The sequence below is a fragment of the Saccharopolyspora montiporae genome, assembly GCF_015209505.1.
GTDB classification, from domain to species: Bacteria; Actinomycetota; Actinomycetes; order Mycobacteriales; family Pseudonocardiaceae; genus Saccharopolyspora; species Saccharopolyspora montiporae.
The window spans coordinates 1-191786 of the sequence record NZ_JADEYC010000002.1 but is presented as its reverse complement, the minus strand read 5'-3'; the positions used below and the strand labels follow the sequence as shown (position 1 = coordinate 191786).

At 71.6% G+C, this 191786-nt stretch carries 183 protein-coding genes, 3 pseudogenes and 1 riboswitch; of the genes and pseudogenes, 88 read left to right on the top strand and 98 right to left on the bottom strand.

Going from position 1 to position 191786, the window contains the following annotated elements:
• Positions 1–93: 93 nt before the first annotated feature.
• From IQ251_RS01640 to IQ251_RS01630, 3 genes are read left to right on the top strand one after another with little or no spacing between them, the layout of a single operon-like run.
• Positions 94–1302: an ArsA family ATPase gene (locus IQ251_RS01640; RefSeq protein WP_193926580.1), complete on the top strand. Its 1209-nt coding sequence runs from the start codon at positions 94–96 to the stop codon at positions 1300–1302.
• A gap of 5 nt (positions 1303–1307) precedes the next feature.
• On the top strand, positions 1308–1706 hold the full coding sequence (locus tag IQ251_RS01635) for a hypothetical protein (protein ID WP_193926579.1): 399 nt from the start codon (positions 1308–1310) through the stop codon (positions 1704–1706).
• Positions 1700–2632, top strand: a complete 933-nt coding sequence (locus tag IQ251_RS01630) for an ROK family protein (RefSeq protein WP_193926578.1) — start codon at positions 1700–1702, stop codon at positions 2630–2632. Before IQ251_RS01635 ends, IQ251_RS01630 begins: the two co-directional genes overlap by 7 nt.
• Before the next feature lie 82 nt (positions 2633–2714).
• Here IQ251_RS01630 and IQ251_RS01625 read toward each other — a convergent pair whose 3' ends face one another.
• Positions 2715–3221: a DUF308 domain-containing protein gene (locus tag IQ251_RS01625; protein ID WP_193926577.1), complete on the bottom strand. Its 507-nt coding sequence runs from the start codon at positions 3219–3221 to the stop codon at positions 2715–2717.
• Positions 3218–3985 (bottom strand): alpha/beta hydrolase, encoded by a 768-nt coding sequence (locus IQ251_RS01620; protein ID WP_193926603.1) that lies wholly within the window; start codon positions 3983–3985, stop codon positions 3218–3220. Before IQ251_RS01620 ends, IQ251_RS01625 begins: the two co-directional genes overlap by 4 nt.
• Positions 3986–4286: 301 nt before the next feature.
• On the opposite strand from IQ251_RS01620, the gene IQ251_RS01615 reads away from it, so the two are divergent.
• The 4 genes from IQ251_RS01615 (at position 4287) to IQ251_RS01600 (ending at position 8297) form a co-directional block, all read left to right on the top strand.
• Entirely contained in the window at positions 4287–4985 is a 699-nt protein-coding gene (locus tag IQ251_RS01615) for a lysophospholipid acyltransferase family protein (protein ID WP_193926576.1), read from the top strand.
• A 45-nt stretch (positions 4986–5030) separates the two neighbouring features.
• Positions 5031–5537: a polyadenylate-specific 3'-exoribonuclease AS gene (locus IQ251_RS01610; protein ID WP_193926575.1), complete on the top strand. Its 507-nt coding sequence runs from the start codon at positions 5031–5033 to the stop codon at positions 5535–5537.
• A gap of 99 nt (positions 5538–5636) precedes the next feature.
• A complete protein-coding gene (locus IQ251_RS01605) occupies positions 5637–6662 on the top strand; it encodes a 6-phosphofructokinase (protein WP_193926574.1) in 1026 nt (341 codons plus the stop codon).
• Between the two features lie 171 nt (positions 6663–6833).
• On the top strand, positions 6834–8297 hold the full coding sequence (locus tag IQ251_RS01600; protein ID WP_193926573.1) for an MFS transporter: 1464 nt from the start codon (positions 6834–6836) through the stop codon (positions 8295–8297).
• A gap of 149 nt (positions 8298–8446) precedes the next feature.
• Here IQ251_RS01600 and IQ251_RS01595 read toward each other — a convergent pair whose 3' ends face one another.
• A complete protein-coding gene (locus IQ251_RS01595; protein WP_193926572.1) occupies positions 8447–8677 on the bottom strand; it encodes a hypothetical protein in 231 nt (76 codons plus the stop codon).
• Between the two features lie 213 nt (positions 8678–8890).
• Here IQ251_RS01595 and IQ251_RS01590 point away from each other — a divergent pair, with 213 nt between their 5' ends.
• The 3 genes from IQ251_RS01590 (at position 8891) to IQ251_RS01580 (ending at position 11462) form a co-directional block, all read left to right on the top strand.
• Positions 8891–9727, top strand: a complete 837-nt coding sequence (locus IQ251_RS01590; RefSeq protein WP_193926571.1) for a helix-turn-helix domain-containing protein — start codon at positions 8891–8893, stop codon at positions 9725–9727.
• Positions 9728–9742: 15 nt separating this feature from the next.
• Positions 9743–9937, top strand: coding sequence for a DUF397 domain-containing protein (locus tag IQ251_RS01585; RefSeq protein ID WP_193926570.1), 195 nt, complete (start codon positions 9743–9745; stop codon positions 9935–9937).
• A 136-nt stretch (positions 9938–10073) separates the two neighbouring features.
• Positions 10074–11462 carry a class II 3-deoxy-7-phosphoheptulonate synthase gene (locus IQ251_RS01580; protein ID WP_193926569.1) on the top strand — a complete coding sequence of 463 codons (1389 nt, stop codon included), beginning with the start codon at positions 10074–10076 and terminating at the stop codon, positions 11460–11462.
• 54 nt (positions 11463–11516) lie between these two features.
• On the opposite strand, the gene mptB is transcribed toward IQ251_RS01580, so the two are convergent.
• Both mptB and pknB read right to left on the bottom strand, forming a co-directional pair.
• Entirely contained in the window at positions 11517–12977 is a 1461-nt protein-coding gene (gene mptB / locus IQ251_RS01575) for a polyprenol phosphomannose-dependent alpha 1,6 mannosyltransferase MptB (RefSeq protein WP_370591138.1), read from the bottom strand.
• Between the two features lie 290 nt (positions 12978–13267).
• On the bottom strand, positions 13268–15238 hold the full coding sequence (pknB, locus tag IQ251_RS01570; protein WP_228045910.1) for a Stk1 family PASTA domain-containing Ser/Thr kinase: 1971 nt from the start codon (positions 15236–15238) through the stop codon (positions 13268–13270).
• A gap of 350 nt (positions 15239–15588) precedes the next feature.
• Between pknB and IQ251_RS01565 the strand changes: the two genes are divergently transcribed.
• Positions 15589–15954: an Rv2175c family DNA-binding protein gene (locus IQ251_RS01565; RefSeq protein WP_370591137.1), complete on the top strand. Its 366-nt coding sequence runs from the start codon at positions 15589–15591 to the stop codon at positions 15952–15954.
• Positions 15955–15983: 29 nt separating this feature from the next.
• Here the strand turns inward: IQ251_RS01565 and crtI are convergent, their stop codons facing one another.
• The 6 genes from crtI to IQ251_RS01535 all read right to left on the bottom strand — a co-directional run bounded on the left by crtI (position 15984) and on the right by IQ251_RS01535 (position 22484).
• Positions 15984–17450 (bottom strand): phytoene desaturase family protein, encoded by a 1467-nt coding sequence (gene crtI / locus IQ251_RS01560; protein WP_193926567.1) that lies wholly within the window; start codon positions 17448–17450, stop codon positions 15984–15986.
• The gene (locus tag IQ251_RS01555) at positions 17450–18577 is read right to left on the bottom strand and encodes a polyprenyl synthetase family protein (RefSeq protein WP_370591136.1); all 1128 of its coding nucleotides are present in this window, start codon (positions 18575–18577) and stop codon (positions 17450–17452) included. Before IQ251_RS01555 ends, crtI begins: the two co-directional genes overlap by 1 nt.
• Positions 18578–18679: 102 nt before the next feature.
• Positions 18680–19453, bottom strand: a complete 774-nt coding sequence (locus IQ251_RS01550; RefSeq protein WP_193926566.1) for an ABC transporter ATP-binding protein — start codon at positions 19451–19453, stop codon at positions 18680–18682.
• The gene (locus IQ251_RS01545) at positions 19450–20481 is read right to left on the bottom strand and encodes a FecCD family ABC transporter permease (protein ID WP_193926565.1); all 1032 of its coding nucleotides are present in this window, start codon (positions 20479–20481) and stop codon (positions 19450–19452) included. Before IQ251_RS01545 ends, IQ251_RS01550 begins: the two co-directional genes overlap by 4 nt.
• Positions 20478–21518 (bottom strand): ABC transporter substrate-binding protein, encoded by a 1041-nt coding sequence (locus tag IQ251_RS01540; RefSeq protein ID WP_228045909.1) that lies wholly within the window; start codon positions 21516–21518, stop codon positions 20478–20480. The genes IQ251_RS01545 and IQ251_RS01540 overlap by 4 nt, the downstream gene beginning before the upstream one ends.
• A 60-nt stretch (positions 21519–21578) precedes the next feature.
• Positions 21579–21760, bottom strand: a riboswitch (cobalamin riboswitch).
• Between the two features lie 61 nt (positions 21761–21821).
• Positions 21822–22484 (bottom strand): DUF3153 domain-containing protein, encoded by a 663-nt coding sequence (locus tag IQ251_RS01535; protein WP_193926564.1) that lies wholly within the window; start codon positions 22482–22484, stop codon positions 21822–21824.
• Positions 22485–22590: 106 nt separating this feature from the next.
• Between IQ251_RS01535 and IQ251_RS01530 the strand changes: the two genes are divergently transcribed.
• Positions 22591–24288: a DUF885 domain-containing protein gene (locus IQ251_RS01530; RefSeq protein ID WP_193926563.1), complete on the top strand. Its 1698-nt coding sequence runs from the start codon at positions 22591–22593 to the stop codon at positions 24286–24288.
• A 77-nt stretch (positions 24289–24365) separates the two neighbouring features.
• On the opposite strand, the gene IQ251_RS01525 is transcribed toward IQ251_RS01530, so the two are convergent.
• Complete coding sequence (locus IQ251_RS01525; RefSeq protein WP_193926562.1) at positions 24366–24932, bottom strand: GNAT family N-acetyltransferase; 567 nt, start codon at positions 24930–24932, stop codon at positions 24366–24368.
• A gap of 298 nt (positions 24933–25230) precedes the next feature.
• Here IQ251_RS01525 and IQ251_RS01520 point away from each other — a divergent pair, with 298 nt between their 5' ends.
• Positions 25231–25677 (top strand): SAV_6107 family HEPN domain-containing protein, encoded by a 447-nt coding sequence (locus IQ251_RS01520; protein WP_193926561.1) that lies wholly within the window; start codon positions 25231–25233, stop codon positions 25675–25677.
• Positions 25674–26441 carry a maleylpyruvate isomerase N-terminal domain-containing protein gene (locus IQ251_RS01515; protein WP_370591135.1) on the top strand — a complete coding sequence of 256 codons (768 nt, stop codon included), beginning with the start codon at positions 25674–25676 and terminating at the stop codon, positions 26439–26441. The genes IQ251_RS01520 and IQ251_RS01515 overlap by 4 nt, the downstream gene beginning before the upstream one ends.
• 8 nt (positions 26442–26449) lie before the next feature.
• Here the strand turns inward: IQ251_RS01515 and IQ251_RS01510 are convergent, their stop codons facing one another.
• Entirely contained in the window at positions 26450–31027 is a 4578-nt protein-coding gene (locus tag IQ251_RS01510) for an ATP-dependent helicase (RefSeq protein WP_193926560.1), read from the bottom strand.
• A 51-nt stretch (positions 31028–31078) separates the two neighbouring features.
• The gene (locus tag IQ251_RS19935) at positions 31079–31210 is read right to left on the bottom strand and encodes a hypothetical protein (RefSeq protein WP_255526536.1); all 132 of its coding nucleotides are present in this window, start codon (positions 31208–31210) and stop codon (positions 31079–31081) included.
• An 89-nt stretch (positions 31211–31299) separates the two neighbouring features.
• Between IQ251_RS19935 and IQ251_RS01505 the strand changes: the two genes are divergently transcribed.
• Entirely contained in the window at positions 31300–31494 is a 195-nt protein-coding gene (locus tag IQ251_RS01505) for a DUF3046 domain-containing protein (protein ID WP_193926559.1), read from the top strand.
• Between the two features lie 47 nt (positions 31495–31541).
• Here the strand turns inward: IQ251_RS01505 and IQ251_RS01500 are convergent, their stop codons facing one another.
• Entirely contained in the window at positions 31542–32279 is a 738-nt protein-coding gene (locus IQ251_RS01500) for a DUF4383 domain-containing protein (RefSeq protein ID WP_193926558.1), read from the bottom strand.
• Between the two features lie 257 nt (positions 32280–32536).
• Here IQ251_RS01500 and recA point away from each other — a divergent pair, with 257 nt between their 5' ends.
• The 3 genes from recA to IQ251_RS01485 all read left to right on the top strand — a co-directional run bounded on the left by recA (position 32537) and on the right by IQ251_RS01485 (position 35107).
• Complete coding sequence (gene recA, locus IQ251_RS01495) at positions 32537–33580, top strand: recombinase RecA (RefSeq protein WP_193926557.1); 1044 nt, start codon at positions 32537–32539, stop codon at positions 33578–33580.
• Between the two features lie 138 nt (positions 33581–33718).
• Complete coding sequence (locus tag IQ251_RS01490) at positions 33719–34366, top strand: regulatory protein RecX (protein WP_193926556.1); 648 nt, start codon at positions 33719–33721, stop codon at positions 34364–34366.
• 66 nt (positions 34367–34432) lie between these two features.
• The gene (locus IQ251_RS01485) at positions 34433–35107 is read left to right on the top strand and encodes an HAD family hydrolase (RefSeq protein ID WP_370591134.1); all 675 of its coding nucleotides are present in this window, start codon (positions 34433–34435) and stop codon (positions 35105–35107) included.
• A gap of 171 nt (positions 35108–35278) precedes the next feature.
• Here IQ251_RS01485 and eda read toward each other — a convergent pair whose 3' ends face one another.
• Together eda and edd are read right to left on the bottom strand one after the other, a co-directional pair.
• Positions 35279–35935: a bifunctional 4-hydroxy-2-oxoglutarate aldolase/2-dehydro-3-deoxy-phosphogluconate aldolase gene (gene eda / locus IQ251_RS01480; protein WP_193926555.1), complete on the bottom strand. Its 657-nt coding sequence runs from the start codon at positions 35933–35935 to the stop codon at positions 35279–35281.
• Positions 35932–37782, bottom strand: a complete 1851-nt coding sequence (edd, locus tag IQ251_RS01475) for a phosphogluconate dehydratase (RefSeq protein ID WP_193926554.1) — start codon at positions 37780–37782, stop codon at positions 35932–35934. Before edd ends, eda begins: the two co-directional genes overlap by 4 nt.
• Positions 37783–37966: 184 nt before the next feature.
• On the opposite strand from edd, the gene IQ251_RS20170 reads away from it, so the two are divergent.
• Entirely contained in the window at positions 37967–38587 is a 621-nt protein-coding gene (locus IQ251_RS20170) for a transporter substrate-binding domain-containing protein (protein WP_193926553.1), read from the top strand.
• Between the two features lie 153 nt (positions 38588–38740).
• Positions 38741–40222 carry a PQQ-like beta-propeller repeat protein gene (locus IQ251_RS01465; protein ID WP_193926552.1) on the top strand — a complete coding sequence of 494 codons (1482 nt, stop codon included), beginning with the start codon at positions 38741–38743 and terminating at the stop codon, positions 40220–40222.
• Positions 40223–40249: 27 nt separating this feature from the next.
• Here the strand turns inward: IQ251_RS01465 and IQ251_RS01460 are convergent, their stop codons facing one another.
• From IQ251_RS01460 to IQ251_RS01445, 4 genes are all read right to left on the bottom strand, one after another.
• A complete protein-coding gene (locus IQ251_RS01460) occupies positions 40250–41107 on the bottom strand; it encodes an amino acid ABC transporter permease (RefSeq protein WP_193926551.1) in 858 nt (285 codons plus the stop codon).
• On the bottom strand, positions 41104–41751 hold the full coding sequence (locus IQ251_RS01455) for an amino acid ABC transporter permease (RefSeq protein ID WP_193926596.1): 648 nt from the start codon (positions 41749–41751) through the stop codon (positions 41104–41106). The genes IQ251_RS01460 and IQ251_RS01455 overlap by 4 nt, the downstream gene beginning before the upstream one ends.
• 57 nt (positions 41752–41808) lie before the next feature.
• On the bottom strand, positions 41809–42708 hold the full coding sequence (locus tag IQ251_RS01450) for a glutamate ABC transporter substrate-binding protein (RefSeq protein WP_193926550.1): 900 nt from the start codon (positions 42706–42708) through the stop codon (positions 41809–41811).
• A 73-nt stretch (positions 42709–42781) separates the two neighbouring features.
• Positions 42782–43510, bottom strand: a complete 729-nt coding sequence (locus IQ251_RS01445; RefSeq protein ID WP_193926595.1) for an amino acid ABC transporter ATP-binding protein — start codon at positions 43508–43510, stop codon at positions 42782–42784.
• Between the two features lie 268 nt (positions 43511–43778).
• On the opposite strand from IQ251_RS01445, the gene miaB reads away from it, so the two are divergent.
• A complete protein-coding gene (gene miaB / locus IQ251_RS01440) occupies positions 43779–45266 on the top strand; it encodes a tRNA (N6-isopentenyl adenosine(37)-C2)-methylthiotransferase MiaB (RefSeq protein WP_193926549.1) in 1488 nt (495 codons plus the stop codon).
• Positions 45267–45307: 41 nt separating this feature from the next.
• On the top strand, positions 45308–45766 hold the full coding sequence (locus IQ251_RS01435) for an Rv2732c family membrane protein (RefSeq protein ID WP_193926548.1): 459 nt from the start codon (positions 45308–45310) through the stop codon (positions 45764–45766).
• Between the two features lie 74 nt (positions 45767–45840).
• Here the strand turns inward: IQ251_RS01435 and IQ251_RS01430 are convergent, their stop codons facing one another.
• Positions 45841–47163: a DUF349 domain-containing protein gene (locus IQ251_RS01430; protein ID WP_193926547.1), complete on the bottom strand. Its 1323-nt coding sequence runs from the start codon at positions 47161–47163 to the stop codon at positions 45841–45843.
• A gap of 339 nt (positions 47164–47502) precedes the next feature.
• Between IQ251_RS01430 and IQ251_RS01425 the strand changes: the two genes are divergently transcribed.
• The 4 genes from IQ251_RS01425 (at position 47503) to hflX (ending at position 51598) form a co-directional block, all read left to right on the top strand.
• A complete protein-coding gene (locus tag IQ251_RS01425) occupies positions 47503–48225 on the top strand; it encodes a class III extradiol ring-cleavage dioxygenase family protein (RefSeq protein WP_193926546.1) in 723 nt (240 codons plus the stop codon).
• A 48-nt stretch (positions 48226–48273) separates the two neighbouring features.
• Positions 48274–49203 (top strand): tRNA (adenosine(37)-N6)-dimethylallyltransferase MiaA, encoded by a 930-nt coding sequence (gene miaA / locus IQ251_RS01420; RefSeq protein WP_193926545.1) that lies wholly within the window; start codon positions 48274–48276, stop codon positions 49201–49203.
• 9 nt (positions 49204–49212) lie between these two features.
• Complete coding sequence (gene dapF / locus IQ251_RS01415) at positions 49213–50055, top strand: diaminopimelate epimerase (protein WP_193926544.1); 843 nt, start codon at positions 49213–49215, stop codon at positions 50053–50055.
• A gap of 82 nt (positions 50056–50137) precedes the next feature.
• Entirely contained in the window at positions 50138–51598 is a 1461-nt protein-coding gene (hflX, locus tag IQ251_RS01410; protein WP_193926543.1) for a GTPase HflX, read from the top strand.
• 221 nt (positions 51599–51819) lie between these two features.
• Here hflX and lexA read toward each other — a convergent pair whose 3' ends face one another.
• A complete protein-coding gene (lexA, locus tag IQ251_RS01405) occupies positions 51820–52542 on the bottom strand; it encodes a transcriptional repressor LexA (RefSeq protein ID WP_193926542.1) in 723 nt (240 codons plus the stop codon).
• Between the two features lie 235 nt (positions 52543–52777).
• Here lexA and IQ251_RS01400 point away from each other — a divergent pair, with 235 nt between their 5' ends.
• The 3 genes from IQ251_RS01400 (at position 52778) to IQ251_RS01390 (ending at position 56915) form a co-directional block, all read left to right on the top strand.
• Positions 52778–53131, top strand: a complete 354-nt coding sequence (locus IQ251_RS01400) for a hypothetical protein (RefSeq protein WP_193926541.1) — start codon at positions 52778–52780, stop codon at positions 53129–53131.
• A 328-nt stretch (positions 53132–53459) separates the two neighbouring features.
• Positions 53460–53933: a transcriptional regulator NrdR gene (nrdR, locus tag IQ251_RS01395; protein WP_193926540.1), complete on the top strand. Its 474-nt coding sequence runs from the start codon at positions 53460–53462 to the stop codon at positions 53931–53933.
• A gap of 159 nt (positions 53934–54092) precedes the next feature.
• Positions 54093–56915 carry a vitamin B12-dependent ribonucleotide reductase gene (locus IQ251_RS01390; RefSeq protein WP_193926539.1) on the top strand — a complete coding sequence of 941 codons (2823 nt, stop codon included), beginning with the start codon at positions 54093–54095 and terminating at the stop codon, positions 56913–56915.
• Positions 56916–57344: 429 nt separating this feature from the next.
• Here IQ251_RS01390 and IQ251_RS01385 read toward each other — a convergent pair whose 3' ends face one another.
• On the bottom strand, positions 57345–58673 hold the full coding sequence (locus IQ251_RS01385; protein ID WP_370591133.1) for a flavin monoamine oxidase family protein: 1329 nt from the start codon (positions 58671–58673) through the stop codon (positions 57345–57347).
• A 493-nt stretch (positions 58674–59166) separates the two neighbouring features.
• Complete coding sequence (locus IQ251_RS01380; protein WP_193926537.1) at positions 59167–60525, bottom strand: flavin monoamine oxidase family protein; 1359 nt, start codon at positions 60523–60525, stop codon at positions 59167–59169.
• A gap of 114 nt (positions 60526–60639) precedes the next feature.
• Between IQ251_RS01380 and IQ251_RS01375 the strand changes: the two genes are divergently transcribed.
• Together IQ251_RS01375 and IQ251_RS01370 are read left to right on the top strand one after the other, a co-directional pair.
• Positions 60640–61272, top strand: a complete 633-nt coding sequence (locus IQ251_RS01375) for a TetR/AcrR family transcriptional regulator (RefSeq protein WP_193926536.1) — start codon at positions 60640–60642, stop codon at positions 61270–61272.
• A gap of 164 nt (positions 61273–61436) precedes the next feature.
• Complete coding sequence (locus tag IQ251_RS01370; RefSeq protein WP_228045906.1) at positions 61437–61685, top strand: acyl-CoA dehydrogenase family protein; 249 nt, start codon at positions 61437–61439, stop codon at positions 61683–61685.
• A 343-nt stretch (positions 61686–62028) separates the two neighbouring features.
• Here the strand turns inward: IQ251_RS01370 and IQ251_RS01365 are convergent, their stop codons facing one another.
• The 3 genes from IQ251_RS01365 to IQ251_RS01355 form a co-directional block, all read right to left on the bottom strand.
• On the bottom strand, positions 62029–62331 hold the full coding sequence (locus IQ251_RS01365) for a hypothetical protein (RefSeq protein ID WP_193926534.1): 303 nt from the start codon (positions 62329–62331) through the stop codon (positions 62029–62031).
• Positions 62328–62738: a phage holin family protein gene (locus IQ251_RS01360; protein WP_193926533.1), complete on the bottom strand. Its 411-nt coding sequence runs from the start codon at positions 62736–62738 to the stop codon at positions 62328–62330. Before IQ251_RS01360 ends, IQ251_RS01365 begins: the two co-directional genes overlap by 4 nt.
• A 206-nt stretch (positions 62739–62944) precedes the next feature.
• Entirely contained in the window at positions 62945–63238 is a 294-nt protein-coding gene (locus IQ251_RS01355; RefSeq protein WP_193926532.1) for a hypothetical protein, read from the bottom strand.
• A gap of 271 nt (positions 63239–63509) precedes the next feature.
• Here IQ251_RS01355 and IQ251_RS01350 point away from each other — a divergent pair, with 271 nt between their 5' ends.
• Positions 63510–64607 carry a DUF4192 domain-containing protein gene (locus IQ251_RS01350; protein ID WP_193926531.1) on the top strand — a complete coding sequence of 366 codons (1098 nt, stop codon included), beginning with the start codon at positions 63510–63512 and terminating at the stop codon, positions 64605–64607.
• Between the two features lie 20 nt (positions 64608–64627).
• Here IQ251_RS01350 and galE read toward each other — a convergent pair whose 3' ends face one another.
• From galE to IQ251_RS01335, 3 genes are all read right to left on the bottom strand, one after another.
• The gene (galE, locus tag IQ251_RS01345) at positions 64628–65590 is read right to left on the bottom strand and encodes a UDP-glucose 4-epimerase GalE (protein ID WP_193926530.1); all 963 of its coding nucleotides are present in this window, start codon (positions 65588–65590) and stop codon (positions 64628–64630) included.
• Positions 65591–65662: 72 nt separating this feature from the next.
• A complete protein-coding gene (gene galK / locus IQ251_RS01340; protein WP_193926529.1) occupies positions 65663–66841 on the bottom strand; it encodes a galactokinase in 1179 nt (392 codons plus the stop codon).
• Positions 66838–67530, bottom strand: a complete 693-nt coding sequence (locus IQ251_RS01335; protein ID WP_193926528.1) for an iron-dependent transcriptional repressor DtxR — start codon at positions 67528–67530, stop codon at positions 66838–66840. Before IQ251_RS01335 ends, galK begins: the two co-directional genes overlap by 4 nt.
• 120 nt (positions 67531–67650) lie before the next feature.
• Here IQ251_RS01335 and IQ251_RS01330 point away from each other — a divergent pair, with 120 nt between their 5' ends.
• The 3 genes from IQ251_RS01330 to IQ251_RS01320 are packed head-to-tail and all read left to right on the top strand — an operon-like array spanning position 67651 to position 72433.
• Positions 67651–68502 (top strand): sulfurtransferase, encoded by an 852-nt coding sequence (locus tag IQ251_RS01330; protein ID WP_193926527.1) that lies wholly within the window; start codon positions 67651–67653, stop codon positions 68500–68502.
• Between the two features lie 54 nt (positions 68503–68556).
• Positions 68557–69732 (top strand): acetoin utilization protein AcuC, encoded by a 1176-nt coding sequence (locus IQ251_RS01325; RefSeq protein ID WP_193926526.1) that lies wholly within the window; start codon positions 68557–68559, stop codon positions 69730–69732.
• Positions 69674–72433 (top strand): bifunctional acetate--CoA ligase family protein/GNAT family N-acetyltransferase, encoded by a 2760-nt coding sequence (locus IQ251_RS01320; RefSeq protein ID WP_193926525.1) that lies wholly within the window; start codon positions 69674–69676, stop codon positions 72431–72433. The genes IQ251_RS01325 and IQ251_RS01320 overlap by 59 nt, the downstream gene beginning before the upstream one ends.
• 49 nt (positions 72434–72482) lie before the next feature.
• Here the strand turns inward: IQ251_RS01320 and IQ251_RS01315 are convergent, their stop codons facing one another.
• The gene (locus IQ251_RS01315; protein WP_228045904.1) at positions 72483–73730 is read right to left on the bottom strand and encodes a YeeE/YedE family protein; all 1248 of its coding nucleotides are present in this window, start codon (positions 73728–73730) and stop codon (positions 72483–72485) included.
• A 152-nt stretch (positions 73731–73882) separates the two neighbouring features.
• Between IQ251_RS01315 and IQ251_RS01310 the strand changes: the two genes are divergently transcribed.
• Entirely contained in the window at positions 73883–74338 is a 456-nt protein-coding gene (locus tag IQ251_RS01310) for a hypothetical protein (protein ID WP_228045903.1), read from the top strand.
• A 100-nt stretch (positions 74339–74438) separates the two neighbouring features.
• On the opposite strand, the gene IQ251_RS01305 is transcribed toward IQ251_RS01310, so the two are convergent.
• The gene (locus IQ251_RS01305) at positions 74439–76094 is read right to left on the bottom strand and encodes a fumarate hydratase (RefSeq protein WP_193926522.1); all 1656 of its coding nucleotides are present in this window, start codon (positions 76092–76094) and stop codon (positions 74439–74441) included.
• 226 nt (positions 76095–76320) lie between these two features.
• Here IQ251_RS01305 and IQ251_RS01300 point away from each other — a divergent pair, with 226 nt between their 5' ends.
• Positions 76321–77052, top strand: a complete 732-nt coding sequence (locus tag IQ251_RS01300; RefSeq protein ID WP_370591132.1) for a tyrosine-protein phosphatase — start codon at positions 76321–76323, stop codon at positions 77050–77052.
• A gap of 69 nt (positions 77053–77121) precedes the next feature.
• On the opposite strand, the gene IQ251_RS01295 is transcribed toward IQ251_RS01300, so the two are convergent.
• The 3 genes from IQ251_RS01295 to IQ251_RS01285 form a co-directional block, all read right to left on the bottom strand.
• Complete coding sequence (locus IQ251_RS01295) at positions 77122–78096, bottom strand: sigma-70 family RNA polymerase sigma factor (protein ID WP_193926520.1); 975 nt, start codon at positions 78094–78096, stop codon at positions 77122–77124.
• A gap of 307 nt (positions 78097–78403) precedes the next feature.
• Complete coding sequence (dtd, locus tag IQ251_RS01290; protein ID WP_193926519.1) at positions 78404–78829, bottom strand: D-aminoacyl-tRNA deacylase; 426 nt, start codon at positions 78827–78829, stop codon at positions 78404–78406.
• On the bottom strand, positions 78826–80340 hold the full coding sequence (locus IQ251_RS01285) for a DUF7782 domain-containing protein (protein ID WP_193926518.1): 1515 nt from the start codon (positions 80338–80340) through the stop codon (positions 78826–78828). Before IQ251_RS01285 ends, dtd begins: the two co-directional genes overlap by 4 nt.
• Before the next feature lie 134 nt (positions 80341–80474).
• On the opposite strand from IQ251_RS01285, the gene IQ251_RS01280 reads away from it, so the two are divergent.
• Positions 80475–81050, top strand: coding sequence for an HhH-GPD-type base excision DNA repair protein (locus IQ251_RS01280; RefSeq protein WP_193926517.1), 576 nt, complete (start codon positions 80475–80477; stop codon positions 81048–81050).
• Between the two features lie 6 nt (positions 81051–81056).
• On the opposite strand, the gene IQ251_RS01275 is transcribed toward IQ251_RS01280, so the two are convergent.
• The gene (locus tag IQ251_RS01275; RefSeq protein ID WP_193926516.1) at positions 81057–81728 is read right to left on the bottom strand and encodes a lysophospholipid acyltransferase family protein; all 672 of its coding nucleotides are present in this window, start codon (positions 81726–81728) and stop codon (positions 81057–81059) included.
• 132 nt (positions 81729–81860) lie between these two features.
• Here IQ251_RS01275 and IQ251_RS01270 point away from each other — a divergent pair, with 132 nt between their 5' ends.
• On the top strand, positions 81861–82208 hold the full coding sequence (locus tag IQ251_RS01270; protein WP_193926515.1) for a DUF3099 domain-containing protein: 348 nt from the start codon (positions 81861–81863) through the stop codon (positions 82206–82208).
• A gap of 47 nt (positions 82209–82255) precedes the next feature.
• The gene (locus IQ251_RS01265) at positions 82256–82507 is read left to right on the top strand and encodes a DUF3039 domain-containing protein (RefSeq protein WP_193926514.1); all 252 of its coding nucleotides are present in this window, start codon (positions 82256–82258) and stop codon (positions 82505–82507) included.
• A 30-nt stretch (positions 82508–82537) separates the two neighbouring features.
• On the opposite strand, the gene IQ251_RS01260 is transcribed toward IQ251_RS01265, so the two are convergent.
• Positions 82538–83737, bottom strand: coding sequence for a YihY/virulence factor BrkB family protein (locus IQ251_RS01260; RefSeq protein ID WP_193926513.1), 1200 nt, complete (start codon positions 83735–83737; stop codon positions 82538–82540).
• 216 nt (positions 83738–83953) lie between these two features.
• Here IQ251_RS01260 and IQ251_RS01255 point away from each other — a divergent pair, with 216 nt between their 5' ends.
• A complete protein-coding gene (locus tag IQ251_RS01255; RefSeq protein ID WP_193926512.1) occupies positions 83954–85735 on the top strand; it encodes a DEAD/DEAH box helicase in 1782 nt (593 codons plus the stop codon).
• A 114-nt stretch (positions 85736–85849) separates the two neighbouring features.
• Here the strand turns inward: IQ251_RS01255 and IQ251_RS01250 are convergent, their stop codons facing one another.
• The 4 genes from IQ251_RS01250 to ppgK all read right to left on the bottom strand — a co-directional run bounded on the left by IQ251_RS01250 (position 85850) and on the right by ppgK (position 89692).
• A complete protein-coding gene (locus tag IQ251_RS01250) occupies positions 85850–86044 on the bottom strand; it encodes a DUF7455 domain-containing protein (RefSeq protein WP_193926511.1) in 195 nt (64 codons plus the stop codon).
• A gap of 227 nt (positions 86045–86271) precedes the next feature.
• Positions 86272–87207, bottom strand: a complete 936-nt coding sequence (locus tag IQ251_RS01245) for a pentapeptide repeat-containing protein (RefSeq protein ID WP_193926510.1) — start codon at positions 87205–87207, stop codon at positions 86272–86274.
• Between the two features lie 121 nt (positions 87208–87328).
• The gene (locus IQ251_RS01240; RefSeq protein ID WP_370591131.1) at positions 87329–88693 is read right to left on the bottom strand and encodes an RNA polymerase sigma factor; all 1365 of its coding nucleotides are present in this window, start codon (positions 88691–88693) and stop codon (positions 87329–87331) included.
• Positions 88694–88930: 237 nt separating this feature from the next.
• Positions 88931–89692, bottom strand: a complete 762-nt coding sequence (ppgK, locus tag IQ251_RS01235) for a polyphosphate--glucose phosphotransferase (protein ID WP_193926509.1) — start codon at positions 89690–89692, stop codon at positions 88931–88933.
• Positions 89693–89774: 82 nt separating this feature from the next.
• On the opposite strand from ppgK, the gene IQ251_RS01230 reads away from it, so the two are divergent.
• On the top strand, positions 89775–90581 hold the full coding sequence (locus IQ251_RS01230; RefSeq protein ID WP_370591130.1) for an inositol monophosphatase family protein: 807 nt from the start codon (positions 89775–89777) through the stop codon (positions 90579–90581).
• A 17-nt stretch (positions 90582–90598) separates the two neighbouring features.
• On the opposite strand, the gene cei is transcribed toward IQ251_RS01230, so the two are convergent.
• Positions 90599–91588, bottom strand: coding sequence for an envelope integrity protein Cei (cei, locus tag IQ251_RS01225; protein ID WP_193926507.1), 990 nt, complete (start codon positions 91586–91588; stop codon positions 90599–90601).
• 180 nt (positions 91589–91768) lie between these two features.
• Here cei and IQ251_RS01220 point away from each other — a divergent pair, with 180 nt between their 5' ends.
• The gene (locus IQ251_RS01220; RefSeq protein ID WP_193926506.1) at positions 91769–92068 is read left to right on the top strand and encodes a DUF4193 domain-containing protein; all 300 of its coding nucleotides are present in this window, start codon (positions 91769–91771) and stop codon (positions 92066–92068) included.
• Positions 92069–92212: 144 nt separating this feature from the next.
• On the opposite strand, the gene IQ251_RS01215 is transcribed toward IQ251_RS01220, so the two are convergent.
• Positions 92213–92719: a DUF3093 domain-containing protein gene (locus IQ251_RS01215; protein WP_193926505.1), complete on the bottom strand. Its 507-nt coding sequence runs from the start codon at positions 92717–92719 to the stop codon at positions 92213–92215.
• Between the two features lie 24 nt (positions 92720–92743).
• Between IQ251_RS01215 and dut the strand changes: the two genes are divergently transcribed.
• The 6 genes from dut to IQ251_RS01185 all read left to right on the top strand — a co-directional run bounded on the left by dut (position 92744) and on the right by IQ251_RS01185 (position 98184).
• The gene (gene dut, locus IQ251_RS01210) at positions 92744–93238 is read left to right on the top strand and encodes a dUTP diphosphatase (protein WP_193926504.1); all 495 of its coding nucleotides are present in this window, start codon (positions 92744–92746) and stop codon (positions 93236–93238) included.
• Positions 93239–93242: 4 nt separating this feature from the next.
• Complete coding sequence (locus tag IQ251_RS01205) at positions 93243–93887, top strand: DUF3710 domain-containing protein (protein ID WP_193926503.1); 645 nt, start codon at positions 93243–93245, stop codon at positions 93885–93887.
• Positions 93888–94164: 277 nt separating this feature from the next.
• Positions 94165–94887, top strand: coding sequence for a DUF3159 domain-containing protein (locus IQ251_RS01200; protein ID WP_193926502.1), 723 nt, complete (start codon positions 94165–94167; stop codon positions 94885–94887).
• Positions 94888–95052: 165 nt separating this feature from the next.
• Positions 95053–96288: a class I SAM-dependent RNA methyltransferase gene (locus tag IQ251_RS01195; protein WP_193926501.1), complete on the top strand. Its 1236-nt coding sequence runs from the start codon at positions 95053–95055 to the stop codon at positions 96286–96288.
• 233 nt (positions 96289–96521) lie between these two features.
• Positions 96522–97268, top strand: coding sequence for a hypothetical protein (locus IQ251_RS01190; RefSeq protein ID WP_193926500.1), 747 nt, complete (start codon positions 96522–96524; stop codon positions 97266–97268).
• 46 nt (positions 97269–97314) lie between these two features.
• A complete protein-coding gene (locus IQ251_RS01185; protein WP_193926499.1) occupies positions 97315–98184 on the top strand; it encodes a hypothetical protein in 870 nt (289 codons plus the stop codon).
• Positions 98185–98264: 80 nt separating this feature from the next.
• Here IQ251_RS01185 and IQ251_RS01180 read toward each other — a convergent pair whose 3' ends face one another.
• Genes IQ251_RS01180 through IQ251_RS01170 form a run of 3 tightly spaced genes read right to left on the bottom strand, consistent with a single transcriptional unit; the run spans position 98265 to position 100137 of the window.
• The gene (locus tag IQ251_RS01180) at positions 98265–99311 is read right to left on the bottom strand and encodes a WXG100 family type VII secretion target (protein ID WP_193926498.1); all 1047 of its coding nucleotides are present in this window, start codon (positions 99309–99311) and stop codon (positions 98265–98267) included.
• Complete coding sequence (locus IQ251_RS01175) at positions 99311–99634, bottom strand: WXG100 family type VII secretion target (protein ID WP_193926497.1); 324 nt, start codon at positions 99632–99634, stop codon at positions 99311–99313. The genes IQ251_RS01180 and IQ251_RS01175 overlap by 1 nt, the downstream gene beginning before the upstream one ends.
• The gene (locus tag IQ251_RS01170; RefSeq protein WP_193926496.1) at positions 99631–100137 is read right to left on the bottom strand and encodes a YbaB/EbfC family nucleoid-associated protein; all 507 of its coding nucleotides are present in this window, start codon (positions 100135–100137) and stop codon (positions 99631–99633) included. The genes IQ251_RS01175 and IQ251_RS01170 overlap by 4 nt, the downstream gene beginning before the upstream one ends.
• 235 nt (positions 100138–100372) lie before the next feature.
• Here IQ251_RS01170 and dxs point away from each other — a divergent pair, with 235 nt between their 5' ends.
• Positions 100373–102298: a 1-deoxy-D-xylulose-5-phosphate synthase gene (gene dxs / locus IQ251_RS01165; RefSeq protein ID WP_193926495.1), complete on the top strand. Its 1926-nt coding sequence runs from the start codon at positions 100373–100375 to the stop codon at positions 102296–102298.
• Positions 102299–102340: 42 nt separating this feature from the next.
• Here dxs and IQ251_RS01160 read toward each other — a convergent pair whose 3' ends face one another.
• Entirely contained in the window at positions 102341–102562 is a 222-nt protein-coding gene (locus IQ251_RS01160) for a type II toxin-antitoxin system antitoxin (protein WP_193926494.1), read from the bottom strand.
• Positions 102563–102571: 9 nt separating this feature from the next.
• Positions 102572–103492, bottom strand: coding sequence for an SPFH domain-containing protein (locus IQ251_RS01155; protein ID WP_193926493.1), 921 nt, complete (start codon positions 103490–103492; stop codon positions 102572–102574).
• A gap of 142 nt (positions 103493–103634) precedes the next feature.
• Here IQ251_RS01155 and IQ251_RS01150 point away from each other — a divergent pair, with 142 nt between their 5' ends.
• The 5 genes from IQ251_RS01150 (at position 103635) to IQ251_RS01130 (ending at position 107227) form a co-directional block, all read left to right on the top strand.
• Positions 103635–104321, top strand: coding sequence for a response regulator transcription factor (locus tag IQ251_RS01150; RefSeq protein ID WP_193926593.1), 687 nt, complete (start codon positions 103635–103637; stop codon positions 104319–104321).
• A 51-nt stretch (positions 104322–104372) separates the two neighbouring features.
• A complete protein-coding gene (locus tag IQ251_RS01145) occupies positions 104373–105464 on the top strand; it encodes a sensor histidine kinase (protein ID WP_193926492.1) in 1092 nt (363 codons plus the stop codon).
• A gap of 72 nt (positions 105465–105536) precedes the next feature.
• Positions 105537–106199 carry a GOLPH3/VPS74 family protein gene (locus tag IQ251_RS01140; protein ID WP_193926491.1) on the top strand — a complete coding sequence of 221 codons (663 nt, stop codon included), beginning with the start codon at positions 105537–105539 and terminating at the stop codon, positions 106197–106199.
• Between the two features lie 23 nt (positions 106200–106222).
• Positions 106223–106660, top strand: a complete 438-nt coding sequence (locus tag IQ251_RS01135) for a pyridoxamine 5'-phosphate oxidase family protein (protein WP_193926490.1) — start codon at positions 106223–106225, stop codon at positions 106658–106660.
• 39 nt (positions 106661–106699) lie between these two features.
• Positions 106700–107227 (top strand): AAA family ATPase, encoded by a 528-nt coding sequence (locus IQ251_RS01130; RefSeq protein WP_193926489.1) that lies wholly within the window; start codon positions 106700–106702, stop codon positions 107225–107227.
• A 30-nt stretch (positions 107228–107257) separates the two neighbouring features.
• Here IQ251_RS01130 and IQ251_RS01125 read toward each other — a convergent pair whose 3' ends face one another.
• The 5 genes from IQ251_RS01125 to IQ251_RS01105 form a co-directional block, all read right to left on the bottom strand.
• Positions 107258–109357: a 3-hydroxyacyl-CoA dehydrogenase NAD-binding domain-containing protein gene (locus tag IQ251_RS01125; protein ID WP_193926488.1), complete on the bottom strand. Its 2100-nt coding sequence runs from the start codon at positions 109355–109357 to the stop codon at positions 107258–107260.
• Entirely contained in the window at positions 109354–110598 is a 1245-nt protein-coding gene (locus IQ251_RS01120) for a thiolase family protein (protein ID WP_193926487.1), read from the bottom strand. Before IQ251_RS01120 ends, IQ251_RS01125 begins: the two co-directional genes overlap by 4 nt.
• Positions 110599–110795: 197 nt before the next feature.
• Positions 110796–112043 (bottom strand): ribonuclease D, encoded by a 1248-nt coding sequence (locus tag IQ251_RS01115; protein ID WP_193926486.1) that lies wholly within the window; start codon positions 112041–112043, stop codon positions 110796–110798.
• 95 nt (positions 112044–112138) lie between these two features.
• On the bottom strand, positions 112139–112855 hold the full coding sequence (locus tag IQ251_RS01110) for a response regulator (protein WP_093264979.1): 717 nt from the start codon (positions 112853–112855) through the stop codon (positions 112139–112141).
• Positions 112856–113291: 436 nt separating this feature from the next.
• Entirely contained in the window at positions 113292–113861 is a 570-nt protein-coding gene (locus IQ251_RS01105) for a DUF3000 domain-containing protein (RefSeq protein ID WP_193926485.1), read from the bottom strand.
• Between the two features lie 203 nt (positions 113862–114064).
• Here IQ251_RS01105 and hemE point away from each other — a divergent pair, with 203 nt between their 5' ends.
• The 3 genes from hemE to hemQ are packed head-to-tail and all read left to right on the top strand — an operon-like array spanning position 114065 to position 117287.
• On the top strand, positions 114065–115150 hold the full coding sequence (hemE, locus tag IQ251_RS01100) for a uroporphyrinogen decarboxylase (RefSeq protein WP_193926484.1): 1086 nt from the start codon (positions 114065–114067) through the stop codon (positions 115148–115150).
• Positions 115150–116565: a protoporphyrinogen oxidase gene (gene hemG / locus IQ251_RS01095; protein ID WP_193926483.1), complete on the top strand. Its 1416-nt coding sequence runs from the start codon at positions 115150–115152 to the stop codon at positions 116563–116565. The genes hemE and hemG overlap by 1 nt, the downstream gene beginning before the upstream one ends.
• Before the next feature lie 26 nt (positions 116566–116591).
• Positions 116592–117287 (top strand): hydrogen peroxide-dependent heme synthase, encoded by a 696-nt coding sequence (gene hemQ, locus IQ251_RS01090; protein WP_193926482.1) that lies wholly within the window; start codon positions 116592–116594, stop codon positions 117285–117287.
• A gap of 46 nt (positions 117288–117333) precedes the next feature.
• Here the strand turns inward: hemQ and msrB are convergent, their stop codons facing one another.
• Positions 117334–117747, bottom strand: coding sequence for a peptide-methionine (R)-S-oxide reductase MsrB (msrB, locus tag IQ251_RS01085; protein WP_193926481.1), 414 nt, complete (start codon positions 117745–117747; stop codon positions 117334–117336).
• 51 nt (positions 117748–117798) lie between these two features.
• Complete coding sequence (locus IQ251_RS01080; protein ID WP_193926480.1) at positions 117799–118089, bottom strand: hypothetical protein; 291 nt, start codon at positions 118087–118089, stop codon at positions 117799–117801.
• A gap of 173 nt (positions 118090–118262) precedes the next feature.
• On the opposite strand from IQ251_RS01080, the gene ligD reads away from it, so the two are divergent.
• Both ligD and IQ251_RS01070 read left to right on the top strand, forming a co-directional pair.
• Positions 118263–119270: a non-homologous end-joining DNA ligase gene (gene ligD, locus IQ251_RS01075; RefSeq protein WP_193926479.1), complete on the top strand. Its 1008-nt coding sequence runs from the start codon at positions 118263–118265 to the stop codon at positions 119268–119270.
• Positions 119271–119582: 312 nt separating this feature from the next.
• On the top strand, positions 119583–120431 hold the full coding sequence (locus IQ251_RS01070) for a DUF4389 domain-containing protein (RefSeq protein ID WP_228045901.1): 849 nt from the start codon (positions 119583–119585) through the stop codon (positions 120429–120431).
• Positions 120432–120688: 257 nt separating this feature from the next.
• On the opposite strand, the gene IQ251_RS01065 is transcribed toward IQ251_RS01070, so the two are convergent.
• On the bottom strand, positions 120689–122245 hold the full coding sequence (locus tag IQ251_RS01065; RefSeq protein WP_193926478.1) for an alpha/beta hydrolase: 1557 nt from the start codon (positions 122243–122245) through the stop codon (positions 120689–120691).
• A gap of 254 nt (positions 122246–122499) precedes the next feature.
• Here IQ251_RS01065 and IQ251_RS01060 point away from each other — a divergent pair, with 254 nt between their 5' ends.
• A complete protein-coding gene (locus IQ251_RS01060; protein WP_228045925.1) occupies positions 122500–123339 on the top strand; it encodes an EamA family transporter in 840 nt (279 codons plus the stop codon).
• Between the two features lie 25 nt (positions 123340–123364).
• On the opposite strand, the gene IQ251_RS01055 is transcribed toward IQ251_RS01060, so the two are convergent.
• The 10 genes from IQ251_RS01055 to IQ251_RS01010 all read right to left on the bottom strand — a co-directional run bounded on the left by IQ251_RS01055 (position 123365) and on the right by IQ251_RS01010 (position 129070).
• On the bottom strand, positions 123365–124264 hold the full coding sequence (locus IQ251_RS01055; RefSeq protein WP_193926477.1) for a 2-dehydropantoate 2-reductase: 900 nt from the start codon (positions 124262–124264) through the stop codon (positions 123365–123367).
• 14 nt (positions 124265–124278) lie between these two features.
• Positions 124279–125403, bottom strand: a complete 1125-nt coding sequence (locus tag IQ251_RS01050; RefSeq protein WP_370591129.1) for an ATP-dependent DNA ligase — start codon at positions 125401–125403, stop codon at positions 124279–124281.
• On the bottom strand, positions 125393–125989 hold the full coding sequence (locus IQ251_RS01045; RefSeq protein ID WP_193926476.1) for an Asp23/Gls24 family envelope stress response protein: 597 nt from the start codon (positions 125987–125989) through the stop codon (positions 125393–125395). The genes IQ251_RS01050 and IQ251_RS01045 overlap by 11 nt, the downstream gene beginning before the upstream one ends.
• Positions 125986–126522: a DUF6286 domain-containing protein gene (locus IQ251_RS01040; protein ID WP_193926475.1), complete on the bottom strand. Its 537-nt coding sequence runs from the start codon at positions 126520–126522 to the stop codon at positions 125986–125988. Before IQ251_RS01040 ends, IQ251_RS01045 begins: the two co-directional genes overlap by 4 nt.
• Positions 126523–126526: 4 nt before the next feature.
• Positions 126527–126904, bottom strand: coding sequence for an Asp23/Gls24 family envelope stress response protein (locus IQ251_RS01035; protein WP_193926474.1), 378 nt, complete (start codon positions 126902–126904; stop codon positions 126527–126529).
• Positions 126901–127080 (bottom strand): hypothetical protein, encoded by a 180-nt coding sequence (locus IQ251_RS01030; RefSeq protein ID WP_193926473.1) that lies wholly within the window; start codon positions 127078–127080, stop codon positions 126901–126903. Before IQ251_RS01030 ends, IQ251_RS01035 begins: the two co-directional genes overlap by 4 nt.
• A complete protein-coding gene (locus IQ251_RS01025) occupies positions 127077–127328 on the bottom strand; it encodes a hypothetical protein (RefSeq protein WP_193926472.1) in 252 nt (83 codons plus the stop codon). Before IQ251_RS01025 ends, IQ251_RS01030 begins: the two co-directional genes overlap by 4 nt.
• Positions 127325–127645 carry a hypothetical protein gene (locus IQ251_RS01020; RefSeq protein WP_193926471.1) on the bottom strand — a complete coding sequence of 107 codons (321 nt, stop codon included), beginning with the start codon at positions 127643–127645 and terminating at the stop codon, positions 127325–127327. Before IQ251_RS01020 ends, IQ251_RS01025 begins: the two co-directional genes overlap by 4 nt.
• 8 nt (positions 127646–127653) lie before the next feature.
• Positions 127654–128181, bottom strand: a complete 528-nt coding sequence (locus IQ251_RS01015) for an Asp23/Gls24 family envelope stress response protein (RefSeq protein ID WP_193926470.1) — start codon at positions 128179–128181, stop codon at positions 127654–127656.
• A gap of 142 nt (positions 128182–128323) precedes the next feature.
• Positions 128324–129070 (bottom strand): dihydrofolate reductase family protein, encoded by a 747-nt coding sequence (locus IQ251_RS01010; RefSeq protein ID WP_193926469.1) that lies wholly within the window; start codon positions 129068–129070, stop codon positions 128324–128326.
• A 90-nt stretch (positions 129071–129160) separates the two neighbouring features.
• Between IQ251_RS01010 and zapE the strand changes: the two genes are divergently transcribed.
• Positions 129161–130180: a cell division protein ZapE gene (gene zapE / locus IQ251_RS01005; RefSeq protein WP_193926468.1), complete on the top strand. Its 1020-nt coding sequence runs from the start codon at positions 129161–129163 to the stop codon at positions 130178–130180.
• Between the two features lie 3 nt (positions 130181–130183).
• On the opposite strand, the gene rocD is transcribed toward zapE, so the two are convergent.
• On the bottom strand, positions 130184–131374 hold the full coding sequence (gene rocD / locus IQ251_RS01000; RefSeq protein ID WP_193926467.1) for an ornithine--oxo-acid transaminase: 1191 nt from the start codon (positions 131372–131374) through the stop codon (positions 130184–130186).
• Between the two features lie 105 nt (positions 131375–131479).
• Here rocD and IQ251_RS00995 point away from each other — a divergent pair, with 105 nt between their 5' ends.
• Entirely contained in the window at positions 131480–132538 is a 1059-nt protein-coding gene (locus tag IQ251_RS00995) for a lactonase family protein (protein WP_193926466.1), read from the top strand.
• A 158-nt stretch (positions 132539–132696) separates the two neighbouring features.
• On the opposite strand, the pseudogene IQ251_RS20165 reads toward IQ251_RS00995, so the two are convergent.
• Positions 132697–132885, bottom strand: a pseudogene (locus tag IQ251_RS20165) (DUF397 domain-containing protein); the annotation flags it as partial.
• A gap of 169 nt (positions 132886–133054) precedes the next feature.
• Between IQ251_RS20165 and IQ251_RS00985 the strand changes: the two are divergent.
• Positions 133055–133204, top strand: a complete 150-nt coding sequence (locus IQ251_RS00985) for a hypothetical protein (RefSeq protein WP_193926465.1) — start codon at positions 133055–133057, stop codon at positions 133202–133204.
• A gap of 1229 nt (positions 133205–134433) precedes the next feature.
• A complete protein-coding gene (locus IQ251_RS00980) occupies positions 134434–134949 on the top strand; it encodes a hypothetical protein (protein ID WP_193926464.1) in 516 nt (171 codons plus the stop codon).
• A 24-nt stretch (positions 134950–134973) separates the two neighbouring features.
• Here IQ251_RS00980 and IQ251_RS20405 read toward each other — a convergent pair.
• Positions 134974–135234, bottom strand: a pseudogene (locus IQ251_RS20405) (ABC-2 membrane transporter-related protein); the annotation flags it as partial.
• Between the two features lie 299 nt (positions 135235–135533).
• Positions 135534–137129 carry a serine/threonine-protein kinase gene (locus IQ251_RS00975; RefSeq protein ID WP_193926463.1) on the bottom strand — a complete coding sequence of 532 codons (1596 nt, stop codon included), beginning with the start codon at positions 137127–137129 and terminating at the stop codon, positions 135534–135536.
• Between the two features lie 229 nt (positions 137130–137358).
• Here IQ251_RS00975 and IQ251_RS00970 point away from each other — a divergent pair, with 229 nt between their 5' ends.
• From IQ251_RS00970 to IQ251_RS00955, 4 genes are all read left to right on the top strand, one after another.
• Positions 137359–138873 (top strand): sugar ABC transporter ATP-binding protein, encoded by a 1515-nt coding sequence (locus IQ251_RS00970; RefSeq protein ID WP_370591128.1) that lies wholly within the window; start codon positions 137359–137361, stop codon positions 138871–138873.
• Positions 138866–139855 carry an ABC transporter permease gene (locus tag IQ251_RS00965; RefSeq protein WP_193926462.1) on the top strand — a complete coding sequence of 330 codons (990 nt, stop codon included), beginning with the start codon at positions 138866–138868 and terminating at the stop codon, positions 139853–139855. The genes IQ251_RS00970 and IQ251_RS00965 overlap by 8 nt, the downstream gene beginning before the upstream one ends.
• 91 nt (positions 139856–139946) lie before the next feature.
• Positions 139947–140951: a sugar ABC transporter substrate-binding protein gene (locus IQ251_RS00960; RefSeq protein WP_193926461.1), complete on the top strand. Its 1005-nt coding sequence runs from the start codon at positions 139947–139949 to the stop codon at positions 140949–140951.
• Positions 140952–141203: 252 nt separating this feature from the next.
• Positions 141204–141854 carry a serine hydrolase gene (locus IQ251_RS00955; protein ID WP_193926460.1) on the top strand — a complete coding sequence of 217 codons (651 nt, stop codon included), beginning with the start codon at positions 141204–141206 and terminating at the stop codon, positions 141852–141854.
• A gap of 3 nt (positions 141855–141857) precedes the next feature.
• Here the strand turns inward: IQ251_RS00955 and IQ251_RS00950 are convergent, their stop codons facing one another.
• On the bottom strand, positions 141858–143051 hold the full coding sequence (locus tag IQ251_RS00950) for a low temperature requirement protein A (protein WP_228045899.1): 1194 nt from the start codon (positions 143049–143051) through the stop codon (positions 141858–141860).
• A gap of 324 nt (positions 143052–143375) precedes the next feature.
• On the opposite strand from IQ251_RS00950, the gene IQ251_RS00945 reads away from it, so the two are divergent.
• The 4 genes from IQ251_RS00945 (at position 143376) to IQ251_RS00930 (ending at position 146872) form a co-directional block, all read left to right on the top strand.
• Complete coding sequence (locus IQ251_RS00945) at positions 143376–144236, top strand: 3-hydroxybutyryl-CoA dehydrogenase (RefSeq protein ID WP_370591127.1); 861 nt, start codon at positions 143376–143378, stop codon at positions 144234–144236.
• Positions 144237–144313: 77 nt separating this feature from the next.
• Positions 144314–145588: a Tm-1-like ATP-binding domain-containing protein gene (locus tag IQ251_RS00940; protein WP_193926458.1), complete on the top strand. Its 1275-nt coding sequence runs from the start codon at positions 144314–144316 to the stop codon at positions 145586–145588.
• A gap of 9 nt (positions 145589–145597) precedes the next feature.
• Positions 145598–146419 carry a phosphoenolpyruvate hydrolase family protein gene (locus tag IQ251_RS00935; RefSeq protein ID WP_193926457.1) on the top strand — a complete coding sequence of 274 codons (822 nt, stop codon included), beginning with the start codon at positions 145598–145600 and terminating at the stop codon, positions 146417–146419.
• Positions 146420–146437: 18 nt separating this feature from the next.
• On the top strand, positions 146438–146872 hold the full coding sequence (locus tag IQ251_RS00930; protein ID WP_193926456.1) for an SRPBCC family protein: 435 nt from the start codon (positions 146438–146440) through the stop codon (positions 146870–146872).
• 143 nt (positions 146873–147015) lie between these two features.
• On the opposite strand, the gene IQ251_RS00925 is transcribed toward IQ251_RS00930, so the two are convergent.
• The gene (locus tag IQ251_RS00925; RefSeq protein ID WP_193926455.1) at positions 147016–147666 is read right to left on the bottom strand and encodes a GntR family transcriptional regulator; all 651 of its coding nucleotides are present in this window, start codon (positions 147664–147666) and stop codon (positions 147016–147018) included.
• A gap of 157 nt (positions 147667–147823) precedes the next feature.
• Here IQ251_RS00925 and IQ251_RS00920 point away from each other — a divergent pair, with 157 nt between their 5' ends.
• Positions 147824–149008 (top strand): CaiB/BaiF CoA transferase family protein, encoded by a 1185-nt coding sequence (locus IQ251_RS00920; RefSeq protein ID WP_193926454.1) that lies wholly within the window; start codon positions 147824–147826, stop codon positions 149006–149008.
• The gene (locus IQ251_RS00915; protein WP_193926453.1) at positions 149005–150195 is read left to right on the top strand and encodes an acyl-CoA dehydrogenase family protein; all 1191 of its coding nucleotides are present in this window, start codon (positions 149005–149007) and stop codon (positions 150193–150195) included. The genes IQ251_RS00920 and IQ251_RS00915 overlap by 4 nt, the downstream gene beginning before the upstream one ends.
• A gap of 21 nt (positions 150196–150216) precedes the next feature.
• On the opposite strand, the gene IQ251_RS00910 is transcribed toward IQ251_RS00915, so the two are convergent.
• Positions 150217–151698 (bottom strand): amidase, encoded by a 1482-nt coding sequence (locus IQ251_RS00910; protein WP_228045898.1) that lies wholly within the window; start codon positions 151696–151698, stop codon positions 150217–150219.
• Between the two features lie 185 nt (positions 151699–151883).
• Between IQ251_RS00910 and IQ251_RS00905 the strand changes: the two genes are divergently transcribed.
• Complete coding sequence (locus IQ251_RS00905) at positions 151884–153038, top strand: MFS transporter (protein ID WP_193926451.1); 1155 nt, start codon at positions 151884–151886, stop codon at positions 153036–153038.
• Positions 153039–153042: 4 nt separating this feature from the next.
• Here the strand turns inward: IQ251_RS00905 and IQ251_RS00900 are convergent, their stop codons facing one another.
• On the bottom strand, positions 153043–153879 hold the full coding sequence (locus IQ251_RS00900; protein ID WP_370591126.1) for an SAM-dependent methyltransferase: 837 nt from the start codon (positions 153877–153879) through the stop codon (positions 153043–153045).
• Between the two features lie 157 nt (positions 153880–154036).
• Here IQ251_RS00900 and IQ251_RS00895 point away from each other — a divergent pair, with 157 nt between their 5' ends.
• The 5 genes from IQ251_RS00895 (at position 154037) to IQ251_RS00875 (ending at position 160452) form a co-directional block, all read left to right on the top strand.
• Positions 154037–155119: an S-(hydroxymethyl)mycothiol dehydrogenase gene (locus IQ251_RS00895; protein WP_193926450.1), complete on the top strand. Its 1083-nt coding sequence runs from the start codon at positions 154037–154039 to the stop codon at positions 155117–155119.
• Positions 155119–155748, top strand: a complete 630-nt coding sequence (locus IQ251_RS00890) for an MBL fold metallo-hydrolase (RefSeq protein WP_193926449.1) — start codon at positions 155119–155121, stop codon at positions 155746–155748. Before IQ251_RS00895 ends, IQ251_RS00890 begins: the two co-directional genes overlap by 1 nt.
• Positions 155749–155814: 66 nt before the next feature.
• Complete coding sequence (locus IQ251_RS00885; protein ID WP_193926448.1) at positions 155815–156879, top strand: Gfo/Idh/MocA family oxidoreductase; 1065 nt, start codon at positions 155815–155817, stop codon at positions 156877–156879.
• Positions 156880–156952: 73 nt separating this feature from the next.
• Positions 156953–159373 (top strand): phosphoketolase family protein, encoded by a 2421-nt coding sequence (locus IQ251_RS00880; RefSeq protein WP_193926447.1) that lies wholly within the window; start codon positions 156953–156955, stop codon positions 159371–159373.
• Entirely contained in the window at positions 159370–160452 is a 1083-nt protein-coding gene (locus IQ251_RS00875) for an acetate/propionate family kinase (protein WP_193926446.1), read from the top strand. Before IQ251_RS00880 ends, IQ251_RS00875 begins: the two co-directional genes overlap by 4 nt.
• A gap of 29 nt (positions 160453–160481) precedes the next feature.
• On the opposite strand, the gene IQ251_RS00870 is transcribed toward IQ251_RS00875, so the two are convergent.
• From IQ251_RS00870 to IQ251_RS00855, 4 genes are all read right to left on the bottom strand, one after another.
• A complete protein-coding gene (locus IQ251_RS00870) occupies positions 160482–161186 on the bottom strand; it encodes a hypothetical protein (protein ID WP_193926445.1) in 705 nt (234 codons plus the stop codon).
• 148 nt (positions 161187–161334) lie between these two features.
• Positions 161335–162321, bottom strand: coding sequence for an MsnO8 family LLM class oxidoreductase (locus IQ251_RS00865; RefSeq protein WP_193926444.1), 987 nt, complete (start codon positions 162319–162321; stop codon positions 161335–161337).
• Between the two features lie 75 nt (positions 162322–162396).
• Positions 162397–163176: an IclR family transcriptional regulator gene (locus tag IQ251_RS00860; RefSeq protein ID WP_193926443.1), complete on the bottom strand. Its 780-nt coding sequence runs from the start codon at positions 163174–163176 to the stop codon at positions 162397–162399.
• A 165-nt stretch (positions 163177–163341) separates the two neighbouring features.
• The gene (locus IQ251_RS00855; protein WP_193926442.1) at positions 163342–163539 is read right to left on the bottom strand and encodes a hypothetical protein; all 198 of its coding nucleotides are present in this window, start codon (positions 163537–163539) and stop codon (positions 163342–163344) included.
• A gap of 431 nt (positions 163540–163970) precedes the next feature.
• Here IQ251_RS00855 and IQ251_RS00850 point away from each other — a divergent pair, with 431 nt between their 5' ends.
• Together IQ251_RS00850 and IQ251_RS00845 are read left to right on the top strand one after the other, a co-directional pair.
• Positions 163971–164822: a helix-turn-helix domain-containing protein gene (locus IQ251_RS00850; RefSeq protein WP_193926441.1), complete on the top strand. Its 852-nt coding sequence runs from the start codon at positions 163971–163973 to the stop codon at positions 164820–164822.
• A 10-nt stretch (positions 164823–164832) separates the two neighbouring features.
• The gene (locus tag IQ251_RS00845) at positions 164833–165039 is read left to right on the top strand and encodes a DUF397 domain-containing protein (protein WP_193926440.1); all 207 of its coding nucleotides are present in this window, start codon (positions 164833–164835) and stop codon (positions 165037–165039) included.
• Positions 165040–165613: 574 nt separating this feature from the next.
• Here IQ251_RS00845 and IQ251_RS00840 read toward each other — a convergent pair.
• From IQ251_RS00840 to IQ251_RS00820, 5 genes are all read right to left on the bottom strand, one after another.
• Positions 165614–167047, bottom strand: coding sequence for a serine/threonine-protein kinase (locus IQ251_RS00840; RefSeq protein ID WP_193926586.1), 1434 nt, complete (start codon positions 167045–167047; stop codon positions 165614–165616).
• A gap of 100 nt (positions 167048–167147) precedes the next feature.
• Entirely contained in the window at positions 167148–168452 is a 1305-nt protein-coding gene (locus tag IQ251_RS00835; RefSeq protein ID WP_193926439.1) for a TRAP transporter large permease, read from the bottom strand.
• A 205-nt stretch (positions 168453–168657) separates the two neighbouring features.
• Positions 168658–169167 (bottom strand): TRAP transporter small permease, encoded by a 510-nt coding sequence (locus tag IQ251_RS00830; protein WP_193926438.1) that lies wholly within the window; start codon positions 169165–169167, stop codon positions 168658–168660.
• Positions 169168–169177: 10 nt separating this feature from the next.
• On the bottom strand, positions 169178–170212 hold the full coding sequence (locus IQ251_RS00825) for a TRAP transporter substrate-binding protein (RefSeq protein ID WP_193926437.1): 1035 nt from the start codon (positions 170210–170212) through the stop codon (positions 169178–169180).
• Positions 170209–171057, bottom strand: a complete 849-nt coding sequence (locus IQ251_RS00820; RefSeq protein WP_370591125.1) for an HpcH/HpaI aldolase/citrate lyase family protein — start codon at positions 171055–171057, stop codon at positions 170209–170211. The genes IQ251_RS00825 and IQ251_RS00820 overlap by 4 nt, the downstream gene beginning before the upstream one ends.
• A gap of 207 nt (positions 171058–171264) precedes the next feature.
• On the opposite strand from IQ251_RS00820, the gene IQ251_RS00815 reads away from it, so the two are divergent.
• On the top strand, positions 171265–171936 hold the full coding sequence (locus IQ251_RS00815) for a hypothetical protein (protein ID WP_193926436.1): 672 nt from the start codon (positions 171265–171267) through the stop codon (positions 171934–171936).
• On the opposite strand, the gene IQ251_RS00810 is transcribed toward IQ251_RS00815, so the two are convergent.
• The 4 genes and pseudogenes from IQ251_RS00810 to IQ251_RS20160 form a co-directional block, all read right to left on the bottom strand.
• Complete coding sequence (locus tag IQ251_RS00810) at positions 171933–172358, bottom strand: hypothetical protein (RefSeq protein ID WP_193926435.1); 426 nt, start codon at positions 172356–172358, stop codon at positions 171933–171935. The genes IQ251_RS00815 and IQ251_RS00810 overlap by 4 nt on opposite strands.
• A 162-nt stretch (positions 172359–172520) precedes the next feature.
• Positions 172521–173057, bottom strand: coding sequence for a flavoprotein (locus IQ251_RS00805; protein WP_193926434.1), 537 nt, complete (start codon positions 173055–173057; stop codon positions 172521–172523).
• On the bottom strand, positions 173054–173845 hold the full coding sequence (locus IQ251_RS00800; RefSeq protein WP_370591139.1) for a hypothetical protein: 792 nt from the start codon (positions 173843–173845) through the stop codon (positions 173054–173056). Before IQ251_RS00800 ends, IQ251_RS00805 begins: the two co-directional genes overlap by 4 nt.
• Positions 173846–174106: 261 nt before the next feature.
• Positions 174107–174229: pseudogene (locus IQ251_RS20160) on the bottom strand (helix-turn-helix domain-containing protein); the annotation flags it as partial.
• A 261-nt stretch (positions 174230–174490) separates the two neighbouring features.
• On the opposite strand from IQ251_RS20160, the gene IQ251_RS00795 reads away from it, so the two are divergent.
• Positions 174491–175192, top strand: coding sequence for an HAD family hydrolase (locus IQ251_RS00795; RefSeq protein WP_193926432.1), 702 nt, complete (start codon positions 174491–174493; stop codon positions 175190–175192).
• A gap of 240 nt (positions 175193–175432) precedes the next feature.
• Here IQ251_RS00795 and IQ251_RS00790 read toward each other — a convergent pair whose 3' ends face one another.
• Positions 175433–176029: a TetR/AcrR family transcriptional regulator gene (locus IQ251_RS00790; RefSeq protein ID WP_193926431.1), complete on the bottom strand. Its 597-nt coding sequence runs from the start codon at positions 176027–176029 to the stop codon at positions 175433–175435.
• 58 nt (positions 176030–176087) lie between these two features.
• On the opposite strand from IQ251_RS00790, the gene IQ251_RS00785 reads away from it, so the two are divergent.
• Positions 176088–177140, top strand: a complete 1053-nt coding sequence (locus IQ251_RS00785) for an FAD-dependent monooxygenase (protein WP_193926430.1) — start codon at positions 176088–176090, stop codon at positions 177138–177140.
• 9 nt (positions 177141–177149) lie between these two features.
• Here the strand turns inward: IQ251_RS00785 and IQ251_RS00780 are convergent, their stop codons facing one another.
• A complete protein-coding gene (locus IQ251_RS00780; RefSeq protein WP_193926429.1) occupies positions 177150–178433 on the bottom strand; it encodes an MFS transporter in 1284 nt (427 codons plus the stop codon).
• A 39-nt stretch (positions 178434–178472) separates the two neighbouring features.
• Positions 178473–179684, bottom strand: a complete 1212-nt coding sequence (locus IQ251_RS00775) for a M20 metallopeptidase family protein (protein ID WP_228045897.1) — start codon at positions 179682–179684, stop codon at positions 178473–178475.
• Between the two features lie 122 nt (positions 179685–179806).
• Here IQ251_RS00775 and IQ251_RS00770 point away from each other — a divergent pair, with 122 nt between their 5' ends.
• Positions 179807–180853: an Lrp/AsnC family transcriptional regulator gene (locus IQ251_RS00770; RefSeq protein ID WP_193926428.1), complete on the top strand. Its 1047-nt coding sequence runs from the start codon at positions 179807–179809 to the stop codon at positions 180851–180853.
• Between the two features lie 242 nt (positions 180854–181095).
• On the opposite strand, the gene IQ251_RS00765 is transcribed toward IQ251_RS00770, so the two are convergent.
• Positions 181096–182514 (bottom strand): MFS transporter, encoded by a 1419-nt coding sequence (locus tag IQ251_RS00765; RefSeq protein ID WP_228045896.1) that lies wholly within the window; start codon positions 182512–182514, stop codon positions 181096–181098.
• A 380-nt stretch (positions 182515–182894) separates the two neighbouring features.
• Here IQ251_RS00765 and IQ251_RS00760 point away from each other — a divergent pair, with 380 nt between their 5' ends.
• Positions 182895–183782, top strand: coding sequence for an oxidoreductase (locus IQ251_RS00760; RefSeq protein WP_193926427.1), 888 nt, complete (start codon positions 182895–182897; stop codon positions 183780–183782).
• A 9-nt stretch (positions 183783–183791) separates the two neighbouring features.
• Here the strand turns inward: IQ251_RS00760 and lhgD are convergent, their stop codons facing one another.
• From lhgD to IQ251_RS00730, 6 genes are all read right to left on the bottom strand, one after another.
• Positions 183792–185036 (bottom strand): L-2-hydroxyglutarate dehydrogenase, encoded by a 1245-nt coding sequence (gene lhgD, locus IQ251_RS00755; RefSeq protein ID WP_193926426.1) that lies wholly within the window; start codon positions 185034–185036, stop codon positions 183792–183794.
• 75 nt (positions 185037–185111) lie between these two features.
• Positions 185112–186842: a TIGR03767 family metallophosphoesterase gene (locus IQ251_RS00750; protein ID WP_193926425.1), complete on the bottom strand. Its 1731-nt coding sequence runs from the start codon at positions 186840–186842 to the stop codon at positions 185112–185114.
• Between the two features lie 125 nt (positions 186843–186967).
• On the bottom strand, positions 186968–187627 hold the full coding sequence (locus tag IQ251_RS00745; RefSeq protein WP_228045895.1) for a TetR/AcrR family transcriptional regulator: 660 nt from the start codon (positions 187625–187627) through the stop codon (positions 186968–186970).
• A gap of 16 nt (positions 187628–187643) precedes the next feature.
• Positions 187644–188717: a PDR/VanB family oxidoreductase gene (locus IQ251_RS00740; protein ID WP_193926424.1), complete on the bottom strand. Its 1074-nt coding sequence runs from the start codon at positions 188715–188717 to the stop codon at positions 187644–187646.
• Positions 188714–189613, bottom strand: a complete 900-nt coding sequence (locus IQ251_RS00735) for a metal-dependent hydrolase (RefSeq protein ID WP_193926423.1) — start codon at positions 189611–189613, stop codon at positions 188714–188716. The genes IQ251_RS00740 and IQ251_RS00735 overlap by 4 nt, the downstream gene beginning before the upstream one ends.
• A 16-nt stretch (positions 189614–189629) precedes the next feature.
• On the bottom strand, positions 189630–191375 hold the full coding sequence (locus IQ251_RS00730) for an SDR family oxidoreductase (RefSeq protein WP_228045894.1): 1746 nt from the start codon (positions 191373–191375) through the stop codon (positions 189630–189632).
• Between the last annotated feature and the right edge of the window lie 411 nt (positions 191376–191786).

The window sequence follows — 191786 nt, the reverse complement described above, 5'->3', positions numbered from 1 at the left end:
GTTCAAGCGCAAGGCGGAGAAGATGATCATGGACACGGCGCTCAAGGAGCTCAAGCGCCAGGTCGAAGGCAACCGCTAGCCGAACGGAGCCCGTTGCGCATTCTGCTGTTCACCGGAAAGGGAGGGGTCGGCAAGACCACTCTCGCCGCCGCCACCGCGGCGCGCGTCGCGGCACGGGGCGGCAAAGTGCTCGTGGTCTCCACCGATCCCGCCCATTCGCTGGCCGACGCGCTGGGCGTGGAACTCGGGCCCGAGCCGCGCGAAGTCGCCCTGGCGCCTGCCCCGCTGCACGCGGCCGAGGTGCACACCCGCGATCTCGTGGACGGGGCGTGGAGCGAACTGCGCGGGCACCTGCGGACGCTGCTGCACGGAGCCGGGGTGGACGAGCTCGCCGCCGACGAGCTCACCGTGCTGCCCGGCGTGGAGGACCTGCTCGCGCTCAGCGAGGTGCACCGGCTGGCCGCCGGCGGGATGTGGGACGCGGTGATCGTCGACTGCGGTCCCACCGCCGAGACGCTGCGGCTGCTCTCGCTGCCCGAATCGCTGGCCGGTTACCTGGAGCGGCTGTTCCCCACCCACCGGCGCGCAGTGCGCGGAATGCTGGCCGGGATCGCCGGCAGCGAGCAGGTCGACCGCTGGGACTCGGTCGCCGATGCGCTGAGCAGGCTGGCCGAACGGCTCGCCGCGCTGCGCGAGATGCTCGTCGACGAGGGCACCAGCGTGCGGCTGGTGCTCACCCCGGAGGCCGTGGTCGCCGCCGAGACCCGCCGGACGTTGACCGCGCTGGCGCTGCAGCAGATCCGCGTCGACGGGCTCATCGCCAATCGCGTCGTGCCCGCTCCCGGTTCGGCCCGCGGTGCCGCCGCCGGCTGGTTGCGCACCCGCCGGCACGAGCAGGGGGACGTGCTCGACGCACTGCGCGCGGCTACCGACCTGCCGGTCCGCACCGTGCAGCACCGGGCCGCCGAACCGGTCGGCGAGGTGCTGCCGGAGCTCGGCGAGGAGCTGCACCCGGACGACGATCCGCTGGACACCGGTGCGGCGGCCCCGCAGATGCGGGTCACCGGCGGCGGGAAATCGCTGGACTCGGAGTACTCGCTGCTCATCGCGCTACCGCTGCATCCCGACGCCGAGCTCGGGCTGGCCCGGGTCGGTGACGAGCTCGCGATCACGGTGGACGGCAGGCGCCGGTTGATCGCGCTGCCGTCGGTGCTGCGGCGGTGCATCGTGACCTCGGCGGTGGCCGGGGACGACGGAGTGACCGTGGGGTTCCGGCCGGACCCCGAGCTGTGGATGCGGTGAGGCGGGTGGACCAGGTGCAGCACGAGCAGCTGCTGGACGAGCTCCGCGAACTGCTCGACACGATCAGCGGCAGGGCCGAGGACTACCTGCGCGCGTGCGCGTCCGCCGAGGGTGATGAGCCGCCCGGCGGGTGCGGTTGGTGCCCGGTCTGCGCGGCGGTGGCGCTGCTGGGCGGTCAGCGCTCCGAAGCCGCCGAGCGGCTGGTGCAGCAGCTGGTGGCGGCGGTGCGGGCATTGCGCGGGCTGCTGGCCGAGCAGGCGGCGGGCTCGGCGCCGACCGGTGAGCCCACCGCGGGACCGGCCGGTGCGCCCACCGAACCGCGCGCCGAGCGCGTGCAGCCCATCGACGTGCGGCGCGTGGACGGCAGGGTGCTGGACGGCGCGGAGGCGAACCGCCGTTGCTGACCATCGGGGTCGACGTCGGCGGGACCAGCGCCCGGGCGGCGGTGGTCGACCCGGGTGGTCGGATCCTGGACACGCGCCGGGTGCCCACACCGGGCGCGGTCGAGGCGCTCAACGCCGCGGTCACCGGAACGGTCCGCGCGCTGGCCGAGCGCTACCCGGTGGGCGCGGTGGGTCTGGCGGTGGCCGGTTTCGTCAGCGAGGACCGCAGGGTCGTCCGGTTCGCGCCGCACCTGGCGTGGCGGCAGGTCGCCGTCGCCGACGAGCTCGCCGCGCGGCTCGGGCTGCCCGTGGTGCTCGAACACGATGCGAACGCGGCCGCCGTCGCCGAACACCGGTTCGGCACCGCCCGCGGGGAGCGGGTGGCCGCCCTGGTGGCGATCGGCACCGGCATCGGCGGGGCCCTGGTGCTGGACGGCGAGGTGTTCCGCGGGGCGCACGGCGTAGCGCCCGAGCTCGGCCACCTGCGGGTGGTGCCCGGCGGCAGGCCGTGCCCGTGCGGCGGGAGCGGCTGCTGGGAGCGCTACTGCAGCGGCACCGCGCTGGCGCGCACCGACACCGAGCTGCGCGCCGCGGCCGGGCAGCAGGCCGGGGAGCGCACCGGGGTCGAGGTGGCGGCGGCCGCCGCCGACGGTGACGAGGTCGCGCTGCGCGCCGTCGATGACCTGGCGTACTGGTTGGGCGAGGGGCTGGCGCTGATCGCCGACGTCTACGACCCGGGCGTCGTGGTGCTGGCCGGCGGGGTCTCCGAATCGGCCGAGCTGTTCCTGCCGCGAGCGCGCGAGCACTTCGCGGCGTCGATCACCGGGACCGGGCACCGCCCGCTGGCCGAGGTGCGGCCGGCGCACTTCGGGGACACCGCTGCGCTGGTGGGTGCGGCCGCGCTCGCCCGCGAGCACGCCGCGGCGAACACCTCGCGCCCCGCCTGACACCCGTCGCGCGCCGGCCACCCGGTCGGAGGCGGTGCCCCGGGTCGGAGGCGGTGACCCGTGTCAGAGACGGTGCCCCGAGTCAGAGACGGGCACCGTCGTCGCCGGCGTCGTCCTCGGGATCGGAGGGGCCCTGCCGCAGCCGCAGCAGCAGCCAGCCGATACCCGCGCTGATCAGCACCAGGCCCAGCGGCAGGGTGACCGTGCTGGCCAACCCGGCCAGGCCGGGCACCAGCAGCACGAGCAGCCCGACGGCGATCACCGCGACTCCGGCCAGGGTGACCGGTTTCGGCGTGGGCAGTGGAGGAGGTTCCGGCGGCACGTAGTGCTCGTCGTCGGGGACCTCGGACGGCGTCCAGTCGCGCGGACCCGACTCGGCCTCCGGTTCGGGTGCCGGTGCGGTCGCCGCGGCACCGGTCGCACCGACCGGGTCCGGACCGGGATCGTCGGCGGTGCCGTCCGCACCGGGTGACCCGGTCTCCTGCGGCCACTGCGAGAAGGTCGCGTCCTTTTCCAGATCGGCGACGATCTCCGCGAAAGCCGCGTCGATGTCCTCGGGCCCGTCGGCGCTGTCGCGGCGCGTGCTCATACCGTTTCCTCCGCGCGCTTGCGGTGGATGCGTTGGAGAAAGTCCACGCTACCCGCGAACAGGGCGGGCGCGTCGTGGTCCAGGGTGGCGACGTGGAAGCTGTCCGGCAGCACGATCTCGGTGCGCTCGGAGCTGCTCACCCCGTCGAGCACCAGCTGCGCGTTGACCGGCTCCACGATGTGGTCGGTCGCCGATCGGTACAGCAGCACCGGCTGGTGCACCGCGGCGAGGTCGGCGCGGGTGACCCGCCAGAACCGCTGCAGGCTCGCCATGGCCCGGAGCGGCATCCGGTCGTAGGCCAGCTCGTGCGCGCCGGGGCGGGCGATGTCGCCGGCCAGCCCGGAAAGCGCGGGGATCACGCGGGACAGCACCGGCAGCAGGGCCGCCGATCGGCGCAGCGTGGTCACCGAGGGATTGACCAGCACGAGCCCGGCGAGATCGGGATGCCGTTCGGCCAGGCGCAGCGCGATCGTGCCGCCCATCGACTGGCCGAACACGAACACGGTCCGGCACTCCTGGCGCAGCCGGTCGAGCTCGGTCTCGGCCGCGGCGTACCAGTCGGTCCAGCGGGTGCGGTTCAGGTCCTGCCACCGGGTCCCGTGTCCGGGCAGCAGCGGTGCGCGCACCGTCGCCCCGGCCGCCGCGAGGTGTTCGCCCCACTCCCGCACGCTCTGCGGCGTGCTGGTGAACCCGTGGCACAGCAGCACTCCCGCGCCGGAAGATCCGGTGCGGTGCAACGGTTCGGCACCGGTCAGCACCGGCATCGCACCTCTGGCGGGCATCGCAGTCTCCCAACCGCGTTCTCGACCGCGGGTCCGGCACGGCTCGGACGCGGGTCGCAAGGGCAACAGGGCTCGCAGGGGCAACGGGATTCGCAGGGGCAACGGGAATCGCAGGGACAACGCGGGCACCCGAACAGGACACGTGGTGCGCTTTCCCATGTTCGCACGCGAACCCGGCGTTCTCCGAGCACGAGGCCCGATGCGTCAGGGGCCGCATTGTGCGCCGATCGGGCGCTCCGTAGGGTTAGCCTGTTATTCGGCGTGTCTAGGAGGCGGCGGCGCAGTGCTGTACTGGGTGATGAAGCACCTACTGCTCGGGCCCTTGATGAAACTGTTCTGCCGACCCCGTGTCGACGGCGTCGAGCACATCCCGGAGTCCGGTGGCGCGATCCTGGTGAGCAACCACCTCGCCGTCGCCGACTCGTTCTTCATGCCGCTGATGATGCCGCGGCGGGTGACCTTCTTGGCCAAGCGCGAGTACTTCACCGGAACCGGGATCAAGGGCCGGTTCAAGCGGTACTTCTTCTCCGGTGTGGGCCAGGTGCCCATCGACCGTTCCAGCGGAGCCGCCGCGCAGGCCGCTTTGGACACCGGGGTGCGGCTGCTGTCCGAGGGCAAGCTGCTGGGCGTGTACCCGGAGGGCACCCGCTCGCCGGACGGGCGCCTGTACAAGGGCAAGACCGGGGTCGCGCGGATGGCGCTGGAGTCGGGTGCACCGGTGATCCCGATCGCGATGATCGGCACCGACCGCGTCAATCCGATCGGCTCGAAGATGTGGTGGCCGCACAAGGTCGTCGTGCGCGTCGGCCCGCCGCTGGACTTCTCCCGCTACGAGGGCATGGCCGGCGACCGCTTCGTGGAGCGCTCGATCACCGACGAGATCGTCTACGCGCTCATGGAGATGTCCGGGCAGGAGTACGTGGACGTCTACGCCTCGAAGGTCAAGGACGAGCAGAGCGCGGACGGGGCCAAGGCCGGCTGACGGCCCGCGCACGGAGCTGCGCCGCGGGCGACCTACGCTTGCCCGGTGCGGTATTTCTACGACTGCGAGTTCATCGAGGACGGCACCACGATCGACCTGGTCTCGATCGGGGTGGTGGACGAGGCGGGACGCGAGTTCTACGCCGTGTCCACCGAGTTCGACGCCGCGCGGGCCGGGTCCTGGGTGCGCCGCAATGTCCTGCCGCAGTTGCCGCCGCCCGCCGACCGCCGCTGGCGTTCGCGCAGCGCGATCCGCGATGAGCTCTACGACTTCCTGAGCCCGCGGTCCGGCGGAGCGCAGATCGAGCTGTGGGCCTGGTTCGCCGCCTACGATCACGTGGCGCTGGCCCAGCTCTGGGGTTCGATGCCCGCGCTGCCGCAGCGGATCCCGAAGTTCACCCGCGATCTGCGGCAGCGCTGGGAGGACGTGGGCAAGCCGAAGTTGCCGCCCGCGCCGAACAACGCGCACGACGCGTTGGCCGACGCCCGGCACAACCTGCAGCGCTGGGAAGCCATCGAGCAGGCCCGCCGCAAGCAGGGCTTCGCGCTGTAGCCGACCGCGGGCCTTGCTGCACCGATCCAGTCCGTGCCACGCTGCTCCGCGGGGGAGACGTGGATCACGGACAGGAGGCGGCGCGAGATGCCGGCTGGAATGCGTGTCGGAGTACTCACCGGTGGCGGCGACTGCCCCGGGCTCAACGCGGTGCTGCGCGCGGTGGCTCGCAAGGGGATCGGGGTGCACGGTCATGAGGTGATCGGGTTCCGCAACGGCTGGTTGGGGCCGGTCGAGGGCCAGGTGCTGCCGCTGACCCTGGATTCGGTGGAGGACATCCTGTCTCGCGGTGGAACGATCCTCGGGTCCTCGCGCACCGACCCCTACCAGGTCGACGACGGGCCCGCCCGGATCCGGGCGGTGCTGGACGAGCAGCGGATCGATGCGCTGATCGCGATCGGCGGCGAGGACACGCTGGGGGTTGCCGAGCAGCTCACCCAGGACGGCGTGCCGGTGGTGGGCGTGCCGAAGACGATCGACAACGACCTGTCCGCGACCGACTACACCTTCGGTTTCGACACCGCGGTGCACATCGCCACCGAAGCCGTGGACCGGCTGCGCACCACCGCCGAATCGCACCACCGGGCGCTGGTGGTCGAGGTGATGGGCAGGCACGCGGGCTGGATCGCGCTGCATTCCGGTTTGGCCGGGGGCGCCAACGTGATCCTCGTGCCGGAGCAGCCGTTCGACGTCGAGCAGGTCACCGAGTGGGTGCAGCAGCGTTTCGAGCGCCAGTACGCGCCGATCATCGTCGTCGCCGAGGGCGCGGTCCCGCGCGGCGGGCAGGAGCAGCTGCAGACCGGGGAGAAGGATGCGTTCGGCCACGTGCGGCTCGGCGGGGTCGGCACGTGGTTGGCCGATGAGCTGGCCGCCCGCACCGGCAAGGAATCCCGCGCGGTGGTGCTCGGGCACACCCAGCGCGGCGGGACACCGACCGCCTACGACCGGGTGCTGGCCACCCGGTTCGGGCTGCACGCCGTGGACGCGGTGACCGAAGGTGATGTCGGCCGCATGGTGGCGCTGCGCGGGACGGACATCGTGCGGGTACCGCTGAGCGAGGCCACCGCCGAGCTAAAGACCGTCCCGCCGCAGCGCTTGGCCGAGGCGGAGGTGCTGTTCGGCTGATCCGGCCAGCGCAGCGCTCTGCGCGAAACGGACTTTTCGTTGCGCTGTCCGCGATTTCGCGGTCTCCCAGCATGCGGACGCCCGGTTTCCGCCGGGTAGCGTTCCCGCTCGTGCTTTCGGCCGCCCGGTGCTGCACCGGGCGGCCTCGTCGCGAGATCGAGGAGGAACGCCGTGTCCGCCCAACCGGTGGCCGAGCGGGAACCGGTGCTGATCCGCTCCGCCCGCGATGTCACGGATCTGGTCAACTCCGGTGCCGCGCGAGGCAGTCATGCGCGGATGATCGTGCTGCTGGCGCTCGGCGGCATCTTCCTGGACGCCTACGACCTGACCTCGCTGGCCTACGGGATCACCGACATCCGCGAGGAGTTCGGTCTGTCCCCGGCGTGGGCGGGCGCGGTCACCGCGTCGATCAGCGTGGGCGCGATCATCGGAGCCTGGTTCGGCGGCTACCTGGTCGACCGGCTCGGCCGGTACCGGGTGTTCATGGCGGACATGCTGTTCTTCGTGGTCTCCGCGCTGGGCTGCGCGCTGGCGCCGAACGCCGAGGTGCTGATCCTGTTCCGGTTCTTGATGGGGATCGGCGTGGGCATGGACATCCCGGTCGCCATGGCGTTCCTGGCCGAGTTCTCCCAGTTGCGCGGCAAGGCGAGCAAGGGTTCGCGCACCGCTGCCTGGTCGCCGGCCTGGTACGTGGCCACCTCGGGCTGCTACGTGGTGATCCTGGCGCTGTACTTCCTGCTGCCCGACCAGCACCACGACCTGCTGTGGCGGTTCACCGTCGGTTTCGGCGCGATCCCCGCGCTGGTGATCCTGCTGGTGCGCAACAAGTACATGAACGAGTCGCCGAGCTGGGCGGCCAACCAGGGCGATCTGCACCGGGCGGCCCGGATCCTGCGCGATTCCTACTCGGTCAACGCGGTGGTCGCCGAGGACGCCGAGGTGCCGCGCGAGCGGACCGAGCCGCGACGCGGTCTGGCGGATTTCGCCCGGTTGTTCAACGCCCGCTACCGCGCCCGCACGCTGCAGGCCCTGGTGATCAGCCTCGCGCAGACCTTCGGGTACAACGCGGTGGCCTACGGCCTGCCGATCATCATCGCCGGCCTGCTCGCTCAGGGGGAGCTGAACACGATCTCGGCGTCGCTGGTGCTGAACCTGGTGTTCGCGGTCTCCGGTGGGCTGCTCGGCATCCGGCTCGCGCACCGCGCGGGCGCTTGGTGGACGACGGCGCTCGGTTTCGCGGTGCAGCTGGCGTCGCTGGTGGCGCTGGCGATCATCGGTGAGCCGGGCGCCCTGCCGTGGGTGCTGGCCGCGCTGGCTGCGCTGGGTGCGTTCATGTTCGCCCAGGCCGCGGGACCCGGTGCGCAGTTCATGAGCTTCGCGTCGCTGAGCTACCCGACTTCGCTGCGCGGCACCGGTATCGGGTTCAACCAGGGCACGCTGCGCGTCGGCTCGACGCTGGCGCTGTTCTTCTTCCCGGTGCTGAGCGCGTCGCTGGGCAGCGGGGTGTTCTGGGTGCTCGCGCTCGCCCCGGTGTTCGGGCTGCTCGCGCTGCTGGCCAAGCGCTGGGAACCGGTCGGCTACGACGCGGACGCCGTGGAACGGGACACCGCTGATCGCGAGACCTCGGCGGCCTGATCCGCCCGCCGCCCGCCGGGAGAGGCGGCGGGCGGCGGGTCGGGTCGGTCCGCGCGACCGGGGGAGGTACCGCGCGGACCGGGAACGGCCCGGTTGTCGGGGATCCGGGCCGGCGCGCGTTGCTGCGCCGGGAGCGCGAGGCGCGGGTGTCAGGCCGGGGGCTCCTCCCGGACGGCAAGCCGGCCGGGGTGGGGTTCGGTGCGTTCGGTTTCGTTCGCGTACCGCCGCATGGTCATCGCGAGGTCGGCGAGAGCTTCGGCGAGACCGCGGCAGTCGTCCGGGCGGATCTCGCCGCGCGGCAGGTGGAAGGCCACCGCGTCCAGCTCCCACTGCGCCGCCCGCGCGCTGACCGCCAATGCCGCGGGATCGACGCCGATCACAGCCGCACCCGAACGCGCCTGCGCCGCAACGCCCGTCGCGCTCGTCGTTGGTGCCACCTGGTCAACATGTCCACCTCCGGTACTCGGCGATCCGCATTGAAGATCGTCATGAAATTGACGAGGTGGATATTACGAAACTGGAATTACAAATGACGAGATCTCGTCCGGGTGACAACACGGAACGGAGTGGCCGGTGCGGCATGATGAGCGCCCATGAACACATGGCCAGCGGTCCGTCGCGTCCAAGTCGGGCTGACGCTGCGCAGCTTGCGCGAGCAGGCGGGAGTCCGACCGAAGGATGTCGCTGAGCGCCTCGACTGGTACCCCAACAAGGTCACTCGTGTGGAGAAGGGCGAGCTGATCGTCAGCGCGGCGGAAGTCGAAGAACTCCTGCGCATGTTCGACGTGTCTGCCGGCGAAGATGCCGACCGGCTGCGGGTGCTCGCGCGTGAAGCCCGCAAACGGGATCGGCCGGCGCGTGTTCCGGACTGGGCGGCGACCTTCGTGGCCCTGGAGGGGGCGGCGGCCGAAATCAAGTACTACGACCCCGAGGTGGTTCCACCGATCTTCCAGACCGAGGACTACACCCGCGCCGTCCTGTCACACCCCCTCGACGACACCGTCGACGTGGAACCCGCGATCGCCGAACGCATGCAGCGGGCCGACCGTGCTCTGCTGGCGAAGCAGGCGCCGGAGGTCATGTGCGTGCTCGGAGAAGCGACGCTGTACCGGGCCATCGGTGGCAAGCACGTGTTGCGCGGGCAACTTCAGCACCTGCGCTGGGTGGCGGCTCGTCCGAACGTGACTTTGCAGATCCTGCCGTTCGATTCCGGAGAGCACGTAGCTCTGGGGACGTCGTGGACTGTGCTGCACCTGGCGGAGCCGGTCGCGACCTTTGTGTACACGGAATCCCTGGTGGGCAGCGACTACTTCGATAAGCCGTCCCAGACGGGCAGGCACCTCAAGGCATTCGACATCCTGTGCGGTGCAGCCTCCTCCGACCGGACTTCGGTGGATATGCTTGATCGCCGGATCGACGAGTTGACCTGACGGAGGTTCGACATCATGACCGTGTCCGGATGGCGCAAGCCGAGTCGTTCCGCTCAGGGCGCGCAGAACTGCGTCGAGGTGGGGTGCACCTCGGGTGGGGGTGCTGCGGTTCGGGACAGCAAGGATCGCGGTGCCGGGTACTTCACCGCAAGCCCGGACCAGTGGGCGCAGTTCGTGGCGGCGATCAAGCGGGGCCGCTACTCCCGCTGACCCCCGCTGCCCGCGAGGCCCGCGATGTGTGCTGGGTCATGCTGGGCCGTTCTGAATCGTCGTCGCCAGCGGCTCCCGGGTGTGGGACCGCTCTCCCGGATGAAAATCGGTGGAAAGTGCGCCCTATCCTGGGGGTGTGAACTGGACCGTCGACGTACCCGTGGAAGAGCTCCCGGAGCTCCCGCCGCTTCCGCCGGACATGCGCTCCCGGCTCGATGACGCGCTGGCTCGACCCGCCGAGCAGCAGCCGCGATGGCCGGATGCCGAGCAGGCCGCCAACGTGCGCAAGGTGCTGGAGAGCGTCCCGCCGGTGACCGTGCCGTCCGAGGTCGACCGGCTGCGCGGTTATCTCGCCGACGTGGCCAGGGGAGAGGCGTTCCTGCTGCAGGGCGGGGACTGCGCCGAGACCTTCGCCGACAACACCGAGCCGCACATCCGCGGCAGCATCCGCACGCTGCTGCAGATGGCCGTGGTGCTCACCTACGGCGCCAGCATGCCGGTGGTCAAGGTCGGCCGGATCGCGGGCCAGTACGCCAAGCCGCGGTCCAAGGACACCGACGCGTCCGGTCTGCTCGCCTACCGCGGCGACATGGTCAACTCGCTGGCCGCCACGGAGGAGGGGCGCAGGCACGACCCGTCCCGGCTGATCCGCGCCTACGCCAACGCCAGTGCCACGATGAACCTGTCCCGCGCGCTGACCAGCGCCGGGATGGCCGCCCTCGCGCAGGTGCACGACTGGAACAAGGACTTCGTGCTCAACTCCCCGGCCGGGGAGCGCTACGAGTCGGTCGCCGCCGAGATCGACCGTGGCCTGCGGTTCATGGCCGCCTGCGGGGTGGACGACTCCAGCCTGCACGGCGTCGACTTCTTCGCCAGCCACGAGGCGCTCGTGCTCGATTACGAGCGGGCCATGCTGCGGCTGGACACCAGCCAGGAGCAGCCGCGGCTGTTCGACCTGTCCGGGCACTTCCTGTGGATCGGTGACCGCACTCGCCAGCTCGACGGGGCACACATCGCGTTCGCCGAACTACTGTCCAACCCGATCGGCCTCAAGATCGGCCCGAACACCACGCCCGAGCAGGCGGTGGAGTACGTCGAGCGGCTCGACCCGCGCAACGAGCCGGGCCGGCTCACGCTGATCAGCAGGATGGGCAACAGCAAGGTCCGCGACGTGCTGCCGGCGATCGTGGAGAAGGTCACCGCCTCCGGGCACCAGGTCATCTGGCAGTGCGACCCGATGCACGGCAACACGCACGAGTCCAGCACCGGCTACAAGACGCGGCACTTCGACCGCGTCGTCGACGAGGTGCAGGGCTTCTTCGAGGTGCACCACCGGCTCGGCACGCACCCCGGCGGTATCCACGTGGAGCTGACCGGCGAGAACGTGACCGAGTGCATCGGCGGTGCGCAGGAGATCTCGGACAGCGATCTGGCCGGGCGCTACGAGACCGCCGTCGACCCGCGGCTGAACACGCAGCAGTCGCTGGAGCTGGCGTTCCTGGTGGCCGAGATGCTGCGCAGCTGAGTCGCGCGACGCTTCGGGCCCGGTACCGCACGAGCGGTGCCGGGCCCGTTCGCTTCAGCGGGCGCCGGCGCGTTCCGCCGGCAGGAAGCGCTGCTCGGCGGCAGGCTCCCCCCGCAGCCCCAGCGGGTCGAAGCGCACCAGGGATTCCGCCGCCAGCAGGGCCGCGGCCAACCCGAGCGCCATCAGCGGGAAGTTGTCCATCGCCTCCTCGCCGTCCGGGTAGTAGGCGACCACGAGCACCACTGTCGCCCCGACCACCCAGGACAGCCCCCGCCGGGTCCACGGCAGCGCGCAGGCCAGGGCAACGGACCAGGTCAGGTACCAGGGCAGCACGGTCGGGGACAGCAGCGCCGCCGCGCACAGCACGATCGCCGCCCGGCGCACCGCGTCCGGACCGCCGTCCCGGGCCCGCCACCACTGCCAGGCGATGAGCCCGGCCAGCGCCACCGACCCCACCGAGCGCCCGAACTCGACGAACGGGACCGGGTGCGCGTCCACGACCAGGTCGACCAGGATGTGCAGGGCTTGGCCCAACCCGGTCGGCAGCGACAGGTAGTTGACGATCAACCCGGGCGCGGACAACGCGGGCAGCCAGCCGAACCCGACCTTGGCCGCCAGCACGCACGCGCCGAACACGGCCGCGAACAGCGCGAGGGCCGGCAGCACCGCCCGCGCGAACCGGCGCCACAGCGGACCTTCCAGCCGCGCGGCCCAGATCCAGACCAGGAACGGCAGTGCCACCCCGGCCGTCGCCTTGATCGCCATCGCCAGCGAGACCAGCACCACCCCGGCCGCCGGTCGTCCCTCCAGCGCCAGCAGCGCGCCCGCGGCCAGCAGCCCGATCATCAGCATGTCGTTGTGCGGGCCGCCGACCAGGTGGATCACCGTCATCGGGCTGGCCACCGACAGCCACAGCGCGACCGGCAGGCTGCCGCCGAGATGGCGCACCAGGCCCGGCAGCACGCACACGAGCAGCAGCAGCCCGGCCAGCAGCATCAGCCGCATCAGCACGATGCCGGTGATCAGCTCGTGGCCGGCCAGCAGCAGCACGCCCTTGGCGATTCCGATGAACAGCGGACCGTACGGCGCCGGGGTGTTCTGCCAGGTCGGGTGCACGTTCTCCGGGATCGGCCCGGTGAGTTCGCCCGGCCCGACGCCGTACGGATCCATCCCGTGCAGCGCCAGCAGACCCTGCCCGAGGTAGCTGTACACGTCCCGGCTGAACAGCGGTGGGGCCACCAGCAGCGGAGCGATCCACGCCGCCGCGGCCAGCAGCACGCCGCGCGCGTCGACGAGATGCGCCAGCACGCCGCGCCCCAGCCGCACCCAGGCCCACACCAGCAGGCCGAACCCGGTGTAGACCAGCGCGGTCGCCGCGGTCAGCCCGTGCCCGTAGCGCAACACCGACAGCGGGCCGGAGCCCAGCACCGGGTCGTGCGTCAACGTGCCCCCGGCGCCCAGCGAACCGGTCAGCAGGAGCAGCGCACCGAGCAGACCGAGGCCCACGGTGCGCACGGGCAGGGATGTCGGGGCGCGCTCTCCGGGGGGACGGTCGCCGTCGGCGGACAGATCGGGCGCGCGTTCGAGGGGAGCAGTCGGGGGCATGGTCCGCCCAATATTTCCATATCGGGCAACCAGCGGTGCTCTGACCAGCCCAGATCGATCGGGCGATCTCGGAACCGGGCTGCAGGGCGATGTGGTCGGCGCTGGTCAGTGCCGAGATCGGCGGGCGGCTGAGATCAGCATCACAGCGGTTCCGCGACCGTCGGGACCCGGGTGCGCCGCGACGCACCCGGGCGACGTGGCTAGAACGCGGTGACCCGCACCGCCGAACCGGGCTCGACGTTGCTGCCCGGCAACGGCAGCTGGCCGAAGATCCGCATGTTCGGCCGTTCGAACAGCGACTGCACCTCCAGCTGCAGACCGCGTTCGGCCATCGCTCGCTGGGCGTCCTCCACCGAGGCGCCGTTGAGGTTGGGCACGGCCACCGCGTCCGACAGCACCACGCTGATCTGCGGCGTGCCCTGCAAGCGGACCTCGGTGCCGCCCGACGGGTCGGTGCCGATCACGTGATCGCCCGGCACATCGGAGTCGAACCGCCGCTCGGCTTCCACCGGCTCGAACCCGGCCGCGCTGAGCTGGGCGAACGCCTCGTCCCGGTTCATCCCGCGCACGTCGGGCACCGGGACCGGCGGGGGCCCCTTGCTCACGGCCAGCGTGACCTCGGAGCTGGAGTTCAACGGGGTTCCCGGCGCCGGGCTGACCCCGATCACCCGCCCCTCGGGCACCGAGGTGTGGAACTTGTCCGCCGAGGCGTCGCGCGTGGGGACCAGCTGGGCGTTGCGCAGCGCGCTCTCCGCCTCGGCCACGGTGCTGCCCTCGCCGATGTCCGGGACCCGGGGCTTGCCCAGCGAGACGACCAGATCCACCGAGCTGGAGGTGGACACCTGCCCACCCGGTTCGGGGGCCGAGCTGATCACCACGCCCTCGGGCACGTTGTCGTCGTGCTCGCGGGCGACGTCGGCCGACAGCCCCACCTGGGAGAGCATCTCCTGCGCCGCTTGCTCCTGTTCACCCACGACCGGCGGGACGTCCGCGTAGCGGCCGCTGCCCAGCCAGAACGCCGCGCCGCCGACCAGGGCCGCCAGCACGATCACCGCGATCGTCCACAGCGCCATGCGCCGCTTGCCGCCGCGCGCGGTCGGCTGCCGCGGATCCGGGCCACCCACCGCGGCCAGTTCCTGCGTGCTGTCGTCATCGGTGGCGGGCCGCTGCATCGCGCGGGTGCCCTGCGGTCCGGACGATCCGCCGCCGACCGCGGGCAGCTGCGCCGTCGGCGGGTCCTCGGCCGGGATGTGCTGGGTGGCTTCCGGGACGGCCGCGGCGGGGGCCTGCACCGGGGTCAGCGCGATACCGAGATCGGTGCGCACCTGCTCCAGTTCGGTGCGGAAGGCGTGCGCGTCGGCCGGGCGCTGCTGCTCGTCCCGGCGGGTCGCGCGCACCACGAGGTCGTCGATCTCGGCGGGCAGCTCGCCGACCGACTCGCTCGGCGGCGGGACGTCGTCGTTGACGTGCCGGTAGGCCACCGACATGGCGGTGTCACCGACGTAGGGCGGCCGGCCGGTGAGCATCTCGAAGAGCACGATCCCGGCGGCGTAGACGTCGGTGCGCGCATCGGCCGCACCGGTGGTGACCTGCTCCGGGGACAGGTAGGCGACCGTGCCGAGGATCACGCTTCCGCTGGTCGTCCCGGCCGAGGCCGCGGCGCGCACCAGGCCGAAGTCGGCGACCTTGACCGAGCCGTCCGTGCCGATCAGCACGTTCTCCGGCTTCACGTCGCGGTGCACCATGCCGGCGTCGTGCGCGGCGGCCAACGCGGACAGCACCGGCTCCATGACGCTGATCGCCTCGGGCAGCGGGAGCCTGCCGCGGTCGACGATCAGATCGCGCAGCGTGCAGCCCTCGACCAGCTGCATGACCAGGAAGACGTGGTCGCCCTCCGCGGAATGGTCCACGCCCTGGTCGTAGACGGCGACGATCGACGGGTGGTGCAGGCTCGCGGCGGCCCGGGCCTCCCGCTCGAACCGCTCCACGAACGAGCGGTCGCCGGAGTACTGGGCATCCATGACCTTGATCGCGACCCGCCGGTCCAGCCGGGTGTCCAGCCCGCGGTAGACGGTGGACATGCCGCCGCGGGCGATCTGCGCGTCGATCCGGTACCGGCGTTCGAGCATGGCTCCGACCAGGTTCGAGCCGGAGCGTGTCTCAGAAGTCATCGTCCGCCAACCGCCGGTGTTCCGTTCCACGTCGATTCTCGCAGGCCAACCGCGCTGTCCCGGGGACGGCTCGGCCGCACGTGCGCAGCCGGCGGCGCCTGGGTCTCATCGGGCACCCCGCCATCCTAGGTGCCGCGGCCCCACCGCGGGCGGACCCCGCACCGTCGGTGTTCGTGCGCACACGCGGTTCCGGTGCTGGTGAGCGCGATCACCGTCCCTGCTGGACCGCTCGGCGCAGCCCCGGCGCGCAACCGCAGCCGCACTCCTCCGGCACGGCGAATCGATCAGGGCCGCCGTGTAACCCGTACGGTGCAAAGCGGTCGGGGGGCTCGTATGGCAAGGTGTGCGGCGTGAGTGCGATCCCAGCCGCCCCGGATGTGCTCGCTCCCGACGTGGAGGTCGTTCCGCTGCCCGACGTCGCCGAGCGCTTCGGCCAGCCCGTCACCCGGGTGCACCAGATGATTCGCGATGGCCACCTGATCGCCCTGCGCCGCGAGGGGGTGCTGGGTGTGCCCACCGCGTTCCTCACCGACACGGCGGTCGTGAAGGGCCTGCCCGGCACGATCACCCTGCTGCGCGACGCCGGGTACCAGGAGGACGAGATCCTGCGCTGGCTGTTCACGGCCGACGACACGCTGCCCGGCACGCCGATCGACAACCTGCGCGGCGACCGCGGCCGCGAGGTCAAGCGCCGCGCGCAGGCGATGGGTTTCTGAGCAGGCCGGCTCGCTGACCGGTCCGGTGATCAGCGCGGTCCGGTGATCCGCTGCGCGGCGAGCTTGCCGGACAGCAGCACCGGTGGCACCCCCACGCCGGGGGTCGTTCCGGCACCGGCCAGCACCGCGTTCTCCAGCCCGCGCACCAGGTTGCGCGGTCGGAACGGCCCGGTCTGCGCGAAGGTGTGCGCGGCGGAGAACGGAGTGCCCGCCGCGTGGCCTGCCTGCGCCCAGTCCTGCGGGGTCACCAGGTGCTCGGCCTCGATCGCGTCCGGGCCGCCGAGCCCGCGGCTCTCCAGGACGCGCAGCAGCTCCGCGCGGTAGGCGGGACCGATCCGCGCCCAGTCCACCGGTCCGGTGCGCAGGTTCGGGCAGGGCGCGAGCACGTACTGCAGCTCGCGACCGGGCGGGGCCAGGTGCGGATCGCTGGCCGTGGGCCGGGTGATCAGCAGCGACGGATCGGTCATCAGCCTGCCGTCCCGCACGATCTCGGTGAACGTGTCGTCCCAGGCGGCGCCGAACGAGATGGTGTGGTGCGCGTCGGTCCAGCGCTGCGTCGTCCCGGCGTGCAGCACCACCGCCGAGGGGGAGAAGCGCAGGCCGCGGCGTGCGGGCAGCCGGAGCAGCCGTTGTGCCGCGGGCAGGTCCGGGGTGAGCACGACGGCGTCCGCCGGGAAGCGCTCATCCTGGCCGGTGCGGACCTCGGTGATCCGGTTCCCGCTGTGCACGAGTTCGGTGACCTCGGTCCCGAAGCGCAGGTCGACCCCGGCGTCGGTGGCAGCGGCCGCCAGCGCGCGGGGCAGCGCGTGCATCCCGCCGCGCGGGAACCACACGCCGCGGACGGTGTCCATGTACGAGATCACCGCGTACAGGGCCAGCGCGCGGCGCGGGTCCAGGCCCGCGTACAGCGCCTGGAAGGAGAACACCCGGCGCACCCGCTCGTCGCCGAGGAACCGCCGTACCGCGGGACCGAGCCGGCCGAATCCGCCCAGGGCGGCGAGCTCGGCCAGCTGCGGGGTCGCCAGCTGCAGCGGCGAGTCGAAGTTGGCGTCGATGAACCGGTCCCTCTCCACCCGGTACAGCTCGGTGAGCCAGCGTCGCAGCCTGCGGTAGCCCGCGGCCTCCCGCGGCCCGGCGAACCGGCGCACCTCCTGCTCCATCGCCTCGCCGTCGGTGTGCACGTCGAGCTCTGAGCCGTCGGCGAACTGCGCCCGGTAGGCGGGGTGCAGCGGGATCAGCTCCAGCCGGGCGGCCAACGAGTCGCCGACCGCGTGCAGCGCCTCATCGGCGAGTTCCGGCATGGTCAGCACGGTCGGCCCGGTGTCCACCCGGTAGCCGTCCAGCTCCAGCGTTCCGGCCAGCCCGCCCGCGGTGCGCCCGCGTTCCAGCACCGTCACCTGCCGGCCCGCTCCGGCCAGGTGCAACGCGGCGGCGAGTCCGGCCAGGCCGGCGCCCACGACGACCACGCGGTCGGCGCGGCAGGCGACGGTGCGCATCAGCGGGTGCGGTCGGTGACCGCCACGGCCAGCTCGGACAACCGGGTGGCCGCGGGCTCGGCCAGCTGCGCGGACTCCAGCGCCGACATCGCCGATCCGGTCAGCTCACCGATCCGCTTCTCCACCGCGTCGACCGCGCCCAGATCGGTGAGCAGCTGCATGGCGCGCCCGATGCGGGTCTCGTCGAGCTCGGGGTCGGCGAGCACTCCGCGCAGCAGGTCCAGCGCTTGCCGGTCGTCGCGTTCGCGGGCCGTGGCGACCGCCTCGGCGACCAGCAGCGTGCGCTTGCCCTCCCGCAGGTCGTCCCCGGCGGGCTTGCCGGTCAACTCCGGGTCGCCGAACACGCCGAGCAGGTCGTCGCGCAGCTGGAACGCGACTCCGATGTCCGAGCCGAAGCGGCGCAGCGCGCGCAACGTCGACTCGTCGGCGCCCGCTGCTTCGGCGCCCAGTTCCAGCGGCCGCTGCACCGTGTAGGACGCCGACTTCAGCCGGCAGATCTGCAGCGCGGCCTGCGGCGTCTCGTCTTCGCGGAACTGGCCGAGCACGTCGAGGTACTGGCCGGCCAGCACCTCGGTGCGCATGGCCTGCCACGGGCGCAGGGTGCGGACCAGGGATTCGGCGGGCAGACCGGCGCTGTGCAGCCGGTCGTCGGCCCAGGACAGCGCGAGGTCGCCGAGCAGCACCGCGGCGGCCATCCCGAACCGGCCGCCGTCACCGCGGTAGCCACCGGCGTGGTGCTGCTGCTCGAACGTGCGGTGCATCGTGGGCTTGCCGCGGCGGGTGTCCGAATCGTCGATCAGGTCGTCGTGCACCAGCGCGCACGCTTGCAGCAGTTCCAGCGCGGTCGCCGCGCGGAGCATGGCCGTGGCCTGCTCGCCGGTTGCGGTACCGCCCGAGGCCCGCCATCCCCACCAGGCGAACGTGGGCCGGATCCGCTTTCCGCCGCCGAGCACGAATTCCGCGAGCTCGCCGGTCGCGCTCTCGAAGGCCGGGTCGAGCTCGGCGGCCTCGGCGCCGCGGACCCGGAGGTATTCCGCCAGCGAGCGCTGGACCTGTCCGGGCAGATCGGATTCGACCACGGTGGGGTCGATGTCGGTTTCCTCGGTGACCAGATGCGATGCGGGCACACCACCATCCTCCGCGATGCCGCAGACGGGTGACGCGCGGCCCCCGGGTCGCGATCCGTGCCCGTTCGGGTGCCGTGCGGCGTCACGTCCCCGCGAATCTGTTCACCGGATGCGCTCGGGCAGGAAGCGGATGTGCGCGCGGCCCTCCGGCGGCACCTTCGTCACCTCGCAGGAGACCCCGTAGACGTCCCCGACGAGTTCCGGCGTCAGCACCTCGGCCGGCTCGCCCGCCTCGACCACGCGCCCCGCGGACAGCACCAGCACCCGGTCGCAGAACGCGGCGGCCAGGTTCAGATCGTGCAGGGCGACGATGCTGGTCACCGGCAGGCGCCGGATCAGCGCGAGGAGTTCGAGCTGGTGCGCGATGTCCAGGTGGTTGGTCGGCTCGTCCAGCAGCAGTTCGGACGGCTGCTGCGCCAGCGCACGGGCGATCTGCGTGCGTTGGCGCTCCCCGCCGGAGAGGCTGTGCCAGCCGCGTTCGGCGAGGTCGGTGAGCCGGGCGTGGTCGAGGGCTTCGGCCACCGCGGCTTCGTCGTGCGCGCGCGGCCGGCCCCAGCCGTTCCGGTGCGGGGTGCGGCCGAGCAGCACCACATCGCGCACCGTCACGTCCAGTTCGGTGGACGACTCCTGCTCGACGACGGCGATCTGCTTGGCCAGGTCGGAGCTGTGCCAGGAACCGATGTCGGTGTCCTCGACCAGGACGCTGCCGCTCTCCGGGCGCCGCAGCCCGGCCAGTAGGCGCAGCAGGGACGACTTGCCGGAACCGTTCGGCCCCAGCAGGCCCAGCGTGCTGCCGGGCGAGACGTGCAGGTCGACCCGGTCGACGACGAGTTTTCCGCCGGCGCGCCAGGAGACCTCGCGTGCTTCGATGCTCACCGGTTCACCCGCTTCCGGATCAGGATCAGCGCGAATACCGGCACGCCGACCAGTGCGGTCAGCACGCCCACCGGGACTTCTTGCGGGGCGGCGAGCGTGCTCGCCAGCGAGTCCACCCACACCAGCAGGACCGCTGCCCACAGCGCGGTGACCGGCAGCAGCACCCGGTGGCCCGGCCCCACGAGCAGGCGCACGGCCTGCGGTAGCACCAGTCCCACGAATCCGATGGCGCCGGCTGCGGCGACCAGGGATGCGGTGAGCAGGGCGGTGATCACCAGCAGTGCGGTGCGCAGCACTCGGACGTCGACACCGAGGCTGGTGGCGGCGTCGCTGCCGAAGGCGAACGCGTCGAGCTTGCCCGCCTGGGACAGGCACAGCGCCAGCGCCACCAGGCAGATCACCGCGGTGACCGCCACATCGGTCCACCGCGCCCCGGACAGCGAACCCAGCAGCCAGAACAGCACCGCCTGGGTCTGCTCGGCATCGGCCGAGGTCATGACGATGTAGGAGGTCAGCGAGGAGAACAGCTGCGTGCCGGCGACTCCGGCGAGGATCACCCGGCTCGTCCCGCCGCCGGCCAGGTGGGCCAGCAGCATCACGAGCCCGAACGCGAGCAGCGCCCCGACGAAAGCCCCGGCCGTCAGGCCGACCGCGCCGAACCCGAGGCCGAGAACCGTCACGGTGACGGCGCCGGTGGACGCGCCGGAGGAGACACCGAGCAGGAACGGGTCGGCCAGCGGGTTGCGCAGCAGCGACTGCAGGACCGCACCGCACACCGCGAGCCCGGCGCCGCAGATCGCGGCCAGCAGCGCACGCGGCAACCGCAGTTCCCAGACGATGCCCTGCGATATGCGGGACAGGTCGGTTTCGCCGAGCCCGAGCCGGGCCCCGACGACCTCGAACACCTCGGGCACCGTGAGATCGGCGGGACCCTGGGTGATCACGGCCGCCAGGGACAGCAGCAGCGCCGGGAACCCGAGCACCAGCAGCAGCACCGCGCGGTGCTCGCGGTCGAGCAGTCGGCTCACCGCTGCCGATCCAGTTCGACCAGCGCGTCGGCCAGCTGCTCGATCCCGTCGACGGTCTGCAGGCTGACGTTGAGCGCGGTACCGGTCATCGGTAACCACCGCTGCTCGCGCGCCGCATCCAGCTGGGAGGCGGCCGGATCCTCGCGCAGGAACCGCTCCTTGGCCGCCAGGCCGTCGCCCTCGCTGTCCCGGGTGAGATCGCCCAGCACCAGCAGATCAGGGTTGCGGCGCAGGATGTCCTCCCAGCCGATCTGTGGCCACATGCCGGGTTCATCCGTGTAGGTGCTCTGCACGCCCAGGGTGCGCGCCATCAGCGCGGGCGAACCGGTGCCGCCGGCCACGTAGGGGGACTGGGTGCGCGCGAACCAGAACAGCACCGAGGTGTCCGCGGGCAGATCCAGCCCCTCGACCTTCTGCTGCGCGGCCGCCACCCGTTGTTCCAGCTGTGCGACCAGCCGCTCACCGCGCTCCGGCACGCCGAAGAGGGCGGCGATGTCGCGCACCTCGCCGTAGATGTCGGCCAGCTCGACGGGTTCGGACAGCGGCGCCTCTTCGGGCAGGCAGTTGCTGGGGGACAGGTAGGTCGGCACCCCGAGCTCGTCGAACCGCTCCCGCTCGGCGACCGAGCCGTCGGTGAACACGGCCTGGTAAGCGCCGAGCACGATGTCCGGTTCGGTTTCCAGCACGCCTTCGAACGAGGGGGTGTTCTCGGTGAGCACCGGGACCTGTTCGTTGGCCGCGGCCAGATCGGGATGCACGGGGTCGGTCCAGGTCGCCGAGCCGACCATCCGGTCCTGCAGGCCCAGCGAGAGCATGATCTCGGTCGTGCTCTGGTTGAGGCTCACCGCGCGCTGCGGGGGTTCTTCGACGGTGACGTGGTGGTCGCAGTTGGACAGTTCGGCGAAGGCCTTGCCCGAGCCGCGGTCCGCGTCCGGTGCCGCGCAGCCGCCCACCAGCAGCAGTGCGGTGGTCAGCAGGGTCGTTCGTCGCGCCGGGATCCGGTGCTCTCGGATCCGGGCGCGGGCAGCGGACAGCATGCGGCAAAACCTCCACCGGGCCGTCTCGCGCGGCCCGTCCGGGCGTACCGGCCGCGCAGAACGGCGACCGATGAGCCAGCAGGTCTTCGGGCTCGGGTCCGTTCGGCGGAGAGCCTTCCCGGGCAGGACCGCCCAGTGGCGCCGTTCTCCGCCGTCACCCCTACCGCTGCGCGTCAGCCCCGGCTTCCGACCGGATTCCCTGACCCGTCCGCACGGGTACGACTGGCTCGGCGGGTCACTCTAACGAGGGGGCGAGGGCGATGGGGCCGGGTGTGGTGCTCGTCGCGGGAGGAACTCCGCCGGTCAGACCTGGTGGCCCGCGCGGTTCCGGATGTGCGTGCGCAGCGCGAGCATTCCGACACCGACCGAGACGGCGATCCCGCCGAGGCCCACCAGTGCCGCCCAGCCGACCCAGTCACCACCGGCGGGGCTGGCGTACTGGTAGGTGGCGGCCAGGTGCGTGACCTCGCCCGGCTGCAGATTCCACTCCACCGTTCCGGCGCTCTGCTCGCCGTTGGTGTTGCTGACCTCGCCGGGTGCGCTCATCCGGAACTGGAACGTGGAGTTGGTGTCCGCGAGCGGGGTCAGGTCCACCGAGCCGTCGAAGATCGTCAGCGAACCGCTTCGCGACAGGTTCAGGTCGTAGCGCGTGTCCGAGCCGCCGAGCGCGCTGACCAGCTGCTCGAACTCCGCGAAGCTCAGGTCGTGGAAGGACAGATGCGAGCCGACCCGTCCCTCGGAGCTGTACGGGTCGATGCGCACCCGGTCGGCCAGGTGCGCCGGTGCGCCCTGCCCGATGGGCGGGCGGTTGTCGGCGGTGGCTGCCGACACCAGCACATCGCCGGAGACCCGGTCGTCGCCATCGATGGTCATCGATGCGTTGAGCTGCAGGCATCCGCTGACCAGCGCGGTGGCCAGCACGGCGCACACCAGCAGTACGACCCGGCGCCCGCGATGCGGAATCATGCCCTTCACCCGGCAGATCTTCCCACCCGGTGCGGGTTTCTGCTGTGCGCGAAGGTCTGGTCGCGGGTGCGCGAACCCGCTGCCGCCGCGCGATAACGTGCCCGGTATGCGAGCTGATCACGAGGGTGTGCACGAGATCTGCGACCGGTATGTGGACGAGCTGGTCGCACTCGATCCGGTGGCCGGGACCTACCTCGGCCTGCCGGGTGGGGAGTCGTCGAGCGGGGAGGAGCAGCTGACGGACTACTCGCCGGACGGGTACCGCGCCAGGGCTGAGCTGACCCGGCGCAGCAGGGAGGCCGCGGCCGCGGCAGAGCCCGGCGACGAGTCCGAGCGGGTGGCGCAGGCGGTATTCCTGGAACGCACCGGTGTCGATCTCGCGTTGCACGAGGCCGGGGAGGACATGGCGGCGCTCAACGTCATCGCCAGTCCCGTGCAAGACCTGCGGCAGGTCTTCGACCTGATGCCGGGCGACACCCCGGAGCAGTGGCGCACGATCGCGCGGCGGCTGGCGGCGATGCCCGAGGCGGTGCGCGGCGTGCGCGCCGGGCTGCTGGCCGCGGCCGAAGGGGGGAACGTCGCGGCCGCGCGGCAGGTCCAGCGGGTCGCCGGGCAGTGCGACACCTGGTCCGGGCGCGGGGGCGGCGAGTCGTTCTTCGCCGCGATGGTCGGGCGCGCCGGCGAGGTCGGCGACGCGCTGCGCGGGGAGCTCGACGCGGCGGCGCAGACCGCGGCCGGTGCCTACGGGGAGCTCGCCGACTTCCTGCGTGGCGAACTGCTGCCCCGGGCCCCGCTGCGCGACGCGGTCGGGGAGGACCGGTACCGGCTCTGGTCGCAGTTCTTCACCGGGGCCGAGCTGGACCTGCGCGAGGCCTACGAGTGGGGGTGGCAGGAGTTCTCGTCGATCGAGGCCGAGATGCGCCAGGTCGCCGAGCGGATCCGGCCGGGTTCTTCGCTCGCCGAGGCCGCCGCCGTGCTCGATGCGGACCCGCGCTACCTCGTTCGCGGGCAGGAGGAGTTCCGCGCGTGGATGCAGCGGTTGTCCGACCAGGCGCTGCGCGACCTGCGCGGAACGCACTTCGACATCCCGGACGCGCTGATGCACCTGGAGTGCCGGATCGCTCCGCCGGGCGGCGGCGTGGGTGCGTACTACACCGGGCCCAGCGACGATTTCAGCCGCCCCGGGCGGATGTGGTGGTCGGTGCTGCCGGACAAGGCGGAGTTCCCGACCTGGCGGGAAGTGTCCACTGTGTACCACGAGGGCGTGCCGGGTCATCACCTGCAGCTTGGCACGGCCGTGCACGAATCCGCGCGGCTCAACAAGTTCCAGCGGTTGGCCTGCTTCGTGTCCGGGCACGGTGAGGGGTGGGCGCTCTACGCCGAGCGGCTCATGCGCGAGCTCGGCTACCTCGCCGATGACGGCGACCTGCTGGGCATGCTCAACGACCAGCTGTTCCGCGCCGCGCGCGTCGTGGTGGACATCGGCATGCACCTGGAGCTGGAGATCCCGGCGGGCACCGGTTTCCACGAAGGGCGGCGCTGGACACCCGACCTCGGGCTGGAATTCCTGCTCAACCGCACCATCACCGATGCCGATCACGTGCGGGACGAGATCGACCGCTACCTCGGCTGGCCCGGGCAGGCGCCGTCCTACAAGCTCGGCGAGCGGCTCTGGCGCTCCGCGCGCGCCCAGGCCCGCGAGCGCGGGGGAGCCGACTTCGACGACCGCAGCTTCCACACAGCCGCGCTGCGCATGGGGCCGATGGGGTTGGACACCCTGCGCGAGCAACTCGCGCTGCTGTGATCCGCCCGGGCCTGGTGAACGTGCCGAACAGCGCGAGCCCGCTCACCGCACGCGACGGCCGCCGCCGGGGCCGGCGGTCACGCCTCCAGCGGCAGCGGGCGGCCCAGCACCGCGAACGGCCGGGGGTCCCCGGTGAAGCGGTAGTCGCGCAGGACGTCGGTGAACCCCAGCCGCCGGTACAGCCGCCAGGCCCGGGTCGGACCCTCCGGTGTGGACAGTAGGACGTTGGCGCCCCGGGCGGATTCCAGCAGTTTGCGCAGGATGCGCTCGCCGAGCCCGCCGCCCTGGTACTCCGGGTGCACGTGCAGTTCGGTGAGCTCGAAGTAGTCGTCCAGCCATCCGTGCGCAGCACCGCCGGACAAGGCCAGGCCGCGCCGGACTTGCTCGTGCCACCACTGGCCGGGGGTGCCGATGTAGCCGTACCCGAGGCCGATCAGCTCGTCGCGGTCGTCGAAGGCGCCGATGCAGCGCCAGCCCTCCCGCTGCACGTGCGCCGTCCACATCGGGGCGCGCTGCTGCGCGGTGCTGGCCGGATAACCCATCGCCGTCACGTACACGTTCAGGGCTTCGGTGAGCCTCGACCGGAACTGCTCGGCGGTCAGCTCGATGATCGGTTCGCGGTGGGGAGACGGCACAGCGCTCACGCTGGGAACACTAACCCGGCGCGGCTCGGCGGTCCCGCCCGCGGTCCGCAGTGGCGCTACCGGTTCGTCGATCACTCGGCCCCGTGAACGGAGGAATTCGAACAGGTGATCTATCCAGCACGGCTTGAACGGCCCGCCCGGAGGCTCTAGAGTGGAGATGTTCGAACGCTAGTTCGACACCGCTCCGGTGGTGGGGTGGGGGAAGCGCCCCACCACCGGAGTCCGCCGGCTTCCCCACGGCACGCGCACGCATCCGGGTGTCCGCGGTCAACCGCGGCGACGTGCAAGGAGAGAGCCGATGACTTCGTCCCGCGACCTGTCCATCCCCCGCCCCCGCCACGCCGCCGACGAGCCGGGAACGTCACCACCGCCCGAGGCGCCCGCCGGTGCCTTCTCCGCGCTGCTCGACGCTCGGTCGCGGTGGCACGCGGCGGAGTCGGCCGCGGACCCGCGGGCCCGCTTCGTCGATGCGCACGCAGCCGCCCTGCGTGCCGCGACGGCCCTGGTGGTGGCCCGCGCCGAGTGCCTGGAACGGCCGCGGCCCGCGGGTGTCTGGGCGCTGCTGGCCGAGGCCGCACCCGAACTCGCGGACTGGGCGGAATTCCTGGCCGGGCATTCGAACCGGCGCGCGCTGGCCGAGTCGGGAGTTCCCGTGGTGACCGGACCGCAAGCCGATCGCCTGCTCGTGCAGTCCCGCGAGTTCCTGGACATCGTCGGCCGGCGCCTGCTCGGGGTCGCCGGGTGAGCAGCGCGGCGCTGATCGACCACGGGCGGATGCTGCAGGAACTGGGCGTGCAGGCCCAGCTGGTCACCACGGCTGCGCGCGCCTGCCAGTCGGGCGTCCGGGTCGCCGGGGCGTCCGGGCGCACTGTCGAGCAGACGTTGAGCCACCTGTCCGAGCTCTGCGAACAAGCCGCCTTCGCCACCGAACCCTCCCGCACCGCACCGGTTCCCGGTTCCGTCGAGCCGGCGGCGCCGGAGGAGGGGGCGGGCCGGTTCGCGGTGCGGGCGGCCGAGTTGCTCGCCGCGTTCGCCGGGCGAGACCCCGCCGAGCCCTGCCCGACCTGGTGGCCGGAGCAGCACACCGTCGGCTTCTGGATGCGCCGCCTGCTGCACGCCACGACCGTGCACCGGGTCGACCTGCAGCTCGCCGCCGGAATCCCGGTGTCGCCGATACCGGGTGACACCGCCGTCGACGGCATCGACGAGGTGCTGCGCGTGTGGTTCGAATACCGACTGCACGCACTGGGCATCACCGCGACGCGGTCGTGCTCGGTGGGGGTGCACGCCGCGGGCCGCAGCTGGCTGGTCACCGCCGACCAGGACGGGGCCGCCGTGGTCGGTTCGGCCGATGTTCCCGCAGCGACCCCGGATTCGGTCGTCGACGGTGACCCCGCCGCCGTCTACCTGTGGCTGTGGGGCAGGTTGCCGGAGCGGGCGGTGCGCACCAGCGGGGATCCGGATGCGACCGCGCAGCTGTGGGGCCTGCTCCGGCTGGCCACCCGATGACCGCGGAGTCACCCGCGCAGCCGCAGCCCCTTCGGCGTCGCGCGGAACCCGGCCGCGGTGAGCACCTCGGCCAGGTGCGAGCCCCACGCACCCTCCCCGTCGGTGCGCTGCACCACCAGCTGCTCCAGCCAGCCGTCCCGCACCGCGCGGGCCAGGCCCTCGGCCCCGGTGCGCAGCGCGTCCTCATCCCCGGTGAACGACAGCAGCGATTTGCCGCCGCGCTCCAGGTAGAACACCGCCTCCCCGGACACCAGCACCACCAGCGCACCCGCCTTGCGGCCGGGCCGGTGCCGCGTGTCGCCCATCACCGCGGGCCAGTCCAGCGCGGCACCGTAGGGCTGCGCAGGATCGGCGGCGGCCAGCACCACGGCCTCCGCGGACACCTGCTCGTCCGGGCGGGCGGTGCGGGACACCGCGCGCACCCGGTCGATCGCCCCGGACACGGCGAACTGCGCGGCGCCCAGGCCCTCCACCACGTATCCGCGGCGGCAGCGCCCGGACTCCTCCATCGCGCGCAGCACCTTGTAGATCGCGGAGAACCCCCCGGCGACCCGCTCCACGTCCAGCGCGCCGCGGGTGAGCACCCCGTGCCGCTCCAGGAACGCCTCGGCCCGGGCGTGCGCGCGCTTGGTGCCGCTGGCGGACTGCTCCGGCAGCAGCGACCAGCGCCCGGACGCGGTCGGCGGTCCGCTGCGGCCGGGCAGCTGCGGTCTGCCCGAGCGCAGCCGCGCGTACCGACCTCGGGGAGCGCTGCGCCGAGGTTTGTGTGCCGCACCGCGCCCGGCGACCAGCGCCCGCAGCGGGGCCAGCGTGTCGTTGGTGACCGCCCCGGCCCACACCAGATCCCACAGCGCCGTGGTCACCGCGTCGTCGGCGGGCGCGCTCTCCCCGGCGGTCAGCAGCGATTCCCCGGCCCGGTCGGCGAGCTGCCGGAAGAACAGCGCGCCACCGGTCAGCGCTTCCAGCAGCGCGCGGTGCAGCGGTGTCTCGGTACCGGTCTCCTCGGGCGGATCCGGCAGCAGCAGGTCGGCCACGTCGGCCGGCGCCAGCGCGATCCAGCCGTCCCCGCCGGACAGCGAGCCCGAACCGGCCCAGACGATCTCGCCGCCCGCGGTCAGCTCATCGAGCAGCGCGGGGGAGTAGCCGGGCAGCCGGGCGGGCAGGATCAGCGACTCCAGCGCGCTGGCCGGAACCGGTACGCCGGCCAGCTGCTCGACCACCGCGTAGACGTCGTCGACGTTCGGCGACCCGCGCCGAGCGGCGCCGACTCCGTGCCAGGCGGGCAGGAACCGCGCCAGCGCCGACTGCTCCACCGGTTCGACCTCGGCGCGCAGCCGCGCCAGCGAGGCACGGCGCAACCGGCGCAGCACCTCGGCGTCGCAGTACTCCAGCGCCCCGCCGCCACCGGCGTCGATCGGGCGCAGTTCGCCGTGCACCAGGCGTCCGCTGCCGGTCATCCGGTCCAGCACGGCATGCACCACCGCCACGCCGAGACCGAACCTGTGCGCCGCAGACTCGGCGGTGAACGGCCCGCGGCAGCGCGCGTAGCGCACCAGCAGCTCGCCCAGCGGATCCGGGACGGGCTCGGTGAAGGCTTCCGGCACACCCACCGGCAGCGCGACGCCGAGCGCATCGCGCACCTTGCCCGCGTCCTCGATCGGGAGCCACCGCTCGTCCCCGGCGATGCGCACCCGCAGCACCCGGCGTTGCGCTTCCAGCTCGGCCAGCCACTCGGTCCGCGCCCCGCGTTCGTCCGCCTCCGATGTGGACAGATCGCCGAGGAAGGACAGCAGGTCCGCTGTGGACTCCACGTCGTGCGCCCGCCGGTCGTCGGTCAGCCGCTGCAGCTGCTGCTCGACCTCGGTCACCACGTCCGGGTCCAGCAGCTCGCGCAGCGCCTCGGAGCCCAGGAGCTCGGCCAGCAGCGTGGAATCCAGGCTCAGCGCGGCGGAACGCCGCTCGGCCAGCGGAGCGTCCGTCTCGTACAGGAACATCCCGATGTAGCCGAACAGCAGGCTGCGCGCGAACGGCGACGGCGTCTGCGTCTCGACCTCCACCACCCGGACCTGCCGCGAAGCCACCTGCGACATGAGTTCGGTGAGCCCCGGCAGGTCGTAGACGTCCTGCAGGCATTCGCGCATCGCCTCCAGCACGATCGGGAACTGTTCGTACTGCGCGGCCACCGCCAGCAGCTGGGCGGCGCGCTGCCGCTGCTGCCACAGCGGGGTGCGCTTGCCGGGATCGCGGCGGGGCAGCAGCAGCGCCCGACCCGCGCACTCGCGGAACCGGGCCGCGAACAGCGCCGAACCGCCGACCTCGTCGGTGACCAGCTGCTGCACCTCGTCCGGGGGCAGCAGCACGTCCTCGGCGGTGGGTAGCACCTCGGTGCCGGACTCGTCCAGCGCATCGGCCAGCCGCAGCACGATGCCGTCGTCGGAGGATGCGACCTGCGGCTCCACCCCGCGGCGTTCGCGGATCCGGGCCGCCACGGCCAGCGACCACGGCCCGTTGACCTTCCCGCCGAACGGCGAGTGCACCACCATCCGCCAATCGCCCAGCTCGTCGCGGAAGCGCTCCACGACGACGGTGCGGTCGTCGGGCACGTGCCGGGTGGACTGCTGCTGCTCGTCCAGGTAGGCGAGCAGGTTGTCCTGCGCCCACTGGTCCAGCCCGGCCGCGCCGATGCGGTCCCGCGCCGCGGAACCGTCGGCGCTGGTGATCTCGCGGACGAACGCGCCCAGCGCCCGCCCCAGCTCCAGGGGCCTGCCGGGCGAATCGCCCTTCCAGAACGGCATCCGCGCGGGCTGGCCGGGAGCGGGCACCACCACGACCCGGTCGTGCGTGATCTCCTCCACTCGCCATGCCGAGGTGCCCAGCAGAAACGTGTCGCCCACCCGGGACTCGTACACCATCTCCTCGTCGAGCTCGCCGACGCGCACCCCGCCCTTGCCCGCGACCTCCTCGCCGGGCGTGGTCACCGCGAACAGGCCGCGGTCCGGGATGGTTCCGCCGGAGGTGACCGCCAGCCGCTGCGCACCGGGCCGCGCGCGCAGCTCGTCGTTGACCCGGTCCCAGACGATCCGCGCCCGCAGCTCGCCGAACTCCTCGCTCGGGTAGCGCCCGGCCAGCATGTCCAGCACCGCGTGCAGCGCCGAGTCCGGCAGACCCGCGAACGGCGCCGCGCGGCGCAGCAGCGCGGCCAGACCGGGCACGTCCCAGGTGTCCATCGCCACCATCGACACGATCTGCTGGGCGAGCACGTCCAGCGGGTTGCGCGGGAAGGCGATCGATTCGATGAGCCCGGCGGCCATCCGCTCGGCCACCACCGCGCAGCCGACCAGGTCACCGCGGTATTTCGGGAACACCACACCGTGCGAGGCGGCGCCGACCTGGTGCCCGCCGCGGCCGATCCGCTGCAGCCCGGACGCCACGCTCGGCGGGGTTTCCACCTGGACCACCAGGTCCACCGCCCCCATGTCGATGCCCAGCTCCAGCGAGGACGTGGCGACCACGCAGGGCAGCACCCCGGACTTGAGCTCCTCCTCGACTCCCGCGCGTTGCTCCTTGGACATCGAGCCGTGGTGCGCCCGCGCGACGACGGGCGGTGCGCCGGTGGTGATGCCGGAGCCGCCGGGCGCTGCGGCCGGGAAGGTGATCATCGGTTCGGGGTCTTCGGCGGCCAGCTCGTTGATCCCGGCGGTGATCCGCTCGGCGAGCCGACGCGAGTTGCTGAACACGATGGTCGAGCGGTGCTCGCGGACCAGCTGCAGGATGCGTTCCTGCACCGCGGGCCAGATCGAGGGCTGCGGGGCGGAATCCTCGTCCCCGGTCGGCTCGGACCCGCCGAGCTCGGTGAGGTCGGGAACCGGGACCTCCACCCGGACCTGGACCTCCTTGGGGTGCTCGGGCTGGACCAGGCGCACCGGTCGGCCGCCGGCCAGGAACGTCTGCACCTCCTGCACCGGGCGGACGGTGGCGGACAGGCCGATGCGTTGGGCGGGGCGGGCGAGCATGGCGTCCAGCCGCTCCAGCGATACCGCGAGGTGCGCTCCGCGTTTGGTGCCCGCCATCGCGTGCACCTCGTCCACGATCACCGTTTCCACCCCGCGCAGCGACTCCCGGGCGGCCGAGGTCAGCAGCAGGAACAACGATTCCGGGGTGGTCACCAGCACGTCCGGCGGGGTGCGGGCGAACGAACGGCGCTGGTCGGCCGGGGTGTCCCCGGTCCGGCTGCCGACCCGGATGTCCGGCGGTTCCAGCCCGCCGCGCTGCGCGGCCTGCCGGATCCCCGCCAGGGGTGCGCGCAGGTTGCGCTCCACGTCCACGGCCAGCGCCTTCATCGGCGAGACGTAGAGCACCCGGCAGCGCCGCTGCTTGTCCGCGGGAGGCCCTTCGCCGGCCAGCGAGTCGAGGGCGGCCAGGAACGCGGCCAGCGTCTTGCCCGATCCGGTCGGCGCCACCACCAGGGCATGCTCACCTGCGGTGATCGCCTCCCAGGCGCCTCGCTGGGCGTTGGTGGGGCCGGCGAACGCCCCGCGGAACCACTCCGCGGTCGGCGCCGAGAAGACATCCAGCACATCGTCCACGTCCCCATGCTGGACCAGGGCCCCGACAGCGCACAGGAACCGCGGTGGTGCTCAGCGCTTGTTGCGGTGGTCCCAGAGGAAGCGGATCGCGAGCGCGATCACCACGAGCAGGCCGGCGGCCATGACGAGCCTGCCGAACGGGGTGGTCAGTCCGGTCGGATCGGATTGCAGCAGCACGAGCACACCGCGAGCCTACGGGCGCCCGGCCGGGATTGTCGTCCCGCGCACCGGCCCGAGGCCCGTCGCGGTCGGCGGTCTCTATCCTGGTGACGATGCGCTACACCGCCTTCCGCACCCGGATGGCCGAGGAGTTCGGCCGGGTCCGAGCCGACATGCTCGCCCAGGACCACGTCTTCTCCGCGCTGGACGGGCGCACCGTGGACGAGGCCCTGGAGGCCGGGGTCGCGCCGCGGGACGTGTGGAAGGCGGTGTGCGAGACCTTCGAGGTCCCGGCCGCGCGCCGTTAGCGCAGCGGCGGCCGCGTGCCGTTGGCGCGAAGACGGCCGCGCGGTAGCTAGTGCGATTGTCCGGACTGGCGGTGCACCTCGTAGTCCGCCCACGGGTTCTGCGCGCTGACCCGCTGCTCCGGGGTCGTCCCGGCGCTGCGGTAGTGCTCGTAGGCCCGCTTGCGCTCCTCCTGGCGGGTGCGCCAGGCCGCGGTGCGCACTTCGCGCTCCTGCTCGGGGGTCGGATGCCCCTCGGCCACGGCGATCTCCGCCTCGCACAGCGGCCCCAGCTCGGCCATGCGCCGGCGCTCGGCGCGGAAGTGCTCGGGGTCCTCCTCGGCAGGCGGTTCGTGGTGGCGGTACCGCACGTACGGGTTGTCCTCGGGAAGGCCGCCGCTGAGCCGCCCGTACAGGCCGACGAACAGCAGCACCAGGCCGGCGATGAGGCTGAACAACACGTTCTGCATCCGGAAGGCCAGCAGGTTCCAGGGCGTGTTCAGCAGCACCAGGTTGACCAGGCCGGACAGCACGAACAGCCCGCCGATCACCGCGGTGGTGGAGGAGGCCACCGGCCCGCCCCACGCGGCCGCGGCGACCAGGACCGCGCCGACCACGACCGAGATCACCGCGAGCAGCCCGTTGCTGGACAGTCCCAGGATGTCGATGCCCCGGGTAGTGAACAGCGGGACTTCGTTCGTCAGCCCCAGCACGCCGAAGACCACCAGGCACGCCCCGAACAGGGCGGCCCCGATCCGGTAGAACCTGCTCAGCGGGTGATCCGGGGGCAGGTATCGGTCCATGCGCATGATCGGCACCTCCCGGGTGCGCGATGCCGACTCCGACCGGGTCGAGTGTCCTCCCCGGTTCGGCTGATCGCACCGCAGTCCGGACGGGTGATGGGGCTGGCGTGTCGGCCAGGGGGTCGAACATCCGTTCGTCTACGATGGGTGCTGCAACCGGGATCGAGCGTCCACGTATGACCACCCCGCGCATGGACTGTCGGTCCCCGCCCGTAGCGTCGGAAGCTCCGACGAAGCTCGATTCGTGACCGAGGTGGACCCCGATGGCAGCAGCGACACCGGACAAGGGCAAGGCGCTGGAGCTGGCGCTGGCCCAGATCGACAAGCAGTACGGCAAGGGATCGGTGATGCGGCTCGGCGAGGAGACCCGCGCCCCGATCGAGGTCGTGCCGACCGGCTCGATCTCGCTGGACGTGGCGCTGGGGATCGGCGGTCTGCCGCGGGGTCGGATCGTGGAGGTCTACGGTCCGGAGAGCAGCGGGAAGACCTCGGTGGCCCTGCACGCGGTGGCCAATGCGCAGAAGCTCGGCGGCACCGCGGCGTTCATCGACGCCGAGCACGCGCTGGACCCCGATTACGCCAAGACCATCGGTGTGGACACCGATTCGCTGCTGGTGTCCCAGCCGGACACCGGGGAGCAGGCGCTGGAGATCGCGGACATGTTGATCCGCTCCGGTGCGCTCGATGCGATCGTCATCGACTCGGTCGCCGCCCTGGTGCCGCGCGCCGAGATCGAGGGCGAGATGGGTGACAGCCACGTCGGGCTGCAGGCGCGGCTGATGAGCCAGGCACTGCGCAAGCTGACCTCGGCCCTGTACAACGCGAAGACCACGGCGATCTTCATCAACCAGCTCCGCGAGAAGGTCGGGGTGATGTTCGGGTCCCCGGAGACCACCACCGGCGGTAAGGCGCTGAAGTTCTACTCCTCGGTGCGGCTGGACGTGCGGCGCATCGAGACCCTCAAGGACGGCTCGGACGCGGTCGGCAACCGCACGCGGGTCAAGGTCGTCAAGAACAAGGTGGCGCCGCCGTTCAAGCAGGCCGAGTTCGACATCCTCTACGGCGTCGGCATCAGCCGCGAGGGCTCGCTGATCGACATGGGCGTTGAGCAGGGCATCATCCGCAAGTCGGGTGCTTGGTACACCTACGAGGGCGATCAGCTCGGGCAGGGCAAGGAGAACGCGCGCAAGTTCCTGCTGGATAACCCGGACATCGCCAACGAGATCGAGAAGAAGATCAAGGAGAAGTTGGGGATCGGCGCGACCGCGGACTCGGACAGCGCCGAACCGGCCTCGGTCGACTTCTGATCGGTCGCCGGTGCGGTCGCCGAGCCGCACCGGTTGGAGGATCGCCGGCCGCGGCGCGGAACGTGTTCCGGTCGGTGCGTGCTGGACGGCCGTGTACGTGCCGGTGCGTCGTACGGGTTCCGGGCGGCGGTCGCAGGGATGAGTTCGTGGGAAAGGGCGGCATTGGTCACCGGAGCGCAGCACGAGGAGCCCGGAGAGGGCATCGACGTGCAGACACCGCGTGCCGGCGCTGACCCGGACGGTGGTGACCTCGACGGTGCTTCCGGGGGTGGGCGCTCCGTCGCCGGTGGGGCGAACCGCGCTACCCAGGAGGTCACACCGGAACAGCTCGCCCGGGACACGGTGTACCGGTTGCTGGCCAGCCGGGCGCGCAGCAATGCGGAGTTGCGGGAAGCGTTGCTGCGCAAGGAGGTTCCGGAGGACGTCGCCGACGACATGTTGCGCAGGTTCCGGGATGCGGGCCTGATCGACGATGCCGCGTTCGCCGTCGAATGGGTCCGCTCGCGGCAGCGCAGCCGCGGGCTCGGCCGCAAGGCGCTCGGGTACGAATTGCGCCGCAAAGGCGTTGCGGAGCAGCACATCGCGGCAGCTCTGTCCGATGTGGACGATGATCTGGAAGTCGAGCGAGCCCGCGAGCTGGTGCAGCGCAAGCTGCGGAGCATGAGCGCGGCCGATCCGACGGCCGTGACCCGGCGGCTGGTGGGCATGCTGGCCCGCAAGGGGTATTCCGAAGCGATGGCCTTCCGCGTGGTCCGCGAGGAGCTGGAGAGCGACGAAACCGAGTGACCGGCCGGGTTTCCGCACCGGGGTAGGCTGTTGCGCGGAGTCGGACCGATCACGAGGGGTGGAGTCGTGCTGCCGGGAACGCAGGTCGGAACACGGACCAGGCACGTCGTCTGGGACTGGAACGGAACCCTGCTCGACGACAACCACGCGGTCGTGGCCGCGGTCAACGCCGTGTGCGCCGAGTTCGACCGCGAGCAGGTCGACCTGCAGGAGTGGCGCTCGGTGTTCAGCAGGCCGCTGCACCAGTGCTACGAACGCCTGCTGCGGCGCAGCCTCAGCGACCAGGACTGGGCTCGCATCGACCTGCTCTACCACCGGGCCTACCGCGACCTGCTGCACACCTGTGGTCTGGCCGACGGTGTGCCGACCGCCCTGCGGGGATGGGCCGACGCCGGCGGCAGCCAGTCCCTGCTGTCCATGTGGTTCCACGATGAACTCGTCCCGCTGGTCGCCGAGATGGGTCTGCACGAGCTTTTCGACCGCGTCGACGGCCTGCGGCAGGAGATCGGTGGGGGATCCAAGGCCGAGCACCTCCGACACCACCTTGCCCAGCAAGAACTCGATCCGCGCGAGGTGGTGCTGATCGGCGACGTGCTGGACGACGCGGTGGCCGCGCAGCGGGCCGGCGCGGAATGCGTGCTGGTGTCCACCGGCGTGATGGCCGCCGAATCACTGCGGGACAGCGGGTTTCCAGTGGTCGGTTCGGTGGCCGAAGCCCTCGACGTCGCCAGGACCGGCTAGGAACTGCCCTGCACGGCCGGGGCGGTTGCGTGCCGCAGCGGAGGCGGCCGACCCGGCACCGCTCGTGAAGCACCCGGCCCGTGCGGCGCACGCGACCGGTGCTGAACCACGCCGGTCAGCGCGCCGCACGCGAGCAACCGCTCGGAAGCGGGGCCGGGGCGCCGCGATGCGTCAGCCGAGGGCGGCGGCCTCGGCGGCCAGTTCCGCGATCCGGGTCCACTCGCCCGCGGCCAGCAAGTCCGGCGGGCTCAACCAGGAGCCGCCCACGCAGCGGACCCCGGGCAGCGCCAGGTAGTCGGGCGCGTTGTCCGGGCTGATCCCGCCGGTCGGGCAGAAGCGCAACTCCGGCAGCGGCCCGGCGATCGCCTTCAGGTAGGCGGTACCGCCGCTGGGCTCGGCCGGGAAGAACTTCATCGCCGTCGCCCCGCGTTCGGCCAGCCGCATGGCTTCGGACACCGTGCTGGCCCCGGCCAGGTACGGCAGCCCGCTCGCTTCGACATCGTCCAGCAACCGGTCGGTGGTGCCCGGGGTGACCAGGTAGTGCGCCCCTGCTCGTGCGGCGAGCTCGGCCTGCCCGGGTTCGGTGATGGTTCCGGCGCCGGGCACGATGCCGGGCACTTCGGCCGCCACGCGTTCGATCGCGGGCAGCCCGGCGGGAGTGCGCAGCGTGATCTCGATGGTGCGGATCCCGCCGTCCCGCAGCGCACGGGCCAGCGGAACCGCCTGCTCGGCGTCGTCGAGCGCGACGACCGGGATCACGGGGGACAGGTCGAGCACCTCGGCAGCGGTCTGCACAGCGCGGTTCTCCTTCGGTTCGTGCTCGGTCATGCGGTCACATCGGTGGATCGCGCCTGCGGAGGTGCGAACACGCTCGCCCCGCGATCGGCCCGGCCGGAAGCCTGCCGGAACGCGGTGAACAGCTCGCGACCGGTGCCGAACTGCGCGGCCGGTGCGGCAGCGGCCGGGTGCCGGGCGTGCAGCTCCTCCTCCGGGACCAGCACCTCCAGCGCCCCGCGTTCGGCGTCGAGCCGGAGCACGTCCCCGTCGCGCACCCGGGACAGCGGCCCGCCGGCGCTGGCTTCCGGGGTGAGCTGGATGGCCGCCGGGATCTTGCCCGAGGCGCCGGACATCCGGCCGTCGGTGACCAGGGCGACCTGGTTCCCGCGGTCCTGGAGCACGCCCAATGCCGGGGTCAGCGCGTGCAGTTCGGGCATGCCGTTGGCCTGCGGCCCCTGGTTGCGCACCACCACGACCACGTCGTGGTCCAGCTCGCCTGCGCGGAACGCCGCCGTGAACTCGTCCTGGTCGTCGAAGACCCGGGCCGGGGCGGTCACCGTCCGGTGCTCCGGGCGCACCGCGGACACCTTGAGCACCGCGCGGCCGAGGTTGCCGTCCAGCACCCGCAAACCACCGTCCGGGGCGAACGGCTCGTCGAGATCGCGCAGCACATCGCGGTCCAGGCTGCGTTCGGGGGCGTCGCGCCACACCAGCCGGCCGTCCTCCAGGAACGGCTGCTGCCGGTAGCGGTCCAGGCCCGGTCCGGCGACGGTCTGCACGTCGGGATGCAGCAGTCCGGCATCGAGCAGCTGGCCGACGAGCGTGGGAACGCCACCCGCCGCAGCGAAGTGGTTGATGTCCGCCGAGCCGTTCGGGTAAACGCGGGCCAGCGACGGCACCACCGCGGACAGGTCCGCGAAATCGTCCCAGGTGAGCTCGATTCCGGCGGCGGCCGCGATCGCCACCAGGTGCAGCGTGTGGTTGGTGGAGCCACCGGTGGCCAACAGGGCGACCACCGCGTTGACGATCGCGCGCTCGTCGATGATCTCGCCGAGCGGAGCGCAGGCCTCCCCGTCGGCGGTGCGCACGACGCGCCGGGACGCCTCCTCGGTCAGCGCTTTGCGCAGCGGGGTCCCCGGTTGCACGAAGCTCGATCCGGGCAGGTGCAGACCCATCACCTCGACCACCAGCTGATTGGAGTTGGCGGTGCCGTAGAACGTGCAGGTGCCGGGCGAGTGGTAGGACGCGGCCTCGGCGTCCAGCAGGTCGTCGCGGGTCGCCTTGCCCTCGGCGAAGAGCTGGCGGATGCGGCTCTTCTCGGCGTTGGGCAACCCGGAGGGCATCGGCCCGGCCGGCACGAGCGCGGTCGGCAGGTGCCCGAACGCGAGACCGCCGATCAGCAGCCCGGGGACGATCTTGTCGCAGACGCCGAGTAGCAGCGCTCCGTCGAACATCTCGTGCGACAGCGCCACACCGGTGGCCATCGCGATCACGTCGCGGGAAAACAGGGACAGTTCCATCCCCGGCCGGCCCTGGGTGATGCCGTCGCACATGGCGGGCACGCCGCCGGCGAACTGGGCCACCCCACCGGCCTCGCGCACCGAGTCCTTGATCCACGCCGGGAATTCGTCGAGGGGCTGGTGGGCGGAGAGCATGTCGTTGTAGGCGGACACGATCGCGACGCCGGGCTTGCTCGCCCCGCGCACCGCGGTGCGGTCCGTGCCGCTGCAGGCCGCGAAGCCGTGCGCGAGGTTGCTGCACGGGAGTTCGGTGCGCGCGGGCCGGTCCGCTGCGGATGCCGTTCTGATGCGGTCCAGGTACGCGGCGCGGGTGGCGGCGCTGCGGGCCGCGATCCGCTCGGTGACCTGCACGACGGCGTCGGTGGTGGGCGGCGCCATGAACTGCCTCCGGGAAGCTCGGATGATGCGGCGGCAACGCTGGCGCCCGGTGATGGCAGCCACACTAATGGGTTAAGCCCGCGTTTCAAAACCGATCAAGGGATCAGTGCCTCCGCTGCCGGGCCTGTCGGCCGGTGCGCGATCATGTCCGGGTCGTGGCGAGCGTCGGGAGAAGGAGGGGACCGTGCGGTTTCGCGGACTGGTCGCAGGACTGATCGCGGTCGCGGTGTCGGCGGGTTGTGCTGCGCAGGAAGACCCGGATCCCGGTGGGGCCGCGCCGAATCCGCCCGCGCCGGGGCGTTCGGCTCCCTCGCCGAATCCCGATGCCGGTGTCGTGCCGGATGATTCGGTGGAGTTCGATTCCTCACCGGCCATCCAGCAGGTCCAGGAGCGCGGCAGGCTGCTGGTGGGCGTGCGCAACGATGCCGAGGAATTCGCGCAGCGTGGTCCCGGCGGTGACTACAGCGGGTTCGACGTGGAGATCGCCCGCGATCTCGCGGAGCGGATGGGACTCGGCCCGCAGCAGGTCCAGTTCCGCAGACTCCCGCCCTCGCTGCTGACCAATGCCGTGACGAGCGGGAACGTGGACCTGCTGTTGGGCGGGTCGGCGGACTCGTCCGCGCTGGCCGAGGCCGGGCCCTACGCGGTGGCGGGCGAACCCCGTTTCGCCGTGGTCACCGCCGACGATGCCGCGCTAGTCGCCGAGCTGGAGCGCATGTTCGACGAGTCGGTCGCCGATGGCACCTGGCAGCGCATCTACGACGGGACGCTCGCCGGGCGCGGGATCGAGGTCCGACCGCGCTGACAGCGGCAGTTGGCGGTAACCGGAAGTCCGCTTGGCGCAACGCTTTCCCACGGTCCGGGAGGGCCGGTTGACCCCCGGTGCGCGGGTCGGTGATGTGGCCCGTGCCGATCCGGGGTGGTCCCGGTTCGGGTCCACCGGTCGGGGAGGCCGCCGATGCTGAAATCCGCACGCCCGCTCGTCGCCACCGCCGCGGCGTTGTCCCTCCTGCTCGCAGCACCCGCGGCCCTGGCAGTCCCGATCCCGCCCGGTCCGGGTGATCCGCTGGTGCCGGACTACACCGGCCGGCCCGCGCAGCCGGACCCGGTGCAGGGGTTCGACGTGCCGCGCCATCCGTTCATGGCGCCCAACGGCAGCAGCAACATGCACAACGACGCCTACTCCACCGACGCCTACGAGACGCGGGGACCGCTCGGACGCGATCCGCAGGTGACCACCGCGACCTACGGCGTGCAGGAGTGCGCCACGCAGACTTTCGACCGCGCAGGCCGGATCGTCGCGCTCTGCGGTGGGCTCGCCGACCGCCAGCTCAAACTGATCGACCCGGACACGCTGGACGTGCTGGCGGTGCACGATCTGCCGCGCCCCGAGGTGCGTCCCGGCCAATCCCCGCTGACCGACCTGTGCGGCGGCGCCTACTTCTACCTGGACGAGGCCGACCGGGCCGTCGTGGCCACCACCGACCGCCGGATCGAGGTGCTCGGGCAGCAGCCGGGCGGCGGGTTCTCCGAGCAGCGCAGCTACGACCTCAACGGGCAGATCGGTGGGCAGGACTGCCTCGTGGCGCTCATGCCGGACTGGTCGGGCACCGTGTGGTTCGTCACCGGCGAGGGCGTGGTGGGCACCCTGGACCGCGAGTCCGGGGCGATCCGCACCGCGAACCTGCCCGGGGAACGCATCGCCAACTCGTTCGCGGTCGACGAGACCGGCGGCGTCTTCGTCGTCTCCGACCACGCCAACTACCGGTTCGACAGCGGTCCGGACGGCGCGCCGGTGATCACCTGGCGGCAGGCCTACGACCGTGGCACGCGCACCAAACCCGGGCAGTTGTCCCAAGGTTCGGGCACCACCCCCACCCTGTTGGGCGATGACCTCGTAGCGATCACCGACAACGCCGAGCCGCGGATGCGGGTCCTGGTCTACCGGCGCAGCAGCGGGGAGTTCGTCTGCGGGCGGGAAGTGCTGCAGCCCGGCGCCAGCGCCACGGAGAACACCCTGGTCGCGGCGGGGAATTCGGTCATCGTGGAGAACAACTACGGCTACACCGGTCCGCAGGCCACCATGCTCGGTGCCTCCACCGAGCCGGGCATCGAGAAGGTCGACATCGCGGGCGGGGAGTGCTCCACGGCCTGGCGCAACGACGAGGTGGCGCCGAGCTCGGTGCCGAAGGCCTCGTTGGAATCGGGCCTGCTCTACGTGTACAGCAAGCCGCCGGACCGGCGTGGCGTGCCCGCCTGGTACTTCACGGCCATCGACCTGCACACCGGGGAAACGGTCAACCGCACGCTGACCGGGACCGGCCTGCAGTGGAACAACCACTACGCGCCCATCTACCTGGGCCCGGACGGAACCGCCTACCTCGCGGGCATCGCGGGCATGATGCGCATCGCCGACGCCGAACGGCCCCCCGGCCGCTGACCGAGCGACCGGGGCCGCGCCCGGGGATCAGTCCCCGGGCGCCGGTTCGGCGGGCCGGGCGGGCGCCAGCCGGCTGGTCTTGCGCGCGCGGCGGTTGCGCCGCTCCAGGTAGCGCGCCAGCCAGGCCAGCAGCAAGCACATCACGATGTAGATGGCGGCCACCACCATGGCCACCGGGATGATCGGCCGGTCCAGCGAGGCGAAACTACCCAGGTAGCGCGCGTAGTACAGCAGCTCCTGGTACGTGATCAGGAAGCCCAGCGCGCTGTCCTTGAGCAGCACCACGAGTTGGCTGACGATCGCGGGCAGCATCATCCGCACCGACTGCGGCAGCACCACGTGCCCCATGACCTGGCTCTTGCGCATCCCGACCGAGTAGGCCGCTTCGGCCTGGCCCTTCGGCAGCGCCGAGACTCCGGAGCGGAACACCTCCGCCAGCACCGAGCCGTTGTACAGCGTCAGCCCGAGCACCACCGACCAGTACTGGCCGAAGTCGAGCCCCAGCGTCGGAGCCGCGTAGTAGAGGAAGAAGATCATGATGACCAGCGGGATCGCCCGGAACAGCTCCACGATCAGCCCGCACGGGACCCGCACCCAGGCGTGGTCGGACAGCCTGCCCAGCGCGAAGACCGCGCCGAAGACCAGCGCCAGCACCGCCCCGGACAGGAACGCGCGCACCGTGTTCCACAGCGCGCCGAGCAGCTGCAGCTGGATTTCCTTGTACAGGATCCATTCCCAGATGCCGGCGTCGAACTGCCCGGCCTGGTAGAAGCGCAGCACCACGAACCCGAGCGCGAGCACGACCGCGGCCGCGCTGATCACGCCGATCAGCCGGTTGCGGGCGCGGGCGCGGGGTCCGGGGGTGTCGAACAGGACAGTGCTCATCGGGCCACGCTCCAGCGCTTCTCGAAACTGCGTTGGACCAGGGTCAGCGGGATCACCAGCACGAGGAAGCCGACCGCGATCCACACGAACGCGTTCAGCGTCGGCTCGCCCTGCTCGTTGAGCAGCGGGATCACCGAGCCCACTTCGCTGACGCTGAACCCGGCGGCGACCGTGGTGTTCTTCAGCAGCGCGATGAGCGTGCTGACCAGCGGCGGCACCACCGAGCGGAAGGACTGCGGCAGGATCACGTGCACCAGCGCCTGCCCGAAGCCGAGCCCCACGGATCGGGCGGCCTCGGCCTGGCCGATCGGCACCGTGTTGATCCCGGCCCGCAGCACTTCGCAGACGAACGCCGCGGTGTAGACGGTCAGCGCCACGACCGCGGCGGTGAAGAACGGGAACCGGATCAGGTCCAGCTTCGGGTAGGCGAACACGAAGAAGAAGAAGACCAGCGTCAGCGGGGTGTTGCGCAGCAGCGTCACGTATCCGGTGCCGACGGCGCGCAGCGCCGGGATCGGGCTGACGCGCATCGTGGCCAGGATCGTGCCGAGGATCAGCGCGCCCACCGCCGAGAGCAGGAACAGCTGGATGGTCGTCCAGAAGCCCGCGGCGAGGACGTCTCCGTACTCAACCAGGGTGTCGATCAACGAGGTCTCCCAGGAACCGGTGGTCCGGAGTCGTGTCCGGACCGCTTCGTCGGATCAGTAGCGTTCGACCGCGGGTGGTCGGGCCGGCGTGCCGGACTTGCCGAGCGTGGCGTCGTACATGCGCTGCCACTCGCCGTCGGCTTCGGCGTGCTCGATGATGTCGTTGATCGCGCTCCGCAGCGCGGCGTCGTCCTTGGCCAGGCCGACCCCGTAGGGCTCCTCGGAAAACGTGCTGCCCACGACTCGCAGCTTGTCGGGTTCTTCGGCCGCGTAGCCCTTCAAGATCGCGTCGTCGGTGGTGACCGCATCGACCTGGTGGTCCAGCAGTTGCTGCACGCACTCCGAGTACCGCTGGAACTCCACGATGTTCCCGGGGTCGGTGAGCTGCTCTTCCTTGACGTTCTGGATCGGCGTCGATCCGGTCGCCGAGCACACGGTCCGGCCCTGCAACGAGTCCTTGCCGGTGATGCCGTGCTCGTCCGGGCGCACCAGCAGGTCCTGGCCCGCCATGAAGTACGGGCCGGCGAAGCTGACCTGCTCCTTGCGCTTGTCGCTGATCGTGTAGGACCCGACGTAGTAGTCGACTTCCCCGGTGGAGATGGCCTGCTCCCGCGCGGTGCTGGGGACCGGGCGGTACTCGATGCGGGTGTCCGGGTCCATGCCCAGCTGCGCGGCGATCAGCCGGGCGACTTCCACGTCGAACCCGGAGTACTCATCGGTGACCGGATCGCGCAGCCCGAGCCCGGGCTGGTCCTCCTTGACGCCGACGACGACCCGGCCGCGTTCCTGGATCCGCTGGAACGTCGGCGATCCGGGGACGCTGACGTCGCGCGCCACCTCGTGCGCGAGCCGCGGCGGCGCCTCGGTGGGGCTGCCCTCGCGGCCGCAGCCGGTCAGGACCAGCGCCAGGGATACCGCCAGGAGGGCACCTGCCCGCAGTCTGCTGCCTCGCATCCGCCCGCCCTCTCCGCACGGCGTCCGAGGTTCCGTTGCCCGCACCGCCATGCACGTCCCTCCAGAACAGTCGTCAGTGGGTGAGGATCTTGGCGAGGAAATCCTTGGCCCGATCGCTGGACGGTTCGCTGAAGAAGGCGTCCGGACTGGTGTCCTCGGCCACCTCGCCGTCGGACATGAACAGCACCCGGTGCGCTGCTCGGCGGGCGAAGCCCATCTCGTGGGTCACCACGAGCATCGTCATGCCTTCTTCCGCCAGGCCCGCCATGGTGTCCAGGACTTCGCTGACCATCTCCGGGTCCAGGGCCGAGGTCGGCTCGTCGAACAGCATCACCTTGGGCTTCATCGCCAGCGCACGGGCGATCGCGGCGCGCTGCTGCTGACCGCCGGACAACTGCGCCGGGTACTTGTCGGCCTGGTCGCGGATGCCCACCCGGTCCAGCAGTTGCAAGGCCTGCTCCCGGGCTTCGGCGCTCGCCAGCTTGCGCACCTTGACCGGCCCGAGCGTGACGTTGTCCAGCACGGTCTTGTGCGCGAACAGGTTGAACTGCTGGAACACCATGCCGACATCGGCCCGCAGCTGGGCCAGCCCGCGCCCTTCTTCGGGCAGCGGCACCCCGTCGACCTCGATGCTGCCGGTGTCGATCGGTTCGAGGCGGTTGATGGCCCGGCAGAGGGTGGATTTGCCGGAGCCGGACGGTCCGAGCACGACGACGACCTGGCCGGCGGGCACTTCGAGATCGATGTCCCGCAGGACGTGCACCGGCCCGAAGTGCTTGTCCACCCCGCGCATCCGAATCATCGGTGCGTCCGTGGAACCTGCGGCCATGGGTCCTCCTGAGCGCGGACACGGTTGTTGGCCGAAACCTAAGCGGCCTGCCGGGGTTAGTCCAGACGATCCGGGCAGGAGCGCGTTGCAACTCGGTTACACTCCGGAACCGGACCGCTCGGTCACCGGGCGCACTCACCCGACAGGGAGGCGCGGGTGGTCACGGTGGGCGGCCGTTCCCGCCGGCGGCCGCGGTGCGGGGCGCTGCCTTGTTCGTGACCAGCACGATTAAGCTGTAGGCATGCCCGAGGCGAGTTCCCCGCGATCCTTCCAAGTCCGCACCTACGGCTGCCAGATGAACGTGCACGATTCCGAGCGGCTGGCCGGAATGCTGGAAGAGGCCGGGTACGTCCGCGCGGACGGCGACGAGGCCGACGTGGTCGTGTTCAACACCTGCGCGGTGCGCGAGAACGCCGACAACCGGCTGTACGGCACGCTCGGCCACATGCGCCCGTCCAAGACGCGCAATCCGGACATGCAGATCGCGGTGGGCGGCTGCCTGGCGCAGAAGGACCGGGACACGATCGTGCAGAAGGCGCCGTGGGTGGACGTCGTCTTCGGCACGCACAACCTCGGCTCGCTGCCGACGCTGCTCGAACGCGCGCGGCACAACCAGGAAGCCGAGGTGGAGATCGCCGAGTCGTTGGAGGTCTTCCCGTCCACGCTGCCCGCCCGGCGCGAATCCGCCTACTCGGGCTGGGTATCGGTCTCGGTGGGCTGCAACAACACCTGCACCTTCTGCATCGTGCCCTCGCTGCGCGGCAAGGAGAAGGACCGCCGTCCGGGCGAGGTCCTGTCCGAGGTCGAGGCGCTGGTGACCGAGGGCGTGCTGGAGGTGACGCTGCTCGGGCAGAACGTGAACGCCTACGGCGTCGAATTCGGCGATCGCTACGCCTTCGGCAAACTGCTGCGTTCCTGCGGCGAGGTGGCCGGACTGGAGCGGGTGCGCTTCACCTCCCCGCACCCGCGCGACTTCACCGCCGACGTCATCGAGGCGATGGCCGACACACCGAACGTGTGCCCGCAGCTGCACATGCCGCTGCAATCCGGGTCCGACCGGGTGCTCAAGGCCATGCGCCGCTCCTACCGCTCGGAGCGGTTCCTGGGCATCGTCGACGACGTGCGCCGGGCCATGCCGCACGCCGCGATCACCACCGACATCATCGTCGGCTTCCCGGGTGAGACCGAAGAGGACTTCGAGCAGACGCTGGAGGTCGTCCGGCAGGCGCGGTTCGCCAGCGCCTTCACCTTCCAGTACTCCAAGCGCACCGGGACCCCGGCCGCCGAGCTGCCGGACCAGCTGCCCAAGGAGGTCGTGCAGCAGCGCTACGAGCGGCTGGTCGAGCTGCAGAACCAGATCTCCGCCGAGGAGAACCGGGCGCTGGTGGGCACCGAGGTCGAGCTGCTGGTCGCCGAGGGCGAAGGTCGCAAGGACACCGAGACGCACCGGCTCAGCGGCCGCGCCCGGGACGGCAGGCTGGTGCACTTCACCCCGTCCGGTGCGGTGGACGGCGAAATCCGCCCGGGCGACATCGTGCGCACGACCGTGACCCGCGGGGCCCCGCACCACCTCGTCGCCGACGCCGAGGTGCACGCGCACCGGCGTACCGCGGCGGGCGACCGCTGGGAGATCGGTGCCCGGCCGAAGACGTCCGGGGTCAGCCTCGGGCTGCCCTCGGTCGGCGCCCCCGCGCCGCAGCCCGCCGCCGAGCAGGGATGTGCGTGTTGACGCCCCGCAGCGATGGCCACCACCCCGAACAGGAGACGTCGATGTCCGAGGCCGTACCGGCGCGCAGGCCGTTGACCAGCAGTGAGCGCGAAGGACTGCGCCGGGTCGACCCGGGCAAGCGGGCCCTGGTCATCGCCGCGGCGATGTTGGTGCTGGTCGTGTCCGCGCTGCTGCCGTGGGTCGGCGACGCTGCGGGCTGGCAGGTGCTGACCGGCCAGGCCGATCCGGCGCTGGAGGTGGGGCTGCTGCCGCACCTGTTCGCGATCAACGCCACCATCGTGGGCATCGGGGTTTCCACGCTCGCGCTGGTCACCCGGCGCTGGGTGCTGGCGTTCCTGGCCGCGCTGCCCGGTGGCGTGGTCACCTTCGAGGGCCTCATCGCGATCTGGTCCCGGCAGACCCACGAAGCGGCCGGTCCGGGGGTCGGCCTGCTGCTCGCGGTGGCCTGCATGCTGGTGCTCACCGTGCAGTGGATCCGCACCGCCTGGTCGCAGTCCTGACCGCCTGGCCGCAGGAAGTCCTGATCGGTCGCGGGGGCCGTGCCCGCGGCTCGTGGTGCGGGCACGGCTGACGCTCACCGGTCGGCGATGGCCTGTTCGGCCGCGGTGAGCCACTCCCGCCACTGCTGCGCCTGCTGCTCGGCCTGCTCCGCCCGGCGCCGGTCACCGGCCGCCCGGGCCTTCTCGGCCTGGGACTCGAACTGCTGCACCCGCTCGCGGAACTGGTCGACCCGCGCCTGGGCTTCCGGGTCCGTGCGTCGCCACTGGGTGTCGGCGGCCTGGCGCACCCGGTCGGCCACCGCGCGCAGCCGCCCCTCCAGCTCCCGCATCCGCTCGCGCGGGACCTTGCCGATCTCGTCCCAGCGCTGCTGGATGCGGTGCAGGTGCGACTGGGCGGCCTGCAGATCGCCTGCCGGCTCGATCTGCTCGGCCTCGGTCAGCAGCTCCTCCTTGAGCTTGGCGTTGGCGGCGAACTCCGCATCGCGCTCGGAGAACGCCTCCGACCTGCGGCTGAAGAACCGGTCCTGCGCGGCTCGGAACTGCTGCCAGAGGGCTTCGTCGCTGTCCTTGGGCGCGCGGCCCGCGGCTTTCCACTCGGCCATGAGTTCCTTGTAGCGCGCCGCGGTCTCCCCCCAGTCGGTCGATTCGGTCAGCGCCTCGGCCTGCTCCACGAGTTCCTGCTTGCGGGTCTTGGCCGCGGCGCGCTCGCGGTCCAACTCGGCGAAGTGCGAACCGCGGCGCCGGCTGAACGCGTCGCGGGCCTTGGAGAACCGCCGCCACAGCTGCTCGTCGGTCTTGCGGTCGACCCCGCGGATCTTCTTCCACTCGGCGAGCATCTCGCGCAGCCGGTCGCCCGCGTTCTTCCAGTGCGTGGCCTCGGCGGCGATCTCCTCGGCTTCCGCGGCCAGTGCTTCTTTGCGCGCGACGGCCTGGTTGCGGGCCTGCTCCTTCTCCTGCTTGGCGTCGTCGACGGCCTGCTCGGCATGCGCGACGACGTGCTCCAGCCGGGTGCGCAGCGCGGCGAGGTCGCCCACGACCGCCGCCTCGGTGAGGGATTCCTGCAGGTGCCGGGCATTGGACAGCGCGTGCTTGGGGTCGCCGGAGCGGTTCGTCAGCCGGGTTTCCAGCAGCTCCACCTCGGTGAGCAGGTCGTCGAACTTGCGCGCGAACAGCGCCAAGCCCTCGGCGGGGTCCCCGGCCTGCCAGGAGCCCACCGCGCGTTCGCCCTCGGGCGTGCTGACGTACACCGTGCCGTCCGCGTCGACCCGGCCCCACTTGGCGGGGTTCTGCGATGCGTGCGGCACGTTCGGCGCGGCCCCGGTGCGCCCGGCGCCACCGGTCGGTCCCCCCGCTGCTCCGTCCGCAGCGGACCCGGGGGTCGTGTCCTGGTCAGTCATGGCCGGCTTCCTCCTCGCGTGCCCGCTCCAGTGCCCGTGCCCGCACGGGCGCCCCGCCCTCGCGGGGCCCGGCAAGCGTCCGCCCGGACCCTTCCATGATCCGGCTTCCGCTGGCGCATTCAAACAGGCCACGGCGCGATCCGGTACTCCGGCGGGTTCCTGCACCCGCCGGGGCGCCGGTCGTGCACCCGCGGTCGGTGACCTGCGCAGCCCATTGTCGTAGGTCACCCGTTCGGATGCAGCCACCGTGGGCACGCGGTGTGCGAGACCGTCCGCTCGCCGGCACCCCGTCCTCCCCGTTGCGCCGCTCCGGACCGCACACCTCTACCGTGCACAGGTGTGATCACCCGAGTCGCGGTCGTGCCGCACCCGCCGCTGCTGGTGCCCGAGCTGACCGTGCGGCCGGACCCGGACACCGCCCGGTTGCGCGACGCCTGCACCGCCGCCGCCTCCAGTCTGACCGACGTCGCCCACTCGTGGGTGGCGATCGGGGCAGACGCCTCTGGGCCCCGCGAGCTCGGTCCGGACACCCGCGGCACGTTCGGCGGCTACGGGGTCGACGTGCCGGTGTCGTTGCGCGACGGGTCCACGGCGGACGTCGAACCGGACCTGCCGCTGCCTGCTCTGGTGGCGGGATGGCTGCGCGGCCGGGGAGGGGCGCAGGCGGTGCGCACCGAACTCCTCGCCGCGGACACCCCGGTGGCCTGGTGCCGGGATGAAGGTGCGCGGCTGGTCCGCGAGACCGGTGCCGATCCGTCGGCGTTGCTGGTGCTGGCCGACGGTACGAACTGCGCCGACGAGCGCTCCCCGCACGCGCCGGACCCGCGCGCGCCCGGTTTCGACGAGCGCCTCCGCGACGCGCTGGCCACCGCCGATGCGCGAACCCTGCTGGACCTGGAACCGTCCGTGGCCGCGGACCTGGGACTGACCGGCCGCGCCGCGCTGCAGGTGGCCGCCGGCGTGCTGCAGGCATCGGGCATCGGATGGGACGCCGAGCTGCTGCTGTCGGCCCGTCCGTTCGGCGTCACGTACCACGTCGCTGTCTGGACCGCCCGCAGCTGAGGCGCTCCCGCGCGGTCCCGGCTCCGGAGCTGCTCCTAAGGTCGGGGTGTGCGCAGCCTCGGACGTCTGATCGCGGTGGTCGGGCCCACCGCGACCGGGAAATCGGACCTCGCCCTGGACCTGGCGGCGCGCTTCGACGGCGAGGTGGTCAACGCCGACGCCATGCAGCTGTACCGCGGGATGGACATCGGTACCGCCAAGCTCCCGCCCGAGCAGCGGCACGGTGTCCCGCACCACCTGCTCGACGTGCTGGAGGTGACCGAGACCGCGTCCGTGGCCGCTTACCAGCGCGATGCCCGGCGCGCCGTCGAGGACGTGCTGGCCCGCGGGCGCACACCGCTGCTCGTGGGCGGTTCCGGGCTCTACGTGCAGGCGGTGCTCGACGAGCTGCGCTTCCCGGGCACCGACCCCGCGCTGCGCGCGGACTTCGAGCGGCGGCTGGCCGAGGTCGGCCCCGCGGAACTGCACCGGCAGCTGGCAGATCGGGATCCCGCCGCAGCAGCGAAGATCCTGCCCAGCAACGGACGGCGGATCGTGCGGGCCCTGGAGGTCATCGAGATGACCGGGGAACCGTTCTCGGCGAACCTGCCCGAGCCCGGCCCGGCTCGCTACGACGCGGTGCAGATCGGTGTGGACCGCCCGGTCACCCAGCTCGACCACCGCGTGGACCAGCGCGTGACCCGGATGTTCGACGAGGGCCTGGTCGACGAGGTGCGCAGGCTGGAGCGCGCCGGCCTGCGGGAAGGCCGGACCGCCGCCCGCGCGCTCGGTTACCAGCAGGTGCTCGCCGCCCGGGACGGGTCCGGGGACATGGCTGCCGCGGCCGCCGAGACGGCCAAAGCGACCAGGCGGTTCGTGCGCAGGCAGCGCTCGTGGTTCCGCCGCGACGAGCGCATCGTGTGGTTCGACGCCGACCGACCTGACCTCGCCGAGGAGGTCGCCGGGACACTGCAGGTCGGCCGGGTCGCCGGATCGTAGACTGGTGGCGTGCGATCCACCGACGGGCCCGAGTTCGCGAAGGGCCACGGCACCGAGAACGACTTCGTCGTGCTGCCCGATCCGGACGGTCGGCTGAAGCTCACCGAGCACCGGGTGCGGGCGCTGTGCGATCGGCAGCGCGGGCTCGGGGCCGACGGGGTGCTGCGCGTCGTGCGCGCCGGTGCCGTCCCGGACGCACCGGCCGGGATCCCCGCGGACACCTGGTTCATGGACTACTTCAACGCCGACGGCTCGGTCGCCGAGATGTGCGGCAACGGGGTCCGCGTCTTCGCGCGTTACCTGCTCGATGCCGGGTGGGCCGAGCCGGGAGAACTGCAGGTCGGTACCCGGGCCGGCATCCGCCCGGTGATCGCGCACCGCGACGGCGGGGTGACCGTGGATATGGGTCCGGCCTCGGTGTTCGGCCGCAGCAGCACCAGCTGCTCCGGGCGGGCCTTCGAAGGTCTGGCCGTTGACGTGGGCAATCCGCACCTCGCCTGCGTGATCAACGCCGACCTCGCCGGGCTCGACCTGACCTCGGCCCCGTCGTACGACACCGCGCTGTTCCCCGACGGGGTGAACGTGGAGTTCGTGCGCCCGGTCGGCGCGGATCGCGCCGACATGCGCGTGTTCGAACGGGGCGTCGGGGAGACGCGCTCCTGCGGCACCGGGACCGTCGCGGCTGCGGTGGCCGCGTTGCGCAGCGCCGGGCAGGACACGGGTGAGCAGGTCGTGCGGGTGCCCGGCGGCACGGTGCGGGTGCAGGTCCGCGCGGACACCACCACGCTGACCGGTCCGGCTGAGCTGGTCGCGCGCGGGCGCCTGGATGCCGACTGGTGGGAGCAGCGCTGAGCGGTTCCGCCCCGGTGATCCACGCGGCCGGAAGGATCTTCAGGTGAAAACCGGTGGCGGACCGTGGAACAATGGAACCGATATGGCGAAATCTCTGACCTTCTCCGCCGACTACGATCCGGAACTGGACGCAGTCGACGAGGACATCGTTTCCGCAGGTCCCTCCACCGGTGAGATGGAGCGTGCCGAGCGCGCTTCACTGCGCAGGGTGGCGGGGCTGTCCACCGAGCTGGCCGACATCACCGAGGTCGAGTACCGGCAGCTCCGCATGGAGCTCGTCGTGCTCGTCGGGGTGTGGACCGATGGGGATGCCGAGCAGGCCGAGGCGTCGTTGGCCGAGCTCGGTCGGCTCGCCGAGACCGCCGGTTCGCAGGTCCTGGAAGGTGTCATCCAGCGCCGGGAGCGCCCCGACCCGGCCACCTATGTCGGTTCGGGCAAGGTGCGCGAGCTGCGCGACGTGGTGTCGGCGACGGGTGCCGACACGGTGATCTGCGACGGGGAACTGTCTCCCGGCCAGCTCCGCCAGCTGGAGGAGCGGCTCAAGGTCAAGGTCGTCGACCGCACCGCGCTCATCCTGGACATCTTCGCCCAGCACGCCCGGTCCCGGGAGGGCAAAGCCCAGGTGGAGCTGGCCCAGCTGCAGTACTTCCTGCCGCGCTTGCGCGGTTGGGGTGAGGCGATGTCCCGGCAGGCGGGTGGTCGTGCCGGCGCCAACGGCGGGGTCGGAACCCGCGGTCCCGGTGAGACGAAGCTGGAGATCGACCGGCGCAGCGTGCACAAGCGGATCAGCAAGCTGCGCAAGGAACTGGCGGCCATGCGCACCGTGCGCAGCACCAAGCGCGATCGCCGGGCCGCGAACCGGGTGCCGAGCGTGGCGATCGCCGGCTACACCAACGCGGGCAAGTCGAGCCTGCTCAACGCGCTGACCGAGGCCGGAGTACTGGTGGAGGACGCCTTGTTCGCCACCCTGGATCCGACGACGCGCAAGGCGGTCACGCCCGACGGCCGCGGGTACACGTTGACCGACACCGTCGGTTTCGTGCGGCACCTGCCGCACCAGCTGGTGGAGGCGTTCCGCTCCACGCTCGAAGAGGTGGGCGGTGCCGATCTGCTGGTGCACGTGGTGGACGGGTCGGATGCTGCTCCGCAAGAGCAGGTGACGGCCGTTCGTGAGGTGATCGGCGAGATCGGTGAGCAGCACGGGGACTCGATGCCACCCGAGCTGCTGGTCGTGAACAAGATCGACGACATCGATGCCACGAGGCTTGCCGAGCTGCGTCATCTGCTGCCCGAGGCGCAGTTCGTTTCCGCGCGCAGTGGGGCGGGCATCGCCGAACTCCGCGAAGCGGTGGCCCAGTACTTGCCGCAGCCTGATGTGCTCGTCGACGCGCTGGTGCCGTACACCCGAGGCGAGCTCATGTCCCGGGTGCACGCAGAAGGTGAACTGCTCGAACAGGAGCACACGCCGGAGGGAACGCGGGTGCGTGCCAAGGTCCGGTCGGATCTCGCCGGTGTGCTCAGCGAGTTCGCCACGGCGGGCTGACCTCGGGACGCGGCGGCCTTCCCGGAACAGGCCCCGGTCCGGCCCGGCCTTTCCGGCGGTTTTCAGGACCGGCGGTCTTCGGGTAGGGCGGCTTGTGGCCGGGCCCGGGGGCCTTGGATCGCCCTGGGCTTCTACGTGGCGCGCTGGACCGAGCCAGGTGCACTGCGCGGGTGCACCTGGTGTCGTCCCCGTCGATAGGTCCGGATCAGACGGGGTCCGGGTCAGAGGCGCCGCAGCACGGCGACGACCTTGCCGAGGACCTCGGCGTTGTCCCCCAGGATGGGTTCGTAAGCGCTGTTGTGCGGCATGAGCCAAAGGTGCTCGTCGGTGCGCTTGAACGTCTTGACGGTGGCTTCACCGTCGATCATGGCGGCCACCACGTCACCGTTCTCGGCGTCAGGCTGTTGGCGGACGGCTACCCAGTCACCATCGGTGATGGCGAGATCGGTCATCGAATCTCCGACCACGCGCAGTAGGAAGAGCGTCCCGTCGCCGACGATCTCCTTGGGCAGCGGGAAGACGTCCTCGATCGCCTCCTCCGCCAGGATCGGGCCGCCCGCGGCGATCCGGCCGACCAGCGGTACGTAGGCCGGGCGCTGCTGCCCGGGGACATCGGGCCCGTCCTGATCGGCCCCGTCGACGAGCACGCCGACCGTGCGCGGCCGGTGCGGGTCCCGGCGCAGGTATCCCTTCCGCTCCAGCACCCGGAGCTGGTACGCGACGGAGGACGTGGAGGTGAGCCCCACCGCGTCTCCGATCTCCCGAACGCTCGGCGGATACCCGTGCTCGCGCATCCACTCCCGGATCGCACCGAGCACCCGGAGTTGCCGTTCGCTGAGCTGCTCGGTCCCGCCGGTCTGCTCGGGCAGCGAATGCACATCGGCTGCAGAACTGCTGACGTCGTGAAGCTGGCCCTCGATCGAGCCGGTCGCATGAGTCGCCACCGCTGCCTCCTGTCCGTTCGAGCCGTGGTTCGCGGGCGCTTGTCGGCCCGCTTTCCACAGTAGACGGGACAAAGACCGAGATCAAACACCTGTTCGAGTTAATTTTTGCCCCGGGGTATCGCCAAGGGGTGCACTCTTGGTACACAATCGCACGCAGGTTCGATCGAACATCTTTTCGATCGTCGGTTCGCGTCGACCGGCCGCGGCCGGTCGGATGTCTGCTGCGGGAGTGCTCATGGCCATGCTGATCGAAGTCGAGCGCGAGGAGCGAATCGCGGAGGGTGGCCACCGGACCCGCCCGCGGGCGCGCTCGGCTGCTGCGGGCGACGTGCGCGCCCGGCTCCTCGCGGAAGGCTGTACTGCTCCGCGCCGGGAAGACGGGCCCGCTGCCGCCGGGCGCGGGTCGGCGCGGCGGGATGACGAGTGGCTGTGGCTGCTGGCCGCGGGGCTGACGGCGTTCGTCGTCGTCCTGCTGCTCGGCCTGTTCGGGGCGCAGGCTCCGTCCGCGGGAGGGGGCGGCGGGGGTGAGGTGCTTTCCGGGGAGACTCGACAGGACCTGTCCGCGCCTGTGGATCCGCTACCCCGGTGAGTCCCGGTTCGGGTGCTCGCCGTTGCCGACCGCCCGGGTCGCGCCTGGGTGCCGCTCCGCGTCGGAGGGGGCGCGGTCCGGACTGCGGGCACATCGCACCGCCCGTTTCGCTCGCCCTGGACGCCACTCGTCCGGGGTTTCGGCAGGTCGAGCGTCGGGGTGTCGAGTTTGCGTCGGCCTAGGTCGAAGATTAGAGTCGACCACAACATCTAGTAGTTACGTTCATGTATTTACTCCACACGTTGGGCCTGTTCCGGCACGACGTGGTTCCGGAGCGTGCATGGGCGCAGCTGGTGGGGCTCGGGGTTCGGAGAGGGGGTGAGTGTCGGTGCGTTGCCCGTTCTGCCGCGGAGAGGACTCGCGGGTGGTCGATTCCCGCGAAGTCGAGGAGGGCCAAGCCATCCGGCGCAGGCGCTCGTGTTCGGGATGCGGTCGGCGGTTCACGACCATCGAGGAGTTGGTGCTGTCGGTGGTCAAGCGCTCCGGCGTCACCGAGCCGTTCAGCCGGGAGAAGGTGGTGCGCGGGGTCCGGCGCGCCTGCCAGGGGCGTCCGGTCGAGGACGACGACCTGCAGCAGCTGGCGCACCAGGTCGAGGAGGCCGTGCGCTCCACGGGGACCGCCGAACTACCCAGCCACGAGGTCGGTTTGGCGATCCTGGGCCCGCTGCGCGAGCTCGACGAGGTCGCCTATCTACGATTCGCGAGTGTCTACCAGGCGTTCTCTTCGGTCGAGGACTTCGAGAAGGGCATCGCGGACCTGCGGGCCGCGCGCAGCGGCGACGCGGCCGGTGCGGGGGAGTAGCAGCAGGAAACGGGGTAGCCGCGAGGCGGGATCCCGCAGCGTGAGTGCGACGGGGCGGGAGCAGGTGCCGCGCCCGCGGCGGTGAGTAGGACCGAACCGGACGGGGAGCCCGGACGGGGTAGTGCACTACGAGTGGACGACAAGGAAGAGGGTCAGGTCATGACAGAGACCGTCGGCAGCCCGGCCGGCGCAGCGGGGGAGCCGGAGGCCGGTGCTCGCGCCGAGGGCATCCGGGTGCAGCGAGTCTTCACCACCCAGGGGGTGCACCCCTATGACGAGGTGAACTGGGAGCACCGCGATGTGGTGATGACCAACTGGCGGGACGGCACGGTCAACTTCGAGCAACGTGGAGTCGAGTTCCCCGACTTCTGGTCGCTGAACGCGGTCAACATCGTCACCAGCAAGTACTTTCGCGGTGCGGTCGGCAGCCAGGAGCGGGAGAGCAGCCTGCGCGAGCTCATCGACCGGGTCGTGAAGACCTACGCGCTGTCCGGGCTCGAACACGGGTACTTCGCCACCGAGAACGACGCGGAGATCTTCGAACACGAGTTGACCTGGATGCTGCTGCACCAGGTGTTCAGCTTCAACTCGCCGGTGTGGTTCAACGTCGGAACTAGTTCCAAGCAGCAGGTTTCGGCCTGCTTCATCTTGTCGGTCGACGACACGATGGAGTCCATCCTGGACTGGTACAAGGAAGAGGGCCTGATCTTCAAGGGCGGGTCGGGTGCCGGCTTGAACCTGTCGCGGATCCGGTCGTCCCGGGAGTTGCTGTCCTCCGGTGGCACCGCTTCCGGCCCGGTGTCGTTCATGCGCGGCGCCGACGCTTCGGCGGGCACCATCAAGTCGGGCGGGGCGACGCGGCGTGCGGCCAAGATGGTCGTGCTCGACGTGGACCACCCCGACATCGAGGAGTTCGTCGAGACGAAGTCCCGCGAGGAGCACAAGATCCGCGCGCTGCGCGACGCCGGGTTCGACATGGACCTCGGCGGACTCGACTCCTCCTCGGTGCAGTACCAGAACGCGAACAACTCGGTCCGGGTTTCCGACGAGTTCATGCGCGCGGTGGAGGGCAAGGGGCAGTTCGGCCTGCGCTCCCGGACCTCCGGCGAGGTCGTGGACACGGTCCCGGCCACGGGCGTGTTCCACAAGATGGCCAAGGCCGCCTGGGAGTGCGCCGATCCCGGTATCCAGTACGACGACACGATCAACGACTGGCACACCGCGCCGGAGACCGGCCGGATCACCGCATCCAACCCGTGCTCGGAGTACATGCACCTGGACAACTCCAGCTGCAACCTCGCCTCGTTGAACCTGATGAAGTTCCTGCGCGACGACCTGACCTTCGACGCGCAGCTGTTCGAGAAGGCCGTCGAGTTCATCATCACCGCGATGGACATCTCGATCTGCTTCGCGGACTTCCCGACCGAGGCGATCGGGGACACCACGCGCAAGTTCCGCCAGCTCGGGATCGGGTACGCGAACCTGGGCGCGCTGCTCATGGCCACCGGGCACGCCTACGACTCGGACGGAGGTCGGGCGCTGGCGGGCGCGGTCACCTCGCTGATGACCGGGACCGCCTACAAGCGTTCGGCCGAGCTGGCCGCGGTGGTCGGGCCCTACGACGGCTACTCGCGCAACGCCGAGGCCCACCAGCGGGTCATGCGCAAGCACGCGGCGGCCAACGACCTGGTGCGCACCTACCACCACAACGACGTCGCCGTGCACCGCCTGGCGACCAAGGTGTGGCAGGAGGGCCTGGAGATCGGTGCTCGCAACGGCTGGCGCAACGCCCAGGCCTCCGTGCTGGCGCCGACCGGCACGATCGGGCTGATGATGGACTGCGACACCACGGGTGTCGAGCCTGACCTGGCGCTGGTCAAGTTCAAGAAGCTGGTCGGCGGCGGGTCCATGCAGATCGTGAACCAGACGGTCTCCCGCGCGTTGCGGTCGCTGGGCTACCAGGACGAGCAGATCGAGGCGATCGTCGAGTACATCGGGGAGCACGGGCACGTCATCGACGCGCCGGGTCTGCGCCCCGAGCACTACGAGGTCTTCGACTGCGCGATGGGTGAGCGCTCGATCGCCGCGATGGGGCACGTGCGGATGATGGCCGCGGTCCAGCCGTTCATCTCCGGTGCGATCTCCAAGACGGTGAACATGCCGGAGCACGCGACCATCGAGGACGTCGAGCAGCTCTACTTCGAGGGCTGGAAGCTCGGCCTCAAGGCGCTGGCGATCTACCGGGACAACTGCAAGGTCGGCCAGCCCCTGTCGGTGGGCTCGGGTGAGTCCGGCGAGTCTGACAAGGCGGTCGAGAAGCAGATCGAGTACCGCCCGGTGCGCAAGCGGCTCCCGAAGAAGCGGCCGAGCCAGACGGTCTCGTTCACTGTCGGAGGTGCGGAAGGTTATCTGCACGCCGGTTCGTACCCCGATGCCGGCCTCGGCGAGATCTTCGTGAAGCTCGGTAAGCAGGGGTCGACGCTGGCCGGGGTCATGGACGCCTTCTCCATGTCCATCTCCGTTGGTCTGCAGTACGGGATCCCGCTGGAGTTCTACGTCTCGAAGTTCCAGAACCTGCGCTTCGAGCCGGCGGGCATGACCGATGATCCGGACATCCGGATGGCCAGCAGTGTGCTCGACTACCTGTTCCGCAGGCTGGCGCTCGACTACCTGCCGTACGAGAAGCGGGCGCAACTGGGCATCTTCACCGTCAACGAGCGGGAAGTGCAGGTCAACGGCGAGCCGATCGAATCCGGGAACGACGAGGTCGATCTCGACACGTTGCGCTCCACGGTGGACTACCCGCAGTCCGACGCGGAGCAGGACGACGACCGCCGGGCGGGCAGCTCGACCGAGTTGCTGGAGCTGCAGCTGGGCAAGGCCGCGGACGCCCCGCTGTGCATGACCTGCGGTACGAAGATGCGCCCGTCGGGCTCCTGCTACCTCTGCGAGGGGTGCGGGTCCACTTCGGGCTGCAGCTGATAAGGAGCGGAATTGCAGCAGATGCAACATTGCGCCTTGTTGTTACAGGCAGGGTAGGTGCAGCTTAAAAGGGGAGTCGGCCCTCGGGTCGACTCCCCTTTTGGGTGGTTGATCTGCGGTGTCGTGTGTCGGCTAAGGCTGACGCAACGATGGGGAGTGTCGATCTAACGGTTCTGTCCAAGGTTCCGTGATGAACTGGCCGGTCGGGATCAGTGCATGAGGAGGATTCTCTTGCGCAGCAAGGGGAAGCTCGCTCATCAACCACGAAACGAGCCGGCGCGGCGAGGGAGTGGCACGGTCAGGATCTGCTCGGCCTGGTTGTTGTAGCGCACAGGGTCATCGCCACGCGGGCGAACTCGCGGTTGGCCAGTTCGTAGCGGAACCCGTCTTCGAAGTTGGTGAACTTCACGTTCCTGCCTCCGTGTTCTGTCAGACCGAGTCGAGGACTTCGCGAGCTGCTCGGACGCCTGATTGCAGGGCACCTTCGAAGTAGCCGATGTGCTCGGTGGCGGTCTCGGTGCCGGCCCAGTGGATCCGTCCGACCGGCTCACGGATGGTGTCGCCGTACCCGGTCACGACGCCGGGCGGCATGTGGGCGCCGTAGCCACCCTCGGCCCACTCGTCCCGGGTCCAGTCGTAGTCGACGTACTCGATCGGAGACGCGGCGTCCGCGCCGAAGTAGTAGACGAGGTCCTCGATGACGGCTTCGCGACGTTCGTCGACGCTCAGTTCGCTGTACTGGACCGCGTGCTCGCCCTCGATGAGGCCGACGAGCACGCCGACGCTCTCGTTCTGGAGCGTCTGGTCGAAGACGAGACCCAGTGCACGGTCGGTGCTCATGGCCGCGCCGCTCAAACCGCGGTGGCGCCAGAAGGGAGTCGGGTAGGCGACGTGCATCTTGATCACCGACCCCATCGGCATGCGCTGTTGCAGTCCGGCCCGCCGTACCGGCAGGGCAGGGGTGAAGGTGATGCGGTTGGCGACAGAAGGAGGCGTCGTGACGATCACACGCCGGCCCGAGTACGAGGCATCGGGTGTGCTGACCCGCACGCCGTCGTCGTCCTGTTCGACAGTGATGACGGGTGACGCCAGGCGAACCGCATCACCGAGCTCGTCCGCCATGGCCTCGACGACCGACCACGCTCCGCCGGCGACCTTGTCCTGCTGGGAACCGCCCTCGACGCCGAGCATCTTCCCGATGCCGCCGCCTTGTCGCAGGCATTCGAGGAAGTAGAGGTAGGAGACCTGTCGCGGGTCGGCGCACAGGATCGAGTTCGCGATCAGCCGGACGATCTTCTTGGCCGTGCCGGTTCGCACGTCGTGGTCGATCCAGTTGCCCACGGATTCCGCATCCCACTCCGGGGCCTTCTCGGCCTCCCACGGCGTGCCTGCCGGGAGCGTGTTCAGTTTGCGTGCCAGCAAGCGCTCGCCGATTCCGAGTTCGAGCATGGACAACAGCGGAAGCTTGGGGTGATCGGGGTCGACGGAGTTCAGCGTTCCGTCGACGTCCAGGACCGTCAGGCCCTCGGTGTGCTGGGGGTACAGCTCAATGCCCAAATCCTGCGCCTGGCCGCGGAACAGCTCGTGGTCGGCACCGATCCACTGGCCCCCGTGGTCGATCGGCTGCCTCTGGATGACGCCTGCCAGGGACCGGCCACCCACCCGGTCACGTGCTTCGAGCACGACCACGTTCTTGCCCGCGGCCCTGAGTTCGAGAGCCGCCTTGAGTCCTGCGAAGCCCGCGCCGACGATGATCACGTCGAAATCTGCACTCATGTGTGAACTCCTCCAGAGGTTCTTCCTGTCAGCCGCGCAGGGCGGAGGCGAAGATCGCGGGCAGTTTCGGCCAGCGCGGGCGGGTGGCGAACGCGGTGAGCCGGCGACCGGTGACCGCGGCGGGCGTGGTGAGAGGGTGAGTTGTCCGGTGACACGGAGCGAGGGAAGGGCCGGAACGGCCCGTGCACGACGGTCCGTTCGGTGCGGTCCAGCACGACGATGTTGGCGCCCAGGGTTCCGGCGAGCCGTTCGTTGGCGAATTCGACGGCGTGGTCGAGGAGCGACGTCGCCGTCGGCGGGAAGCCCGGTGAGGAGCACCCGTTCGCCGATGCGCTGGGCGCCCGGATGATCGGTGATCGCCGCCTCGCAGCGGTCGTCGCTGCCGGGGTAGTAGGCGGGCCGTGGGGCTGCTCGTGCGTAGGTCGTGCGCAGCGCAGTCAGGAACTGTTCCTTCTGCGGCCAGTCCCGGCTGATGTCACGCCTCACCGGTCAAAGGAGCCAGCGCCTCGGCCGCGGCCCGGTGCCCGGAGCGGACCGCACCGTCCATGTAGCCGTTCCAGACGCCGGAGGTCTCCGCACCCGCCCAGTGGATGCGCCCGACCGGTTCGGCGAGCGCGGCTCCGTACTGGGTCCACACACCCGCGCCCAGCCGGCCCCCGTAGCAGCCGCGGGTGTACTCCTCTTCCATCCAGTTCTGCTCCGCGTAGTCGATCGGATTCGCCGCCTCGGGCCCGAACAGCTTCACCAGCGTCGCCACCGCAGCCGCGCGGCGTTGCTCGGGCGACCAGCGTGCGGCCGTGCGGGCGTGGGTGCCCTCGAAGAACCCGACGAGGACACCGCAGGAGCCGTCCGGCGGTGAGTTGTCCAGCGTGGGATTCAGCTCGTCGTCCAAGCTGAAGGCGAACCCGTTGAGTCCGGCCTCGCGCCAGAACGGGGTCGGGTAGGCGATCTGCACCTTGATCACGCAGCCCATCGGGATCTGCTGGGTCAGGCCGTCGCGGGAGGCCGGGAGCGCTGGTTCGTAGTGCAGCCGACCTGCCAGCGTGGGGGGAATGGCCACGATCACCCGCTGGGCGCTGACTTTCCCGCCGTCGTGGTCCACTTCGACGTCGGCCGGGCACTGGGCGATCTTGCGGACGGGAGCCCCGAGGATGACGCTCTCGCCCAGCTGGGCGGCCATCCGCTCGGCGATCTGGTGGGCGCCGCCCACGACGCGCAGTTCCTGCGCTCCGCCGGTGGTGGAAACGAGAACGTCGAGCAGGCCCGCGGACTTGACGTAGAACAGGAAGTGCAGCAGCGACAACTCGGCCGGTTCGGCGGAGAACACGGCGGGCACGACCGCGGCCCAGAACGCGAGGGCTTCGGCGTGGTCGCTGTTGGCGCGCAGCCACTCGTCCAGGGTCCTGCGGTCCAGCTCAGCGGCCTGCGGTGACTCCCACGGCGAGGACAGCGACACCGTGTCGGCAAGCGCTTCGAGTTCAGCCTGCAGCCGGCCCACCTCGACCGCCGCCTGTTCGGACAGGCCGAAGGTGCCGTCGGAGTAGGTGGTGCGCTCGCCGTTGTGGAGGGTGACGGCCGATCCGGAGTCGTAGGTCGGGAACGTCTCCAGACCCAGCTCGACGACGAGCTTCAGCACCTCGGTCTGTGTGCGGCCGATCCATTGACCGCCCATCTCGACCGGAACCCCGGTGGACATTCGTTGACCGAGGGTGCGTCCCGCCACCCGGTCGCGCGCTTCCAACACGGCGACCGTGCGGCCGGCGCCGGTCAGCGTGCGAGCGGCGGTCAGTCCCGCGAGGCCGGCTCCGATCACCACAACATCGACAGTGCGCATGCCACCACTCCTCGCATTGTCGGTCGGTTGACCGACTTTAACGTAAGTCAGGTGGCGGCAGGGCACAAGGGTCGATGTGCCAGACTCGGACCGAGTCGAACGAGGAGAGACCAGGTGGCCTACGTCAGGGCGGCGGAGCGCGAGGAGCAGATCGTCGCGGCGGCGATACGAGTGCTGAGTGCTGTCGGGGTGCCCGGGACCACGCTGCGCGCGGTGGCGGCCGAAGCCGGGATCTCGCTGGGCACGCTGCACTACGTCTTCCCGAGCAAGGATCAGCTGTTGCGCGCGGTGACCGCCAAGGTCATCAACGACATCTCGGACGCGCTGCGAGCGGGAATCGAGCTGGACCAGGGTCTGGAGCACGCGCTCCGGAAGGGCATCACGGCGTTCTGGGGCAAACTCGTCGAGGGCGACGTCGGGTTGCAGATCATGCAGTACGAGCTCGCCATGTATTCGCGGAGGAGCGACGACTCGACGGGCCTCGCCCGGTCCCAGTACGCCGCCTATACCTCGCTCGTGACCCAGTTCTGTGAGCAAGCCGCCCGGTCCGCCGGTGAACGCTGCGCCGTCGGATTCGACGTGCTGGGACGCCTCGCGCTGGCCGCCGTCGACGGCTTGATCCTGCAGTACGTGGCTCAGCCTGATCCGGTGCGCGCCCACCGCGACCTCGAACACGCGCTGGACATGATCGTGCTGCTCGCCGACCCGCAGCCCGTCGCCGCGTCGCGCACGCGGCGTTCGAGCTGACTGCGGGGTTCCCGCCGGACTGTTGCACTCGGGGCAGGGTATGGCTTACTGCCCCAAATCGGACGGTTGACCGACAAATTTGGTCCCGACTGAGGATGCCCCTGCAACCGGAAACGCATGCCGTCGCCAGGCGTGAGCGGAGTCCGCGACCAGTTCCGAGGAGTTTGAATGACGATCAGCCGCCCCGCCCACGGCCTGTTCCGCATTCCCGGCTGTCGGTCGATATCGCCCGCGACGCCGCGCAACTGTTCGGCGCCATGGGTTTCGTTCAGGAACGCGGTGCGGAGGGGGCGACGTCGGTCGTGTCCACGATCTATCGCGACAGCAAGATCGGCGAGATCTACGAGGGCGTGAACGAGATCCAGAAATGGGTCATCGCCCGTACCGTGCTCGGCCGCGACGTCACCGGCTGAACCGGCCAGCCGACAGCCCGGGCGGCGACCTCCTGGAAGGACGTCCCTCGGCATCACCGGGCCCGATACGGGCGACAGCCGAGGCGGGCTCGTCGACCAGGACGGTGGTCGCGTGGTCGACGCAGGCAATCGGGCTGGTCGCCGCTCGCGAACCGCACCGCCCGTGCTCGATGCTGCTGACCGCTACATCAACCAACTCAGCCTCGTCGCGGCCTGACGGTTCCGCCACCCACCAGCCGTATACACGAATACCGCAGGTCTGGAATCAGTGATCTCCACCAGTACTGGACCGGGCCGGGGCGGGAATGCTGAGTGCATCTCCGCCCCCGGCGCACGCCGGGGGTCAGCGGTGGTGGCTGCGCAGGTAGCTGATCACGGCAATCGCCACCGCAGCGGCGCAGAGCACACCGACCGTCCCTCCGGTGGACCACCGCCGCGCCTCGCCTCCGGCCTGCGCTGCCCGGTGACCGTGGTCGAAATACCGGTGCACGACCTGCTTGGACCGCTCCGGGACGTTCGTGCGCTGGCGGAGCTCCTGCAAGGTCTCGGCCAGCTCCTGCTTGGCGAACTCGTGTTCCGCGCGCAACTCCGCGGATGGGTTTCCCCGGGGCATCCGCCCGCTGGGCTGCTGGTGGGTCCGGCTCATTTGCGCATCGCCTCGCTGAGGTCGTGGTAATCCTGCGACACGGCCGTCAGGAAACCGTCCGGGCGCAGAGGTGTGGCACGGCGCAGGTGCGCACGTCCGGCGTGGCCGGCCGCCCCAGCGGCGAGCAACAACACGCAGGCCACGATCAACGTGGCCGCCCACGCGGGCAGCACCAGGTTGAGCGCCAGCACGGCCACAGCCACGAGGAGTAGGCCACCCAGCAGTCCGATCGCCGTTGCGCCCGCGATGAGGCCCGCGCCGATGCCCGCTTGTTTGCCCTTGTCCTGCAGTTCTCGTCTGGCGAGTTGCACTTCGGTGCGAACCAGGTGGTTGAACCGCTCGGAGAGGTCTCCCATGAGTTGCGGGGTGGAGCGGTCGTTCGTCGGTTCGGAATCCGCGGCGGTCATCGTGCACCTCCAGTCGCGGCGACGGCCGCGCAGCAGGTGCACGTCGTCCGTTCACCGCGCGGCGCTCGACTGCTTCCGCAGCGGGGTACCCCCGCTGCTCGGCTCCCATGCGTCGGTACGTGGAGCGCGTCGGCCGCGGCGCCGGTCCACGACGCGGGATCGCCGATCGGGCTGTGTCCCGCCGCGGCCGTGCCCTGGCGCCCGGGTCAGCCGCGGCGGCTCAGCAGACCGGCGGCTGTCGCGGCGGCTCCGGATACGGCGAACACGGACGGCCAGGCCCCGATCTTCTTCGCCAGCGGGTGGGAGGCGGCCAGCGCCGCTGCGTAGGTCCCGCCCAGCGCCGCGGCCGGTGCGAGGCCCGTCCGGCGGCGGCACGTCTCGGCCGCGGCCAGCCCGAACCCCGCGGCGACCGCTCCGCCCCAGTGCCGGTGTTCGGTGGCCCGGCTGACGGCGAACCCGCTGATCAGACCGGAGGCGGTGAGCAGGCTGGGCAGGGACATGCGATCTCCTCGGTTCGGCACGCGTCGTCGCTCGGGACTCTATGCGGCCAACGGGATGCGCGGTACCGGGCGAGGTGTTGCATGCGTGCGTTCCCGCAGAGGTCGACCGATCGGTCTCCCATGGAGTGGGAGGATGGATCATCCGGGCGAGTGGGATCCGAAGTGGACAAACCGCGAGGATCCCGCCGCGCCATCAACAGTGGGCCGAATTGTCCACAGAGTACGAATTGAGTCTTCCCGGCCTCGGTGCGCACGTCGGATCGTCGTCAGCATGACGACGCGAATCAACGAGATGATCCCCGTGACCGAGACCGGCGACCTGCTCGCCGCCGTACCCCACCTGCTCGGGTTCCACCCGGGCGACTCGCTCGTGCTGCTCACGGTCGACGAGGGCAGCGGTACACCACGGATCGGCTCCACCTTGCGCATCGACCTGCCTTGTCCCGGGCAGCGGTCCGGGCTCACCGATTTCCTGCTCGATGGTCCGCTGGGCAGGCAACGGCCTGAAGCACTGATCATCGTGGTGATCGGTCGGAGCATGAGCTCCGAGCTGTGCGCGGAACACTGCGACGACGCCGACTGCTGCGCTGCCGACGCCGAAGGAGAGTCACCACCGCACGAGGGACTGGTCGGGGTGCTGACCCGAGCGCTGGAACGCGCGGGGATCTCGATCGTGCATGCGCTGTGGACCGAGGAGATCAGCCAGGGCGCTCGCTGGTCATGCTATTCGGACCCCGAATGCAGCGGCCGGATCGCCGACCCCGGTTCGTCCTCGGTCGGTGCAGCCATGGCGGCGGCCGGGTCGGTCACCTTCGCCAGCCGTGCCGAACTCCGCGAACTCGTGGCACCGGAATCCGATACCGACCTCGCTCGCCGATCGGCGCGGCTCGATGCGCTCTTGGAACAGCTTGAGGACGACCACGATTCCGGCCGGCCCGCTGCCGACCTCCGAGCGGTGTTCGCAGGTATCGAGCGCATCGCGGACGGCGCCGCGCTCACCGAGGAGGACCTGCTGCGGGTGCTGCTGGCGATCGCCGACGCGCGGGTGCGGGACATCGTGCTGGCGACCGCGGTCGGCGAGCGCGCCGTGGCCGCCGAGCAGTTGTGGTTGACGCTCGTGCGCATGGCCCCGGTGCCGGAGGTGGCCGATGCCGGTGCGCTGCTCGCGTTCTCCGCCTACGTGCGGGGAGACGGTGCTCTGGCCGGTGCGGCGCTGGAACGCGTGGAGGAAGCCCGCCCCGAGCACGCGCTCGCCTGCCTGCTGCGGCACGCACTGCAAGCGGGCATCCCGCCGAACGAGCTCGCCCGGGTCGCGCTCGATGCCGCGGAGGATGCCCGGGCACTGCTGCACGAGGGCGGCCCGGAGTGAGCACCGCGGCCACCCTCGGTTCACGCGGGGCGACCGAGACCGGCGAAGTTCCAGGCGTCCTGCACGATCGTCGTGAGGTCGGCGCGGTGCGGGGTCCAGCCGAGTTCGTCCCGGGCTCGCTGGCTGGACGCCACGAGCGAGGCCGGATCACCCTCCCGACGGGGTGCCACCGCGGCCGGAATGGAATGCCCGGTGACCTCCCGGCAGGTGTCGATGACCTGCTTGACGGAGAACCCGGTTCCGTTGCCGAGGTTGTAGATCCGGTGCGTGCCCGGCTCGGCGTGCTGCAGCGACAGCAGGTGCGCATCGGCCAGGTCGGTCACGTGGATGTAGTCCCGGACGCAGGTTCCATCCGGTGTCGGCCAGTCGGTGCCGTACATCTGCACTTGGTCGCGTTGGCCGAGCGCGACCTGCAGCACGATCGGGATCAGGTGCGTTTCGACCGTGTGCCGCTCACCGAACTGCCCGTGTGCGCCCGCGACGTTGAAGTAGCGCAGGCTCACCGCGGCCAGTCCGTGCGCGGAAGCGTACGAAGTGATCGCCTGGTCGATGGCCAGTTTGGTCGCCCCGTAGGTGTTGGTCGGGGCGGTGGGGGCCGTCTCCGGGATCGGCACCGAATCGGGTTCGCCGTAGGTGGCCGCCGTCGAGGAGAACACGAGGCGCGGCGTGCCGTTCTCCCGCATGGCCTCCAGGAGCCGCAACGAAGTGACCACGTTGCCCTCCCAGTACTTCCGCGGGTCCACCATGGACTCGCCGACGAGCGACTTGGCGGCGAAATGCAGCACCCCGTCGAACCTCTCGGCCAGCACGCTGCCTGCCACCTCGGCGACGTCGGCTTCGACGAACCGGCATCCCTGCGGTACCGCATCGGCGTGGCCGGTGGACAGGTCGTCGACCACGACGACCTCGTGCCCGCTTTCGACCAACCGCGCAGCGCACACGCTGCCGACGTACCCTGCACCACCCGTGACGAGGAGTTTCACCTGCGTACTGCCTTTCGTGCCGATTCGTTGCCGTGCACCGGGCACGCGCGGCGGGCTCGGCCCGGCCGGTGTTCAGCGGTCCTGGCCGGCCCCGTCGGACGGCACGGCCGTGAACAGCCGCGGGGCGGCGTATCCGTGCTCGGCGAACTGGGCCCGGACGTGCTCGTCGACCTTCGCCCGCTCTTCGGAAGCCACCAGGGCGATCGCGGAACCGCCGAACCCGCCGCCGATCATCCGGGCGCCGAGGCTGCCGGCCTGCAGGGCGCTGTCCACTGCGAGATCCAGTTCCGCGCACGATACCCGGTAGTCGTCGCGCAAGCTGCGGTGCGATTCGGTCAGCAGCGGGCCGAGTTCCGCATAGCGCCCGGTGTGCAGGTGGCCGACCGTACGCAGGACGCGGTCGTTTTCGGTGACCACGTGTCGCGCCAGCGGGCGGAGCTCTTCCGGAAGCTCCCCCGATCGGGATTCCAGCTCGGCTGTCGAGATGTCCCGCAGTGCACGCACGTCGAGCAGCTCCGCGGCTCGTGCGGTGCCCGCCCGACGGTCGCCGTAGCCGGATTCGCTGTGCGAGTGCTTGGCGCGCGTGTCGATCACGAGCACCTCAAGGCCTTCGCTGCGCGGGTCGAAGGGGATCTGCTCGCCGAGGTCGTTGCGGACGTCGTAGAACAGCACGTGCGATCGAGTGCACGACAGCGACGCCGTCTGGTCGAGGATGCCGGTGGGCGCACCGGCGAAGTCGTTCTCGGCGTGCTGGACGATGCGGGCGATCTCGGCCAACCCCGGTGCATCGACGCTGCCCGGAGCCCGGTCGGCGGTATCCAGCAGAGCCAGGGCGACGGCGCACTCCAAGGCGTGCGAGGACGACAACCCGGCCCCGGTGGGGACGTCGCCGACGATGATGAGGTCTGCGCCGGGCAGCGAGAATCCCGCGCGGCCCAGGGCCCAGGCCACCCCGGCGGGATAGGCGGGCCAACCGCGTGTGCTTCCGGGGGACAGTTCGCCGATGCGGGTGTTCGGCGCCTCGTGCAGCCGGCCGTCGTCGCCACGGGTGCGCATCGTGAGCACGCCGTCCGCGCGGGCGCGCACGGCAACGGCGGTGCGGTGCGGGAGTGCGAACGGGAGTACGAAACCGTCGTTGTAGTCGGTGTGTTCACCGATCAGGTTCACGCGTCCGGGAGCCGACCAGACAGCATCGGGGGAGTCGGTGTGCTCGGACCGGAAGAGCTCGGCAGCCTTCTCGGCGGTGTTCACTTGGTGCGCACCATCACGGCGTGCGCGATGCTCGCTGACAGCTCTGTCTCACCATGCTCCCCGCGGACGCCGACGGGCTTGTTCGACCCCACCACGGGTAGTACTTCGACCTCGCTGCCGGGCATCACGCCGATCTTCCTGAGTTCGCTCATCAGATCGGGGTCGAGCTGCACGTGCTCGGCGATGCGGTGCACGTCCGCTCGGCCGCCGCCACCGCGGGCGACCTCGTCGACGCGCTGCAGTTCCCGGTCGGTGAAGGACGTCTCACCGACGCCGAGTTCATCGAGGCCGGGGATGGGGTTTCCGTACGGGGAGGTCGTGGGGGTGCCGAGGAGTTCGACGAGTTTGCGTTCGACCGCCTCGCTCATCACGTGCTCCCACCGGCACGCCTCGTTGTGCACGTGCTCCCATTCCAGGCCGATCACGTCCACCAGGAGGCGTTCGGCCAGCCGGTGCTTGCGCATGACGCTCACGGCGCGGGCGCGGCCTTCGTCGGTGAGTTCGAGGTGCCGGTCCTCGGCCACGGCCAGCAGGCCGTCCCGCTCCATGCGGGCCACGGTCTGGCTCACCGTCGGGCCGCTCTGCTCCAAGCGCTCGGCGATCCGCGCGCGCAGCGGTACGACGCCCTCCTCTTCGAGGTCGTAGATGGTCCGCAGATACATCTCGGTGGTATCGATGAGATCGTTCACGTCGGCTCCCCATTCAGTCCCGACCACAATGTTAGTCCCACTGGACGACAGCGTTCAGTGGCCGAGGAGTTGACTTCGAGGACCCGAGCGACCTCGACCCCGGATTCGCGAAAGGCCGTCATGCATCCTCTGATCAGTACCGATGATCTCACGGAGCTGTTGGATCACGACCCGCCCCCGGTGCTGCTCGACGTGCGCTGGTCGCTGCTCGGCCCGCCCGGCAGAGCGGACTACGACGAGGCACATCTGCCGGGCGCGGTGTTCGTGGATCTGGACACCGAACTGGCCGGGTCCAGGGAAGGTGGCGGTAGACACCCGCTGCCGGAGGCCGCGGACCTGGAGGGAGTGCTGCGCCGAGCCGGGGTGGACCAGGACCGGCCGGTGGTCGCCTACGACGCCGGGGACGGATCGGCCGCGGCCCGCGCGTGGTGGTTGCTGCGCTGGGCCGGGCACCGGGACGTGGCGGTGCTGGACGGCGGGTACTCGGCCTGGACCGGGCGCGGGATGCCGGTCACCACCGTGGAACCGGATCCGCGGCCGGGTGGTTTCCGGGTGCGTCCCGGTTCGATGCCGGTGGCCGATGCGGGCGGTGCCGCCGACCTCTCCCGTCGGGGCGTGCTGCTCGATGCCCGGGCGCAGCCGCGGTACCGGGGAGAGCAGGAGCCCGTCGATGCACGCGCCGGGCACATCCCCGGGGCGGTCAGCGCACCGTTCGCCGAGCAGACCGACTCGGCGGGGAACTGGCGTTCCCCGAGCGAGCTGGCCGCCCGTTTCGCGGAGCTGGGGGTGCGTTCGGACTCCGCGGTCGGCGCCTACTGCGGGTCCGGGGTGACCGCCTGCTCGGTCGTGCTCGCCTTGGAGCACGCCGGTGTGACCGGTACCGAGCAGCCCGCGACGCTGTACGCCGGTTCCTGGTCGGACTGGTGCTCGGAGCCGGAGCGCCCGGTGGCTACCGGCGCGGATCCGGGCTGACAGGTGTGCGCGGGACCACTGTGGCGGCTGACACAGAGCGGGTAGCGTCCGGGTATGGGCAGACAGTGCGCGGTCGTGTGGGATGAATCGGTTCTCGACTACGACCTCGGCGGACGTCATCCGCTGCACCCGATCCGTCTCGATCTGACCATGCGCCTGGCGCGGTCGCTCCGCGTGCTCGACGATGTCGAACCGCTCAAGCCGGAACCGGCCCCGGACGCCGACCTGTTGCGCGTGCACACCCAGGATTACCTCGATGCCGTGCGGGCCGCTCCGGAAGTGGGGGAGGAGATCGGGCACGGTCTGGGCACCGATGACAACCCGATCTTCGAACGGATGCATGATTCTGCGTCGCTGATCGCGGGGGGATCGGTGCTGGCCGCTGAGCAGATCGTGTCCGGTGCCGCCGACCGCGCGGTCACCATCTCGGGCGGGCTGCACCACGCGATGGCCGACCACGCGGCCGGGTTCTGCATCTACAACGATTGCGCCGTAGCGATCGCGTGGATGCTGGCGCAGGGTGTGCAGCGCGTCGCGTACCTGGATCTGGACGTCCACCACGGCGATGGCGTGCAGGCCGCTTTCCAGGACGATCCCCGGGTGCTGACGGTGTCGCTGCACCAGCACCCCTACACGTTATGGCCGGGGACCGGGTTCACCACCGAGGTGGGTGCGGCACCGGCCGACGGCACCGCGGTGAACGTGCCGCTGCCGCCGGGGACCGGAGACGCCGGCTGGCTACGTGCTTTCCACGCGGTCGTCCCGTCGCTGCTGGAGGAGTTCCGGCCCGAGGTGCTGGTCACCCAGTGCGGTGCGGACGCGCACCGGGAGGACCCGCTGGCCGACCTGTCCATGACCGTCGACGGGCAGGCCGCCAGCTACCGCAGTGTCCGCGATCTGGCCGAGCGGTTCGCGGGTGGGAAGTGGCTCGCGCTGGGCGGCGGTGGGTACTCGTTGTTCCGGGTGGTGCCGCGGGCCTGGACCCACCTGCTGGCCACGGCGCTGGACAAGCACGTGGCACCGGAGACCGTGATCCCCGACGACTGGATCGCCCATGCCGCCCGCGTCGGGCACAACGTCGCGCTCCCGTTCTCCCTGGGCGACGAGGGCGACCCGTCGTTCGTACCGTGGACCGGGGTGACCAGTACGCCCGTCGACACCGCGATCCGTGATGCGCGGCACGCGGTGTTCCCGTTGCACGGTCTCGACCCGGCGGACAGCCGTGACTGAGAGGGCTGAAGTGGACGCGACAGAGCAGACCGCCGGTTCGTCCGCGACCGGTCCGCGCAGCGACTACCCCAGCCAGTGGGAAGCCGACGTGGTGCTGACCGACGGCGGGACGGTGCACCTGCGTCCCATCACGCCGGACGACGCGGACAGCGTGCTGGCCTTCCACGCCCGGCTTAGCGACCGCACGCGGTACTTCCGCTATTTCGGGCCCTATCCCCGCATGCCCCAGCGCGACCTCGAACGCTTCACTCAGGTGGACTACCAGAACCGGACCGCGCTGATCGCGCTGCTCGGTGACGACATCGTCGCGGTGGGCCGCTACGACCGGCTGGGCGAGCAGCGCTCGGCGGAGGTCGCGTTCGTGGTCGAGGACCAGCACCAGGGGCGCGGCCTCGGCTCGATCCTGCTCGAACACCTCGCCGCCGCCGCGCGCGAATGCGGGCTGCGCCGGTTCGTCGCCGAGGTGCTCGCGGAGAACTCCGGCATGGTCCGCATCTTCCGGGATGCCGGGTACCAGGTGAGCCGTGCCATGGAGGAAGGCGTCGTGCACCTGGAGTTCGACATCGACCCCACGGAACAGTCCGTGGCGGTCGCGCACGCGCGCGAGCAGGCCGCCGAAGCGCGCAGCGTGCACAACCTGCTGCGCCCCGGATCGGTCGCGGTGATCGGCGCCTCCACCGACCACGCCAAGATCGGGCACGCGGTGCTGACCAACCTGCTGACCGCCGACTTCACCGGGCCGGTCTACCCGGTCAATCCCGAACACCGGTCGGTGCGCGGCGTGCGGGCCTACCGATCCGTGCTCGACATCCCGGACGACGTCGCGTTGGCGGTCGTGGCCATTCCCGCGGCGTCGATCGACGAAGTGCTGGACGCGTGCCTGGCCAAAGGGGTCAAGACCCTGGTCATCGTCAGTTCCGGCTTCAGCGAGACCGGCATCGAGGGGCGCGAGGTCGAACGCGTGATGGTGCGCGCCGCCCGGGTGCACGGCATGCGGGTAGTGGGTCCCAACGCGCTCGGGGTCATCAACACCGACCCCGAGTACCGGCTCAACGCCAGCCTGGCGCCGCAGCTGCCCGAGCAGGGGCGGACCGGCTTCTTCTGCCAATCCGGTGCTCTCGGGGTGGCGATCCTGGACACCGCCACCCAGCGCGGCCTGGGCCTGTCGACCTTCGTGTCCGCGGGCAACCGCGCGGACGTGTCCGGGAACGACCTGCTGCAGTACTGGCAGACCGACCCGGCCACCGATGTGGTGCTGCTGTACCTGGAGTCGTTCGGCAATCCCCGCAAGTTCGCCCGGCTGGCCCGTCGACTCGCCCGCACCAAACCCGTGGTGGTGGTCAAGTCCGGCCGCAACGCGGTGCGTCCCGGGCTGGCGGCCACCTCGGTGCAGATCGACGAAACGAGCGTGCAGGCGCTGTTCGAGCAGTCCGGGGTCATCCGGGTCGAGTCCGTGGCGCAGATGTTCGACACCGCGCTGCTGCTCGCGCACCAGCCGCTGCCCGCGGGCGACCGGATCGCGATCGTGGGCAACTCCTCGGCCCTGGGCATGATCGCGGCCGATGTCGCCCAGGCCCAGGGGCTCCGGCTGATCGACGAACCCGTCGACGTCGGTGCTGCAGCGGGACCGGAGGAGTTCGCCGATGCGGTGCGCGAGGCGGCACTGCGCTCGGACGTCGATGCCCTGGTCACCGTGTTCGTGCCGCCGGTGGCCGTCCCCGGTGCCGCCTATGCGCGGGCGCTGCGCGAAGCGCTGCAGGAAGCCGGGCGCACCCGGTCCGTTCCCGTGGTCACGACCTTCCTCGCCGCGGAAGGAGTGCCGGACGAGCTGGCCGTTCCCGGGCCGGACGGCACCGCGGGAAAGGGGTCGGTGCCGTCCTATCCCAGCCCGGAGCGCGCGGTGCTCGCGCTGGCCCGGGCGAGCCGCTACGCGACGTGGCGCGCAGCCCCGCAAGGCCACTTCGTGCGCCCGGCCGGGGTGGACGAAGCCCGCGCGCAGGACATGGTGCACCAGTGGCTGGAAGCCGGGGCCGAGAGGCTCACCGACGAACAGGCCGTCCGGCTGCTGGGGTGCTACGGGATCGAGCTGCTCGACTTCCGGAAGGTGCACGACGCCGAGGACGCGGTCCGGGCGGCCGAGGAGATCGGGTTCCCGGTCGCGGTGAAGTCGGTCAGCGACCGGCTGCGGCACCGCAGCGACCTGGCCGGGGTGCGCTTGGACCTGACCGGGCCGGATGCCGTGCGCGACGCGTACCAGGACGTCGTGCGGACGGCGGACGTGCCGGACGCCTACATCCAGCGCATGGGTGACCGCGGCACGTCCTGCGTGATCGACCTGCTCGACGACCCGTCGTTCGGCACCCTCGTCTCCTTCGGGTTGTCCGGAGTGGCCAGCGAACTCCTCGGCGACAAGGCGTTTCGGGCACTACCGCTGTCCGATGTGGATGTAGCAGCACTGGTGCGCGCCCCGCGGGCCGCGCCGCTGCTGTCCGGTTACCGCGGGGACCGGCCCGCGGACCTGACCGCGCTCGAAGACCTGGTGCTGCGGGTGGCCACGCTGGCCGAAGACCTGCCGGAGGTCCGCGAGCTCGTCCTGGAACCGGTCATGGCCGGTCCGGACGGAGTGCAGGTCGCCGGAGCGCGGGTCGGCATCGGGCATTCCCCCGCCGCACCGGACAGCGGGCCGCGCAGGCTGCGCTGAGCGCGGTGGCGCCGCGTGGAGCACGGCGCCGACCGGTACGGGTGCCCGCTCAGCAGACCGAATCGGTGGGCTTGGGGACGCCGAGCCCGAACAGCGGGCGCAGCTTCAAGCCGACCCAGGTGCCGATCAGCGCGAGCACGCCCCAGAGCCACCCGTGCGCGGAGAACGAGGCGATCCCGGAGAAGTAGGCCCCGATGTTGCAGCCGTAGGCCAGGCGAGCGCCATAGCCCATCAGCAGACCGCCGATCACCGCCGCCAGCAGAGCCTTGCCCGGGATCCGCTTGTGCAGCACGAACGCTCCGGAGATCGCGGAGGCGACCAGAGCTCCGACGATGATGCCGAAGTTCAGCAGCGACGTCGGGTCGGCCAGCACCGGCTGGGCCAGCTGCTCGGCGTTCTCCCCTTGCCAGTACTCCCAGGACGCCACATCGACGCCGACCGCCTGCAGCGCCTTGGAGCCCCACAGCACGAACGCCGAGGTGATACCCCACGGACTCCCTCGGGTGAGCAGCACCACCGCGTTGAGGACGGCCAACACGATCGCGCCGACCCACAGCGGCCACGCACCGCGCACGATCCGCAGCAGGCCGCGCGAGGTCGCCGGTTTCCCGGCGGGCGGAGCGTTGTGCCGCCGGGACCAGCGCACCGCCGCGTACCCGATCGCGGCGAGTACCAGCAGCTGCACCACCAAGGCGCCGCCGTAGCCGAGTCCGGTGTCCTCGGCCAGCGAGAACGAGCCGACGTTGAGCGCATCCGAGGTCCAGAACGGCGAGGTCAACGCGCCCAGCACCGAACCGCAGATGAAGAAGAACAGCGTCACGACCAGGAGCGTGTTGCCGCCGCCGACGTTGAACAGCGTGCCGGAGGCGCACGCACCGCCCAGCTGCATGCCGATGCCGAACAGCACGGCACCGACCACGAGCCCCAAGCCCAGTGGTTCGACGTTGCCCTCCGGTTGCTCCCCGAAGAACCCGAACCCGCCCGCCAGGATCGGCGCGAACAGGATCGAGGCCGAACCCAGCATGAGGAGGTGGGCGCGGATGCCGTGCGTCTGGCCGACCGAGACCAGTTGGCGCCACGCCGAGGTGAAGCCGAACCGGGAGTGGAACAGCGCCAGGCCGAGCGCCAGACCGAGCGCGGCCAGGATGGCGGCCTGTGCTCCGGCGACCGCACCGGCGGCCCCTACCAGGGCGATCGCTGCCGCCAGGCCGCCCGCGAGCACCGGCCACTGCGGCTTGCTCTGCGGCTCCTCCAGGGGCTCCGCGGGAGCCGCGGTGGACACAGCGGTACCAGACAATTCCTCGCTCCAGTCGTGAGAAGAATGCGCGTCGACGTAACCACGTCCGGCAGCGCCGGTTCCAGCCTGTTCACATCGTGGGAAATGCGCCCCGCCGCGATCGGCAGGGGAGGGCGAGCAACCCGGTGCGGCGGACGTTCCGTCCTGGAGGCATGAGACGCCTGCACACCACAGTGGGCGCAGGAGCCCTGCTCCTCGCACTGGCAGCCTGCGCCCAGCAGCCATCCGAAGGAATCGGCTTCGGCGGGCAACCGCCGGCACCGCAGGGGCCGGTGCAGCCCAAACCCGAGCAGGAGAGAGCGCCCGTGTCCGGGGCCGCGGTCGACGCTTCGGCCCTGCCCGAAGGATACCCGCGCCAGGTGTGGACCCAGGACGGTGAATCCGTGGTCGTCGCCACAGGACAGGAAGGCGGCTGCAGTCACGTCCGGGCCGAACTGGTCGAGCAGACGGATGCCCGCGTCACGCTCGCTCTGATCGAGGAAACCCCGGAGCCGCCCAAGATGTGCACGATGGACCTCCGCTACCCGCCGGTCGCGGTGCGCCTGGACGCGCCGCTGGACCAGCGCCAGGTGGTGCTGGAGCAGCGGGACGTGAAGGTCCCCGCCTGACCGCGGCCGCGCTCCCGGTGCCTGCGGGAGGTGGGGCTCCGACCGGTATCCGGGCGGCCCCGGTGGCGGTGCGGCAGGCACCGCCACCGGGTGCGGCCGCTCAGCGGGCGAACGAGACCTGCAGTGTCGGGGTGGTGGAGTCGGCGAAGAAGTCGGCGCCCTTGTCGTCGACCACGACGAACGCCGGGAAGTCCTCGACCACGATGCGCCAGACAGCTTCCATGCCCAGCTCCGGGTATTCGAGCACCTCGACCTCACGGATGCAGTCCTGCGCCAGCCGCGCAGCGGGACCGCCGATGGAGCCCAGGTAGAAGCCGCCGTGCTCCTGGCAGGACGCGGCGACCTTCGGTGAGCGGTTGCCCTTGGCGAGCATCACCAGCGAGCCGCCCGCCGCTTGGAACTGCTCCACGTAGGAGTCCATCCGGCCCGCTGTCGTCGGCCCGAACGAACCGGACGCGTAGCCCTCCGGCGTCTTGGCCGGTCCGGCGTAGTAGACCGGGTGGTCGCGCAGGTAGTCCGGCATCGGCTCGCCGGTGTCGAGGCGCTCGGCGATCTTGGCGTGCGCGATGTCCCGGGCGACGACGAGCGGACCGGACAGCGAAACCCGGGTCTGCACCGGAAGTTTGCCCAGTTCCGCGCGGATCTCGGACATCGGCCGGTGCAGGTCGATGTGCACCACCTCATCGGACAGCTGCTCGTCGCGCACCTCGGGCAGGTACCGGGCCGGGTCGCGTTCGAGCTGCTCCAGGAAGACGCCCTCCGGGGTGATCTTGGCCTTCGCCTGCCGGTCGGCCGAACAGGACACGGCGACGCCGACGGGCAGCGAGGCGCCGTGTCGTGGCAACCGGACCACGCGCACGTCGTGGCAGAAGTACTTGCCGCCGAACTGGGCGCCGATGCCGAACTGCCGCGTCATGTCCAGCACCTGGGCCTCCAGCTCGACATCCCGCAGCGCGTGTCCGGACGGGGAGCCGGTACGCGGCAACTCGTCGAGGTAGCGGGCAGAGGCGAGTTTGGCCACCTTGAGGTTGTACTCCGCCGACATCCCGCCGACCACGATCGCGAGGTGGTACGGCGGGCAGGCCGCGGTGCCCAGGGAGCGGAGCTTCTCCTCCAGGAAGCGCGCGAGCCGGTTCGGGTTCAGCAGCGCCTTGGTCTCCTGGTACAGGAATGTTTTGTTCGCGCTGCCGCCGCCCTTGGCCAGGTACAGCAGGTCGTAGTGCGGATCGGTTCCGGGAGCGGAGAACAGCTCGACCTGGGCGGGCAGATTGCTGCCCGTGTTGCGCTCCTCCCAGAAATCCAGCGGCGCCATCTGCGAGTACCGCAGGTTCAGCTCCTGGTAGGCGTCGAAGATGCCGCGGGAGATGACCTCCTCGTCCCGGCCGCCGGTGAGCACCGCCTCGGTGCGCTTGCCGACCACGATGGCCGTGCCGGTGTCCTGGCACATGGGTAGCACCCCGCCCGCGGCCACGCAGGCGTTGCGCAGCAGGTCGGTGGCCACGAACCGGTCGTTGGCGCTGGCTTCCGGGTCATCGACGATCGAGCGCAGCTGCGCCAGGTGCGAGGGGCGCAACAGGTGCTGGATGTCCGTGACGGCCGCGCGGGACAGGTGGGTCAGCACCTCCGGATCGACTTCCAGGAAGCGGCGCCCGGCCGCGTCCACAACCCGGATGCCCTCGTCGGTGAGCAACCGGTATTCGGTGGTGTCGGCACCGAGCGGCAGGATCTCGGTGAAATCGAACGTGGTGGTGGTCACGTCGCGGCTCCTTTGCGCGCGTTCGGATACGCGGGAGGCATCATCACACCGCAGCGGGTGCCTGCGAGTCCACGTGCCGCGGTGCGGTGCTGATCACCGGGCGGATGCGGGGCGGGTCTGGCAGCGCACGGGTGCACCTGCAACGCTGGCCCGACGGCGGGCACGCCGCCCGCCCGGCGCCGCAGGTCGCCCGGCCCGGCAGCCGCGAGGTTCGAGGAGGTCACAGGTGTCGACGACGGATCCGGCGGACGTGCTGGGTGGGCTGGTCAACTTCCGCGACCTCGGGGGTCTGCCGATGCGCGGCGGGACGTTCACCGCTCCCGGCGTGCTGTACCGCAGCGATGCGCCGCATGTCGGTGACCGCGCACCGCAGGACGCGCCGGAGTGGCCGCCGGCGGCCGTCGTGGATCTGCGCGACGAGGTGGAGCTGGACGGGGCCCCGCACCCGATGGCCGACGTGGCCGAGGTCCACCAGGTCCCGCTGCTGGAAGACGTGCGGCCCGGTGATTCGGACCGGCCGGACGACCACGAGCTCACGGTGCTGTACCAGGGCATTGTCGACCACGCGGCCAAGAAACTGGTCGAGGTGTTCCGCATCGTGCTCAACGCCGGCGGGCCGGTGCTGATCCACTGCGCCGCGGGCAAGGACCGGACCGGGGTGAGCGCGGCGTTGCTGCTGTCGCTGGTCGAGGTGCGGCGGGATGCCGTGGTCGCCGACTACGTGCGCACGGACGGGAACATGTTCCGCGTGCTGCAGCGGCTGCAGGTGCTGTCCCCGGAGCTGCCGCCGGGCGTGGACGTGGACTCGGTGCGCGAGCTGATGTCGACACCCGCCGAGGCGATCGAGCGGGTGTTGGGCCGGTTCGCCGCGCATCCGGGCGGTGCGGCCGACTGGTTGCGTGGGCACGGGGTGACCGACGAGGAGCTGCAGCGTTGGCGGGAGCGGTTCGCGAGCTGACCGCCTGCGCGCACGACCGGGCCCGCCCCCTGACCTGGGGACGGGCCCGGTGTCGGTCGTGCGGTCGGGTCAGCTGGCGTAGGCGCGCAACCGGTCGGCCCGGTCGCCCTGGCGCAGCTTGGACATGACCTCGCGCTCGATCTGCCGCACGCGCTCCCGGGAGAGCCCGAACGCCTTGCCGATCTGGTCCAGGGTGCGGGCCTGGCCGTCGTCCAAGCCGTAGCGCATCCGGATGACCGCCTGCTCGCGCTCCTCCAGGGTGCCGAGCACCCGGCGCAGGTCGTCCTGCAGGAATCCGGAGATCACCGCGTTCTCCGCGTCGGCGGATTCGGCGTCCTCGATGAAGTCGCCCAGCGGGGCGTCCTCCTCCGCGCCGACCGGCATGTCCAGGCTGACCGGGTCCCGGGAGTGGTCCATCAGGTCCACGACCTTGTCGGCGGTCATCCCGGCCTGCTCGGCCAGTTCCTCGTCGGTGGCCTCGCGGCCGAGCTTCTGGTGCAGGTCCCGCTTGATGCGGGCCAGCTTGTTCACCTGCTCGACGAGGTGCACGGGCAGCCGGATGGTGCGGCTCTGGTCGGCCATGCCGCGGGTGATGGCCTGTCGGATCCACCAGGTCGCGTAGGTGGAGAACTTGAAGCCCTTGGTGTAGTCGAACTTCTCCACCGCGCGGATCAGGCCCAGGTTGCCCTCCTGGATCAGGTCCAGCAGCGGCATGCCGCGGCCGGTGTAGCGCTTCGCCAGGCTGACCACGAGCCGGAGGTTGGCTTCCATCAAGTGGTTCTTGGCCCTGCGGCCGTCGCGGACCACCGCGCTGAGATCCGAGCGGCGCTGCGCGGAGAGGTCTTCCTCGGTGTCGAGCAGGTGCTTGGCGAAGACACCGGCCTCGATGCGCTTGGCGAGGTCGACCTCCTCCTGTGCGGAGAGCAGCGCGGTCCGCCCGATGCCGTTGAGGTAGACGCGCACCAAGTCAGCGGATGGACCCTGGTTGTCCAGGTCCGCCTCGTTGATGGCGGCGTCCGGCTTGGTGATCTGCGGGACGGTCATTGAGCTCCCTCCCTGGCGGGCTGGCTTGGCGGGCGCAATGCGCACTCGCGCACCGTTGCGCGGTGTGCGGGACGCGTAGGCTCGGTTGTAGGCCGAACCCAATCGCCCTTCGGACGGTGAGCGCCCTGCGGACGGTTCGACGCCCAGTGGACGTGGACGCCCGATGGACATGTCTGTCGAAGCTTCGTTACCTGGAAAACGCGCGGGAAGCCGAATTCGTTCCCGAAGCTGCCGACTGGAAGACGTCACCGCGGTCACATCGGTTGCACCGCCGAGTCTGAGGATTCACTGAGAGGGCCCGTTACATTTAAACTTCAAGCAAAAGTGTGAATGGGCCGTCATTGACGCTCTCCACGGCCATCTCCGCTCCGAATACCCCGGTGGACACGCGCGCACCACGTGAACGCAACTCCGCGACGACCGCGTTGACCAGCGGTTCGGCCTTCTCCGGCGGAGCCGCTTCGGTCCACGACGGGCGCCGCCCCTTCCTGGTGGCCCCGTAGAGCGTGAACTGGCTGATCACCAGCAGCGGCGCCCCGGTCGTGGCGCAGGACTCCTCGTTCGGCAGCGCGCGAATCTCGTGCAGTTTGCGCGCCGTTCTGGTTACTTCTTCCGGACCGTCGGAATGCGTTACCCCCAGCAGCACGAGCAGCCCCGGTTCGTCGATCTCGCCGACGACATCACCGGCGACGCGCACCGAGGCCCGAGTGACCCGAGTGACCACTGCTCTCATCGGGACGTCTCCGCCCATTCCGCGGGCAGCACCATTCCGTGCCGGATCAGTTCGCGCAGAACCGGGATCGCGGCGCGGGTCAGTTCTTCGGCGTCCTCGCCCGTGCCGAACGCGAGCAGTTCGAGCACGTCCTCGACCGCGAGGGCGCCCTGCAGCCCGGCCAGCAGCCGAACGCCCAGTTCGTCGATCTCGTGCTGCCAGCCCGGACCGTCGCTGCGGTGCAGCCGGTGCACGAACGGCTCCCAGCCCTCGCCGCCCGGGCGGGACACCTGTTCGAGCAGCGTGCTGTCCGCGGTGACCAGCCGCGCTGCCAGCAGCTGCTCCGGCGAGCCGTTCTCCCGCAGCCAGGACGTGCGGCGCAGCCACTCGTCGGACTCCGGCCCCAGCGGGTCGTCGAACGCGTGCCGCAGGTCCTCGCAGACGACCGACCCCTGGGCGGCGTCGGTGCGGCGCAGCGTCACGAAGCCGAAACCGACCCCGACCACGCCGTTGGTCTCGAACCAGTCCAACCACTCACCGGCCTTGTGCATCCCCGCTGCCGAGTGCGGGTCGTAGCCCGCGTCGCGCAGCCAGGTGCCCACGTACAGCTCCGGCTCGGCCACGTCCCGCTGCACGAACCAGGCGTCCACCCCACCAGGTGGCAGCCAGCCCGCGACCCGGTCGCGCCAGTCCTCGCCCTCGTGGTGCAGCCAGGACGCCAGCAGCTGCCCGGTTCCGCCCGGGTTGAGGAACGCGGGCAGCTGGCGCACGACCAGGGCACTGGCGTCATCGCCGGCCAGACCGGAATCGCGGTAGACGAAGTCGGTGCGTGCAGGCCCCACGACGAACGGCGGGTTGCACACGACGAGGTCGTAGCTGCCGCCGCGGACCGGGTCGAACCACTCGCCCTGGCGCAGGTCGGCCTGCACCCGGTTGAGCCGCAGCGTCGCCGAGGCCAGCGCCAGCGCGCGCTCGGAGACATCGGTGGCGGTGATGTGCTCGGCGTGCGTGCTGGCGTGCAGCGCCTGCACACCGCAGCCGGTGCCGAGGTCCAGCACCGAATCGACCTGCCTGCGGGTGGTGGCGCGGACCAGGCTCAGCGATGCCTGCCCCACGCCGAGCACGTGCTCGGGCCGCACCTGTTGCCCGCCGCGCAGCTCGGTGTCCAGGTCCGACACCACCCACCACGAGTCGTCACCGGTGCCGTGCGGGCGCACGTCCAGCGCTGCGCGCAGCCGGTCTCCGTCCGCGCTGAGCAGCCCGGCGCCGACCGCGTCGTCCACCGGCAGCGGGTGCAGCGCCGCCTCGACCGCTTCGCGGGGCTCGGCCTGGCCGAGCAGGAACAACCGGATCAGGGTGCTGCAGGCGCCCCCGTCCGTGGTGGCGCGCAGCGCGGGGACCGGCTCGCCGCGCCCGAGCGCCGCGTGCGCCTGCGGGCCGAGCAGCTCGACGACACCGTCGGTGTCGTAGCCGGCGGCCAGGAACGCGTCGCGGAGCCGGTCGATGTGCTGGTTGCTGAGGTCTGGAATCACACCGCAGATCCTCACACGCCGCCGCGGGAGGCCGTCGGACTCCGACCGCGTCCGGTGACCTCCGTCAACCCGGTCCCCGGACGCGGTCGGCGGCTCCCGGCGACTCGCGGCGCCGGTTGTGCCAGCATGTCGACATGTCCCGAACGCTGCACCTCACCGGTGACACCGAGGCCGACCGGCTGCTGTCCGACGATGCGTTCGCGCTGCTCATCGGCATGTTGCTGGACCAGCAGATCAGCATGGAGAAGGCGTTCGCCGGACCGCGCGTCCTGGCCGACCGGCTCGGCGGCCTGGATCCGCACGACGTCGCCGCGGCGGACCCGGAATCGTTCGCCGCGACCTGCGCCCAGCAGCCGGCCATCCACCGCTTCCCGGGGTCGATGGCCAAGCGCATCCAGACCCTGGCGCAGTACCTCGTCGAGCACTACGGTGGGCGCACCGAGGCCCTCTGGGCGGATGCGGACGGGCGCGAGCTGCTGCGCAGGCTCAAGGCACTGCCCGGATTCGGGGACCAGAAGGCGCGGATCTTCCTCGCGCTGCTGGGCAAGCAGTGGGGAGTGCGGCCGGACGGGTGGCGCGAGGCCGCGGGGGCCTACGGCGAGACCGACGCGCGCCGCTCCATCGCGGACGTGGTCGACCAGCGGACGCTGGAGGAAGTCCGGGCCTGGAAGAAGGAGCAGAAGGCCGCCGCCAAGGCGGCCAAGGGCTGAGCCGGATCAGGCCGCGGCCGCGCCCGGGGACTGGTAGCGGTCCACGTACTCCTGCTCGGACAGCTCGGCGATCGCGTACATGATCTCGTCGGTGATCGAGCGCAGCACGGGCAGCGAACCCTCCATCCCGGAGTAGCGGCGGAAGTCGAGCGGGTCGCCGAAGCGCACGGTCACCGGATGCGGTCGCGGGACCTTTGCGCCTTCCGGCTGCAGCTTGTCGGTTCCGCGCAGCGCCACCGGAACCACCGGCGCGTCCGTGGCCAGTGCCAGTCGGGCCACCCCGGTTCGGCCGCGGTAGAGCCTGCCGTCCGGAGAGCGGGTGCCCTCGGGGTGGATGCCGAACGCGCCTCCGGAGCGCAGCACGTCCTCGGCGGATTCCAGCGCGGCCATCGCTGCGCGCCCGCGGCCGCGCTGGACGGGGATGGCGCCCAGCGAACCGAACAGCCACCGGGACAGTCCGCCGCGGAGGCCGGTGCCCTGGAAGTACTCGGCCTTGGCCAGGAAGGCCACCCGGCGGGGCACCACTAGCGGGACGATGAAGCTGTCCAGCACCGCGAGGTGGTTCGGTGCCAGGATGACCGGGCCGGTGCGCGGGACCTTGTCCGCGTCGATGATCTCGGGCCGGTACACCGCCCGCGCGGCGCTCCCGACGATCCGCTTGCTCACGGCGTACAGCATCCGTGCCTCCCGCTCGGCGACGACCCCCGGCGAATCTACCGCGCTGAGGTTTCGGCGCAGTGCCGTGCGGGTCAACCTGGGTCGGAGACCCGGCGCGGCCCGGGGTGTCCAGCGAGCGAGCGAGGTGGGAGCATGATTCCCGGAGGTAGCGTCGTGAACACCCCACATCGTGACGACTCCCCGGTGCTGATCACCGAGGCACAGCCGTCCTATGACGATCAGCAGGCGGTGCGCCGCCGCAAGTACGCGATCATGATGTCGTTCCGCATCCCGTGCTTGGTGCTGGCGGCGGTCATCTTCCAGGTGTGGCAGCTGTGGTGGTTGTCGTTGATCGTGCTCGCGGTCTCCATCCCGCTGCCGTGGATGGCGGTGCTCATCGCCAATGACCGCCCGGCGAAGAAGAAGGAGCACGTCAACCGGTTCCGGCGATCGCACCAGGCGGTGGAATCCCGCGGCCACCAGGTGGTCGACGGTTCCTGACCGGTGCGGCCGGGGACATGGCGCGTGCGGTGCGGCATCATGGACAGATGAGCACTACGACGCTGCCGGAAACCGATGTCCGCCCGGAGAGCACCGAGCAGACCAGTGATGACCGCCCCGAGGTCTTCCACTACGTGCAGAAGGACAAGATCACCGAGAGTGCGGTGACCGGGTCCTACGTGGTGGCGTTGTGCGGGGAGGTCTTCCCGGTCACCAAGTCCCCGAAGCCGGGCTCGCCGGTGTGCCCGGACTGCAAGAAGGTCTTCGAGTCGCTGCCGCCCGGCGGTGACGACGACTGACGGTCGCTGCGCACGGAGGGCACGGCGGGGTCAGCCGCCGTGCTGCCGCGCGTTCCGCGACGGCTCGTCTCCGCTGGCCGGCCAGGGGATCCCGGCCGCGCCGCCGGGGTCCGGTTCGCCCGAGCCCTCCGGATCGGGCTGTTCTTCGGTCGTGGACCGCTGCTCCGGTTCCTCGCCCGCCGCGGGTCCGGTGTTCCCGGCGTCGTCCTGCGCACCGCCGGCGCGCCAGGTCTGATACCCGCGCTCGGTGTGCATGCGCTGCGCGATGCGCTTCATCTCCAGCCGCCGCCACCGGCGCCGCTCCCGCCGGGTCAGGCGTGCCGGGTGCATCTCTTGGATCGCGTTGTTGAACTGCGCGCCGATGATCACGGCCATCCCGATGAAGAACCCGAACAGCAGGAAGGCGATCGGCGTGGCCAGCGCGCCGTAGGTGTAGCCGGTGCCCGTCACCCACGCGATGTACAGCCGCAGGCCGATGCTGGAACACAGGAAGACGAGCATCGCCAGCAGCGCCCCCGGGAGTCCGCGGTGCCAGGGGAGTTTGCGCGGCAGCGACACCTTGTACAGCGTCGCCAGCGCCAGCACCAGGAAGACGCCGGTTGCCGGGTAGTAGAAGCCGTGGATGACCCAGGCGGCGTCGTCCCGCAGGTACTCCGGCAGCAGCGTTTGCAGCCACTCCGGTCCGAGCGCCACCACCGGCAGGCCCACGACGGCCAGCACCAGGCACACCAGGTACAGCAGCAGCGCGAACACCCGCTGCCACACGCTGTTGCGCACGAGGTACTGGTCGTAGGCCAGCGTGATCGAATCGACCAGCGAGGCCAGCGCGGACGAACCCGCCCACAGCGACAGCAGGAACCCCACCGAGACGATCTCGCTGCGGCCCTTGGTGAGGATGTCGGCCACCGTCGGACCGATGATCTGGTCGACGACGTTGCCGGTGAACACCGTCCGGGAGAACGCGAGGATGTTGCTGTGCACCGCGTCGACGACACCCGGCCCGAACCAGTCGCCGAGGAAGCCGACGCTGCCGAGCAGCCCGAGCAGCAGCGGCGGCAGGGACAACGCCTGCCAGAAGGCGGCCGAGGCCGACTCGGAGAAGATGTTGTCCCACCACGCCTTGGAGACGGTGCGTCCCACCACCTGCAGCGGTCCGCGGCGTACCGGGGCCTGCTGGGTGGCGACCGAAGTGCGTCCCCGGCGATCTCGCGGACTCGAAGGCTGACCCATGGCACTCACCAGGATGCTTCATGCGTCACAGCCGTGAACGCCGGGATGTGGAACTCGCCGCGTACCTGCTGCGATACCGCCGCGGGCCCGGCCTGGCCACCAGCGCCGCGGAGGTAAGCTGCACGGCGGTCCGCGCGGTGGTGCCGCGCGGGGTCCGCGGGGAGCGCCTCTCCCGTTCGGCAGGGGGAAGAACCAGGGAAGGAGTGGCGAGCCGGCGTGTCCGAAACGCACATCGAGTCCGTTCGTTCCGTGCTCAGCGATCCGTCGAAGGCGCCGTCCCTGCCGCTGCGTTCGTGGCAGCGGCGCGCGTTGACCAAGTACTTGTCCTCGCGGCCGAAGGACTTCCTGGCGGTGGCGACGCCGGGATCGGGGAAGACGACCTTCGGTCTGCGGGTGGCCGCCGAACTGCTGGCCGACCGCACCGTGGAGGCGGTCACCGTCATCGCGCCCACCGAGCACCTCAAGCACCAGTGGGCCCTGGCAGCCGCGGGTGCCGGCATTCCGCTGGATCCGGACTTCCGCAACGCCGACGGCGCGACCTCGCCCGACTACCGGGGCGTGGTGGTGACCTACGCGCAGGTCGCCGCGCACCCGACGCTGCACCGGGTGCGCACCGAGCGGCGCAAGACGCTGGTGATCCTGGACGAGATCCACCACTCCGGCGACGCCAAGTCCTGGGGCGATGCCGTCCGGGAAGCGTTCACGCCGGCGGCGCGGCGGCTGGGCCTGACCGGGACGCCGTTCCGCAGCGACGACACGCCCATCCCGTTCGTGTCCTACGAGCCCGATGCCGACGGGTCGATGCGCAGCCGGGCGGACCAGTCCTACAACTACTCGGACGCGCTGCGCGACGGTGTCGTGCGCCCCGTGGTGTTCCTGGCCTATTCCGGGGAGGCGCGCTGGCGCACCAGCGCCGGCGACGAGTTCAGCGCGCGCCTCGGTGAGCCGCTGACCGCCGAGCAGACCACGCGGGCCTGGCGCACCGCGCTGGACCCGGCCGGGGAGTGGATCCCCTCGGTGCTGCAGGCGGCCAACACGCGGCTGACCCAGCTGCGCAAGGACGGTATGCCTGATGCCGGGGGGCTGGTGATCGCCTCGGACCACGTCACCGCCAAGTCCTACGCGAAGACCCTGCAGCGCATCTCCGGCGAGGAACCGGTGGTGGTGCTCTCCGACGACCCGAAGGCATCCGGGCGGATCGCCGAGTTCGCCGAGTCGGACGCGCGCTGGATGGTGGCGGTGCGGATGGTGTCCGAAGGTGTGGACGTCCCGCGGCTGGCGGTCGGCGTGTACGCGACCAGCGCCTCGACCCCGCTGTTCTTCGCGCAGGCCATCGGCCGGTTCGTCCGGTCGCGGCGGCCGGGGGAAACGGCGAGCATCTTCCTGCCCAGCGTTCCGGTCCTGTTGCAGCTGGCCAGCGAACTGGAAACCGAGCGCGACCACGTGCTGGGCAAACCGCACCGGGAGAAGGATGGCTGGGACGACGAGCTGCTGGCCGAGGCCAACGCGCGGCGCGACGAGCCGGGCGAGGAGGAGAAGGCCTACACCGCGCTGGGTGCCGATGCCGAGCTCGACCAGGTCATCTACGACGGATCGTCCTTCGGCACGGCCGCGTTCAGCACCACCGAGGAGGAGCAGGACTACCTCGGGTTGCCCGGTCTGCTGGAGCCGGACCAGGTCCGCGCCCTGCTGCGCCAGCGCCAGGAGCAGCAGCTGGAGGACGTGGGCAAGCGCGAGGAAGCGGACAAGGCCCAGAAAGCGGACAAGAAGGCGGCCGAAGCCGCCGAGCAGGAGTCCGCCCGGCCGCAGAGCGTCCAGGAGCGGCTGCACAAGCTGCGCAAGGAACTCAACACCCTGGTCTCGCTGCACCACCACCGGACCAGGAAGCCGCACGGCAAGATCTACAACGAGTTGCAGCGCAGTTGCGGCGGGCCGCCCACGGCCATGGCCACGGCCGAACAGCTCGAAGAGCGGATCGCGACGCTGCGTTCCTGGTGACGCTCTTCCTGGTCACACCGCGGACCGCGGTGTCCGCAGTGCCGGCCGCGGAACGCCGAATGCCCCGCGGAGCAGGTGCTCCGCGGGGCATTCGGGTCGAACAGGGTCTACTGCTCAGAGCTCAGTGCTCTCGTCCTCCTGCAGGTCGGCCTCGGCTTCCCGCAGACCGGCCTGGTACTCGCGGGCGTGGTGCCCGCAGAACAGCAGCTCCCCACCGGACTGCAGTACGGCGCGAAGCTTTGCAGCGGCCCCGCAGCGGTCGCAGCGGTCGGCGGCGGTCAGCTCGGGGCGGGTGAGCGTTCCCGGCATCGTGATCTCCCTCCGTCCCGGCGTCGGAATCGTCCCGACGCCCTCGATCCGGCTACGACCACCGGTGGCCGGCTGGCTGCACGGGTCGGTGCTCGTTGGCTCTACTCTTCCAGACGCATGGAGCGGAGTCAGTGTTCCCGCGCCGGACAGCGACAGTCGTCACGTCGAAGTACCCGGTTGCCGCAGTCCGGTTGCGCACCGTGTCGTTTGCCTGTCCAGTACCGTGTTCAGTCGCTGGACCAGGGAAAACGTAGGGGCTCGGATTGCGCCGGGCGGCGGAGCGTGCCGCGCTCCGGGTGCGGGTGGCCGCTCGGTTCCGGGTGTTCCGCTGCGAGCGAACTGGCTCCCGCATCCCGCCGAGCGGGACGGTGGCGGCGTGCGATGTGGTCTGCATCACCGTGGACGCCGCCGAAGTCGGTGCGCCCCAATCGAGATCGCGCGTCGATGCCGTCGTGCGGGCCGCGGAAGTCGCCCTGCACATCGAAGCTGCTCCCGCGGAACACGGCGGGTCCGACGAACACCGCACCGGAGAACGTGGCGAACCGGGCGCAGCAGCGGATGAACGTGAACGTGGTCAACGTCGCTCCGGTGAGGTTGAGCCGCACATCGGCCCAGAACGAGTCGGCGTCCTCGGCGCGCAGGTGCGTGGTGAGCACCTGCTGGGCGCTCTCCCGCACCTGCTGCTCCTGCCGGGACTCGGCACCGGTCCCGTGCGGGTCGAACGGCATCCGCAGGTAGGCGCACAGCGGATCGACGATGGTCCGGCGGTGTTGCGGGTAGGTCTGGGCGAGGCGCTCCAGCGCGAAAATCCCGGCCAGCCGCACCGGTGCCTTGTCGTTGCCGAGCTGTTCGGCGGCCTTGCCGTACAACTCGGTGACCCGGGCCTCGGTCGAGTCGTGGTCCTTCTGCGCCAGGTCGAGCTCGGTGGTTCGCTGGCGCCGGGCGGTCAGCAGCAGCCCCGCGGCACCGCCACCGCCGACGACGATGGTCAGTGCCGTGCGGATGATGTCCAGCCGCACCGACGGTTCCGCCCGGCCTGCGCTCAGCGCCAGCCACAGCGCCGTGATCGACCCGGCCGCCAGGACCAGCAGGCCCACGGCCCGCCACACGATCACCCGGGTGCTGAGCACGGCGTGCTCGTCGGAGCCCTTCGCGCGCGTCACAGCAACGCATGATCGCACGCGGCGGGTGGGTGCCGTGCCGCGTGCCGAACATCGTGCGGACGCGAAAACGCCCGGCCCGACGGAGAAGTCGGACCGGGCGCTCCACCGCGCAGCGCGCGGATCAATCCAGGTAGTCGCGCAGCACCTGCGAGCGGGACGGATGCCGCAGCTTCGACATCGTCTTGGACTCGATCTGCCGGATCCGCTCCCGGGTGACCCCGTAGACCTGGCCGATCTCGTCGAGCGTGCGGGGCTGGCCGTCGGTGAGCCCGAAGCGGAGCCGCACCACACCGGCCTCGCGCTCGGACAGCGTGGCCAGCACCGACTGCAGCTGGTCCTGCAGCAGCGTGAACGACACGGCGTCGACGGCGACAACCGCCTCGGAGTCCTCGATGAAGTCACCGAGCTGGCTGTCGCCCTCGTCGCCGATGGTCTGGTCCAGCGAGATGGGCTCCCGGGCGTACTGCTGGATCTCCAGCACCTTCTCCGGGGTGATGTCCATCTCCTTGGCGAGCTCCTCGGGCGTGGGCTCGCGGCCCAGGTCCTGCAGCAGCTCACGCTGGATGCGGCCGAGCTTGTTGATGACCTCGACCATGTGGACCGGTATACGGATCGTGCGCGCCTGATCGGCCATCGCACGGGTGATCGCCTGCCGGATCCACCAGGTCGCGTAGGTGGAGAACTTGTAGCCCTTGGTGTAGTCGAACTTCTCCACCGCGCGGATCAGGCCCAGGTTGCCCTCCTGGATCAGGTCCAAGAACGCCATGCCGCGGCCGGTGTAGCGCTTGGCGAGGCTGACCACGAGCCGGAGGTTGGCTTCCAGCAGGTGGTTCTTGGCCCGCTCGCCGTCCCGGGTGATCCAGCGGAGGTCGCGCCGCATCTGGGTGGCCAGCTGCTCGCCGGCCTCCTCGACCTGGCGCAGCCGCTCGGCGGCGTAGAGCCCGGCCTCGATGCGCTTGGCCAGTTCGACCTCTTCCTCGGCGTTGAGCAGAGCGACCTTGCCGATCTGCTTGAGGTAGGCCCGGACCGAGTCGGCCGAAGCGGTGAGCTCGGCGTCCTTGCGAGCCTGCCGGAGTGCCTCGGACTCCTCTTCGTCCCAGACGAAGTCGGCGTCCTTGGTGTCCTCCTCCGGGACGGGCTCCTCGGGGATCTCCACCTCGACGTCGGCCAGATCGCCGACGTCCGGGGAGGTCAGGTCGGTCTCGATCGGTTCGTCGATCTCCAGGCTCTCGCCGGTCTCTGCGTTCTTGGCCGACTTCTTCCCGGAAGCCTTGGTGCCCTTCTTGGCCGCCGTCTTGCCGGCGGTCTTGCGGGTCTGCTTCGCACCTGCCGAGCTGTTGTCCGCGGCGGTCGGCTGGCCCTCGGCTTGCGCCGCTGCGGCCGCCTCCGCTTCGGGAGCGGTCGCCGACTGGGCCGACTGGGACTGGGCACCGCCGGAGGTTGCAGCGGAGCTGGAGCGTCGGGTTGCGGTTTCTGCGGCTGCCACGTACGCCCTTTCGCGACGGTCGATCAGGGCTGGCCGGGGGCGCGAAACCTCGGCCGCCAAAGGTCGGGGACGACCCACTGGTCCGGTCCCCGTCAACTCCGGTGGCAACGCGCTGGCGCCCCGGATACGAGGGATCGAATCAACTGGGCCGCGTTCCATTGTAACTGCGCTTTCCGAGTGCGGTTCCGCTGCAAGGTGGAGTCCGCGTGCCCCGGTGCTTGCCGACCCCCGTCCGGATCAGGTGTTTTCCCTGCTCGCAGCGGCTGTGGCCACCCCGACAATGCCCGCGTCGTTCTTCAGCCCGGCAGCCACCACCGGAGTACGCGTGTCGAGCAGCGGGATCCACCTGCTGCCCTTCCGGCTGACCCCGCCGCCCGCGATGATCAGGTCGGGCCAGAGGAACTGCTCCAGGGCCTGGACGTAGCGGCTGACCCGGGGGGCCCACTCCTCGTAGGAGAGGTCCAGACCGTCCTTGACCGAGGCGGCGGCCTGCGTCTCCGCGTCGTGCCCGTCGACCTCGATGTGCCCGAACTCGGTGTTCGGCACGAGCTTGCCGTCCACGAACGTGGCGCTGCCGATCCCGGTGCCGAAGGTGAGCACCACGACCAGCCCGTCGTGCCCGTATCCGGCCCCGGCGCGCATCTCGGCGATCCCGGCCGCGTCGGCGTCGTTGAGCACCAGGACGTCCGCGCGGTCGATGCCGAGCCGCTCGGCGAACAACCCCTGTGCGTCGGTGCCGATCCAGCTCTTGTCCACGTTGGCGGCCGTGTGCGCCACGCCGTCCTTGACCACGCACGGCAGCGTGACGCCGACCGGGCCGGTCCACGCGAACTTCTCGGTGATCTCGGCGACCGCGTCGGCGACCGCGTCGGGCGTGGAGGGCTGGGGCGTGGGGATCCGCATCCGCTCCTCGGCCAGCGCCCCGCCGTCGATGTCGACCGGACATCCCTTGATGCCCGACCCGCCGATGTCCACGCCGAAACCGCGGGCAGTGCCCATGGCTGAGTCCTTCCTTTTCGATTCAGACCGAGGTGTGCAGACCCTAACCGGGTTGTGTTGCGATGTGCGCGTGGGATGGGACGTGCAGCAAACAGCGGAAACCCTGCGTGCAATCGCAGTACGGATCTCGGGTGAGGCGGCCGAACTGGCGCTCACGGTGCGTGCTGAATCGATCGGCGAGGTGGGCACCAAGAGCACCGAGACCGATGTGGTGACCGCCGGCGACCGCGCGGTCGAGCGGCTGGTGCGGGACCGCCTCGCGGAGCATCGGCCTGGCGAGTCCGTGCTCGGCGAGGAGGAGGGCGGCGCGAACGCCCTCGATGGCCTGCGCTGGGTCGTGGATCCGATCGATGGCACGGTGAACTACCTGTACGGCTATCCCTGGTACGCCGTGTCGCTGGCCGCGCAGATCGACGGGCGTTCGGTCGCGGGAGCTGTAGTGGAGCCGGTCTCCGGCCGCGTGTTCAGCGCCGCCGCCGGGCAGGGGGCCTACCTCGACGGCAGCGCGCTGCGGGTGTCCGGTTCCGATCGGCTCGACCTCGCCCTCATCGGTACCGGATTCGCCTATGCAGCGCAACGACGTGCCGCCCAGGCCGAGGCGGTGTCCGGGCTGCTCGGGCGGGTGCGCGACATCCGGCGCAGCGGTGCCGCGTCGCTGGACCTGTGCGCGGTGGCCGCGGGCTGGCTGGACGGCTTCTACGAGATCGGGCTCAACCGGTGGGACTGGGCGGCGGGCGCGCTCATCGCCGCCGAAGCAGGTGCCGACGTTCGGTTGCCCGGTGAGCAGGACCCGGATGGGCTGGGGCGGCAGGCGCTGGTGTGCGCCGCGCCCGGTGTGTCCGGGGCGTTGACCGAGGCGTTGCAGGAGGTGCGCGCCGGGGAGGTGTGAGCCTCCCCGGCGGCCGGTCAGCAGTGCACGTCGCGTGCCGTGGCCATCATGTCGTTGCTGATCTTCGGTGGCGTGATGCCCTCGGCCGTGCCGTCCTGCTGGTCGCGTTCCGGGACCCAGTTCTGCAGCTCCTGCAGGACCTGCTTGGCCTCTTGGGTGGTCTTGATGTCGTCGAAGTCCGCGCCCAGGGCGAAATCCACTCCGGCGTCCGGTCGCTCGTCCCGGACGAGCTGCGCGCACGGCGCGATCAGGCTCATGGTGCGGGCTGCGCTCGCGCCGGCGTCGCCGTAGCGGATCTGGCCGTGGCAGCGCAGGTCGTAGTTGACGTAGACCGGGTCGTCGTCGGCACCCGCGGGGGCGAAGCCCAGGGTGCTCAGCTCGTCGCTGACCAGCGTGGCCTGGCGCGATTCGCCGTTGCCGTTGAGCACCCGCACCGGGATGTCCTGCGGGGGAACCGGATTCGTGCGGTCGAGCGCGTCGCGGGCGAGCATCTGGCCGATGGGCTGCTGCGTGCCCTGCGTGGCCCCTGCGCGCGGCGGGGACGGTGGTGCGCACCGGGTGGCGGTCTCGATGTCCTCGACCGAATCGAACACGTTCGTCCACACGACCCCGGACAAGCCCACCAGCGCCACCAGCACGATGAGCGCGGGTATCGGGCGGCGGCGCCGGTACCGGGGGCCCTGTCGGCCTCTCCTAGCGCTCACGGCTGACACGTGTCCTGCCCCTCCCTGGCTGCCTGCGCCTGCGCGCGGACGACGCCCGCTGCGCCTCAGCCTAGGGGTTCCGCGCGGACGGCGCGGTGGGCGAGCCCGGACTGTTTCGCACTTGTTGCGGACCCCGGACCTGATCGATGACGCGGCGGAATCACCAGCGCACTGCGCCGGGAGCGGGACGGGGGAGTCCGGTGGTGCGAGCGGGGCGGTTCGGTGCGGCGCGGGCCGCTTCCGCCGCAGGGTGCAACGAACACCACACAACCAGGTGACCTGGTGCGCGCGGAGGAACGCCATGAGCTACCCTCTCGGCGCCTCAGCCAGTGCCGGAATGAGGCAATTCGCTCACCACGGGGGAAGTCAGGCACGTTGCTAGGGAGACCACGATCACTCTGCTCGCGGGCACAAATTCGGGTCCTGGAACGTTGACCAGCGGCACACCTATTGCAGTCTCCACTAACGCAGGGGTGAATCACGATGGCGACCGACTACGATGCTCCGCGCCGCGAGTCCGATGACCTCGCCGAGGACTCGTTGGAGGAGCTGAAGGCGCGGCGCAACGATGCGCAATCCGGGGTCGTCGACGAGGACGAAGGGGCGATCGCCGAGAACTACGAGCTGCCCGGTGCGGACCTGTCCGGTGAAGAGATGACCGTGAAGGTCCTGCCGAAGCAGGCGGACGAGTTCACGTGTTCGAGCTGCTTCCTGGTGCACCACCGCAGCCGCCTCGCCGAGACCCGCAACGGCCAGTTCGTCTGCCGCGACTGCGCTGCGTGAGGCAGCAGGCCCAGCCGGAGGGGCGGGCCGCGTCGGCGACACCGGAAGTCCGCAGCTCGGACCGCGCCGGGACCCGCAACCCACTGGGCACACGCGTTCGCGTGTGCCCAGTCGCTTTTCCGCAGCAGCGCCTGCCGGGCGGGTTCAGCCCTGGCGCAGGATCTCGGCCAGCTGCTCCGGGCGGCGCGTGCTGATCACCCAGTACGGCGTCGGATCGTTCTCGTCGTCCAGCCACACCCGCACGCCCGTGCTGATCCACGGCCGGTGCCGCACGAACGCCGCCGGGTCCAGGTCGGGGCCCAGCGCCCGCCGCTTCTCCGCGGCGGTGACCACTTCCGCATCGGCGATGAACCGCAGCGGCACGTGCGCATCCCCCGCTCGGAACTCGCCGTCGGCGACCTCGACCTTGGTGCGGCCCAGCGAGATGGGGACCGCGATCGCCACCGGGACGAGCAGCACGTAGGGCAGCCAGGCGCGCACGCCCGGGTAGCCCATGTGGACTTCGGCGGCCAGCAGGACGGCCGCGATCAGCGGCAGCGGCCAGGTCCACCACGAGGAGTACAAGCGCTCGCGGAACGCCGGGTGCTCGACACTGTTCGCCTGACCGGGGGTGTCCCGGGGACGGCTGGCTGCTTCTGCGCTCTCGGACACGCCTTCAGGGTAGTCTCGCCGCCCGTGTCGAACGTGAAGGTGCTGCTGGCCCGAATCGATCCCGATGTGGAACTGCCCTCCTACGCCGAACCCGGCGACGCCGGCGCCGACCTGGTCACCACCTCCGACCTGGTGCTGCAGCCCGGGGAGCGCGCGCTGGTGGGGACCGGGGTAGCGGTGGCGCTGCCACCCGGGTACGCCGGTTTCGTGCACCCGAGGTCGGGTCTGGCCGCCCGGTCCGGGCTGAGCGTGGTCAACGCGCCCGGCACCATCGACAGCGGGTACCGCGGTGAGATCAAGGTGTGCCTGATCAACCACGACCGGCGGGAACCGCTGGCGCTGCGGCGCGGCGACCGGATCGCGCAGCTCGTGGTGCAGCGAGTCGAGCACGCCGAATTCCACGAGGTCGAGGAGTTGCCGGACTCGCAGCGGGGAACCGGGGGATACGGTTCCACCGGGGGGCACGAAGTGCTGGCGGCTCCGGGGGATTCCGGGGCCGGTCACAGGACGGAGGTCTGACGGGATGTTCGGATTGGGGCGTCGGCGCGCCGCCAAGGCCGCCGAGGACGAGCTGTACGCGGACGAGGCCGATCCCGCGGAGCAGCAGGGTCCCTTCGACGCGGGCGAGGCACCCGACGACGGGGTCGAGCGGCTCGACCTCGGATCCGTGCGGGTGCCGGTGCCGGACGGGGGGCAGCTGCAGGTCGAGGTCGACCCGGCGGGTCCGGTGCGGGCGGTGCACATGGTCACCGGCGTGGGCAGGCTGACGGTCAGCGCCTTCGCCGCACCGCGCAGCGGCGGCCTGTGGTCCGACGTGCGCGACGAGCTCGCCGACCAGCTGCGCAAGGACGGTGCCCAGGTGCACACCGAGGGCGGCGACTGGGGTGCGGAACTGGTCGCCGATTCGCCCAAGGCCGCGCTGCGGTTCGTCGGGGTGGACGGTCCGCGCTGGCTGCTCCGCGGTGTGGCGGCCGGTCCGTCGGACAACGCCGCCGCCTGCGCCGATCTGCTCTACCAGGTGCTGGACAAGACGGTGGTGGTCCGTGGCGAGGACCCGATGCCGGTGCGCACTCCGCTGCCGATCCAGCTGCCGGACGAGATCATGCAGCACATCCAGCAGGCCCAGGAGCAGCAGGAGCAGTCCGGCGCGGGCAGCCAGACCGGCTGAGGCCGCACCGGCCCCGACCGGATGTGCTCCGATCGTGCGATCCCGACTTGCGTTCCGCTCCCGGAGCGGGACCGGCCGGGTGCTGCCGGGCTAGGGTGGTGACCGTACGGCCGCGGAGCACATCGCGGATCCGGGCGCCGGAGGTGCCGGGAGCCGGTGTCGGGTCCCAGCCCGTGCCGCCGGTGTGCCGCCGAGGATCGCGGTACCGGTGTTCGTCGATCGCACGGTGCTGCCGCCGTGCCGCCCACATCCCCTACGACGAGTTGCAGATCACCGCATGAGCGAACGCGACGCAGCCGACGGGTCCGAGCACGAGGACACCGGCGCGCAGCAGGACACGCCCCGCAAGCGGGTCATCGACCCGGACCAGACGCTCCTCGACCAGATGGGCGGTGTGCTCGGGCTCGTCTACTCCACTGTCCCGGTGATCGTGTTCGTGGTCGTCAGCTCCTTCGCCGGGCTGATGCCCGCGGTGTGGTCGGCGATCGGGATCACGGTGGCGATCGGCGTGTTCCGCGTCGTCCGGCGCGAACCGCTGCAGCCGGTGGTCTCCGGGGTGCTCGTGGTCGCGGTGTGCGCGCTGTTCGCCTACCGCTCCGGTGAGACGAAGGACTTCTTCCTGCTCGGCATCTGGACCAGCCTCATCTACGGCGGGGTCTTCCTGGTGTCGGTGCTGGCGCGATGGCCGCTGATCGGCGTGGTCTGGTCGCTGCTGAAGAGCCAGGGGTCCGGGTGGCGCAAGCAACCCGCCGCCCTGCACGCCTACGACATCGCCACCCTGTCCTGGACCGCGGTGTTCGCCGCGAAGTGGATCGTGCAGCGCTGGCTCTACGACGGTGACCACACCGGATGGCTGGCCTTCGCGCGGATCGTCATGGGTTACCCGCTGACCGCGGTGGCCCTGCTGGTCACCATCTGGGCGATCCGCCGCGCGGACAAGCTCGTCACGCGGACCGCCGCCGAGGCCGACGCCGCTCCGGCGAACCCCTCGCCGAACTGAAGGCGCGGGCCCGCTCCGCGGTTTCCCGCTGCGCAACCCGCTGTGCCGGCCGGCGCGGCCCCGTGACACCTTGGACTGCTCAAGCGCGGGCGCAGCAAGCGGACCGCGGCCGCGCCCGGGACGACCCGGCGCGGGTCGGCAGCAACGGGCGAGGAGAACGAAGCGGTGACCGACAAGCCGGATTGGACCGGTAGCAGGCTGCGGGTCGAGATCGGGCCGGTGGCGCACGGCGGGCACTGCGTGGCCCGCCACGAGGGCCGGGTCGTGTTCGTCCGGCATGCGCTGCCGGGCGAGGAAGTCGTGGCCGAGGTCACCGAGGACCCGGGCGGTGGGTTCTGCCGCGCCGATGCGGTGGAGGTGCTCCGCGCGGCCGAGGGGCGGGTCGAGCCGCCCTGCCCGCTGGCGGACATCTCCCGCGGACCGGACCGGTGCGGTGGCTGCGACTGGCAGCACGCCACGGGCGAGGTGCAGCGCGAGCTCAAATCGGCGGTGGTGACCGAGCAGCTGCAGCGCCTGGCGGGTCTCGACTGGCCGGTGCAGGTCCGGGAACTGCCGGGCGGTCTGCTGCGCTGGCGCTCCCGGGCACGCCTGGTGGCCGACCCGTCGGGGCGTGCCGGGTTCCGCGCGCACCGCAGCCACCGGGTGATCCCGGCCGAGGACTGCCCGATCACCGAGCACGCGGCGGTCGACGCTGTCACGTCCCGCCGGTGGCGACCCGGTACGGAGATCTCCACCGCGGCGGATTCCGCGGGTGAGGTGCACGTGGCCGCGACCGACCGCAGGCCCCGGCGCCGCGGCGCCGCCCCGGTGTCCCGCACGGTCAGCGGCAGCGGGGTGGCCCGCGAAGTCGTGGCGGACCGGTCGTTCGACGTGGCCGCCCAGGGGTTTTGGCAGGTGCACCGGGCGGCGCCGGAAACGTTCAGCGAGGTCGTGGCCCGGTTCGCGGCCGTTCCGGACGGCGGGGTCGCCTGGGACCTGTACGGCGGTGTCGGCCTGTTCGCGGCCGCGCTGGCGGAGCAGACCGGTCCGGACGGGCACGTCCTGCTGGTGGAGTCTTCGCGTGGGGCGGTGGCCGATGCGCAGGAGAACCTGGGCGATCTGGCGCAGGTCGCCTGCCTGGCGGGCAAGGTCGAGCGGATGCTCGGCGACGACACGCTGTCCGATCCGGACGTCGTGGTGCTGGACCCGCCGCGGAAGGGCGCGGGCCGCGAGGTGGTGTCCGCGATCACCGACCGCCGACCCTCCCGCATCGTGCACGTCGCCTGCGATCCGGCGGCGCTGGCGCGCGATGTCGGCCTGTACGGCGACCGCGGGTACCGGATGACGGCGCTGGAGGCCTACGACGCGTTCCCGATGACGCAGCACATCGAGTCCATCGCGCTGCTCGAACCGGCCGGGTGACCGAGCCCGTCGAGAAGGTGCTTCCGGCGCCACCGCGACGGTGATCGATTCTGCCGGTTCTCCGGGACGTCCGTCGTGCTGCGATGGTTGGATGCCTGCGGTCGACGCAGCACGAGGGGGATGTCATGTGGTTGCCCGGATTGCCCGAACCCGTCGAACCTGCCGCACGTCAGGTTGTGGAACAGCGGTGGCGCAGCGCGCAGCGGTGGGTTCTCGGATGTACCGCGTTCTACGTGCTGCTGATTGCGGCCGGAACGTTCGTGTCGGTCGAGATGTGGAGTTGGCTCGGTGCGTTCGCCGAGCTCGACATGCCGGCCTCGCCGCTCGGGTTCGGGATCGCGGCTCCCCTCGGGTACGGCGTGGTGGCGTTGCTGCTCGGTACGTTCCTGATCCGCGGCAAGCGCGCCCGCCGGCCCGCCCGCTGGCGGACGATCGGGTTCGTCACCGGCATTCCGATGGCTCTGGGGCCGGGTGCCGCGCTCGCCCTGGTCCTGGGGCCTGCGGCCATGTTCGGCTTCGTCGGGATCGTGGTGCTGGCCATGTGGCTGCTGCACAAGGCCGGTCGGTGCGTGCTGCATCCGCTCGTCGCCGAATTGGGCCTGTCACCGATCCACGTCCAACTGCCGCTGCGGTTGACGAGGACCACGGCGAACAAGCGCAACATCGTGACGGTGGACGAACACGGTCTGGAGTTGTCGGTGGGATCGGGCAGCCTGGGTCAGACGAGGCACGCACTGCGCAACAGCGTGCCGCTTCCCGAGGTCCAGGATGTGCGGACGGCTCCCGCGGCGGGCACCGAACCGCTGTGGCCGGGTTTCCCGCCGACGCGTGGGGTGTTCGCCCCGGCGGGACAGGAGGTGGTGTGGGTGCGCACCGAGCGCGGCGACTGGGTCGTGCCGGTGGACGTGCCGCGGGAGTTCGCGGAGGTGTTGCGCCGCAGGATCCGCTGGGCCGCGCACAGCCCGCGCACCCCGATCTGAGCACGGCACGCGCGGCGGGAATGGGTGTCCGAGAACGGAGTTCGTGATGTGGTTGCCGAAGTTGCCGGAGCCGGTTGACGGTTCGGCACGCGCGGATCTGGAGCAGCGGTGGGGCCGGGCGCGGCGTTGGGTGTTGCTGTGCACGCTCTTCTTCGTTGCACTGACCGCGACCGTTGTGGTGCTGGTCTCGCTGCGACTGTCTTGGAGCGCCCAAGACCTACCCGTTCTTGGGTCGAAACAGCGTGGGCTCGGGCGCATCGGCTTGGGAGTTCCGCTTGGCCTGTGCGTGGTGGGGTGGGCGCTGGGGCTGGTGACAACCAGCGGCAAACGACTGCTGAACCCCGAACTGTGGGTCCTGGGTGCCGCCGCGAGCGGTGCCTTTCTCGGCTGGGGGCTGCACAACGCGTTCGGTGTGGTTTTCGAGCGGGTGCCTTCTTGGCTGGGGGGTTTGATGATCGTGGCGCCCGCGGTGATTTCGGCGGTGCTCGTTGGGCGTGCTTCTCATGTCTTGACCCGTCCGTTCTTCGGTGCCCTCGGCGGTTCGGGTATCCGGGTTGCGGTGCGGTTGCGCACGGCGACGGCGAAGTTCTGGACCGAGGATTGCGCCTGGTTGGAAGCCGATGAGCTGACGATCAAGGTCGCGTCCGCGAAGTCGGGATCCGGTGCTTCGGAGGAATCGACGCGCCAGGTGAAGTTGTCGTACGTGCTGGATGTGCGGACGGCGTCGGCTGCGGGGGATGAGCGGTTGTGGCCGGGTTTGGATGATGCGCGGGGTGTGTTCCCGCGGCCTGGGCAGGGTTTGGTCGTGGTGCGCACCCAGCGCGCGGAGTACAAGCTGCCGGTGGATGAGCCGCGGGAGTTCGCGCGTGCGGTGTGGTTGCGCAAGCAGATGACACCGCAGCTGGTGGCGGACTAGGTCATGCTGGAGTGCAGAGAACGTATTTGTGCCGCGAATGGCCCCGGCATGCACTGTTGTCTGGGGCGATTCGCGGTTTTTCAGCTTATCCCGGGGTTCTCCGGAAGGTTAAGCTCGTCCGAGTCGGGCAGTGAAACGTCCTCCGGAGCGGTTGCCGCGGCTTCGTCGTCTGCGTTGACCATCGTGGGGCCGGCATCCGAGGCGATCGCGTCGGCAGCCTGACCGCCAGGGGTGCTGGAGTCCGGGATCCCGCCGTTGAGGTCGTGAGTATTGCCCAGAACCCCGCCAGGGACACCGCTGACCGCGCCGGCCAGCAAGGAATCGGGCTCCTGATCGTTGCCCTGGAGCTCGTTGTTGATGCCTGCGCCGAGCGATCCTTCCAACGCGCCCTTACCCGCTCCGTACGCGGCTGCCTGGGTGAATTCCTTCGCCCCGGCGCCGGCCACGGGAGCCGGGCCGGACAGGGAACCGACGGCGCCACCCGCGATCCCCGCCGCGACACCGGATTTTGCCGCAGCGCCGGTCTTTTCACCGTCCCAGTTGTCCCGGTTACCGGACAGCATCTGCCCGCCCTGGATCGCCGCGTCGACGCCGACGTTGAGCCCGACGTTGACGACGATGCTCTGCGCGATGTTCTTCGCGATCGTCGCGAGCAGCTGCTGGATGATCTGCTTCACCGTCAGCTGCGTCGCCGCTTGGGCGACCGGGATGCCCGCGGTGCTGCCGCCGACGGTCGCCGCTGCTGCGGCGAGCATGGCGGCGATCTGCGCGGCGAGGATGAGCAGGGCCGCGATGATGCTGAGCTTGGTGTACTCGATCTCCATCGCCGCGTCGTCGCAGGACTGGCCGAGTTGCTCGCAGAGGTCGCGCAGTTGGGACAGCAGTTCGTCGTCCGAGGTCAGCTTGCTGCCGAACTGCTCGAACGCGTCGGCCGTCTCGCCCTGCATGCACTGCAGCGCGGAGTTGACGAAGGATTCGGTGTCGTCGAGTACGGATTCGAGCCCGTCGCCGGCCTCGGTCCACGCCTCCGCCAGTCGCCGCAGCGCGTCCTCGTCGCCTTCCGGCCAGTCGGCGCCGACGACGATCGGGGTGAGCCACTGCACGGCACCCGGGATCTCGATGGGCATCAGGCTCCCTCCACCGGCACGGCCGAGATGGTGGCCGAGCCCTGCTGGTCGCTGGATTCCCACGTCGTCGCGGTGTCGGCGAGTTCCCGGTGTACCTGGTTGAGCATCTCGACCGCGCTGGTCAGCCCGTCGCGCGCCTGGTCCGTGGCGGGGGAGTAGTTCTTCGCGAACTCCTGCCCGGCGTCGTCGGTGCCCCAGCATTCGCCCTCGGCCTCGATGGCCGCGCTGAGCGTGTCCAGCACCTCGCCGACCGCGTCGGCGGCGGAGCCGAACTTCGGGGCCTGGCTGCGCAGCGCTTCGGGGTCGACGTCCATCCCGCTCATCGGCGCCCGCCCTCGCGCGGGTCGAATTCGTCCCATTCGTCCCATTCGTCCCACGATTCCCGTTCGGCGGGCTGCGCGCCCGTCATCGGGACGTCCGGTGGTTCCGGGACCAAGTTCTTCAGCGACGGGGCGTCGGCGAACACGTCCGGCAGATCGGGCACGTCCTGCTGCAGCGGGGCCAGCGCCGCGTCCGCCCGGCTCCGCGCGTCCTGCGCGGCGGCCTGGCCGGCCTGCAGGAACGCTCGGCCGAGCTTGTCCGGCGTCGAGGTCTTGAACGCCGACGGGGATACCTCGACGTCGGTGGCGATGCCCGCGGCGTTGACGTGCACGGTGACCAGGCCGTCCGGTGAGGTGGCCCGGCCTGTGGCGCTCATCGCTTCGGCCTGGGCCTGCTGCAGTTGCTCGGTCTGCCGCTGCAGTCCGGTGAGTAGACTGCTGACGTGCTCCTGCATGGCCGCGTTGCGTGCTCTGAGCTCGGCGTTCCGGTCGGTCGGCTCGGTCATCGCGCTCCCGTCGGGTTGACCGCGCGGTCGCGGTCGGCGTGTTGACTGATCGAACCATACTGGTCATCGTCGCCGATGGGTGTGCCGTGGGGAAACCGCTCGGGCAACCGCGAAGGCGACTGCTCGGCACCGCTTTCGTAAACTGGGACCGGCCCGCATCGCGGAGGCCGTCAGGCAGCCCGCCGGCGCTCGGCATGCGAGAGAACCGTCCGGCACGACGAGTGAGGTGGAGCTGGTGACGCTGCTGGGGTCTGTGCGCAGTCCGGCTGATGTCAAGAGCCTGAAACACGAGGAACTGGCGGAGCTGGCGGACGAGATCAGGCAGTTCCTGATCGACAAGGTGTCCCGGACCGGTGGGCACCTGGGTCCCAACCTGGGTGCGGTGGAGCTCACCCTCGCGGTCCACCGGGTGTTCGATTCGCCCGACGATGCGGTGGTGTTCGACACGGGGCACCAGGCTTACGTGCACAAGATGCTCACCGGCAGGCAGGAGGGCTTCGACCGGCTGCGCAAGTCGGACGGGCTGTCCGGCTACCCGTCGCGCGCGGAGAGCGAGCACGACCTGGTCGAGAACAGCCACGCGTCCACGGCGCTGTCCTACGCCGACGGCTTGGCCCACTCCTTCCAGCTGAAGGGGCTGGACCAGCACGCGGTCGCGGTGGTCGGCGACGGTGCGCTGACCGGTGGCATGTGCTGGGAAGCGCTGAACAACATCGCCGGTGACCAGGACCGCCCGGTCGTGATCATCGTCAACGACAACGGGCGCTCCTACGCACCCACCATCGGGGGCCTCGCCGAGCACCTCACCTCGCTGCGGCTCAATCCGAGCTACGAGCGGGCGCTGGAGAGCGGTCGGCGCACGCTGCGCAACCTGCCGGTGGTCGGCCGGTCGCTGTACACCGGCCTGCACGCGGCCAAGAGCGGCATCAAGGACGCCATCAGCCCCCAGGTGATGTTCTCCGACCTCGGACTGAAGTACCTCGGTCCGGTCGACGGTCATGACCTGCGGGCGATGGAGCACGCGCTGACCATGGCCAAGTCGTTCAACGGCCCGGTGATCGTGCACGCGGTGACCCGCAAGGGCAACGGCTTCGCCCCGGCCGAGAACGACCAGGCCGAGCTGATGCACCAGGTCAAGGTGATCAACCCGGAGACCGGTCTGCCCACCAAGCCCGCGCCGAAGAGCTGGTCGGACGTCTACGCCGAGGAGCTCGTCCGCATCGGCGGCGAGCGGCCGGACGTGGTCGCCATCACCGCCGCGATGCTCGGCCCGACCGGGCTGCAGAAGTTCGCGGACGCCTACCCGGACCGGTGCATCGACGTCGGCATCGCCGAGCAGCACGGCATGACCTCGGCGGCGGGGCTGGCCATGGGCGGGATGCACCCGGTGTTCGCGGTGTACTCGACGTTCCTGAACCGGGCGTTCGACCAGCTGCTCATGGATGTGGCGCTGCACCGGCAGCCGGTCACGGTGACGCTCGACCGCTCCGGGATCACCGGCGACGACGGGCCGAGCCACAACGGCATGTGGGACCTGTCGATCCTGGGCCTCGTCCCGGGCATCCGGGTCGCGGCCCCGCGCGATGCGGTCACGTTGCGCGAGGAGCTGCGCGAGGCGGTCGCCGTCGACGACGGGCCGACCGTGGTGCGCTTCTCCAAGGGCTCGGTCATCGAGGAGATCCCCGCCGCGGAGCGGGTGAACGGCGTCGACGTGCTGCGCCGCAGCCAGGCGCCCGCCGACCGCAGCGTGCTGCTGGTGTCGGTCGGCGTGTTCGCCCAGCCCGCGCTCGCCGCCGCGGAACGGCTGGCCGGCCAGGGCATCGAGGTCACCGTGGTGGACCCGCGGTGGGTCGTGCCGGTGCCGGACGAGATCGTCGACCTGGCGGCCCGGCACAGCATGGTGGTCACGGTGGAGGACTGCGGGCGGCACGGCGGGTTCGGCTGGGCGCTGGCCGCGGCGCTGCGCGATGCCGAGGTCGACGTGCCGCTGCGCGATCTGGCGGTGCCGAACCGCTTCCTGGACCACGCCTCGCGCGACGAGGTGCTGTCCGAGCTCGGGTTGACCGAGCAGGACATCGCCGAGCGCATCGGCGGCTGGTTCTTCGCCCGCTCCGAAGCGCAGCCGCTGCGCGTGGCCGACCTGCCCGGCTCGGCGGGCTGATGACGTGCACCGGGCCCCGCGGACGTGCGCGGGGCCCGGTGGTCAGCTCTCCTCCGGCGGCTGCTCCTCGACGGTGCTCGGGCGGCCGCGCTTGCGCATCCCGCCCGCGTTCCGCGGCATCCGGCCCGCATCGGCGAGTGCTGTGCGCAGCAGGAACTCGATCTGGGCGTTGGTGCTGCGCAGTTCGTCAGCCGCCCAGCGAGCCAGCGCATCGTGCACGGCGGGGTCCAAGCGCAGCAGGAGCTTCTTGCGTTCCGCGGACACTGCGCGGGGTCACTGGTACAGCGAGCCGGTGTTGACCACCGGCTGGGCGTCCCGGTCGCCGACGAGGACCACCAGCAGATTGCTGATCATCGCGGCCTTGCGCTCTTCGTCGAGCTCGACCATCTCGTCCTGCTCCAGCCTGGTCAGGGCCGTTTCGACCATGCCGACCGCGCCCTCCACGATCCGCTGCCGCGCGGACACCACGGCGTCGGCCTGCTGGCGGCGCAGCATCGCCGAGGCGATCTCCGGGGCGTAGGCGAGGTGGGTGATCCGGGATTCGACGATCCGCACGCCTGCCGGGGCCACCCGCTCGGTCACCTCGTGCGACAGCCGGTCGGCGATCTCGTCGGCGCTGTCCCGCAGCGAGGGCCGCTGCTGGCCGTGCGCGTCGTAGGGGTAGCTGTTGGCGATGTGCCGGACGGCGGTCTCGGCCTGGATGCTGACGAACTCCTCGAAGTCGTCGACCTCGAACACCGCCTGCGCGGTGTCGGCGACCTGCCAGACGACGACGGCTGCGATCTCGATGGGGTTGCCGTCGGCGTCGTTGACCTTGCTGGTCTCCGTCTCGTGGTTGCGCACCCGCGTGGACACCTTGCGCCGGGTGGTGATCGGGTTCACCCACTGCAGCCCGTCGGCGCGCAGCGTGCCGACGTAGCGGCCGAGCAGCTGCACCACGCGGGCCTCCCCGGGGGCGACCGCGGTGAATCCGGCGCACAGCACCAGGTCCGCCAGGATGAGCAGCACCGCGACCGCGATCATCGCGGCGCCGGGCGCGCCGACGGGCTGGTTCGCCACCGCCACCAGGAACAGCGCGACCGCGATCGCGGCCACCGCCAGCACGACGCCGATCATGCCGAATCCGCCCACAGCGCGGATGGTGCGTTCCCGGGTCGGTTCGGTCTCCGGGTGCTCGGGTGGGTTGGTCGTCATGGTTCCGCTCCTCCGTGGTCGTCGATGTCCTCAACCTAGCATAGTGATATCACTTTTTCACCTGCGCTGACCAGGGGTTCCGCGGACACGCTCCGCCGCGTTCCCCGCGGCACCAGAGCCGTGCTGTGGCAGGGTGAACACCGTGCGAATCCTGGTCGTGGAGGACGAGAAGCCGCTGGCGGACGCGGTCGCCAGGGGGTTGCGCAGGGAAGGCATGGCCGTCGACATCGCCTACGACGGCGACAGCGGGCACGAGAAGGCATCGGTCACCCGCTACGACGTGATCGTGCTGGACCGCGATCTGCCCGGCATGCCCGGCGACCGGCTGTGCCAGGAGGTGGTCGGGTCCGGTGAGCTGACGCGGGTGTTGATGCTCACCGCCAGCGGTGCCGTCGAGGACCGGGTCGAAGGGCTGTCCCTCGGCGCCGACGACTACCTGGCCAAGCCGTTCGCGTTCCCGGAGCTGACCGCTCGCGTCCGCGCGCTGGGCAGGCGGTCCACCCCGGTCCAGCCGCCGCTGCTCACCGCGCACGAATTGGAGCTGGACCCCGGTCGGCACCTCGTGCGCCGGGCGGACCGCGCGATCGAGCTCACCCGCAAGGAATTCGGGGTGCTGCAGGTGCTGCTGGCCGCCGGCGGCAACGTGGTCAGCTCCGAGGAGCTGCTGGAACGGGTGTGGGACGAGAACGCCGACCCGTTCACCACGACGGTGCGGGTCACGATGATGACGCTGCGCAAGAAACTGGGCGAACCCGCGGTGGTGGAGACGGTCGTCGGTTCCGGGTACCGGGTGCCCAGCGCGGGCCGCGTGCAGGGCCGCTCGGACTGACCGGTGGGCCCCGGAGCCATCGCCCGGCGCGGACCGGGCCTGCGGTTGCGCATGACTCTGCTCGCCACCCTGCTCGCCGCGCTGGTCAGCGCCCTGCTGCTCTGGCTGGCCTGGGTGCTGGTCGGTGATGTGGTGGCCGCCGTGCCGCGGCTGCCCGCGGGAACACCGGTGCGGGTGCAGGGCGTCGAGGTGCCGGCCGAGCACCTCGCCGCGGCGCTGCAGGAGGACGCCCGCCGCCGGGTGCTGACCGCGGGCGGATTCGCGTTCGTGGCGGTGGTCGGGGCTACCGCCCTGCTGTCCTGGACCGTCACCGGCCGAGTGCTGCGCCCGCTGCAGGAGGTCACCGACTCGGCGCGCCGGCTGTCCGCCGAATCGCTCGACGAGCGCATCGCGCTGACCGGACCACGCGACGAGGTCGCCGAACTGGCCGACACCTTCGACCGGATGCTGGACCGGCTGCAGGGCGCCTTCGACGCGCAGCGCCGGTTCGTGGCCAACGCCAGCCACGAGCTGCGCACCCCGCTGTCGGTGATCCGCACCGAACTGGACGTGACGCTGGCCGATCCGGACGCCGATGCCGACGAGCTGCGCCGGATGGCCGGAGTCGTGCGCGAGGCGGCGGAGAAGGCCGAGCACCTGGTCGAAGCCCTGCTCGTGTTGGCCCGCACCGAGGCGACGGCCCTTCCGGTGCGCAAACCGGTGGACCTGGCCGAGCTGCTCACCCGCGCCGTCCGGCTCGTCGAAGCGCAGGCCACCGGGCGCGGGCTGCGGATCAGCCGCAGCGGAGGTGCCGCGTTCGCCGCGGGTGATCCCGCTCTGCTGGAGCGCATCGCGGGCAACCTGCTGGAGAACGCGGTGCAGCACAACGTGGACGGCGGGTGGATCGCGGTGTCCACCACCAGCGGTGCGCAGTGGAGCTCGCTGCGCGTGGCCTCGTCCGGCGAACCGGTGGACCAGCGCAGCGCCGAGGAGCTGTTCGAACCGTTCCGCCGGGACGGCGTGCAGCGCACCGCCCGCGCGGGTACCGGGCTCGGACTGTCCATCGTGCGCGCGGCCGCTCTCGCGCACGGCGGGCGCACCCGCGCCGAACCGGTGCCCGGCGGCGGTCTTGCCGTGGTGGTCGATCTGCCCGCCGCGCCTTGACCGCGGCCCGCACCGCGGACGGCTTCTCGGAAACGCCGGAAAAGGCCGATGCGCTGGACTAGGATCAGCGCGATGCTCATCACCGAGGAACTGTTCCTGCTGCTTCGGCGGGACGACGGCAAGCCGGAGAGTGCCCTGGCGCAGAACGGCTACGGGTTGGCCGGTGCCGTGGTCAGCGACCTCGTGCTCGCCGAGCAGGTCGCGGTCAGCGACGACGAGGATCCGCGGCTTTCCGCGGTCCCCGATGCGCACGCGGAGCACCCCGTCCTGGCGGCGGCGCTGGATCGGCTGCGGGAGAGGGACGGCACCAAGCTGTCCTCCCTCGTCGCCGACCGGAAGCTGAACCCCGAGCAGGACGTCGTCCGCTCACTGACCGAGGCCGGCATGATCCGGGTCGAGGAGAAGCGGGCGCTCGGCTTCGTCCCGGAGAAGTACCCCACCGTCGATGCCGAGCCCGAGCGGGCGTTGCGCGAGCGGTTGCGCGCGGTCCTGGCCGGCGGGACGCCGCAGCCCGCGGACGGGGTGCTCCTGTCGATCCTCCAGGGGATCGACCTGGTGGCCAGGGTCCTCGATGAGGAGAAGGGCGAGCTCGGCAAGAAGGACCTCAAACGCCGGATCGCGGAAGTCTCCGAAGAGTCGGTCGCCGGTCACGCCGTCGCGAAAGCGGTGCGGTCGGTGAACACCGCCATCATGAGCGCCGTGATCATCCCTGGAGTGGTCACCGGGGGAAGCTGACGCCGCACGGGTAGCCTGCGGACGTGGTCGGCGAGCACGCTTTCGACGTCGAGGCGTTCCTAGCGCGGCCGTTGGTTGCCCGGGTAGCGGCAGCGTGCCCGTCGGTGCGGCCGGTCTGGTTCCTCTGGGAAGAGGGCGCTTTCTGGTGGATCACCGGTGCCTATGCTCGGTTGCCGAGGCTCTTGGCCGAGGACCCGCGGGTGGCGCTCGTGGTCGACGTGTGCGATCTGGAGACCGGTGAGGTTCGCCAGGTCACGGCCCGCGGTAGGGCCGACGTGGTGGCGTTCGATCCGGAACGTGCCCGCCGCAAGCTGATCCGCTACCTCGGTCCGGACGAGACGGTCTGGGACGTGCGATTCCGCATCGACTCGCTGAGCGAACCGGAGGCCGAAACACGGCTCGTCCGGCTCGCTCCGGAAAGGCTGACCGCCAGTGATCTGTCGTTCTCGACCGGACGTTGAGGATCGGTACCGCGGCAACGGCACGGCTACGGTGGTGCTGTGCTGGCCGTACTGATCACCGGGCCGCCGGGTGCGGGAAAGAGCACCGCTGCCAACGCGGTACACGACCGGCTCGGCGAGGCCGGGGTCGCGAACGCGCTGGTCGAGGTGGACGAGTTGGAGCGCTGTTACCCGCCGCGGGATCCGCGGCGGGTGCTGGCCGATCTCGCCGGGATCTGCGCCTCGTACCGCGCCGATGAATACGAGCTGCTGTTCGTGACGGCCACGGTCGAGGACGACGTGCAGCGGGTGCGGCTGCAACGGGCGGTCGGTGTCGAGTCGTTCCTGCTGGTGCGGCTGCACGCCGAGCCCGCGGTGCTGCGCGACCGCATCCGCGCGCGCGAACCGGCGGATTGGTTCGGATTGGGCGAGCTGCTGGACGCCGCCACCCGGCTGGCCGCGCAGCTGCCCGGGCTGACCGGCGTCGATCTCGTGCTGGACAGCGCGGTGAGCGGGCCGATCGAGCTGGCCGAGCGGATCGAGGACGCGATCGCGCGGGCCGGAACGCACGAGCGGGGCCGGGAGTAGCTCCCGACCCCGCTCGACGGTGCGATCCGCTCAGGCGGGCAGCGAGGCCACGCCCCGGTCCAGGAACCGCTTGCCGTTGACCCGCTCGGAGACGCCGGCGCGGTCCAGGTACGGCGTGATGCCGCCCAGCCAGAACGGCCAGCCGGCGCCGAGCAGCATGCACAGGTCGAGGTCCTGGGCCTCGGCCACGACGCCCTCGTCGAGCATGATCCGCGCCTCCTCGGCCAGCGCGCGCAGCGCCCGCTCGCGCACCTGTTCGGCGGTGGAGACGCTGGAGCCCTGCTGCCACATGGCGGCGACCTCGGGATCCACGACCTTCTTCCCGGATTCGTCGGTGACCCACACCGCGGTCTTGCCGGCTTCGACGAAGCGCTGCAGGTTGTCGCTGATGCCGAACCGGTCCGGGTAGGCGGCGTGCATGGTGCCGTTGACGTGCTGGGCCACCGCGGGTCCGACGAGCTCCAGCAGCTCCATCGGGCTCATCGGCAGGCCGAGCGGCTCCAGCGCACCGTCGGCGACGTCGAACGGCGTGCCCTCGTCGACCGCGGCGATGATCTCGCCCATGAACCGGGTCAGCAGCCGGTTGACCACGAACGCCGGGGCATCGGAGACGAGCACGCTGGACTTCTTCAGCTTCTTGGCCACCTTGAACGCGGTGGCCACCGAAGCGTCGTCGGTGCCGTTGCCCCGCACGACCTCCAGCAGCGGCAGCACCGCCACCGGGTTGAAGAAGTGGAAGCCCACGACCCGCTCGGGGTGCTTGAGCTTGGCGCCCATCTCGGTGATCGACAGCGAGGAGGTGTTGCTGGCCAGGACGGCCTCCGGGGAGACGTGCTCCTCCAGCTCGCCGAACACCTGCTGCTTGATCGACATCTCCTCGAACACGGCCTCGATGACGAAGTCGGCGTCGGCGAACGCCTTCTTGTCCAGCGAGCCGGTGACCAGCGCCTTGAGCCGGTTCACCGCGTCCGGGGACAGCCTGCCCTTGCCGGCGAGCTTGTCGATCTCGCCGTGGATGTAGGCCACGCCCTTGTCGATGCGGGCCTGGTCGACGTCGGTGATCACCACCGGCACCTCCAGGCGGCGCACGAACAGCAGCGCGAGCTGTCCGGCCATGAGCCCGGCACCGACCACGCCGACCTTGTTCACGTCGCGGGCCAGCGACTTGTCCGGCGCGCCCGCGGGCTTCTTGGCCCGCTTCTGGGTCAGGTCGAAGGAGTAGAGCCCGGCGCGCAGCTCATCGGACATCAGCGCGTTGGTCAGCGCTTCGGTCTCGGCGGAGTAGCCGGCGTCGAGGTCGTTGCCGCGCGCCATGTCGATCAGCTCGACGGCCTTGTTCACCGCGGGCGAGGCGCCCTTGGTCCGGGCCTGCACGATGGACTCGGCGCGGGCCACCGCCTCGTCCCAGCCGGTACCGCGGTCGATGTCCGGGCGGGAGACGGTCTGCTCGCCGTTGACCACGCGGGTGGTCCAGCGGACCGATTCCTCCAGGAAGTCGGCGCTTTCCAGCAGCTCGTCGAAGATGCCCAGGTCCCGGCCCTTCTTCGGGTTGAGCATCTTGTTCTGCGCCAGGGCGTTCTCGATGATCACCGTCACGGCCGCGTCCGGGCCGATCAGGTTCGGCAGCAGCTGGGTGCCGCCCCAACCGGGGAACAGGCCCAGGAAGCACTCCGGGAAGGCGATCGCCCCGGCCGATTCGGACACCGTGCGGTAGTGGCAGGACAGCGCGAGTTCGAGACCGCCGCCCATGGCCGCGCCGTTGACGAAGGCGAAGGTGGGGATCGTCGAGTCGGTCAGCCTGCGGAACACGTCGTGGCCGGTTTTGGCGATGTGCCAGGCGGTTTCGCGCTCGCGCACCTGCCCGACGCCGGACAGGTCGGCGCCGACGGCGAACACGAACGGCTTGCCGGTGACCGCGATGGCGGCCGGTTCGGCGGCGAAGGCCGCGTCCAGCGCGGCATCGAGGCTGGCCAGCCCGCCGGGGCCGAACGTGGACGGCCGGGTGTGGTCGTGGCCGTTGTCAATGGTGATCAGCGCCAGCTTGCCGGACAGCCCGGGGACGTCGACGACGCGGGTGAACGCCTCGGTCACCACTTCGTCCGGGAACAGCGCCGCGTTCTCAGTCGTCACTGCGCGTCTCCTGCCTGGTAGTTCGGGTTCTCCCAGATGACCGTGCCGCCCATGCCGAAGCCGATGCACATCGTCGTGATGCCGTACCGGACGTGGGGGTTCTCGGCGAAGTGGCGGGACAGCTGCGTCATCAGCCGCACGCCGGAGGAAGCCAGCGGGTGGCCGCACGCGATCGCGCCGCCCCACGGGTTGACCCGCGGGTCGTCGTCGGAGATGCCGAAGTGCTCCAGGAACGCGAGCACCTGCACGGCGAACGCCTCGTTGATCTCGAACAGGCCGATGTCGTCGATGCTCAGGCCGGCGCGTTCGAGGGCCTTCTCCGTGGCCGGAACCGGGCCCACGCCCATGACCTCCGGCTCGACGCCGGCGAACGAGTAGCCGACCATGCGCATGCCGATCGGCAGGCCGAGCCGCTCCGCGGTGTCCGCGTCGGCGACCAGGCAGCCGGTGGCGCCGTCGTTGAGCCCGGCGGCATTGCCCGGGGTGACCCGGCCGTGCGGGCGGAACGGGGTCTTGAGCCCGGCGAGGTCGTCGGCGGTGGTGCCCGGTCGCGGCGGTTCGTCGGTGCTGGCCAGACCCCAGCCGTTCTCCTGCGAACGGGTGGAGACCGGCACCAGGTCCGGGGAGATCCGGCCCGCGGCCGCGGCGGCCTCGTAGCGCTGCTGGCTCAGCGCCGCGTAGGCGTCGGTGCGGTCCTTGGTCAGCGTGGGGAACCGGTCGTGCAGGTTCTCCGCGGTGGATCCCATGATCAGCGCTGAGGTGTCGACGAGCTTGTCCGACACGAAGCGCGGGTTCGGGTCGACGCCCTCGCCCATCGGGTGGTTGCCCATGTGCTCGACGCCGCCCGCGATGGCCACGTCGTAGGCGCCGAAGGCGACGCCGCTGGCCACGCTGGTCACGGCGGTCATGGCGCCGGCGCACATCCGGTCGATGGCGAAGCCCGGCACCGACTTCGGCAGCCCGGCCAGCAGCGCGGCGCTGCGGCCGATGGTCAGACCCTGATCACCGATCTGGGTCGTGGCGGCGATGGCGACTTCGTCGATGCGCTCCGGGGGCAGTTCCGGGTGCCGCCGCAGGAGCTCGCGGATGACCTTGACGACCAGGTCGTCCGCGCGCGTCTCGGCGTACTGTCCCTTCGATCCGGCCTTGCCGAACGGCGTGCGTACGCCGTCGACGAAGACCACGTCCCGAACCGCTGGGCGGCTGCGGCTGTCGGCGGGTGCCGACGCAGGTGCGGCCACGGCGTGCTCCTCACTGGCTTGGTGACTGTGCGCGGCCTGCGCAGGACGGCGCCGCGAAGGCTCTCCTACCGGCCGGTAACCCCACTCTAGCGCTCATTACCCACCGGTAACCACACGCCTGGCCCATGTCGATCAGCTGCGGCCGAGGAGTGCCCGCGACCCGGTGCGGTCCGCGACCCCGCGGTCGCGGACCGTGCTCAGTCCCCGGCCGCGGTCTGCAGCGCGGAGCTCAGCGCATCGGCGGTCAGCCCGATCTGCCACTCGCGGGCGCCCCGGTCGCGCAGCACCGCCGACACCCCCTCGATGCTCGTGTCCGCGGGCGGCGCCCAGCACACCCGGCGCAACAGGTCCGGCAGCAGCAGGTTCTCCACCGGCAGGGCGTTGTGCTCGGCGATGGTGGCCAGCGCGGTGCGCGCGGCCGACAGCCGTGCCGCGGCGTCCGGATCGCGGTCGGCCCAGCGGTTCGTCGGCGGTGGCCCGTCGCTGGGGCCCGCCGCCGCAGGCAGCTCCTCGGCGGACAGGCGCCGCGCCGTCCGCAGCGCCTGCATCCACATCGCGGCCCGGCGCCGCTGCTGCTTGCCGCCGAACACCGGCAGCGCGGTCAGTTCGGCCTCGTCCTGCACGTTGGCCTGCGCGGCCTGCACGATCGAGGAGTCCGGCAGCACGCGTCCGGGCGCGAGGTCGCGTTCCTGCGCGTAGGCGTCCCGGGTCTGCCACAGCGCCCGGACCGCGGCCAGCTGCCGCGGGCTGCGCACCCGGTGGATCCCGGAGGTCCGGCGCCAGGGCTCGCTGCGCGCGGCCGGTGGCTCGGCGGTGCGCACCGACTCGAACTCCTCGCGGGCCCAGGCGAGCTTGCCCTGCTGTTCGAGGTTGTCGTGCATCGCCGCGCGCAACGCGACCAGCAGTTCCACGTCCAGCGCCGCGTAGACCAGCCAGTCCTGCGGCAGCGGGCGCTTGGACCAGTCCGCGGCGCTGTGCCCCTTCTCCAGCTGGTAACCCAGCATCCGCTCGACGAGCGTGCCCAGCGAGACGCGCTCGAACCCGGCGAGCCGCCCCGCCAGTTCGGTGTCGAAGAGCCGTTCGGGCCGCAGGCCCAGCTCGGCCAGGCACGGCAGGTCCTGCGAGGCCGCGTGCAGCACCCACTCGGTCCCGTCCAGCGCGGAGACCAGTGGCTGCAGATCACCGTTGAGCGCGATCGGGTCCACCAGGAAGGTCCCGACGCCTTCCCGGCGCACCTGGACCAGGTACGCGCGTTGCGAGTACCGGTAGCCCGAAGCGCGTTCGGTATCCACCGCGACCGGGCCGGACCCGCCGGCCAGTTCGTCCGCGGCGGCGCGCAGCGCCTGCGGGGCGTCGATCACCGGCGGGACACCGCCGGCGGGCTCGGTCAACAGCACCGGCTCCGGGCGGTCGGGACCGACGGATTCGGGGAGAGCAGCTTCCACGGGTACCAGACCATACGTCCTCCGGTCCGTCCGTGGTGTGCTCCACCCGAGTCCGCCGGGCCGACCACTCCGGTGCTGGTGCTGTCAGCGACCGCTCAGCGGATCACGCCGGCCCGCATGGCCAGCGCGACCATCTGCGCGCGGTCGCCGGTGCCCAGCTTGCGGCCGATCCGCGACAGGTGGCTCTTCACCGTGAGCGCGGACAGGTTCAGGGCCTCGCCGATCTCTTTGTTCGACCGGCCGTCAGCCACCAGCTGCAGCACTTCGACTTCACGCCCGGACAGCTCCCGGGGTGTGTTGTCGGTCCCCGGAACCCTGGTGCCCGCCGCGAGCACCGGTGCCACGCTCGGATCCGCGTAGACCCCGCCGTCCAGCACGCGGCGCACCCCGTCGGTGACCACCATGGGCGAGGCCGACTTCAGCAGGTACGCCTGCGCACCTGCTTGGAAGGCGGCCCGGACCGCATAGGGGTCGTCCGACGAAGCCAGCACCACGATCCGCGGCCAGCCCTGGCTCCGGAGTTCGGTTACCAGCTCGATCCCGGTTCCGTCCGGCAGTCCGAGATCGAGGATCGCGAGGTCGCACGGGCCGGTCGCCAGGGCGCGGGCCCTGGCTTCGGCCATGGAAGCGGCCTCGTGCACCGTGCCGGCGCCCATCTGCAGCAGCCGGGCGGCGATGGCCTCCCGGAGCAGCGGATGGTCATCCACCACGAGCACCGTGAACAGTTCTTCCCGCGGGTGCGGGACCATGTTGGCCGGCAACGCGCCGGCCGGCGTGGTACGAGCGGCCTGACCTAAGCCGACGGCAGCCACGTCACTACCTCCCTGGAGTCGGTCGTGCCCCCCGACCGGCACCGGGACTCTCGACCAATCAGCCGCGCCACTGATCGACCGAAAGTGGTGTCGTCGGAGGCAGCGTAACCGCCCAAGCGGTCCAGCGGGACGATCAATCGGGTATCGATCCCGATCGAGTTGTTACTCGCACATGACTACATCGCTCTTTTGGGTGACTATAGACGATCTTTGTAACGCCGGAACGTGGTGATCCGACGTAATCCTGAATGCGCGCCGGAATGTCCTTGCCGGCGCAACCGGTCAACTCGGGCGCTGCGGGCGGTCCAGCCGGGTCCGACCAGGTGCTCGCGCCGGGGATGCGCCGGACGCCGGTGGCCGTCCGGGGGAGTGGCGGGCGAGCCGATGGGTGATCTGTATCACCCTAGTGCCGGTGCTGGGGAGAGTGCCTCCGGGGTCACCCGCGGCCGCTGGCGCGGTGCCCCAGCATCGCCACCCCTTCCGGCGGCAGGCCCGCGGCGGCCGCGACCAGTTCGTGGAACGCCGCGGCGTGCGGCGCCAGGTCCGTCCCGACCGGTGTCCACGAAGCCCGCAGCTCCAGGTCATGGCTGCGCGCTGGGCCGGCGATATCGCCGAAGCGCGCCGACGAGGTCAGCGTGACGGTCCCGCCGAGGAGCTTCCACGACCCGCCGGACCCGTCCAGCGCATCGGTGAGCCACGACCAACCCACGCCGGGCAGCAGCGGATCAGCCGCCAGCTCCGGGTCCAGCTCCGCCTGCACGTACACGACCAGCCGGAGCACGCCCGCCCAGGTGTCCTGCCCCTCCGGGTCGTGCAGCAGCACGAGCCGCGCCGTGGCCAGTTCGCCCGCCGGGCCCTCGGCTTCGGCCGCGAGCGCGTGCGCCCAGGGAGCCAGCCGTTTGGGAGCGCGCACCTCGGTCAGTTCGATCTCCGCCCGAGGGCGGGACGCCGCGAGCGCGGCAACAGCCTGCTGGAAGAGCTCGGGTGCCGCCGATGTCTCCGTCACGTGGCAGTCTCCGTCACGTGGGAAGACTGTAGGCGGCGGGATTCGGGCGGTCGCGGAGGCGCGCCGGACGCGCTCCCCGGCGGCTGGCGGGGGTCCCCGACCAGCGTGCGAGGATGGCGGCAGCGAACCCGGTCAGCAGCCGGACATCGGTCCCGTGCGCACCGGGTGCACCCAGTCCCAACGACGTACGGACACCGACCTCGATGACGAACTCCGCTCCCGTCTCGGCCCGCCGGGACCTGGTCGATTCTCCCCTGCTGGTCGCTGCCCGGGGCGGCGTGCCGCAGCACACCCCGGTGTGGTTCATGCGCCAGGCGGGCCGGTCGCTGCCCGAGTACCGCGCGGCGCGGGAAGGCACCCCGATGCTGCAGGCGTGCCTGGAGCCGGAACTGGTCTGCGAGATCACCGCGCAGCCGGTGCGCAGGCACGGCGTGGACGCCGCGATCCTGTTCAGCGATATCGTCCTGCCGCTGTACGCGGCCGGGATCGGGTTGGACATCGTGCCGGGCACCGGGCCGGTCGTCTCCTCCCCGGTGCGCAGCGCCGCGGACGTGGCGAACCTGCCCGCGCTGGACCCCGAGCAGGTGCGCCCGGTCGGCGAGGCGATCGGACTGCTGCTGCGCGAGCTGCCGCAGACGCCGGTGATCGGATTCGCCGGCGCGCCGTTCACCGTGGCCTCCTACCTGGTGGAGGGCGGTCCGAGCCGCAACCACGAGAACACCAAGGCCCTGATGTACTCCGATCCGCAGAGCTGGCACGCGCTCATGGACCGGCTCGTGGACACGATGCTGACCTTCCTGCGCGTGCAGCTGGCGGCGGGCGTGGACGCCGTGCAGTTGTTCGACTCCTGGGCCGGTGCGCTGTCCCTGCGTGACTACCGGGAGTACGTCCTGCCGCACACCCAGCGGATCTTCGCCGGGCTGGCCGAGCTCTCCGACGTGCCGCGGATCCACTTCGGGGTAGGCGCCGGTGAGCTGCTCGGCGCGATGCGCACCGCGGGCGCCGATGTCGTCGGCGTGGACTGGCGGGTGCCGTTGGACGTGGCCGCGCAGCGGCTGACGAGCGCCGAACCGGACCTGGGGCCGCCGGTGGTGCAGGGCAACCTGGACCCCGCGGTGCTGTTCGCCGGGTGGGACGTGGTGCAGCGCGAGGTGCAGCGGGTGCTGGGCGAAGGCCGGGCAGCCGGTGCGCACGTGTTCAACCTCGGGCACGGCGTGCTGCCCGCCACCGACCCGGAGGTGCTCACCCGGGTGGTCGAGCTGGTGCACGAGACCAGCAAGCAGGCGTGATGCCGAAGCGGGTGGCCGTCGTCGGCGGTGGGGTGTCCGGGCTGACCGCCGCGTACCGGTTGCGGCAGCTGCTGGGCCCGGACGCCGAGATCGTCCTGTTGGAGCAGCACAAGCTGCTCGGCGGCAAGCTGCGCACCATCGACTTGGCCGGGACCCGCTTCGACGTGGGCGCCGAAGCGTTCCTCGCGCGCAGGCCCGAAGTGCCGGACCTGGCGGCCGAACTCGGTATCGGCGACCAGATCGTGCACCCGAGCGGCGCGTCCTCGCGGATCCGGGCCGGCGGGAGCAGCGGGCGGATCCCCGCGCGGACCGTCATGGGCGTGCCCGCCTCGGCCGCCGAGGTGGACGGCGTGCTCTCCGAGCGCGGCGCGCAGGCGGTGCGCGCGGAAGCCGATCTGCCGCCGCTGGACCTGGACGGGGCCGACGTCGCGGTCGGCGAGCTGCTGCGCGAGCGCCTCGGCGCCGAGGTCGTCGACCGGCTGGTGGAACCGCTGCTGGGCGGGGTCTACGCGGGCAGCGCGGACTCGCTCGGGCTGCGCGCGACGATCCCTGCGCTGGCTGCCGAACTGGACGCCGGCGCGTCCTCGGTCACCGAGGCGGTGCGGCGCGCGCTGCCCGAACCGGCTCCGGATCCCGCGGCCCGCCCTCCGGTGTTCGGCGCGTTCCGCGGGGGGTATCGGCAGTTGCTGGACCGGTTGCTGCTGGCCGCCGATGCGGACTTGCGGGTCGGTGCGCCGGTGCGCGCGCTGCAGCGCACCGGCGAGGGGTGGCGGTTGTCGTTCGGCGCCGCGCCCGAACCCGAGCAGCTCGACGTGGACGGCGTGCTGCTGGCCGTGCCGGCCCCCGCTGCCGCGCGGCTGCTCAGCGGCCCGGCCGAAGGTGCCGCCGAGCTGCTCGGCGGTGTGGAGCTGGCCTCGATGGCGGTGGTGGCCCTGGCGCTGCCCGCCGACGTCGGGTTGCCGGAGGTCTCCGGAACGTTGATCGCCCGCGGGGAGCGGCACGACGACTCGACGCCGTTCACCGCCAAGGCCTTCACGCTGTCCGGCACCAAGTGGCCGCACCTGCGCGGGGAGAACGGCGAGCAACTCGTGCGCGGTTCGGTCGGCCGGTTCGGTGAAGCCGCTGACCTGAGGTTGGACGATGACGACCTGCTGGAGCGGGTGTGCGCCGACCTGGCCGAACTCACCGGCGTGCACGCGGATCCGGTGGATGCGGCCGTGGTGCGCTGGGGCGGTGGGCTCCCGCAGTACGGCGCGGGCCACCTGGACCTGGTCGCCGAGGCCGAGCGCGAGGTCGCCGCCGTGCCCGGTCTCGGGCTGGCCGGGGCGGCGCTGCACGGGGTCGGGGTGCCGGCGTGCGTGGCGACGGCGACCGCGGCCGCCGAGTCCGTGGCCCGGGACCTCCTGCCCGGCTGACCTGCCCGAGGTGCGACCATGGGGCCATGGCGCGGCTGAACTACGAAGAGATCAACAACACCCTCCGCTACACCATGTGGTCGGTGTTCCGCTTCGAACAGGGCGCTCTGCCCGAGGACCGGGAGAAGGCGGCGCAGCAGACCCAGGAGTACCTGGACTCGCTGGCCGAGTCGGGCGTCGTGGTGCGCGGTGTCTACGACGTGTCCGGCCTGCGCGCCGACGCGGACTTCATGATCTGGTGGCACGCCGAGCGCATCGAGGACGTGCAGGCCGCCTACACCGGGTTCCGCCGGGCGACCCCGCTGGGCCAGGCGTCCGAACCGGTGTGGAGCAACGCGGCGCTGCACCGGCCCGCGGAGTTCAACAAGAGCCACGTGCCCGCCTTCATGGCCGGTGAGGAGCCCAAGGCGTTCGTCTGCGTCTACCCGTTCGTGCGCTCCTACGAGTGGTACCTGCTGCCGGACGAGGAGCGCAGGCAGATGCTCGCCGACCACGGCAAGGAGGCCCGCGACTACCCGGACGTGCGGGCCAACACCGTCCCGGCGTTCGGTCTGGGCGACTACGAGTGGGTCCTGGCGTTCGAGGCCGACCAGCTGGACCGGATCGTCGATCTGATGTGGCGGATGCGCTACACCGAGGCGCGGCTGCACGTGCGCGAGGAGACCCCGTTCTACACCGGCCAGCGCGTCGAGGTGGCCGAACTGGTCGCGCGCCTGCCCTGAGCGGCGCCGCGGATCCCGGGTCTCGACCGGGATCCGCGGACCGCGCTCACTGCGCCGGGACCAGCCGCATCGCCACCGAGTTGATGCAGTAGCGCTGGTCGGTGGGGGTGCCGTAGCCCTCGCCCTCGAACACGTGCCCCAGGTGCCCGTGGCACGACGCGCACAGCACCTCGACCCGGCGCATGCCCAGCGAGGTGTCCTCGCGCAGGACGACCGCGTCGGTGTCGGCCGGGTCGTAGAACGACGGCCAGCCGCAGTGCGACTCGAACTTGGTCTCGCTGCGGAACAGCTCGGCGCCGCAGCCGCGGCACTCGTAGACGCCGATCGCGTCGGTGTCGACGTACTCGCCGGTGTACGGGCGCTCGGTCGCGGCCTCGCGCAGCACGGCGAACTCTTCCGGTTTGAGCTGCTCGCGCCACTCCTGCTCGGATTTGCTGACCTTCGGCGTGCTCGGATCCATGCCTCCACGCTAATGGGCCCGGATACCACCCGCACGGGTGGTACGCGCCGGTCAGCCGAGGAACGTGCCGAGCATGAAGCCGACGGCGTTCCAGACCGTCAGCGCCACACCGAACAGCATGAGCACCACCACCGCGACCGCGAACGCTCTGCGCCGCCCCTCGGCCCGGTTCACCGACTGCGCGAAGTCGTCCACGCCGCGCAGCATCCCCTCGACGGTGGCCTTCGCGTGCGGTTCGCGCATCCGGCGGCGGTGTGCCACGAACTCCCGGACCTCCGGATCGTCCGGGTCCAGGCCGTGCAGGTCCTCGGCGAGGTCCTGGCGATCGTCACCGCGTTCCACGCGGCCACGGTAACGCCGAGCCCGGGGCCGATCACGCCGCCGGTGCTCCGGTTCGCCCGGTGGCCAGGTTTCGCCGGACAGCCAGGTTTCGCGGACAGCCAGGTTTCGCGAACAGCCGGGTTTCGCCGGACAGCCAGGTTTCGCCGGACAGCTCGCGGACCTAACCTCCGGTCGTGCACAGCGCGCAGGAATTCGACGTCGACGGGCCGGAGGGGCAGCGGCGGGTGCCGCTGTCGAACCCGGACAAGGTGTACTTCCCGGAGCGCGGGTTCACCAAGCGCGACGTGGCCGAGTACTACCTGGCGGTGGCCGGGCCGCTGCTGCGCGCGATCGGCGACCGGCCCACGACGCTGAAGCGGTATCCGGGCGGGATCACCGGCGAACCCTTCTACGCCAAGCGGATTCCGCGCGGTGCGCCGGACTGGGTGCAGGGCGTGCAGATCAGTTTCCCGTCCGGGCGGACGGCGCACCAGGTGCTGCCCACCGAACCCGCGGTGCTGGTGTGGGCGGCGGGTTTGGGCACGCTGGACTTCCACCCGTGGCCGGTGCGCTCGGCCGATGTGGACCATCCCGACGAGCTGCGCATCGACTTGGATCCGCAGCCCGGTACGGATTACGCGGATGCGGTGCGCGTGGCCGGGGTGCTGCGCGAGGTGCTCGCCGAAGCGGGGCTGGTCGGTTTCCCGAAGACCTCCGGCGGGCGCGGAATCCACGTGCTGGTGCGGATTCTTCCGCGCTGGGACTTCATCCTGGTGCGCCGGGCGGTGATCGCGCTGGCCCGCGAGGTGCAGCGGCGCGTGCCGGATCTGGCCACTGTGGACTGGTGGAAGGCCGACCGTGGCAGCCGGGTGTTCCTGGACTTCAACCAGGCCGCGCGGGACCGCACCATCGCCTCGGCCTGGTCGATCCGCGGCACCGCGCGGGCGACGGTATCCACCCCGCTGGCCTGGGCACAGCTCGACGAGGTTGTGCCGGATGACTTCGACCTGCGCACCGCGCCGGACTGGCTCGCCGAGCACGGCGACGCGCACGAGCAGCTGGACGAGCACGCGGGCGTCCTGGAGATCGCGCTGGACTGGTTCGCCCGCGACGAGCGCGATCGCGGGCTCGGCGAGCTGCCCTACCCGCCGGATTACCCGAAGATGCCCGGTGAACCGCGGCGTTCGCGCGGATCGGGATGAACGGTGCTGAGAAGTATTGGGAGATGGGCTAATTCAACGAAAGGCGGGCGAGTGGTGGTTCCGGCTCCGGGTCTTCCCGCTTCCGCGTCGGCCGCGACCCGCACCCGGTACGCGGACTGCTTCCGGAGCTCCTGGTCACCGCGGGTGTCCATTCGACTCGCCGGTGTTGGTGTCACCGGATCGCGTTGTGAATCCGCACTCGGCCCGTTCTGGTGAGTGCTGCCACTCCGGCCCGGTGTTAGCTTCGAAACCGCTCCATTCGGATCTTTTCGGTTGGCATACTCCGTCGCGATGGAGAATCCGGAGGGCAACATGAGTCAGCAACCCGAGCCCGGCGACCCGTACGGCGGAGCACCGCAGCACGAGCCCGAGCAGCCGAAACCCGGCATGTATCGCCAAGAGGTGGACGTCCACCCGCCCGAGCGCCAGCGGCGCTGGACCGTCCTGTTGCGGTTGCTGCTGCTCGTTCCGCACCAGGTGGTGCTGTTCTTCCTGTTCATCGCGGGTTTCGTCGTGGTGATCATCGGCTGGTTCGCTGCGCTGGCCCTGGGCCGGTTGCCGAAGTGGGCCGCGGACTTCCTGTCCTTGCTCGTCGCCTACCAGATCCGGGTCACCGCCTCGTCGATGCTGCTGGTGGACACCTATCCGCCGTTCGTCGTCGACGACGAGAACTACCCGGTGCGGGTGGACATCCGGCCGAGCAGCATGAGCCGCTGGACCGTGCTGTTCCGTGTCGTGCTCATCATTCCCGCGGCCCTGCTGTCGATGTTCGTGTCCTACGGCTGGGCGACCCTCGGCTTCTTCGTGTGGCTGACCGTGCTCATCACCGGCCGTACCCCGCGCCCGGTGTTCGACGCCAACGCCGCCGTGCTGCGGTTCAACCTGCGCGTCAACGCCTACAGCAACCTGTTGACCGGCGCGTACCCGCGGCGGCTGTTCGGCGACGCCCCGGTGGTGTCCGACCCGGGTCCGCGCGCCGAGCGCACCTGGCCGCTCGTGCTCGGCAAGGGCGGCCGGGCCATGGTGATCATCTACATCGTGCTCGGCGTGCTCGCGTACGCGGGCAACGCGACGGTGCAGGCGACGTACCCGCCGATGCCGCCGGAGCACTCCCAGTACCAGTACGACTACGCCGAACTGCCGGTCGTGCCCGGGCAGTGAGCCGCAGCAGGGGTTTCCCCCGCGCGGCGGGCTTCCCTCGTGCGGCGGTGTCGAGCCGCCGCGGACCGGCGCACCATCGCAGCCGCCGGTATTCGAGAGAACGCATGGGAGTGGCGATCATGGTCGGCATCGAATCGGAGCACACCCCGCACGCGCAGGGCGGTTGCAGCTGCTGCTCGGCCTGCACCGGTCCGTCCTGCGGCTGCTGCTCGGCCTGCAGCTGAGCGGTGGGCGGTCTGCCCGGGGTGTTTGCGGGATCACCCCGGGCAGACCATGCCCTCGGTGGGCACGGTGCCGTCCAGCAGGAACCGGGACACCGCGTCGGTGATGCACTCGGAGCGGCCCACAGCCCCGTGCCCGGAACCCTGCCAGCGCACCGGCACACCGGATTCCAGCTGGTCGGCCAAGTGCTCGGTGCCCAGCTCGTTGCTGCGCACGTCGTGCTCGGTGGCGATCACCGGGATCGGTGGTAGACCCGCCTGCTTCGGCGTGGGCAGCGGCTGCTGCGGAGCGGGCCACAACCCGCACCACACCAGCTGCTGCGCGGACAGCGCGCCGAACACCGGGAACCGGGCCGACCACTCCGCGGCGAGATCGGCGCTGCGCTCCGGTGGGACCCGCATCGTCGTGTCGTTGCAGCCGGTGATCAGTTCCCCGTCCAGCCAGGGCGGGTCGGCTCCGGTGTGCTCGACGACCGGGGCTGTGGCCGTGGCCACCCAGCTGCCGTCGCCACGGGCCGCATCGGCCAGGCCCTGCGCCAGTTCCGGCCAGCGGGCCGGTTCCTCCAGGCCCAGCAGCAGCGCGCGGGCGATCCGCCCCGGCGGCACCGGTCCGTCCGGTCCGGCGGGGGGAGCGGTGCGCGCCGAGTCCAGCAGGTCGAGCACCGCCGCGCGGGCATCCGGACCGAGCGGGCAGCGGCGCGCGGCGCAGTCGGCGGCGAACTGGTCCAGGGTCTGCTCCGCCGCCTCCGCGCGGAGCTCGGCCTCACCGGCGGCATCGCGGGTGGGATCCGGGGCGCCGTCGACGACCATCCGGCCCACCGACTCCGGGAACCGCTCGGTGTACGTGGTCAGCAGCCGCCCGGCCTCGCCCCGCCCGATGGCGTGCAGCTTGTCCACACCCAGCTCGACGCGCAGCTGCTCCAGATCCGCCGCGGTGCGCCACGTGTCGTAGGCCTGCAGCCGTTCGTCCAGCGTCAGCAGGCATTCCTGGCTCGCGCTGCGCACCGAGTCCAGCAGCACGTCCAGTTCGGCGCGGTCGGTGCTCAGCGGGTCGAAACCCGCGATGGTCGCGCGGTGCTCGGGGGGCACGCACTCGGCGGGGTCCGACGCGCCCGTGCCACGGCGGTCGATGCCGATCACGGCGAACCGTTCCCGCACCTCGGGCGGCAGGCGCAGCGCCATCCGGGCGGCGGCGGTCGTCCCGGGTTCTCCGGCGACATCGCTGAGCACCAGCAGTGGCACGCCCTCGCCGAACTTGATGACCTCGCTGCGCGCGGTCCCGCGGGTCGGTGCCTCCGGCGGGTCGAGCACGCTGCGCAGTTGCGCGCAGGAGACCGGTTCGGCCGGTGCGGGCACGCCGAGTTCCGCCGCCGTCTGCTCGCGGCAGTCCGACCAGTCCAGCGTTTCACCGCCCGGTGCGCCCAGCGGGGGGACCGGGGCGGGGCCGGGCGGCTGCGGCGCGGGCGGGACCTGCTGCTCGGCGTCGTGGTAGGCCACCGCCGGGCGCTGCGACGGGCCGGCCGAGCACCCGGCGCCGGCCAGCAGGGCCAGACCCAGCAGCGCGGCCGCTGCGCGGTGGAGGCTGCGCGGCACGGGTACTCCTCGTCGTGAGCGGTGTCCCTCCGGCGGTGCGGTGCGCCGGTCGCGGTCAGCATCGCATGATCGGCGTGAGCCCCGGGTGAGGACCCGCGGCCTCCCGGCGGGATCGGCCGACCGCGCGATAGCGTGCGGCGGCCCGCCGGCCCGCGGTGGGCCGGGTCGAGCGGTGAGGAGGCGTCGTGCAGGCCGGTGCCGGAGCGGATGTTCCGCGCGAGGGGTCGTTCGGTGGGTCCCGGTCGTGGGCGGAGCTGCCCGGTCGGGCGGTGGGTGCGGTACCGCCGCCGATGCTGGTGCTGCTGGGCGTGATCAGCCTGCAGGTCGGCGCGGCCTTCGCCAAGCAGCTGTTCGGCGTCGCCGGTCCGGCCGGTGTGGTGGCGTTGCGGCTGGTGTTCGCCGCCGCGGTGCTGCTGGTCCTCTGGCGCCCGTCGCTGCGGCTGGACCGCCGGACGCTGGGCGTCGTCGCCGGGTACGGCGCGGTGCTGGCGGGGATGAACATCTGCATCTACCAGTCCTTCGAGCGGATCCCGCTGGGCGCTGCGGTCACCATCGAGTTCCTGGGGCCGCTGGCGGTCGCGGTGCTCGGTTCGCGCCGTGCGCTCGACCTGGTCTGGGCGGTGCTGGCCGGGATCGGCGTGCTGCTGCTGTCCGGGACCGCGGGCGGGCTGGACCCGGTCGGGGTCGCCTACGCGCTGGTCGCCGGTGCGATGTGGGCCGGCTACATCCTGATGGGCGCGAAGCTCGGCAGCCGGACCAGCGGGGGTTCCGGACTGGCGCTGGGCATGGCGGTCGGTGCCGCGGTCGCCGCCCCGTTCGGCGTGGCCGATGCCGGTTCGGCGCTGCTGGACCCGCGGGTGCTGGCGGCCGGGCTCGTGGTGGCGCTGCTGTCCTCGGTGATCCCGTACTCGCTGGAGCTGGAGGCGCTGCGCCGCATGCCGCCGCGGGTGTTCGGCGTGTTGATGAGCCTGGAGCCGGCCGTGGCCGCGCTGGCCGGCCTGGTCGTGCTCGGCGAACTGCTCGGCGGTTGGCAGTGGGTCGCGATCACGTGCGTGGTCGCCGCCTCGGTCGGCTCGACCAGATCGGCGCGCTGACCGAGGTGCGGTGCGCTCGCGGTTCCTAGACGGGCGGCAGCTTCGAGGGGCGCAGCGCGCGCAGCAGGGTCAGCAGCGCGCGGTTGAGTGGGACCTCGATGCCGTGCTGGTCGGCGGCGCGCACTAGGGCGCCGGTGATGTGCTCGTGCTCGGTGGGCAGTCCCGCCAGCCGGTCGTAGAGCATCGAGGTGCCGTTGCTGGGCGGGAAGTCGTGCGTGTAGTTGGCCACCACGCGGTCCGCGTCCTGCTGGGTGAGGTCGGCGCCCTCGGCGCGGGCCACCTGCACGGCTTCGGTCAGTACCCCGGCGCACAGCTGCACGACGTCCGGATCGCCGAACACGTCCAGCCTGCGCAGGGTCAGCGCGGTGATCGGGTTCGCGCCCAGGTTGGTGAGCATCTTGCGCCACGCGGCGGTGCGGAAGTCCGCGGTCTGCGACAGCTGCAGGCCCGAGCCGTCCAGCAGCGCGGTGAACCGATCGCCGAGCTCGCCGGATTCCACGAGCACGGTCGCCACCGAGCGGCGCAGCACCCGGCCGGGACGCACGCGTTCGGCGGCGACGTAGACCAGGGCGGGCAGCACCGGTCCGCGCGGGTCCAGCGCGCCGACCGACTCGCGGTGCGCCACCCCGTTCTGCACCACCGCGATCGGGGCGCTGCCGTCGTCGAGCGCGGCCAGCCAGGGTTCGGTGCCGGGCACGTCCTGCACCTTCGTGGTCAGCAGGATCCAGTCGACCGGGCCGATCGCCCCCGGGTCGGTGGCGATCTCGGCGGGGACCTCCCGCGGCCCGTCCGGCGCGTCGACCACGAGCCGCTCGAACGGGGTCCGCACGCACAGCACGACCTCGTGCCCGGCGGCGCCGGCGGCTTCGGCCAGCACGCCGCCGATCCCGCCCGAGCCGATCACGGCGATCCGTCGTCGCTGCACGGTCGGCGAGATTACTAGCCGGTCCGGTCGTCACCGCGGCTGCGGTCGGCGCCGCCGCGCAGCACGCCCTCCAGGTCGTAGCGGGCGGGTTCGGCCAGCTGCGCGTAGCCGCAGGAGTCCGGGTCGCGGTCCGGCCGCCAGCGCACGAACCGGGTGGTGTGCCGGAAACGCGCCGGAGCGGCGCCCTCGGTGTGGTCGTAGCCGACCTCGACCACTCGCTCGGGCCGCAGCGGTTCCCAGGGTTGCGCGCTGCTGCGCCACCGGTTGATCGACCCGGGCAGCCGCCTGCCGTCGGTGGCGTGGTCACCGAGCCACGGGTGCGGTTCCCCGGTGATCAGCGGAGCCAGTTCCCCGGCCAGCTCCCGGCGCTGCGCGGCGGGGAAGGCGCCCACCACGCCGACGTGGTGCAGCACGTGCTGCTCGTCGTGCAGCCCCAACAGCAGCGAGCCGACCGCGGTGCCGGGTTCGGTGCCAGTGTGCCAGCGCAGCCCGGCCACCACGCAGTCCGCGGTGCGCGAGTGCTTGATCTTGACCGCGGTGCGCTTGCCGGGCCGGTAGGGCCCGTCCAGCGGTTTGCCGATGATGCCGTCCAGCCCGGCGCCTTCGAACACGCGGAACCAGTCGGCGGCGGTGTCCGGATCGCGGGTGGCGGGCGTGGTGCGCAGCCGCTCGTGGTCGAGCCCGAGCCCGGTGAGCAGGTCGCGGCGGCGCTGCTGCGGTTCGCCCGTGCGGTCGGTTTCGCCGTCGGCGAGCAGGTCGAACGCCACGAACACCGCAGGCGTGGCCTCGGCCAGCGCGCGCACCCGGCTGTCGGCGGGGTGGATGCGTTCGCTGAGCGCGTCCCAATCCAGCCGGTCGCCGTCCTCATCGCGGCGCACCACCACCAGCTCGCCGTCCAGCACCGCGGGCGCGGCGAGGTGCTCGTCGAACGCGGCGCGGATCTCCGGGAAGTAGCGGTCCAGTGGTTTGCCGGTGCGTGACTGCAGCCGCACGTTCCCGGGTTCGGCGAACACCAGGCAGCGGAACCCGTCCCACTTCGGTTCGAAGAGATACCGCCCGTCGCGCGGGATCTCGGCCACCGGCGCGGCCAGCATCGGCTCCACCGGCGGGGACAGCGCAAGCCGCGGTTCAGCGGACACGCCGGCCCGGTGCCCGGTCGAGGTGCAGCCGGATGGAGGTGCGCAGCGCCTCCCGGCCGAGCGCGCGGCGCGCGCGGGACAGCACCCGGTCGTCGAGCTCCGCCCAGACCTGCCGGACGTCGGTGCCCTCCTCCAGTGACAGGGACAGGCGCAGCCCGGGATCCCGCGGGCTGCCGACGGTGCGCACCCGCGTCTTGGTCACTCCGGTCACCTCCTGCGCGTCCCGGCGCACCGCCTCGGTCAGCGCCCCCGCGGTGATCGTCAGCTCGCCGCCCTCGCCGTTGCCCAGCCGCACGTCCGGCCGGGCTTCCGGGCGCAGCGCGCGGCGCACCCACCACCCGCCGAGCACGAGCAGCACGAGCCCGCCGACGATGGCGACCGGCAGCCACACCAGCGGGGTGGCCTGCGCCCACTGCGCGAACATCGGGTCCAGCACCGGGCGTTGGGACCGGAAAACGCCCAGCGCTCCGGAACCGACCGCGAGCCCGCCGATCCCGGCGAGCAGCGCCAGCACTCCCACGAGCGTCAGCACGCCCCGCTCGAAACCGGTTCCGCGACCCAGCGGCGCGCTCCGGGCGGCCGTCATCGCGGCTCCTTGGCCGGGCTCACCGACACCCGCAGGCGGGGTGTGCGCTGCAGTGGCAGTTCGCGGACCGCTTCCTCGGCGCTCTCGGTGACCTGCTGCGGAAGTTCGCCGAGCTCGTGGAAGCGGGAGGTGGCCCGGACCTTGATCCGGTGCGTCCCGCTGCTGACCGCGGCATCGGTGATCTCATCGCGGTCGCGGACCCGGTGGCCGACCAGCCGCGCCATCGAACGCGGGTCGGTGGCCACGCTCACCCCGGGCGCCGGGTCCAGGAACCGGATGTCGCGCCTGCCGCCGCCTGCGCCGACCAGCAGCAGCACCAGGCCCGCTACCGCGACCAACGCCGAGATGGTCAGCGCGGCTGCGGAATTCCAGGGCACCGCCCCCAGCGCGGTGCGCGCGTCCCGCCACGGGACCAGCAGTCCCGCCCCGCCGGGGGCGATCGCGGCCGCGGCGGCCTCCACCGCCAGCAGCAGCCCGCCCGCGGCCACGACCAGGCCGAGCGCGGCGGTGAGCAGTCGTACCAGCAGTCGCATCGGATCACTCCACCTCGGGCTTGCGGCGCTGCGGCACCAGCGCGGACACGGCCACGTCGACCCGGCGCACCCGGCAGTCGGCCAGCCGGCGGAGTTCCTCGGTGACCTGCTCGCGGATGCCGCCCGCGGCGGCTTCGGCATCGGCCGGGTAGCGCAGCGCCACGTCGAGCCGGATGTGCAGCGCGTCGTCCGGGCCGGTCAGCCGCGCCTCGGCGCCCCGGCCGCCCGCGGCGATCCCGGCGACGCGGCGGGGTTTGCGGGCGCTGTCCGGGTGCCGGTCGGCGGCGTGCTCGGCGATCTTGCGCAGCACCGCGCGGTTGATGTGCAGCTCGCCGCGCAGCGGGGTCTCCGGTTCGGCGGCCGGTGCCGGGGTGGTGGTCATCGGTCGCGGCCCCGGCCGAACAGGTCGCCGACCGCCAGATCGCCGTCCACGATCCGGCCGATGACCAGCCCGACGACGCCCACCAGCAGCGAGATCAGGAACGCGGAGAATCCGCCGATCGCTGCTGCGGCTCCGAGTACCAGTCCGGCCAGCAGGCCGACGTGCATCGCGGTCATCGCAGGACACCTCCTCGTGGGTTCGCGGCGTGGCGCGGGCGGTTGCGGCGCAGGACCCGGGCCAGCGCCCTGCGCAGCCGCGAGCGGTCCTCCACCGCCGTGATCGGCGCGTCGGCGCGGTCCGCCCGCTCGCCGCGCAGCTCGGCGAGACCGGCCGCGAACACGTCCGGATCCCCGCCGACGTCCGGGTGGTGGGTGCGCGCGAAGGCGCGGATCGCCGCGCGGGTGGCGGGGTCGCGTGCGGTCATCGGTCCTCCTGCACGTCGCCGGGCAGCTCGACCTCGGCGATGGTGATGTGCACGGGGACCGGGCCTGCCGCTTCGCGCACGAGATCGCGCAGTTCAGCGGCGGTTTCCGGTAGCGGGCGGTCGAGCAGCGCCACGACGCCGATCTCCACCGCACCGTCCTCGGCCACCCGCACCCCGGTCACCTGCCGCCCGGGCAGGTGCGAGGCGATCTCGCCGAACGCCCCGCCGTGCGCGCGCAGCACCGCGGGGTGTCCGCGCACGGCGTCCCCGATGTGCTCGCTGAGCTGCTCGGTCGGGCTCCGGTCGGTGGTGGGCACGATCGCCGTCACTCGACGCGGGACCCGGACTGCTGCCCGCTGTCGGCGGGCTGGTCCGAGTCCTCGTCGGGCAGGTGGATGTCGTTGACCGAGATGTTGACCTCGATCACGTCCAGGCCGGTCATCCGCTCCACCCCGGTGATGACGTTGCGCCGCACCGAGCGGGCCAGGTCCACGATCGACACGCCGTACTCGATGACCAGGTCCAGATCGACCGCGGCCTGCCGCTCACCGACCTCGACCTGCACGCCGGACATGGACGGGGTCCCGCTGCCGCCGGGGATGCGTTCGCGCAGCGCCCCGAACGCGCGGGAGACGCCGCCGCCCATCGAGTGCACGCCGGAGATCTCCCGGGCGGCCAGCCCCGCGATCTTCTGCACCACCGAGGCGGCGATGGTGGTCTTGCCCTGCTCGGTGTCGTCCACCGGCGAGGGCATGTCCCCGCTGCTGCGGCTCTGCGGGATGTGCTGCTTGCTGTCCTCGGAGCGGGCGGTGGTCGCGGATCCGCCGCTCTGCCCTTCGCTGTTCTGCGCCATCGGCTGAGCTCCTTCCGCACGGCAGGCGGGGAGCGGATCTGCCCGCGCGGTACCCCGCGTGCCCGCGGTTCATTGTCGGCCGCCGAGCGCGTACCGGCGCGCTGAACAGGGCAGGCGCGCTGAACAGGGGGAGGGGCGGGGGTCAGGCCTGCCGGACGTAGCGCAGCAGCAGCATCGAACCGGACCGCAGCACCGAGCGCAGCTCCAGGTCGCGGGGCGGTTCGGCACCGGTGCCCGCCGCGATGCGGCCCGCACCCCCGCCGGCCAGCAGCGGGGACACGGTCAGGCACAGCTCGTCGACGAGGTCGGCGCGCAGCAGGCTGCCGAACAGCTGCGGGCCGCCCTCGCAGGCGATCCGGTTCAGGCCGCGGGCCCGCAGCGCCGCCAGCGCCGCGGGCAGGTCGAGTTCGGCGTCCCCGGCCAGCACCACATCGGCACCGGCGTCGGCGAGCTCGGCGCGGCGCTGCGCCGGTGCCGCTTCGGTGGTGAGCACGATCGGCGGCACCAGGGTGTCGGTCAGCAGCGGCGAGTCCGGCGGTAGCGAGCCGTTCGGGGTCACCAGCGCGATCGGCGGCACGTCGGAGAGCCCGTTGCGGCGCCGCCGGTCCGCGCGCACCTCGGTGTGCTTGATGCCGCGGTAGCCCTCGGTCATGGCCGTGCCCGCCCCGACCAGCACCACGTCCGCGAGGTCGCGGATCAGCGCGAGCACCGTGCGGTCGTCGGCCGAGGACAGGCCCTGCGAGCGGCCGTGCACCGAGACGGCCCCGTCGAGGCTGCTGACGAAGTTCACCCGCACCCACGGGCGCTGCAGCGCGTCCGGGAACGCGTAGCAGCGTTCCAGGTCCTCGTCGGCGTGCGGGGCGTCGTCGACCGGCCAGAGCTTGTCCACGCCGCCATCCCACCACACGCCGGTGCGGGCCCGGGCGGGTGAGCAGGCGCACGTGTATCCGGGGCGGGCCGCGGTTATAAGGTTTCGGGCATGAGTTCGCGCCTGGTGGACCTCCGCCCCGAAGTGACGCAGGACGAGCTCGTGCAGTCCCTGTCGCCGCCGCCGCGGTTCGACGCGGCGCGGTTCGACAACTACATCCCGAACCCGGACGAGCCGAGCCAGGCCCGGGCCGTCGAGTCGTGCCGGACCTTCGCCGAGCAGATCGGCGGCGGGCAGTCCTCCGGTGGCTGGCTGCGCGGGCTGTTCGGCCGGCGCAGCGGCCCCGCGGGCAAGCCCGGGCTGTACCTGGACGGCGGGTTCGGCGTCGGCAAGACCCACCTGCTGGCCTCGGCCTGGCACGTCGCTGAGGGGCCGAAGTCCTACGGCACGTTCGTGGAGCTGACCAACCTGGTCGGCGCGCTCGGGTTCACCGAGACCGTGCGCAGGCTGTCCGGGCACAGGCTGTTGGCCATCGACGAGTTCGAGCTCGACGACCCGGGTGACACGATGCTGGTCACCCAGCTGATCGCCAAGCTCACCGATGCGGGCGTGCGCATCGCGGCCACGTCGAACACGTTGCCGGACAAGCTCGGCGAGGGCCGGTTCGCCGCGGTGGACTTCCTGCGCGAGATCCACGCCATGTCCTCCCGGTTCGACGTCGTCCGGGTGGACGGGCCGGACTACCGGCACCGCGGGCTGCCGGACGCGCCCGACCCGATGGACGACGCGGAGCTGACCGCGCTGGCCGAGAGCTCGACCGGGACGCTGGACGACTTCGACGAGCTGTGCGGATTCCTGGCCGGGCTGCACCCGTCGAAGTACGGCAGGCTCGTCGACGGGCTCTCCGCGGTGCACCTGCGCGGGGTGCGCGCCGCCCGGGACCAGGACGTGGCGCTGCGGCTGGTGGCCCTGGCCGACCGGCTTTACGACCGGGCAATCCCGGTGCGGGTGTCCGGCGCCGCGCTGTCCGAGCTGTTCACCGACGAGATGCTGCAGGGCGGCTACCGCAAGAAGTATCTGCGCGCGATCAGCAGGCTCACCGCGCTGTCCCGCGACCTCGTCGAGTCCTGATCGTCAGCCCAGCACTTCGGCGACCGCGTCCAGGCCCGCGTCCAGCTCCGGTTCGGTGATCACCAGCGGGGGTGCCAGGCGCAGCGTGGTCTGCTGGGTCTCCTTGCACAGCACGCCGCGCTCGGCGAGGCGTTCGCACACCTGCCGGCCGGTCGGCCCGGACGGTGCGAGGTCCACCCCGGCCCACAGGCCCCGCCCGCGCACCTCGGCGGCCCCGGTCAGCTCGGCCAGCCGCGCGTGCATCCGCGCGCCGAGCTCGCGGGAGCGCTGCTGGAACTCCCCGGTGCGCAGCAGCCGGACCACCGCGCGGCCCACGGCGCAGGCCAGCGGGTTGCCGCCGAACGTCGAACCGTGCTCGCCGGGGCGCAGCACGCCGAGCACCTCGTCGCTGCCCACCACCGCCGACACCGGCAGGATCCCGCCGCCGAGCGCCTTGCCCAGCGTGTAGAGGTCGGCGCGCACCCCGTCGTGCTCGCAGGCCAGCAGCTCGCCGGTGCGGGCCAGGCCGGACTGGATCTCGTCGGCGATGAGCAGCACCCCGTGCTCGTCGCAGAGCCCGCGCAGCCGCGGCAGGTAGTCCGGCGGCGGGAGGCGCACCCCGGCCTCGCCCTGGATCGGCTCGACGAGCACCGCGGCGGTGCGGTCGGTGATCGCGGCGGCGACCGCGTCCGCATCGCCGTACCGGGTGACGGTGAAGCCCGGGGTGAACGGGCCGAACGCGGCGCGGGCGGTCGGATCGGTGGCGAACGAGACGATCGTGGTGGTGCGGCCGTGGAAGTTCGCGTCGGCCACCACGATCTCCGCACCATCGGCGGGCACGCCCTTCACCCGGTGCGCCCACAGCCGGGCGACCTTGATCGCGGATTCCACGGCTTCGGCGCCGGAGTTCATCGGCAGCACCCGGTCGGTGCCGGTCAGCTCGGCGAGCTCGCGGCAGAACGGCCCGGACTGGTCGTGGTGGAACGCACGGCTGGTCAGCGTGACCCGGCCGAGCTGCTCGGTGGCGGCGGCGAGGAGGTCGGGGTGCCGGTGGCCGAAGTTCAGCGCCGAATAGCCGGCCAGGAAGTCCAGGTAGGTGCGTCCGTCCACGTCGGTCACCCGCGTCCCGGTGGCCTCGGCGACCACCACCGGCAGCGGGTGGTAGTTGTGCGCGCCGTACCGGTCGTCGAGGTCGAGGAAGTGCTGCGCGTTCATGGTCACCGATTGTCGCCCGGATCCGGTGCCGCGCGGGCGTTTCCCGGTCCGGCGCGCGCGGCGCGGATCGTTGCGATGATGGCGCGGACGAGAGGAGGGCGCCGGATGCCGGACGTGTCGCCGAACTGGCTGGTGCACGTGGGTGCGGGCCGCGAGCACGCGGAGCAGCGGATCAGCACCGCGGTGCTGGACTCCTCCGGGGCGCTGCTGCCGACCGGCCGGGACGTCGGCGCGCCGCAGCCGTCGTTCCTGGCTGCATCGCCGGACGGTGCGGTGTTGTTCGCGGTGGACGAGCGCACCGCGGGCCGGGTTCGGTCCTACCGGATCGGGGACCAGGGGGCGCTCACCGAGATCGGCGCGCAGCCCTCGCTGGGTTCGCACCCGTGCCACCTCGCGGTGCATCCCGGCGGGGCGCATCTGTTCACCGCGAACTACGCGTCGGCAACGCTGGCGGTGCACCCGGTGGGCGCGGACGGCGCGCTGGGCGAGGCGCAGTTCGCGGTGCAGCACACCGGGCGCGGCCCCAACCCGGAGCGCCAGGAAGGGCCGCACCCGCACCAGGTGGTGCCGGATCCCGGCGGTCAGTACGTGCTCGCCGCGGATCTGGGCGCGGACGCGGTGGTCAGCTACGAGTTCGACCCGGGCAGCGGGCACCTGGCGCAGCGCTGCCGGGCGGCGCTGCGGCCGGGCTCGGGCCCGCGACACCTGGCGCTGCACCCGGACGGCGACCGCGGCTACGTGCTCAACGAACTGGATTCGTCGCTGACCGAGTTCGGCTGGGACCGGGCCAGTGGGCAGCTGGAACCGGGCCGCACCCTGTCCACGGTGCCGCCGGACTTCGCCCGGCCGAACCTGCCGTCCGAGGTGGTGCTGCTGGCCGACGGGAGCTTCGGCTACGCCGCCAACCGCGGGCACGACAGCATCGCCGTGTTCACCCCGGAGTCCGGCGACGGGCAGTTCCGGCTGGTCGAGGTGCAGCCGGCCCGGGTGTCCGGCCCGCGGCACATCGCGCTGAGCCCGGACGGCACCCGGCTGCTGGCCCTCGGCCGGCGCAGCGACGACATCCAGGTCTTCGACGTGCTCGACGACGGCCACCTCTCCCCGGTCGGCGACCCGCTGTCGGTGCCGGCCCCGATGTGCGCGGTCCTGCTCCCTGCGGGCTGAGCGGGTTGATCGCGTCCTGCTCGGGCGAGCCCCGTACCCGCTTGCGGTTCCGGCCGATTCGTCGAGGACCGCAAAGATCCCTCCCTGGCAGTACGCAGGGCTGGGAGGGATCTTGTTCGAGCGGGCTTCAGTCGAACCTCGCCATGCTTGACACCGTTCAGGAACGCCGACCACTCCTCAGGAGTGAAGTGGTGAGCAGCCTGATCAGGATTCCTGCTGTTGCGGAGAAGCCGGCTGCCGTCGGGCAGTCCAAGGCGGTCGTGCTGCTGCGCCGGACCGCGGACGGCGCGCTGTGCGGGGGATTCCGCGGACGGGCGGGACTCATGCCGCTGCGCTCGACCGGTCATCGGCTGCAGATCGAGCCCCGCCAGGTCGACGCGGATACCATCGGCCCCGGCCGAAACCACCCGCGCCGCCCGGGTTCCGGCCCGGCTCGACTTCGGAACCGCGTCGCTGTTCGCGAACCTGCTGGCCGCCCGCAGCCACCTGGTGTTCGTCAACGACGATGACGGGCAGGTGAGGTCCTACCGATGGGTGCATCCGGCCTCGGGATCCTGGGTGCGCGTGGAGTTCGACGGTGAGCATCCCGTGGTGCACCAGACCGGACCGCGGAAGCTCTGGGACGAGGCGGAACCGGTCCTCGACACGTGGAACCGGTTGGGGTAGGCGGGTTTCGGCCGCTACAGTGTGACGGTGCATCCGGAGGGGCAGCACGTGCTGTGAGCTGGACCGCCCCGACCGCGAACAAGCCACCCTGTCGACCTGAGGACGCCCCGGAGGCGAGGAGCAGAACCATTCGGCCCGGCACGACGAGCGATCGACCGGAACGCGAAGACGGTCCGCGGAATGAGAGCGCTGCCGGTCCATCCCCGTTGCACGAACACCGTTCAGTCCTTTTTTTGCGTGGCAATGCGAACTCCGCCCTCATTCTGGCTGTGGTTTTCGCCCCGTTCGCGGCGATCGAGTGAACAATTCCGTTGTGGGCAAGATTTCACAGGACATCGTTGGCGCAGAGATCATCTTGGTCGGTTTCAACGGATCGACCACCCTCGTCCCGGAGGTGCACCGCCATATCAAGCCCTCGAAGAATGGCTGGTCCTGTCGGGGGTGTGGGCGCCCGGTGAACGAATTGCGATCTTTCGGCCACATCTCGACCTTGTTCGACCCCGCTCCGGGCGGTCGGGGTAGCCCGGTGGCCGGGTCGGGATTGGGTGGAAGCTCCTCCGCGGAAAGATCGGAATTGCAGTCCATGCACTGTTCCTGCTGGTGTGCCGGGCGGCCGGGCGCGTCCATCGGCACCGGGCAGGTTATCTGCGTGGGCGCAAATGTCCACATGTTAGTGTTCGTCGCTATAGCGTGGAACGTGAACATCAAATCCGGCCAGCGGGACGGCGATGAACTGGGCGAACTACATTTTTGTTCTTCGTCGAAGCACGAGGATCCTGGACAGCGCTCCGGACGGATCGCGGTGATCCTGCCGCTTCCCGGAAGAGCGACCGCGTGGTCGGGCGGCTCTACCGCGACGGGAAGCACACGTGGTGGCTGCTCCTGTGCGCTGCGGATTCGCTCATGGGATCCATGAGTGGGCAGCTGCTCGGGGGATCGCTCGCCATTCTCGGCGGCCTCAACCTCGCGGCGGCCACTGTGGCGTAGGGCTGCGCCCGGAGCCGGGATGACCATGTCGCCGGTACCTCGCGCCGGCGGCCTGCAACGTGGGAGTGGGAGTGCAGAGACGGAAGCGTGACGTGCTCGGGGTGGATCGGTTGCCACCCGGGCCTGATCCGGAGACCGGATGCCCCGGGCCGCCGCCCGCCCCGGTCAGCACGACGGGGCGGCGCCAGGCCGCCGCGTGTGCCGACGCTTCGTCGTTCGCGCCGCCGGAGGGGGAGGGCCCGGTGTTGGCCGGCTCTCGCCCGGAAGGTCCGTGGCGGTACGGGATCCGCGAAGCCGCCCGGATCGTCGGGGTGTCGATCGCGGTGCTCGGGCTGATCAGCATCGGACCGTTCCTGGTCGAGGGGCCCCCTTGGTCGGCCCCCAACACCGGTGTGCGCGTCGGCTTCTGGCTGCTGTGGCCGGTTCTGCTGCTCCAGTTCCTCACCTACGCCTACGGGAACCGGTTGTCCCCGTGCTCCGCCGGTGCGGAGTGGCTGCGAGGGGCCGACGGGAGATGGGTGCGGACCTACGAACTCACCCGGATCACCGCCCGCCGTAACGCCGCTCTGGCGCTCGTTCTGGAGTTCCACGACCGCAGGCGGCGCACCCTGGAGATCTCCGTGGACAGCCTGCGCAACAACCCGCGGGTGTGGGACCTCGTGCACAACGGTGTGCTGCATTCCGTCGTGGCGAACAAGGCCCTGACCAACACGCGCCTGCACACCTCGCTCCAGCTGCCGTACCCGGAGCAGCCGTGACGTCCGAACCGGCCTGAACTCGGCGAATCGGTGGACCGCGTACTGACCCGCGACTCCGAGCAGCAGAGCGAGCGGGATCGCCGCTGCACCGAGGATGAGCGCTTTGCCGGTCAACCAGCGGGCCGGGGAAACGTCCTGACTCCAAGCCAGCAAGTGGGTGCGCTGGTCCTGTTCCCCGGCGACCAGCGGTGCGGCCCAGAACCCGGCCACCGCCGCCGGGAACAGCACCAGGACCCTGAGCACCGTCGGAAGGTTCACCCCGAACCACTGGAGCGGCGCGGGCATCGACTCCGGGGGCGCGAACATGCCGAGCGTGATCAGCAGCGCGGAGGCGGCCAGCACGATCAGGCTGGTGGCGACGAGGAGCTGCCGGTGTTGGTACCAGGTCACCCATGCCAGGTCGCGCCACCGCACCCGGGGCCGCGGTGCCGTAGCGGTCGGGCTCCACGGCTGAGCCGACCCCGGGCACCGCTGAGCGGCACGCGGGAAAACGGGCCGCTCGAACGAGAAGCACCCCCGGCGCGCCACGGGGGACCCGGCTGACCGGGTGGCTGCGCATTGTGCGTAGCCGCCCGGTTCGGCGGTCAGCTGAGGCCGCTGTCGTAGCGGCCGAGCGCGTACTGCTCCAGCGAGTTGCGCACCCGCTTGGCCTCGCGGCGCCGGACGATGAAGCCGCCGGTGGCGCCGATCGGGAATACCGCCGAACCGCCGTGGAACGAGCGCACCCGGTGCCACGGCTTCGACGACGGGCCCGGAGCGCCGCGCGGGGACCAGACGGCCAGCGCCTGGCTCTTGCCGCGGCCGACCACGCCGACGCGCTGCACCTGGCTCCACGGGACCTCGCGGTTCAGCCCGGCGCGCGAGATGCGCAGGCCGTCCGGGTTGATCTTCAGCCGCAGCCGCGGCCAGACGGCGCGGGCGAACTCCACGATCGCGCACAGCGCCAGCAGCCCGATCCCGAGCTGGAAGGCGAACTGGAAGTCCTCGGGCACCCCGTACTGGGTGCCGACCCAGGCGCCGCCGGCCACGATCGCGGCGAACAACACGGTCCAGAAGGCGGCCGAGCCGCGGCCGCCGGTGGCGAACACCGGTCCCGGCAGGTCGGCGCGCACCCTCGTGGGGTCGGCGCCGCCCTGTTCGGACGTCTCGCGCGCGCGGGCGGGCACGATCTCCTCGCGCAGGTCGCCGGCCGGGGGCGATGCGGCCGGGGCGGGTTGCGGCGGGGGCTGCGGTGCCGGTGCCGCCGGGGGTTCGCCGTCCGGGTACACCAACGTGCCCGGACGCGGGTTGTCCGGCTCGTTCGCGGTGCGCTGCAGTTCGGTGTTGTGCTGGGCGATGACGTCGGTGATCGCCGCGGGCAGCCAGCTGTCGCCCTGCGGGTTGGCCCCGCCCAGCCGGTCCAGCAGCTGCGCCGGAGTGGGCCGTGCGGCCGGGTCCTTGTCCAGGCACGCGGCCAGCAGCGGGCGCAGTCCCTCCGGCACCTGCTGCAGGTCCGGTTCGCCGTGCACCACGCGGTAGAGCAGCGAGGTGGTGCTGTCCTCGCCGAACGGTCCGGTGCCGGTGGCGGCGAAGGTGAGCACCGCGCCCAGCGAGAACACGTCGCTGGGCCCGCCGACTTCGCCGCCCTCGGTCTGCTCGGGGGAGAAGAATCCGGGCGTGCCGAGGAAGATCCCGGTCGCGGTCAGCGCATGCCCGGTCATGGCCCGGGAGATGCCGAAGTCGATCACCCGCGGCCCGTCCGGTCCGAGCAGCACGTTGGCGGGCTTGAGGTCGCGGTGCACCAGACCGGCGCGGTGGATCGCCACCAGCGCCTCGGCGAGCCCGGCACCGAGGGTGCGCACCGTGCTCTCCGGCAGCGCGCCGTGCTCGGCGACGGCCTGGTGCAGCGTCGGCCCCGGCACGTATTCGGTGGCCAGCCACGGCAGGTCGGCGTCCGGATCGGCGTCGACGACGGCGGCGGTCCAGAACCCGCCGACCGAGCGGGCCATCGACGCCTCGCGGCGGAACCGCTCGCGGAACTCCGGATCTTCGGCCAGGTCCGCGCGCACGATCTTGACCGCCACCACGCGCCCGCCCTTGGACCGGCCCAGGTACACGCCGCCCATCGCCCCTCTGCCGAGCCGGGCGAGCAACCGGTAGTCGTCGACGCGGGTCGGCTCGTCGGGCCGCAACGGCTGCACTGTCGTCCCCCTCGCTGGCGGTGATCGTCGCGTCGTCCGAGCTTACGGACTGCGCTGCTCGCGCACGCGGATCCCCGCGGGGTCGCCGCGCCGCGCCGGGTGGGCGGCGACTGCCGGTAATCGAATACTCGGGATGGTTGCGAGCCTTTGTGGTGGACGGGGTGTGTGGGTATGATCCAGCGCACTGCGAGCCCGCGCGAACGATCGACGCTGATCGAGGAGGCGCGCTGTGACATCCCCGACGACGTGGCCGGATGCGCCGGCCGTGCAGCTGACCGATGTGGGCAAACGATTCCCCGGAGTCGTGGCCGTATCCGGGGTGAGCCTGCGCATCGATCCCGGTGAGGTGCACGTCTTCGCCGGGGAGAACGGTGCGGGCAAATCCACCCTGATGAAGCTGATCGCCCAGGTGGAACCGCCCACGTCCGGAACCGTGGCCCTCGGCGGGCGGACCGCTCAGTACCAGGGTCCCGGGGCCGCGCGGAAGCTGGGCGTGGCGATGGTGCACCAGGAATTCGCGCTGGCCCCGGACCTGTCGGTGGCCGAGAACCTGTTCATCGGGCACGAACCCGGCCGCGGCGGCTGGATCTCCCGCTCCGCCGAGCGGCGGGCCGCTCGGGAGCTGCTGGCGCGGGTGGGGTTGGACGTGGACCCGAACCGCCGGGTTTCCACGCTGCCGACCGCCGCGCAGCAGCGGATCGAGATCGCCAAGGCCCTCGCGGTGCAGGCCGGTGTGCTGATCCTGGACGAGCCCACCGCCAGCCTCACCGAACGCGAGGCCGGTGAGCTGTTCGGCATCATCCGCGAGCTGACCGCGCAGGGCATCGCCGTGCTCTACATCTCGCACCGGCTGGACGAGATCTTCGAGGTCGGCGACCGGGTGACCGTGATGCGCGACGGGGAGGTCGCCGGGACGCATCCGGTCGGTGAGATCGACGAAACCGGGCTGGTGCGGCTCATGGTCGGCCGCGAGGTGGACGACCTCTACCCGCGCAGCGACCGCGAGGTCGGCCGGGTGCGGCTGCAGGTGGACGGGCTCGGTCGCCGAGAGCAGCTGCACGACATCTCCTTCGAGGTGCGCGCGGGCGAAATACTCGGCATGGCAGGGCTCGTGGGTGCCGGGCGCACCGAGCTGGCGCGGGCGGTGTTCGGTGCGGAACCGCCCGATTCCGGGTCGATCGCGCTGGACGGTCGGCGGTTGCGCATCCGCGATCCCGCCGACGCGATCAGCGCGGGCATCGGGTACCTGACCGAGAGCCGCAAAGCCGACGGTCTGGCGATGCAGCTGGGCGTGGACAAGAACATCACGATGGCGCGGCTGCCGATGCGCGCCGGACTCATCGATCTGCGGGCCGAGCACCGCACCGCCGAGCGCTTCCGGGAACGGCTCGGCATTCGGGTGCCGCGGGTGGGCCGGCCGGTGCGGATGCTCTCCGGTGGGAACCAGCAGAAGGTGGTTCTCGCGCGGTGGTTGGAAACGGGTGCCGAAGTCCTGTTCTTCGACGAACCGGGTCGCGGGATGGACGTCGGGGCGAAAGCGGAGATGTTCCAGCAGCTGGATCTGCTCGCGGGGCAGGGCAAGGCGGTCGTGCTCATCTCCAGCTACTTGCCGGAGCTGCTCAACATGTGCGACCGGATCCTGGTCCTGCGCGGCGGCCGGATCGCGGGGCAGCTCCAGCGCGCGGAGTTCTCCGAGGAGCGGGTCGTGGCCCTGGCCACCGGCGCGAAAGGCAACCATGCTTGACCAATCCGAACGGGGCGGGTTCCTCGGGGGCGGCAACCGGTTCTCCGGTGCGGTCTCTCAGATCGCCGCCGCCGGTGTGCTGATCGTCGTGTTCGTCGCACTGTCCATCGTGGCCCCGTCGTTCCTCACCGCTGACAACCTGTTCAACCTGGGTTCGCAGACCTCGGTCAACGCGGTGATGGCGGTGGGCGTGACGCTGGTGATCATCACCGGCGGCATCGACCTGTCCGTGGGGTCGGTGTCGGCGCTGTCCGGTGTGCTCGGTGTGCTGCTCATGGCCGAATACGGGTTCGACCCGCTCATCGGGATCCTCGGCGGGATCGCGGTGGGCGCGGCGGCCGGGCTCGTCAACGGGCTGCTGGTGGCGGTGGTGGGATTGCCGCCGTTCATCGCCACGCTGGGCATGCTCAGCGTCGCCCGCGGTCTGGTGCTCATCGCCACCGGTGCGGTGGCGGTGTTCGGCGCCCCGGACTCGTTCCGACTGCTGGGTCAGGGCGTGGTGGGCGTGATTCCCATCCCGATCCTGCTGATCCTGCTGGTGGCGGTGTGCGGACACCTGGTGCTCACCCGCACCCGGCTGGGCCGCTACGCGTACGTGATGGGGTCCAACATGGACGCCGCGCGGTTGTCCGGTGTCCCGGTCCGCAAGCACACCACCGCCGTCTATGTGCTGTCCGGGGCGCTGGCCGGGCTGGGCGGCATGATCGCGGCCTCGCGGATCAGTTCCGGGCAGCCGAACTTCGGCGAGGGCTTGGAACTGGACGTGATCGCCGCCGTGGTCATCGGCGGGGCGAGCCTGTTCGGCGGGCGGGGAACCGTGTGGGGTTCGCTGATCGGCGCGTTCCTGGTCGCGGTGATCCGCAACGGCGCCGTGCAGCTGGACATCAGCACCTTCTACCAGAACGTTCTCATCGGCGTGATCATCTGGCTCGCCGTGTGGTGGGACTCCTACCAGCGCCGCAAGCTCGGCGCCGAGACCTAGCGGCTGTTGCGGAAGGGCGTGCCGGGCGGCCGGTCGGGCGCCCCGCGGAAGCTGTTGCCGCGGACGAGAAAACCCTAGCGAGGAGCTCGGGATGAAGAAGGTCGTGGGTGCGGTGTGCGCCCTGCTGGTCCTGTCGGCGACCGGGTGCAGCGTGCACGTGCGGGAGCCGACCGGCGGGGCGGTGCAGGACGGCGGGCCGATCAAGCTGGCGGTGGTGCCCAAGGCGATCGGGTTCGACTTCTGGGAGAAGGTCCGCGTCGGGGCGATGTGCGCGGCCGAGGAGAAGGGCGACGTGGACGTCTACTGGGACGGGGTCAGCTCCGAGTCCGACGTCAGCGGGCAGCAGAGCCTGCTGCAGGACATGCTCTCCCAGGGCACGCGCGCCGGGTTGGTCTACGCGGCCACCGACGCCAAGGCGCTGGCCGACATCACCCGCACCGCGCAGCAGCAGGGCACCGAGGTGGTCAACATGGACTCGGGCACGAGTCCGCAGCCGCCGGACGTGCCGGTGTTCGCCACGAACAACGTCGCCGCCGCCGAGCAGGCCACGGATCTGCTCGCGCAGCAGCTGGGCGGTCGCGGCAAGGTCGCGTTCGTGGAGTTCCAGCCGGGCACCAGCACCAACGACACCCGCGCCGAGGGGTTCCAGCGCGGTCTGCAGCGGTATCCGGGCATGGAGCTGGTCGCCCGGCAGTCCAGCGAGAGCGACTACAACACGGCGCTGCAGGTCACCCAGGACATTCTCACCGCGCACCCGGACCTCAACGGCATCTACGCCGGCAACGAGCCCAGCGTGCTCGGGGCCGCCGAGGCGGTGCGCCAGTCCGGCAAGGCGGGCGAGGTCAAGGTCATCGGGTGGGATACCTCGGAGGGGCAGATCGACGAGTTGCGCGACGGGGTGATCACCGGGCTGGTCGCGCAGAACCCGTTCCGGATGGGCCACGACGCGGTGGCCGCCGCGGTCGACGGGATCCGCGGTGAGCAGGGGGCGGCGCCGGAGACCGACACCGGCTCGACCATGGTCACCGAACGCAACCTGGACAGCCCGGAGATCCGGACGTTGCTCGACCCGAGCTGCGCGAACCAGCCGCGCTGAAACGGGGGGATTGCCGAGCCGCGCGGCGGGTAACCGCCGGGTGTGCGAGCCCTCCGCGACCGCGAGAGCCCACGGCGTACCGGCGCCGCGGGAGTGGCGTTGTTGGCGGTGTTCCTGCTGTTCACCGGGATATGCGGTCAGGTGTTCGCCCTGGGAGCAGTGCGCGGAGGACCCCGCCCCGTCCCGGTGCAGACCCCGACGGGCCGTGCGAACGCGGCCGCCGAGGCAGTACAGCAGCGGGGCGGAACCGATGTGGCCGCCGTGGTTTTGGACCGCTGGACCGGGGAATACGCGGAGAGCGGTCCGGCCGGCGAGCCGATGTACACGGCCTCGGTGGTCAAGGTGCTGGTCGCCGTGGACCTGCTGAACCGGCGGGGCGACCGGCTCAGCGCGGACGAGCGGGAGTTGCTGGACCGTGCGCTGACGATCAGCGACGACGAGGCGCTCAACGCGCTGTGGAGCGTGGAAGGCGGTGCCGGGGCGGTGGATCGGATCGCCGCCCGCGCGGGGATGACCGGAACCCGGCCGCCGCAGAACCCGGCGCAGTGGGGGGAAACGGTCAGCACGGCCCGGGACATCGCTCGGTTGTTCGGCTTCGTGGCGTCCGGTGTGGACGCCGAGCACCGGGATCTGGTGGTCGATGCGCTGCGCGATACTCGGGCGACCGCTGCCGACGGATTCGACCAGCGGTTCGGCGTGGGTACTTTGCCGGGCAGTGCGGCCAAGCCCGGTTGGATGTGCTGCCAGGACGGGCGAGTCACGTTGCACAGCGCCGGATTCGCCGATCCCGAGCAGCGGTTCGTGGTGGTGCTGATGTCCGACCCGCCCGCTGAGCTCGGCTACGAGGGGGCGCAGGCGCAGCTGGACGACGCCGCGGAGGCGGTGGCGGAGGAGTTGCGCTGAGGTTCAGCGCGTCCGGCCGCGCTGCTGGTCGAGCTGGTGCAGCAGGATGCGGGTCGCCAGCAGCGCCGTGACGGTCAGCCCCATCGCCAGCACGGCGTGTGCGACGTTGTCGGCCAGCGCGGCGTTGACGGCCAGCAGTGCGATGGCCGTGCCGGTGGCCACCGCGGTTCCCGGTGCGAGACGGGCGATTCCTGCGTGCAGCGCGGTGGTCAGCACCAGGTAGACCACGACGGGCGCGGTGATGGCGATGGCGGTGGCGTTGTCCCCGATCTGCGCGCCGCGCCCGTTGACGTCCACCGCGAGCGAGACGGTGGCGCCCACCGCGGAGGCGCTGGCGAAGATGAAGTAGTGGCCGTAGGCCCACAGCAGGGTGGTGGGCAGCGACTCCCGGATCCGCGCGGCGGCCGAGTGCATGAAGTAGATCCACCACATGCTGAAGATGAGCAGCAGCCCGCCCGCGGCGATCTCGTCCAGGCCGGGGGACAGCCCGCCGTCGACGAGATCGGCCTGCACCGCGTTGGTCGAGGCCAGGACGACCTCGCCGAGCACGATGAGGGTGAACAGGCCGTAGCGCTCGTTGATGTGCCCGGGGTGCCAGTTGCTGGTGCGTGCGTGCTCGGCCCACAGCGGCACGCTCAGTTCCGCGAGCACCAGCACCGGGAACGCCGCTTCGCCCCACGGGTCGGGCAGTGCCAGGCGGGCGCACCAGCCGAGCTGGCAGGCGGCGATCCCGGTGGCGTAGCGCAGCGCGTGTTGCCTGCCGGCCGGGTGTTCGACGGCGGCGCGGACCCATTGCGCCAGCATCGCCATCCGCATGACCACGTAGCCGATGGTCACCACGGTGAAGTCGTAGTGGTGGAACGTGTCCGGTACGCCCGCGGCGAGCACGAGCACCCCGGCCATCTGCAGCAGGGTCAGCGCCCGGTAGGGCACGTCGTCGGTGTCGTAGGCGGAGGCGAACCAGGTGAAGTTCATCCAGGCCCACCAGATCGCGAAGAACACCATGAGGTAGCCGGTCGTGGTGCCGGTGATCGCGTCCTGGCCGAGCCCGTGGTGCAGCTGCTCGGCTGCCTGCGAGACGGCGACGACGAAGCACAGGTCGAACAGCAGCTCCAGCGGGGTGGACGCGCGGTGCTGCTCGCCGGGGTCCCGGGCGCGCATCCGCCGGCGCCACGGCCGAGCGCGTGGGCTGCACATGATCGTTCATTCTCGGCGCGCGGCCGGGATCGTGCCGGGCGGCACCTGCCGGGGTACCGGAGTGCGTGCAGGCGTGCGCGGAGCGTGTAGTAACATGAAAATGCTTCGGGGGTCAGGGCGGGACCAGGGGGAATCGCCCGGTGCGCCGACCGGTGGTGCGGCACGGAGCGCCACCGGTCCGCGGCGCGCGGTCCCACCCGGTGGCGTAGCGCACGGTCGGCACGCGGCCCGGCCGGTCCCTGGCATGATCTGCGGCGAAAACGGCGTGCCCGTGCGGGAAACCCCGCGTCGGGCGCGCAGCGGCGGATCGGAAGGATCGGTGTGGTGACGAAGATCGAGCGTCTCGGAGTGGTCGGTGCCGGGCAGATGGGCGGCGGCATCGCGGAGGTCAGCGCGCGAGCCGGGCTGGACGTGGTCGTCGCCGATGTCGACGCCGCGGCGGCGGAAGCCGGGCAGCAGCGGGTCACCAAGTCGCTGGACGGCGCGGTGCGCAAGGGCAAGCTCGCCGAAGCCGAGCGCGACGCGGCCCTGCAGAACCTGCGCTTCACCTCCGAGCTCGACGAGCTCGCCGACCGGCAGCTGGTGATCGAGGCCATCGCCGAGGACGAGGGCATCAAGACCGGCCTGTTCGGCAGGCTCGACGAACTGGTGACCGACCGGGACGCGATCCTGGCCTCGAACACCTCGTCCATCCCGATCGCCAAGCTGGCCCGGGCGACCGACCGCCCGGAGCAGGTGCTGGGCGTGCACTTCTTCAACCCGGTGCCGGTGCAGAACCTGGTGGAACTGGTGCCCTCCCTGCTCACCAGCGACGAGACGGTCCAGCGGGCCACCGCGTTCGCCGCCGAGCAACTCGGCAAGAACACGATCCAGGCCCAGGACCGGTCCGGGTTCGTGGTGAACGCGCTGCTGGTGCCCTACCTGCTGTCCGCGGTGCGGATGCTGGAGGGCGGCTTCGCCACCGCCGAGGACATCGACACCGGCATGGTGCAGGGCTGCGCGCACCCGATGGGGCCGCTGCGGCTGGCCGACCTGGTCGGCCTGGACACGCTCAAGGCGATCGCCGACTCGATGCACGCGGAGTACGGCGAGGCGCACTTCTCGGCCCCGCCGCTGCTGCAGCGCATGGTCGACGCCGGCCTCAAGGGCAAGAAGTCCGGCAAGGGCTTCTACACCTACGGCTGAGCCGGAGGGGTGACCGCGGCCGCCGCGTGCCCTAGCGTGTGATCGGCACGCGCCGCCGACGGAGGAGGGCTACCCGGATGGATCCGGTCGTCGTGCTGCTGGGCACGCTGGACACCAAGGGCACCGAGTACCGCTGGCTGCGCGAGCGGCTCATCGCCGCGGGTTGCCGGGTGGTGCTGGTCGACGCCGGTGTGCCCGGTGATCCGGACGCCGGTGCGGACGTGCCCGCCGAGCGGGTCGCCGCCGCCGCCGGGGCCGACCCGGCGGCGCTGCGCGAGGCCGCCGACCGCGGGGCGGCGATGAGCGCCATGGGACGCGGTGCCGCCGCGGTGCTGGCCGAGCAGCACCGGCGCGGTGAGCTGGACGCCGTGCTCGCGCTGGGCGGCAGCGGGGGAGCGGCGATCACCGCAGCGGCGCTGCGCGCGCTGCCGGTCGGGGTGCCCAAGCTGCTGGTGTCCACGATGGTCAGCGGCGATGTGGCCGATTACGTCGGTGGGTCGGACGTGACGCTGATGTACTCGGTGACCGACGTGTCCGGGATCAACCGGATCTCGCGGCAGGTGCTGGGCAACGCGGCCGGAGCTGCGGTGGGCATGGCCGGTGCGCACGCGGCGCGCCGGACGGAGCCGCAGCCCGCCGCCGATCGCCCGCTGGTGGCGGCGTCCATGTTCGGCGTCACCACCCCGGCGGTCACCGCCGCGCGGGAGCGACTGGAGGAGCTCGGCTACGACGTGCTGGTCTTCCACGCCACCGGGACCGGTGGCCGGGCGCTGGAATCGCTGGCCGCGGGCGGCGATCTCGCCGGGGTGCTCGACCTGACGACCACCGAGCTCGCCGACGAGCTGCTCGGCGGGGTGCTCAGCGCCGGACCGGACCGGTTGCGTGCCGCGGGCCGCGCGGGCCTGCCGCAGGTGGTCTCGCTCGGTGCGCTGGACATGTGCAACTTCGGGCCGCGCAGCACCGTGCCCGAGCACTACGCGCAGCGGAACCTCGTCGAGCACAACGCGCAGGTCACGCTCATGCGCACCGAGGAGCCGGACATGGCGCAGCTGGGCCGGACGCTCGGTGAGCGGCTCGCCGCGGCCGCGGGGCCGACCGCGGTTTTCGTTCCGGAGCGCGGTGTTTCGGCGCTGGACGTGCACGGCGGCCCGTTCCGCGACGCCGCGGCCGATGCCGCGTGCACCGCCGCGCTCGCCGATGCGCTGGTCGGCACCGGCGTGGAACAGCACCGGATCGACGCGCACATCAACGATCCCGCGTTCGCCCGCGCCGCCGCCGAGCGGCTGCACGAGCTGATCACCACCGCCAGTACCGGCCCGGTCGCCGGGGCCGGCGCCGCGCAGCACCGCTGAGGAGCGTCCGTGACGACACCGCGCGACCGAGTCCTGCCCGCCCTGCGCGCCGAGGCCGCGCACCGCCCGCTCGTCGGGGCGGGCGCGGGAACCGGCCTGTCGGCCAAGTGCGCCGAGAACGGCGGGGCGGACCTGCTGGTCATCTACAACTCGGGCCGCTACCGCATGGCCGGGCGCGGTTCGCTGGCCGGGCTGCTGGCCTACGGCAACGCCAACGAGATCGTGCTGGACATGGCGCGCGAGGTGCTGCCCGTGGTCGCCCGCACCCCGGTGCTGGCCGGGGTCAACGGCACCGATCCGTTCCTGCTGACCGGGCCGTTCCTGGACCGGCTGCGCGAGCTGGGGTTCGCCGGGATCCAGAACTTCCCGACGGTGGGCCTCATCGACGGCACCTTCCGGGCCAACCTGGAGGAGACCGGGATGAGTTACCGGCAGGAGGTCGACGTGGTGGCCGCTGCGCACGAGCGCGGGCTGCTGACCACGCCGTACGTGTTCTCCGCCGCCGACGCCCGCGCGATGACCGAGGCCGGGGCGGACGTCGTGGTGTGCCACATGGGGCTGACCACCGGCGGTTCGATCGGGGCGGAGACGGCCAAGGACCTGGACGACTGCGTGGCGCTCATCGACGAGTGCGCGCTGGCCGCGACCGGGGTGCGCGAGGACGTGCTGGTGCTGTGCCACGGCGGGCCGATCGCCACTCCGCAGGACACGGCGTACGTGCTGGACCGCGCCCGGCGCTGCGACGGCTTCTTCGGTGCGTCCAGCATGGAGCGGCTGCCCACCGAGCAGGCACTGACCGAGCGGGTCCGCGAGTTCAAGCAGTTGAGCTGAATCCCTAGGAGGAGTCCGATGGCAGTGGCATACGCGTCGGCCGTGATCGGCGCCGAACCCGATGAGGTTTGGGAACTGGCACGTGATTTCGGCGGGTTGCCCGGCTGGCATCCCGCCATCGCCACCAGCGAGATCGAAGGCGGTGGCGCGCCGTCGGTCGGTGCGGTGCGGCGGTTGACGACGCCGGACGGCGGAGTGATCCGCGAGCGGTTGGTCGCGCTGGACGACGCGCAACGCTCGTACACCTACGACATCATCGAGAGCCCGTTCGCGGTGCGCTCCTACCGCGCCACGATCCACCTGCTGCCGATCACCGCGACGGGCGGCACGTTCGCCGAGTGGTACGCGCACTTCGACGCCGACGCGGCCGACGAGCCCGATCTGAGGCGCAATTTCGAGCGCGGCGTGTTCGCCACCGGCCTGGCCGCGCTGGGCACCCGGCTGGCGGGCTGAGCGCAGTCCCGGTGCGGGTCACCTCCGTACCGGGACCAACCCAGCCTCCGATGTGGACTCCCCAGCGAGCGCTTCCCGAGCGGCGGCAGCCGAGGCGGCGTGGACGTACCGCTACCGGCAACGGCCCGCGAACGGCTTCCACATCACCCCTGGTCGGTGATGGTGCTGCGGAGGGCTTGCACGGCGTGGTCGCGGTGCTCGGCCAGTAGCCGCACCAGTTCGGCGGCGTCCCCGCGCTGCGCTGCTTCGACGATCTCGACGTGCTCGCTGCGAACCCGCTCGCGGTTGTCCCCGGAGTTGTAGTAGACGGCCCGGTAGGCGTCCGTGGCGTCCCACAGCGTGCGCACCACGCGCAGCAGGCGCGGCATGTCGGCAGGTTCCAGCAGCGCGAAGTGGAACCGGCGGTTGGCCGCGATCATCCCGACCAGGTCCTGGCCGTCGGCGGCGGCCTCGACATCGGCCCGGGCGTCGTCGATGCGCGCGAGGTCGGCGTCGGCGTAGGCGCGTGCGGCCACCGACGCCGCCTCGCCCTCCAGCAGTTCGCGCATCCGGTAGACCTCCAGGAGGTCGGTGAGGGCGAGCTCGGCGACCGAGTACCCGCGGTGCGGCTGGTAGACGACCTGCCCCTCGGCCTCCAGCGTCTTGAGCGCTTCGCGCAGCGGCACCCGGCTGACCCCGAGCTGCTGGGCGACCGCGTCCTGCCGGACGGCCTGGCCCGGCGCGAGTTCACCGGCCACGATCGCCGTGCGCAGCTGTTCGAGCACGAATTCTTGCGTGGTGGGTGGGCGTCGCATCCCCGCTCCCGTCGCCGGCCGGAACGTCGCGCGCCGGCTTCGGCGGTTGACCGGCGCGGCACCGACTGTATATTGGATCCAACTTCGCGGCCAGTGCCCGCGACAGCCAGGTGCCCGCGACGGGACGTGCGGACCGGGTGCCGGAGAGGACGTGCGGATGGGATCCGGGTTGCCGCTGGACGGGATCGTCGTGGCCGACTTCAGCCGCGTGCTGGCCGGTCCTTACGCCACGATGTTCCTCGCCGATCTGGGCGCCACAGTGATCAAGGTGGAACGCCCCGGAAGCGGGGACGACACCCGTTCCTGGGGGCCACCATGGACGGAGACGGGCTCGTCGTACTTCGAGTCGGTCAACCGCAGCAAGCGCAGCATCGCGCTCGACCTCGGCGACGAGCAGGACCGGGAAACCGCCCGGCGGCTGGTCGCGCGCGCCGACGTGGTGGTGGAGAACTTCCGCTCCGGCGCGCTGGCCCGGCACGGCCTGGACCACGACAGCGCCCGCGCGCTCAACCCCGGGTTGATCTACACCTCCATCTCCGGTTTCGGCAGCGAGGCGGGCGCTGACCTGCCCGGGTACGACTTCGTCGTGCAGGCCGTGGGCGGGCTGATGAGCATCACCGGCGAGCAGGACGGACCGCCCACCAAGGTCGGTGTCGCGCTCGTGGACATCCTCACCGGCAAGGACGCGGCGCTGGGCATCCTCGCGGCGCTGCGCCACCGGGACGCCACCGGCGAGGGCCAGCACATCGAGGTCAACCTGCTGCAGAGCCTGCTCGCGTCGCTGGCCAATCAGATGAGCGGGCTGCTCACCACCGGGATCCCACCGGAGCGGATGGGCAACCGGCACCCGAGCATCGCCCCGTACGAAACGCTGCGCTGCGAGGACGCCCTGCTCGCGGTGGCGGTCGGCAATGACGCGCAGTTCCGCAGGTTCGCCGAGGTGCTGGGCCTGGTCGGCCTGGCCGACGACGAGCGGTTCGGCACCAACGCCCAGCGCGTGGCGCACCGCGAGGACCTGGTCCGGCGGCTGGAGAACGTGCTCGGCGCGCGGCCCGCTGCGGACTGGCAGGAGCGCCTGCAGGCGGCCGGGATCGCGTGCGGGCAGGTCAACGACCTCTCCCGCGCGGTGCACCACGCCGAATCGCTGGGACTCGCCCCGGTCGTCGACCCCGGCGGCGGTGCGGCGATGCAGGTGCGGATGCCGATCGGCTTCACCGGGCACGGCACCGCCGAGGTCGCGGCGCCACCCGAACTCGGCGAGCACACCAAGGAAGTGCTCGCCTGGCTGGAAGACCCCTACTCCCCGCTGCCACCGACGACGTCGAGGAGGACCTCGCGATGAGTTCCCGTGCCGACCGCCCCCAGTTCGACCCGCGCGATCCGCTCGGGATCGACGACGAGTTCACCCCGGAGCAGCTCGCGGTGCGCGACAGCGTCCGCGCGCTGTGCCGCGACCACGTCCAGCCGCACCTGGCCGACTGGTTCGAGCGCGGCGAGTTCCCGCAGGCCGCCGAACTCGCGCGCGAGCTCGGCAAGCTCGGTGTGCTGGGCATGCACCTGGAGGGCTACGGCTGCGCCGGGATGTCCGCGGTGGACTACGGCATCGCCTGCGAGGAGCTGGAAGCCTGCGATTCCGGGCTGCGTTCGCTGGTGTCGGTGCAGGGATCGCTGGCGATGTTCGCGATCTGGCGCTGGGGTTCGGAGGAGCACAAGCAGGAGTGGCTGCCGCGCATGGCCGCCGGCGAGGCCATCGGCTGCTTCGGGCTCACCGAGCCGGACCACGGCTCGGACCCGTCCTCGATGCGCACGGTCGCGCGGCGGGACGGTGCGGACTGGGTGCTCAACGGCCGCAAGATGTGGATCACCAACGGCAGCATCGCCTCCGTGGCCGTGGTGTGGGCGCAGACCGACGAGGGCGTGCGCGGATTCGTCGTTCCCGCGGGCACTCCCGGCTTCTCGGCGCCGGAGATCAAGCACAAGATGTCGCTGCGCGCCTCCGTCACCAGCGAGCTGGTGCTCGACGACGTGCGGCTGCCTGCCGATGCGGTGCTGCCCGAGGTGACCGGGCTGCGCGGACCGCTGAGCTGCTTGAACGAGGCGCGCTACGGGATCGTGTGGGGCTCGGTCGGCGCCGGGCGCAGCTGCCTGGAGGCGGTGGTGGACTACGCCACGACCCGCGAGCAGTTCGGCAAGCCGATCGGCGGGTTCCAGCTCACCCAGTCCAAGATCGCCGACATGGCGGTGCGGGTGCAGAACGGCAGGCTGCTGGCGCTGCAGCTGGGCAAGCGCAAGGACGCGGGCAAGCTGCTGCCGCAGCAGGTCAGCTTCGGCAAGTTGGACAACGTGCGCGGGGCGATGGAGGTGGCGCGCTCGGCGCGCACCGTGCTCGGCGCCAACGGGATCTCGTTGGAGTACCCGGTGATCCGGCACATGAACAACCTGGAGTCGGTACTGACCTACGAAGGCACCGGCGAGATGCACGCGCTGACCATCGGGCAGGCGATGACCGGGCTCAACGCCTTCCGCTGACGCCGCGGTCCGGCGCCGTGCTCACCGCGCGGCGCCGGACTCGCGCAGCGCGGGCGGCAGCACCCGGTGCGTCCAGTCGGTGGCCAGCTCGTAGGCGTGCGCCAGCTGCAGCAACGGCCATTCGCCGTGGTTGCGCCCGATGAGCTGCACACCCATCGGCAGGCCGCCCTCGGTGAACCCGGCGGGCAGGTTCGCCACCGGGTTCCCGGCCAGCGTCCACGGCGCGACGATCTCCATCCACCGGTGGTAGGTGTCCATCTCGCGGCCGGCGATCTCGCCGGGCCAGCGCTGCTCGGCGTCGAACGGGAACACCTGCGCGCTGGGCGCGAGCAGGAAGTCGTAGCGGTCCAGCAGGTCGCAGACCTGCTCGTACCAGTGCTGGCGGCCCTGCAGCGCGCGGTGGATGTCGGCGGCGCCGAACTCCAGGTAGCGCTGCACCTCGTAGACCGCTTCGGGTTTGAGCTGCCCGCGCGTGGCGGGATCCGCGTGCAGTTCGGCGTGGGCGCTGCCGACCATCCAGGAGCGCCAGAGCAGGAAGGTCTCCCAGGCCGGGGCCGGGTCCGGCGGTGCGGACACCGGTTCGACGCTGCACCCGGCCGCGGTGAACGCTTCGAACGTGCCGGCGCACAGGTCGAGGACGCCGGGCTCGGTGGGGATCCGGCCGTCGAAGTCGCCGAGCCAGCCGATCCGCGTCCCGTCGAAGGATCGCTGCAGGTCACCGGTGAACACCGCCGGGTCCTGCTCGATGCTCAGCGGTGCGCGCTCGTGCGGACCGGCCATGGTGGACAGCAGCAGCGCGATGTCGCGGACCGTGCGGCCCATCGGGCCCACCACCGCGGGCTCGCTGAGGAAGCCGCCCGCGGGCACGCGTCCGAAACCGGGCCGCAGCGAGACGATGTTGCCGTAGGCGGCCGGGTTGCGCAGCGAGCCCATGAAGTCGCTGCCGTCGGCGACCGGCAGCATCCGCAACGCCAGCGCGGCGCCCGCTCCGCCGCTGCTGCCCCCGGCGGTGCGCGTGGGATCGTAGGCGTTGCCGGTCGTGCCGAACACCGGGTTGAACGTGTGTGAGCCCAGTCCGAACTCCGGCACGTTCGTCTTGCCGAGCACGATCGCGCCCGCCTCGCGCATCCGCCGCACGTGCAGGTCGTCCGCCGCGGCGATGTGCTCGGCGAAGACCGGGGAGCCCATCGTGGTAGGAAAACCACCCGCGTTCGAGAGGTCTTTGACCGCCACCGGGAACCCGTGCATCCAGCCCGCGGGCTCGCCGCGGTCCAGCTCCTGGTCGCGCTGGCGGGCCTCGTCGAGCAGCTTGGCGTCGTCGGCGCGGGAGACGATCGCGTTCACCGCGGGGTTGAACCGGTCGATGTGCTCCAGGTAGGCGCGCATGACCTCGACGCAGGACGCCTCGCGGCGGTGCAGCACCCAGGACAGCTCTGCGGCATCCAGCAGCACGAGATCGGGGACCCGGGCGGACGGAAGGCCCGCACCTGGCTCGATGGTCAACGGCGTCCTCCCCCGAGTCGATCTGCCGCCCCGACTTTCGCGGGTGCGCAGCGCGCGGTCAACCGGCATTCGGCGGCTTCGGCCCGCGCCCGCGGAGAACTCGGTCGCGTTAGCGTTGCTAAAAACCCCTCGGGTTCGCAGCCTGGTAGGAAGGATCTCCGCCGAGCAGAACAGGACGGCACAGCGTGACCCTCGTCGAGCAGCGGCCCAGCGTCGGACCGGCCCGCGTGCTGTCCTCGGTCGCCGCGGTCGTCACCGCCGGGGTCTTCCCGGTGTTCGGTGTCGGCGGGCTCGGGGTGCAGCTGCGGGGTGACCTCGGTTTCGGTGCCGCGCTGCTGGGCCTGGGCACGGCCGGATTCTTCGGCGTGGCCGCGGTGTCCTCGCGCGCGATGGGCTGGCTCGTCGAACGCATGGGAGCCCGGCTGGGCATGCGGTTGGCCGCCGTGGGCAGCGCGCTGTGCCTGTTCGGCCTCGCCCTGGTGCAGACGCCGACCTGGCTGCTGGGCGTGCTGTGGCTGGCCGGACTGCCCAACTCGCTGGGCCAGCCCGCGTCGAACCTGCTGATCGCCCAGGGCGTTCCGGTGCACCGGAGGGGCGTGGGCTTCGCGGTCAAGCAGTCCTCCATCCCGGCGGCCACCCTGCTGGCCGGGGTGGCGGTACCCGCGGTGGCGCTGACCGTCGGCTGGCGGTGGGTGTTCGTGCTCGGCGGTGCGGTGGGGCTCGTCGCCGCGCTCGCGGTGCCCCGCATGCCCGAGGCCGAGCGCTCGGCTCCCGCCTCGACCGGGGACGCACCCGGCCCGCGCCGCGGGGCCCTGCTGCTCATGGCCGTCTCCGGCGGACTCGCCTCCGCCTCGGCCAACGCGCTCGGCGCGTTCGTGACCACCACCGCCGTGGACGTGGGGTTCAGCCCGTCGGCGGCGGGCGTGGTGCTGTCCGTGGCTTCCTGCGCCGGGCTCACGGTGCGGTTGCTGTCCGGGGCAGCCGCCGATCGGTTCGATCCCGACCTGGTCCGGTTGATCACCGGCATGATGCTCATCGGCTCGGTCGGTTTCGCGCTGATGGCGGTGAGTTCCCCGGCGGTGTTCCTGGTTGGCGTCTTGATCGGGTTCGGCGCCGGATGGGCGTGGCCGGGTCTGTTCAACTTCGCCGTCACCAAGCTCGCCCCGGACCGCGTGGCCGGCGCGACGTCGTTCACCCAGACCGGCATCTACTTCGGCAGCAGCCTCGGCCCGCTGGCGTTCGGCTTCCTCGCTGAGCACTTCGGTCTCGCCCCGGCCTGGCTGTCCGCCGCGGGCGCGGTGGTGCTCGCCGCCGTCCTGCTGCCGTTCGCGCGCCGCTGACCGCTCAGCGCGTGCGGCCCAGCCCGCCGAACAGCAGCCGGTAGCCGCTGCCCGCGCGCTGCTCGGGGTCCGGTCGCCAGTCGGCGAGGTAGGCCAATCCGGGTGCCAGCACGGGGAATCCGTCGAACAGTCCCTCGATCTCGCCGGTCGCGCGCGGGAACAGCGGGTCGCTGCTGGCCGCGTAGTGCCGGCACAGCGCGTTGGTCGCGGTCGGGGCGCGGCTGCCGGTCAGGTGGGACAGCAGCAGGTGGCTGCCCGCGGGCAGCGCGTCCCGGTAGGCGGCCAGGATCGCTGCCGGGCGGTCGCCGTCCGGGACGAAGTGCAGCGCCGCGGTCGCCAGCAGGGCCACCGGTTCCCGCAGGTCCAGCAGCTGCGCGGCTTCGGCCGAGCCGAGCACCGCGTCCGGGTCGCGCAGATCGGCGCGCAGCATGTCCACCCGCGGATCCCCGGCCAGCAGCGGTTTGCTGTGCGCCGCGGTGAGCGGTTCGTTGTCGACGTAGAGCACCCGGAAGTCCCGGCTGCGGCGGGCGGCGACCTCGTGGGCCGGGCCGATGGTCGGGATTCCCGAGCCCAGGTCCAGGAACTGCCGGACACCGCGGGCGAGCAGGTGTTCGACGCTGCGGCGCAGGAACGCCCGGTTCTCCCGGTAGACCTCGGTGACGCCGGGCAGGTCCCGGGCCAGGTGCTCGGCGAAATCCCGCTCCACGCCGAAGTTGTGCCCGCCGCCGAGGAACGCGTCGTAGATCCGGGCCGCTGCGGGCCGGTCGATGTCCATCGGGCGTTCGGCGTGCCGCGGCGCGCCGGGATCGCGTTCTACCGCCGGGGGACCGCCTTCGTGCACGGTGAAATCGTACAGTAGTCGTGCGATGACGTTCCGTGTGGTTGTTCCGCTCGGTACAACCAGCGGATATCGGCAACCTTGCCGATGGCCGAGCGCGCATACGACGATGTCCCGGGTATCGACCGATTCCCACCTCGACCGATGACAGGAGGTGCTCGTGACCGACAGCCGTGCGGTGGTGTCGACCGGCAAGGGCGAGCCGGTGCAACTGGTGACGATCGATGTTCCGGATCCCGGCCCGGGCGAGGCGGTGGTCCGGGTCCAGTCGTGCGGGGTGTGCCACACCGACCTGCACTACCGCGAGGGCGGGATCAGCGACGATTACCCGTTCCTGCTGGGGCACGAGGCGGCCGGAACCGTCGAACAGGTCGGCGATGGCGTGCGGGACGTGGCGCCCGGCGACTTCGTGGTGCTCAACTGGCGCGCGGTGTGCGGGGTGTGCCGCGCCTGCAAGCGCGGTGAGCCGCAGTACTGCTTCGACACGCACAACGCCGCGCAGCCGATGACCCTGCAGGACGGCACCGCGCTGGAGCCGGCGCTGGGCATCGGCGCGTTCACCGAGCGGACCCTGGTCGCGGCCGGACAGTGCACCAAGGTCGATCCGCAGGCCCGGTCCGCTGTGGCCGGACTGCTCGGCTGCGGTGTGATGGCCGGGATCGGCGCCGCGGTCAACACCGGAGGGGCCGGCCCGGGCGACACGGTCGCGGTGATCGGTTGCGGCGGGGTCGGCGACGGCTCGATCGCCGGTGCCAACATGGTCGGCGCCCGCCGGATCATCGCCGTGGACACCGATCCGACCAAGCTCACCTGGGCCCGCGAGTTCGGCGCGACGCACACCGTCAACGCCGCCGAGTACGACACCGTCGAGGCGGTGCGCGAGCTGACCGGTGGTTTCGGCGCGGACATCGTCGTGGATGCCGTGGGCACGCCGCAGACCTTCAAGCAGGCGTTCTACGCCCGCGACCACGCCGGGACCCTGGTGCTGGTCGGGGTGCCCACCCCGGACATGATGCTGGAGCTGCCGCTGCTGGACGTGTTCGCCCGGGGCGGCGCGATCAAGCCCAGCTGGTACGGCGACTGCCTGCCGGAGCGGGACTTCCCGGCGCTGGTCGAGATGTACCAGCAGGGCAGGCTGCCGCTGGAGAAGTTCGTGACCGAGGAGATCGGGCTCGGTGACGTGGAAGCGGCGTTCGACAAGATGCACCGCGGCGAGGTGCTGCGATCGGTGGTGAACCTGTGATGGCGCTGCGTATCGACCACGCGACCACGTCGGGGACGTTCTCTCTGGACGGGCAGACGCACGAGGTCGACAACAACGCGTGGGTGCTCGGTGACGACCGGGAGTGCTTCGTCATCGACGCCCCGCACGACGTCGCCGAGATCCGGCGGCTGGTGGGTGACCGCGCGGTGCGCGCGGTGGTGTGCACGCACGCGCACGACGACCACGTGCGCAAGGCCCCGGAGCTGGCCGACGCGGTGGACGCGCCGATCCTGCTGCACCCGGACGACATGGTGCTGTGGAACATGACCCACCCGGACCGCAAACCGGACAGGGAGCTCGCCGACGGCCAGGAGCTGGAGATCGCCGGGTCCGTGCTGCGGGTGCTGCACACGCCGGGCCACGCGCCCGGGGCGGTGTGCCTGCACTCGCCGGAGCTGGGCGTGGTGTTCACCGGCGACACGCTGTTCGCGGGCGGTCCGGGGGCGACCGGCCGCAGCTACTCGGACTTCGACGTCGTCGTGCGCTCGATCCGGGATCGGCTGCTGGCCCTGCCGGACGCGACCGAGGTTCATCCCGGGCACGGTGGCAGCAGCACGATCGGCGAGGTGCGCGGGCAGTTCGACGACTGGGTCGCCCGCGGCTACTGATTCGCGCCGCGCCCGGCGGCATCGTTGCGGCCGGGCGCGGCGGCACCGTGGCATAGGGTCTCCGCCATGGATCCCGCAGCACCGCTCAACGTCGGGCTCGTCGGCTACGGGGTCGGTGGCGCCTTCTTCCACGCGCCGCTGATCGCCGCGCACCCCGATCTCGACCTGCGGGCGGTGGTGACCGCGAACCCGCAGCGCCGCGAGCAGGCCGCGGCGGAACACCCCGGCACCGCCCTCGTCGACGATCTGGACGCGCTGCTGACCCGGGCCGACGACCTCGACCTCGTCGTGGTGACCAGCCCGAATCGGCTGCACGCCGCGCACGCCCGGGCCGCGCTGGAGGCCGGGCTCCCGGTGGTGGTGGACAAACCGCTCACCACGACCGCAGCCGAGGCGCGCAGCCTGGCCGAGCGGGCCGAGCGGGCCGGGTTGCTGCTCACCGCGTTCCACAACCGCCGCTGGGACGGCGATTTCCGCACGGTGCGCGCGGTGCTCGACTCCGGTGAGCTCGGCCGGGTGCACCGGTTCGAATCCCGCTTCGAGCGCTGGGCACCGGAGATCAAGCAGACCTGGCGCGACGCGGGCGGCGCCGAGGACGCGGCCGGTCTGCTCTACGACCTCGGCAGCCACCTCATCGACCAGGCCCTGCAGCTGTTCGGGCCGGTCGCGGCCGTCTACGCCGAGACGGACGCCCGTCGCCCGGGTGCGCGCGCCGATGACGACACCTTCCTGGCGCTGACCCACCGCAGCGGGGTCCGCTCCCACCTGTGGATGAGCAAGGTGGCCGCCCGGTCCGGCCCGCGGTTCCGGCTGCTGGGCTCGCAGGCGGAGTTCACCAAGTACGGGACCGATCCGCAGGAGGCCGAGCTGCGCGCGGGCAGGCGCCCGGTGGATCGCGGCAGCTGGGGCGCCGAACCCGAGCAGCAGCGCGGCGCGCTCGGCACCGGATCGGCCACCCGGGAGATCGCCGGCGAGCCGGGGGACTATTCGGCGTTCTACGACGGGGTCGTTGCCGCGCTGCGCGGCGCAGGGCCGCCGCCGGTGGACCCGCAGCAGGCCGTCGACGTCCTGGAGATCATCGGTGCGGCGCAACGCTCGGCGGCCGAGGCGACGGTCGAACGCCTGATCTGAGTCCCGCTGCCGAGTTGCGAAGCGGCTTCGCGCAACCACGCTGAGGAGCGTGGACGAGGCGAGGAGCGCGAGCATGACCGGCGAGAGCACCGCAACCACCGGGACCACCACCTGGGCGACCACCGCCCCCGCAGCCGGGCACCTCGGCCGCGAGGAGCTCGACGTGCTGCAGACGTGGTGGCGGGCGGCGAACTACCTGTCCGTCGGGCAGATCTACCTGATGGACAACCCACTGCTGCGGGAGCCGCTCAAACCCGAGCACATCAAACCGCGGCTGCTGGGTCACTGGGGCACCACACCGGGGCTCAACTTCGTCTACGCGCACCTCAACCGGGCGATCCGCCACCGCGACCTGGACATGATGTACGTGATCGGTCCCGGGCACGGCGGTCCCGGGCTGGTCGCCGGGGCCTGGCTGGAGGGCACCTACAGCGAGATCTACCCGGACGTCGCTCGCGACTACGAGGGGCTGCAGCGGCTGTTCACCCAGTTCTCCTTCCCCGGCGGCGTGCCCAGTCACGTCGCCCCGGAGACGCCCGGGTCCATCCACGAGGGCGGGGAGCTGGGCTACTCGCTCTCGCACGCGTTCGGTGCCGCGTTCGACAACCCGGAGCTGATCGTGCCCTGCGTGGTCGGTGACGGGGAGGCGGAGACGGGACCGCTGGCCACCAGCTGGCACTCGAACAAGTTCCTCGACCCGGCCACCGACGGTGCGGTGCTGCCGATCCTGCACCTCAACGGGTACAAGATCGCCAGTCCGACGATCCCGGCCCGCATCCCGGAAGAGGAACTGGTCAGCCTGATGCGCGGCTACGGCTACGAGCCGCACCTGGTGGCCGGGTCCGAACCCGAGGCCATGCACCAGCTGTTCGCGGCCACCCTGGACCGCTGCCTGGACGAGATCAGCACGATCCAGCACCGCGCGCGCCGGGATGGTTCCGTGCAGCGCCCGCGCTGGCCGATGATCGTGCTGCGCACGCCGAAGGGCTGGACCGCACCGTCCGAAGTGGATGGCAAGCGGGTGGAGGGATCCTGGCGCGCGCACCAGGTCCCGATCACCGACCCGCGGCAGAACCCCGAACACCTGCGCATCCTGGAGTCCTGGATGCGCAGCTACGGCCCGGCGGAGCTGTTCGAGGAATCCGGCGCACCCGTCCCGCGCATCGGGGAGAACAATCCCGCGGGGCCGCGGCGGATGAGCGACAACCCGCACGCCAATGGCGGGCACCTGCTGCGCGCGCTGCGGATGCCGGACTTCCGGAACTACGCGGTGCGCGTGCAGCAACCGGGGACCGACAAGGCCGAGGCGACGAAGGTCCTCGGCGAGTTCCTGCGGGACGTGATGCAGCGCAACGCCGATGAGCGCAACTTCCGGGTGTTCTCCCCGGACGAGAACAACTCCAACCGGCTGGGCGCGCTGCTGGAGGTCACCGCGCGCGCCTGGGACGCCGAGACCGAGCCCGGCGACGACGGGCTGGCCCCGGGCGGGCGGGTGATGGAGATCCTGTCCGAGCACACCTGCCAGGGCTGGCTGGAGGGCTACCTGCTGACCGGCAGGCACGGCTTCTTCTCCAGCTACGAAGCCTTCGCGCACATCGTGGACTCGATGGTCAACCAGCACGCCAAATGGCTCAAGGTCAGCACCGGGCTGCAGTGGCGCCAGCCGATCTCCTCGCTGAACTACCTGCTCACTTCGCACGTGTGGCGCCAGGACCACAACGGTTTCTCGCACCAGGACCCGGGTTTCATCGACCACGTGGTCAACAAGAAGGCCGAGGTCGTGCGGGTGTACCTGCCACCGGACGCGAACACGCTGCTGTCCGTGGCGGACCACTGCCTGCGCAGCCGGGACTACATCAACGTCGTGGTGGCCGGCAAGCAGCCCGCGCCGCAGTACCTGGACATGGAAGCGGCCGTGGTGCACAACACCAAGGGCATCGGAATCTGGGACTGGGCCAGCAACGACCAGGACGGCGAACCGGACGTGGTCCTGGGCTGCGCCGGGGACGTGCCCACGATGGAGACGCTGGCGGCGGTCGACCGGCTGCGCGGCTTCTTCCCGGACCTGCGGATGCGGGTGGTCAACGTGGTCGACCTGATGCGGCTGCAGGACGCGGGCGAGCACCCGCACGGGCTGACCGATGTCGAGTTCGACAGCCTGTTCACCCGCGACCGGCCGGTGATCTTCGCTTATCACGGCTATCCGTGGCTGATCCACCGGCTCACCTACCGGCGGAACAACCACCGCAACATCCACGTGCGCGGGTACAAGGAGGAAGGCACCACCACCACGCCGTTCGACATGTGCGTGCTCAACGAGATCGACCGGTTCAACCTCGCCATCGACGTGATCGACCGCGTTCCGCAGCTGGGCGCCCGGGCCGCGTACGCGCGCGAGGCGCTCACCGACAAGCTCGTCGAGCACCGGCACCACGTCACGACCTACGGTGAGGACCTGCCCGAGGTGCGCAACTGGACCTGGTCGCCGCAATGAGGGTGCTCACCGTCAACGCCGGTTCCAGCAGTCTGAAACTGGCGCTGCTGGACGGCGATCGGCTGGTGGACGAGCACGATCTGCAGCGCTGGCACGGCGAACCGGAACCGGTGCGCGCGTTCCTCGCCGAGCACGGCGCGCAGGCCGTCGCGCACCGCGTGGTGCACGGCGGCACGTCGATCACCGGTCCGCGCCTCGTCGACGACGAGGTGATCGCGCAGCTGGAGTCGCTGACCGAACTGGCCCCGCTGCACCAGCCGCGGGCTCTGCTGGGCATCCGGGCCGCGCGCGAGGCGGATCCGGCCGTGCCCTCGGTGGTGTGCGTGGACACCGCCTTCCACGCGGCCATGCCGCCCGCTGCGGCCACCTACGCGCTGCCGCGGGAGTGGAACGCGCGATGGGGCCTGCGCCGCTTCGGGTTCCACGGGCTCTCGCATGCGCATGCGGTGCGGCGGGCGGCCGAGATCACCGGGCTGGAGCCCGGCCGCGGCAAGGTGCTCAGCTGTCACCTGGGTGCCGGGGCGTCGATGGCCGCGGTGGTCGACGGGCGCTGCGTGGACACCACCATGGGATTCACCCCCGAAGAGGGTCTGGTGATGAACACGCGCAGCGGTTCGGTGGATCCGGGGCTGCTGGGCTGGCTGCTGACGAACCGCGGTCTCGATCCGGTCGAGCTGTTCGACGCGCTCGCCGAACGTTCCGGTATGGCAGGGCTGTCCGGCACGTCCGGGGATCTGCGCGACGTGCGGGCGGCGGCCGAGCGCGGTGACGCCGACGCCGAGCTGGCCGAGCGGGTGCACCGGCACGGCCTGGTGCGGCACGCCGGGGCGATGCTGGCCGTGCTGGGTGGGCTGGACTTGCTGGTGTTCACCGGTGGGCTCGGCGAGCACCAGCCGCCGGTGCGCTCGGTGGTGTGCGGGGCGTTGGAATGCGCCGGTGTGCGGCTGGATTCCGCGCGCAACGCGCAGGCCGGGCAGGACGCCGACCTCACCGGGCGCGGGGCGGCGGTGCGCACCGCGGTCGTGCAGGCGCGCGAGGACCTGGAAATGGTGCGCCAGACCGCCGGACTGCTGGGCTGACGTCGGGAACCGCTGCGGTTTCCCAGCATTCACGCCGGGGCGCGCGACCCCGAGTTCCACAGCACGCATTCGTCGCAGTAGCCACCCCCGCGCTTGCGCCACCACTGGCAGCACGTGCGCCGCCGCGTCCACGGGCTGCGCCGCTCGTCGATGTCCAGCAGGTGCTCGGCGCCGGTGGCCGCGCGCAGCCTGCGCGCCGTGCCGACGGCATCACCCGGCATGCCCGCCCGCTGCAACCGCCAGAGCACGGTGCCGATCGAGCCCACCGGATTGCCCCAGTACTCGTGGCTGTCGGCGGGCGGTCCGCCCAGCTCGCGCAGCGCCGCGGCCAGCGGGGTGAACGCGGCGCGCAGGTCGGTCCACCACTGCTGCTCGTCGGCGAGCCTCGGCCGGTCGGGATCGGGGCGCAGGCCGGACAGCCTGCCTTCTTCGGTGATCACCGCGCGCAGCCCGGACAGCGCGGGTCCGGGCACGCCCAGGTGCTGTTCGGGCACCGTGGCGCAGCACGCCAGCCAGCCGAATCGGAAGGCCACCAGCACGATGCCCGCACGGCGATGCCGGAACCCGCCGCGCTGCTGCCACTCGTCGATGCAGCGGCCCAACCACGGCCCGCCCGGATCGCAGAACTCCGCCCACGGCACGGTCAACCGGTCGGGGCTGCGGAACGAGTCGGGACGTGGCAGCAGGCGATCGCACTCGCGCAACCGCCCGGCCAGCACGGCGGGGGAGACCATCGGTGTGATCCTACGTCCCGGGTCCGCTCCGGCAGCTGCGGCGGCAGGCGGTTGCGTTTCGTGCCGGACAGTCGTCGTGCTGCGCGTGCGGCGTTCGTCACTGACCGGGCACCGCCGGAATCCTGGGAACGCTGCCGCTCCTGCACGGCTAGAGCCGGTCGGCCAGGGTGACCAGCCTGCGGTGCGAGTCGAGCAGGAGTTCGGTGTCGAAAGCGCTGGTGGTGACCAGCAGCTCGTCGGCGCCGGTGCGCGCGAACCGCTCGGCCAGCTGGTCGCGCACCTGCTGCTCGGTGCCGAGAATCGTGGTGCGCAGCGAATTCTCGAACAGCGTCCGCTCGCGCTGCGACATCTGGTCCGGGCGGACTTCGTCCGGCGGCACCAGCGGCGGGAACACGCCCGTGCGGCGGGAGCGCACCTCGGCCCAGGCTTCGGACGCCAGCAGTTCGCGGGCTTGCGCTGCGGTGTCCGCCACCGCGACCGAGCGGGACAGCACCACGTGCGGACCGGAATCGGGTGTGGTGCGGACGAACCGCTCGCGGTACCGCGCTACCGCATCCGCCATCCGGTCGTCCCCGCGGGGTGCGGCGATCACCAGCGGAAGACCCAGCTGAGCAGCGGTGTCCGCGCCCGCGCCGGTGGCTAGCACGAACAGCGGGATGTCCAGCCCTTCCGCGGCGACCACCGGCACCTCGTCCGGTCCGTGGCCGGCGAGCCCGTTGCGCAGTTCGGTCAGCTGCTCGCCGAACCGCTCCGCCTCGGCGCGGCCCGCGCCGAGCGCCCGGCGCACCGGGGCGGTGAAGCCCACCGAGCGCCCCACCCCGGCGTCGATGCGCCCGGGGAACAGCGCGGCCAGCGCGGCGAACTGCTCGGCCACCACCAGCGGGCGGTGGTTGGGCAACATCACCCCGCCGGTGCCGACCCGGATCCGCGTGGTCCGCGCGGCGACGGCGGCGGCCAGCACGGTCGGTGCCGCTCCGGCCACCCCGGGCACGCCGTGGTGCTCACCGACCCAGAACCGGTGGTAGCCCGCGGCCTCGACGGCGCGCGCGACGCGCACCGTCTCGCGCAGCGCCTCCGCAGCGCTGCGTCCCCGCTTGAGGTGCGAGCGGTCCAGCACCGACAGCCGCAGTCCCACACCCGGTGCAACGCAGCAGCCCGCGGCCTGTTCCCGAACCGGCCGCAGATCACACCGCGGGGGTCTCGTCCGAGCTCAGGCGGGGGTCTTGCGCGCTTCGGGGAACATGCCGGACACGGCCAGCGCCCCGGCTATGCGCTCGGCGGCGGCGACCAGTTCGTCGCGCACGCCCCGGGCCCGGTCGAACCGCCCGGCGGGCAGCGAGACGCCGACGGCCACCGGGGTGGGCCACCCGTCGACGGGCACGGCCACGCAGGAGGTGCCCAGGGAATACTCCTCGGTGTCCACGCACAGCCGCGGGCGCGCGCCGTGCACGAGCTCGCGGGTGCGGGTCAGCGTCTGCGGGGTGAGGTCCAACGGCGGATGCCGGTCGAAGTGCTCGGCGCGTTCGGATCTGCTCAACCCGGACAGCAGGCACTTGCCGACCGCGGTGGCGTGTGCCGCCTCGCGGAAGTCGATCGGGCAGTCCACCCGCGGATGGGCGGGGCTGTCCACGATCTCGGTGACCTCGGCTTCCCCGTCGTGGTACCGGGCGAGGTAGGCGGCCGCGCGGGTGCGGTCGCGCAGTTCGGCCAGCGAGGCGCGCACCTTGCGGTGGACGAGGTGTCCGGGGCTCGCGGACAGGACCTCGCCCACGTGGTCGCCGAGGACGTAGGAGCCGTCTTCGAGCTTGTCCAGGTAGCCGTCGTGCACGAGGGTGCGCAGCAGGTGGTAGGTCGTGGGCAGCGCGAGCCCGCTGCGCCGGGCGAGGGATTTCGCCGTGTTGCCGCGCGGGCTGTTGCTCACCTCTTCCAGCAGGCGGAGTGCGCGTCGAACCGATGAGATCAGCGTCGGTTCAACAGCTTGTCGGGGCATGAGGTCCTCCTGGCGCGCGGGCGCCGGGTCGTGGTGGGAACGCGGGCGGCGGGAACGCGACCAGGGCCCGGTCCGGCTGCGGCGGGAGGGAACGCGCAGTGATCCGGTCCGGGCTGCCTCGGACATGCCGCCCGCGGTGGGGAATGCGGCGAACGGGTGATCTCGTTAGCGGGGAAACGGGACTGCTGAGCGGAATGCCGGCTCCCCGCCGGAAGGCGAATCGTGATTGCGCAGGTCATCGGGCGCGGATCCGGTGTTCGGATCGGCCGGGATTCTGCGGCCCGCCCACACGTGCAGGGTCTCGGTGCGGTACAACACCTCGGACCAGATCAGCACGTTGACCGCCGCGAAGAAGCCGATCAAGAACATCGTGAACACGTTTCACCTCGTCAACGACTCATCGTCCGCTGCAGCTGCCGACCGGTTCGGCGGTACCGGCACCCCCGGTCTGCACGCTTCTCCGCCGGCGCTCGGCCGAATGCCGGAACATCCGCGTCCGGTGCACGTGCGGCCCGGTCCGATCGCGTCGCGCCCCCGACGAACCCGGCGCGCGGACCTGGTCCTGCACGAGCGGAACGCACGGAAACGGTCCGGTCGAGCACGACATCTTCGCGAAGAATCCCCTCCATACAGCGAATGCAAGACTGTCAGCACGGTGACAGACTTGCAAGTGATCGGGAGTACCCACTTCGGGTGAGAAATCATGTGAACCCGGCGCACGGCGGGCTCCACTCACCGATCACCCGAGCCGATCATCTACTTCGGACAGTACGAGCGACCCTAAGGTGATGACGATGACCGCCACACCACGACGTCGAGCCCTCGCGCGCGAACTCCGCGAAGCACGCCGGTCCAGCGGGCTGAGCATGCGCCAGGTCGGGGACCGCCTGGGCTGGTCCGAGTCGAAGGTGAGCCGCTTCGAACGGGGCGTGTTCGGCAGCGAACCGGACTATGACGATGTTCTGCGGTTCCTGACCGCGATCGGGCAGCCGCAGAGCAGGCAGGAGCCCATCCTGCGGCTCGTCCGCGAGATCAACGAACCGGTGTGGTGGGAGTTCGGCCTCGAACTGTCCACGCAGACGACCGCGCTGCTGGACGCCGAGCAGCGCGCGCACCGCATCCTGCAGACGTCGGTGACCGTGGTGCCCGGGCTGCTGCAGACCCGCAACTACTCGCGGGCACTGCTGCGCGAAACCCTGCTCGACACCGGCAACATCGACGAGTACGTGGAGATGCGCCAGGTCCGCAAGCGGGTTTTCGGCTACCGCAAGCTGGACGAGTACGCGGTCGTGCTCGACGAATCCACCCTCCGGCCGATCGGCACCGCGGACACGATGGTCGAGCAGTTGGAGCACCTGCGTGAGCTCGCCGAAGAGCCCAAGATCAGCATCACCGTGGTGCGCAACGACCTGGATACCGGCTCGTATCCCGGTCTGGCAGGCGGTTTCGAGCTCATCGACTTCGGGCACGACCGTGCCGTGGTGCACGTGGAGCACCGCAGCTGCGGGGTGTTCGTGGATGACCCGGACGACGTCCGCCCCTTCCGTGAAGTCGCGGACCGCGTCCGGAAAGTGGCGCTGAGCGAACGCGAGTCAGCCGAGCTCATCGCCGAATACGCCCAGCAGTACCGAAGAAGGAAAGGGTGATAGGGACAAGATGGCTCAGCTCCACCAGCTCTCCCACTGGCGCAAGAGCTCGTACTCGCACGATACGGACTGCGTCGAGTGGGGAAGCGATCCCGCGGCGTCCACCTTCGGCGTCCGGGACACGAAGAACCGCGACGCGGCCACTCTGCTGTTCGATCGGGCGGAGTGGTCGATGTTCGTGGACGGTGTGCGGCGCGGGCGGTTCGACCTGCGGTAGCACCGTTGCGCGGCCGGCACGACGGCCGTGACGATGAGGAGCCGCCCCCGGCAATCCAGGTGCCGGGGGCGGTTCCGCGACAAGGGTAAGCAGTCGTTGCGCCGCCGTTCGGCGATCGGGCGAAACGGTGTTGGGCCGAATGGAGCAGTTCGGCGGGTGGCTCGCTCCGGACGGCGCCCCGCCGCGGGCCGCGGACCGGCCGCCCGCGGGTTTTCCCAGGTCGGACGGTGCGCCGAGGCGGCGGCGGCCGGTGTTCCGCTCCCGGGTCATCGCCGCCGCCCCGCCGCGGCGCCGTCTCCTCCGCCGGCCCGGATTCGGGGTCGACCAGCGGAAAGACCTGTGCGCCGGGGTTCGCGCCGCAGGACAGGGGACTTCTGCGCGCCGCCCCGGGCGCAACATACAACCGCCCGGACGCACTGTCGCGCCGGAAGCCGCGCCGGTGCGCCGAAACCACAGCGCACGAACCGGTGCACCGGCCCAGCGCACCGGGTACGTGCCGATCATTCGCGGGGGTCCGGCACCGATCACCATCTGAAAAATTCGCCGTGCCGCAGCGCGTGTCGCAGCAGGCCGGTCAGGGCCGGGCGGGCAGGTAGACCGTCCAGCTGGTCTCACTGATCCGGGTCTTGGCGTCCCAGAGCTCGACCTGGAAGCGCACGCGCGAGTCGGGCTCGACGTCGATCGGGCACACCTCGGCATCGCCTTCGCTGTTGTAGTCCCGGCACTCGTCGTCCTGGCGGTAGTCCGTCCAGGAGTCGGTGCGGATCCACATGCCGTCCTTGTTGGTGTCGTGCGCGGTCAGCGCCTGCTGCGTGGCGTCGTAGCAGCCGGTCCCGCGCTCCTCCCCGGCGAAGCTGATCGACTTGCACCACTGGGTGATCTCCGGCGCGGGCTCCTCCGGCGGGAGGTCCGCGGTGCGCTCGATCTCGGACTCCGGTGGTGCCGGCTCGCCCGGATCTGCCGCGGAGGTTTCGGTCTGCGGCGGTGAGGTCTGCGGTTGCGACGCGGGAGGGTCGGCCGGAACGGGCCGCGGCTGCCCGACATCGTCGGTACCGCCGAGCGGCTGCAGCAGCGCGTAGCTGCCCGCGGCGGCCAGCAGCACCGCAGCGGCGATCCCGCCGGCCAGGCCCCACTTCGCACCCGCGCCCATCCCGGACCGGCGCCCGGAGTCGGCGGTCGGGACTCCCGCGGGCAGCTGCCGGGTCAGCGCATCGCGCGCCGCGCGGGCGAACTCCCCGGCCGCGGTGAAGCGCTGCGCCGGGTCCTTGCTCATCCCGCGGCCGATCACCTCGTCCAGCCCGCGCGGTACTGCGGGGCCGACGTGGCTCGGGGCCGGCGGCATCAGGTTGAGCTGCGCGTGGATCAGCGATGCGGCCGTGTCGCCGTCGAAGGGCTTGGTGCCGGTGACGCACTGGTAAAGGACGCACGCCAGCGAGTAGACGTCGGAGCGGGCATCGGCCGGGGCGTCGTTGAACCGCTCCGGGGCCATGTAGGCCAGCGTCCCGACGGTGAACCCGGTCGAGGTCAGCGAGGTGTTCGTGCGAGCGGAATGCGCGATGCCGAAGTCGACGAGGTAGGCGAAACCCCCGGTGGCCACCATGATGTTGGACGGCTTCACGTCCCGGTGCACGACGCCCTGCGCGTGCGCGGCGTCCAGCGCCTGCGCGATCTGCTCGATGATCGCCACCGCCGAGTGCGGGGACATCGGGCCCGAGGCGGCCAGCAGCGATCCCACGTCGTTGCCCTCGACCAGCCGCATGTCCAGGTACAGGCGCCCGTCGATCTCGCCGTAGGAGTGGATCGGGATCACGTGTGGATCGTTGAGCCGTGCCGCGGCGTGCGCCTCGGTCTTGAACCGCTCGCGGAACTCCCGGTCGGCGGCCAAGTGCTCGGCCAGCACCTTCAGCGCCACCACGCGGTCGTGCCGGGTGTCGTAGGCGCGCAGGATCTCGCCCATGCCGCCGCGCGCGATCAGGCCCTGCACCTGGTACGGGCCGAACTGCCACATCGCCAATGCCACTCCTCGGTCGCCCGGCCGTCATCCTATGGGGCGATCGGCGCGGTGCGGCGGGCAACCCATCGGATTGGGACCCGCCGGTCACCGCCGGTCAAGCGATGATTTCGGGGAGGAACGTGACGATCTCCGGGAACGCGACGAGCAGCACGAGCAGCCCCGCCTCGATGGCGATGTAGGGCAGCGCCCCGCGCAGCACGTCGGCGATGTCCAGCTGCGGCACGACCGATTTCATCGTGTACAGGTTCAGGCCCACCGGCGGCGTGATCACCGCCATCTCCAGGTTGACCACCAGCAGCACGCCGAACCACAGCGGGTCGAAACCCAGCGCCTCCACCGCGGGCACCAGCACCGGCGCGACCACCAGCAGCAGCGAGGCCGCGTCGACCAGGCAGCCCAGCACCAGCAGCAGGAGCATGATCGCGGCGAGCACCACGTAGGGCGAGACGTCCAGCCCCACCACGAATTCGGCCACCGCGTCCGGAACCCGCGCCAGCACCAGCATCTGGGTGAACACGAACGCCGAACCGACGATCGCCAGCACCGCGCCGGACACCTGCACCGTGGACGCGAAGACCCGTTTCACGGTCGCGCGGTCCAGGCTGCGGTAGAGCAGCCCGGTGACCGCGAACGCCGCCAGCGTGCCCACCCCGGCAGCCTCGGTCGGCGTGGCCACCCCGGTGTAGATCGCCCCGAGCACCAGCACGATGAGCAGCAGCGCGGGCAGCACGTGGCGCAGCGCCGCGAACCGCTCGCGCCAGGTGAACCGCTCCTCGGCGCCGGGAGCCTCGGCGGGGGCGAGTTTGGCGCGCACCACCACGTAGCCGCCCATCAGCGCGGCCAGCAGCAGCCCGGGCAGCAGCCCGCCCGCGAACAGCTGCGCGATGCTCTCCCCGGTCACCGAGGCGTACAGGATGAACATCAGGCTCGGCGGGATGAGCATCGCCAACGCACCCGACGCCGCCACCGCACCGCTGGCCAGCGCGGGCTTGTAGCCGCGGTCGAGCATCTCCGGCACGGCCATCCGCCCGATCACCGCCACCGAGGAAATGCTCACCCCGGACATGGCGCCGAACACCGTGGACGAGCCGATCGCCGAGGCCGCCAGCCCGCCCGGCACCCGGTTGAACCACCGGTAGGCGGCCGCGAACAGGCCCGCGCCCAACCCGCTGGCGGCCAGCACCTCGCCGAACAGGATGTACAGCGGTGCGGCCACCAGCGAGTACTCCTGCAGCTGGGACACCAGCGCCAGCGGGACCAGCTCCAGCGCACCCGGCCCGCCGATGGCGAGGATCCCGGCGATCCCGGACACGCTCAGCGCCACGAAGATCGGCGTGCGGGCGGCGATCAGCACTAGCAGCAGCAGCACGGCCAGCAGCACGAACCAAGCATCGGACACGGTCTCACCTCCTCACTTGCGGGCCTGTGTTGACGAGACGTGCTGGGCGGTGCCGGTGGCGGAACCTCAGACGCCGCCTCGGTCCGGGACCCCCGAGCCCATGCACGGCGCTGCGGCTGTCCTCCCGAGATGGCGTATGAGAACCCGCGGCGGTGCCGGTTGATCGGTGGGTGGAAGCGGCTGTCGTCGCTGGAGCGGGCAGTTCCTAAACATCGGCTTCTCCGGCCGGGTCGTCTTGTGCGCTCGGGGGAAACAGGACCGCTACGACCGCCAGCAGGACTCCGGCGATACCGAGCAGGGCGTCCGGGATCCACAGTGGAATGCCGAAGGTGCCCGCACCGACGAGTCCGCCGGTGAGGCCGACCTGCATCGAGCGGAAGCCGGTGACCGCGAGTACCACGCCGAGCAGTAGTGCGCTCACCGCCGTGGCCGCATCGCACGCCCGCTGCGCGCGGGGGCCGAGACCGCGGTGCACCAGGTCCATGCCGATGTGCGCGCCCCGCGCGTACAGGTGCGGGGCGGCCAGCGCGGTCGCGGCCAACACCCCGACCGCGTTGAGCGGGTAGGCCCAGTCGGTGGGCGCGGCGAACAGGAACCGGGCCGCCACGTCGTAGCTGATCGTGAGCATCATCAGCCCGATCACCAGCATCGCCGTTCCGGCTAGGGTCCGGGTGCAGCCGAGCACCGCCCGGCGCACCCCGTCCAGCACGCGCATTCCCGTCACCTCACGCCTCGTCCACGCGGGCCAGCATCCGATCGGCGACGGCGGGACCCACCGCTGCGCGCCACTTCTCGTGCACCGGGGCCGTGGCGCGGCGGAAGGCGGCGAGCTCGCGGGCACCGGGTTCGACCAGCTGCACCCCGGCTTCGGCGATCGCCGGCAGGTAGTCGCGCTCGTGCACCGCGAGCATCGAGTCGGTGCCCTGCCGGTGTAGCGACCTGCTCGCCGCGCGCAGCGCACGGCGCACCGGTTCGGGCTGCTGCTCATACCAGTCGGCGCGGCAGTAGGCGTCGAAGGTGTAGGCGCCGAAGTGCGCGACCGTCCCGTACCGCACGATCTGCTGCAGGTCGCGGGAGACGAGCGTGCCCACGTAGCTCATCAGCCCGTCGATGGTGCCGCGCTCCAGCGCTTCGTAGACCTCGGAGGAGCCCATGGTCACCGGCGCGCCGCCCAGCGCCTTGACCGTCTCGCCCTCGATCTCGCCCGCCACCCGGATGCGCATCCCGCGCACGTCGGCGGGTTCGCGGATCGGTGCGGCCGCGGTCCAGAGGTATTCCAGCGAGGTCGGCAGGCTGCCCAGCAGCCGGAGTCCGCGCGGGCGCAACTGGTCGTTGATCTCGGCGTGCAGCGGGCCGTCCGGGTCGATCGCGCGCCGGTGCTGGGCGAAATTCCCCGTGACGAAGGGGAGTTCCATCACGCTCAGTGCCGGGTAGGAGGAGGAGACGTACGAGCTCGTCTGGAAGATCAGCTCGGCGATGTCCATGAGCAGCCCGGGCAGCAGTTGTTCGGCACCGAGCAGCGTTCCCGCGTCGAAGACCTCGTAGCTGCGTTCCCCGCCGGTTTCCCGGTGCAGCGCACCGAGGAAGTGCTCGACGCCCGGGTAGAGGTCGTCGTAGCTCTCCGGGATGTAGGTCGCCGCGATCGGGTCGCGCGCGCTCGCGCAGCCGGGAAGCGCGGCCGCCGCGAGCGCCGCGATGCCGAGGAATCCCCGCCTGCTGAGGAATCCCCGCCTGCCGAGGGCGTTTCCCGGTCCGGTCATGATGCCGCCGCCGAGTGCTCGGCGATGATCTGCTCGGCCCGGCGGGCGACGGGTTCGTCCACGAACGTCCCGTCGTCCAGCCGGACCGCGCCCGGACCGGACGACTCCCGGTAGGCGGCCAGCACGGTGCGCGCCCAGGACACCTCCTGCTCGGACGGAGCGAACACCTCGCGCACGGCGGGCAGCTGCTCGGGGTGGATGGCGGCTTTGCCGCCGAAACCGAGTTCGCGGGCGGCCAGGCATCCGGTGCGCAGGCCGTCCGGATCGCCCAGCGCCAGGTGCGGTCCGTCCAGCGGGCGGGCGAGCCCGGCGGCGGCCGCGGCCAGTACCACGGCCGAGCGCGCGTGCGCGAGTTCCCGCCCGGCCGGGGTGACGGCGACACCGAGTTCGGCACCGAGGTCGGCCGGCCCGAACAGCAGCTGGGAGACCCGGCGCGCGGCGGCGATCCGGGACGCTTCCAGGACACCGCCCGCCGATTCCACGATCGGCACCACGCTCGGTCCGTCCGGCAACGCCGCGGCGAGCTCGTCCACGTCGGTGGCCGCGGCGGTCTTCGGCAGCAGCACACCGGCGAGCCGGTGCAGCACCGGGTGCAGGACTGCGAGATCGTCGGCGAACCAGGGGGAGTCGAGTCCGTTGATCCGGACCAGCAGGTGTGCGCCCGCGGGGGCGCTGCGGACGGCGTCGGTGACCGCGCGCCGCGCGGGTTCCTTGGCCGCGGCCGCCACCGAGTCCTCCAGGTCGAGGATGACGGCGTCGGCGGGACTGGCCAGTGCGGAGGGGAGGCGGTCGGTGCGCTCGCCGGGGACGAACAGCGGAGCGCGCATCGGTTGCGGACCGGCCACCGAGACCTCCTCGTCGGCGTAGCGCGGTGCGGTGCACCACAGCGACCGCGCCGGAGTCTGCCCCGGTGCGTGAACGGGCGTCAAGGGTCGCGGAAACGCCTGGGCGGCAACGCCGAACGCGCAGCACGCCCGTGATCGCAGGTGGCCGCGCAGCTGACCGGCGGGCATCCGGGTCGTCCGGATCAGGCGTTTCGTAGGATTCGCCCCATGGGTTCCACCGAGGTCGGCGAGTCGGCGCGCACCGAGCGGCTGGAGGAGACGCTGCGCGTCCCGGTGCTCATCGCGGCGGCGGTTTCGGTGCCCGCGGTGTTCCTGAGCCCGTTGGATGGCCCGGTGGGTGTGCTGGGCACGCTGATCAACTGGCTGTCCATGCTGGTGCTGGCCGGTGAGTCGGCGCTGCTGTTCTTCCGCAGCGGGAACCGGATGCGCTGGCTGCGCGAGCACTGGTGGCTGGTGACGATCACCGTGCTCACCGTGCCCGCGGTGCTCTTCGCGATCGGGCCGGTCCAGGTGCTGCGGCTGGTGCGCGTGGTCGCCGCGCTGCAGGTGCTCCAGGTGCGCCGGCTGGTGCGCTCGGCGCGGATCATCGTTCGCCGCGGGAACCGGTTCGGCAGGCTGCGCACGCTGCTGTCCGCGGTGACCGTGCTGCTGGCCTTCCTGCTCGTGGCAGTGGTGCTGGTCGACCCGGATTCGGCTGTGCGGCGGTTGTTCGGGGCGGCGCTGCGCACCTGGGGATGGGGGCCGCTGCTGGGTGCCGCGGTGCTGGCGGGTGGCGCGCTGGCCGCGGTGCGGGCTGCCCGAGCGCGATCGCGTGCCCCAGCGGAACCGGCTGCGGCGCAGCGTGATCCAGTCGATCCGGATCCCCGCGCTCGCTGCTAGCGCTGACCGGGCAGCCACAGCCCGCTGGGGCGGCGGAGTGTTCGCGTCGGCGCTTGCGGCGAGTCGGGCGGGGGCAGGTCGAGCAGCGCGGTGATGACGTCGGCCGCCGTGCCGTGCTGCTGCCACACCGGGTCACCGGCGGGGTAGTCGTCGGTGCGGAACCGGCCGGCGAGGGCTTCGTGCATGGCTCGGATCGTGAACGTCTCGACCGTTCCCCCGCGCACGCGTTCGGCGTTGATCGCGATGATCTGCTGACTCGTGTCGCGCAGGTGCAGGAACCGGAAGCCGGCGAGCACGCTGTGCCGGATCGCCGCGATGTGCGGGGCTTGTTCGTCGGTGGAGAGCATCGTCATGTGCATCGTTTCCGGTTGCGCGGGTGGTTGGTCCGCTGCCCAGTAGATCGTCTGGTCAGCGCGGTTCACCAGAGCGATGCTGCGGCGGAAATGCGGCGTCAACACGGCGGTACGGTTCCGAGCGGGATCACTTGTCGACCGCTCCGGATACCAGGGACGCAAAGCCGCCTTCTCGCGTGAGAGACCTTCACCAGGATCGCGGTGGCCAGCCGTGGAAGGCGATTGATCGGCTTAGGCGGGTCCGGTCAGCTCGTGCAGTGCCGAGGTGATTTCTGCCCAGCGGAACGTCGCCAGTCCGTCCTCGGCTTTCACCGTGACAGCGTCGGAGTTCAGCACCGTTGCGCCCGCGCCGGTCAGCCGGCGGATGCTCTCGGCGTAGGCGGGGTGCTTGCGCAGCACGGTCTTCACGCACGGGACGGTGAGGACGGGGACGTCGGCGCCGAGCATCTCGTTGAGCACTCCGAGCGCGAGGGTGTCGCTCATCCCGGCGGACCACTTGTTGATTGAATTGAACGTCATTGGCGCGGCGACGACCGCATCGGCCGGCGGGAGCGAATCCGGTTCACGAGGTGGGCGCGGGTGCACGCGGGTGGCGCAGTCCGTTGCGGCCGCGAGGGCGTCGAGGTCGATCCAGGTGGCCGCGGTCGGGGTCGCGATGAGCGCGACCGTCCAGCCCTCAGCGCGCAGCGCGGTGAGGAACGGCTCGATGCGCAGGATCGGTGGAGCGGCCGCCGCCACGAGGTACACGCACCGCGCGCGCCGGGTCATGCGGCGACTCCGGCGCGGTGTGCGAGTTCGCGCAGGCCGGGTACTCGATAACGGCGTTCGCGGGTCAGCAGCTTGTGGATGAGACGGTGGGTGCCCGGGTTCGTGCGCATGAGTTCTGGGGCGACGCGTTCGGTGTCCAGGAGGTGGATCACCGCTTCGGGGTCTTCACCGAGCTGGGTGTGCGCCCATGCGTTGTCGAGGTGGAACCGGGCTTGACGTCCGTTGAGTCCGACCGGCATCCGGGTGACGTCGATCTGATCCGCCCGGTTCAGTGCGGTTCGAGGATCGCCCAGGGCGACCGCAACGGACGACCGGTGGATGAGCACGTTCGTCGGGCCGAAGGCGGTCCACCCGATGTTGGCGTCCGCACCGAGAAGTCGAGCCAGTTCCTCGGCGTGGTCAAGACGACGACCTGCCTCGGTCGCGTCGTTGCGGCGAGCGGCGATGACTGCGCCGATCAACATCATGACGCCTCGCCAGGTCACGCTCTGCGGGTCGCGGCTTCGCGTGCTGCTTGCTGCTGACGCGGCCACCTGCTCAGCGTCGTCGACGTCGCCGGTGCGCAGCAAGGCGCACGTTCGCTGATACGCGGCCGCGGCCTGCCCGAACGTGTCCTCGGCGGTCTCCGCCGCGGTTCTGGCTCGTTCCGCCGCTATACCAGCTTCGGCGTGATTTCCTACCTTCGTAGCCAGTTTCGCGGTGACGATGTGCAGGCTGCAGCGCACGCTGAGCGCGTGGCGCGTCGGCTGCGCGGTCTGGGCGACGAGTTCGTCGACCGCCGTTGTCACCGATGGGAGCAGGCGTCGGACGTCGTCATATCGTGCGGCCTGGTAAGCCCGGTGCAGCTGGTCGACCTGATCGGACGCGTTCCCGGCAGTGGGCGGATCGGGGAGGGACCCGTGCCGGGATGCGGTGTCGGGGTGCCGGTTCGTTGCGCGTGCAGCGGCAGGCGGATCGGGGGACGGTGCCGGGTTCAGCAACCCGGCCAACGCGTCGAGCGAGATGTGCAGAGCTCGTGCCAACTCCGGACGTCGTCGGGGCTGCGGTGTCAATGTCCCGCGCTCCCACCGTCCGACCGTCGACAGTTCCACGTCCAGTTCGCGGGCCAGGGCTTCCTGGCTCAACCCCAGTGCCTCGCGTCGAGCGGCGAGGGAGTCTCGTCGTGTCGCCATCGTCGCCTCCCGTCACAAGAGCCCCCACCATACCGATGGCGGGCCTGACGTGATCAGCAGCGGGCGGAGCTGTCGGACTGGGCGTGGCACATTCCTTGATCAAGTGAAGACTTCGGGTCGCCTTGCATGTCAATCCCGCGGCGCATACCGGGTGACGCCCCATTTTCGCCTTGTGTTCGCCCTTGACCTGTGTGCGAACGCGGGGGGCAGCTGTAGCAAGAACCGATGGTTCGGTATCGATCAGCTGCGATACTGGTGCTCATGGCACTCGATAGCCGACCCCGCCTGGTGCTCTGGGACATCGACCACACGTTGCTCGAAAGCCGCGGGATCGGACACGACGTGTACGAAAGAGTGTTTCCCGCGGTGACCGGAGAGCCCCTGCGCGAACTCTCGCTCGTGCAGGGAAGCACCGAGCTCGACATCATCCACAACACGCTGCGACTGCACCGGTTGGACTGCACCCAGGGGTCTGTCACTCGGTTGGCCGCTGCGCTCGCCGACGGCTATCGGGAGGCGGTCGACGAGCTCACCACCCGCGGTCGGGTCCTCCCCGGCGCATGGCGAGCACTTGCGGATCTCGCTGCTGATCCCGGCACGTGGCAGAGCGTGCTCACCGGGAACACCACCGAAGTCGCACGGATCAAGGTCGAGGCGTTCGGTCTTGACCGCTACCTCGACCTATCGATCGGCGCGTACGGCGACGACCACCGTGACCGAGCCGAGTTGGTCGGGATCGCTCGTGCACGTGCAGGGCGGCAGCTCGGTAGCGAGGTACCGGCAGACCGCGTGGTTCTCATCGGAGATACGCCCAACGACGTGGCGGCTGCGCTCGTAGCCGGTGCTCGGATCGTCGGCGTCGCCACTGGCAAGTACTCCGCTGATGCGCTGCGCGCCGCCGGAGCACCCGTGGTCGTCGCGTCGTTGACCGACCTTCCTGCTCTGCGAGGGGTTCTCGGTTGACGAGTGGGCGCGGGGTCGTCGCGTCGTCCGTTAGCGGTGACCGGGATCGGTCCTGCGGCCGGGCTTCCTGGGACAACGTGGGGTGCTGACCCCCGGCCCTGCCGTTCCCGGAGCTGCCGGTCCTCAAGGCTGGACTGCGTTCACTGGTGGATCCCGCCATGCCGGTAGCCGTACCGCTCGCCGTCGACTGTCAACTGTGGACGGTTCGGGCCGTGACCGGACCGCTCCTGGCGGAGGCGATCACGACGAACCGGGTTCCGGACCTGCTGCGTTCGCTGGATCCGCTGCGTTGAGCAGGCCCGCGGTCAGGTCGCGCACGGCGGGCCCGGGATCGGGGGCGTCCGGCACGGTGACCAGGTGCAGCAGCAGGCCGTCCACGCAGTCCAGCAGGGTGCGGATGCGCTCGTCGGGTTGCGGTGTTCCGGAGCGGGCCAGCTGCTCACCGGCCCAACGCACGATCTCGGCGCGGGTGTCCACCAGTGTCGCGCGCAGGTCCGGGCGCAGCGCGGCCTCCAGGAACAGCCGGTAGCGGGCCAGGGTGCGCGCGCGGTCCGGTCCGGCCGCGTGCCGCAGGTAGCTGAGCAGCGCCTCGGCGAGCTCGGTGCTGCCCGTGATGCGTGCTCCGGCGGCGAAGGCGTCCCAGGCCGCGCGGTCCAGGTCGGCTACGTGCTGCACGATCCCGGTCAGCAGCGCCTCCCGGTTGCGGAAGTGGTTGGACGCCGTGCCCGCGGGCACGCCTGCCCGCGCGTCCACCTGCTGGTAGGTGACCCGGCCGAGCCCGTCGGTGCCCAGCACCTGCACCGCCGCGTCCAGCACCTGTCCGCGTCGTCCGGCCATCCCCTCTCCCTACTACGTGCGTAGTGCATTCCTACTACATGCATAGTACCGTGGTCGCATGGCACGAACAGCAGCGGTCGTCGGGGGAGGGATCGGCGGGCTCACCACCGCGGTGGGGCTGGCCGCCCGGGACTGGCAGGTGGACGTGTTCGAACGCGCCGTCGATCTCCCCGGTACCGGAACCGCTCTCGGTCTCTGGCCGCACGCGCTGCAGGCGCTGGACCGCATCGGGCTGGGCGAGCAGGTCCGCGCCGCGGGCACCGCGCAGCAGGGCGGGGCGCTGCGGCGCGCGGACGGGCGGCGCATCGCCGCGATCGACACCGAACAGCTGCAGCGGCGCACCGGGGACGCGGTGCACCTGCTGACCCGGCCGCGGCTGCTGCGGTTGCTCGCCTCGGCCGCCCCGGCGGTCACCTTCGGCACCGCGGTGCGCAGCACCCGCGAGCTGTCCGGGTACGACGTGGTGGTCGCCGCCGACGGGGTGGGCAGCGCGCTGCGCGCGGAGCGGTTCGGACCGCGCTACGGCCCCCGCTACACCGGCTGCACCGCCTGGCGGGGCACGGTCGACGGCCCGTGCGCCGAGCTGACCGAAACATGGGGCCGCGGCGCGCTGTTCGGCATGACCCCGCAGGAGGACAGGCGCACCAACTGGTTCGCCAGCGCCCGAGCCCCGGAAGGTGAGCGCGCCGCGGCGGGCGAGGTGATCGAGCTGCGCGAGCGCTTCGCCGGGTTCCCCGAGCGGGTGCGTGAGGTGCTCGCGCGGCTGACCGAGGACGCGGTGCTGCGCCACGACCTCTACGCGCTGGCGCCCGCCCCGCCCAGCTACGTGCGCGGCGAGGTGGCGCTCATCGGCGATGCCGCGCACGCCATGACGCCCAACGCCGGACGTGGTGCGTGCGAGGCGATCGTGGACGGCGTGGTCCTCGCGGAATGCCTCCAGGACCGCCGCGTCGCCGACGGTCTCGCCCGCTACGACGCGCTGCGCCGCGGACCGGCCGCGCGGGTGGCGCGCATGTCGCGCGGCATGGCGGCGCTGGCGATGTCCCGCCGCCTGCCCGGCCTGCGCGACGCGGCGGTGCGGACGGCGCTGCGCGTGGCCGGGCCGCGCTGAACCGCCCGGTCAGCGCGCACGGCTCCCGGTCTCCGGGAGCAGCAGCGCCGCGGTCAGCGAGATCACCGCCGTGCCGGTCAAGTAGGCCGCCGGGGCCAGGTGGCTGCCGGTGGTATCGGCCAGCGAGGCCAGGATCAGCGGGGTGAACCCGCCGAAGACCGAGACCGCCGTGCCGTAGGCCAGGGACAGCCCGCTATAGCGGATCTCGGTGGGGAACAGGTCGGACATCGCCGTGGCGAGGCTGCCCAGCGCGGGGGAGAACAGCACCGTCATCAGCACGTAACCGGCCACTGTGGACGCGAAGCTGCCGTGCAGCAGGAGCAGGAACGCGGGAACCGTGCCGATCGCGGTGGCCAGCGGTGAGGCGACCAGGAACGGTTTGTGCCGCCCGCACCGGTCGGCCAGCAGCGCCCACAGCGGGACCGAACCCACCAGCAGCGCCAGTCCGATGAGCATGGCGGTGAACACCTGCCGCTGCGGCAAGCCCACCGACTGCACCAGGTAGGCGGGCAGGAACGCCTGCACCAGGTAGGTCGCCGTCGTCCCGGAGATGATCATGCCGATGATGGTGAGCACGGAGCGCCCGTGCTCGCGCACGGTCACCAGTAGCGGTGCGGCGGACTCCGCGGTTCCCGCATCCCGCTGGAACTCCGGTGTCTCGTCCATCTTGAGCCGCAGGTAGAGCCCGATCAGCCCCAGCGGGAGGGTCAGCAGGAACGGGATCCGCCATCCCCAGGCGTTGACCGCCTGCTCGCTGAGCACCGTGGAGAGAACCGTGCCGAACGCGGAGGCCGTCAACGCGCCGAGGAACTGGGTGAAGAACTGCCAGCTGCCGTAGAACGAGCGCCGGCCCGGCGGGGCGTACTCCACCATGAACGCGGTGGCCCCGCCGAATTCGCCGCCCGCCGAGAACCCTTGCACCGCGCGGGCGAGCAGCAGCAGCACCGGTGCCGCGAACCCCGCCGTCTCGTAGGTCGGCAACGCGCCGATGACGAACGTGGCCAGCGACATCCCGACGATCACCACCGCCAGCACCGTGCGTCGGCCGATCCGGTCGCCGAAGTGCCCGAACGTGATCGCACCCAGCGGGCGCAGCACGAACGCCACCCCGAACACCGCGAAGGTCGGGATGAGCGAGGACGCCCCGCCGGGGAAGAAGTTCATCGCGATCGCGGCGGCGAAGAACCCGTACAGCGTGTATTCGAACCATTCGATGAAGTTGCCCAGCGATGCCGCCAGCACCGCTTTCCTGCGTGTGGACGGGGCGATCGGTGGTGCGGTCGTGGAGCTCATCGCAGATCCTGCTCGGTCGGAGGGGTGGGGGAGTGCGCCTCAGCGGTCGCCGGTGCGCGCCAACGCGAGCGCGGCGTAGAGCGCGGCCCCGTCGGCGAGCACCGCGTCGTCGAACCGGGCGTGCGGGGAGTGGTTGAACGGCGCTCGCTGCGGATCGCCGTCGGCCGGTGCCGCGCCGAGCCCGATGAAGCTGCCCGGCACCGAATCCAGCACCCGGGAGAAGTCCTCGGAACCGGAGAACGGGTGCGGCAGCGTGACGTGCCGCTGCGGGCCGACCAGCTCGTGCACCTGCTGCACCGCGAACGCCGTCTCGTCCTCGTCGGTCACCGTGGGCGGGTAGCCGGCCGCGACGTCGACCTCCACCGCCACCCCGTGCGCGGCGGCGATCCCGCCTAGCAGCGCGGGCGCCTCGTCGAGCACCCGACTTCGGGCGGTGTCCGAGAAGGTGCGCACCGTGGCCGAGAACCGCGCCCGGTCCGGGATGACGTTGACCGCTTCGCCCGCGTGCAGCGAACCGACCGAGATCACCACCGGGTCGAACACGTCGAAGCGGCGGGTGACCATCGTCTGCAGCGCGGTGACCATCTCGGCCGCGGCGGTGACCGGATCCCGCGCGTGCTGCGGGGCCGAGCCGTGCCCGCCCGAGCCGCGGACCACCACGTGCAGTTCGTCGGAGGCGGACAGCATCGTGCCGGGGCGGGTGACGAACGTGCCCTGCGGCAGCAGCGCGGAGAACACGTGCATGCCGAACGCGGCCGCCACCGGGCGCCCGGCCGCCTCCAGCACGCCCTCGTCCAGCATGGCGCGCGCGCCGTCGAAACCCTCCTCGCCGGGCTGGAACATGAACACCACATCGCCCCGCAACCGGTCGCGGTGCTGGGCCAGCAGCCGCGCGGCCCCGGCCAGCATGGCGGTGTGCAGGTCGTGGCCGCACGCGTGCATCCGGCCCGCGAACCGGGACCGGTAGTCCAGCCCGTCGGCCTCGCCGACCGGCAGCGCGTCCATGTCGCCGCGCAGCAGCACGACCGGGCCGTCCCCGGCACCGCGCAGCACACCGGTCACCGAACTCAGCCCGGTGCCGGTGCTGATCTCCAGGCCGAGCCCGTCGACGGCCTCCAGCACCTTGTCCTGCGTGCGGGGCAGCTCCAGCCCGATCTCCGGCTCGGCGTGCAGCGCGTGCCGCAGCTGCACCAGTTCGCCGTGCATCTCCCGGGCGTCCTCGTGGACCCCGGCGACCTCGTGACCCGACATCTCGCTCCTGTCCTGCGGCGGTCCGCGTGCTGACGCGGTGCCGGGAAGTGTGGAATCGTCGCGGTCCGGGCGCGGGGATATCGCGCGATTCGCGCACGAGCCGGGCGTTGGGAGGGTGATTCGTGCATCCGGAGTTCGACGAGCAGGACCTGGCGCTGCTGCACGCGCTGCAGATCGCGCCGCGGGTCAGCTGGGCGCAGGCGGCGCGGGTACTGGGCAGCACCGCCACCACGCTGGCCCACCGCTGGCAGCGGCTGCGTGAGGCGGGCCTGGCGTGGGTGACCGCGCACCCGGGACGGCGCAGCAGCACGACGACGGTGGCGTTCCTGGAGCTGGACGTCTCGCCGGCCGAGCGCGAGCAGGTGATCGCCGCGCTATGCGCCGATCCGCGGGCGGCGACCGTGGAGGAGGCGGCGGGCGGCCGGGATCTGCTGGTGACCGCGCTGCTACCGGACCGCGACGCGCTGACCCGGTTCGCGCTGGACGACCTGCCGCGGATCGGCGGGGTGCGCCGGGTGGACACCCGGCTGGCGACGGCGATGCACTGGGAGGGCAGCCTCTGGCGGCTGGACGCGTTGGACCGCGAGCAGCAGGCGCGGCTGCGCGAGGCGGTTCCGGTGGCCGACGTGCGTCCCGCGGTGCCGCTGCCGGACGAGTACTGGCCGCTGGTGGAGGCGCTGACCGCGGACGGGCGGCGCAGCGCGGCCGATCTCGCGCGGTTGACCGGCCGCAACCCGGCGACCGTGCGCAGGCAGGTGTCCCGGCTGCTGTCTTCGGGGGTGCTGTCGTTCCGCTGCGAGGTCGCGCACCTGCGGTCCCGGTGGCCGGTGGTGTGCACCTGGTTCGCCCATGTCCCGCCCGCGGACCTGGACCGCACGGTGCAGTCGCTGGTCACGTTGCCGGAATTGCGCCTGTGCGCGTCGGTTTCGGGCGATTCGAACCTGATGTTCACCCTGTGGACGGCGTCTCCCGCCGAGCTGGTCCGGGTGGAGCGGCTACTCAGCGGCAAGCTGCCCTGGCTGCGGCTGCGGGAGAGCGTCCTGGAGCTGCGCACCCGCAAGCGGATGGGCTGGGTGCTGGACGCGCGCGGCTGCAGCACCGGGCAGGTGGTGGTTCCCGGTGGTCCGGGCCTGGCCGCCGACCGCCACGCGCAGTTCCGCTCGGCCTGATCCCGCCGGGTGAAATGCCGCGGTCACCCGCGGCGATTCCCCTCGTGGGAGGCGGACCCGCCCCCGAAGCTCGGTGTCCCCGGGGAGGAACCCATGGATCAGGTCGTCGTGGCCCTGGCGGTGGAAGCGGTCGGGATCTTCGCGATCGCCGGTGCGATCACGCTGTGGACCCGGTCGGTGCTGCGCGCGGGATGATGCGCGGTGCCGGGCCCGCCGCCCGCGGGACGGCGGGCCCGGACGCCTCAGCGATGGGAACCGACCAGCTCGCGCGCCTCGGCCTCGTCCACCGCGGCCGGCGGTGAACCGGGCAGCCGCTTGCCGGCGGACTCGGTGGCGAAGTACACCGCGACCGCGCCGATGACCCCGGCCGCCATCAGGTAGTAGGCGGGCATGTTCAGGTCCCCGGTGAGTGCGATGAGCGCGGCGACCGCGGTCGCGGCCGTGCCGCCGAACAGCGACACCGAGATGTTGAACGCGATGGACAGCCCGCCGTAGCGGATGTCGGTGGGGAACAGCGCGGGCAGCGTGGACGGCGACGTGGAGTTGAAGCACAGCAGCATCAGCCCCATGAGCATGAGCCCGGCGAAGGTGGCGCCGGTGCCGCCCGTGCGCAGCAGCAGCACCGCCGGGACGGACAGCACGACGAGCATCGCGCATCCGGCGAACATGATCGGCCGCCGCCCGATGCGGTCGCTGAGCCTGCCGACGAAGGTGATCAGCACCATGGACACCACGAGCACCGCGATCTGCAGCATCTCGGAGACGGTGCTCGACGTGCCCGCGTATCCGCTGTCCGGCAGCGTCTGCGTCAGGTAGGTGGGCATGTAGTTGGTGAGCATGTAATTCGTCACGTTGAACACGAGCACGATGCCGCCGCAGACGAGCATGGGGCGCCAGTGGTTGACGAAGATCTTGCGGAACTCGGTCAGCGTCTGGTTGCCCTCGCGGCCTTCGGATTCGGCCGCGATCTTGGCGAAGGCCGGCGTCTCCTCCAGTTTCATCCGCAGGTACAGCCCGATGGCGCCGATCGGCCCCGCGACGAGGAACGGGATGCGCCATCCCCAGCTCAGCAGTGCTTCCTCGGACAGCGCGAGTTCCAGCGCGGTGGCGAACGTGGCGCCCATCGCGTAGCCGGTGAGCGTGCCGAACTCCAGGAAGCTGCACAGGAATCCGCGCCGCCGGTCCGGGGCGTACTCGGCGATGAAGGCCATGGCCCCGCCGTACTCGCCGCCGGTCGAGAAGCCCTGCAGCAGCCGGGCGAGCAGCAGCAGCATCGGTGCCGCGACGCCGATCGCCTCGTAGTCGGGCAGGATGCCGATGATGAACGTGCTGATCGCCATCATGATCACGGTCAGCGAGAGCACCTTCTGTCTGCCGATGCGGTCGCCGAGCGGCCCGAAGAACAGACCGCCGAACGGGCGCACCAGGAATGCCGCGGCGAAGGTGCCCAGCGTCGCGATGGTGCCCATGGTCGGCGAGAGATCGGTGAAGAACACGCTCTCGATCTTGACCGCGAGGTAGGAGTAGACGCCGAAATCGAACCATTCCGTCACGTTGCCCACCGCGGCGGCGCCGACGGCGCGCCGGATCACGCCGGGTTCGGTGACGGTCACGTCCTCCGGGGAGAAATCGCCGGATCCGGTGTCGACCGAGCTCGTCAAGAAAAACACTCCTCACGTCGTCCGTGCCTGCCCGTCGGGCGGCGAGCGGCTCGCTTGGCAGCGGCGTTCTTGAATTGCGCAAAGGTCGCTGTCAATTCCGGGGAACCCTAGTAGACGGATCCGATATCGCGCAGGTGAACGGGAATCGCGCGGAAAAAGTCCGCTTCATCCAATCCGATGGATTCGCTCGAAATGTAGTTCGCGTGCCGAAATATAAAGTCCGATTCATGTAATTCGGACTGCTAACTGGTTTGGTGCGACCACGGACCCGGCGCCACCCGGTCCGCCCCCGCCGTCCGGTTCGCGGTGCGCGGCAACCGGTCCCGTGCCGCGTCCGGGCGGTTTGACCACCTGCGCGCCGGTGCGTATATCTTGCCGGGATGCTGCAGAACCGATGGACGGCCGACGAACTCACCGGCTACGCGGGACGGACCGCGGTGATCACCGGTGCCACCAGCGGGGTCGGGCTGGCCACCGCGCAGCGCCTGGCCCGGGCCGGAGCGCACGTGGTGCTGGCCGTCCGCGATCGCGAACGCGGAGCGCGCGCGGCGAGCCGGGTCGGCGGCAGCACCGAGGTGCGCGAGCTCGACTTGGGCGATCTTTCCTCTGTGCGCGCGTTCGCTGCGGGATTCGGCGGCGAGATCGACGTCCTGGTGAACAACGCCGGGGTCGCGATGGTCGACCGCGGGCGCACCGCGGACGGTTTCGAGACGCAGTTCGGCGTCAACCACCTCGGCCACTTCGCGCTGACCAACCTGCTGCTGCCGCAGATCACCCGGCGCGTGGTCACCGTGGCGTCCGGGGCGCACCGCGCGGGGCGGATCCACTTCGGCGACCTGGACCTGGAACGTTCCGGGTACGGACGGGTCAAGGGCTACGCGCAGTCCAAGCTCGCCAACCTGCTGTTCGTGCTCGAACTGCAGCGCAGGTTCACCCGGACCGGATCCGCGGTGCGCGCGCTGGCCGCGCACCCCGGTTACGCGGCCACCAACCTCGGCACCCCCGGGCGCGGGCAGCTGCTGACCTCGCTCACGCACGCCGCGGGTCGTGCCTTCGCCCAACCGCCGCGCAAGGCCGCGCTGCCCACGCTGTTCGCCCTCGACCAGGACATCCCCGGCGGCAGTTACGTCGGCCCGGACGGCCGGCACGAGATGCACGGCTACCCGACCCTGGTCGGCCGGTCCGCCGCGGCCAGCGATCCGCACTCCGCGCGCCGGCTGTGGGAGGTCTCGGCGGAGCTGACCGGCACCGACTTCGCGGCGGACTGACCGGACCGGCTACTCGGGTTCGGTGGACCGCAGCCCGGCCGCGCGGTCGGGCAGCTCCAGCCGGTCGAGCACCTCGGCGGCGATCCGGGAGCCGATGAGCAGGCTGGACGTGGCGGCGGGGGACGGCGCGTTGAGCACGTGGATGCCGCCGGCGCCACTGCTGATCGCGAAGTCGTCGACGAGCTCGCCGCTGCGGGTGACGGCCTGCGCGCGCACCCCGCTGCCGTGCCTGCGCAGGTCCGCCGAGCGGACCTCGGGCACCAGCTTGCGCACGTCGCGCACGAACAGCGGGTGGATCAGCGAGCGCGCGAGCTCGGTGGCCCCGGAACGCCAGTGCCTGCGCGCCAGGCCGCGCAGTGCCGGATCGCGCAGCAACTCGCCGACCAACCGCGGGTCCACGTCCCGCCTGCGGTAACCCTGGCGGGCCAGTGCGGGAACCGCGTTCGGTCCTACGTGGACGGATCCGTCCAGCATCGGCGTGACGTGCACGCCCAGGAACGGCAGCGCCGGATCCGGAACGGGGTAGACCGGGTTGCGCACGAGACCGCGCGCGGCGCCGAGCAGTTCGGCGTACTCGCCGCGGAACGGCATGATGCGCACCGCCGGTCGGGCCCCGGCGCGGCGGGCGAGGACATCGCTGTGCAGTCCGGCGCAGTTGACGAACACCCGGGCGCGGTAGTCCTCGGCGGGCGTGCGCAGCAGGGTGCGCGGGCCGTCCGGGGTCAGCGACAGCACCGGCGCACCGGTGCGCAGTTCGGCGCCCAGCCCGCCGAGTTCGGCCGCCATCGCCGCGCACACCGCGCCGAAGTCGGTCAGCGCGGTCTCGGCTACCGACAGCGCCGCCACCCCGGCCACGTGCGGTTCCAGCTCGGCGATCTCGCGCGCCGACAGCCGCTGCGCGGTGACCCCGTTCGCCCGGCCGCGCTCGTGCAGCGCCGCTAGCCGGGGCAGCTGCTCGGTGGAGGTGGCCACGACGATCTTGCCGGTGCGGCGGACCGGAACGCCGTGCTCCTGGCAGTAGCGGATCATCAGCTCGCCGCCCTGCCGGGCGAACCGGGCCTTGCTGCTGCCCGGCGCGTAGTACAGTCCACTGTGGATCACATTGCTGTTGTTGCCGGACTGGTGCGCGCCCCAGCGGTCCTCCTTCTCCAGCACCGCCACCGAGGCCTCCGGGTGCGCCAGCAGCACCGCCCGCGCCGTGGCCAGCCCGAGCACCCCGCCGCCGACCACGGCGACATCCACCGAACGCGACATCCGCAGAACCTCCGCACCGCACCGCTTTCCGCGCGGCGAACCTATCCGCGACCCGCGCCGGGGCACAACACCCGCTCAGCGCACGGGCAGCCGTCCGGGAATGAGCAGCTCGGCGTTGCGGTCGCCGGCTTCGCCGAGCTCGGCGGGGTCGGTGTGCGGGTCGTTGAACGCCAGCTCGCGGTAGAGCGCGCCGAGCGCCGCGGGGGAGCGGTCGGCGTAGTCGGCCCGGTACGGGCTGTCCGCCTCGATGAGCGTGGTGAACAGCGACAGCGTCCCGTCGCCGTTGTCGGCGAGCTCGATGATCCGGGCCAGCTGCGGGAAATCCACGTGCGAGGCGGTGTTGATCTCCCAGAACCCGTGCTCCGGCTCGTCGGCGCGGTGCGCCAGGATCTCGTTGCGGTGGCTGTGCCCGTTGACCCAAGCCAGCACGTTCGGGAACCGGTGCAGCAGATCCACCAGCGCACCACCGGACTTGCGCGGCTCACCGGGCCGGCGCGAATCGGGCAGCAGCGCGTTCATCGTGCTGCTGGTGTGGTGGCTGAACAGCACGAACAGCTCATCGGTCGCCGCCTGCCGCTGCTCGTGGCCGAGCTCGTCGACGTAGCGCGAGCTGCCTGCGGTCAACGTGCGCTCCAGCCAGCGGAACTGCTCCAGACCCAGCGAGCCTTCGGCGAATCCGGCGGTGTTCGTGCTGTCCAGGCCGATCCCGGTGACTCCGGGTGCGATGCGGAACGTGTAGTAGGCCGCGTCCTCCTCGACCTGATCCGGGCCGAACCCGTGCCCGACCGGGCCGGGGCCGGTGTTGGCCGGATCGGTGTGCGCGCGCAGGAAATCCCGGGTGCTCAGCGGTGCGCGCCGCTGGTCGGGGGTGATGTCGCGGGTGATCCCGCCGCGCGTGTCCAGCACCCGCGGGGCGTCCCGGCGGTGCTGCGGGTCCTGCAGCGCGGCGGCGTCGCGCCGGGATTCCCGCTCGTCGCGGCCGATGATCTTGCGCGAACCCGTGTAGTGCTCGTCCAGGTTCGGCACCAACGTGCTCGGTAGCGTGCCCAGGGCCGTGTTGTCGTGGTTGCCGAACGTCGCGTACCACGGGATGCGCAGGCCCGGGGTGTCGAACTCGCGCAGCGCGTCGTCGAGAAGTCCTGGCACCAGCGGGAACCCGCGCTCGCGGAACCGATCGCGCACCTGGCCGTCCGGGTGCCAGTACAGCGGGTCGCCGGAGTCCTGCACGCCCTCGTAGCGGTCGTCGGCACCGGTGTTCTGTGCGAGGCGGCCGCCGTTGAGCAGCCCGAAGTACCAGTCCAGCTCGACCTGCTCGTGGTTGTCGGTGCTGTCGCCGGTGGTGATCATGAAGTCCAGCGGGCGCCCGGTCACCGGCGCCCCGGACAGCCCGTTGACCCGCTGCACCAGCCGGGTCGTGGCCACTGCGCCGAGCGTCTCCTGCGGCCGGAAAGCCCCGCCCAGCAGCGGATGCAGGTATTCGAAGCGCACCGGGCTCTGCGCGTCGGTGATGTGCAGATCGGTGAACTGGGTGAAGGCCGCCACGGGTTCGCGCCGCTCGTCGCGGGTGGCGTCGGCGCCGACGAGGTCGGTGCGCACCACCATCGGCCACCCGGGGCCTGCGGTGAGCCTGCGGTAGCCCTCACCGATGTCGGCCGCGGCCGCGGTGCTGAGCGTGCTGCCGTCCGGGCGCAGCGCGCGGTCCCGGGGGCTGCTCCACGCCGGTGCGGAACCGAGGAACCCGCTGCCCAGGGCGGTCGCGGTGACTCCGGTGGTCAGCAGGAAGCGGCGCCTGGTCAGCGCGGTCATCTCGGTTCCCCCAGTCGGCGGTCGCGGGCACTTCCGCGAGAATCTTTCATGTTTTGTGCGCGCGCGGCACCACCGGCCAGGTGACGAATGGGAGAACGCGCCCTGAACGCGCGGTTCGACCCGGTTCAGCGCAGGTGGGCGGTCTGCGCGGCGGTGGCCGGATCGTGCTCGGCGGTGGTGGCGACCATGCTCAACAGCTGGTCGGCGAACCAGGATTCGAGGCTCTCCCGTGGAATGCCCTGCTCCTGCAGCCAGCGCACCAGCGTCGTCTCGACCACCGCCACCCAGCCGTGCAGCGTCAGCAGCAGCGCGCCCGTCGGCTCCTCGATCCCGCAGCGCAAGCAGACCAGCTCCACCACGTGCTCGCGGACCCGCTCCACCAGTCCCTCCGTGGCGCTGGTGGCGACGGTGGAACCGCTGCGCAACAAGGCCGTGTAGCTGTCGGCATAGGTCTGCACGAACCCGATGAACTCGGTCAGCGCCGCGCGCAGCTGCTCGCGGAAGTCACCGGGCGCCGGACCACCCAGCCGCCCGATCAGCTCGTCGACCACCGTGCCCAGCGCGGCCTCGTGCACCTCGCGGATGTTGGCGAAGTACCGGTAGAACAGCGCGCGCGACACGTCGGCGGCACCGACGATGTCGTCGATCGAGACGTCCTCCGGCGCGTGCGCGCTGTAGAGCTGCAGCGCGGTCGAGACGAGGTGCTCCCGGCGCTGCTCCGGAGCCATCCGGCGGGCGGGCCGCGGCGCGGAGGAAGCCGGCGGGCGCTGCATGTTCGAGGTCAACCCCGGAAGTTTCGCATCACAGGTCCAGGCGCACGCGACCGCCCGCCGACCGGGAGACGCAGATCATCATCTCCTGCTCCCGCTCCTCGTCGGTGAGCACGTGATCGCGGTGCTCGACCTCGCCGGACAGCACCCGCACCCGGCACGTCCCGCAGAAGCCCTGCCTGCAGGAATAGGCGACCTGCGGCAGCCGTTCGCGGATCACCGACAGCGCCGAGCGGTCCGCGGGCACCTGCAGGTCGATCCCGCTGCGCGCCAACTGCACCCCGAACGCCGCGCCGCCGGTGACCGGAGGTTCGGAGAACCGCTCGAAGTGCAGCGCGCCGACGTCGGCACCGGGCAGGTCGATGCGCACCCCGGTGATCATCGGCACCGGGCCGCAGCAGTACACGCTGGCCCCGCTCGGCGCGTGTTCCAGCAGCTCGGCACCGGAAGCGGGGATCCCGTACTCGGTATCCGGCCGGATCCACACCCGCTGCGGATCCAGCCGCGCCAGCTCCGCGGCGAACGGCATCGACTCCCGGGTGCGGCCGGTGTGCACCAACCGCCAGTCCGCACCCCGCGCGGCCGCCGCGCGCACCATGGGCAGGATCGGCGTGATCCCGATCCCACCGGCCAGGAACAGGTAGCGCTCGGCGGTGGCGAACGGGAACGCGTTGCGCGGACCGCGCAACGTCAGCCGGTCGCCCGGGCGCAGGCCGTGCACCTCGCGCGAGCCCCCACCGCCGTCGGCCAGGCGGCGCACCGCGATCCGGTAGTGCCCGCGGTCGGCCGGATCCCCGCACAGCGAGTACTGCCGCATCCGCCCGGACGGCAGCAGCACGTCCACGTGCGCACCCGGCTGCCACGCGGGCAGCGGCCCGCCGCCCGCCGCGCGCAGCCGCAGCGCCACCACGTCCGCGGCCACCTCGCGCACCTCGTCGACGAGCACCGCGAGGTCCCGATCGACCGGGGTGACCGGGTGGCGCCGCCCGGCGCGGTAGTTGCGGATCCATTCGGTGCCGCCGATCAGCGCCCGCAGCACCCGCATGGACCGGTCCGCCCGCCTGCGCCCGTACAGGTCGGCGGGCAGGCCGAGCTTCCCGGTCATGGCTCGGCCGCCAGCGCGGCGGGTGAGGTCGCCAGGTAGTTGATCGCCGTGCTGGTCGAGCCGTGCTGCGACGGGTGGTACGAGGGCCGGAAGTAGGCCGGTGCCGCGGTGCCCAGCTCCCGCACGCTCGGCGTCAGGCCCGCGCGCCCGGTCCGCAACCACTGGCGCACGCTCGGCTTGATCCGCCGCGGGCACTGGTCGTCGTTGGCCATCAGGAACCGCACGCCCCGCGCCCACAACCAGACGAAAACCGGCCCGGCCACCGCCATCCCGCGCGCGCGGCGGGCGTAGCGCGGATCCAGGTGCTGCAGCAGGTCGTAGGCCACGCTGCGGTGCTCGACCTCCTCGGCGCCGTGCCAGCGCAGCAGGTCCAGCATGGTCGGGTCCGCGCCGGCGCGGTCCAGCTCGCCCGCGTCGAGCACCCACTGGCCCAGCACCGCGGTGAAGTGCTCGATCGCGGCGATGATGGAAACCCGCTCCACGACCCACTCTTCGGCACGCGCACCCGTGTGCCCGCGGTCGCCGAGCAACCGGCCGAACATCCAGGAGATCTGGTTGACGTAGGGCCGGGTGTCCAGCCCGTGCGCGTCGAAGTGGTCCAGCACGCCCTGGTGCGACTCGGCGTGCATCGACTCCTGGCCGATGAACCCGCGCACGTCCTCGGCGACCCGCTCGTCGCGGATCAGCGGCAGCGCCTGCTTGAACACGTGCACGAACCAGCGCTCGCCTTCCGGCAGCAACAGGTGCAGCACGTTGATCATGTGCGTGGCGAACGGATCGCCGGGCACCCAGTGCCGCGGCAGCGCGGACCAGTCGAACGAGACGTTGCGCGCGTGCAGCGCGACGCGGTCGGGCTCGCCGGGATCCGCGCCGTGCGGAATCTGCTCCGTGGACATGGGATCTCCTCTCCGTTCAGACCGGTGACCTGCCGGTGCGGGCGAGCGCGCGCAGCAGCCCCGGGCTCAACCGGGACAGCGCCAGGCCCACCTTGGCTTCCGGCGTCACCGGGGCGACCGCCTTGCCCCGCTCGACCGCGCGCAGGATGTCCCGTGCAGCGCGCTCCGGGGTGAAGTTGCGGCGCTGGTAGAGCATCCCGGCCGCCTGCCTGCGGTCGGCCTGCTCGGCCTCGTCGGTACCGGCGAACCGGGTCCGCCCGGTGATCCCGGTGTTCACCAGCCCCGGGCAGATCGCGTGCACCGAGATCCCGGAACCGGCCAGTTCGGCGCCCATGCTCTGGCTCAGCGCCAGCACCGCGGCCTTCGTCGCCCCGTAGGCCGACAGGGTCTGCGAGGGCAGGTAGGCGGCCGCGGAGGCGATGTTGACGATCCGGCCGCCCTCGCCGCGGGCCGTCATCTGCTCGGCGAACAGCCGGGACCCGTGGATCACGCCCCACAGGTTCACGTCGATGACCCGCTGCCAGTCGCGCACCGCGGTGTCGGCGAACGTGCCGGCCAGGCCGATGCCCGCGTTGTTCACCACGATGTCCGGCACGCCCGATTCGGCGCGAACCCGCTTGGCGAAGTCCTCCATCGCCGCGCCGTCCGAGACGTCCACCTCGTAGGCGTGCGCGCGCGGGCCCCGCGCCGCGGTCAGTTCCGCGGTGCGCTCGGCGGCGGCGGGATCGCTGTCCGCGGCCACCACCTGCGCCCCGCGATCGGCCAGCGCCAGGGCCAGCTCGCGCCCGATCCCGTTGCCCGCGCCGGTGACGACCACCAGCCGGTCACCGAACGCGCCGTGCGATGTGCCGGTGCGCGCGCGGCGCAGCGAACGGGGCCGCTGCCCACACTCGACGTGGTCGACGAGCTCGGTCGCGCAACGGGCCACCACGTCCGGACGGGTGCGCGGCAGCCAGTGCCCGCCGGGCACCCGGCGCACCCAGGAGTCCGGCGCCCACTCGGCGATGCCGGACTGCGCGGGCGCGGTCACGAACGGATCGCCGGTGGGTGCGATGACCTGCACCGGGATATCGGTGCGCCGGGCTCCGGGCCGGCCCAGCCGCGGCAGCATGTTGCTGCGGTAGAGGGCCAGCCCGTCGATGCCGTCGGCGGTGGCCGGACGGGTGGGGTGTTCGGCCGCGGCCGGGTCGGACTTCTCCAGCCGGTCGATCACCCGCGGCAGAACCCGGCTGCGCCAGGCGAGTTCGGGGATCAGCGGGAGCTGGAAGAACCCGATGTAGCCGGAGCAGGCCAGCTGGGTCGCCACCTCGCGCAGGTTGCGCGGGCTCGGCCGGCGCAGCTTGCTGCGGAACCAGGCGCCCGCGTGGTCCAGGCACGGGCCGGAGATCGAGGTGAACGAGGCGATGCGTCCGCGCAGCTCGTCGCCGGTGACCGCGTGCCAGCTCTGGATGGAACCCCAGTCGTGCGCGAGCAGGTGTACCGGCCGGTCCGGGCTGACGACGTCGACGACCGAACGCAGGTCGGCGGCCAACTGGTCCAGGCGGTAGGCGCTGCGCTGCCGCGGACGCCCCGAGCCGCCGGCCCCGCGCACGTCGTAGGCGACCACGTGGAAGCGCTCGGCCAGCGCCTCGGTCACCCCGTCCCACACGGTGTGGTCGTCCGGATAGCCGTGCACCGCGAGGATCGTCGGTTTGTCGGGGTCGCCGCGCTCGAACACGGCCAGCGGCGTGCCGTCGGTGGCGGTGATTCCTCGGGAGCTCAAGCGGTCGTCACCTCGCTGTGCCGGTGCCGCTGCTGCGGCAGCTGTCCGCCGCGCCGGGAGGCGTCGCCGGATGTCGAACCCGCTCCGGCGCCGCGGCACCTGCGCTTGTTCGATGTCGAGTCATGTTAGACAGATCGTCAACAACAGCCAAGACCCCGCGGAAAACCGCCTGCGTCGCCCGGGGCGGCGGGCAGCCGAAGTGGTCCGCGCTGCTCCCGCGGGCCCCGGGGGCGACGATCTCGGTACCTCGCGAATGCCCCAGTTTGGGTCCGCCAGCGACCTGCACGTCGATTTGCCGTCGATGCCTCCGCGCTGAACCGGTGCGGTGAACATGACAGCGGGCGCGTGCGATCAGCATCTGAAACCGCGGTGGGTTGCGGAAACGCGGTCGGTGCGGCGCGGCCTTGCTGC

Bases quoted from the DNA above. Each gene is read 5' to 3' on its own strand.
- IQ251_RS01310 (WP_228045903.1), top strand. From the start codon at position 73,883: ATGAGACGCCTGCACACCACAGTGGGCGCAGGAGCCCTGCTCCTCGCA.
- IQ251_RS01490 (WP_193926556.1), top strand. From the start codon at position 33,719: ATGAGTTCGTGGGAAAGGGCGGCATTGGTCACCGGAGCGCAGCACGAG.
- lhgD (WP_193926426.1), bottom strand. From the start codon at position 185,036: ATGTCGCGTTCGGTGGATGTCGCCGTGGTCGGCGGCGGGGTGCTCGGG.
- IQ251_RS00890 (WP_193926449.1), top strand. From the start codon at position 155,119: ATGGCGCTGCGTATCGACCACGCGACCACGTCGGGGACGTTCTCTCTG.
- IQ251_RS01265 (WP_193926514.1), top strand. From the start codon at position 82,256: ATGAGCACTACGACGCTGCCGGAAACCGATGTCCGCCCGGAGAGCACC.
- recA (WP_193926557.1), top strand. From the start codon at position 32,537: ATGGCAGCAGCGACACCGGACAAGGGCAAGGCGCTGGAGCTGGCGCTG.
- edd (WP_193926554.1), bottom strand. From the start codon at position 37,782: ATGGCGCCGCCCACCACCGACGCCGTCGTGCAGGTCACCGAGCGGATC.
- IQ251_RS01625 (WP_193926577.1), bottom strand. From the start codon at position 3,221: ATGAGCACGCGCCGCGACAGCGCCGACGGGCCCGAGGACATCGACGCG.
- IQ251_RS01365 (WP_193926534.1), bottom strand. From the start codon at position 62,331: ATGAGCCGGACCCACCAGCAGCCCAGCGGGCGGATGCCCCGGGGAAAC.
- IQ251_RS00735 (WP_193926423.1), bottom strand. From the start codon at position 189,613: ATGTCCACGGAGCAGATTCCGCACGGCGCGGATCCCGGCGAGCCCGAC.
- IQ251_RS00840 (WP_193926586.1), bottom strand. From the start codon at position 167,047: ATGTGGCAGTTCGGCCCGTACCAGGTGCAGGGCCTGATCGCGCGCGGC.
- IQ251_RS00845 (WP_193926440.1), top strand. From the start codon at position 164,833: ATGGCTCAGCTCCACCAGCTCTCCCACTGGCGCAAGAGCTCGTACTCG.
- rocD (WP_193926467.1), bottom strand. From the start codon at position 131,374: ATGAACGCGCAGCACTTCCTCGACCTCGACGACCGGTACGGCGCGCAC.
- IQ251_RS00925 (WP_193926455.1), bottom strand. From the start codon at position 147,666: ATGCGACGCCCACCCACCACGCAAGAATTCGTGCTCGAACAGCTGCGC.
- IQ251_RS00780 (WP_193926429.1), bottom strand. From the start codon at position 178,433: ATGAGCTCCACGACCGCACCACCGATCGCCCCGTCCACACGCAGGAAA.
- IQ251_RS00795 (WP_193926432.1), top strand. From the start codon at position 174,491: ATGGCACTCGATAGCCGACCCCGCCTGGTGCTCTGGGACATCGACCAC.
- IQ251_RS01460 (WP_193926551.1), bottom strand. From the start codon at position 41,107: ATGAGCACTGTCCTGTTCGACACCCCCGGACCCCGCGCCCGCGCCCGC.
- cei (WP_193926507.1), bottom strand. From the start codon at position 91,588: ATGGCGTTCCTCCGCGCGCACCAGGTCACCTGGTTGTGTGGTGTTCGT.
- IQ251_RS01465 (WP_193926552.1), top strand. From the start codon at position 38,741: ATGCTGAAATCCGCACGCCCGCTCGTCGCCACCGCCGCGGCGTTGTCC.
- IQ251_RS00880 (WP_193926447.1), top strand. From the start codon at position 156,953: ATGACCGGCGAGAGCACCGCAACCACCGGGACCACCACCTGGGCGACC.
- IQ251_RS01270 (WP_193926515.1), top strand. From the start codon at position 81,861: ATGATTCCCGGAGGTAGCGTCGTGAACACCCCACATCGTGACGACTCC.
- IQ251_RS00875 (WP_193926446.1), top strand. From the start codon at position 159,370: ATGAGGGTGCTCACCGTCAACGCCGGTTCCAGCAGTCTGAAACTGGCG.
- IQ251_RS01435 (WP_193926548.1), top strand. From the start codon at position 45,308: ATGTCCGAGGCCGTACCGGCGCGCAGGCCGTTGACCAGCAGTGAGCGC.
- IQ251_RS01180 (WP_193926498.1), bottom strand. From the start codon at position 99,311: ATGCCCATCGAGATCCCGGGTGCCGTGCAGTGGCTCACCCCGATCGTC.
- IQ251_RS01520 (WP_193926561.1), top strand. From the start codon at position 25,231: ATGACTTCGTCCCGCGACCTGTCCATCCCCCGCCCCCGCCACGCCGCC.
- IQ251_RS00850 (WP_193926441.1), top strand. From the start codon at position 163,971: ATGACCGCCACACCACGACGTCGAGCCCTCGCGCGCGAACTCCGCGAA.
- IQ251_RS00775 (WP_228045897.1), bottom strand. From the start codon at position 179,684: ATGTCGGGTCACGAGGTCGCCGGGGTCCACGAGGACGCCCGGGAGATG.
- IQ251_RS01450 (WP_193926550.1), bottom strand. From the start codon at position 42,708: ATGCGAGGCAGCAGACTGCGGGCAGGTGCCCTCCTGGCGGTATCCCTG.
- IQ251_RS00785 (WP_193926430.1), top strand. From the start codon at position 176,088: ATGGCACGAACAGCAGCGGTCGTCGGGGGAGGGATCGGCGGGCTCACC.
- IQ251_RS01280 (WP_193926517.1), top strand. From the start codon at position 80,475: ATGTCCCGAACGCTGCACCTCACCGGTGACACCGAGGCCGACCGGCTG.
- pknB (WP_228045910.1), bottom strand. From the start codon at position 15,238: ATGACTTCTGAGACACGCTCCGGCTCGAACCTGGTCGGAGCCATGCTC.
- IQ251_RS00825 (WP_193926437.1), bottom strand. From the start codon at position 170,212: ATGACCGGACCGGGAAACGCCCTCGGCAGGCGGGGATTCCTCAGCAGG.
- IQ251_RS01380 (WP_193926537.1), bottom strand. From the start codon at position 60,525: ATGCGCACTGTCGATGTTGTGGTGATCGGAGCCGGCCTCGCGGGACTG.
- IQ251_RS00805 (WP_193926434.1), bottom strand. From the start codon at position 173,057: ATGACCCGGCGCGCGCGGTGCGTGTACCTCGTGGCGGCGGCCGCTCCA.
- IQ251_RS01535 (WP_193926564.1), bottom strand. From the start codon at position 22,484: ATGATTCCGCATCGCGGGCGCCGGGTCGTACTGCTGGTGTGCGCCGTG.
- IQ251_RS01590 (WP_193926571.1), top strand. From the start codon at position 8,891: ATGAACACATGGCCAGCGGTCCGTCGCGTCCAAGTCGGGCTGACGCTG.
- IQ251_RS01330 (WP_193926527.1), top strand. From the start codon at position 67,651: ATGCATCCTCTGATCAGTACCGATGATCTCACGGAGCTGTTGGATCAC.
- IQ251_RS01620 (WP_193926603.1), bottom strand. From the start codon at position 3,985: ATGCCGGTGCTGACCGGTGCCGAACCGTTGCACCGCACCGGATCTTCC.
- IQ251_RS01605 (WP_193926574.1), top strand. From the start codon at position 5,637: ATGCGTGTCGGAGTACTCACCGGTGGCGGCGACTGCCCCGGGCTCAAC.
- IQ251_RS00750 (WP_193926425.1), bottom strand. From the start codon at position 186,842: ATGACCGCGCTGACCAGGCGCCGCTTCCTGCTGACCACCGGAGTCACC.
- IQ251_RS00885 (WP_193926448.1), top strand. From the start codon at position 155,815: ATGGATCCCGCAGCACCGCTCAACGTCGGGCTCGTCGGCTACGGGGTC.
- hemE (WP_193926484.1), top strand. From the start codon at position 114,065: ATGACGAACTCCGCTCCCGTCTCGGCCCGCCGGGACCTGGTCGATTCT.
- IQ251_RS01430 (WP_193926547.1), bottom strand. From the start codon at position 47,163: ATGACTGACCAGGACACGACCCCCGGGTCCGCTGCGGACGGAGCAGCG.
- IQ251_RS00740 (WP_193926424.1), bottom strand. From the start codon at position 188,717: ATGACCGGGAAGCTCGGCCTGCCCGCCGACCTGTACGGGCGCAGGCGG.
- zapE (WP_193926468.1), top strand. From the start codon at position 129,161: ATGAGTTCGCGCCTGGTGGACCTCCGCCCCGAAGTGACGCAGGACGAG.
- hemG (WP_193926483.1), top strand. From the start codon at position 115,150: ATGCCGAAGCGGGTGGCCGTCGTCGGCGGTGGGGTGTCCGGGCTGACC.
- IQ251_RS01220 (WP_193926506.1), top strand. From the start codon at position 91,769: ATGGCGACCGACTACGATGCTCCGCGCCGCGAGTCCGATGACCTCGCC.
- crtI (WP_193926567.1), bottom strand. From the start codon at position 17,450: ATGCGCACCGTCGCCTGCCGCGCCGACCGCGTGGTCGTCGTGGGCGCC.
- IQ251_RS00870 (WP_193926445.1), bottom strand. From the start codon at position 161,186: ATGGTCTCCCCCGCCGTGCTGGCCGGGCGGTTGCGCGAGTGCGATCGC.
- IQ251_RS00930 (WP_193926456.1), top strand. From the start codon at position 146,438: ATGGCAGTGGCATACGCGTCGGCCGTGATCGGCGCCGAACCCGATGAG.
- hflX (WP_193926543.1), top strand. From the start codon at position 50,138: ATGGCGAAATCTCTGACCTTCTCCGCCGACTACGATCCGGAACTGGAC.
- hemQ (WP_193926482.1), top strand. From the start codon at position 116,592: ATGGCGCGGCTGAACTACGAAGAGATCAACAACACCCTCCGCTACACC.
- IQ251_RS01400 (WP_193926541.1), top strand. From the start codon at position 52,778: ATGGCCATGCTGATCGAAGTCGAGCGCGAGGAGCGAATCGCGGAGGGT.
- IQ251_RS01145 (WP_193926492.1), top strand. From the start codon at position 104,373: ATGACTCTGCTCGCCACCCTGCTCGCCGCGCTGGTCAGCGCCCTGCTG.
- IQ251_RS00760 (WP_193926427.1), top strand. From the start codon at position 182,895: ATGCTGCAGAACCGATGGACGGCCGACGAACTCACCGGCTACGCGGGA.
- IQ251_RS01155 (WP_193926493.1), bottom strand. From the start codon at position 103,492: ATGACGACCAACCCACCCGAGCACCCGGAGACCGAACCGACCCGGGAA.
- IQ251_RS00860 (WP_193926443.1), bottom strand. From the start codon at position 163,176: ATGCCCCGACAAGCTGTTGAACCGACGCTGATCTCATCGGTTCGACGC.
- IQ251_RS00790 (WP_193926431.1), bottom strand. From the start codon at position 176,029: ATGGCCGGACGACGCGGACAGGTGCTGGACGCGGCGGTGCAGGTGCTG.
- IQ251_RS01540 (WP_228045909.1), bottom strand. From the start codon at position 21,518: ATGCTGTCCGCTGCCCGCGCCCGGATCCGAGAGCACCGGATCCCGGCG.
- miaB (WP_193926549.1), top strand. From the start codon at position 43,779: ATGCCCGAGGCGAGTTCCCCGCGATCCTTCCAAGTCCGCACCTACGGC.
- IQ251_RS01250 (WP_193926511.1), bottom strand. From the start codon at position 86,044: ATGCCGGGAACGCTCACCCGCCCCGAGCTGACCGCCGCCGACCGCTGC.
- IQ251_RS01030 (WP_193926473.1), bottom strand. From the start codon at position 127,080: ATGACCGCGATGCACGTCGGCCTGCTGGCCGGACTGGTACTCGGAGCC.
- IQ251_RS01015 (WP_193926470.1), bottom strand. From the start codon at position 128,181: ATGGCGCAGAACAGCGAAGGGCAGAGCGGCGGATCCGCGACCACCGCC.
- IQ251_RS01320 (WP_193926525.1), top strand. From the start codon at position 69,674: ATGCGCGGCACGCGGTGTTCCCGTTGCACGGTCTCGACCCGGCGGACA.
- msrB (WP_193926481.1), bottom strand. From the start codon at position 117,747: ATGGATCCGAGCACGCCGAAGGTCAGCAAATCCGAGCAGGAGTGGCGC.
- IQ251_RS01325 (WP_193926526.1), top strand. From the start codon at position 68,557: ATGGGCAGACAGTGCGCGGTCGTGTGGGATGAATCGGTTCTCGACTAC.
- IQ251_RS01500 (WP_193926558.1), bottom strand. From the start codon at position 32,279: ATGCGCATGGACCGATACCTGCCCCCGGATCACCCGCTGAGCAGGTTC.
- IQ251_RS01355 (WP_193926532.1), bottom strand. From the start codon at position 63,238: ATGTCCCTGCCCAGCCTGCTCACCGCCTCCGGTCTGATCAGCGGGTTC.
- IQ251_RS00830 (WP_193926438.1), bottom strand. From the start codon at position 169,167: ATGCGCGTGCTGGACGGGGTGCGCCGGGCGGTGCTCGGCTGCACCCGG.
- IQ251_RS01275 (WP_193926516.1), bottom strand. From the start codon at position 81,728: ATGCTGTACGCCGTGAGCAAGCGGATCGTCGGGAGCGCCGCGCGGGCG.
- IQ251_RS01045 (WP_193926476.1), bottom strand. From the start codon at position 125,989: ATGACGGCCGCCCGGAGCGCGCCGCTGGGTCGCGGAACCGGTTTCGAG.
- IQ251_RS01140 (WP_193926491.1), top strand. From the start codon at position 105,537: ATGCTCATCACCGAGGAACTGTTCCTGCTGCTTCGGCGGGACGACGGC.
- IQ251_RS01205 (WP_193926503.1), top strand. From the start codon at position 93,243: ATGTTCGGATTGGGGCGTCGGCGCGCCGCCAAGGCCGCCGAGGACGAG.
- eda (WP_193926555.1), bottom strand. From the start codon at position 35,935: ATGACCGAGCACGAACCGAAGGAGAACCGCGCTGTGCAGACCGCTGCC.
- IQ251_RS01360 (WP_193926533.1), bottom strand. From the start codon at position 62,738: ATGACCGCCGCGGATTCCGAACCGACGAACGACCGCTCCACCCCGCAA.
- IQ251_RS01390 (WP_193926539.1), top strand. From the start codon at position 54,093: ATGACAGAGACCGTCGGCAGCCCGGCCGGCGCAGCGGGGGAGCCGGAG.
- IQ251_RS00960 (WP_193926461.1), top strand. From the start codon at position 139,947: ATGAAGAAGGTCGTGGGTGCGGTGTGCGCCCTGCTGGTCCTGTCGGCG.
- IQ251_RS00815 (WP_193926436.1), top strand. From the start codon at position 171,265: ATGGGTTCCACCGAGGTCGGCGAGTCGGCGCGCACCGAGCGGCTGGAG.
- IQ251_RS01585 (WP_193926570.1), top strand. From the start codon at position 9,743: ATGACCGTGTCCGGATGGCGCAAGCCGAGTCGTTCCGCTCAGGGCGCG.
- IQ251_RS01260 (WP_193926513.1), bottom strand. From the start codon at position 83,737: ATGGGTCAGCCTTCGAGTCCGCGAGATCGCCGGGGACGCACTTCGGTC.
- IQ251_RS00915 (WP_193926453.1), top strand. From the start codon at position 149,005: ATGAGTTCCCGTGCCGACCGCCCCCAGTTCGACCCGCGCGATCCGCTC.
- IQ251_RS00965 (WP_193926462.1), top strand. From the start codon at position 138,866: ATGCTTGACCAATCCGAACGGGGCGGGTTCCTCGGGGGCGGCAACCGG.
- IQ251_RS00995 (WP_193926466.1), top strand. From the start codon at position 131,480: ATGCCGGACGTGTCGCCGAACTGGCTGGTGCACGTGGGTGCGGGCCGC.
- IQ251_RS01170 (WP_193926496.1), bottom strand. From the start codon at position 100,137: ATGACCGAGCCGACCGACCGGAACGCCGAGCTCAGAGCACGCAACGCG.
- IQ251_RS00940 (WP_193926458.1), top strand. From the start codon at position 144,314: ATGGATCCGGTCGTCGTGCTGCTGGGCACGCTGGACACCAAGGGCACC.
- IQ251_RS01070 (WP_228045901.1), top strand. From the start codon at position 119,583: ATGAGTCAGCAACCCGAGCCCGGCGACCCGTACGGCGGAGCACCGCAG.
- IQ251_RS01530 (WP_193926563.1), top strand. From the start codon at position 22,591: ATGCGAGCTGATCACGAGGGTGTGCACGAGATCTGCGACCGGTATGTG.
- IQ251_RS00920 (WP_193926454.1), top strand. From the start codon at position 147,824: ATGGGATCCGGGTTGCCGCTGGACGGGATCGTCGTGGCCGACTTCAGC.
- IQ251_RS01040 (WP_193926475.1), bottom strand. From the start codon at position 126,522: ATGCGACTGCTGGTACGACTGCTCACCGCCGCGCTCGGCCTGGTCGTG.
- IQ251_RS01200 (WP_193926502.1), top strand. From the start codon at position 94,165: ATGAGCGAACGCGACGCAGCCGACGGGTCCGAGCACGAGGACACCGGC.
- IQ251_RS01295 (WP_193926520.1), bottom strand. From the start codon at position 78,096: ATGACCGTCCCGCAGATCACCAAGCCGGACGCCGCCATCAACGAGGCG.
- IQ251_RS01025 (WP_193926472.1), bottom strand. From the start codon at position 127,328: ATGACCGCACGCGACCCCGCCACCCGCGCGGCGATCCGCGCCTTCGCG.
- IQ251_RS01035 (WP_193926474.1), bottom strand. From the start codon at position 126,904: ATGACCACCACCCCGGCACCGGCCGCCGAACCGGAGACCCCGCTGCGC.
- IQ251_RS01175 (WP_193926497.1), bottom strand. From the start codon at position 99,634: ATGAGCGGGATGGACGTCGACCCCGAAGCGCTGCGCAGCCAGGCCCCG.
- IQ251_RS01505 (WP_193926559.1), top strand. From the start codon at position 31,300: ATGCGCTACACCGCCTTCCGCACCCGGATGGCCGAGGAGTTCGGCCGG.
- IQ251_RS01185 (WP_193926499.1), top strand. From the start codon at position 97,315: ATGTGGTTGCCGAAGTTGCCGGAGCCGGTTGACGGTTCGGCACGCGCG.
- dtd (WP_193926519.1), bottom strand. From the start codon at position 78,829: ATGAGAGCAGTGGTCACTCGGGTCACTCGGGCCTCGGTGCGCGTCGCC.
- IQ251_RS01350 (WP_193926531.1), top strand. From the start codon at position 63,510: ATGACGACGCGAATCAACGAGATGATCCCCGTGACCGAGACCGGCGAC.
- IQ251_RS00950 (WP_228045899.1), bottom strand. From the start codon at position 143,051: ATGTGCAGCCCACGCGCTCGGCCGTGGCGCCGGCGGATGCGCGCCCGG.
- ppgK (WP_193926509.1), bottom strand. From the start codon at position 89,692: ATGGGCACTGCCCGCGGTTTCGGCGTGGACATCGGCGGGTCGGGCATC.
- IQ251_RS01445 (WP_193926595.1), bottom strand. From the start codon at position 43,510: ATGATTCGGATGCGCGGGGTGGACAAGCACTTCGGGCCGGTGCACGTC.